Annotated in this window: 228 protein-coding genes, 2 tRNA genes, 3 rRNA genes, 4 pseudogenes and 1 riboswitch (1 of these 238 only partly in view); of the genes and pseudogenes, 157 read left to right on the top strand and 80 right to left on the bottom strand. The window is 71.3% G+C overall.

The features are described from left to right. Positions 1-869 carry the 5' portion of a phospholipase D-like domain-containing protein gene (locus ACNKF0_RS13140; protein ID WP_299923370.1) on the bottom strand. 376 nt of this gene lie to the left of the window's left edge, so the window shows 869 of its 1,245 coding nt (coding positions 1-869); its start codon is at positions 867-869; its stop codon lies off the left edge, out of view. Between the two features lie 62 nt (positions 870-931). Between ACNKF0_RS13140 and ACNKF0_RS13135 the strand changes: the two genes are divergently transcribed. Then, positions 932-1,516 carry a dihydrofolate reductase family protein gene (locus ACNKF0_RS13135; protein WP_299923367.1) on the top strand — a complete coding sequence of 195 codons (585 nt, stop codon included), beginning with the start codon at positions 932-934 and terminating at the stop codon, positions 1,514-1,516. 19 nt (positions 1,517-1,535) lie between these two features. Here the strand turns inward: ACNKF0_RS13135 and ACNKF0_RS13130 are convergent, their stop codons facing one another. Continuing rightward, complete coding sequence (locus ACNKF0_RS13130; protein WP_299923364.1) at positions 1,536-2,342, bottom strand: hypothetical protein; 807 nt, start codon at positions 2,340-2,342, stop codon at positions 1,536-1,538. Positions 2,343-2,404: 62 nt separating this feature from the next. Between ACNKF0_RS13130 and uvrB the strand changes: the two genes are divergently transcribed. After that, the gene (gene uvrB / locus ACNKF0_RS13125; protein ID WP_299923361.1) at positions 2,405-4,534 is read left to right on the top strand and encodes an excinuclease ABC subunit UvrB; all 2,130 of its coding nucleotides are present in this window, start codon (positions 2,405-2,407) and stop codon (positions 4,532-4,534) included. Between the two features lie 113 nt (positions 4,535-4,647). Here uvrB and ACNKF0_RS13120 read toward each other — a convergent pair whose 3' ends face one another. Further along, the gene (locus ACNKF0_RS13120) at positions 4,648-5,163 is read right to left on the bottom strand and encodes a DUF1707 SHOCT-like domain-containing protein (protein ID WP_299923358.1); all 516 of its coding nucleotides are present in this window, start codon (positions 5,161-5,163) and stop codon (positions 4,648-4,650) included. Positions 5,164-5,241: 78 nt separating this feature from the next. Between ACNKF0_RS13120 and ACNKF0_RS13115 the strand changes: the two genes are divergently transcribed. After that, positions 5,242-5,802, top strand: coding sequence for a hemerythrin domain-containing protein (locus ACNKF0_RS13115; protein ID WP_299923355.1), 561 nt, complete (start codon positions 5,242-5,244; stop codon positions 5,800-5,802). Positions 5,803-5,826: 24 nt separating this feature from the next. Here ACNKF0_RS13115 and ACNKF0_RS13110 read toward each other — a convergent pair whose 3' ends face one another. Next, entirely contained in the window at positions 5,827-6,486 is a 660-nt protein-coding gene (locus ACNKF0_RS13110) for an ion channel (RefSeq protein ID WP_299923352.1), read from the bottom strand. Positions 6,487-6,552: 66 nt separating this feature from the next. On the opposite strand from ACNKF0_RS13110, the gene ACNKF0_RS13105 reads away from it, so the two are divergent. From ACNKF0_RS13105 to ACNKF0_RS13075, 7 genes are all read left to right on the top strand, one after another. Next, positions 6,553-7,047, top strand: a complete 495-nt coding sequence (locus ACNKF0_RS13105) for a hypothetical protein (protein WP_299923349.1) — start codon at positions 6,553-6,555, stop codon at positions 7,045-7,047. Between the two features lie 4 nt (positions 7,048-7,051). Beyond that, the gene (locus ACNKF0_RS13100; RefSeq protein WP_299923346.1) at positions 7,052-7,582 is read left to right on the top strand and encodes a hypothetical protein; all 531 of its coding nucleotides are present in this window, start codon (positions 7,052-7,054) and stop codon (positions 7,580-7,582) included. Positions 7,583-7,646: 64 nt separating this feature from the next. Next, the gene (locus tag ACNKF0_RS13095; protein WP_299923343.1) at positions 7,647-8,618 is read left to right on the top strand and encodes an NAD(P)/FAD-dependent oxidoreductase; all 972 of its coding nucleotides are present in this window, start codon (positions 7,647-7,649) and stop codon (positions 8,616-8,618) included. A gap of 6 nt (positions 8,619-8,624) precedes the next feature. After that, positions 8,625-9,035, top strand: coding sequence for a hypothetical protein (locus tag ACNKF0_RS13090; RefSeq protein WP_416952751.1), 411 nt, complete (start codon positions 8,625-8,627; stop codon positions 9,033-9,035). A gap of 76 nt (positions 9,036-9,111) precedes the next feature. Next, positions 9,112-10,365 (top strand): glycosyltransferase family 4 protein, encoded by a 1,254-nt coding sequence (locus tag ACNKF0_RS13085; RefSeq protein WP_416952749.1) that lies wholly within the window; start codon positions 9,112-9,114, stop codon positions 10,363-10,365. After that, positions 10,352-11,098, top strand: coding sequence for a class I SAM-dependent methyltransferase (locus ACNKF0_RS13080; protein WP_299923334.1), 747 nt, complete (start codon positions 10,352-10,354; stop codon positions 11,096-11,098). Before ACNKF0_RS13085 ends, ACNKF0_RS13080 begins: the two co-directional genes overlap by 14 nt. Positions 11,099-11,160: 62 nt before the next feature. Next, positions 11,161-12,258: a prenyltransferase gene (locus tag ACNKF0_RS13075; protein WP_416952747.1), complete on the top strand. Its 1,098-nt coding sequence runs from the start codon at positions 11,161-11,163 to the stop codon at positions 12,256-12,258. On the opposite strand, the gene ACNKF0_RS13070 is transcribed toward ACNKF0_RS13075, so the two are convergent. Further along, complete coding sequence (locus tag ACNKF0_RS13070) at positions 12,217-12,864, bottom strand: class I SAM-dependent methyltransferase (protein ID WP_416952745.1); 648 nt, start codon at positions 12,862-12,864, stop codon at positions 12,217-12,219. The two genes, ACNKF0_RS13075 and ACNKF0_RS13070, sit on opposite strands and share 42 nt — an antisense overlap. Before the next feature lie 86 nt (positions 12,865-12,950). Between ACNKF0_RS13070 and ACNKF0_RS13065 the strand changes: the two genes are divergently transcribed. After that, positions 12,951-13,289: a VOC family protein gene (locus ACNKF0_RS13065; protein WP_416952743.1), complete on the top strand. Its 339-nt coding sequence runs from the start codon at positions 12,951-12,953 to the stop codon at positions 13,287-13,289. Here ACNKF0_RS13065 and ACNKF0_RS13060 read toward each other — a convergent pair. Next, complete coding sequence (locus ACNKF0_RS13060) at positions 13,276-14,583, bottom strand: alpha/beta hydrolase fold domain-containing protein (RefSeq protein WP_416952741.1); 1,308 nt, start codon at positions 14,581-14,583, stop codon at positions 13,276-13,278. The two genes, ACNKF0_RS13065 and ACNKF0_RS13060, sit on opposite strands and share 14 nt — an antisense overlap. 219 nt (positions 14,584-14,802) lie before the next feature. Here ACNKF0_RS13060 and ACNKF0_RS13055 point away from each other — a divergent pair, with 219 nt between their 5' ends. From ACNKF0_RS13055 to ACNKF0_RS13045, 3 genes are all read left to right on the top strand, one after another. Further along, positions 14,803-15,429, top strand: a complete 627-nt coding sequence (locus ACNKF0_RS13055; RefSeq protein WP_416952739.1) for a hypothetical protein — start codon at positions 14,803-14,805, stop codon at positions 15,427-15,429. A 25-nt stretch (positions 15,430-15,454) separates the two neighbouring features. Next, positions 15,455-16,348: an aminoglycoside phosphotransferase family protein gene (locus tag ACNKF0_RS13050; protein WP_416952737.1), complete on the top strand. Its 894-nt coding sequence runs from the start codon at positions 15,455-15,457 to the stop codon at positions 16,346-16,348. A gap of 83 nt (positions 16,349-16,431) precedes the next feature. Then, positions 16,432-17,442 carry a MerR family transcriptional regulator gene (locus tag ACNKF0_RS13045; protein WP_416952735.1) on the top strand — a complete coding sequence of 337 codons (1,011 nt, stop codon included), beginning with the start codon at positions 16,432-16,434 and terminating at the stop codon, positions 17,440-17,442. Between the two features lie 82 nt (positions 17,443-17,524). Here the strand turns inward: ACNKF0_RS13045 and ACNKF0_RS13040 are convergent, their stop codons facing one another. Next, positions 17,525-18,265, bottom strand: a complete 741-nt coding sequence (locus ACNKF0_RS13040) for a dienelactone hydrolase family protein (RefSeq protein ID WP_416952733.1) — start codon at positions 18,263-18,265, stop codon at positions 17,525-17,527. A gap of 56 nt (positions 18,266-18,321) precedes the next feature. Beyond that, positions 18,322-18,966 carry a sulfotransferase family 2 domain-containing protein gene (locus ACNKF0_RS13035; RefSeq protein WP_299923307.1) on the bottom strand — a complete coding sequence of 215 codons (645 nt, stop codon included), beginning with the start codon at positions 18,964-18,966 and terminating at the stop codon, positions 18,322-18,324. Positions 18,967-19,011: 45 nt separating this feature from the next. Here ACNKF0_RS13035 and ACNKF0_RS13030 point away from each other — a divergent pair, with 45 nt between their 5' ends. Further along, positions 19,012-19,677 carry a hypothetical protein gene (locus tag ACNKF0_RS13030; protein WP_416952731.1) on the top strand — a complete coding sequence of 222 codons (666 nt, stop codon included), beginning with the start codon at positions 19,012-19,014 and terminating at the stop codon, positions 19,675-19,677. A gap of 3 nt (positions 19,678-19,680) precedes the next feature. Here ACNKF0_RS13030 and ACNKF0_RS13025 read toward each other — a convergent pair whose 3' ends face one another. Next, the gene (locus ACNKF0_RS13025; RefSeq protein WP_416952729.1) at positions 19,681-20,325 is read right to left on the bottom strand and encodes a sulfotransferase family 2 domain-containing protein; all 645 of its coding nucleotides are present in this window, start codon (positions 20,323-20,325) and stop codon (positions 19,681-19,683) included. A 42-nt stretch (positions 20,326-20,367) separates the two neighbouring features. On the opposite strand from ACNKF0_RS13025, the gene ACNKF0_RS13020 reads away from it, so the two are divergent. Both ACNKF0_RS13020 and ACNKF0_RS13015 read left to right on the top strand, forming a co-directional pair. Further along, a complete protein-coding gene (locus ACNKF0_RS13020) occupies positions 20,368-22,005 on the top strand; it encodes an ABC-F family ATP-binding cassette domain-containing protein (protein ID WP_416952727.1) in 1,638 nt (545 codons plus the stop codon). Between the two features lie 10 nt (positions 22,006-22,015). Continuing rightward, positions 22,016-22,579, top strand: a complete 564-nt coding sequence (locus tag ACNKF0_RS13015) for a cytochrome b/b6 domain-containing protein (protein ID WP_416952725.1) — start codon at positions 22,016-22,018, stop codon at positions 22,577-22,579. Positions 22,580-22,597: 18 nt separating this feature from the next. Here ACNKF0_RS13015 and ACNKF0_RS13010 read toward each other — a convergent pair whose 3' ends face one another. Genes ACNKF0_RS13010 through ACNKF0_RS13000 form a run of 3 tightly spaced genes read right to left on the bottom strand, consistent with a single transcriptional unit; the run spans position 22,598 to position 24,735 of the window. After that, positions 22,598-23,278: a thioredoxin domain-containing protein gene (locus ACNKF0_RS13010; protein ID WP_416952723.1), complete on the bottom strand. Its 681-nt coding sequence runs from the start codon at positions 23,276-23,278 to the stop codon at positions 22,598-22,600. A gap of 48 nt (positions 23,279-23,326) precedes the next feature. Beyond that, a complete protein-coding gene (locus ACNKF0_RS13005; protein ID WP_416952721.1) occupies positions 23,327-24,028 on the bottom strand; it encodes an MBL fold metallo-hydrolase in 702 nt (233 codons plus the stop codon). Further along, positions 24,022-24,735 (bottom strand): maleylpyruvate isomerase family mycothiol-dependent enzyme, encoded by a 714-nt coding sequence (locus ACNKF0_RS13000; RefSeq protein WP_416952719.1) that lies wholly within the window; start codon positions 24,733-24,735, stop codon positions 24,022-24,024. The genes ACNKF0_RS13005 and ACNKF0_RS13000 overlap by 7 nt, the downstream gene beginning before the upstream one ends. Before the next feature lie 196 nt (positions 24,736-24,931). On the opposite strand from ACNKF0_RS13000, the gene uvrA reads away from it, so the two are divergent. From uvrA to whiA, 6 genes are all read left to right on the top strand, one after another. Next, entirely contained in the window at positions 24,932-27,958 is a 3,027-nt protein-coding gene (gene uvrA / locus ACNKF0_RS12995; RefSeq protein ID WP_416952717.1) for an excinuclease ABC subunit UvrA, read from the top strand. A 44-nt stretch (positions 27,959-28,002) separates the two neighbouring features. Continuing rightward, positions 28,003-28,485 carry a Rieske (2Fe-2S) protein gene (locus tag ACNKF0_RS12990; RefSeq protein ID WP_416952714.1) on the top strand — a complete coding sequence of 161 codons (483 nt, stop codon included), beginning with the start codon at positions 28,003-28,005 and terminating at the stop codon, positions 28,483-28,485. 43 nt (positions 28,486-28,528) lie between these two features. Continuing rightward, positions 28,529-30,505: an excinuclease ABC subunit UvrC gene (gene uvrC, locus ACNKF0_RS12985; RefSeq protein WP_416952712.1), complete on the top strand. Its 1,977-nt coding sequence runs from the start codon at positions 28,529-28,531 to the stop codon at positions 30,503-30,505. Positions 30,506-30,508: 3 nt separating this feature from the next. Beyond that, complete coding sequence (rapZ, locus tag ACNKF0_RS12980) at positions 30,509-31,384, top strand: RNase adapter RapZ (protein ID WP_299923282.1); 876 nt, start codon at positions 30,509-30,511, stop codon at positions 31,382-31,384. Between the two features lies 1 nt (position 31,385). Continuing rightward, positions 31,386-32,354, top strand: a complete 969-nt coding sequence (locus ACNKF0_RS12975; RefSeq protein WP_416952710.1) for a gluconeogenesis factor YvcK family protein — start codon at positions 31,386-31,388, stop codon at positions 32,352-32,354. A gap of 69 nt (positions 32,355-32,423) precedes the next feature. Continuing rightward, positions 32,424-33,410 (top strand): DNA-binding protein WhiA, encoded by a 987-nt coding sequence (gene whiA / locus ACNKF0_RS12970; protein WP_254180632.1) that lies wholly within the window; start codon positions 32,424-32,426, stop codon positions 33,408-33,410. A 15-nt stretch (positions 33,411-33,425) separates the two neighbouring features. On the opposite strand, the gene ACNKF0_RS12965 is transcribed toward whiA, so the two are convergent. Next, positions 33,426-35,180: an FtsX-like permease family protein gene (locus ACNKF0_RS12965; RefSeq protein WP_416952707.1), complete on the bottom strand. Its 1,755-nt coding sequence runs from the start codon at positions 35,178-35,180 to the stop codon at positions 33,426-33,428. Between the two features lie 465 nt (positions 35,181-35,645). On the opposite strand from ACNKF0_RS12965, the gene ACNKF0_RS12960 reads away from it, so the two are divergent. Then, positions 35,646-35,834, top strand: a complete 189-nt coding sequence (locus ACNKF0_RS12960) for a hypothetical protein (protein WP_416952705.1) — start codon at positions 35,646-35,648, stop codon at positions 35,832-35,834. 306 nt (positions 35,835-36,140) lie between these two features. On the opposite strand, the gene ACNKF0_RS12955 is transcribed toward ACNKF0_RS12960, so the two are convergent. The 4 genes from ACNKF0_RS12955 to ACNKF0_RS12940 are packed head-to-tail and all read right to left on the bottom strand — an operon-like array spanning position 36,141 to position 40,223. Beyond that, on the bottom strand, positions 36,141-36,473 hold the full coding sequence (locus tag ACNKF0_RS12955) for a hypothetical protein (protein WP_416952703.1): 333 nt from the start codon (positions 36,471-36,473) through the stop codon (positions 36,141-36,143). After that, positions 36,470-38,701: a hypothetical protein gene (locus tag ACNKF0_RS12950; RefSeq protein ID WP_416952701.1), complete on the bottom strand. Its 2,232-nt coding sequence runs from the start codon at positions 38,699-38,701 to the stop codon at positions 36,470-36,472. Before ACNKF0_RS12950 ends, ACNKF0_RS12955 begins: the two co-directional genes overlap by 4 nt. Next, a complete protein-coding gene (locus tag ACNKF0_RS12945; RefSeq protein WP_416952699.1) occupies positions 38,698-39,354 on the bottom strand; it encodes an ABC transporter ATP-binding protein in 657 nt (218 codons plus the stop codon). Before ACNKF0_RS12945 ends, ACNKF0_RS12950 begins: the two co-directional genes overlap by 4 nt. Further along, positions 39,351-40,223 carry an ABC transporter ATP-binding protein gene (locus ACNKF0_RS12940; protein WP_416952697.1) on the bottom strand — a complete coding sequence of 291 codons (873 nt, stop codon included), beginning with the start codon at positions 40,221-40,223 and terminating at the stop codon, positions 39,351-39,353. Before ACNKF0_RS12940 ends, ACNKF0_RS12945 begins: the two co-directional genes overlap by 4 nt. A gap of 246 nt (positions 40,224-40,469) precedes the next feature. On the opposite strand from ACNKF0_RS12940, the gene gap reads away from it, so the two are divergent. The 6 genes from gap to ACNKF0_RS12910 all read left to right on the top strand — a co-directional run bounded on the left by gap (position 40,470) and on the right by ACNKF0_RS12910 (position 45,286). Continuing rightward, entirely contained in the window at positions 40,470-41,465 is a 996-nt protein-coding gene (gene gap, locus ACNKF0_RS12935; RefSeq protein WP_299923269.1) for a type I glyceraldehyde-3-phosphate dehydrogenase, read from the top strand. Between the two features lie 5 nt (positions 41,466-41,470). Further along, on the top strand, positions 41,471-42,685 hold the full coding sequence (locus ACNKF0_RS12930) for a phosphoglycerate kinase (protein WP_416952694.1): 1,215 nt from the start codon (positions 41,471-41,473) through the stop codon (positions 42,683-42,685). Positions 42,686-42,714: 29 nt separating this feature from the next. Then, positions 42,715-43,485, top strand: a complete 771-nt coding sequence (gene tpiA, locus ACNKF0_RS12925; protein ID WP_299925054.1) for a triose-phosphate isomerase — start codon at positions 42,715-42,717, stop codon at positions 43,483-43,485. A gap of 70 nt (positions 43,486-43,555) precedes the next feature. Then, the gene (gene secG / locus ACNKF0_RS12920) at positions 43,556-43,768 is read left to right on the top strand and encodes a preprotein translocase subunit SecG (protein WP_416958509.1); all 213 of its coding nucleotides are present in this window, start codon (positions 43,556-43,558) and stop codon (positions 43,766-43,768) included. A 31-nt stretch (positions 43,769-43,799) separates the two neighbouring features. Further along, positions 43,800-44,159 carry an RNA polymerase-binding protein RbpA gene (locus tag ACNKF0_RS12915; RefSeq protein ID WP_254180640.1) on the top strand — a complete coding sequence of 120 codons (360 nt, stop codon included), beginning with the start codon at positions 43,800-43,802 and terminating at the stop codon, positions 44,157-44,159. Positions 44,160-44,311: 152 nt separating this feature from the next. After that, the gene (locus tag ACNKF0_RS12910; protein ID WP_416952691.1) at positions 44,312-45,286 is read left to right on the top strand and encodes a hypothetical protein; all 975 of its coding nucleotides are present in this window, start codon (positions 44,312-44,314) and stop codon (positions 45,284-45,286) included. Between the two features lie 121 nt (positions 45,287-45,407). On the opposite strand, the gene pgl is transcribed toward ACNKF0_RS12910, so the two are convergent. Genes pgl through tkt form a run of 6 tightly spaced genes read right to left on the bottom strand, consistent with a single transcriptional unit; the run spans position 45,408 to position 53,478 of the window. After that, positions 45,408-46,133, bottom strand: a complete 726-nt coding sequence (gene pgl / locus ACNKF0_RS12905) for a 6-phosphogluconolactonase (protein WP_299923258.1) — start codon at positions 46,131-46,133, stop codon at positions 45,408-45,410. Further along, positions 46,130-47,041: a glucose-6-phosphate dehydrogenase assembly protein OpcA gene (locus ACNKF0_RS12900; protein ID WP_416952689.1), complete on the bottom strand. Its 912-nt coding sequence runs from the start codon at positions 47,039-47,041 to the stop codon at positions 46,130-46,132. The genes pgl and ACNKF0_RS12900 overlap by 4 nt, the downstream gene beginning before the upstream one ends. Beyond that, positions 47,042-48,565, bottom strand: coding sequence for a glucose-6-phosphate dehydrogenase (gene zwf / locus ACNKF0_RS12895; protein ID WP_416952687.1), 1,524 nt, complete (start codon positions 48,563-48,565; stop codon positions 47,042-47,044). Next, positions 48,562-50,223, bottom strand: a complete 1,662-nt coding sequence (gene pgi, locus ACNKF0_RS12890; RefSeq protein ID WP_416952685.1) for a glucose-6-phosphate isomerase — start codon at positions 50,221-50,223, stop codon at positions 48,562-48,564. Before pgi ends, zwf begins: the two co-directional genes overlap by 4 nt. Continuing rightward, complete coding sequence (gene tal, locus ACNKF0_RS12885; RefSeq protein WP_416952683.1) at positions 50,223-51,335, bottom strand: transaldolase; 1,113 nt, start codon at positions 51,333-51,335, stop codon at positions 50,223-50,225. The genes pgi and tal overlap by 1 nt, the downstream gene beginning before the upstream one ends. 28 nt (positions 51,336-51,363) lie before the next feature. Next, the gene (gene tkt, locus ACNKF0_RS12880; protein ID WP_416958507.1) at positions 51,364-53,478 is read right to left on the bottom strand and encodes a transketolase; all 2,115 of its coding nucleotides are present in this window, start codon (positions 53,476-53,478) and stop codon (positions 51,364-51,366) included. Positions 53,479-53,702: 224 nt separating this feature from the next. Here tkt and ACNKF0_RS12875 point away from each other — a divergent pair, with 224 nt between their 5' ends. The 3 genes from ACNKF0_RS12875 to ACNKF0_RS12865 all read left to right on the top strand — a co-directional run bounded on the left by ACNKF0_RS12875 (position 53,703) and on the right by ACNKF0_RS12865 (position 56,338). Next, a complete protein-coding gene (locus ACNKF0_RS12875; protein WP_299923248.1) occupies positions 53,703-54,671 on the top strand; it encodes a heme o synthase in 969 nt (322 codons plus the stop codon). 261 nt (positions 54,672-54,932) lie between these two features. Continuing rightward, complete coding sequence (locus tag ACNKF0_RS12870; protein ID WP_416952681.1) at positions 54,933-55,850, top strand: hypothetical protein; 918 nt, start codon at positions 54,933-54,935, stop codon at positions 55,848-55,850. Continuing rightward, positions 55,847-56,338 carry a class F sortase gene (locus ACNKF0_RS12865; protein WP_416952679.1) on the top strand — a complete coding sequence of 164 codons (492 nt, stop codon included), beginning with the start codon at positions 55,847-55,849 and terminating at the stop codon, positions 56,336-56,338. Before ACNKF0_RS12870 ends, ACNKF0_RS12865 begins: the two co-directional genes overlap by 4 nt. 10 nt (positions 56,339-56,348) lie before the next feature. Here ACNKF0_RS12865 and ACNKF0_RS12860 read toward each other — a convergent pair whose 3' ends face one another. From ACNKF0_RS12860 to ACNKF0_RS12850, 3 genes are read right to left on the bottom strand one after another with little or no spacing between them, the layout of a single operon-like run. Continuing rightward, positions 56,349-57,284: a COX15/CtaA family protein gene (locus ACNKF0_RS12860; protein WP_416952677.1), complete on the bottom strand. Its 936-nt coding sequence runs from the start codon at positions 57,282-57,284 to the stop codon at positions 56,349-56,351. After that, complete coding sequence (locus ACNKF0_RS12855; protein ID WP_416952675.1) at positions 57,284-58,078, bottom strand: ABC transporter permease; 795 nt, start codon at positions 58,076-58,078, stop codon at positions 57,284-57,286. The genes ACNKF0_RS12860 and ACNKF0_RS12855 overlap by 1 nt, the downstream gene beginning before the upstream one ends. Further along, entirely contained in the window at positions 58,075-59,013 is a 939-nt protein-coding gene (locus ACNKF0_RS12850; protein ID WP_416952673.1) for an ABC transporter ATP-binding protein, read from the bottom strand. The genes ACNKF0_RS12855 and ACNKF0_RS12850 overlap by 4 nt, the downstream gene beginning before the upstream one ends. Positions 59,014-59,077: 64 nt before the next feature. Here ACNKF0_RS12850 and ACNKF0_RS12845 point away from each other — a divergent pair, with 64 nt between their 5' ends. The 10 genes from ACNKF0_RS12845 to ACNKF0_RS12800 all read left to right on the top strand — a co-directional run bounded on the left by ACNKF0_RS12845 (position 59,078) and on the right by ACNKF0_RS12800 (position 67,656). Beyond that, positions 59,078-60,055, top strand: coding sequence for an ATP-binding cassette domain-containing protein (locus tag ACNKF0_RS12845; protein WP_299923239.1), 978 nt, complete (start codon positions 59,078-59,080; stop codon positions 60,053-60,055). Continuing rightward, positions 60,052-60,906, top strand: a complete 855-nt coding sequence (locus ACNKF0_RS12840) for an ABC transporter permease (protein ID WP_416952670.1) — start codon at positions 60,052-60,054, stop codon at positions 60,904-60,906. Before ACNKF0_RS12845 ends, ACNKF0_RS12840 begins: the two co-directional genes overlap by 4 nt. 64 nt (positions 60,907-60,970) lie before the next feature. Then, complete coding sequence (locus ACNKF0_RS12835; RefSeq protein WP_416952668.1) at positions 60,971-61,678, top strand: helix-turn-helix transcriptional regulator; 708 nt, start codon at positions 60,971-60,973, stop codon at positions 61,676-61,678. After that, complete coding sequence (gene sufB / locus ACNKF0_RS12830; protein ID WP_299923233.1) at positions 61,675-63,093, top strand: Fe-S cluster assembly protein SufB; 1,419 nt, start codon at positions 61,675-61,677, stop codon at positions 63,091-63,093. The genes ACNKF0_RS12835 and sufB overlap by 4 nt, the downstream gene beginning before the upstream one ends. A 47-nt stretch (positions 63,094-63,140) precedes the next feature. Further along, positions 63,141-64,364 (top strand): Fe-S cluster assembly protein SufD, encoded by a 1,224-nt coding sequence (gene sufD, locus ACNKF0_RS12825; RefSeq protein WP_416952665.1) that lies wholly within the window; start codon positions 63,141-63,143, stop codon positions 64,362-64,364. Further along, positions 64,364-64,714: a non-heme iron oxygenase ferredoxin subunit gene (locus tag ACNKF0_RS12820; RefSeq protein ID WP_416952664.1), complete on the top strand. Its 351-nt coding sequence runs from the start codon at positions 64,364-64,366 to the stop codon at positions 64,712-64,714. The genes sufD and ACNKF0_RS12820 overlap by 1 nt, the downstream gene beginning before the upstream one ends. Continuing rightward, a complete protein-coding gene (gene sufC / locus ACNKF0_RS12815; RefSeq protein ID WP_299923230.1) occupies positions 64,711-65,469 on the top strand; it encodes a Fe-S cluster assembly ATPase SufC in 759 nt (252 codons plus the stop codon). The genes ACNKF0_RS12820 and sufC overlap by 4 nt, the downstream gene beginning before the upstream one ends. Before the next feature lie 121 nt (positions 65,470-65,590). Then, positions 65,591-66,817: a cysteine desulfurase gene (locus tag ACNKF0_RS12810; RefSeq protein WP_416958504.1), complete on the top strand. Its 1,227-nt coding sequence runs from the start codon at positions 65,591-65,593 to the stop codon at positions 66,815-66,817. Between the two features lie 3 nt (positions 66,818-66,820). Beyond that, positions 66,821-67,276 carry a Fe-S cluster assembly sulfur transfer protein SufU gene (gene sufU / locus ACNKF0_RS12805; protein ID WP_416952662.1) on the top strand — a complete coding sequence of 152 codons (456 nt, stop codon included), beginning with the start codon at positions 66,821-66,823 and terminating at the stop codon, positions 67,274-67,276. A 101-nt stretch (positions 67,277-67,377) separates the two neighbouring features. Continuing rightward, entirely contained in the window at positions 67,378-67,656 is a 279-nt protein-coding gene (locus ACNKF0_RS12800; protein ID WP_235563871.1) for a metal-sulfur cluster assembly factor, read from the top strand. Positions 67,657-67,773: 117 nt separating this feature from the next. Here ACNKF0_RS12800 and ACNKF0_RS12795 read toward each other — a convergent pair whose 3' ends face one another. Beyond that, positions 67,774-68,736, bottom strand: coding sequence for an SMP-30/gluconolactonase/LRE family protein (locus ACNKF0_RS12795; protein ID WP_416952660.1), 963 nt, complete (start codon positions 68,734-68,736; stop codon positions 67,774-67,776). Between the two features lie 123 nt (positions 68,737-68,859). On the opposite strand from ACNKF0_RS12795, the gene ACNKF0_RS12790 reads away from it, so the two are divergent. From ACNKF0_RS12790 to ACNKF0_RS12770, 5 genes are all read left to right on the top strand, one after another. Next, entirely contained in the window at positions 68,860-69,642 is a 783-nt protein-coding gene (locus ACNKF0_RS12790) for an aminoglycoside adenylyltransferase domain-containing protein (RefSeq protein WP_416952658.1), read from the top strand. Between the two features lie 17 nt (positions 69,643-69,659). After that, positions 69,660-70,058 (top strand): hypothetical protein, encoded by a 399-nt coding sequence (locus tag ACNKF0_RS12785; RefSeq protein ID WP_299923219.1) that lies wholly within the window; start codon positions 69,660-69,662, stop codon positions 70,056-70,058. Positions 70,059-70,089: 31 nt separating this feature from the next. Beyond that, positions 70,090-70,635: an NYN domain-containing protein gene (locus tag ACNKF0_RS12780; RefSeq protein WP_299923217.1), complete on the top strand. Its 546-nt coding sequence runs from the start codon at positions 70,090-70,092 to the stop codon at positions 70,633-70,635. Between the two features lie 8 nt (positions 70,636-70,643). Then, positions 70,644-71,249 carry an acVLRF1 family peptidyl-tRNA hydrolase gene (locus ACNKF0_RS12775; RefSeq protein WP_416952655.1) on the top strand — a complete coding sequence of 202 codons (606 nt, stop codon included), beginning with the start codon at positions 70,644-70,646 and terminating at the stop codon, positions 71,247-71,249. Positions 71,250-71,363: 114 nt separating this feature from the next. Beyond that, on the top strand, positions 71,364-72,293 hold the full coding sequence (locus tag ACNKF0_RS12770) for a phosphotransferase (RefSeq protein ID WP_416952653.1): 930 nt from the start codon (positions 71,364-71,366) through the stop codon (positions 72,291-72,293). Between the two features lie 16 nt (positions 72,294-72,309). Here ACNKF0_RS12770 and ACNKF0_RS12765 read toward each other — a convergent pair whose 3' ends face one another. After that, the gene (locus tag ACNKF0_RS12765) at positions 72,310-73,248 is read right to left on the bottom strand and encodes a neutral zinc metallopeptidase (RefSeq protein WP_416952651.1); all 939 of its coding nucleotides are present in this window, start codon (positions 73,246-73,248) and stop codon (positions 72,310-72,312) included. A 109-nt stretch (positions 73,249-73,357) separates the two neighbouring features. Between ACNKF0_RS12765 and ACNKF0_RS12760 the strand changes: the two genes are divergently transcribed. The 5 genes from ACNKF0_RS12760 to ACNKF0_RS12740 all read left to right on the top strand — a co-directional run bounded on the left by ACNKF0_RS12760 (position 73,358) and on the right by ACNKF0_RS12740 (position 79,231). Next, positions 73,358-74,956: an ABC-F family ATP-binding cassette domain-containing protein gene (locus tag ACNKF0_RS12760; RefSeq protein WP_416952649.1), complete on the top strand. Its 1,599-nt coding sequence runs from the start codon at positions 73,358-73,360 to the stop codon at positions 74,954-74,956. Between the two features lie 45 nt (positions 74,957-75,001). Then, positions 75,002-75,787 (top strand): enoyl-CoA hydratase/isomerase family protein, encoded by a 786-nt coding sequence (locus tag ACNKF0_RS12755; protein ID WP_416952647.1) that lies wholly within the window; start codon positions 75,002-75,004, stop codon positions 75,785-75,787. Between the two features lie 16 nt (positions 75,788-75,803). Then, complete coding sequence (locus tag ACNKF0_RS12750) at positions 75,804-76,349, top strand: hypothetical protein (protein ID WP_416952645.1); 546 nt, start codon at positions 75,804-75,806, stop codon at positions 76,347-76,349. 73 nt (positions 76,350-76,422) lie between these two features. Further along, complete coding sequence (locus ACNKF0_RS12745) at positions 76,423-78,309, top strand: ABC transporter ATP-binding protein (protein WP_416952643.1); 1,887 nt, start codon at positions 76,423-76,425, stop codon at positions 78,307-78,309. Positions 78,310-78,460: 151 nt separating this feature from the next. Then, positions 78,461-79,231, top strand: coding sequence for an SDR family oxidoreductase (locus ACNKF0_RS12740; RefSeq protein ID WP_416952641.1), 771 nt, complete (start codon positions 78,461-78,463; stop codon positions 79,229-79,231). Here the strand turns inward: ACNKF0_RS12740 and ACNKF0_RS12735 are convergent. Then, positions 79,175-80,083 carry an SURF1 family protein gene (locus ACNKF0_RS12735; RefSeq protein ID WP_416952639.1) on the bottom strand — a complete coding sequence of 303 codons (909 nt, stop codon included), beginning with the start codon at positions 80,081-80,083 and terminating at the stop codon, positions 79,175-79,177. The two genes, ACNKF0_RS12740 and ACNKF0_RS12735, sit on opposite strands and share 57 nt — an antisense overlap. A gap of 70 nt (positions 80,084-80,153) precedes the next feature. Here ACNKF0_RS12735 and moaA point away from each other — a divergent pair, with 70 nt between their 5' ends. Further along, on the top strand, positions 80,154-81,143 hold the full coding sequence (gene moaA, locus ACNKF0_RS12730; RefSeq protein ID WP_416952637.1) for a GTP 3',8-cyclase MoaA: 990 nt from the start codon (positions 80,154-80,156) through the stop codon (positions 81,141-81,143). Between the two features lie 3 nt (positions 81,144-81,146). Here moaA and ACNKF0_RS12725 read toward each other — a convergent pair whose 3' ends face one another. Together ACNKF0_RS12725 and ACNKF0_RS12720 are read right to left on the bottom strand one after the other, a co-directional pair. Next, the gene (locus ACNKF0_RS12725) at positions 81,147-81,350 is read right to left on the bottom strand and encodes an acetone carboxylase (protein ID WP_416952635.1); all 204 of its coding nucleotides are present in this window, start codon (positions 81,348-81,350) and stop codon (positions 81,147-81,149) included. 196 nt (positions 81,351-81,546) lie between these two features. After that, positions 81,547-81,837, bottom strand: coding sequence for a DUF3099 domain-containing protein (locus tag ACNKF0_RS12720; protein WP_416952633.1), 291 nt, complete (start codon positions 81,835-81,837; stop codon positions 81,547-81,549). Positions 81,838-81,914: 77 nt separating this feature from the next. On the opposite strand from ACNKF0_RS12720, the gene ACNKF0_RS12715 reads away from it, so the two are divergent. From ACNKF0_RS12715 to ACNKF0_RS12700, 4 genes are read left to right on the top strand one after another with little or no spacing between them, the layout of a single operon-like run. Continuing rightward, positions 81,915-82,127, top strand: a complete 213-nt coding sequence (locus ACNKF0_RS12715) for a dodecin (RefSeq protein ID WP_129473603.1) — start codon at positions 81,915-81,917, stop codon at positions 82,125-82,127. Positions 82,128-82,179: 52 nt separating this feature from the next. Beyond that, on the top strand, positions 82,180-82,908 hold the full coding sequence (gene fabG / locus ACNKF0_RS12710; protein ID WP_416958502.1) for a 3-oxoacyl-[acyl-carrier-protein] reductase: 729 nt from the start codon (positions 82,180-82,182) through the stop codon (positions 82,906-82,908). A 44-nt stretch (positions 82,909-82,952) separates the two neighbouring features. Beyond that, positions 82,953-83,723 (top strand): enoyl-ACP reductase FabI, encoded by a 771-nt coding sequence (gene fabI / locus ACNKF0_RS12705; RefSeq protein ID WP_416952631.1) that lies wholly within the window; start codon positions 82,953-82,955, stop codon positions 83,721-83,723. A 31-nt stretch (positions 83,724-83,754) separates the two neighbouring features. After that, complete coding sequence (locus ACNKF0_RS12700; RefSeq protein WP_416952629.1) at positions 83,755-85,470, top strand: Mur ligase family protein; 1,716 nt, start codon at positions 83,755-83,757, stop codon at positions 85,468-85,470. A 191-nt stretch (positions 85,471-85,661) separates the two neighbouring features. Here ACNKF0_RS12700 and ACNKF0_RS12695 read toward each other — a convergent pair whose 3' ends face one another. Genes ACNKF0_RS12695 through ACNKF0_RS12685 form a run of 3 tightly spaced genes read right to left on the bottom strand, consistent with a single transcriptional unit; the run spans position 85,662 to position 89,775 of the window. Further along, positions 85,662-86,027 carry a cupin domain-containing protein gene (locus tag ACNKF0_RS12695; RefSeq protein ID WP_416952627.1) on the bottom strand — a complete coding sequence of 122 codons (366 nt, stop codon included), beginning with the start codon at positions 86,025-86,027 and terminating at the stop codon, positions 85,662-85,664. Next, positions 86,024-88,798 carry a cyanophycin synthetase gene (gene cphA / locus ACNKF0_RS12690; protein ID WP_416952625.1) on the bottom strand — a complete coding sequence of 925 codons (2,775 nt, stop codon included), beginning with the start codon at positions 88,796-88,798 and terminating at the stop codon, positions 86,024-86,026. The genes ACNKF0_RS12695 and cphA overlap by 4 nt, the downstream gene beginning before the upstream one ends. Further along, on the bottom strand, positions 88,798-89,775 hold the full coding sequence (locus tag ACNKF0_RS12685) for a cyanophycinase (protein ID WP_416952624.1): 978 nt from the start codon (positions 89,773-89,775) through the stop codon (positions 88,798-88,800). Before ACNKF0_RS12685 ends, cphA begins: the two co-directional genes overlap by 1 nt. 87 nt (positions 89,776-89,862) lie before the next feature. Between ACNKF0_RS12685 and ACNKF0_RS12680 the strand changes: the two genes are divergently transcribed. Together ACNKF0_RS12680 and ACNKF0_RS12675 are read left to right on the top strand one after the other, a co-directional pair. Next, the gene (locus ACNKF0_RS12680) at positions 89,863-90,354 is read left to right on the top strand and encodes a SixA phosphatase family protein (RefSeq protein WP_416952622.1); all 492 of its coding nucleotides are present in this window, start codon (positions 89,863-89,865) and stop codon (positions 90,352-90,354) included. After that, entirely contained in the window at positions 90,351-91,121 is a 771-nt protein-coding gene (locus ACNKF0_RS12675; protein ID WP_416952620.1) for a putative protein N(5)-glutamine methyltransferase, read from the top strand. Before ACNKF0_RS12680 ends, ACNKF0_RS12675 begins: the two co-directional genes overlap by 4 nt. On the opposite strand, the gene serB is transcribed toward ACNKF0_RS12675, so the two are convergent. Further along, positions 91,111-92,328: a phosphoserine phosphatase SerB gene (serB, locus tag ACNKF0_RS12670; RefSeq protein ID WP_416952618.1), complete on the bottom strand. Its 1,218-nt coding sequence runs from the start codon at positions 92,326-92,328 to the stop codon at positions 91,111-91,113. The genes ACNKF0_RS12675 and serB overlap by 11 nt on opposite strands. A 154-nt stretch (positions 92,329-92,482) precedes the next feature. Between serB and ACNKF0_RS12665 the strand changes: the two genes are divergently transcribed. After that, complete coding sequence (locus ACNKF0_RS12665) at positions 92,483-92,914, top strand: DUF805 domain-containing protein (protein ID WP_416952616.1); 432 nt, start codon at positions 92,483-92,485, stop codon at positions 92,912-92,914. 3 nt (positions 92,915-92,917) lie between these two features. Here ACNKF0_RS12665 and ACNKF0_RS12660 read toward each other — a convergent pair whose 3' ends face one another. Beyond that, positions 92,918-93,628, bottom strand: a complete 711-nt coding sequence (locus ACNKF0_RS12660) for a hypothetical protein (RefSeq protein ID WP_416952614.1) — start codon at positions 93,626-93,628, stop codon at positions 92,918-92,920. Positions 93,629-93,704: 76 nt separating this feature from the next. Between ACNKF0_RS12660 and ACNKF0_RS12655 the strand changes: the two genes are divergently transcribed. The 4 genes from ACNKF0_RS12655 (at position 93,705) to ACNKF0_RS12640 (ending at position 96,943) form a co-directional block, all read left to right on the top strand. After that, positions 93,705-94,511, top strand: coding sequence for an ABC transporter ATP-binding protein (locus ACNKF0_RS12655; RefSeq protein WP_416952612.1), 807 nt, complete (start codon positions 93,705-93,707; stop codon positions 94,509-94,511). Between the two features lie 29 nt (positions 94,512-94,540). Continuing rightward, on the top strand, positions 94,541-95,002 hold the full coding sequence (locus tag ACNKF0_RS12650; protein ID WP_299931638.1) for an NfeD family protein: 462 nt from the start codon (positions 94,541-94,543) through the stop codon (positions 95,000-95,002). 70 nt (positions 95,003-95,072) lie between these two features. Beyond that, positions 95,073-96,185 (top strand): SPFH domain-containing protein, encoded by a 1,113-nt coding sequence (locus ACNKF0_RS12645; protein WP_299931636.1) that lies wholly within the window; start codon positions 95,073-95,075, stop codon positions 96,183-96,185. Between the two features lie 14 nt (positions 96,186-96,199). Continuing rightward, complete coding sequence (locus ACNKF0_RS12640; RefSeq protein ID WP_416952609.1) at positions 96,200-96,943, top strand: sulfite exporter TauE/SafE family protein; 744 nt, start codon at positions 96,200-96,202, stop codon at positions 96,941-96,943. 15 nt (positions 96,944-96,958) lie between these two features. On the opposite strand, the gene ACNKF0_RS12635 is transcribed toward ACNKF0_RS12640, so the two are convergent. Next, positions 96,959-97,600, bottom strand: a complete 642-nt coding sequence (locus ACNKF0_RS12635; protein WP_416952607.1) for a methyltransferase domain-containing protein — start codon at positions 97,598-97,600, stop codon at positions 96,959-96,961. Between the two features lie 265 nt (positions 97,601-97,865). Here ACNKF0_RS12635 and ACNKF0_RS12630 point away from each other — a divergent pair, with 265 nt between their 5' ends. The 3 genes from ACNKF0_RS12630 to ACNKF0_RS12620 all read left to right on the top strand — a co-directional run bounded on the left by ACNKF0_RS12630 (position 97,866) and on the right by ACNKF0_RS12620 (position 100,317). Then, positions 97,866-99,197 carry an MFS transporter gene (locus ACNKF0_RS12630; protein ID WP_416952605.1) on the top strand — a complete coding sequence of 444 codons (1,332 nt, stop codon included), beginning with the start codon at positions 97,866-97,868 and terminating at the stop codon, positions 99,195-99,197. Beyond that, positions 99,190-99,852 carry an ArsR/SmtB family transcription factor gene (locus ACNKF0_RS12625; RefSeq protein ID WP_416952603.1) on the top strand — a complete coding sequence of 221 codons (663 nt, stop codon included), beginning with the start codon at positions 99,190-99,192 and terminating at the stop codon, positions 99,850-99,852. Before ACNKF0_RS12630 ends, ACNKF0_RS12625 begins: the two co-directional genes overlap by 8 nt. 111 nt (positions 99,853-99,963) lie before the next feature. Further along, a complete protein-coding gene (locus ACNKF0_RS12620; protein WP_416952601.1) occupies positions 99,964-100,317 on the top strand; it encodes a DsrE/DsrF/TusD sulfur relay family protein in 354 nt (117 codons plus the stop codon). Positions 100,318-100,326: 9 nt separating this feature from the next. Here the strand turns inward: ACNKF0_RS12620 and ACNKF0_RS12615 are convergent, their stop codons facing one another. Continuing rightward, positions 100,327-101,328, bottom strand: coding sequence for an alpha/beta hydrolase (locus ACNKF0_RS12615; protein ID WP_416952599.1), 1,002 nt, complete (start codon positions 101,326-101,328; stop codon positions 100,327-100,329). Between the two features lie 79 nt (positions 101,329-101,407). On the opposite strand from ACNKF0_RS12615, the gene ACNKF0_RS12610 reads away from it, so the two are divergent. After that, entirely contained in the window at positions 101,408-102,559 is a 1,152-nt protein-coding gene (locus ACNKF0_RS12610; RefSeq protein WP_416952597.1) for a PP2C family protein-serine/threonine phosphatase, read from the top strand. Here ACNKF0_RS12610 and ACNKF0_RS12605 read toward each other — a convergent pair. The 5 genes from ACNKF0_RS12605 to ACNKF0_RS12585 all read right to left on the bottom strand — a co-directional run bounded on the left by ACNKF0_RS12605 (position 102,556) and on the right by ACNKF0_RS12585 (position 106,610). Further along, a complete protein-coding gene (locus tag ACNKF0_RS12605; protein ID WP_416952595.1) occupies positions 102,556-103,542 on the bottom strand; it encodes an ABC transporter ATP-binding protein in 987 nt (328 codons plus the stop codon). The genes ACNKF0_RS12610 and ACNKF0_RS12605 overlap by 4 nt on opposite strands. Positions 103,543-103,544: 2 nt before the next feature. Then, positions 103,545-104,357: an ABC transporter permease gene (locus ACNKF0_RS12600; RefSeq protein WP_416952593.1), complete on the bottom strand. Its 813-nt coding sequence runs from the start codon at positions 104,355-104,357 to the stop codon at positions 103,545-103,547. Next, positions 104,350-105,162, bottom strand: coding sequence for an ABC transporter permease (locus ACNKF0_RS12595; RefSeq protein ID WP_416952591.1), 813 nt, complete (start codon positions 105,160-105,162; stop codon positions 104,350-104,352). The genes ACNKF0_RS12600 and ACNKF0_RS12595 overlap by 8 nt, the downstream gene beginning before the upstream one ends. A gap of 70 nt (positions 105,163-105,232) precedes the next feature. After that, the gene (locus tag ACNKF0_RS12590; RefSeq protein ID WP_416952589.1) at positions 105,233-105,748 is read right to left on the bottom strand and encodes a CAP domain-containing protein; all 516 of its coding nucleotides are present in this window, start codon (positions 105,746-105,748) and stop codon (positions 105,233-105,235) included. Between the two features lie 340 nt (positions 105,749-106,088). Further along, complete coding sequence (locus tag ACNKF0_RS12585; RefSeq protein ID WP_416952587.1) at positions 106,089-106,610, bottom strand: YbhB/YbcL family Raf kinase inhibitor-like protein; 522 nt, start codon at positions 106,608-106,610, stop codon at positions 106,089-106,091. Positions 106,611-106,659: 49 nt separating this feature from the next. Here ACNKF0_RS12585 and cobA point away from each other — a divergent pair, with 49 nt between their 5' ends. Both cobA and ACNKF0_RS12575 read left to right on the top strand, forming a co-directional pair. Further along, entirely contained in the window at positions 106,660-107,895 is a 1,236-nt protein-coding gene (cobA, locus tag ACNKF0_RS12580; RefSeq protein WP_416952585.1) for a uroporphyrinogen-III C-methyltransferase, read from the top strand. Then, on the top strand, positions 107,888-108,691 hold the full coding sequence (locus ACNKF0_RS12575) for a TrmH family RNA methyltransferase (protein WP_299931607.1): 804 nt from the start codon (positions 107,888-107,890) through the stop codon (positions 108,689-108,691). The genes cobA and ACNKF0_RS12575 overlap by 8 nt, the downstream gene beginning before the upstream one ends. 8 nt (positions 108,692-108,699) lie before the next feature. Here the strand turns inward: ACNKF0_RS12575 and ACNKF0_RS12570 are convergent, their stop codons facing one another. From ACNKF0_RS12570 to def, 3 genes are read right to left on the bottom strand one after another with little or no spacing between them, the layout of a single operon-like run. Further along, positions 108,700-109,305 carry a DedA family protein gene (locus ACNKF0_RS12570; RefSeq protein WP_416952582.1) on the bottom strand — a complete coding sequence of 202 codons (606 nt, stop codon included), beginning with the start codon at positions 109,303-109,305 and terminating at the stop codon, positions 108,700-108,702. 16 nt (positions 109,306-109,321) lie between these two features. Then, positions 109,322-110,116: a TrmH family RNA methyltransferase gene (locus ACNKF0_RS12565; protein ID WP_416952580.1), complete on the bottom strand. Its 795-nt coding sequence runs from the start codon at positions 110,114-110,116 to the stop codon at positions 109,322-109,324. Continuing rightward, positions 110,113-110,733: a peptide deformylase gene (def, locus tag ACNKF0_RS12560; protein WP_416952578.1), complete on the bottom strand. Its 621-nt coding sequence runs from the start codon at positions 110,731-110,733 to the stop codon at positions 110,113-110,115. The genes ACNKF0_RS12565 and def overlap by 4 nt, the downstream gene beginning before the upstream one ends. Before the next feature lie 86 nt (positions 110,734-110,819). On the opposite strand from def, the gene ACNKF0_RS12555 reads away from it, so the two are divergent. Both ACNKF0_RS12555 and ACNKF0_RS12550 read left to right on the top strand, forming a co-directional pair. Then, a complete protein-coding gene (locus ACNKF0_RS12555) occupies positions 110,820-112,193 on the top strand; it encodes an acyl-CoA dehydrogenase family protein (RefSeq protein ID WP_416952576.1) in 1,374 nt (457 codons plus the stop codon). After that, complete coding sequence (locus tag ACNKF0_RS12550) at positions 112,193-113,413, top strand: acyl-CoA dehydrogenase family protein (RefSeq protein WP_416952574.1); 1,221 nt, start codon at positions 112,193-112,195, stop codon at positions 113,411-113,413. Before ACNKF0_RS12555 ends, ACNKF0_RS12550 begins: the two co-directional genes overlap by 1 nt. A 105-nt stretch (positions 113,414-113,518) precedes the next feature. Here ACNKF0_RS12550 and ACNKF0_RS12545 read toward each other — a convergent pair whose 3' ends face one another. Then, a complete protein-coding gene (locus tag ACNKF0_RS12545; protein WP_416952572.1) occupies positions 113,519-113,806 on the bottom strand; it encodes a YiaA/YiaB family inner membrane protein in 288 nt (95 codons plus the stop codon). Between the two features lie 97 nt (positions 113,807-113,903). Between ACNKF0_RS12545 and ACNKF0_RS12540 the strand changes: the two genes are divergently transcribed. The 6 genes from ACNKF0_RS12540 (at position 113,904) to ACNKF0_RS12515 (ending at position 119,357) form a co-directional block, all read left to right on the top strand. Further along, positions 113,904-115,343, top strand: a complete 1,440-nt coding sequence (locus ACNKF0_RS12540; RefSeq protein ID WP_416952570.1) for a pyridoxal phosphate-dependent decarboxylase family protein — start codon at positions 113,904-113,906, stop codon at positions 115,341-115,343. Positions 115,344-115,376: 33 nt separating this feature from the next. Further along, positions 115,377-115,994: a hypothetical protein gene (locus tag ACNKF0_RS12535; RefSeq protein ID WP_416952568.1), complete on the top strand. Its 618-nt coding sequence runs from the start codon at positions 115,377-115,379 to the stop codon at positions 115,992-115,994. Between the two features lie 11 nt (positions 115,995-116,005). Further along, a complete protein-coding gene (locus ACNKF0_RS12530) occupies positions 116,006-117,442 on the top strand; it encodes a GuaB1 family IMP dehydrogenase-related protein (protein WP_416952566.1) in 1,437 nt (478 codons plus the stop codon). Between the two features lies 1 nt (position 117,443). Then, positions 117,444-118,109, top strand: a complete 666-nt coding sequence (locus ACNKF0_RS12525; protein ID WP_416952564.1) for a sulfotransferase — start codon at positions 117,444-117,446, stop codon at positions 118,107-118,109. Positions 118,110-118,352: 243 nt separating this feature from the next. Next, positions 118,353-118,505, top strand: a complete 153-nt coding sequence (locus tag ACNKF0_RS12520; RefSeq protein ID WP_416952562.1) for a hypothetical protein — start codon at positions 118,353-118,355, stop codon at positions 118,503-118,505. Positions 118,506-118,538: 33 nt separating this feature from the next. Next, the gene (locus ACNKF0_RS12515) at positions 118,539-119,357 is read left to right on the top strand and encodes a hypothetical protein (protein WP_416952560.1); all 819 of its coding nucleotides are present in this window, start codon (positions 118,539-118,541) and stop codon (positions 119,355-119,357) included. Here the strand turns inward: ACNKF0_RS12515 and ACNKF0_RS12510 are convergent. From ACNKF0_RS12510 to ACNKF0_RS12470, 9 genes and pseudogenes are all read right to left on the bottom strand, one after another. Next, positions 119,335-120,398: pseudogene (locus ACNKF0_RS12510) on the bottom strand (NAD-dependent epimerase/dehydratase family protein). The gene ACNKF0_RS12515 and the pseudogene ACNKF0_RS12510 overlap by 23 nt on opposite strands. A gap of 56 nt (positions 120,399-120,454) precedes the next feature. Continuing rightward, entirely contained in the window at positions 120,455-120,820 is a 366-nt protein-coding gene (locus tag ACNKF0_RS12505) for a LysR substrate-binding domain-containing protein (RefSeq protein WP_416952558.1), read from the bottom strand. Between the two features lie 234 nt (positions 120,821-121,054). Further along, the gene (locus ACNKF0_RS12500; protein WP_416952556.1) at positions 121,055-121,474 is read right to left on the bottom strand and encodes a BCCT family transporter; all 420 of its coding nucleotides are present in this window, start codon (positions 121,472-121,474) and stop codon (positions 121,055-121,057) included. After that, a complete protein-coding gene (locus ACNKF0_RS12495; protein ID WP_416952553.1) occupies positions 121,438-121,854 on the bottom strand; it encodes a BCCT family transporter in 417 nt (138 codons plus the stop codon). Before ACNKF0_RS12495 ends, ACNKF0_RS12500 begins: the two co-directional genes overlap by 37 nt. After that, the gene (locus ACNKF0_RS12490) at positions 121,773-122,741 is read right to left on the bottom strand and encodes a BCCT family transporter (protein WP_416958500.1); all 969 of its coding nucleotides are present in this window, start codon (positions 122,739-122,741) and stop codon (positions 121,773-121,775) included. Before ACNKF0_RS12490 ends, ACNKF0_RS12495 begins: the two co-directional genes overlap by 82 nt. Before the next feature lie 121 nt (positions 122,742-122,862). Beyond that, positions 122,863-123,372 carry a flavodoxin family protein gene (locus tag ACNKF0_RS12485; protein WP_416952551.1) on the bottom strand — a complete coding sequence of 170 codons (510 nt, stop codon included), beginning with the start codon at positions 123,370-123,372 and terminating at the stop codon, positions 122,863-122,865. Beyond that, a complete protein-coding gene (locus ACNKF0_RS12480) occupies positions 123,369-124,718 on the bottom strand; it encodes a hypothetical protein (protein WP_416952549.1) in 1,350 nt (449 codons plus the stop codon). Before ACNKF0_RS12480 ends, ACNKF0_RS12485 begins: the two co-directional genes overlap by 4 nt. Before the next feature lie 62 nt (positions 124,719-124,780). After that, a complete protein-coding gene (locus ACNKF0_RS12475) occupies positions 124,781-126,415 on the bottom strand; it encodes a bifunctional 3'-5' exonuclease/DNA polymerase (RefSeq protein ID WP_416952547.1) in 1,635 nt (544 codons plus the stop codon). A 24-nt stretch (positions 126,416-126,439) separates the two neighbouring features. Then, positions 126,440-127,417 (bottom strand): Acg family FMN-binding oxidoreductase, encoded by a 978-nt coding sequence (locus tag ACNKF0_RS12470; protein WP_416952545.1) that lies wholly within the window; start codon positions 127,415-127,417, stop codon positions 126,440-126,442. A 133-nt stretch (positions 127,418-127,550) separates the two neighbouring features. On the opposite strand from ACNKF0_RS12470, the gene ACNKF0_RS12465 reads away from it, so the two are divergent. The 3 genes from ACNKF0_RS12465 to ACNKF0_RS12455 all read left to right on the top strand — a co-directional run bounded on the left by ACNKF0_RS12465 (position 127,551) and on the right by ACNKF0_RS12455 (position 130,654). Further along, entirely contained in the window at positions 127,551-128,960 is a 1,410-nt protein-coding gene (locus ACNKF0_RS12465) for an MBL fold metallo-hydrolase RNA specificity domain-containing protein (RefSeq protein WP_416952543.1), read from the top strand. Between the two features lie 290 nt (positions 128,961-129,250). After that, positions 129,251-129,637 (top strand): hypothetical protein, encoded by a 387-nt coding sequence (locus ACNKF0_RS12460; RefSeq protein WP_416952541.1) that lies wholly within the window; start codon positions 129,251-129,253, stop codon positions 129,635-129,637. 84 nt (positions 129,638-129,721) lie between these two features. Continuing rightward, the gene (locus ACNKF0_RS12455) at positions 129,722-130,654 is read left to right on the top strand and encodes a universal stress protein (protein WP_416952538.1); all 933 of its coding nucleotides are present in this window, start codon (positions 129,722-129,724) and stop codon (positions 130,652-130,654) included. 15 nt (positions 130,655-130,669) lie between these two features. Here the strand turns inward: ACNKF0_RS12455 and ACNKF0_RS12450 are convergent, their stop codons facing one another. After that, the gene (locus tag ACNKF0_RS12450; protein ID WP_416952536.1) at positions 130,670-130,837 is read right to left on the bottom strand and encodes a hypothetical protein; all 168 of its coding nucleotides are present in this window, start codon (positions 130,835-130,837) and stop codon (positions 130,670-130,672) included. Positions 130,838-130,862: 25 nt separating this feature from the next. On the opposite strand from ACNKF0_RS12450, the gene ACNKF0_RS12445 reads away from it, so the two are divergent. Continuing rightward, positions 130,863-131,615, top strand: coding sequence for an SDR family oxidoreductase (locus tag ACNKF0_RS12445; RefSeq protein WP_416952534.1), 753 nt, complete (start codon positions 130,863-130,865; stop codon positions 131,613-131,615). 32 nt (positions 131,616-131,647) lie between these two features. After that, complete coding sequence (locus tag ACNKF0_RS12440) at positions 131,648-132,103, top strand: VanZ family protein (RefSeq protein WP_416952532.1); 456 nt, start codon at positions 131,648-131,650, stop codon at positions 132,101-132,103. Here ACNKF0_RS12440 and ACNKF0_RS12435 read toward each other — a convergent pair. After that, the gene (locus ACNKF0_RS12435; protein ID WP_416952530.1) at positions 132,051-132,755 is read right to left on the bottom strand and encodes a hypothetical protein; all 705 of its coding nucleotides are present in this window, start codon (positions 132,753-132,755) and stop codon (positions 132,051-132,053) included. The two genes, ACNKF0_RS12440 and ACNKF0_RS12435, sit on opposite strands and share 53 nt — an antisense overlap. A gap of 121 nt (positions 132,756-132,876) precedes the next feature. Between ACNKF0_RS12435 and ACNKF0_RS12430 the strand changes: the two genes are divergently transcribed. Next, positions 132,877-134,784: a sensor histidine kinase gene (locus ACNKF0_RS12430; protein WP_416952528.1), complete on the top strand. Its 1,908-nt coding sequence runs from the start codon at positions 132,877-132,879 to the stop codon at positions 134,782-134,784. After that, positions 134,772-135,440 (top strand): response regulator transcription factor, encoded by a 669-nt coding sequence (locus tag ACNKF0_RS12425; protein ID WP_416952526.1) that lies wholly within the window; start codon positions 134,772-134,774, stop codon positions 135,438-135,440. Before ACNKF0_RS12430 ends, ACNKF0_RS12425 begins: the two co-directional genes overlap by 13 nt. Positions 135,441-135,465: 25 nt before the next feature. Here ACNKF0_RS12425 and ACNKF0_RS12420 read toward each other — a convergent pair. Continuing rightward, a tRNA-Leu gene (locus tag ACNKF0_RS12420) sits at positions 135,466-135,551 on the bottom strand. Between the two features lie 80 nt (positions 135,552-135,631). Between ACNKF0_RS12420 and ACNKF0_RS12415 the strand changes: the two genes are divergently transcribed. The 6 genes and pseudogenes from ACNKF0_RS12415 (at position 135,632) to ribH (ending at position 141,447) form a co-directional block, all read left to right on the top strand. Next, entirely contained in the window at positions 135,632-136,975 is a 1,344-nt protein-coding gene (locus ACNKF0_RS12415) for a M20/M25/M40 family metallo-hydrolase (protein ID WP_416952524.1), read from the top strand. Positions 136,976-137,041: 66 nt separating this feature from the next. Then, positions 137,042-137,171: riboswitch (FMN riboswitch) on the top strand. An 84-nt stretch (positions 137,172-137,255) separates the two neighbouring features. Further along, positions 137,256-138,321: pseudogene (gene ribD, locus ACNKF0_RS12410) on the top strand (bifunctional diaminohydroxyphosphoribosylaminopyrimidine deaminase/5-amino-6-(5-phosphoribosylamino)uracil reductase RibD). Further along, the gene (locus tag ACNKF0_RS12405; RefSeq protein WP_416952522.1) at positions 138,322-138,966 is read left to right on the top strand and encodes a riboflavin synthase; all 645 of its coding nucleotides are present in this window, start codon (positions 138,322-138,324) and stop codon (positions 138,964-138,966) included. It begins immediately after the preceding pseudogene. Beyond that, on the top strand, positions 138,963-139,664 hold the full coding sequence (gene pnuC, locus ACNKF0_RS12400; protein WP_416952520.1) for a nicotinamide riboside transporter PnuC: 702 nt from the start codon (positions 138,963-138,965) through the stop codon (positions 139,662-139,664). Before ACNKF0_RS12405 ends, pnuC begins: the two co-directional genes overlap by 4 nt. After that, positions 139,661-140,971 (top strand): bifunctional 3,4-dihydroxy-2-butanone-4-phosphate synthase/GTP cyclohydrolase II, encoded by a 1,311-nt coding sequence (locus tag ACNKF0_RS12395; protein WP_416952518.1) that lies wholly within the window; start codon positions 139,661-139,663, stop codon positions 140,969-140,971. The genes pnuC and ACNKF0_RS12395 overlap by 4 nt, the downstream gene beginning before the upstream one ends. Next, complete coding sequence (gene ribH, locus ACNKF0_RS12390; protein WP_299931562.1) at positions 140,968-141,447, top strand: 6,7-dimethyl-8-ribityllumazine synthase; 480 nt, start codon at positions 140,968-140,970, stop codon at positions 141,445-141,447. The genes ACNKF0_RS12395 and ribH overlap by 4 nt, the downstream gene beginning before the upstream one ends. Here ribH and ACNKF0_RS12385 read toward each other — a convergent pair. Beyond that, positions 141,444-141,743, bottom strand: a complete 300-nt coding sequence (locus tag ACNKF0_RS12385; RefSeq protein ID WP_416952516.1) for a DUF3072 domain-containing protein — start codon at positions 141,741-141,743, stop codon at positions 141,444-141,446. The two genes, ribH and ACNKF0_RS12385, sit on opposite strands and share 4 nt — an antisense overlap. Positions 141,744-141,850: 107 nt before the next feature. On the opposite strand from ACNKF0_RS12385, the gene ACNKF0_RS12380 reads away from it, so the two are divergent. Genes ACNKF0_RS12380 through ACNKF0_RS12370 form a run of 3 tightly spaced genes read left to right on the top strand, consistent with a single transcriptional unit; the run spans position 141,851 to position 143,450 of the window. Further along, a complete protein-coding gene (locus tag ACNKF0_RS12380) occupies positions 141,851-142,114 on the top strand; it encodes a phosphoribosyl-ATP diphosphatase (RefSeq protein WP_299931560.1) in 264 nt (87 codons plus the stop codon). A gap of 30 nt (positions 142,115-142,144) precedes the next feature. Beyond that, positions 142,145-142,990 carry an ATP phosphoribosyltransferase gene (gene hisG, locus ACNKF0_RS12375; protein ID WP_416952513.1) on the top strand — a complete coding sequence of 282 codons (846 nt, stop codon included), beginning with the start codon at positions 142,145-142,147 and terminating at the stop codon, positions 142,988-142,990. Next, complete coding sequence (locus ACNKF0_RS12370; RefSeq protein ID WP_416952511.1) at positions 142,974-143,450, top strand: PH domain-containing protein; 477 nt, start codon at positions 142,974-142,976, stop codon at positions 143,448-143,450. The genes hisG and ACNKF0_RS12370 overlap by 17 nt, the downstream gene beginning before the upstream one ends. A gap of 117 nt (positions 143,451-143,567) precedes the next feature. Here ACNKF0_RS12370 and ACNKF0_RS12365 read toward each other — a convergent pair whose 3' ends face one another. Genes ACNKF0_RS12365 through ACNKF0_RS12350 form a run of 4 tightly spaced genes read right to left on the bottom strand, consistent with a single transcriptional unit; the run spans position 143,568 to position 146,740 of the window. After that, on the bottom strand, positions 143,568-144,473 hold the full coding sequence (locus ACNKF0_RS12365; protein ID WP_416952509.1) for an aldose 1-epimerase family protein: 906 nt from the start codon (positions 144,471-144,473) through the stop codon (positions 143,568-143,570). Between the two features lie 29 nt (positions 144,474-144,502). Beyond that, on the bottom strand, positions 144,503-145,081 hold the full coding sequence (locus ACNKF0_RS12360) for a 4-amino-4-deoxy-L-arabinose transferase (protein WP_416952507.1): 579 nt from the start codon (positions 145,079-145,081) through the stop codon (positions 144,503-144,505). Then, on the bottom strand, positions 145,071-146,288 hold the full coding sequence (locus tag ACNKF0_RS12355; RefSeq protein ID WP_416952505.1) for an amino acid deaminase/aldolase: 1,218 nt from the start codon (positions 146,286-146,288) through the stop codon (positions 145,071-145,073). Before ACNKF0_RS12355 ends, ACNKF0_RS12360 begins: the two co-directional genes overlap by 11 nt. Continuing rightward, the gene (locus ACNKF0_RS12350; protein ID WP_416952503.1) at positions 146,285-146,740 is read right to left on the bottom strand and encodes a hypothetical protein; all 456 of its coding nucleotides are present in this window, start codon (positions 146,738-146,740) and stop codon (positions 146,285-146,287) included. The genes ACNKF0_RS12355 and ACNKF0_RS12350 overlap by 4 nt, the downstream gene beginning before the upstream one ends. A gap of 46 nt (positions 146,741-146,786) precedes the next feature. On the opposite strand from ACNKF0_RS12350, the gene ACNKF0_RS12345 reads away from it, so the two are divergent. The 11 genes from ACNKF0_RS12345 to pheT all read left to right on the top strand — a co-directional run bounded on the left by ACNKF0_RS12345 (position 146,787) and on the right by pheT (position 158,413). Further along, positions 146,787-147,317 (top strand): SseB family protein, encoded by a 531-nt coding sequence (locus tag ACNKF0_RS12345; RefSeq protein ID WP_416952501.1) that lies wholly within the window; start codon positions 146,787-146,789, stop codon positions 147,315-147,317. 249 nt (positions 147,318-147,566) lie between these two features. Continuing rightward, positions 147,567-148,304 carry a translation initiation factor IF-3 gene (infC, locus tag ACNKF0_RS12340; RefSeq protein ID WP_366916551.1) on the top strand — a complete coding sequence of 246 codons (738 nt, stop codon included), beginning with the start codon at positions 147,567-147,569 and terminating at the stop codon, positions 148,302-148,304. A gap of 127 nt (positions 148,305-148,431) precedes the next feature. Next, the gene (locus tag ACNKF0_RS12335) at positions 148,432-148,644 is read left to right on the top strand and encodes a large ribosomal subunit protein bL35 (protein WP_090971167.1); all 213 of its coding nucleotides are present in this window, start codon (positions 148,432-148,434) and stop codon (positions 148,642-148,644) included. A 74-nt stretch (positions 148,645-148,718) separates the two neighbouring features. Further along, positions 148,719-149,105: a 50S ribosomal protein L20 gene (gene rplT, locus ACNKF0_RS12330; RefSeq protein ID WP_090971165.1), complete on the top strand. Its 387-nt coding sequence runs from the start codon at positions 148,719-148,721 to the stop codon at positions 149,103-149,105. Positions 149,106-149,158: 53 nt separating this feature from the next. Beyond that, a complete protein-coding gene (locus ACNKF0_RS12325) occupies positions 149,159-149,893 on the top strand; it encodes a TrmH family RNA methyltransferase (RefSeq protein ID WP_416952499.1) in 735 nt (244 codons plus the stop codon). Beyond that, a complete protein-coding gene (locus tag ACNKF0_RS12320; protein ID WP_416952497.1) occupies positions 149,890-150,168 on the top strand; it encodes a DUF4031 domain-containing protein in 279 nt (92 codons plus the stop codon). The genes ACNKF0_RS12325 and ACNKF0_RS12320 overlap by 4 nt, the downstream gene beginning before the upstream one ends. A 23-nt stretch (positions 150,169-150,191) precedes the next feature. After that, on the top strand, positions 150,192-151,280 hold the full coding sequence (locus ACNKF0_RS12315; RefSeq protein ID WP_416952495.1) for an ATP-binding protein: 1,089 nt from the start codon (positions 150,192-150,194) through the stop codon (positions 151,278-151,280). Between the two features lie 74 nt (positions 151,281-151,354). After that, positions 151,355-152,077 carry a response regulator transcription factor gene (locus tag ACNKF0_RS12310; RefSeq protein WP_416952493.1) on the top strand — a complete coding sequence of 241 codons (723 nt, stop codon included), beginning with the start codon at positions 151,355-151,357 and terminating at the stop codon, positions 152,075-152,077. Further along, positions 152,074-154,659 carry a DUF4153 domain-containing protein gene (locus tag ACNKF0_RS12305; RefSeq protein WP_416952491.1) on the top strand — a complete coding sequence of 862 codons (2,586 nt, stop codon included), beginning with the start codon at positions 152,074-152,076 and terminating at the stop codon, positions 154,657-154,659. The genes ACNKF0_RS12310 and ACNKF0_RS12305 overlap by 4 nt, the downstream gene beginning before the upstream one ends. Before the next feature lie 153 nt (positions 154,660-154,812). Then, positions 154,813-155,910 carry a phenylalanine--tRNA ligase subunit alpha gene (gene pheS / locus ACNKF0_RS12300; protein ID WP_416952489.1) on the top strand — a complete coding sequence of 366 codons (1,098 nt, stop codon included), beginning with the start codon at positions 154,813-154,815 and terminating at the stop codon, positions 155,908-155,910. Positions 155,911-155,926: 16 nt separating this feature from the next. After that, entirely contained in the window at positions 155,927-158,413 is a 2,487-nt protein-coding gene (pheT, locus tag ACNKF0_RS12295; protein ID WP_416952487.1) for a phenylalanine--tRNA ligase subunit beta, read from the top strand. Positions 158,414-158,501: 88 nt separating this feature from the next. Here pheT and ACNKF0_RS12290 read toward each other — a convergent pair whose 3' ends face one another. Then, positions 158,502-159,317: a maleylpyruvate isomerase family mycothiol-dependent enzyme gene (locus ACNKF0_RS12290; RefSeq protein ID WP_416952485.1), complete on the bottom strand. Its 816-nt coding sequence runs from the start codon at positions 159,315-159,317 to the stop codon at positions 158,502-158,504. Positions 159,318-159,408: 91 nt separating this feature from the next. Here ACNKF0_RS12290 and argC point away from each other — a divergent pair, with 91 nt between their 5' ends. The 13 genes from argC (at position 159,409) to ACNKF0_RS12225 (ending at position 175,184) form a co-directional block, all read left to right on the top strand. Next, the gene (gene argC, locus ACNKF0_RS12285) at positions 159,409-160,437 is read left to right on the top strand and encodes an N-acetyl-gamma-glutamyl-phosphate reductase (RefSeq protein ID WP_416952483.1); all 1,029 of its coding nucleotides are present in this window, start codon (positions 159,409-159,411) and stop codon (positions 160,435-160,437) included. Then, positions 160,434-161,585, top strand: coding sequence for a bifunctional glutamate N-acetyltransferase/amino-acid acetyltransferase ArgJ (gene argJ, locus ACNKF0_RS12280; protein ID WP_416952481.1), 1,152 nt, complete (start codon positions 160,434-160,436; stop codon positions 161,583-161,585). Before argC ends, argJ begins: the two co-directional genes overlap by 4 nt. Continuing rightward, the gene (gene argB, locus ACNKF0_RS12275; RefSeq protein ID WP_416952479.1) at positions 161,582-162,526 is read left to right on the top strand and encodes an acetylglutamate kinase; all 945 of its coding nucleotides are present in this window, start codon (positions 161,582-161,584) and stop codon (positions 162,524-162,526) included. Before argJ ends, argB begins: the two co-directional genes overlap by 4 nt. Beyond that, on the top strand, positions 162,523-163,713 hold the full coding sequence (locus tag ACNKF0_RS12270) for an acetylornithine transaminase (protein WP_416952477.1): 1,191 nt from the start codon (positions 162,523-162,525) through the stop codon (positions 163,711-163,713). The genes argB and ACNKF0_RS12270 overlap by 4 nt, the downstream gene beginning before the upstream one ends. Continuing rightward, complete coding sequence (gene argF, locus ACNKF0_RS12265; protein WP_299931538.1) at positions 163,710-164,636, top strand: ornithine carbamoyltransferase; 927 nt, start codon at positions 163,710-163,712, stop codon at positions 164,634-164,636. Before ACNKF0_RS12270 ends, argF begins: the two co-directional genes overlap by 4 nt. Further along, positions 164,633-165,190 (top strand): arginine repressor, encoded by a 558-nt coding sequence (locus tag ACNKF0_RS12260; RefSeq protein WP_416952474.1) that lies wholly within the window; start codon positions 164,633-164,635, stop codon positions 165,188-165,190. The genes argF and ACNKF0_RS12260 overlap by 4 nt, the downstream gene beginning before the upstream one ends. Then, positions 165,187-166,617, top strand: a complete 1,431-nt coding sequence (gene argG / locus ACNKF0_RS12255) for an argininosuccinate synthase (protein WP_416952472.1) — start codon at positions 165,187-165,189, stop codon at positions 166,615-166,617. Before ACNKF0_RS12260 ends, argG begins: the two co-directional genes overlap by 4 nt. Next, on the top strand, positions 166,617-168,074 hold the full coding sequence (gene argH / locus ACNKF0_RS12250; protein WP_416952471.1) for an argininosuccinate lyase: 1,458 nt from the start codon (positions 166,617-166,619) through the stop codon (positions 168,072-168,074). Before argG ends, argH begins: the two co-directional genes overlap by 1 nt. Further along, complete coding sequence (locus ACNKF0_RS12245; RefSeq protein WP_416952469.1) at positions 168,058-168,624, top strand: DNA-3-methyladenine glycosylase; 567 nt, start codon at positions 168,058-168,060, stop codon at positions 168,622-168,624. Before argH ends, ACNKF0_RS12245 begins: the two co-directional genes overlap by 17 nt. 492 nt (positions 168,625-169,116) lie before the next feature. Further along, a 16S ribosomal RNA gene (locus ACNKF0_RS12240) occupies positions 169,117-170,632 on the top strand. A gap of 483 nt (positions 170,633-171,115) precedes the next feature. Then, positions 171,116-174,254, top strand: a 23S ribosomal RNA gene (locus tag ACNKF0_RS12235). Between the two features lie 155 nt (positions 174,255-174,409). Continuing rightward, positions 174,410-174,527 (top strand): 5S ribosomal RNA (gene rrf / locus ACNKF0_RS12230). The 16S, 23S and 5S rRNA genes sit together here, the layout of an rRNA operon. A 348-nt stretch (positions 174,528-174,875) precedes the next feature. Continuing rightward, positions 174,876-175,184 carry a single-stranded DNA-binding protein gene (locus ACNKF0_RS12225; protein WP_416952467.1) on the top strand — a complete coding sequence of 103 codons (309 nt, stop codon included), beginning with the start codon at positions 174,876-174,878 and terminating at the stop codon, positions 175,182-175,184. On the opposite strand, the gene ACNKF0_RS12220 is transcribed toward ACNKF0_RS12225, so the two are convergent. Further along, on the bottom strand, positions 175,159-176,277 hold the full coding sequence (locus ACNKF0_RS12220; RefSeq protein ID WP_416952465.1) for a DUF1015 family protein: 1,119 nt from the start codon (positions 176,275-176,277) through the stop codon (positions 175,159-175,161). The genes ACNKF0_RS12225 and ACNKF0_RS12220 overlap by 26 nt on opposite strands. Positions 176,278-176,325: 48 nt before the next feature. On the opposite strand from ACNKF0_RS12220, the gene ACNKF0_RS12215 reads away from it, so the two are divergent. The 8 genes from ACNKF0_RS12215 to ACNKF0_RS12180 are packed head-to-tail and all read left to right on the top strand — an operon-like array spanning position 176,326 to position 184,915. Next, complete coding sequence (locus tag ACNKF0_RS12215) at positions 176,326-177,345, top strand: HAD-IIA family hydrolase (protein WP_416952463.1); 1,020 nt, start codon at positions 176,326-176,328, stop codon at positions 177,343-177,345. 10 nt (positions 177,346-177,355) lie between these two features. Next, positions 177,356-177,541: a hypothetical protein gene (locus ACNKF0_RS12210; protein WP_416952461.1), complete on the top strand. Its 186-nt coding sequence runs from the start codon at positions 177,356-177,358 to the stop codon at positions 177,539-177,541. A gap of 8 nt (positions 177,542-177,549) precedes the next feature. Then, a complete protein-coding gene (locus tag ACNKF0_RS12205; protein ID WP_416952459.1) occupies positions 177,550-178,389 on the top strand; it encodes a TlyA family RNA methyltransferase in 840 nt (279 codons plus the stop codon). Beyond that, positions 178,386-179,336: an NAD kinase gene (locus ACNKF0_RS12200; RefSeq protein WP_416952457.1), complete on the top strand. Its 951-nt coding sequence runs from the start codon at positions 178,386-178,388 to the stop codon at positions 179,334-179,336. The genes ACNKF0_RS12205 and ACNKF0_RS12200 overlap by 4 nt, the downstream gene beginning before the upstream one ends. Further along, a complete protein-coding gene (gene recN / locus ACNKF0_RS12195) occupies positions 179,329-181,101 on the top strand; it encodes a DNA repair protein RecN (RefSeq protein WP_416952455.1) in 1,773 nt (590 codons plus the stop codon). Before ACNKF0_RS12200 ends, recN begins: the two co-directional genes overlap by 8 nt. Before the next feature lie 15 nt (positions 181,102-181,116). Then, positions 181,117-182,316: a putative cytokinetic ring protein SteA gene (gene steA / locus ACNKF0_RS12190; protein ID WP_416952453.1), complete on the top strand. Its 1,200-nt coding sequence runs from the start codon at positions 181,117-181,119 to the stop codon at positions 182,314-182,316. Beyond that, positions 182,313-183,209: a copper transporter gene (locus tag ACNKF0_RS12185; RefSeq protein ID WP_416952451.1), complete on the top strand. Its 897-nt coding sequence runs from the start codon at positions 182,313-182,315 to the stop codon at positions 183,207-183,209. Before steA ends, ACNKF0_RS12185 begins: the two co-directional genes overlap by 4 nt. Before the next feature lie 11 nt (positions 183,210-183,220). Next, the gene (locus ACNKF0_RS12180) at positions 183,221-184,915 is read left to right on the top strand and encodes a CTP synthase (protein WP_416952449.1); all 1,695 of its coding nucleotides are present in this window, start codon (positions 183,221-183,223) and stop codon (positions 184,913-184,915) included. Positions 184,916-185,007: 92 nt separating this feature from the next. On the opposite strand, the gene pepN is transcribed toward ACNKF0_RS12180, so the two are convergent. After that, positions 185,008-187,455, bottom strand: coding sequence for an aminopeptidase N (gene pepN, locus ACNKF0_RS12175; protein WP_416952447.1), 2,448 nt, complete (start codon positions 187,453-187,455; stop codon positions 185,008-185,010). A 41-nt stretch (positions 187,456-187,496) separates the two neighbouring features. Here pepN and ACNKF0_RS12170 point away from each other — a divergent pair, with 41 nt between their 5' ends. From ACNKF0_RS12170 to der, 15 genes and pseudogenes are all read left to right on the top strand, one after another. Then, positions 187,497-188,150 (top strand): NUDIX domain-containing protein, encoded by a 654-nt coding sequence (locus tag ACNKF0_RS12170; protein WP_416952445.1) that lies wholly within the window; start codon positions 187,497-187,499, stop codon positions 188,148-188,150. Positions 188,151-188,213: 63 nt separating this feature from the next. Further along, entirely contained in the window at positions 188,214-189,329 is a 1,116-nt protein-coding gene (gene ald / locus ACNKF0_RS12165) for an alanine dehydrogenase (RefSeq protein ID WP_416952443.1), read from the top strand. After that, positions 189,326-190,258: a site-specific tyrosine recombinase XerD gene (xerD, locus tag ACNKF0_RS12160; RefSeq protein ID WP_416952441.1), complete on the top strand. Its 933-nt coding sequence runs from the start codon at positions 189,326-189,328 to the stop codon at positions 190,256-190,258. Before ald ends, xerD begins: the two co-directional genes overlap by 4 nt. A 64-nt stretch (positions 190,259-190,322) precedes the next feature. Beyond that, a complete protein-coding gene (locus ACNKF0_RS12155; RefSeq protein ID WP_416952439.1) occupies positions 190,323-192,920 on the top strand; it encodes a DEAD/DEAH box helicase in 2,598 nt (865 codons plus the stop codon). A gap of 382 nt (positions 192,921-193,302) precedes the next feature. After that, positions 193,303-194,118: a ParA family protein gene (locus ACNKF0_RS12150; protein WP_416958498.1), complete on the top strand. Its 816-nt coding sequence runs from the start codon at positions 193,303-193,305 to the stop codon at positions 194,116-194,118. Continuing rightward, entirely contained in the window at positions 194,103-194,474 is a 372-nt protein-coding gene (locus ACNKF0_RS12145) for a hypothetical protein (RefSeq protein ID WP_416952437.1), read from the top strand. Before ACNKF0_RS12150 ends, ACNKF0_RS12145 begins: the two co-directional genes overlap by 16 nt. Then, positions 194,471-195,376 (top strand): segregation and condensation protein A, encoded by a 906-nt coding sequence (locus tag ACNKF0_RS12140; protein ID WP_416952435.1) that lies wholly within the window; start codon positions 194,471-194,473, stop codon positions 195,374-195,376. Before ACNKF0_RS12145 ends, ACNKF0_RS12140 begins: the two co-directional genes overlap by 4 nt. Further along, positions 195,373-196,122 carry an SMC-Scp complex subunit ScpB gene (scpB, locus tag ACNKF0_RS12135; RefSeq protein WP_416952433.1) on the top strand — a complete coding sequence of 250 codons (750 nt, stop codon included), beginning with the start codon at positions 195,373-195,375 and terminating at the stop codon, positions 196,120-196,122. Before ACNKF0_RS12140 ends, scpB begins: the two co-directional genes overlap by 4 nt. Positions 196,123-196,189: 67 nt before the next feature. Further along, on the top strand, positions 196,190-196,993 hold the full coding sequence (locus ACNKF0_RS12130) for a pseudouridine synthase (protein ID WP_299928154.1): 804 nt from the start codon (positions 196,190-196,192) through the stop codon (positions 196,991-196,993). Between the two features lie 25 nt (positions 196,994-197,018). Beyond that, the gene (gene aroH / locus ACNKF0_RS12125) at positions 197,019-197,396 is read left to right on the top strand and encodes a chorismate mutase (protein ID WP_416952431.1); all 378 of its coding nucleotides are present in this window, start codon (positions 197,019-197,021) and stop codon (positions 197,394-197,396) included. Beyond that, positions 197,389-197,661 (top strand): annotated as a pseudogene (locus tag ACNKF0_RS12120) (3-hydroxyacyl-CoA dehydrogenase NAD-binding domain-containing protein); the annotation flags it as partial. The gene aroH and the pseudogene ACNKF0_RS12120, both read left to right, overlap by 8 nt. 103 nt (positions 197,662-197,764) lie before the next feature. Then, positions 197,765-198,484: a prephenate dehydrogenase/arogenate dehydrogenase family protein gene (locus ACNKF0_RS12115; RefSeq protein ID WP_416952429.1), complete on the top strand. Its 720-nt coding sequence runs from the start codon at positions 197,765-197,767 to the stop codon at positions 198,482-198,484. Positions 198,485-198,495: 11 nt separating this feature from the next. Beyond that, positions 198,496-199,185 carry a (d)CMP kinase gene (cmk, locus tag ACNKF0_RS12110; RefSeq protein WP_416958496.1) on the top strand — a complete coding sequence of 230 codons (690 nt, stop codon included), beginning with the start codon at positions 198,496-198,498 and terminating at the stop codon, positions 199,183-199,185. After that, positions 199,182-199,931 (top strand): lysophospholipid acyltransferase family protein, encoded by a 750-nt coding sequence (locus ACNKF0_RS12105; RefSeq protein WP_416952427.1) that lies wholly within the window; start codon positions 199,182-199,184, stop codon positions 199,929-199,931. Before cmk ends, ACNKF0_RS12105 begins: the two co-directional genes overlap by 4 nt. 6 nt (positions 199,932-199,937) lie before the next feature. Continuing rightward, positions 199,938-201,305 carry a ribosome biogenesis GTPase Der gene (gene der, locus ACNKF0_RS12100; RefSeq protein ID WP_299928169.1) on the top strand — a complete coding sequence of 456 codons (1,368 nt, stop codon included), beginning with the start codon at positions 199,938-199,940 and terminating at the stop codon, positions 201,303-201,305. Positions 201,306-201,317: 12 nt separating this feature from the next. Here der and ACNKF0_RS12095 read toward each other — a convergent pair whose 3' ends face one another. Then, positions 201,318-201,995 (bottom strand): M23 family metallopeptidase, encoded by a 678-nt coding sequence (locus ACNKF0_RS12095; protein ID WP_416952425.1) that lies wholly within the window; start codon positions 201,993-201,995, stop codon positions 201,318-201,320. Between the two features lie 180 nt (positions 201,996-202,175). Between ACNKF0_RS12095 and ACNKF0_RS12090 the strand changes: the two genes are divergently transcribed. Then, a tRNA-Pro gene (locus ACNKF0_RS12090) sits at positions 202,176-202,249 on the top strand. 110 nt (positions 202,250-202,359) lie between these two features. Here ACNKF0_RS12090 and ACNKF0_RS12085 read toward each other — a convergent pair. The 5 genes from ACNKF0_RS12085 to ACNKF0_RS12065 all read right to left on the bottom strand — a co-directional run bounded on the left by ACNKF0_RS12085 (position 202,360) and on the right by ACNKF0_RS12065 (position 206,853). Further along, positions 202,360-203,535, bottom strand: a complete 1,176-nt coding sequence (locus ACNKF0_RS12085; RefSeq protein ID WP_416952423.1) for a tyrosine-type recombinase/integrase — start codon at positions 203,533-203,535, stop codon at positions 202,360-202,362. A gap of 4 nt (positions 203,536-203,539) precedes the next feature. Next, positions 203,540-203,758: a helix-turn-helix transcriptional regulator gene (locus ACNKF0_RS12080; RefSeq protein WP_416952421.1), complete on the bottom strand. Its 219-nt coding sequence runs from the start codon at positions 203,756-203,758 to the stop codon at positions 203,540-203,542. 1,134 nt (positions 203,759-204,892) lie between these two features. Continuing rightward, complete coding sequence (locus tag ACNKF0_RS12075) at positions 204,893-205,462, bottom strand: SUKH-4 family immunity protein (RefSeq protein WP_299932327.1); 570 nt, start codon at positions 205,460-205,462, stop codon at positions 204,893-204,895. Beyond that, positions 205,459-205,734 (bottom strand): nucleic acid/nucleotide deaminase domain-containing protein, encoded by a 276-nt coding sequence (locus ACNKF0_RS12070; protein WP_416952419.1) that lies wholly within the window; start codon positions 205,732-205,734, stop codon positions 205,459-205,461. The genes ACNKF0_RS12075 and ACNKF0_RS12070 overlap by 4 nt, the downstream gene beginning before the upstream one ends. A 177-nt stretch (positions 205,735-205,911) precedes the next feature. Next, positions 205,912-206,853: a GlxA family transcriptional regulator gene (locus ACNKF0_RS12065; RefSeq protein WP_416952417.1), complete on the bottom strand. Its 942-nt coding sequence runs from the start codon at positions 206,851-206,853 to the stop codon at positions 205,912-205,914. Between the two features lie 108 nt (positions 206,854-206,961). Here ACNKF0_RS12065 and ACNKF0_RS12060 point away from each other — a divergent pair, with 108 nt between their 5' ends. The 3 genes and pseudogenes from ACNKF0_RS12060 to ACNKF0_RS12050 all read left to right on the top strand — a co-directional run bounded on the left by ACNKF0_RS12060 (position 206,962) and on the right by ACNKF0_RS12050 (position 208,711). Beyond that, a complete protein-coding gene (locus ACNKF0_RS12060) occupies positions 206,962-207,273 on the top strand; it encodes a putative quinol monooxygenase (RefSeq protein WP_114332294.1) in 312 nt (103 codons plus the stop codon). Between the two features lie 268 nt (positions 207,274-207,541). Continuing rightward, positions 207,542-207,760 (top strand): annotated as a pseudogene (locus ACNKF0_RS12055) (transposase); the annotation flags it as partial. A gap of 444 nt (positions 207,761-208,204) precedes the next feature. Continuing rightward, a complete protein-coding gene (locus tag ACNKF0_RS12050) occupies positions 208,205-208,711 on the top strand; it encodes a hypothetical protein (protein WP_416952414.1) in 507 nt (168 codons plus the stop codon). Between the two features lie 55 nt (positions 208,712-208,766). Here ACNKF0_RS12050 and ACNKF0_RS12045 read toward each other — a convergent pair whose 3' ends face one another. From ACNKF0_RS12045 to ACNKF0_RS12035, 3 genes are read right to left on the bottom strand one after another with little or no spacing between them, the layout of a single operon-like run. Then, positions 208,767-209,159, bottom strand: a complete 393-nt coding sequence (locus ACNKF0_RS12045; protein WP_246196744.1) for a nuclear transport factor 2 family protein — start codon at positions 209,157-209,159, stop codon at positions 208,767-208,769. A gap of 14 nt (positions 209,160-209,173) precedes the next feature. Continuing rightward, positions 209,174-209,824 (bottom strand): response regulator, encoded by a 651-nt coding sequence (locus tag ACNKF0_RS12040; RefSeq protein ID WP_159899379.1) that lies wholly within the window; start codon positions 209,822-209,824, stop codon positions 209,174-209,176. 4 nt (positions 209,825-209,828) lie between these two features. Further along, entirely contained in the window at positions 209,829-210,989 is a 1,161-nt protein-coding gene (locus tag ACNKF0_RS12035) for a sensor histidine kinase (protein ID WP_299932357.1), read from the bottom strand. A gap of 132 nt (positions 210,990-211,121) precedes the next feature. Here ACNKF0_RS12035 and ACNKF0_RS12030 point away from each other — a divergent pair, with 132 nt between their 5' ends. The 6 genes from ACNKF0_RS12030 to ACNKF0_RS12005 all read left to right on the top strand — a co-directional run bounded on the left by ACNKF0_RS12030 (position 211,122) and on the right by ACNKF0_RS12005 (position 215,785). Further along, positions 211,122-211,985: a CPBP family intramembrane glutamic endopeptidase gene (locus ACNKF0_RS12030; RefSeq protein ID WP_416952411.1), complete on the top strand. Its 864-nt coding sequence runs from the start codon at positions 211,122-211,124 to the stop codon at positions 211,983-211,985. A gap of 138 nt (positions 211,986-212,123) precedes the next feature. Continuing rightward, complete coding sequence (locus tag ACNKF0_RS12025; RefSeq protein ID WP_299932363.1) at positions 212,124-212,561, top strand: DUF6326 family protein; 438 nt, start codon at positions 212,124-212,126, stop codon at positions 212,559-212,561. Positions 212,562-212,707: 146 nt separating this feature from the next. Next, positions 212,708-213,208 carry a hypothetical protein gene (locus ACNKF0_RS12020; protein ID WP_159899386.1) on the top strand — a complete coding sequence of 167 codons (501 nt, stop codon included), beginning with the start codon at positions 212,708-212,710 and terminating at the stop codon, positions 213,206-213,208. Between the two features lie 56 nt (positions 213,209-213,264). Beyond that, a complete protein-coding gene (locus tag ACNKF0_RS12015) occupies positions 213,265-213,546 on the top strand; it encodes a hypothetical protein (RefSeq protein WP_299932369.1) in 282 nt (93 codons plus the stop codon). Positions 213,547-213,793: 247 nt separating this feature from the next. Further along, on the top strand, positions 213,794-214,240 hold the full coding sequence (locus tag ACNKF0_RS12010; protein WP_416952408.1) for a Fur family transcriptional regulator: 447 nt from the start codon (positions 213,794-213,796) through the stop codon (positions 214,238-214,240). Positions 214,241-214,276: 36 nt separating this feature from the next. Further along, entirely contained in the window at positions 214,277-215,785 is a 1,509-nt protein-coding gene (locus ACNKF0_RS12005) for a catalase (protein ID WP_416952406.1), read from the top strand. A 6-nt stretch (positions 215,786-215,791) separates the two neighbouring features. On the opposite strand, the gene ACNKF0_RS12000 is transcribed toward ACNKF0_RS12005, so the two are convergent. After that, positions 215,792-216,166: an ankyrin repeat domain-containing protein gene (locus tag ACNKF0_RS12000; protein ID WP_416952404.1), complete on the bottom strand. Its 375-nt coding sequence runs from the start codon at positions 216,164-216,166 to the stop codon at positions 215,792-215,794. Positions 216,167-216,461: 295 nt separating this feature from the next. Here ACNKF0_RS12000 and ACNKF0_RS11995 point away from each other — a divergent pair, with 295 nt between their 5' ends. Continuing rightward, complete coding sequence (locus ACNKF0_RS11995) at positions 216,462-216,896, top strand: protein-tyrosine phosphatase family protein (protein WP_366916580.1); 435 nt, start codon at positions 216,462-216,464, stop codon at positions 216,894-216,896. Between the two features lie 76 nt (positions 216,897-216,972). Here the strand turns inward: ACNKF0_RS11995 and ACNKF0_RS11990 are convergent, their stop codons facing one another. Beyond that, entirely contained in the window at positions 216,973-217,299 is a 327-nt protein-coding gene (locus ACNKF0_RS11990) for a type II toxin-antitoxin system PemK/MazF family toxin (protein ID WP_416952401.1), read from the bottom strand. Beyond that, a complete protein-coding gene (locus tag ACNKF0_RS11985; protein ID WP_416952399.1) occupies positions 217,296-217,493 on the bottom strand; it encodes an antitoxin MazE family protein in 198 nt (65 codons plus the stop codon). Before ACNKF0_RS11985 ends, ACNKF0_RS11990 begins: the two co-directional genes overlap by 4 nt. A 255-nt stretch (positions 217,494-217,748) precedes the next feature. Between ACNKF0_RS11985 and ACNKF0_RS11980 the strand changes: the two genes are divergently transcribed. Then, positions 217,749-218,363: a recombinase family protein gene (locus ACNKF0_RS11980; RefSeq protein ID WP_416952397.1), complete on the top strand. Its 615-nt coding sequence runs from the start codon at positions 217,749-217,751 to the stop codon at positions 218,361-218,363. A gap of 158 nt (positions 218,364-218,521) precedes the next feature. Here the strand turns inward: ACNKF0_RS11980 and ACNKF0_RS11975 are convergent, their stop codons facing one another. Beyond that, complete coding sequence (locus ACNKF0_RS11975) at positions 218,522-219,625, bottom strand: LysR family transcriptional regulator (protein WP_416952395.1); 1,104 nt, start codon at positions 219,623-219,625, stop codon at positions 218,522-218,524. Between the two features lie 28 nt (positions 219,626-219,653). Here ACNKF0_RS11975 and ACNKF0_RS11970 point away from each other — a divergent pair, with 28 nt between their 5' ends. The 3 genes from ACNKF0_RS11970 (at position 219,654) to ACNKF0_RS11960 (ending at position 222,472) form a co-directional block, all read left to right on the top strand. Next, complete coding sequence (locus ACNKF0_RS11970) at positions 219,654-220,061, top strand: hypothetical protein (protein WP_252974201.1); 408 nt, start codon at positions 219,654-219,656, stop codon at positions 220,059-220,061. A gap of 15 nt (positions 220,062-220,076) precedes the next feature. Further along, a complete protein-coding gene (locus ACNKF0_RS11965) occupies positions 220,077-220,946 on the top strand; it encodes an alpha/beta hydrolase (protein ID WP_347209129.1) in 870 nt (289 codons plus the stop codon). An 80-nt stretch (positions 220,947-221,026) separates the two neighbouring features. Next, on the top strand, positions 221,027-222,472 hold the full coding sequence (locus ACNKF0_RS11960) for an aldehyde dehydrogenase family protein (RefSeq protein WP_416952392.1): 1,446 nt from the start codon (positions 221,027-221,029) through the stop codon (positions 222,470-222,472). Positions 222,473-223,138 lie beyond the last annotated feature (666 nt).

Raw genomic sequence — 223,138 nt, 5'->3', positions numbered from 1 at the left:
ACACCGCGGCGCGCCGCCTCGCACAGCGCGTCGACGAAGTCCTGGTCGGGCAGGAAGTACGCCGTCGTCAGCCAGATGTTGCGGGTGGCGCGGGCGATGGCCTCGAGGTACATGCTGCGGATCGGGAAGTTCCACTGCCGCGGGATGTTCTTGTGCACCCGGATCTGCGGATCCCAGTCGGACGCGGTCTCGACCAGGAGGGGGCGGTCGTCGCGCCGCAGCCGGTGGCGGCGGTTGAGGTTCCAGAAGTCGGCGAAGGCACGCTTGAGGTCCCACACGCCGGGTCCGGTGATCCGGACGTGGGTGTCGCGCCACTCGGTCGCGTAGGCCGAGCCGATGTTGTAGCCACCGAGGAAGGCGACCTCCTCGTCGACGACGAGCATCTTGCGGTGGTTGCGGCCGTAGCGGCGCAGGTCCCAGACGCGGAAGCCCGCCGTGTAGACCGGGTAGCGCAGCACCTTGAGGGACGGCGGGAAGCGCTTGAAGGCCGGGGAGACGACCATGTTGGCGAAGCCGTCGTAGATGCAGTGGACGTCGACCCCGCGGTCGGCGGCGGCGGCGAGGGCGGTCTTGAACTTCCACCCGATGTCGTCGCCCTTCCAGATGTAGGTCTCGAAGAGGATCTGCTTCTTGGCGCCGTCGATCGCGGCGAGCATGTCGTCGTAGAGGTCACGGCCGAAGGTGTACGTCGTGATCTCGCCGTCGCCGACGGGCACCGTGCCGGGGCCGGTGACGGGGAACGGCTTGGGTCGTTTGCCGCGCCGGCGGTAGGAGTCGACCAGCGAGAGCGCCACCGCGACGGTGAGCTGGAGACCGACGAGCGCGAGCAGGGTGCGCCGGACGGCTGTCAGCGTGCGGGCGACGGTCACGGGGTCAATGTAGCGATGGACCCCAGTCGGGGTGACCGCGGCGCGGCTGGCAGCATGCGGGGATGCGCCGCCTCGTCTACCTGGTCGCCGTCACCCTCGACGGGTTCATCGCCGGTCCCGACGGTGGGGACCCCACCGGTTCCGACTTCTTCCCGGTGACCCCCGACCTCGTGGAGCACCTGGTCGGGTCCTGGCCCGAGACGCTGCCCGGGCCGGCGCGCGAGGCGATGGGGATCACCGCTCCGGGCGCCCACTTCGACACCGTGGTGGAGGGGAGGGCGTCGTACGACGTCGGGCTGGCAGCGGGCCTCGTCGACGCCTACCCGCACCTGCGGCACCTCGTCGTCTCGCGGTCGCTCGCCGGCAGGTCCGACCTGCCGGTCGAGGTCGTCTCCGGCGACCCGGTCGCCCGGGTCCGGGAGCTGAAGGCCGAGGACGGGCTCGACATCTGGCTCGTGGGCGGGGGCACGCTCGCGCACACGCTGCTGCCCGAGATCGACCGGCTCGTGCTCAAGGTCAACCCGTCCGTGATCGGCGACGGCCGCCGCTTGTTCGCCGGCCCGTTCGCCCACGCCCGCTTCGAGCCGGTCGACCAGGTCGACCTGACCGGCGGCGTGCGCGTCGTCACGCTCGACCGGGTGCGCTGACCCCGGCTCAGGCTCAGACTCAGGCCAGGTCGAGAGCGGCGTAGCGGGCGACGTCGCACGGCTGGTCGGCCAGCACCCGGAAGAGCGCGGCCCGCAGCATCGCCTGGCGCCGGGCACCCGCGCGCCACTCGTCGAGAGCCTCGGCCCGGCCCCCGTGCCACAGCACGGCGTCGAGCACGCAGACCGCCTCGGCCCAGAGCGGCGAGCGCCAGGCGGGGGAGAGGTCGATGACGAACGGCGCCCCGGTGGCGTCGAGCAGCACGTTGCCCGCGAGGTCGGCGTGGACCAGCTGCTCGCGACCGAGGTCGGTGTGGTCGAGGCCCGCCACGAGGGCGCCGACGAGCCCGGCGAGGCCCGGCTCGGGACGATCCCCGGCGGCCGCGTCGGCGGCGTCGGCGTCGTACGCCTGCCGCTCGGCCACCGCCCACTGGTCGGTGCGTGCATCGAGTACGGCGGGCCGCTCGGGGACCGCGCTCGCGAGGTGGGCGTGCAGCAGGTGGGCGGTGGCCCGCAGCGTCGCGAGGTCGCGGCAGGGCGTCGTACCCGGCTCGAAGCGGGTGGCCGACCACCCCTCGACAACGAGGCTCCCGTCACGCGCCGGCACCGGCAGCGCGAGCCGGAGCGAGCGGGGCGACTGCTCGTCGAGGCGGACGGCGAGCCGCGCCTGGATCGGAGCCAGCCAGGCCTCGGAGGCGTCGTGACCCGGTGAGAGCGCCAGGTCGCCGGCGCGCCACGTCGTGCCACGGCCGCCCGGGAGGGGCTCGAGCACACCCTCGGCGACGAACAGGTCGAGCACGCGGTCGGGTGGGGCGGCGTCCGAGACCATGCCCGTGAGCGTAGGGCGCCAGCGAGGGAGTCGCTGTCGGTGGCCCCGCGTACGCTCGACGCATGCGTCCAGTCACCGATCTCCAGCGCCGGGTGGCCCCCTTCAAGGTGGTGTCCGACTACGAGCCCTCCGGCGACCAGCCGGCGGCGATCAAGGAGATCGTCGGCCGCCTCCAGGGCGGCGAGCAGGACGTCGTGCTCCTCGGCGCGACCGGCACCGGCAAGACCGCGACGGTCGCGTGGGTGGCCGAGCAGGTCCAGCGGCCGGTGCTCGTGCTCCAGCCCAACAAGACGCTGGCTGCGCAGTTCGCCAACGAGCTGCGCCAGCTCTTCCCCGACAACGCGGTGGAGTACTTCGTCTCCTACTACGACTACTACCAGCCCGAGGCCTACGTCCCCCAGACCGACACCTACATCGAGAAGGACTCCTCGATCAACGAGGAGGTCGAGCGGCTGCGCCACAGCGCGACCAACAGCCTGCTCACCCGCCGCGACACGATCGTGGTCTCGACGGTGTCGTGCATCTACGGCCTCGGCACTCCGCAGGAGTACGTCGACCGGATGCTGCGGCTCAAGGTCGGCGAGGAGCACGACCGCGACTCGGTGCTGCGCCGGCTCGTGGAGATCCAGTACACCCGCAACGACATGTCGTTCACCCGCGGCACGTTCCGGGTGCGGGGTGACACCCTCGAGATCTTCCCGGTCTACGAGGAGCTCGCGATCCGCATCGAGTTCTTCGGCGACGAGATCGAGCGGCTGATGACGCTGCACCCGATCACGGGCGAGGTCATCTCCGAGGACACCGAGCTCCACGTCTTCCCGGCCACCCACTACGTCGCCGGCCCGGAGCGGATGGAGAAGGCGATCACGGGCATCGAGCTCGAGCTCGCCGACCAGCTCGCCGCGTTCGAGAAGCAGGGCAAGCTGCTCGAGGCGCAGCGGCTGCGGATGCGCACGACCTACGACGTCGAGATGATGCGCCAGGTCGGCTCGTGCTCGGGCATCGAGAACTACTCGATGCACATGGACGGCCGCAAGCCCGGCAGTGCGCCCAACACGCTCCTCGACTACTTCCCGGAGGACTTCGTCCTCGTCGTCGACGAGTCCCACGTCGCCGTCCCGCAGATCGGCGGCATGTACGAGGGCGACATGTCGCGCAAGCGCAACCTCGTCGACCACGGCTTCCGGCTGCCGAGCGCCATGGACAACCGTCCGCTCCGCTGGGACGAGTTCGTCGACCGGATCGGCCAGACCGTCTACCTGTCGGCCACCCCCGGCAACTACGAGCTCGACCGCGTCGGCGGCGTCGACAACACGGTCCAGCAGATCATCCGCCCGACCGGCCTGGTCGACCCCGAGGTCGTGGTCAAGCCGACCAAGGGACAGATCGACGACCTGATCCACGAGATCCGCACCCGCGCGGACAAGAACGAGCGCGTCCTGGTCACCACGCTGACCAAGAAGATGTCCGAGGACCTCACCGACTACCTCCTCGACGCCGGCATCCGCACCCGCTACCTCCACTCCGAGGTCGACACGCTCCGGCGCATCGAGCTGCTGCGAGAGCTGCGCATGGGCGAGTACGACGTCCTGGTCGGCATCAACCTCCTCCGCGAGGGCCTCGACCTGCCCGAGGTGTCGCTGGTGGCGATCCTCGACGCCGACAAGGAGGGCTTCCTGCGCTCCGACAAGTCGCTGATCCAGACGATCGGCCGCGCGGCGCGCAACGTGTCGGGCCAGGTCCACATGTACGCCGACAAGATCACGCCCTCGATGGAGGCCGCGATCGGCGAGACCAACCGTCGTCGTGCCATCCAGGTCGCCTACAACAAGGAGCGGGGGATCGACCCCCAGCCGCTGCGCAAGAAGATCGCCGACATCACCGAGATGCTCGCCCGCGAGGACGAGACGACCCAGGAGCTGCTCAAGACCTGGGCCGACGTCGGCCAGAAGGGCCGCGCCGGCGGCGTGAAGGCCGGCAAGTCGCCGACGCCCGCGCTGTCGAAGATCCACCACGAGGCGCCCGACACCGCCGGCATCCCGAGCAGCGACCTCGCCGAGCTCATCCAGGAGCTCACCGAGCAGATGAAGCACGCCGCCGCCGAGCTCCAGTTCGAGGTGGCGGCGCGGCTGCGCGACGAGGTCAACGACCTCAAGAAGGAGCTCCGCCAGATGATGGAAGCGACGAAGTGAGGAGAGGGCCTCGAGCGAGGAACGAGCTCGGAAGGTCCTCGACGAGCGAGGAGCTGCGGGCGAGCGAAGCGAGCACGCCGGCGACGGAGTGACGAGCGGCGGGCTGATCGGCCTCAGCCCTCCTCTTCCCGCTTCCTGAGCTCCTTGCGCTGCTTCCTCTCCAGCCGGCGGGCATGCTCGTCGACGATGTCGCGCTTGTTCACGACGATGCGCGCGAGGTGCATCAGCGCGAATCCCATCGGGAACAGCGGCCAGGGGAACTCGCCCCACATCGTGACCGCCCAGATCGTCCACAGCAGCGCGGAGAGCCCGATGAGGCCGAGCAGTGCCTCACGCCGATCGGCCTCCCACTTCCGGACCGCCTGCGCGTGGAAGTCGGCCGTGCCGGGCCGCGGTGGCAGGGCGACGGGCAGGTCCTCGACTAGCGGCACCAGGTCGCCGAGCGTCCGGCTCGAGAGCGCCGCGTCGGTGCGCTCGTCGTACTCGTCACGCGTGAGGCGTCCTTCGGCGAAGGCGTCGGTGAGCACGGCCTCGATGACCGCGCGGTCGCGGTCCGACGCCCGCATCGACCGGTTGGCGGGGACGCGGGGGTCGTGGTCGAACTGGTTCCACACCTCGATCCCTGACACCTCACCATGGTAGGCACGCCCCACCCCTCTGGAGGTGGGCCGAAGGGCCCTGGTCGGACCAGGCGCTAGGTTCGCGGCATGAGCACTCCCATCGACCTCGGTCGCCCCGTGTCCGGCGACGTCATCGACCTGATCCTCGAGGACCACCGCCGCTTCGAGTCCCTCATGCGGCAGCTGCGGGACAGCACGTCGGACCGCGATGCCGTCCGCAAGGCGCTGGCCGCACTGCACGTCGCCCACGCGGAGGCGGAGGAGAAGCACGTCTACCCCCGGCTGCGCCGCAAGAACGCGATCACCGAGCACGAGGCCGAGCACGGCGAGGAGGAGCACGCCGAGGGCCACGAGGCCATGCTCACGGTGCTGGAGCTCAAGGGCACCGACACCCAGGCCTTCGACGACGCCGTCGAGGAGCTCGCCACCGCGCTCAACCACCACCTCACCGAGGAGGAGCTGACGATCCTCAACCCGGCCCGCGAGGAGGTCAGCGAGAAGGTGCGCGCCGAGCTGGGCGAAGCCTTCGCGACCGAGCGCAACAAGCAGCTCGACGCCGACTGCGGCAGCATCGACAACGTCCGCCGGATCGTGCAGGAGGCGGAGAAGGAAGGCCTCCTCGACGACGAGGACGAGGACGAGGACTGACCGCGCCGGCCCCCGGAGGTCGACTCAGCGGCGAAGCAGGATGGTGAGGCCGACCATGCGGGCCACGACCATCGCGATGTAGAACACGCCGGTCATCATCTCCACCATCACCACCGACCTCGCTTGTGCGCCGACGGCCACGATGTCGGAGAGCCCGACGCTCGTGAGGATCGAGAACGACAGGTAGAGCAGCTCGAACCAGGTGTGGTCGCCGAGGCCGTCGCCACTGCTGAACGACCCGGGCCAGACCACCTGCACCGCCGAGTACAGGTAGGCGAAGCCCCAGGCGACCACCGTGAAGGCGGCCCCGGTCGCGAAGTACTCGTCGGTGGTGACCTTGTCGTCGTGCAGCAGGTAGCGCAGCAACGCGTACGAGACGTAGAAGTAGAACGGTGCGTGCAGCACGCCCGAGAGCAGGACGACAGCGTCCTGGTCCGGGAAGACGGGCTCGATCAGCGTCAGCACCATCGCGGGTGCCCCGAGGAGCAGGATGATCCTGCTGGCCATGGGCGTGCGTCGCACGGCCAGGACGGCCGCTCCGACGGCCAGCATCCCGATGGCGCCGAGGCCCGCCCGGCCCACCACCGAGTCGTCGAGGAACGGCCACAGCAGCACCTGGAGGAGCTGTGCCCCGAGCAGCATCGCAGAGGGGTGCTCGGTGAGGTAGCGCAGCGGTCGGGTCACGACGACGCAGTCTAGGGACGCGCGGATCACCGCCACGGCGACGCTCCGCTGGGCTAGGTTCGGCCCGTGGGCGAGCGAGCGGGGAGGTGGGTGGCCGGCGGCCTCGTGCTCGTGCTCCTCGCGCTGCTGGTCGCGACCGCGCTGGTGGTCACCGGTGGGGACGAGGCGGACGGGGAGCTCACCGCCGCCCAGCACGACGTCGCGGGCGCGGCGCGCACCGAGGCGCTCGCCTTCCTCACCGTCGACCACCGCGACATGGACCCGCTGATCGATGCGGTCCTCGACGGCGCGACCGGTGACTTCGCCGAGCAGTACGCCTCCCAGCGCGAGACCCTCACCAGGGAGGCGGTCCGCACCGAGGCCACCTCGTCCCCGGAGGTGGTCGCCCTCGGGGTGGGCGACCAGGACGACGACTCGGCCACGGTCCTGGTGGCGGCCAACAGCACCGTGACCAACACCGGCACCACCGGCGAGGGCCAGGTCCGCTACTACCGGCTGCGCCTGGAACTGGTCCGCGAGGACGGGCGTTGGCTCACCGACGACCTGCGGTTCGTGAGGTGAGGACGTGACGAGCGGTACGGCGCTGAACCGGTGGCTGGTGGTGCTCGTCGCGCTGGTCGTGCTCGCGGCCGGTGCGCTCGTGTGGGCGCTCCGCGACTCCCGCGACGTCGCCGCCACCGACGTCAGCAGCGCGGACGCGGCGGAGGCCGTCGTCGCGTCTCCCGTGGTGAAGGAGTCGGCGCGGCTGGGTGCGGCTGCAGCCGCACGCAAGGCCTACAGCTACTCGTGGAGGTCGCTGTCCTACGACAAGGACGCCGCCCGCAGGTTGATGACGCCGACCATGCAGCAGCGCTACGACCGCACGATGGCGGGTGTCACCACCTCGAGCCGCCGTGACCGCACGGTGGTCGAGGCCGAGGTCGTCGACACGGCACTCGTGACCGCCTCGGCGACGTACGCCCGGGTGCTGGTCTTCGTCAACCAGCGCACCTCGGGCCGGGGGCTGGAACGGCCCACGCTCGACCTCCACCGCGTGCTGGTGACGCTGCGGCGCGTGGGTGGGGAGTGGAAGGTCGACGAGCTCGACGCGCTCTGACGACGCACGGACAGCCGCGGACCGGCCCTTGTGGCCGGGCCGCCCCGACGGAAGGATCCGCGACGTGGACGACGTGACGACCGACCTGCTGATCATCGGCGCGGGCCCGACGGGGCTGTTCTCCGCCTACTACGCCGGCTTCCGCGGCCTGAGCGTCGCGGTGGTCGACTCGCTGCCCGAGCTCGGCGGCCAGATCACCGCGATGTACCCCGAGAAGGCGATCCTCGACGTCGCCGGCTTCCCCAGCGTGAAGGGGCGCGACCTCGTCGAGGGGCTGGTGGCGCAGGCTGCCACGGCCGACCCGACGTACCTCCTCGACCGGACGGCGACCACCCTCGAGCACGGCGAGGACCGGGTGGTCGTCACCCTCGACGACGGCACGACCGTGACGGCCGGCGCCGTGCTCATCACCTCGGGCATCGGCAAGTTCAGCCCGCGGCCGCTGCCGGCCGGTGACGGCTGGGTGGGGCGCGGCATGGAGTTCTTCGTGCCCAGCTTCGCGCCGTACGCCGGCAAGGACGTGGTGATCGTCGGGGGAGGTGACAGCGCGTTCGACTGGGCCCAGCACCTCGAGCCGATCGCCTCCTCGGTGACGCTCGTGCACCGCCGCGACGCGTTCCGCGCGCACGAGCGCACCGTGGCCGCGGTCAAGGACTCGAGCGTCCGGATCATCACCAACGCCCAGGTGACCGAGCTGCGCGGGGAGAACCACCTCGAGGAGGTCGTGGTCAGCGTCGACGGGGAGGAGCCGCACGTCCTGGAGGCGCAGGCTCTCGTCGCCGCGCTGGGCTTCATCGCCGACCTCGGGGCGATCCAGCAGTGGGGACTGGAGACGCAGAAGCGCCACGTGGTCGTCGACTCCTCGATGCGCACCAACCTGCCGCGCGTGTTCGCCGCCGGTGACATCACCGACTACCCGGGCAAGGTCCGGCTCATCGCCGTCGGCTTCGGCGAGGCGGCCACCGCCGTGAACAACGCCGCCGTCGTGCTCGACCCCTCCGCCCACGTCTTCCCCGGCCACTCCAGCGAGGCGTGAGCCGCGATGGGCCTGTTCTCTCCCCGTGCCGGGGGTGTCGACGTGCGCGACCGGGACTACGTCCTGACCGGCTGCCCGGTGGTCGCGCAGGACGACCTCGTCGTGCTGATCGACGTCACGGTCCGCCTCGCGGTGCGGCCTCCGCGCGACGGCGCTCCGGCGCTGGGCTACGACCCCGCCGACCAGCGGGCCGTCCACGCCGTGTGTGTGCTGGTGCTCCGCCAGCTCGGCACCGAGGTCGCGTCCGAGGAGCTCCTGGTGGGGCGCGCCCGCGTCGTCGGTGCCGTCGAGCAAGGCCTCGCGCTGGCGCCGGTCGGGTCAGGGGTCTACGCCAGTGTCACCCACGCCGAGGTGCGGCCGCACGACCCGGACGGGGTCCGCCTCCACCACGAGTTCCGGTTGGCCGGCGGGTCCTGAGCCCCGGCCACGTCGGGGCCTACCGACGAGTAGGCATAATGGGCCACTCACGGAGCGCCACGAAAGGCAGACCACAGTGCGCATCGCCATGCTGTCCTACCGCAGCAAGCCGCACTGCGGCGGACAGGGCGTCTACATCCGCCACCTCAGCCGCGAGCTCGTCCGGCTCGGTCACGAGGTGGAGGTGTTCTCGGGCCAGCCCTACCCGGACCTCGACGAGGGTGTCGTGCTCACCAAGGTGCCGAGCCTCGACCTCTACCGCGAGCCCGACCCGTTCCGGGTGCCGCACCTGCGGGAGTTCCGCGACCTCATCGACGTCGAGGAGTTCCTCACCATGTGCACGGCCGGGTTCCCCGAGCCGAAGACCTTCAGCTCGCGCATCGCGCGGCTGATGAAGGACCGTGCCGGCGACTTCGACGTCGCCCACGACAACCAGGTGCTCGGCACCGGCATCCTGGAGCTGGAGTCCTACGGCCTGCCGGTCGTCGCGACGATCCACCACCCGATCACGATGGACCGCCGGATCGACCTGCAGACCGCGCCGACGTGGCGCAAGCGGCTCACCCTGCGCCGGTGGTACGGCTTCCTGCGGATGCAGACCCGGGTCGCCAAGCGCTACCGCAAGGTGCTCACCCCGTCGGAGTCCTCGACCCGCGACGTGGCCCGTGACTTCGGCGTCGACCCGGCCCGGATGCAGACGATCCTGCTCGGTGTGGACGACGTCTTCGCGCCGCCCACCGCCCCGCGCGTCCCCGGCCGGATCCTGGCCATGGCCAGCGCCGACGCCCCGATGAAGGGCATCGCGACCCTCCTCGAGGCCTTCGCCAAGCTCGCCGTCGAGCGCGACGTGTCGCTCGTGCTCGTGACCCGGCCGGAGCCGGGCGGGCGCACCGAGAAGCTCATCGACCAGCTCGGCATCGTCGACAAGGTGTCCTTCGTCAGCGGCGTCAGCGACGCCGAGCTCGTCGAGGTGATGGGGTCGGCCGAGGTGGCCTGCGTGCCGTCGCTCTACGAGGGCTTCTCGCTGCCCACCGCCGAGCTGATGGCCTGCGCGACGCCGCTGGTGGTCTCGCGCGCCGGCGCGATCCCGGAGGTCGTCGGTCCCGACGGCCAGTGCGCCGACCTGGTCACCCCCGGCGACGTGGGCGAGCTGGAGCAGGCGATCGCCGCGCTGCTCGACGACCCCGAGCGACGTACGACGATGGGCGCGGCCGGACGTGCCCGGGTCGAGGAGCTGTTCAGCTGGCGGGCCGTGGCGGAGGCCACCGCCGCCGCCTACGAGGACACCATCGCCGACTTCAACAGGGAGAACACCCGTGCTGACCGTTGACTTCGACCGGCTCGGCCTGCGCCCGGGCGACCGGGTGCTCGACATGGGCTGCGGCGCGGGGCGCCACGCGTTCGAGATGTACAAGCGCGGTGCCGACGTCATCGCCTTCGACCAGGACGCCGACGAGCTCGCGACCGTGCGTGAGTGGTTCACCGCCATGCGCGAAGCAGGCGAGGTGCCCGAGGGCGCCGAGGCCGACGTCAAGGAGGGCGACGCCCTCGCCCTGCCCTTCGCCGACGGGGAGTTCGACCGCATCGTCGCCGCCGAGGTGCTGGAGCACATCCACGCGGACGTCGACGCGATCAAGGAGCTCGTACGGGTCCTGCGCCCGGGCGGCACGCTGGCGGTCTCCGTGCCCCGGTGGCTGCCCGAGATCGTCAACTGGAAGCTCTCCGACGACTACCACAACGCCGAGGGCGGCCACATCCGCATCTACACGGCCCAGGAGCTCGTCGACAAGGTCACCAAGGCCGGTCGCTCCAACGATGGCACCCCCGGCGACGCGATGGTCTTCATCGGCCGGGACCACGCGCACGGGCTCCACACGCCCTACTGGTGGATCAAGTGCGCGGTCGGCGTCACCAACGACGACCACCCGCTCGCCAAGGCCTACCACAAGCTCCTGGTGTGGGAGATCATGAAGAACCCCAAGGCGCTGCAGTACGCCGGCAAGGTGCTCGACCCGCTCATCGGGAAGAGCATGGTGCTCTACTTCCAGAAGCCGGCCGCGTGAACACCCCACGACGTTCTCCTCCTCCGCTGCGCTCCCCCGAACAACGCCGCGGGGACCCCGACGTGAGCCTCACCCGCGCGCAGGTCGAGCAGACCGCGGCGTCGATCGCGGCCATGCAGGAGCCGTCCGGCGCCGTCCCGTGGACCCCGGGCGAGCACACCGACGTGTGGAACCACCTCGAGTCGGCGATGGCGCTCATGGTCGGCGGGCAGCGCGACGCCGCGGAGCGCGCCTTCGCCTGGGCGCGCGAGACGCAGCGGGCCGACGGCTCGTGGCCGATGAAGATCGTCGTCGGCGAGGTCGAGGACCACTCCGGCGAGACCAACATGTCGGCGTACGTCGCCGTCGCGACGTGGCACCACTGGCTGGTCGCGCGCGACGAAGCGTTCGTCCGCCGGATGTGGCCGACGGTGCGCCGCGCGCTCGACTTCGTGGTCGGCATGCAGCTGCCGTTCGGCGGTGTCGCCTGGTCGCAGGAGTGGGCGCACGGCGAGCCCGGCCCGGTCAACGCCGAGGCGCTGCTGGCGGGCTCGTCAAGCATCTACCACTCGCTTCGCGCGGGCGTCGCGCTCGCGGAGCTGGCGGGGGAGCCGCAGGTCGACTGGGAGCTCACGGGCGGCCGGCTCGGCCACGCCCTGCGCGAGCACCGCGACCTGTTCCTGGACAAGTCGACCTTCTCGATGGACTGGTACTACCCGGTCCTGGGCGGTGCGGTCCGCGGGCCCGAGGCCCATGCGCTCCTCGCCGAGCGCTGGGACACCTTCGTGGAGCCGGGCCTCGGCATCCGCTGCGTCTCGGAGAACCCCTGGGTGACGGGGGCGGAGACCTGCGAGCTGGTGATGGCGCTCGACGCCCTCGGTGACCGCGCGCGGGCGCTGCAGCTGTTGGCCGACATGCAGCACCTGCGCACCGACGAGGGCGCCTACTGGACCGGCTACGTGTTTCCCGACGGGGTGAACTGGCCGGTCGAGCAGACCACCTACACGGCCGCCGCGGTGGTCCTGGCCGTCGACCAGGTGACCGACGGCACCCCGGGCGCCGACATCATGCGCGGGACGACCCTCGCCCCCGACTTCGCGGAGCTCGGCCTGGAGTGCGGCTGCCCGTCCGGTGACGGGTCAGCCGATCGGGTCGCCGGCGTCTCCGGTCGTACGTCGTAGCACGCGCATCGACCCGACCACGTCGACCTCGGTGAAGGCGCCGCTGGCGACGGCGGGGAGGTAGATGTCCTCGTAGGGCGGCCGGCCCCCGTCGGCCGGGTCGGGGAAGACGTCGTGGATGACGAGGACCCCGCCGGCCATCACCCAGTGGGGCCAGGTGCGGAAGTCGGTGCGCGCGGGCTCGACCCCGTGCCCGCCATCGATGAAGAGCAGGGCGAGCGGGGTGCGCCACCACGCACCCACCGTCGCGGAGCGGCCGACGACCGCCACCACCTGCTCCTCCAGGCCGGCTGCGGCCATGGTGCGACGGAAGGTCGGCAGCGTGTCCATCAGGCCGATCTCCGGGTCGACGAGGCTGTCGTCGTGGTGCTCCCAGCCGGCCTGGTTCTCCTCGGAGCCCCGGTGGTGGTCGACGGTGAACACGGTGCCGCCGACCTCGCGGGCCGCCGCACCGAGCCAGACGGCGGACTTGCCGCAGTAGGTGCCGACCTCCAGGGCCGGTCCGTACGGAAGCCGCTCACGCGCCCAGCGGTGCAGCAGCGCACCCTCGTCCTCGGGCATGAAGCCCTTGGCCGCGCGGGCGTGGGAGAGCAGGTCTGCAGGCATCACAGGAGACGACCCTAGTGCGGTCACACCTGCGTCCTTCCGCGCGTCGGGTGGGTGAAGGGACCCACATCGACGAAGGAGCAGTCATGACCAACCACACGATCGTCATCCCCGCCGCTGACCTCGAGGTCGCAACCGCCTTCTACCGCACGGCGTGGGGCGCCGAGCCGCACACCGAGACGCCCTACTACGTCGGCTTCAACCTCGACGGGCAGGAGATCGGGCTCAACCCCCAGGGCGAGCGCGACCAGATGGCCGGCCCGGTCGTCTACTGGAAGACCGACGACCTCGCCGCCACGGTGGCCGCGGTCGAAGCGGCCGGCGGCACCGTCGTACGCCCCGTGACGGAGGTCGGGGGCGGCACCTCGCTGGCCCTGCTCACCGACCCGGCCGGCAACCAGGTCGGGTTCATCACCCAGGGCTGAGCCCGGCCTGGCCGGCGTCGTCGCCGAGCTCCTCCGGCCCGACCCCGCTGTCGGCGCGCAGGCCGTGGCGCCAGGTGTTCCAGTGCCACGTGAGGTAGCGGTCGACCGCGCGCACCGCGTGCGTGCTCCGGATCGAGTGGAAGACGTCGAAGGCGTGCTGTGCGCCCGGCAGCTCGGCGTACACCACCGACCTCTTCGACGTGCGCCGCAGCTCTGCCACGAACATCCGGGCCTGGTCGACGGCGACGAGGCTGTCGAGGTCGCCGTGGATGACGAAGAAGTCGGGCGCGTCGGGCGTGATCCGGAGGATGGGGGAGGCGGCCTCGTAGACGTGGGGCGCGTCCTGCCACGACGTCTGCACGACCCGCGGGCCGAGGAAGGCGTCGCGCATCCCGATGGCGTTCGCGAGCCCGGTCGAGCCGGCGAAGTCGTAGACCCCGTAGAACGGCACCGCCGCCCGCACGGACGTGTCGGCGTCCTCGAAGCCCGGCTGCCACTCGGGGTCGCCGGGGGTCAGCGCTGCCAGCGCGGCGAGGTGGCCTCCGGCCGAGCCGCCGGTGATCACGAGGTAGTCGGGGTCGCCCCCGTGGTCGGCGATGTTGTCCCGGACCCAGGCGATGGCGCGCTTGACGTCGACGATGTGGGCGGGCCACGGGTCGCGGGGGGAGAGGCGGTAGTTGATCGCCACGCAGATCCAGCCCTTGGCGGCCATCCGGTTCATCAGCGGGCGCGCCTGGTGCTCCTTCTGACCCACTGACCAGGCGCCGCCGTGGACCTGGAGGAGCACCGGCGCGTCCGTGATCGCGTCGTCGCCCGCAGGCAGGTAGATGTCGAGGTGGCCGCGGCGCCCCGCCTCGGAGTAGGGCAGGTTGCGGATCACCCGGACGGCGTCGTCGCGGAAGTCGAAGGGCCGCGCGAGCCGTCGCCACGGGGTCGCCAGGTCCGCCGGGTCGGGAGCCTCGTCGAGCTGCTCGACGTAGTCGACGCCGAGACCCTCGACGAGCGCGTCGTCCAGGACGTCGGCGGACCGGTGGCTCTGCCGGACCATGTGGGCCAGGCCGAGCGCGCTGGCCCCGGCGAGGGCGAGCCCCGCCTTGGCACGGATCCCCGTGCGCCGGCTCCTCGTGAGGTGGGCAGCAGCGTCGAGGACAGTCAGCGCCAGCACCTGCGGGGCGGTCTCGCCGAAGAGCCAGCCGGCGGCGAACGACGGTACGCCGCTGCGCTGGCCGCGAGGCGGCCTCAGGGCGTTGGCGGTCAGGGCGGCGATCACGGTCTGGCGCGACAGGAAGCTCACGGCCGCCATGTTACTCGCCGGTACGTGGCGGTGTCAGAGCAGGAAGACGACGACCAGGATCGCGGTGACGGCCAGCGAGACCAGCACCGATCCCATACAGCCGAGACGGTTGCTGAAGAAGAGGAACATCGGGGGCCTCCATCGAGACGGTCGTGCGGACGCCGACGCCGTACCCAGCTTGCCGCCGGTGATCCCCACCCGTCCGTCATGATCCCTCGTGTGACGACTCCCGCCGCAGACCCGTGGACCTACGTGGTGACCGACGTCGAGCTCGACGGTCCGTGGCCGGGGGTCCACTCCATGCGCTCCTTCGCGTCCGTCGCGGTGACGGCCGACGGGCTGGAGCACGGCCGTTTCGAGGCCGTGCTGGAGCCGTTGCCCGGCACCTCCCCGGACGCCGCGACGATGGAGTGGTTTGCCACGCAGCCGGGCGCGTGGGAGGCCGCCACGCGCGATGCCGAGCCGGTCGCGCGGGTGATGGAGCGCTACGTCGCATGGCTGCAGGACCTGCCGTGGCCGCGGATGTTCGCTGCCTTCCCGCTGGCGCTGGACGGCATCTGGATGGACCACTACCTGCGCCGCTTCACCGCCTACGGCATCCGGCAGGGCCACCACGAGACCGACCGGCTGTTCATCGGCCCCGGGCTGTGCCTGCGGAGCTACGCGGCGGCGGTGACCGGGACGTCGGTCGGCCTCGTCGACGTCGACACGCTCCCGGATGCCTGGTTCGGCGACGTCGAGCACACGCACCGGGCGATCGACGACACCCTCGGCTACGCCCACCTGCTGGTCGAGCTGTTCCGACGGGCGCGAGAGGGCGGGGCGGAAACCCGCGTGCCTGGGTGACCGGCGGCCGCTACGGTCCTGCCTGATGACGACCGGGATGCATGCCGACGAGCTCGTGGTGGACGACGGGACCGTACGACGACTGGTTGCCGAGCAGTTCCCCCAGTGGTCCGCGCTGCCCGTACGGCGGCTCCCGCCCCTGGGCACCGACAACCAGCTGTTCCGCCTCGGGGACGACCTGCTGGTCCGGATGCCGCGCATCCCCGGACCGGCCGAGACGGTGGCGTTCGAGCACACCTGGCTGCCGCGTCTCGCGCCCCACCTCCCGGTGGCGATCCCCGCCCCCGTGGCGCTCGGCGAGCCGGGTGACGGCTTCCCGTGGCCCTGGACGGTCGTGCCGTGGATCGACGGCACGACCCCCACCGAGTCGTCGTACGACCCGGAGACGTGGGCGGCCGAGCTCGGCGCGTTCGTGCGCGCGTGCCGTGACGTGCCCGCGATGGGTGGCCCGGTGGCGACCGAGGGGCGGGGCGGGCCGCTGCCCGCCCTCGACTCCTGGGTGCGGGAGTGGACCGCGAAGGCGGACCCCGCCGAGGTCTCCCGCGACGCGGTCCTCGCGGTGTGGGAGGACGCGCTTGCCGCACCGGCGTACGACGGCGAGCCCTGCTGGTTCCACGGCGACCTGCACGACGGCAACATCCTGGTGCGCGACGGCCGGCTGGCGGCCGTGATCGACTGGGGCGCGGCCGGCCGGGGCGACCCGGCGATCGAGCTCAATGCGATGTGGGGCTACGTCCCGCTGGCCGCCGCGGAGCCCTACCGCCAGGCCGTCGGCCTCGACGAGGCCGCCTACCGCCGCGCCCGCGGCTTCGCGCTCGCCCCTGCCATCAGCGGCTGGACCTACTACCGCCACACCGCGCCCGAGACCTCCCGCGGGGCGCTCGAGACCGTACGGCGGTTGATCGCGTCGCTGGACTGAGTGCGACCGAGTTGTTGACCTTGCCCCGAGGGGAAGCCGCAGGGTCGTCCCACCGGTGACCGACACCGGAGAGGATGAGGACGATGACCACGGAGCTCTGGACGATCGGCGACTTCGCCCGCGAGTCCGGCCTGACGCCGACGGCGTTGCGGCTGTACGACGACCTGGGGTTGCTGCGGCCGGTCGAGGTCGATGCGAGCTCGGGCTACCGCCGATATGCGCCGGAGCAGCTCGCGCAGGCTCGGCTGGTGGCCACGCTCCGGCTGGTCGGCATGCCGCTGGCCCGGATCGAGGAGGTCCTCGGGGCCTCGCCGGCAGCGGCGGCGCGGCTGGTCAGGGCGTACTGGCTCCAGGTCGAGCGCGACACGGCCAGCCGCCGGGACATCGTCTCCGCCCTCGTCGACCAGCTCGAGAGCGAGGAACCACCCATGACCACCTCCACCGACACCCTGCGTGCAGAGATCGGCACGAGTCATCGCACGGGCAGCCGTGCGGCGCAGCAGGACGCCCTGATCGCCCGGCCCGGCCTGGTGGCTGTAGCGGACGGGTTCGGCGAGCGCGCGGACCTCGCTTCCGCCGTGCTCGCTGCATTTGCCTCAGGCGGTCTCGACGATGCCGTCGCGGTGGTGGCGTCCGACATCGCGGCCTCGTTGCCCGATGCGCCGCGGTCAGGCACGACGCTGACCGCCGTGACGGTCACGGGCACCACCGCCTCGGTGACGCATGTGGGGGACGGACGCGTGTGGCTGGTGCGCGGCCGCGAGGTCCGGCAGGTCACCCACGACCACACGGTGGTGGCGGGGCTGCTCGAGAGCGGTCAGCTGACCGTGGACGAGGCCCGCTCCCACCCGCACCGCAACCTGCTCAACCGGGCCCTCGTGCCTGGCGATGCGCCCGACGAGCTCGAGGTCGGGCTCGAACCTGGGGATCGCCTGGTCCTCACCACCGACGGCATCCACACGGTCGTCGAGGACCTCCCGGCGCTCCTGGTGTCTCCTGCGCCGGCCCAGCGCATCGCCGACGAGGTCGCGAAGGCGGTCGCTGCCGCAGGCGAGCCGGACAACCACACCATCGTGGTGGTGGACCTGTCGTGAGAGCGACGTGGGATGGAGCCGGCGACGACTACGCGGTGGCTGTGGTCCATCTGGTGGACCACAGCCACCGCACTGTGGGGGCCTAGCGCAGGCGCTCGGCGAAGAAGTCGAGCACCGCGTCCACGGCCACCTGCGACCGCTGCTCGGTGACGGTGGAGTGGCCCGAGCCCTCGAGCTCGACGCGGATGAAGGCGTCACCGATCAGCGAGGTGAGGGAGTCGAAGCGGGTGCCGACGAGCGGGTCGGAGGCGTAGCGGATGCCGAGGACGGAGCAGCCAGCGGCCGCGCGACGGCGTACGACGTCAGCGTCGGCGGGGGAGAGGTTGAGGTCGGCGGCCCGGCCGGGGAGGCCGATGAACGGTGCGCTCGGCTGGCACAGCACGGGGGCGACGGTGCTGTCGTCGACCATCATGGCGAGCGCGAAGCCGCCGGTGAAGCACATGCCGAGCGCTCCGACGCCCGGCCCGCCGAGCTCGGCGTGCAGCTCGCGCGCCAGCGATCGCAGCCAGCCGGCCACGGGGGTCGTCACGCCCCGGGCGAGCTTGGTGAACTCGCGGCTGATGCACACCCGGGGGAGGACGCGTAGCACGTCGACGTTGCTGAACTCGCGTCCCGCCGGACCGAAGAGGTGCGGCAGCAGCACCGTGTGGCCGGCGGCCACCAGCTCCTCGCCGAACCTGATCACCCCGGCCGTGAGCCCCGGCAGCTCGTGGACGACCACCACCCCGGGACCGGTGCCCTTGCGCCACACGGGATGGGTGGTCGGCTCGCCGGCCACGTCGGCGGTGTGCTCGCTGCGGGTCCAGCCGTCGAGTGCGTCCACGGGAGGAAATGTCGCAGCCCGGAGGCCGTGGCGGAAGGGGTCCGCTGGCCAGCGCCTCAGAACGTGTAGCCGAAGGCGTCGAGGTCTGCTGCGTAGACCTCGGCGACCTTCGCTCGCGTCGCGTCGGAGTAGTAGTCGCGGTAGCTGCCGTGCGGCGACTTGTTGCGGTGGGGCACGTGGACCGGCTCGCCGCCCAGGCGCCGCTCGACCTCGGCGAGGTCGTCGGCGAAGCTCTCGGTGCGCCCGACGAAGTCGACCTCGCGGTCCGGCGCGCGCAGGTAGTCCACCTGGGGCCGGCCGACCCGCGGCAGCTCCTCGGTGCCACGCAGCACGAACTCCTCGAAGCCTGAGTACGCCGCTGCGGCGCGCCACATGTCGTTGCCGCGCATCCGCGTCGCCTCGGCACCCTGCGGGCGTCCGCTCGACGGACCCCACTCACGGTCCCAGTCCTGGATCATCGACCACCACGACACCATCCGTGCCCACGGGTTGCGCACGAACGCGAAGGACCAGTAGTCGGCCGTCTGCGGCTCCGCGCGCAGGATCCGGGCGTACGGCGCGTGCCGGCCGAGCGGGGGCTTCACCCCGGGTGCCTTGCTCCGCGCGTCGGGGCAGCAGCGCTCGAACGCGACCCCGACCGAGACCCCGCCGGTCTTGGGCACGTGCACGAAGAGTGCGCGCTTGGCGTCGGAGATCAGCACGGGCGCGAGGCTAGCCCAGCCGGGGGCATGCGGGATGATCGGGCGGTGATGACCTTCCTCGAGCTCGGGCCCGGGCGGGACTTCGTGCTCCTCGCCCTGCCGAAGACGGCGAGCACCGCGCTCGAGCGGACGCTGGCGCCGTACGCCACCGAGTCGGTCAGCGCACCACCCGGGCGCAAGCACCTGCCGGCGCGCGGCTTCGTGCACACCAAGGCGCACGAGCTCGCCGAGCAGGGGCACCCGCGCGAGTCCTACGAGCTGGTCACGATGTTCCGCGAGCCCATCGCCTGGCTCGAGTCGTGGTGGCGCTACCGCGCACGCGAGGACAGCCGGCAGTCGACCGCCGAGATGACCTTCGAGGAGTTCGCCCTGCACTACCTCGCCGGCCACGACGACGCACCGGTCCCCAAGGGCCGTCCGGCGAAGTTCATCCAGGCCCAGGGCGGTGTCGCCGTGGACCGGGTCCTCGCCGTCGAGCGCCCCGAGGTGTGGTCGGCGTGGTTCTCCGAGCGGCTCGGCCGTCCGCTCGACTTCGAGCGCCGCAACGCCTCCACCGCCGAGCACGGCGAGCTGGCCTTCGCCACGCGGGAGGCGCTGGTGGCCCACTTCGCCCCGGAGTACGCCGTGTGGGACCGGCTCGAGGCCACCGGCGAGTGGGCGGGCGCGCGGGGGACCCGGCTGCCGGACCTGGTGGGCCCGGCTCGGTCGTAGCCGTCAGTCGTAGGTGTAGCCGAAGAGCTCGATGTCCTCGGCGTAGACCTCAGCGACGCGCTGGCGGGTCTCGTCGGTGTAGTAGTCGTGGTAGGTGCCGTGCTTGGACTTGTTCTTGTGCACCGGCGTGGACGGTTCGAGGCCGAGCTGCGCCTGCACCCGCTGGAGGTCCTCCACGAAGTTCTCCGTGCGGCCGATGAAGTCGACCTCACGCTGGTGCTTGGGAGCGCGCAGGTACTTGATCTGCGGCGTGCCGACGCGCGGCAGCTCCTCGGTACCGCGCATCACGAACTCGTCGAAGCCGGAGTAGGCCGCCGCGGCGCGCCACATCTCGTTGCCGTCGCGCATCGAGTTGTGCTTGACGTCCTGCGGCTTGCCGCTGCTCGGGCCGTGGCGGCGGTCCCAGGCCGAGATCATCGAGTACCACGAGACCATCCGGGCCCACGGGTTCCGCACGAAGCCGAAGGTCCAGTAGTCGATGACCTGCGGCTCGTGCTTGATGATCTTGCCGAGCGTCGCGTGGCGGCCGATGGGGACGCGCGCCTTGCGAGCGTCGGGGCACGCCTCCTTGACGGTCTCCTCGACCGACACGCCGCCCGTCTTGGGCACGTGGACGAAGAGCACCTTGCGCGAGTCGCTGATCAGCACGCGGCGAGGTTATCCCACGCTCCACCTGACTACTGTGGGCCCGTGACCGGCACCCTCGTCGCGAAGGACCTGGCCGGTGGCCACGGCCCGCGCACCCTCTTCGAGTCCCTGGACCTCACCGTCTCGCCGGGCGACGTCGTCGGGGTCGTCGGAGCCAACGGGGCCGGGAAGTCCACGCTGCTGCGACTGCTGGCGGGGGAGTCCGCGCCGATCTCGGGGCGGGTGTCCACCGCACCGTCCGACGCGTTCGTGGGCTGGCTCCCGCAGGAGCACGAGCGCATCCCCGGCGAGACGATCGCGGGCTACCTCGGCCGCCGCACGGGCGCGACCCCCGCGACCCTGGCGATGGAGGACGCCGCCGCGGCGCTGGAGTCGGAGGCCCCCGACGCCGCCGACACGTACGCCGTCGCGCTGGACCACTGGCTGGCGACCGGCGCGCCCGACCTCGAGGACCGTGCTCCCGCGGTCCTGGCCGAGCTCGGACTCGACCTGGGCCTCGACGCGCTGATGACCAGCCTGTCGGGAGGACAGGCCGCACGGGTGGCTCTCGCCGCACTGCTGCTGAGCCGCTTCGACGTCGTCCTGCTCGACGAGCCGACGAACGACCTCGACCTCGCCGGGCTGGAGCGGCTGGAGTCCTTCGTGCGCGGCCTGCGTGCGGGCATCGTGCTCGTGTCGCACGACCGCGAGTTCCTGGCGCGGTGCGTCACCCGGGTCGTCGAGCTCGACCTGGCCCAACGGCAGGTCTCGGTGTACGACGGCGGCTACGACGCCTACCTCGAGGAGCGGGCGGTCGCCCGGCGGCACGCCCGCGAGGCCTACGAGGAGTTCGCGGACAAGAAGGCCGACCTCGTCTCCCGGGCCCGCACCCAGCGGGAGTGGAGCTCCCAGGGCGTCCGCAACGCGATGCGGAAGGCGCCCGACAACGACAAGATCCGCCGGCGCGCGCAGAGCGAGTCGTCGGAGAAGCAGGCCCAGAAGGTGCGGCAGATGGAGTCGCGCATCGCGCGCCTCGAGGAGGTCGAGGAGCCCCGCAAGGAGTGGGTGCTGCAGTTCGACATCGCCTCCGCACCCCGCTCGTCCAGCGTCGTCGCCGTCCTCGACGAGGCGGTCGTCCGGCTCGGCGGCTTCCAGCTCGGGCCGGTCTCGCTCCAGGTCTCGGCCGGGGACCGCATCGCCATCACCGGCCCCAACGGCGCCGGCAAGACGACGCTGCTGCGGCTGCTGCTCGGTCACGTGGCACCGGACGAGGGCCGTGCCTCCCTCGGCGCGAGCGTCGCGGTCGGCGAGATCGACCAGGCGCGTACGTCGCTGGCGGAGACGCTGCCGCTCGGCGACGCCTTCGAGGCGGCCGTGCCGGCCATGACCTCCGCGGAGGTGCGCACCCTGCTGGCCAAGTTCGGGCTCAAGGCCGACCAGGTCGCCAGCCTCGTCCACCGGCTCTCGCCCGGCGAGCGCACCCGGGCCGCCATGGCGCTCCTGCAGGCCCGCGGCGTCAACCTGCTCGTCCTCGACGAGCCCACCAACCACCTCGACCTGCCGGCCATCGAGCAGCTCGAGCAGGCCCTGGCGACGTACGACGGCACGCTGCTGCTCGTCTCCCACGACCGACGGATGCTGGCGAACGTCGCGCTCGACCAGCGCTGGGACGTCGACGCCGGCCGGGTCACCGCTCGCTAGCATCCCCGGCGTGACGACGACGGGGGCGACGCGGGGTTACCGCGCCTCCCAGAAGCTCCTGCACTGGATGACCGTGCTGGCGGTGTCCGCCCAGCTCGCCGTCGGCTACAACCTCGACCTCGACGACGGCTGCGACCCGACGGGGGAGGACCGCAGTGGCGGCGACACCACGGATGCCGAGGAGGACCGGCTCGACCGTCTCGAGGACCTGTGCGAGGCCAGCGCCGCTGACTACGACCTGCTCGGCGGGAGCTTCGACCTCGCTGAGCTGCACCTCGCGCTGGGGCTCACGGTGCTCGCCCTGGGCGTCGTACGACCGCTGTGGCGGAAGGTCGCCGGCCTGCCCCCGTGGTCGGAGCACCTCTCCGAGGGCCAGCGACGGCTGGTCCACTGGACCGAGCGTGCCCTGATGGTGCTGCTCGTGGTGGTGCCGCTCAGCGGCCTCGTGCTCGTCGTCACCGGCGACGACGCCTGGCTGCCCCTCCACATCGGCGCGCACGTGGCGTTCTTCGTCGCTCTTGCGGCGCACCTGTCGACCAACCTGCGGCCGGTCATCCTGCGCCGGATGCTCTGACGGCAGGACAGCGGAGGCTCAGGCCTCGAGGGGCCAGCCCCGCTGGGCCCAGCCGCCGGTGCCGCCCGCGACGTTGATGGCCGCGATGCCCTGGTGGCGCAGGTGGTCCACGACCTGGCGGCTGCGGCCGCCCGCCTGGCAGATCACGAAGACCGGCTGGTCCTGCGGCAGCTCGGCGACCCGGCCAGGGACGTCGTTCATCGGGATGTGCACGGCGCCGGGGACGCGACCGCCGGCCACCTCGTCGGCCTCGCGCACGTCGACGACGTAGGCGCCCTGGCTGTGGGCGGCCGCGAACTCGTCGAGGCCGACCTCGTCCTGCGGGCCGTTGGCGGCGGCCTCCTGTGCGGCGGCCACCTCCTGGCGCACGGCGTCCATGTCGAGGCCGCGGGCCTGCTCGATCACACCGGACAGGGCCTGCGGCGGCAGCGCGCCGGCCTGGTTGAAGAGCAGGATCCCGTCGCGGAAGAGCATCAGCGTCGGGATCGAGGTGATCGCCGCCATCTGGGCCAGCTGCTGCTCGGCCTCGGTGTCCACCTTGCCGAAGACGATGTCGGGGTTGTCCTCCGACGCCTTCTCGTAGACGGGGGCGAACTGGCGGCAGGGGCCGCACCAGGCAGCCCAGAAGTCGACGAGGACGATGCCCTCGCCACTGACGGTCTGCTCGAAGTCGGCCAGGGTCAGCTCACGCGTGCTCATGCCTCCAGACTGCCACGGCGACCCCGCCGACCCATATCAGCGGGGGACTCACCAGCCGCGGTCGCGCCACTCCGCGAGGTGCGGGCGCTCGTCGCCGAGCCGGCCGTCGCCGCCGTGCCCGGGGTAGAACCAGGTCTCGTCGGGGAGCCGGTCGAAGATCTTGGTCTCCACCTCGGTGACGAGCTGGGCGAACGCGTCGGCGTCGCCGAAGGTCGCCCCCACGCCGCCGGGGAAGAGCGAGTCGCCGGTGAAGAGGTGCGGGGTCGGGGCCACGGCGGGGTCGTCCAGCAGGAGGCAGATCGAGCCGGGCGTGTGTCCCGCGACGGGGACGACGACCAGGTCGCAGGGGCCGACGGCCACCTTGTCGCCGGCACCGACCCGGCGCTCGACCCGCACCCCGGTCTGCTCCTCGATCGCGTCCGCGTCGGGGGCGCCGGCGACGACGAGCGCGGACGGGTGGGCGGCCTTGACCGCGGCCAGCGCCCGGTGGTGGTCCCAGTGCTGGTGGGTCGTGACGATCGACGTCAGCGAGCGGTCGCCGATCAGCTCGAGCAGCCGCTCCGGCTCCGCGGCGGCGTCGATGAGCACGACCTCGTCGGTGACCGAGCAGAGCAGCAGGTAGCAGTTGTTGGACATCTCCGGGTCCACGGCGACCTTGGTCACGGTGAAGTCGCCCAACGTGCGGACGTCGGGGTCGCCGCCGGGCGTCACGTCACCGGTGTAGTCGTCCACCCTGTCGTCGTTCACCATGTCTCCACCTCCGGGAGGTCGTTCGAGTCGGAGCTGAGGCCCTCGCCGGAGCCGCGGCCGGTGAGCCACCAACCCAGCGCCGCCGACGTACCGGTGACGACGGGGCCGCTGCCGTCCTCGCGACCGGGGCCGTAGTGCCAGGTGTGGTCGAGGTCGGTGGGTCGTACGTCGAAGGGCGCCGGGTAGGGGCGCTTGGTCATCGACTCCAGCAGGATCGCGCGGAAGTCGGCCGGCCAGTCGTCAGCGGTGTAGCCGGTGCCGAGGTCGGCGTGGTGGATCTCCACCTCGCGCAGCCGCATCAGCACGACGTTGCGCAGGGCGAAGTCCGGTCCGCCGGGGGTGCGCTCGAAGCGGCCCTCCCAGTCGGCCTCGTGCATCGCGGCGAGCGCCTCGCCGAAGTGGGCGGTGCCGGCCAGGAAGCGCTCGCGCAGGTCGGCAGGCGCGGCGGCGGCGAGCTCCTCGATGTCGGCGTCGCGCGCCTCGGGCGAGGCGTACATCGGCGCCGGCCGGCCGACGTGCGCCCCGTGCAGGACGCCGGCGAGGCCATCGCCGTTGAGCGCGAGGTGGGCCACCACGTGCGCCCGCGTCCAGCCGGGGAGTTGGGACGGCTCGGCATACTGGGACTCGGAGAGCGCGTCGACCGTGCGGACGAGCGCTCGATCGGCTCGGGCGATGGTGTCCGGGTCGGGTCTCGGGACGTCGATCACCCGCCCATCGTGCCACCTCGGGCGACACCTCATCCTCCACCCTGCCGGGTGGACGATGGGCCCGCTGTCGGTGCTGCGTGAGAGGGTGGATCGGTGCGTCGGCTTGCGCGCGACGCCGCTCCGGGACGAACATGTGTTCGACTCCGTCCCCATCAGATCGTCACCGCCAAGACGAGGACCCAGAACGAGGACCACTGTGGCCGACCAGCTCATCATCCGGGGCGCCCGGGAGCACAACCTCAAGGACGTCTCCCTCGACCTCCCGCGTGACTCGCTCATCGTCTTCACGGGCCTGTCGGGGTCCGGCAAGTCGAGCTTGGCCTTCGACACGATCTTCGCCGAGGGCCAGCGCCGCTACGTCGAGTCGCTCTCGGCCTATGCCCGCCAGTTCCTCGGCCAGATGGACAAGCCCGACGTCGACTTCATCGAGGGCCTGAGCCCGGCGGTCAGCATCGACCAGAAGTCCACGTCGAAGAACCCGCGCTCGACGGTCGGCACGATCACCGAGGTCTACGACTACCTGCGCCTGCTCTACGCGCGCGCGGGCCGCGCCCACTGCCCGACCTGCGGTGCGCCGATCGAGCGCCAGACGCCGCAGCAGATCGTCGACCGCATCCTCGCGCTGGAGGAGGGACGCCGCTTCCAGGTGCTGGCGCCGGTGATCCGGGGCCGCAAGGGCGAGTACGTCGAGCTCTTCCGCCAGCTCCAGCAGCAGGGCTTCAGCCGCGCGCGCGTGGACGGCCAGACCCACACCCTCGACGACCCGCCGACGCTCGACAAGAAGCTCAAGCACACGATCGAGGTCGTCATCGACCGGCTCGCGGTCAAGGAGTCGTCAAAGCGCCGCCTGACCGACTCGGTCGAGACCGCGCTCGGCCTCGCCGGCGGGCTCGTGGTCTTCGACTTCGTCGACCTGGACGCCAAGGACCCCGGGCGCGAGATGAAGTTCTCGGAGAAGATGGCGTGCCCCAACGACCACACCATCGACACCGACGACCTCGAGCCGCGCTCGTTCTCCTTCAACTCGCCCTTCGGCGCGTGCACGGTCTGCTCGGGCCTCGGCACGAAGATGGAGGTCGACCCCGAGCTCGTGGTCCCCGACACCGGTGCCACGCTCGGCGAGGGCGCCATCGCCCCGTGGAGCGGCGCCCACGTCGCCGACTACTTCCTCCGCCTCGTCAACGCGCTCGGCGAGGAGCTCGGCTTCGACCTCAACACCCCGTGGGACCAGCTGACCCCCAAGCAGCGCACGTCGCTGCTGGAGGGTCACTCGACCAAGGTCCACGTCGTCACCAAGAACCGCTACGGCCGCCAGCGGGCCTACTACGCCGCCTTCGAAGGGGTACGCCCCTACGTCGAGCGCCGGCACCGCGAGGCCGAGTCCGACACCAGCCGTGAGCGCTTCGAGGGCTTCATGCGCGAGGTGCCGTGCCCGGCCTGCCAGGGCTCGCGCCTCAAGCCGGTCTCGGTCTCGGTCACCTTGGGTGCCCGCGACCACGGCGGCAAGAACATCGCCGAGGTGTGTGCGCTGCCGATCAACGAGGCCGCCCACTACCTCCGCACCGTCGACCTCTCCGTGCGCGAGCGGCAGATCGGCGAGCGGGTGCTCAAGGAGATCCAGGAGCGGCTGCAGTTCCTCCTCGACGTCGGCCTCGACTACCTCTCCCTCGACCGGCCCAGCGGCTCGCTGTCGGGCGGTGAGGCCCAGCGCATCCGCCTCGCCACCCAGATCGGTGCCGGCCTCGTCGGCGTGCTCTACGTCCTCGACGAGCCCTCGATCGGCCTCCACCAGCGCGACAACAAGCGACTCATCGAGACGCTGCTGCGGCTCAAGGAGCTCGGCAACACCCTGATCGTGGTCGAGCACGACGAGGACACCGTCCGCGTCGCCGACTGGGTCGTCGACATCGGTCCGGGTGCTGGCGAGCACGGCGGCCAGGTCGTCCACTCCGGCACGGTCGAGGACCTGCTCACCCACCCCGACTCGATGACCGGCCAGTACCTCAGCGGTCGCCGCGAGATCCCCGTCCCGCCCGTGCGCCGTCCGCGCACCAAGGGCCGTGAGCTCACCGTCCACGGCGCCCGCGAGCACAACCTGCAGGACGTCGACGTCAGCTTCCCGCTCGGTGTCTTCACCGCCGTCACCGGCGTCTCGGGGTCCGGCAAGTCGACGCTGGTCAACGACATCCTCTACACCTCGCTGGCCAAGCAGATCTACAACGCCCGCACCGTCCCCGGGCGCCACACCAAGATCACCGGGCTCGAGCACGTCGACAAGGTCATCCACGTCGACCAGTCGCCGATCGGCCGCACCCCGCGGTCCAACCCGGCGACCTACACCGGGGTCTTCGACCACGTCCGCAAGCTTTTCGCGTCCACCCCGGAGGCGAAGATGCGCGGCTACCTCCAGGGCCGCTTCTCCTTCAACGTCAAGGGTGGGCGCTGCGAGGCCTGCTCCGGCGACGGCACGATCAAGATCGAGATGAACTTCCTCCCGGACGTCTACGTCCCGTGCGAGGTCTGCCACGGCGCCCGCTACAACCGCGAGACGCTCGAGGTCCACTACAAGGGCAAGACCATCGCCGAGGTCCTCGACATGCCCATCGAGGAGGCCGCCGAGTTCTTCGCCGCGGTGCCCGCGATCGCGCGCCACATGAAGACGCTGGAGGAGGTCGGCCTCGGCTACGTCCGCCTCGGGCAGCCGGCGACGACGCTCTCCGGCGGCGAGGCACAGCGCGTCAAGCTCGCCAGCGAGTTGCAGAAGCGCTCCACCGGTCGCACCGTCTACGTCCTCGACGAGCCGACGACCGGCCTCCACTTCGAGGACATCCGCAAGCTGCTGGGTGTCCTGTCGAGCCTGGTCGACAAGGGCAACTCGGTGCTGGTGATCGAGCACAACCTCGACGTCATCAAGACCGCCGACTGGATCATCGACATGGGTCCCGAGGGCGGGTCGCGGGGCGGCATGGTCGTCGCCGAGGGCACGCCCGAGGAGGTCGCGGCGGTGGCCGAGAGCCACACCGGCTCGTTCCTGGCACCCATCCTCGAGGGTCGTGGCGCCCAGCAGCCGGGTGCGCCCCGGCGGCAGGCAGCGGTGGCCGCGAAGTCGGCCCCGGCGAGGAGGACCGCGACCAAGAAGGCGCCCGCCAAGAAGACCGCCGCGAAGAAGACGGCCGCGAAGAAGGCCCCCGCCAGGAAGGCTGCCGCGAAGAAGTCCTCCTGACCAGCCATCAGGTTCTTCACAGGTCGGCTGGCTAGGGTCACCACATGACCGCCATCAACAGACGCCGCGCCCTCACCGGATCGGCGGCGATCGCCGTCGGCGTGCCCGTCCTCGCCGCGTGCAGCTCCGACGACGCGTCGACGGCCGCGGACCCCACCGACTCGAGCTCCCCGTCGCCGAGCGACGCCTCGCCGTCGCAGCCCAGCGCCGACGGGACGCAGACGCCCAGCGAGGGCAGCGCCGCCGCCCTCGCGAGCACGGGCGACGTACCGGTCGGCGGGTGCTTCGTCGCGACCGGCGCGAAGGTCGTCGTGACGCAGCCGACCGAGGGGGACTTCAAGGCGTTCTCCGCCGTGTGCACCCACCAGGGCTGCCTCGTCGAGTCCAGCAGCGAGGGCGAGATCCCGTGCCCGTGCCACCTCAGCCGCTTCTCGCTCGAGGACGGCTCGCCGGTCTCCGGCCCGGCGACCGCCGCCCTGGCGCCGGTCGAGATCAGCGTCGACGGCGACTCGATCACCCAGGCCTGAGGTCTCCCGCGGCCCTGTCGGGGGCCGCCCGTAGGGTTGCCGGGTGGCCAGCCCGAGCTCCTATCGACCTGCTGCGGGGTCGATCCCGACCAAGCCGGGTGTCTACCGTTTCCGCGACGCCAAGGGCCGCGTCATCTACGTCGGCAAGGCCAAGAGCCTGCGCCCGCGGCTCTCGTCCTACTTCCAGGACATCGGCAACCTGCACCCGCGCACGGCCACCATGGTCACCACCGGCGCGAGCGTGGAGTGGACGGTCGTCGACACCGAGGTCGAGGCCCTCCAGCTGGAGTACAGCTGGATCAAGGAGTTCGACCCGCGCTTCAACGTGAAGTACCGCGACGACAAGTCCTACCCCTGGCTCGCCGTCACGGTCGGCGACGAGTTCCCGCGCGTGATGGTCGGTCGCGGCGCCAAGCGCAAGGGCACCCGCTACTTCGGTCCCTACAGCCATGCCTGGGCGATCCGCGAGACCGTCGACCAGCTGTTGCGGGTCTTCCCGATGCGCTCGTGCAGCAACGGCGTCTTCAAGCGCTCGGCCCAGATCGGGCGTCCCTGCCTGCTGGGCTACATCGACAAGTGCGCGGCCCCGTGCGTCGGCAACGTCTCGCCCGAGGAGCACCGCGAGATCGTCGACGACTTCTGCGACTTCATGGCCGGCAACACCAGTGCCTTCACCCGGCGCATCGAGCGGGAGATGTACGCCGCCTCCGAGGCGCTCGACTTCGAGAAGGCCGCCCGGCTGCGGGACGACCTCGGCGCGCTGACGAAGGCGCTGGAGAAGCAGGCCGTGGTGCTCGGCGACGGCACCGACGCCGACGTCATCGCTCTCGCCGAGGACCCGCTCGAGGTCGCCGTCCAGATCTTCTACGTCCGCGGCGGGCGCATCCGCGGCCAGCGGGGCTGGGTGGCCGACCGCTCGGACGACAGCGACACCGCCGGGCTGGTCCAGGAGTTCCTGCTCCAGCTCTACGGCGGCGAGGACGACTCGATCCCGCGCGAGGTGCTGGTTCCGGCCCTGCCGCCGGACAGCGACGTGATGGAGCAGCTGCTCACCGAGCGCCGCGGGAGCAAGGTCGCGATCCGGGTGCCGCAGCGCGGCGACAAGCGCGACCTGCAGCAGACCGTCGCCACCAACGCCGCCCAGGCGCTGGCACTCCACAAGACCAAGCGGGCCAGCGACCTCACCACCCGCAACCGCGCCCTCGAGGAGATCCAGAAGTCGCTCGGGCTCGACGAGGTGCCGCTGCGCATCGAGTGCTACGACGTCTCCAACCTCCAGGGCACCGAGGTCGTCGCCTCGATGGTCGTCTTCGAGGACGGCCTGGCCCGCAAGTCGGAGTACCGCCGCTTCGTCATCCGCGGTGTCGACGGCCAGAACGACGTCGCGTCGATGCACGAGGTGATCACCCGACGCTTCAAGCGCCTGCTCGACGAGCAGGCCAGGAGCGAGACGGTGAGCACCGACTCCGGTCCGATGCTCGTCGACCCGGAGACCGGCCGCCCCCGCAAGTTCGCCTACGCCCCGTCGCTGGTCGTCGTCGACGGCGGGCCGCCCCAGGTGGCAGCGGCCCAGCAGGCGCTCGCCGAGCTCGGCGTCAACGACGTACCGGTGTGCGGACTGGCCAAGCGGCTCGAGGAGGTGTGGCTGCCGGGGGAGGAGGACCCGGTGATCATGGCCCGCACCAGCGAGGGCCTCTACCTCCTCCAGCGCATCCGCGACGAGGCGCACCGCTTCGCCATCACCCACCACCGCGGTCGGCGGTCCAAGTCGATGGTCGAGAGCGCCCTCGACGACGTCCCCGGCCTCGGCGAGGTGCGCCGCAAGACGCTGCTCAAGCACTTCGGGTCGCTCAAGAAGCTCCGCGAGGCCGATGTCGACCAGATCGCGCTCGTCCCCGGCATCGGGCCGCGCACCGCCTCGGCCATCAAGGACGCCGTCGCGCAGGCCGACGCGACCCGCAAGACTGCTCCCAAGGAGCCGACGATCAACACCGCCACCGGCGAGATCCTGGAGGACTAGGACATGTCCAGCAACGAGCCGACCCGCGGAGAGCTCGTCATCGTCACCGGCATGACGGGTGCGGGGCGCAGCACGGCGGCCAAGGAGCTCGAGGACCTCGGCTACTTCGTCGTCGACAACCTCCCCCCGACGCTGGTGCGCGACGTCGTACGCCTCGTCGACGACAGCCGCGGCATCCACCAGCCGATCGCCGTGGTCGTGGACGTCCGGTCCGGCTCGTTCTTCGACTCCCTGCAGGCCAACCGGCACCAGCCGGTGACCGGGCGTCCGACGACGCTGCTGTTCCTCGAGGCCACCGACGACGTGCTGGTGCGCCGCCAGGAGGCCGCGCGGCGGCCGCACCCGCTCCAGGGCAGCGGCCGGCTCCTCCACGGGCTGCAGCGCGAGCGCGGCGTGATGGCCGACATCCGCGGCGACGCCGACGTGCTGCTCGACACCTCCAACTTCAACGTCCACCAGCTGCAGGACCGCATCGCCGAGCTCTTCGGCACAGCCGCCTCCACCCGGCTCAAGGTCACGGTCATCAGCTTCGGCTTCAAGTACGGCATCCCGGTCGACGCCGACTGGGTCGCCGACATGCGCTTCCTGCCCAACCCGCACTGGGTCCCCGAGCTGCGCCCGCAGAACGGCCGCGACCCCGACGTGTCGGCCTACGTCCTCTCCCAGCCGGGGGCCGGGCGGTTCCTCGAGCAGTACCTCCCGGTGCTGAGGACGGTCGCCGAGGGCTACCTCACCGAGGGCAAGCGGTTCATGCAGGTCGCCGTCGGCTGCACCGGCGGCAAGCACCGCAGCGTCGCGATGACCGAGGCGATCGCCGGGCTGCTCCGCGAGTCGGGCTACGACGTCAGCACCGCCCACCGCGACCTCGGCAGGGAGTGACGTGGCCCGCGACACCGCACAGGCTGCGGTGGCCCTCGGCGGCGGCCACGGCCTGTTCGCGACCCTGTCGGCGCTGCGCCGGCTCCACGACGACCTCACCATCGACGACCTGACGGCTGTCGTGACCGTCGCCGACAACGGCGGCTCCTCCGGACGCCTGCGCGGGGAGTTCGGCGTCCTGCCGCCCGGCGACCTGCGGATGGCGCTCGCCGCCCTGTGCGGCGACGACGAGTGGGGCCGCACCTGGGCCGAGGTCCTGCAGCACCGGTTCGCCGGCCAGGGGGAGATGAACGGCCACGTCGTCGGCAACCTGCTGATCGTCGGGCTCTGGGAGCTCATGGGTGAGCCGGTGCGGGCGCTCGACTGGGTCGGGCGCCTGCTGGGCGCCCACGGACGCGTGCTGCCGATGGCGACCACGCCGATGGACATCACGGCGCGGGTGCGGGGCGCCGAGGAGACCGAGCCGGAGGCCGTGACCGTCGTACGCGGTCAGGTCGAGGTCGCCACGACCGCCGGACGCATCGAGTCCGTCGCCCTCGTGCCGGAGGACCCGCAGGCCTGCGCCGAGGCGGTCGACGCCGTCCTGGCCGCCGAGTGGGTCGTGCTCGGGCCGGGGTCGTGGTTCAGCTCGGTGATCCCGCACCTCATGGTGCCCGGCCTCCGCCGAGCGCTCGCCGACACCGCCGGCCGGCTGGTCGTCGTGCTCAACCTGGAGGCGCAGGCGGGGGAGACGACCGGCTTCGGTCCCGCCGACCACCTCGCCGCGCTGTTCGAGCACGCACCCGACCTCACCGTCCACGCGGTGCTCGTGGACACCTCGGCCCTGGCCGACGACTACGAGCGCCTGGCGAAGGACGTGGCGGGTCGGGGCGCTCGCCTGGTGGTGGCTGACATCGCCGTCCCGGGGGAGCCGCGCCACGACCCCGACCGGCTGGCGGAGGCCTTCCGGCAGATCGTGGACGAGGCCTGAGTCACGCCCACGGGTGAGGCCTGCCCGTTCGCGTCGAGGGTCGTTGACCCACGTGGCAGGATGCGCCCCATGGCTATGACAGCACAGGTGAAGGCAGAGCTCGCCTCCACCCAGATCACCAAGACCTGCTGTCGCAAGGCCGAGGTGGCCTCGATGCTCCGCTTCGCCGGCGGCCTGCACATCGTCAGCGGCCGCATCGTCGTGGAGGCCGAGCTCGACACCGGCGCCGCAGCGCGCCGGCTGCGCACGGACATCGCCGAGGTCTACGGGCACCCGTCCGACGTCGTGATGGTCCAGGGCAACGGCATCCGCAAGGGGAGCCGCTACATCGTCCGCGTGACCAAGGACGGCGAGGCCCTGGCCCGCCAGACCGGCCTGCTCGACCAGCGTGGTCGCCCGGTGCGCGGCCTGCCGCCCGCCGTGGTCAGCGGCGGTGGGTGCGACGCCGTGGCGGCGTGGCGCGGCGCCTTCCTCGCCCACGGCTCGCTCACCGAGCCCGGCCGCTCGTCCTCGCTGGAGATCACCTGCCCCGGCCCCGAGGCCGCCCTGGCGATCGTCGGCGTCGCCCGCCGCCTCGGCATCTCGGCCAAGGCGCGCGAGGTGCGCGGCGTGGACCGTGTGGTGATCCGCGACGGCGACGCCATCGGCGCCCTGCTCACCCGGCTCGGCGCCCACGAGTCGCTGATGGCCTGGGAGGAGCGTCGGATGCGCCGCGAGGTGCGCGCCACCGCCAACCGGCTCGCCAACTTCGACGACGCCAACCTGCGCCGCTCGGCCCGCGCAGCCGTGGCTGCCGGTGCGCGCGTGGAGCGTGCCCTGGAGATCCTCGGCGAGGAGATCCCCGACCACCTGCGCCAGGCCGGCCACCTGCGCCTGGAGCACAAGCAGGCTTCGCTCGAGGAGCTCGGCCAGCTGCACGAGCCGGTGCTCACCAAGGACGCCATCGCCGGCCGGATCCGCCGGCTGCTGGCGATGGCCGACAAGCGCGCCGAGGAGCTGGGCATCCCCGACACCGAGTCGTCCCTGACCCCGGAGATGCTGGCCGAGGACGCCTGACGCGCCCGCCTCGTCCTAGCGGGCCTTCTCCCGCAGCGACGCGCCGCGGGCACGTCGTACGGTCACCCAGGCGCTGAGCAGCGCCACCGTGCCGAGCAGGACGGCCACGACGAGCGCGGTCACGCTCAGCAGTGCGGGATCGACCCGGGCCACGACCCGTGGCCACGAGGCCTCCTCGACCTGGCCCAAGGTGATCCGACCCAGCACGATCAGCTGGGCGGCCGCACCGGCGAGCAGGCCCGCGACGGCGGCGGCGCCGAGCACCACGACCTGCTCCACGCCCACCGCCAGCAGCACCGAGCGACGTCGTACGCCGACGACGCTCAGCGCCGCGGCGTCCATCCGGCGCCCCGGCAGCTGGATCGCCGTGGTGACCACGAGCCCGGCCACCGCCATCAGCAGCACGAGGACCGCGGCGACGAGGTAGAGGCGCAGGGCGAGGGCGTACGCCGTCGAGTCGAGGCGCTCGCGCTCCTGGGCGAAGAGTCGCTCGACCGTCAGCCCCTGGCGCGCGAGCTCCGTCGAGACCCGCTCGGGGGTGTCGGCCGCGGCCAGCACCCGGACCTCGAATTCCTCCTCGTAGACCGTGCGGTTGGTCGTCAGGACGGCGTAGTCGATCAGCACCCCCTCGGGACCGAGGAAGGGGACGCTCTCGGCGACCAGCACCGCCTCGGACGGCGGCGGACCGCCGACCGTCGAGGTCGCGGCACCGGCGGCGACCCGACCGAGCCGGTCGACGGCCTCGCGCCCGGCCACCACGGGACGCAGCCCTCCGGCGCCGGACGTGAGGCCGGCCTTGCCGGTCCCCGCGGCGGTCACGACGAGTCCCGGCCCCTCGACCCGGACGTCCTGCGCAGCCTGGGTGATGCCCTCGCCGACGAGGTGCCAGTCGCCGCCGGTGAGCACCTCAGAGGCGTCCCGGCCGTCGACCTCGAGGGGGCCGATGACGTAGTCCCCGGTGAGCTCGGTCGGCAGGCCGGCAGGCCCGGCGAGGGCCAGGCCCTCGATCGTGCAGCCGTCCTCGCACGGGACGCGCTCGGTCGAGGTGGTCTCGCCGGGCGGGAAGGGGCCGACGTAGGCGTTGAAGGTGTCCCCGCCGGCGGTGCGCAGCCGCATCTCGACGGTGACCTCCTCCGCGGCCCGCGGCACGGTGAGGCCCAGCCGGAGGCGGGTGCCCGTCAGCGCGGGCGGGGACGGGCGGGTGATGAGGCCGACGACGTCGTCGACGCCGTGGCCGGGCGTCCAGGACGGGTCCCAGACCGAGGCGGCGGACAGCCGGGGCGCGTCGGCGACGACGTAGACGCCGTCCTGGGCGTTCCACGTGCCGGTGGCCATCAGCCACCGACCGTCGGGGTCGAGGCGGTGGGTGAGCGCCACGGCCTCGCTCATCGGCAGCTCGCTCGACCAGACCGTGCTGGCGGGCGCCTGGGTCGCGGCCACGCTGGCCCGCCATGCCCCGGCCGCGTCGAAGGTGCCGGCTCCGAAGGTGACGACGGCGATGGCGATGGTCAGCGGGAGCACGACGAGGGTGCCGACGGACCGCCGCGCGACGGCCCGGACCGCCAGGAAGCCGGCGACCCCGCGCGCGGGCCGCCGCGCGAGCGCCCGTGCCGCGGCTCGGGCGCCACCGGCCGCCCCGAGGCCCAGCACGGCCGCGATCAGCAGCGGCAGCGCGAGGTCGGCCGCGTCGGTGGCGCCGCCGGCGGGACGGGTGAGGGCGGCCCCGACGAGGACCGCGGTCAGCGCCACGAGCGCCAGGGCACCGAGCACGGCGAGACGCCCCGCCGGCCGGGGTCGCGACTGCCCGCTCAGCCTGGTCGGCGAGGCTGCGGGCCAGGACGGCGCGCGTCGAGACGACGCACACCGCGACGGCACAGGCGACGACCGCGACGCACGCCAGCACGACGTACGACGGCAGCGGGACCGGCACGCCCGCCGGCAGCCAGGCGCGCACGAGCGCCCAGGTGAGCGCGGCGCCGCCCGCCACGCCGAAGGGCACGGCCACGGCGACGAGGAGCAGCGGCTCGCTCAGCGCGAGCAGCCACGTCCGGCGTCGGTCGGCGCCACGCAGCGACGCCAGGGCGAGGTCGGGGACTCGCAGGCTCCCCGGCTGCCGAGGTGAGGCGGCTGAGCAGGGCAAGGGCGACCAGCACGAGCGACACCACGGCCGGGGCCACGGCGAGCAGTGCGGCGCGACGCTCGCGGTCGACGTCGGCGACGATGCCGTCGAGGTCGTTGTTGGAGATCTCGGCGGCGGTGCCGACCTCGAGCCTGCTGCGGGGCCGGGTCCGCGGCGGCGCGCTCGGCCAGTGCCGGCAGGTCGGCGGCGTCGAGGTCGGCCGGCACCTCGATGCGGCTGTCGACCCGGACGAGGATCAGGCGCGGGGGCAGCCCGGCCAGGCCTGGTCCGGCGCGACGAGGTAGGGGGCGGGCTGGCGAGGGACCTCCGTGCCCGTGCGCACCGTGACCGGAACCGACGCCAGCCGGCCCGGCTCGAACCAGAAGTCCTCGAGCGCCTCGCGCCGCTCGGCCGGGACGGTCGGGCCGGACGGGTAGGCATAGGTGCCGACGAGGGTGAGGGTGCCGAACGGCCTGCCCAGGTCGATGCGGTCCCCGAGCCGTGGCCGTCCTCCTCGGCGTCACCGGCGAGCACCGCCACCTCGCCCGGCGCGGCCGGCAGCAGCCCCTCGAGGTCGAGGTGGGTGCACGCGTCCGGCTTGGCCATCAGCATCACCTCGCCGAGCGCACCCGGGGCGAGCACGCGCGCGGTCTCGAGCCTGGGCCGTCGGGGCGTGCTGGTCGTCCGGCAGGACGAGCCTGGGCGAGGGTGTCGTCGAGCAGGGCACCGGGGTCCTCGGTGGTGGCGCTGGGCCGGACCTCCCACGTGCGCCCCGTCAGCACGTTGCGCTCGTCGGAGAGGCGGGTGACGGCGTACGCGTTGCCGACGGCGGCGGCGAAGGCCGGGCCCAGGACGGCGGAGCCCAACGCGACGACGAGCAGGAGCAGCGTGCCGACCGAGAGCAGGGCGCGTGACCTCAGGCCGTCCAGCGCGACGCGGATCATGGCGTGACCTCCTCGCGCAGCCGGGCCGGGAGGCTGGCCCGGTCGGTGACGCGGTCGGTCCACCACGTGGTGGCAGCGGCCAGCACCGTCGCCACTGCGCCCGCAAGGACGAACGCAGGCACACGGGCGCCGGTGTCGAGGGGGAGCCTGCCCCGGACCGGCTGCCAGCACGGGCAGCGCGTCGGAGAGGGCCGTGACGACCAGCAACGTCGCGACGACGGTCGCCAGTCCCGCCGCGAGGGCCACCACGACGATCCCCAGGCGGCCCGCGGCGCGCTGGTCGGACCGCCGTACGCCGACGAGGCGGAGGACCGCGCGCTCGTGGGTGCGCTCGCGGCGCAGCCGCGCGGCCGGCAGGGCGAGGGCGAGGAGGCCGAGCAGTGCGCCCCCTGCCGCCAGCAGGGCGTACCGGGTGGCCACGCCGTCGTCGGCGGCCTCGACGAGGTCGTCCGAGAGCTCGGTCCCCGGGCGGGCGGTGCCGACCCGGGCCAGCACGTCCGTCGGGGTGTCGCCGCGAGCCAGGACCAGGGGCTCGGCCCGGGCGACGGCGCCGGTGCCGGGCACCGTGGAGCCTGGTCAGTCGAGGACGGTGCCGGCGGCGCCCACGAGGGGCAGCGCGTCCGCGGTCCCGAGGACCCGGGGGGGCGGGCCATGCCGCCGGTGGTGGGCGCCTCCGGCCCGTCGCTCCAGGCGACCGTGTCGGTGGCGAGGACCGGTGCCGCCCAGGGGGACCGGTCGGTGGCGAGGTAGGTGGCGGTGCCGGCGCTGCTCGGGCGGACGCGGAGGCGTCCCGGGGTGGCGGTGACCTCCCCGGGAGGTCGGTCGTCGGGCTCGGCCAGCGTCCACGGTCGGGCGAGCAGGTCGAGCCCGCCGAGGTCGAGGGTGGTGAGGTCGAGGGAGGGCCGCTGGCACCGGGGCTGGGCCCAGGTGTCGTCGTTGCACGCCACGCCGACGGCGACCTCGAGGCCGGTCACCCGGCAGCCGGTCTCGCAGCGGACCAGGTCGGTCGACACCGTGGTCGGCTCGCCCGGCTCCGGACGGGCGAAGACGGTCTGGCGGCCCACCCCGGTCGGGCTCACCGTCAGGAGGTCGAGGCGCAGGGGCCGGGCGCGGGGGCCGTCGAGCGCGAGGCGGACGGTCAGGCGGCCACCGGTGGTGGTGGGCTCGGCCTCGGTCTCCGCGGCCGCGGCGCCGAGGTCGGTCACCAGGGCCGAGCCGCCAGCCGCGACGGTCCCGTCGAGGCTGTCGCCGACCACGCGCTCGTAGCGCGTCGTGTCGAGGTAGACGCGACGCGAGACCGGGCGCGCGTCCTCGAAGACCCGGATCGCCGCCATCAGCCACTGGCCGTCCGGATCGGCCTCGCGGGTCGCCTCGACGAGCGCCTCGGCCGATCCGTCGTACGGCACCACGAGCGGCGTCGGGGCCGTGACGATGGCGGTGTCGTCCGACCACTCGGCGACCGCCAGCGCGATGTTGGCAGCGCAGCCGAGCAGCACCGCCGAGCCGACCAGGACCGGCAGCCCCGCCGAGGCTCGCGGCAGTGCGAGGCGGTGGCCGGCGAGCGAGGGTCCGAGCGCAGGACGCCGGGCGAGCGGGCGCGCGAGCGAGAGCCGCACCGCCGCGGTCGCCAGCAGACCCGCGGCGAGCCCGACGACCGCGGGGGCGGTGAAGGCCCACACGTCGGGCGCGGACGAGGAGCGGCGCAGGAGGGCGACGACGGCCGCGACCCCGATGACTACGGGAACTAGGGCCGCCGCGGTGCCGGCGCTGCGCGCCCGGTCCCCGGCGGCCGGGCGGAGCAGGTCGGTGAGCGGTCCGCGCACGGCGACGACCATCGCCGTGACCATCGTGGCGGTGGCGACGAGCCACACCACGGCCGTCAGGCCTGCGGACGCGGTCCCGGCGCCGAGGGCCAGCGGCACCGCGACTCCCACCAGGCCGCCGAGGACCGCGGTCAGCAGCGGCTCGGCGACGAGCGACGACACCCACCCGACGCCTCGGCGGCCGTGCAGCCGCAGCAGGGCCGCCTCCTGGCGCCGGGCGTCGCCGAGGGCCAGGCCCGCGCCCGGGAGGACCCCGGCTGCCAGCAGGACCAGCGGGGCGAGGAGGGCGGGCCTGCCGCTGCCGTCGGCCAGCACGGTCGCGGCGGTGACCAGGGCGATCGCAGCAGCGATGGGCAGGTGCGTGCCCCGCCGGGCCCACCACCCGGCCATGAGCCGCAGGGTCATACGAGTCGGCCCTCGTCGATCGCCACGTGGTGGTCGGCCAGGTCCACGATGGCCGGGTCGTGGGTGGCGATGACGACCACGCACCCGCGCTCGGCCTCGGCGCGCAGCGCGTCGAAGACGACCGAGACGTTGCCCTGGTCGAGCTCGCTGGTCGGCTCGTCGGCGAGCAGCACCGGCGCGCCCACGACCAGGCCGCGGGCGCAGGCCACGCGCTGCAGCTGTCCGCCGGACAGCTCCTCCACCTGGCGGTCGCCGAGGTCGGCGATGTCGAAGCGGGCCAGCGCCGCCTCGGCGCGGTCGGACGCGTCGCTCCACGACGTCCCGCGGGCGCGGAGCGCGATGGCGACGTTCTCGCGCGCGGACAGGATGGGGACGAGGCCGTAGACCTGGAGCACGAAGGCGATCTCGGGCGGCGGGTCGCCGTCTCCCTGCCACGTCGGCCGGCCGTCGTACGTCGCCGAGCCGGTGCTCGGGGCGACGAGCCCGCCGGCGATCGAGAGGAGCGTCGTCTTGCCCGACCCGCTCGGCCCGGACAGGGCCGTGACGCGCCCGGCGGCGAACGTCACCGACACGTCGTCGAGCAGCAGGGGGCCGGGCTGGTAGCCGACGTGGTCGAGGACCAGGTCACCGGTCCCGTACGTCTCGGTGCTCATCGCAGACCGTCCCGCGGGATGCCGGTCTCGTCGGCCGGGTGGGTGATGACGATCCGGCGCGGCTCCGCCTCGACGCGCACGAGCGTCCCCGCCGGCCACTGCGTGGTGACGTGGGAGGGCAGGTGGAGGACGCCCTCGTTGCCGATGACGGCGTACTCGGCGCCGTGGTGGCCCTCGGACCCGACCCGGCCGCCCTTCATCGTCACGGTGCGGGGGAACGTCGCCGCGACCTCGGGCTGGTGGGTGACGACCACGACGGTGGTGCCGAAGTCGCGGTTGAGGTCGTGGAGCAGCCCGACGACGGCGTCACGGTCGGCGTGGGAGAGCTGGCTGGTGGGCTCGTCGGCGAGCAGCAGGCCCGGCGTGGTCGCGACCGCGCACCCGAGGGCGAGGCGCTGGCGCTGGCCGCCCGACATCGTGCTCACCACCTGGTCGGCCTGGTCGGTCAGCCCCATCCGGTCGAGCAGGTCGGCCACGCCCGGTGCCCGGTCGGCCTCCTCGGCGGTCATGCCGACGCGGGCGAACTCGATGTTGCGCCGCGCCGTCGTGTAGGGGAGGAGGTTGCGGGTGGCTCCCTGCAGCATCGTCGCCACCCGGCGGGCTCGCAGCCGGGCGAGGTGTCGCTCGCCCATGCGGGAGATGTCGTCGTCGCCGAGGAGGATCCGCCCGGCGCTCGGCCGCTGGATGCCCCCCAGGAGCGCGAGGAGGGTGGACTTGCCCGACCCGCTCGGGCCCAGGAACGCGACGCGCTCGCCCGGGGCGATCTCGAGGTCGACGCCCTGCAACGCGACGACGTCGTGGCCCTCGAAGGTGCGGTAGAGGTGCACCACGCCCGAGCACCGGACGCCGATGCCGCCCCCGTCCTGCACCTGTTGTCCTCCTGGAGCCGTGTCGTCCGATCATCACCCGGTCGACCCGGAGTGCGGGGACATCATGCACATGCCGTGTCGGTCCCGACGGGGCGACGCTCTTGGATCGATCCAAAGTTACTGGTCCGTACCGCGGGCGACCTCGGTTCGCACCGTGTCCGGCACCCGATAGGGTCGGAGACGGTCACCAAAGGCCGCAGCTGTCGACGGGGTCACCGAAGGCCCCCACCAAGGAGGCAATGGATCATGACTGTCCGCGTAGGTATCAACGGCTTCGGCCGCATCGGCCGCAACTTCTTCCGCGCCGTGCGCGCCTCGGGCGCCGACATCGAGATCGTCGGCGTCAACGACCTGACCGACAACGCCTCGCTGGCGAACCTGCTCAAGTTCGACTCGATCCTGGGCCGGCTCGACGCCGACGTGTCCAGCGACGACACGTCGATCAAGGTGGGCGACCAGACCATCGCGGCGTTCGCCGAGCGCGACCCGGCCGCCCTCAAGTGGGGCGAGCTGGGCGTCGACGTGGTCGTCGAGTCGACCGGCTTCTTCACCGACGCGACCAAGGCCAAGGCCCACGTCGACGCCGGGGCCAAGAAGGTCATCATCTCCGCGCCCGCGTCCAACGAGGACATCACCATCGTGATGGGCGTCAACCACGAGCTCTACGACCCGAGCGCCCACACCGTCATCTCCAACGCGTCGTGCACGACCAACTGCCTCGCGCCGATGGCGAAGGCCCTCCACGACGGCCTCGGCATCAACAAGGGCCTGATGACGACCATCCACGCCTACACCGCCGACCAGAACCTCCAGGACAACATCCACAAGGACCCGCGTCGCGCCCGCGCCGCCGCCCTCAACATGGTGCCCACCTCGACCGGTGCCGCGAAGGCGATCGGCCTGGTCCTGCCCGAGCTCAAGGGCAAGCTCGACGGCTACGCCATGCGCGTCCCGGTGCCGACCGGCTCCGCCACCGACCTCACCTTCGAGGCCAGCCGCGAGACGTCCGTCGACGAGGTCAACGAGATCGTCAAGGCCGCCGCGGACGGGCGCTACCTGCGCTACTCCACCGACCCGCTCGTCTCCACCGACATCGTCACCGACCCGGCGTCGTGCATCTTCGACGCGCCGCTCACCAAGGTCCTCGGCAACCAGGTCAAGGTGCTCGGCTGGTACGACAACGAGTGGGGCTACTCCAACCGCCTCGCCGACCTGATCACCCACGTCGGCACCTCGCTCTGACCCCGATGGCCGACCCCACCGCTGGCATCGAGTCCCTCGGTGACCTGACGGGCAAGCGCGTCCTGGTCCGCTCGGACCTCAACGTGCCCCTCGACGGCACCACCATCGCTGACGACGGCCGGATCCGCGCGAGCGTGCCGACCATCAGGCAGCTGTCCGAGGCGGGTGCCCGGGTGGTCGTCACCGCCCACCTCGGGCGGCCGAAGGGTGAGCCCGACCCGGCGTACTCCCTCGAGCCGGTCGCCGCTCGGCTGTCCGAGCTGCTCGGCCGGCCGGTCGCCTTCGCGACCGACACCGTCGGCGCGAGCGCGTCGGAGACGGTCGCGGGCCTGCAGGACGGCGACGTCGCCCTCCTGGAGAACGTCCGCTTCAACGACGGCGAGACCAGCAAGGACGACGAGGTCCGCGGAGCGTTCGCCGACCAGCTCGCCCAGCTGGCCGACGCCTTCGTCTCCGACGGGTTCGGCGTCGTGCACCGCAAGCAGGCCAGCGTGTACGACGTCGCGCTGCGGCTGCCGTCCGCGATGGGCGGGCTGGTGGCGGCGGAGGTCGACGTGCTGCGCAGGCTCACCGAGGAGCCCGAGCGGCCCTACGTGGTCGTGCTGGGCGGGTCGAAGGTCTCCGACAAGCTCGGGGTGATCGACAACCTCATCGACAAGGCCGACAAGCTGCTCATCGGCGGCGGCATGGTCTTCACCTTCCTCAAGGCCCAGGGCCACGAGGTCGGCAAGAGCCTGCTCGAGGCCGACCAGCTCGACACCTGCACCCGCTACCTCCGCGAGGCCGCGGACCGCGGCGTCGAGATCGTGCTGCCGACCGACGTCGTGGTGGACACGGCGTTCCCGTCGGGCGACCGCGAGCCGCAGCCCTCCGTCGTACCCGCCTCGGAGATCCCGGCCGACGCCCTCGGGCTCGACATCGGTCCCGAGTCGGCGGCCGCCTTCGCGGCTGCGCTGTCCGACGCGCGGACGGTCTTCTGGAACGGCCCGATGGGCGTGTTCGAGACCGATGCCTTCGCCGGCGGCACCCGCGCCGTCGCCGAGGCGCTGACCAAGGTCGACGGGCTGTCGGTCGTCGGCGGTGGCGACTCCGCCGCTGCCGTGCGCCAGCTCGGCTTCGACGAGGCCGCCTTCGGCCACATCTCCACCGGCGGTGGCGCGTCGCTGGAGTTCCTGGAGGGCAAGGAGCTCCCGGGCATCGCCGTACTCGAGAGGGGCTGACCGTGGCCAAGAACGACCGGACCCCGCTGATGGCGGGCAACTGGAAGATGAACCTCAACCACCAGGAAGCGGTGGTGCTGGTCCAGAAGCTCGCCTGGACGCTCGCGGACAAGCGCCACGACTTCGGCAAGGTCGAGGTCGTCGTCGTGCCCCCGTTCACCGACCTCCGCTCGGTGCAGACGCTGGTCGACGGCGACCGCCTGTCGATCCGCTACGGCGCACAGGACGTCTCCGTCCACGACAGCGGCGCCTACACCGGCGAGATCTCGGCGTCGATGCTGTCCAAGCTGGGCTGCTCCTACGTCGTGGTCGGCCACAGCGAGCGCCGGATGCTCCACAACGAGTCCGACGAGCTCGTCAACGGCAAGGCCCACCAGGCGCTGCACGCCCACATGACGCCCATCGTGTGCGTCGGGGAGGGCCTCGACGTGCGCCAGGCCGGTGAGCACGTGCCCTTCACGCTCACCCAGCTCGACGGCTCGCTCGACGGGTTCACCGCCGAGCAGGTCGCCGGTCTCGTCGTCGCCTACGAGCCCGTCTGGGCCATCGGGACGGGCGAGGTCGCGACCCCCGACGACGCGCAGGAGGTCTGCGCGGCGATCCGTGAGCGGATCCGCGAGGTGCACGGTGACGGGGCCGCCGACGGCGTCCGCGTGCTCTACGGCGGGTCGGTCAAGGCCGCCAACGTCGGCGGGATCATGGAGAAGGCCGACGTCGACGGGTGCCTGGTCGGGGGCGCCAGCCTGCAGGTCGACGAGTTCGGCGGCATCTGCCGTTTCTACGACATGCCCGTGCTGTGAGGCGCTCACCGGTTCGCGACGATCGTGACGTAGGCTTCCGCTCGTGATTCCTGCCTTCACCGTCCTGCTCATGATTACGAGCGCGATCATGATTCTGCTGGTGCTGCTCCACAAGGGACGCGGCGGCGGCCTGTCCGACATGTTCGGCGGCGGCGTCAGCAGCAGTCTGGGGGGATCGTCGGTGGCTGAGCGCAACCTCGACCGCTTCACGGTCGGCGTCGGCGTCATCTGGTTTGCCTGTGTCGTTGCCCTGGGCCTCCTGATGGCCTACACGGGCAACTGAGTCCCCCGAGCGTTTCTGAGAAGGAGTCGTCATGGCTGGTGCTGGGAACGCGATCCGCGGTAGTCGGGTCGGTGCCGGTCCGATGGGTGAGGCCGAGCGCGGCGAGGCCGCGCCCCGGCAGGCGGTCACCTACTTCTGCAGCCACGACCACCGGTCGGTGGTGACCTTCGCGATCGAGGCCGCCGTGCCCGACTCGTGGGACTGCCCCAAGTGCGGGCTGCCGGCGAGCCTCGACTCCGAGAACCCGCCCCCGGCCCCCAAGATCGAGCCCTACAAGACGCACCTCGCCTACGTGAAGGAGCGTCGCAGCGAGACCGAGGCGGCCGACATCCTCGACGAGGCCGTGGCTCTCCTGCGCAGCCGCCGCAAGGCCGGCGAGATCATCTTCTGACGCGCTGACCGGGCGCTTCCTGCCCGTCTCGGACGCTGACCGGGCACTTCCTGCCCGTCCTGGACGCTGACCGGGCACTTCCTGCCCGTCGTGCTGGTCACGCCTGTGGATGACGTACGACGTTGCCCGCCGGCCCGGGGCAGGGTGGTCGCATGCAGGTCATGCCGCCGTGGTGCCGCGACGTCGTCGCGCTGGGCTCGGACGCGCCGATCCCGTGTGATCGTCCGTTCTCGGCCGCCGAGGCGTCCCGTCTCGGTGTCGACGAGAGCCTGCGGCGTCGACTGGTCGAGCGTGGCTTGCTGCGACCCGTGCTCCGTGGTGTGTTCGTCGTCGCCGGCGTCCCCGACTCGCTGCGTCTTCGGGTGGCAGCGCTGGAGCTCATCGTCCCGGAGCATGTCGTCGTCGTGGACCGGACGGCGGCATGGCTCCACGGCGTCGACGCCCTCCCTCGCTCCGCCATCCACCGGATGCCGTCCTTGGACGTCTTCAGCACGCGGGGCAGCAGGATGCGCCGCCCGGGTCTCGCGAGTGGCATCCGCGACCTGACGATGCATGACACGCAGAACCTGGGCGGGCTGACGGTGACGACGCCGCTTCGGACAGCCTGCGACCTGGGTCGGCTGCTCTGGCGCTTCGACGCCCTGAGCGCGATCGACGGCTTCCTGCGGCTCGGGCTCGACCACGGTCTGTTGCTCAGCGAGGTGGGCCGGTTCGCGGGCCATCGCGGCGTACGACAGCTCCGCACGCTGGCGCCGATCGGCGACCCCGGAGCAGAGTCCCCGCCCGAGAGCGCCTTGAGACTGCACTGGTACGACGCCGACCTGCCACCGCCGGAGACACAGATCTGGGTGGATGACGACGACGGGCTGCCGAAGTTCCGCATCGACGTCGGCGATCGGTCGGCGCGCTACGGCGCCGAGTACTTCGGCGAGGAGTTCCACGACGAGGAGAAGCAGGACGACGACGAGGCGCGCCTGACGTGGCTGGAGGAGCGCCGCAACTGGCACATGGACGTCTTCACGAAGGACGACGTCTACGGCCGCGAGCTCGAGGCCAGCGGACGCCTCCGACGCGGACACCTCGCGGCGGTCGCCAGCCGCCCGGTGGTCATCGACCTCTCCCGCTGATCACGACGGGCAGGAAGTGCCCGGTCGGCATCCGCGACGGGCAGGAAGTGCCCGGTCGGCGGTCGGGACGGGCAGGAAGTGCCCGGTCGGCGGTCGGGACGGGCAGGAAGTGCCCGGTCGGTCAGAGAGCGGAGGCGGCGGCCTCGTCGAGCCACCAGACGGTCTCGTCACCACGTACGCCGCGGGCGGGGGTCTCGGTGACGGACCCGTCGTCGGCCAGGGCGCGCGCGACGGCTTCGGCCTTGCCCTCGCCGCTGGCGATGAACCAGACCGCGCGGCACCGCTCCATCGCCTCGAAGGTGAGGCTGACCCGGTCGGGCGGCGGCTTGGGGGAGTCGTGGACGGCGACGGCGATCGCGTCGCGGGCCTCGAGCGCCGGGTGGCCGGGGAACAGCGACGCGCAGTGCCCGTCGGGCCCGATCCCGAGCATCAGCACCTCGAAGAAGCCCGCGCCGTGCTCGCGCATCGACTCGCTGTACGCCGCGGCCGCGTCCTCGGCGGTCGCCACCTCGTCGCTGGCCGGCACCTCGTGCACGTTGGCGGGGTCGACCGGGACGTGGTCGAGGAGCGACTCGCGCGCCTGGCGGGCGTTGCGGTCGGGGGAGTCGGCGGGGACGAAGCGCTCGTCACCCCACCAGAAGACCACCCGGGACCAGTCGACCGCGGAGTCCGTGGCCCGGCGGGCGAGCTCGCGGTGCAGCTCCTCGGCGATGCTGCCGCCGGTCAGCCCGACCTGGGGGACCTCGCCCCGCCCCTGAGCGGCCTCGAGCCGGTCGAGGAGGGCGGAGGCGACGTCGCCGACGAGGACGTCGGCGTCGTCGTGGCGGCGGACGTGGACGTCGTTCACTTCTTGCTCCTCAGCTTGACCAGGTGGGTGGCGACCTCGGCGTAGACGTCGTCCTCGTCGAGGCGGCGCAGCTCCTCGGCCAGCAGCGCCGGCACCTCGCGGCGCTTGAGCGCGACCGGCCGGTCGGGCCGGTTGGGCGAGGAGAACGTCGCCAGGCGGCCGTCGGCGCGCGAGATGCGGATCGGCCCCTCCTTGGTCTCCATGCTGACCTCGGTGATGCCGGGGCCGTCGGAGTTGCGACGCGAGACCTCGACCTTGAGGCGGTCGCTGAGCCACGCCACCAGCAGGTCGGCGCTCGGGCTGATCCGCTCGGCGGTGACGGTGGCCCGGGTGACCTTGAGGGGGTGCTGGTCCAGGGCGGCGGCGAGCAGCGCCCGCCACGGCGTCAGGCGCGTCCAGCTGAGGTCGGTGTTGCCGGGCGCGTAGGTGCGGCACTGGGTGAGCATCGCGGTGGACTTGCCACGCGGGACGGCGGCGGAGTCGGTGATGCGGCGCTGCGCCAGGGCTCCCAGCGGGTCGGCGGCGGGGTCGGCCGGTGCGGACGTGGGCCACCAGATCGCGACGGGGGAGTCCGGCAGGAGGAGGGGCAGCACGACGGACTCGGCGTGCTTGACCACCTCGCCCTTGAGCCGGATCAGGGCGGTCTCGCCGCCCCACCCGTCGCCGCTGCCGACCTGCGCGTTGACCTGGCCGGCTCCGCGGGCGTCGCCGAGGATCACGCCGAGCACCCGGGAGGGGTGCTCGCGCGAGGCCCGCTTGGCTGCGGCCATCGCCTCCGCGGCGTCCTCCTCCGGAGCGACGATGACCAGGGTCATCACCATGCCCATCGCGGGGCTGCCGGCCCGGGTGCGTGCCCGGACGAACTCAGCGGCGATCTTGGACGAGCTGGTGTCGGTGAGCTCGATCATTTATGGCCTCCTCCACGTGCGACCGTCGCGCGCGAGCATCTTGTCGGCGGACTCGGGACCCCAGGTGCCGGAGTCGTAGGGCTCGGGCTTGCCCTTGCGTGCCCAGTGCTCGATGACCGGGTCCAGGATCTTCCACGAGAGCTCGACCTCCTCGTGCCGCGGGAACAGCGGCGGGTCCCCGAGGAGGACGTCGAGGATGAGGCGTTCGTACGCCTCTGCGCTGGCCTCGGTGAAGGAGCCGCCGTAGGCGAAGTCCATGTTGACGTCCCGGATCTCCATCGCCGTTCCGGGCACCTTCGACCCGAAGCGCATCGTCATGCCCTCGTCGGGCTGCACGCGGATGACGAGCGCGTTCTGCGACAGGTCCTCGGTGGCGGTCTGCGCGAACGGCAGGTGCGGGGCACGCTTGAAGACGATGGCGACCTCGGTGACGCGTCTCCCGAGCCGCTTGCCGGCGCGGAGGTAGAACGGCACTCCGGCCCAGCGGCGCGTCTCCACGTTGACGGTGATCGCCGCGTAGGTCTCGGTGGTGGAGGTCTTCTTGATGCCCTCCTCGTCGAGGAAGCCCTGGACCTTCTCGCCGCCGGCCCACCCGGCGGTGTACTGCCCGCGGGCGGTGGTGAGGTCGAGGCGCGGCGGCAACGTGGCCGACTTCAGCACCTTCTGCTTCTCGATGCGCAGGCTCCTCGCGTCGAACGCGATCGGCTCCTCCATCGCGACCAGCGCCATCAGCTGCAGGAGGTGGTTCTGGATGACGTCGCGCGCGGCGCCGATGCCGTCGTAGTAGCCGGCGCGACCGCCGATGCCGATGTCCTCGGCCATGGTGATCTGCACGTGGTCGACGTAGTTGGCGTTCCAGATCGGCTCGAACATGTTGTTCGCGAACCGCATCGCCAGGATGTTCTGGACCGTCTCCTTGCCGAGGTAGTGGTCGATCCGGAAGACCGAGCCCGACGGGAAGACGCCGTCGAGGATGTGGTTGAGCTCGCGCGCCGACTCGAGGTCGTGGCCGAACGGCTTCTCGACGACCACACGGCGCCACTGGTCGGGCCCGGGATCGGCGAGACCGTGCTCCTTGAGCTGGCCCACGACGGTGCCGAAGAAGGCCGGCGGGATCGCGAGGTAGAAGGCCATGTTGCCGCCGGTGCCACGCAGCTGGTCGAGCTCCTCGACGGTGCGGCGCAGCTGCTCGAAGGCGGCGTCGTCGTCGAAGTCGCCCGAGACGAAGCGGAAGCCCTCGGAGAGCTGGTTCCAGACCTCCTCGCGGAACGGCGTACGCGCGTGCTCCTTGACCGCGTCGTGGACGATCTGCGCGAAGTCCTGGTCGGCCCAGTCGCGCCGCGCGAAGCCCACCAGGCTGAAGCCGGGCGGCAGCAGGCCGCGGTTGGCCAGGTCGTAGATGGCGGGCATGACCTTCTTGCGCGACAGGTCACCGGTCACGCCGAAGAGGACCATGCCGCACGGGCCGGCGATCCGCGGGAGCCGGCGGTCCTGCGGGTCGCGCAGTGGGTTGGGGTGGCTCATCGGCCTCGGTTCTCCTGGTAGTAGCGGATCAGCGACTGCGTCGAGGGATCCTGCTCGGCGGCCACCGACGCGTCGCCGGAGATCGCCGGCCGCAGCTCCTGGGCCAGCTGCTTGCCGAGCTCGACGCCCCACTGGTCGAAGCTGTCGATGCCCCACACCGCGCCCTGCACGAACGTGATGTGCTCGTAGAGGGCGATCAGCTGGCCGAGCACCGACGGCGTGAGCGCCGGAGCCATGATCGAGGTGGTCGGTCGGTTGCCCGGGAACGTCCGCGCCGAGACCAGCTCCTCCGCCACGCCCTCGGCGCGCACCTCGTCGGCCGTCCGGCCGAGGGCGAGCGCCTTGGTCTGGGCGAGGAAGTTGGCCAGCAGCAGCTCGTGGACGTCGGTCTCGCCGTCGTCGGTGCGGTCGGTGAGGTCGTACGCCGGTCGCGCGAAGCCGATGAAGTCGGCCGGCACGAGACGGGTGCCCTGGTGGATGAGCTGGTAGAAGGCGTGCTGGCCGTTGGTGCCGGGCTCGCCCCAGAAGACCTCGCCCGTGTCGTAGTCGACCGTCGTGCCGTCCCACCGCACGCCCTTGCCGTTGGACTCCATCGTCAGCTGCTGCAGGTAGGCCGGGAAGCGGTGCAGCAGCTGGGCATAGGGCAGCACCGCGTGCGTGTGGGCGCCGAGGAAACTGGTGTACCAGACGTTGAGCAGCCCCATCCGGAGCGGGACGTTGGACTCCGGCGGCGCGGTGCGGAAGTGCTCGTCCATCGCGTGGAACCCGGCGAGCATCTCGGCGAAGCGCTCGGGACCGACGGCCACGACCAGCGAGAGCCCGATCGCGGAGTCCATCGAGTAGCGGCCGCCGACCCAGTCCCAGAAGCCGAAGGCGTTGTCGGGGTCGATGCCGAAGTCGGCGACCTTGTCGAGCGCCGTGGACACGGCGACGAAGTGCTGGGCGACCGCGTCCGTGGCGTCGGTGCCCGACGGCAGGTGCTCGAGCAGCCAGGCCCGGCAGAGCCGGGCGTTGGTGAGCGTCTCGAGGGTGCCGAAGGTCTTGCTGGAGACGATGAAGAGGGTGGTCTCCGGGTCGAGACCGGCCAGCGTCTGCCCGGCGTCGGTCGGGTCGATGTTGCTGATGAAGCGGCACGACAGCCCGTCCTGCCGGTAGGGCTCGAGCGCCTCGTAGGCCATCACCGGCCCGAGGTCGGAGCCCCCGATGCCGATGTTGACGACGGTCTCGATCCGTCGGCCCGTCACGCCGGTCCACTCGCCCGACCGGACGCGCTCGGCGAAGGCGTACACCCGCTCCAGCACCTCGTGGACGTCGGACACGACGTCCTGCCCGTCGACGACGAGCGACGCGTCGGCAGGGAGCCGCAGCGCGGTGTGGAGCACCGCGCGGTCCTCCGTGACGTTGATGTGCTCGCCCGCCAGCATGGCGTCGCGACGCCCCGTCACGTCGACCTGGTCGGCGAGCGCGAGCAGCGCCGCCTCCACGTCACCGTCGAGGAGGTTCTTCGACAGGTCGACGTGGAGGTCGGCGGCGACGAGCGTCTGCCGGTCGACCCACTCCGGCGTCAGCGTGGCGCGCAGGTCGGGCTCGTACGACGCTGCGAGCCCGGCGAGCCGCGCCCACGCCTCGGTCGTCATGGGGTCGACCGGCGAGCCCATCAGCGAGCGGCCTCGAGCGACTTCGCGAGGGTCGTCTGCAGCTCGTCCCAGGCGACGACGAACTTGTCGACGCCCTCCTTGATGAGCACCTCGATGACGTCGTCGTAGTCGATGCCCGCGGCGGCGAGGGCCTTCATGTGGGCGGCGGCGTCGTCGTAGAACGGCCGGATGCGGTCGCCGCGGACCTCACCGTGGTCGGCCACGGCCTCGAGGGTCTTCTCGGGCATCGTGTTGACGGTGTCCTCGACGACCAGGTCGACGACGTACATCGTGTCGTCGTAGTCCGGGTTCTTCACGCCCGTCGAGGCCCACAGGGGGCGCTGCTTGCGCGCGCCCTTGGCCTCGAGCGCCTCCCAGCGCTCACCGCTGAAGAAGTCCTCGTACATCTGGAAGGCGAGCCGCGCGTTGGCCACGCCGGCCTTGCCGCGCAGGTCGGGGTCGGTGCCCGGCCCCTCGGTCATGGCCTCGAGCCGCTTGTCGATCTCGGAGTCGACGCGCGAGACGAAGAAGGACGCGACGGAGTGGATGTCGGCGAGCTCGTGGCCGTTGTCGGCCGCCTTCTCCAGCCCGGCGACGTAGGCCTCCATGACGTTGCGGTACTGCTCGAGGCCGAAGATCAGCGTCACGTTGACCGAGATGCCGGCGGCGATGGTCTCGGTGATCGCCGGCCACCCCTCCTTCGTGCCGGGGATCTTGATGAGCAGGTTGGGCTGGTCGACGATCCGCCAGAGCTCGGCGGCCTCCTTGACGGTCTCCTCGGTGTCGTGGGCGAAGCCGGGGGACACCTCGATCGACACGCGGCCGTCGACACCGTCGGTGGCGTCGAAGGTCGGTCGCATGACCGTGCAGGCGTCGCGCACGTCGTCGGTGGTGATCACCTGCGTGGCCTTGTCGACGTCGGCACCCGCCGCGGCGAGCTCGCGCACCTGGGGGTCGTAGCGCTCACCGTCGGCGAGCGCGGTCTGGAAGATGGCCGGGTTGGACGTGACGCCGACGACGTTGCTGTTCTTCACCAGGTCGGCCAGGTTGCCGGTCTCCAGCCGCTCGCGGGAGAGGTCGTCGAGCCAGATGGACACCCCGGCGTCGGCCAGGGCCTTCAGACGATCGTTCATTGGTGCCTCCTGTTGGGGGACGGGTACGTCAGTCGGTCAGGGTGCGCAGGCTGTCGCGGGCGGCGTTGGCCACCGCCTCGCCCGTGATGTCGAACTCCTCGTAGATGCGCGCGAAGTCGGCCGAGGCGCCGTAGTGCTCGATGGAGACGATGCGGCCGTGGTCGCCGACGTAGTCGCGCCAGCCCTGCTTGACGCCGGCCTCGACCGAGACGCGCGCCTTGACGGTGGGCGGCAGCACGGTCTCGCGGTAGGCCTCCTCCTGCTCCTCGAACCACTCGAGGCAGGGGAGCGACACCACCCGGGCACGGACGCCGTCGGCGGCGAGGAGCTCGCGGGCGGCGACCGCCACCTGCACCTCCGAGCCGGTGCCCATGAGGATCACGTCGGGGTCGCCGTCACGTCCGTCGATGGCAGGCGCGTCGATCAGGACGTAGCCGCCTCGGTGCACGTCGGACGTGTCGCTGAAGCCCTCCTCCCCGCGGGGGAAGACGGGGACGTTCTGCCGCGTCAGCGCGATGCCGGCCGGGTGGTCGGTGCGCTGCAGGACGGCGTGCCACGCGGCGGCCGTCTCGTTGGCGTCGGCAGGTCGTACGACGTCGAGGCCGGGGATGGCGCGCAGGGCGGCGAGGTGCTCGATCGGCTGGTGCGTCGGGCCGTCCTCGCCCAGGCCGATGGAGTCGTGGGTCCACACGTAGGTGACGGGCAGGCCCATCAGCGCGGCCAGGCGGACCGAGCCGCGCATGTAGTCGCTGAAGGTGAGGAAGGTGCCGCCGAAGACGCGCGTGCCGCCGTGGAGCGCGATGCCGTTGAGGATGCCGCCCATGCCGTGCTCGCGGATGCCGAAGTGCAGCACCCGGCCGGCGAGCGGGTCGCCGGTCCACTGGTCGGTCGAGCGGCTCTCGGGGATGAATGAGGGCGCGTCCTCGATGGTGGTGTTGTTGGACTCGGCGAGGTCGGCCGAGCCGCCCCACAGCTCGGGCATCACGCCGGCGACGGCGTTGATCACCGCGCCGGAGGCCTTGCGGGTCGCCACGCCCTTCGGGTCGGCGTCGAAGCTGGGCAGCGCGTCGGCGAGGCCGGTGGGCAGCGCGCGGGTCTGCATGCGCTCGAAGGTCTGGACGACGTCCTTGGACGCTGAGCCCCTCCACGCGTCGAAGCGCTCCTGCCAGGCGGCCTGCTGCTCCTTGCCGCGCGCGACGAGGGAGCGGGTGCGCTCGATCACGTCGGTCGGCACCTCGAAGTGCTGCTCGGGGTCGAAGCCGAGGATCTCCTTGGTGGCGGCCACCTCCTCCTCCCCGAGGGCCGAGCCGTGCGACTTCCCGGTGCCCTGGGCGTTGGGAGCGGGCCAGGCGATGACGGTGTGCAGGACGATCAGGCTGGGCCGGTCGGTGACCTCGTCGGCGGCGCGGACGGCGGCGTAGAGCTCCGGCACGTCCTCGACGTAGTCCGTGCCGTCGTTCGTCCAGTCGACGTGCTGGACGTGCCAGCCGTAGGCCTCGTAGCGCGCACCCACGTCCTCGGTGAACGCGACGTCGGTGTCGCCCTCGATCGAGATCTGGTTGGCGTCGTAGATGAGGGTGAGGTTGCCGAGCTGCTGGGTACCGGCGATCGAGGAGGCCTCGGCGCTGACGCCCTCCTGCAGGTCGCCGTCGGAGCAGAGCGCGTAGACGTGGTGGTCGAATGGCGACTCGTCCTCGGCCGTGCCGGGGTCGAGCAGACCGCGCTCGCGGCGTGCCGCCATCGCCATGCCGACCGCGTTGGCGACGCCCTGGCCCAGCGGGCCGGTCGTCGTCTCCACGCCCGCCGTGTGGCCGAACTCCGGGTGGCCCGGCGTCTTGCTGCCCCACGTGCGCAGGGTCCGCAGGTCCTCGATCTCGAGCCCCCACCCGCCGAGGAACAGCTGGGTGTAGAGGGTGATCGAGCTGTGGCCGCAGGAGAGGACGAAACGGTCGCGACCGGTCCAGTGCGGGTCGGCGGGGTTGTGCCGCATCACCTTCTGGAACAGCAGGTACGCCGCCGGCGCCAGGCTCATCGCCGTACCGGGGTGGCCGTTGCCGACCTTCTGGACCGCGTCCATCGCCAGGACCCGGGCGGTGTCGACGGCTCGACGGTCGGTGTCGTCCCACTCGAGGGTGGCGGGCAGGGCGGACTTCTTGGTCAACGCAGTTCCTCTCGGTGGAGTGCAACCGGGTGCAGTCAGGATCACAGCCCAGCAGGGGTGGCCTCGACTGCGACCCTATCGTCGTGGCCGAGTAGACTCGACCGTGCCCGAGGGTCGTCCCGGACGCCGGAACATCCGGCCGTTCATCCCCTCGGTTCCCCGCTGTACGCGTCCCATCCGTCCCCGACGTCCCGAGGTTCTCCACCGTGTCCCACGCCGGCCCGAACGCTGCCGCGTCCGCCCGGCCGTCGACCGGTGACCAGGGTGCCGCGCCCGAGGGGTCGAAGACGTGGCGCGACGTGGTCGCCGCGTATGTCGGACTGACCAAGCCGCGCGTGATCGAGCTGCTCCTCCTGACGACGGTCCCGGTGATGTTCTTCGCCGCGCGCGGCATCCCGCCGCTCGGCCTGGTCGCCGCCACCGTGGTCGGCGGGGCGCTGTCGGCGGGCTCCGCCTCGGCCTACAACTGCGTCTACGACCGCGACATCGACGAGCAGATGCGACGTACGCGGCGCCGGGCGCTGCCACGCCACATCGTCTCGCCGGTCTCCGCCCTCGTCTTCGCCACCGTGCTGGCCGTGCTGTCGACGGTGGTGCTGGCGCTGTGGGTCAACTGGCTCTCGGCCGCGCTCTCGGTGCTGGCCAACGCGTTCTACGTCATCGTCTACACGATCCTGCTCAAGCGCCGGACCACCCAGAACATCGTCTGGGGCGGGCTGGCCGGTTGCTTCCCGGCCCTCATCGGCTGGACCGCGGTGACCGGGGAGCTGGCCTGGACGCCCGTCGTGCTGTTCCTGGTGGTCTTCTTCTGGACCCCGCCGCACACGTGGGCGCTCGCGCTGCGTTACCGCGAGGACTACCGCAACGTCGACGTGCCGATGCTCCCGGTGGTGAAGCCGGCAGCCGAGGTGGGACGCCAGGTCGTGGTCTACAGCTGGGTCATGGTCGCGACCTCCCTCCTGCTGTGGCCGGTCGCCGGGACGAGCCTGGTCTACCCGGTCGCCGCCGGAGTCCTGGGCGCCGTCTTCCTCGTCGAGGCCCACCGGATGTGGACGCGCGCCAAGAGCTCGGAGGCGCTAACCGACATCAACCCGATGCGGCTCTTCCACGCCTCCAACCTCTACCTCTCCCTCCTCTTCGTCGCCGTAGCACTGGACCCCCTGCTCGGGCGGTAGCGCAGCTCGCAGGTCCTGTCAGGAGAGTTCGGTGACTCTGCGAAGGTTCTTGAGACAACGTTCCGTGTCCGCTGACGCGATCCCACGTTGACTTCTCCGCAGGGGGAGGCATCGGGTCACCCCCGCGGGAGCAGGGGGTAGTTCTGCATGTCTTCATCACGTGAGCGACGACACCGGACCGCTGGGGGCGCGTCCGGACTGGGGGTTCGTCGCCGCCCGATCCACCGGGGCGTCTCGAGGGTCGTCACCCTCGTCCTGGCCGTGGGCTTCGCCGTCGTCGGCGTCGCCGGCGCGGCCAGCGCGCACCACAACACGATCACCGGTTCCGTCGTCTGCAGGACCGGTGGCGGCTGGGCCGTCACCTGGACCGTGACGAACAGCGAGAGCCGCAAGGAGTGGATCACCTGGTCCAACCGAGCCGTGGTCCCGGTCGGCGCCGAGTTCACCTCGCGCCAGACCCGGTACTTCAACGAGACCATCACCGCACGGCCGACGTCCGACGTCGTCCTCACGCTGAAGGCGAAGTGGGACAACAACACGACCCAGACCAACTCCGGCAAGATCCGCGTCAGTGAGTTCTCCGAGGACTGCCACGTCACGACCGTCCAGCCGCCGACGATCCCCGTGATCGACGACTGCGGTCCGGGCAACGCGTCCTACGGCCAGGTCCCGTCCGGGCCCTGGACCTCGACCACCCACCCCGACGGCAGCGTCACGGTGACGGCGGACCCGGGCAACCAGTTCCCCGGCGGGCAGGCCAGCGTCACCTACCCGGCGCCGAGCGACAGCAACGTGCCCTGCCCGACGCCGCCGGTCGAGCCGCCGGTCGAGCCGCCGGTGGTCACCCCGCCGGTGGTCCAGCCGCCCGTCGTCACCCCGCCGGAGGTGCTGCCCGCCGAGGCGCGCGCCGTGTCGGCCCGGGCCCGCAAGATCGACAAGTGCGGCACCCGCGGCGACGTCTACAAGGTCGTCAAGCGCTCGGGCGTCGTCTACACGTCGAAGGGCAAGACCCTCCGCCAGGGCGTGTGGCTGAAGGCTCGCGGCAAGCGGGTCACCGTCCGGGCCCACGCGGTGGACGCGTCTTACCGCCTGCAGGGCAAGCACGTGTGGAAGATGTCGTTCCGCACCCGTCCGTGCGCCAGCGCTCCGGAGGTCGCACCCAGCACCGGGTCGCGATGACCCGCTCCCGCGCTGCGGGGATCGTCGCGGCGGTGGTGCTCGGCACCACCGCCGTGGCCGGTCAGGGTGCGGCTCACGCCGCTCCTGACCGGCTCACGATCGCGCGCACCTCCACCGACGCGGCCATCATCGAGGTCCCGGCCCGCAACGACACGTTGGCCGTCGGCAACCGGCTCCGTGGTGCCGTCTACACGTGGTCGAAGGGCGACCCGCCCTGCGACCCCACCGGCAGCACCGTCTACGCCGGTCACGCGTGGCGCGCCGGCAACGGCGTGGCCGACCGGTGGGGGTCCCTGCGCCGCGGCGACGTCATCAAGGTGACGGGCTGCCGCTTCGAGGTCACCCGGCGCGAGTTCTGGCCTGCCTCACGGCGGATGGGTTCGCTCTACTCCGTCGCCGGGCCGGCCCGGATCGTGCTCGTCGGGTGCAAGGCCGACGACTACTCCAAGCGCACGGTCGTCTTCGCCCGCAAGATCGGGAGGTCCTAGCCGCCCGGCTTCACGACGGGGCGATGCGCGTCGCGGCGTGCGTCTGGCGTACGCCGTCCGCGCGGGCCTCGTCGGCGCCGCGGTGCGGCAGCACCGCAAGCGCGATGCGGGCCAGGCCGGCGGCCAGGAGCCCGGCGCCGAGCATGTGCAGGGCGACGAGGCCGACCGGCAGGTCGAGCCAGTACTGCACCCAGCCGAGCACGCCCTGGAGCACCTCGATGAGCAGCACCAGTGCGGTGACCCGGGCGAGCCACTGGTGCCCACCGCGCCGCGCGACGACCAGCAGGGCCACGGTCAACACAACCAGCACGTAGACCGAGATGGCGTGGGCCTGCGACACCGTCGCCGGGTCCAGGCCGTTGCGCGGCGAGTCGGTGTCACCGGCGTGCGGGCCGGCGCCGGTCACCACCGTGCCGAGGTAGAGGACGACCCAGCCGGCTGCGAAGGTCGCCCAGGCGAGTGCGCGCGGCAGCGACGGAGCGAGCCCGCGCGTGGGACTGCGGAGCTCGTCGAGCAGGGCGACGCAGACCATGATGATCGCCATCGACAGCAGGAAGTGGCCGGCGACGACCCAGGGGTTGAGGTCGGTCAGCACCGTGATGCCGCCGAGCACCGCCTGCAGGGGGATGCCCAGGCCGATCACGAGGGCGAGCCGGGTCGCGCGGCGGTGCCTCGCCCCGAGGGCGGCGAGGAAGCAGAGCACGGCGACGGCCGCGAGAACGAAGGTCAGCAGCCGGTTGCCGAACTCGATCGCACCGTGCATCCCGAGCTCGCCGTGGGCGACGTACGACGCGTCGGTGCAGCGTGGCCACGTCGGGCACCCGAGGCCCGACCCGGTCAACCGGACAGCAGCCCCGGTGACGACGATGCCGATGTTGGCGAGGAGGTTGGCCACCGCGAGCGGCCACAGGAACCGCGCGAGGGAGTCGAGCAGGGTGCGTCCCATCATTCCCACCTGAAGGTCCGGGCCGTGAGCACCGCGCCGAGCAGCGCCCAGGCCGCCAGCACGAGCAGCGATCGGCTGTCGATGTCGGAGTGCACGAGCGCAGCGCGCATCGCCTCGCCCAGGGCGCCTGACGGCAGCCACTGGATCAGCCCGCCGGCGGCGCCGTAGGCGCTGGTCGGGAGCACCACGCCGCCGCCTGCCATCAGGAGCAGGTAGACGAGGTTGGCGAGCGCGAGCGTCGCCTCGGCACGCAGCGCGCCGGCGACGAGGAGGCCCAGGGAGGCGAACGCGGCGGTTCCCAGGGCGACCGTGAGCACCAGGCCGACCACGGCGGTCGGCGGATGCGCGAGCGAGGGCTCCCACCCGAGGGCCAGGGCGACGGCGACCAGCACGACGAGCTGCAGGGCGACGACGTTGAGCAGGGCCAGCACCTTGCCGAGCAGGAGGCCGTGGCGGGGCAGGGGAGAGGACCCCAGCAGCTTGATCACGCCGTAGCGGCGCTCGAAGCCGGTGGCGATGGCCACGGAGGTGAATGCCGTCGACATGATGGCGAGGGCGAGCACGCCCGGGGTGAGGAGGTCGACGGGCGCGTGGCCCTCGAACGTGCTCCCGAGGCGGCCGGCCGCGGCGACACCGCCCACGAGCACGATCACCGGGATCACGATCGCGAGCAGGAGCTGCTCTCCGTTGCGCAGCATCAGCCGCGCCTCCATGCGCGCCTGCGCGCGCACCATCCGCCCGAGCCCGGCGCTGCCCGGCGCCGGGGTGAAGGTGCCGGTCGGGTGGACGGTCACGTCGCCAGCTCCCGTCCGGTGAGCTCGAGGAAGACGTCCTCGAGCGTGCGCTGGCCCAGGGTCAGCGTCTGGGGCAGCACGCCGTGCTCCTCGCACCACCTCGAGACCCGGCCGAGGGTGGAGGCGTCGGCCGGGCCGTGGATGAGCATGCTGACCTCGTCGAGCTGCCGCACCTCGGTGAGCGGACCCAGCTCGGCGCGCAGCGACTCGGGCGCACCGTCGGGGAACGGTCGGTTCACGACCAGCCGGATGGTCGCCGAGCGGCCCCCGCGGGTCAGCTCGGCAGGCGTCCCGGAGGCGATGAGCGTGCCGCGGTCGATGATGTGGATCAGGTCGGCCAGGTGCTCGGCCTCGTCCATGTGGTGGGTCGTCAGCACGACGGTCACGCCGTCGCGGCGGACCTCCTCGAGCATCTCCCAGGTCGTGCGACGCGCCTGCGGGTCCATGCCGGCGGTCGGCTCGTCGACGAAGACCAGCTCGGGGCGCCCCACGAGGGCGATCGCGAGCCCGAGGCGCTGCTTCTGGCCGCCGGACAGCCGGCGGTAGGGGGTGCGGCCGCACTCGGCCAGGCCCAGCCGGTCGACGAGCATCTCAGTGTCGAGCGGGTGGGCGTGGAGCGACGCCATGTGCTCCAGCATCTCCACGGCGCGTACGCCGCTCCAGGCGCCGCCGCTCTGCAGCATGACGCCGATCCGGGGGAGCAGCTCGGCCCGGTCGCGCTGGGGGTCGAGGTCCAGCACCCGCACGGTGCCCCGCTGCGGCACCCGGTAGCCCTCGCAGGTCTCGAGCGTCGTGGTCTTGCCGGCGCCGTTGGGGCCGAGCACGGCGGTGATCGATCCCCGCGCGACCTCCAGCGACAACCCGTCGACGGCCACCTTGTCGCCGTACGCCATCGCCAGGCCGTCGACGACGACGGCGGGGGAGGCAGGTGGCACGTCCTGATTCTAGGTGCGGCTTAATGAGGAGCGGCTGTCGGTCCCCGCAGCTAGCGTGGTCGCCATGACGCGCTCCTTCGCGATCGAGGCCGAGGGCCTCGTCAAGCACTTCGGTGACACCGTGGCCGTCGACGGGGTCTCCTTCGTCGTGCCCGAGGGCTCGGTGCTCGGACTCCTCGGCCCCAACGGCGCCGGCAAGACGACCACCGTGCGGATGATGACCACGCTGACCCGTCCCACGGCGGGCACCGGGCGGGTGGCCGGCCACGACATCCTGGGCGACCCGGCGGCCGTGCGGCGCAGCATGGGCCTCACCGGGCAGGCCGCGACCGTCGACGAGCTCCTGACCGGCCGGGAGAACCTGCGCCTCATCGGCAGCCTCTACGGCCTCGACCCCGCCTACATCCGGCGTGCGAGCGACGAGCTGCTCGAGCGCTTCTCGCTCGCCGACGCGGGCGACCGCACGGCCAAGACCTACTCCGGCGGCATGCGGCGCCGCCTCGACCTGGCGGTCAGCCTCATCGCCACCCCGCCGGTCCTCTTCCTCGACGAGCCGACCACGGGCCTCGACCCGCGCTCGCGCGTGGAGCTGTGGGAGGTGCTGCGCGAGCTCGTCGCCGACGGGACCACCCTGCTGCTGACGACGCAGTACCTCGAGGAGGCAGACCAGCTCGCCGACAACATCGTGGTGATCGACCGGGGCACGGTCATCGCCGAGGGCACCCCCTTGCAGCTCAAGGACCAGTCCGGCGCGGCCGCGCTCGTCGTGACCGTCTCCCGTCCCGAAGACCTCGAGATCGCCGAGCAGATGCTCAGGGACCACGTCGCCGAGGTGCACGCCGACCGTGGCGCCCGCCAGCTCACCGCCCCGGCCGAGGGGCTCGGCCACATGACCCGGATCGCCGGCCTCTTCGCCGAGAGCCGGATCGAGCTCGACGACATCGGGCTCAAGCGCCCGAGCCTCGACGACGTGTTCCTGCACCTGACCGGTCATCGCGCCGAGGACGACCTCGCCGACGACCAGACCGAGGAGGCATCGTGAACGACCAGACAGGCACCACCACCCGGTCCGGGCAGATCAGCAGGCCCGACATCCGGCAGACCGGGCTGCTGAGGCAGTCCTTCGCCATCGCCCGGCGCAACTTCATCCACATCAAGCGGATGCCCGAGATGCTGATGGACGTCACCATCCAGCCGGTGATGTTCGTGCTGCTGTTCGCCTTCGTCTTCGGCAGCTCGATCGCCATCCCGATCGAGGGCGGCTACAAGGCGTTCCTGCTCGCGGGGATCATGGCGCAGACCGTCGCCTTCTCGTCCTTCATCGTGGCCGTCGGGCTGACCGCCGACCTCGAGAAGGGGATCGTCGACCGGATGCGCTCGCTGCCGATCAATCCTGCAGCAGTCCTCGTGGGGCGCTCGTTCTCAAGCGTGGCGCACTCGTCGATCGGGCTGGTGGTGATGTCGCTGACGGGTCTCACCATCGGCTGGGCCATCCACACCGACGTCTTCCGGGCGGCCCTCGGCTACCTGCTCCTCGTGGGCTGGGCCTTCGCGATGATCTGGGTCGGCATCTGGGTCGGCTCGGCCATGCGCTCGGTCGAGGCCGTGAACGGCGTCATGTTCGCCACGATCTTCCCGATCACCTTCCTGGCCAACACCTTCGCGCCGACCGACACGATGCCCGACTGGCTGCGCACGATCGCGGAGTGGAACCCCATCTCGGCGCTCACCCAGGCCGTGCGCGAGCTCTGGGGCAACGACATGCCCCTCCACGCCGACGCCGAGCTCCCACTGCAGTACCCGATCGTCTTCACGATCGGCTGGATCGTCGTGATCACGGCCGTCGTCGCTCCGCTCGCGATCCGCACCTTCCGGGCGCGCACCGCCGACTGACCAGAAACGGTAGTTAGGTGAGCCTTGCTTGAAGGGCGGGAAGCAATAACGACACACTGGCGTTGTGGAATTCGTGAGGACGTCGACGGCACAGCGTGAGGGCGATGCGCCCACGCGCGACCGCGTGGCCCGCACGATCCTCGAGAACGGCCCCTCGACGGCCGCCGACCTGGCCCTGAGGCTCGACCTCACCCCCGCCGCCGTACGCCGCCACCTCGACCACCTGGTCGACGAGGGCATCGTGGAGTCGCGCGACCAGAAGGTCTACGGCACCCGCGGTCGCGGTCGGCCCGCAAAGGTCTTCGCGCTCACCGAGGCCGGGCGTGACAGCTTCGACCAGCAGTACGACGACCTCGCCGTGCAGGCCATGCGTTTCCTGGCCGAGACGCAGGGCGAGGACGCCGTGGTCAAGTTCGCGCGGCGCCGCGTGGCGTTCGTCGAGCGCGACTACGCGGCCGTCATGGCCACCGACCCCAACCTGACGCCCGCCGAGGCGCTGGCCCGGGTGTTCACGCAGAACGGCTACGCCGCGTCCGTGCGTGACCTCCCTGCAGCCAACGGGCAGAGCGTGGGGGAGCAGCTGTGCCAGCAGCACTGCCCGGTCTCCCACGTCGCCCACGAGTTCCCGCAGCTCTGCGAGGCCGAGACCGAGGCGATCGCCTCGGTGCTCGGCACCCACGTCCAGCGGTTGGCGACCATCGCCCACGGCGACGGCGTGTGCACCACGTGCATCCCCCAGACCCCGAAGATCAGCGAGAAGGAGAAGGCATGACCTCCATCGAAGAACTCAACCCGGAGCTCAAGGGCATCGGCAAGTACGAGTTCGGCTGGTCCGACTCCGACACCGCGGGTGCTACTGCCACGCGTGGGCTCAACGAGGACGTCGTGCGCGACATCTCCTCGAAGAAGTCCGAGCCGCAGTGGATGCTCGACCTGCGCCTGAAGGGCCTCAAGCTCTTCCACCGCAAGCCGATGCCGACGTGGGGCTCCGACCTCTCGACGATCGACTTCGACAACATCAAGTACTTCGTGCGCTCCTCGGAGAAGCAGGCCACCTCGTGGGAGGACCTGCCCGAGGACATCAAGAACACCTACGACAAGCTCGGCATCCCCGAGGCGGAGAAGCAGCGCCTCGTGGCCGGCGTCGCCGCGCAGTACGAGTCCGAGGTCGTCTACCACTCGATCCGCGAGGACCTCGAGGAGAAGGGCGTCATCTTCGTCGACACCGACACGGCGCTGAAGGAGCACGAGGACCTCTTCAAGGAGTACTTCGGCACCGTCATCCCCGTCGGTGACAACAAGTTCTCCGCGCTCAACACCTCGGTGTGGTCGGGTGGCTCGTTCATCTACGTCCCGAAGGGCGTCCACGTCGACATCCCGCTCCAGGCCTACTTCCGGATCAACACCGAAAACATGGGCCAGTTCGAGCGGACGCTGATCATCGCCGACGAGGACTCCTACGTGCACTACGTCGAGGGCTGCACCGCTCCGATCTACTCCTCGGACTCCCTGCACTCGGCCGTCGTCGAGATCGTCGTCAAGAAGGGCGCCCGCGTCCGCTACACGACCATCCAGAACTGGTCCAACAACGTCTACAACCTCGTCACCAAGCGCGCGACCTGCGAGGCCGGCGCGACGATGGAGTGGGTCGACGGCAACATCGGCTCCAAGGTCACCATGAAGTACCCCGCCGTCTACCTGATGGGCGAGCACGCCAAGGGCGAGACCCTCTCCATCGCGTTCGCCGGCGAGGGCCAGCACCAGGACGCCGGCGCCAAGATGGTGCACGCGGCGCCGCACACCTCGAGCTCGATCCTGAGCAAGTCGGTGGCGCGCGGCGGCGGTCGTACGTCGTACCGCGGCCTGATCCAGGTCAACGAGGGCGCGCACGGCTCGAAGTCCAACGTGCTGTGCGACGCGCTGCTGGTCGACCAGATCAGCCGCAGCGACACCTACCCCTACGTCGACATCCGCGAGGACGACGTGTCCATGGGCCACGAGGCGAGCGTCTCGAAGGTCTCCGACGACCAGCTCTTCTACCTCATGTCGCGAGGCATGGAGGAGGACGAGGCGATGGCGATGATCGTGCGCGGCTTCGTCGAGCCGATCGCCAAGGAGCTGCCGATGGAGTACGCCCTCGAGCTCAACCGACTCATCGAGCTGCAGATGGAGGGCGCGGTCGGCTGACCGCCCCACCCGACGCCGTACGCCCGAGGAACGAAGAAAGTAGAGCTTTGACCGTCACCACTGATTCCGTCCGCTCCGCGCTGGAGCAGGGACCCGAGCACGGCAAGGTGGAGAGCCACCTCCACCCGGCCGGCTCGTTCGACGTCGCCGACCACGAGGTCCCGACCGGCCGCGAGGAGATCTGGCGCTTCACGCCGCTCAAGCGGCTCAAGGGCCTGCACGCCGACGCCGAGTTCATGCCCTCGGCGACCTCCTGCACCTGGAACACCCCCGAGGGCGTCCGCATCGAGGGTGTGTCGGGCGACGAGGCGCGCGCGCTGCGCGGCATCTCCGGCCTCGTGCCCAACACGCGCTGGGCCGCACGGGTGCTGGCCGAGGTGCCCTCGAGCCTGCTGATCGACGTGCCGGCCGACACCGAGGTCGCCGAGCCGATCGTCGTCGACCTCGACGGCGAGGACGTGACGGTGACCGAGGCGGGGCACGTCGCCCTGCGCTTCGGTGCGCACAGCAAGGCCATCGTCGTCCTCAACCACACCGGCTCCTCCACGATCGCCGCGGTCGTCGAGGTCGCCGTGGGCGCCGGCGCCGACGTCACGGTCGTCTCGATCCAGGACTGGGCCGACGACGCCGTCCACCTGTCCCACCACCAGGCCCTCGTGGGTCGCGACGCGAGCTACAAGCACGCCGCGATCTCCTTCGGCGGCGACGTGGTCCGGATGGACGCCAACGTCACCTACGACGGTCCCGGCGGCTCCGCCGAGCTGCTCGGCCTCTACTTCGCCGACGCCGGCCAGCACATCGAGCACCGGATCTTCGCCGACCACACCGCTCCCCGCACCAAGTCCCACGCGGTCTACAAGGGTGCGCTGCAGGGCGAGAAGGCGCACACCGTGTGGGTCGGCAACGTGCTGATCCGAAAGGTCGCCGAGGGCATCGAGACCTACGAGGAGAACCGCAACCTCGTCCTCACCGACGGCTGCCAGGCCGACTCGATCCCCAACCTCGAGATCGAGACCGGCGAGATCGAGGGTGCCGGTCACGCCTCGACCACCGCGCGGTTCGACGACGAGCAGCTGTTCTACCTCCAGTCGCGCGGCGTCTCCGAGCAGGAGGCCCAGCGCCTGGTCGTGCACGGCTTCTTCAACGACCTCATCCGCAAGGTCGGCGTGCCCTCCATCGAGGGCCGGTTGCTGACCACCGTGGAGGCCGAGCTCGCCAAGAACGTCCTGAAGGACGTCGGCTCGCTCGCCGCCTTCGGGTCGGAGAGCTGATGGCGTTCGAGCGCGCCTGCGCACTCGACGAGGTCCGGGCAGACCAGGGCCTCGCCGTGACGCTGGGTCGCCACGAGATCGTCATCGCCCGCGACGGCGACGAGGTCTTCGCGCTGGAGAACGAGTGCAGCCACGCCGCGGTCGCCCTCAGCGAGGGCGAGGTCGCCGACTGCCAGATCGAGTGCTGGCTCCACGGGTCGATGTTCGACCTGCGCACCGGCAAGCCCACCAACCTCCCGGCGACCGAGCCGGTCGCCACCTTCCCGATCGACGTACGCGCCAACCCCGACGGCACCAGCGACGTGTACGTCGACACCGAGACCACCCTGAACGGAGTCACCCCCGCATGAGCAAGCTCGTCATCACCGACCTGCACGTCACCGTCGACACCGAGGACGGCCCCAAGGAGATCCTCAAGGGCGTCACCCTCACCATCAAGGAGGGCGAGACCCACGCGATCATGGGGCCCAACGGCTCCGGCAAGTCGACGCTGGCCTACTCCATCGCCGGCCACCCGAAGTACACGATCACCGGCGGCTCGGTGACCCTCGACGGCCAGGACGTGCTGTCCCTCTCGGTCGACGAGCGCGCCCGCGCCGGGATGTTCCTCGCGATGCAGTACCCCGTCGAGGTCCCCGGCGTCTCGGTGTCCAACTTCCTCCGCACCGCCAAGACCGCGGTCGACGGCGAGGCCCCCAAGCTGCGCACGTGGGTGAAGGACGTCAACGGCGCGCTGGAGCGGCTCAACCTCGACCCGTCCTTCGGCACCCGGAGCGTCAACGAGGGCTTCTCCGGTGGCGAGAAGAAGCGCCACGAGATCGCGCAGCTCGAGCTGCTCGACCCCAAGGTCGCGGTGCTCGACGAGACCGACTCCGGTCTCGACATCGACGCGCTGAAGATCGTGGCCGAGGGCGTCAACCGCTTCCGCGAGCGCGAGGGCAAGGGTGTCCTGCTCATCACCCACTACACCCGCATCCTGCGCTACATCGAGCCCGACTACGTCCACGTCTTCGTCGACGGCAAGGTCGCCGAGTCCGGCGGCAAGGAGCTCGCCGACGCGCTTGAGGCCGAGGGCTACGACAAGTACCTGTCGGCGGCGCGATAAGCGGCACTGGCCTGCGTTGTCGTCGCTCGACGACCCGCTCCGCTCAAAGGTCGCCTTCGCTCCTCCGCCTTGACCAGCACCACTTCTCACACCGCCGAAACGAGGTAACGCAATGGAAGGACTGCTTCCGGATCTCGACGTGATCCGCAAGGACTTCCCGATCCTCGAGCGCACGCTCGCGGGCGGAGTGCCGCTGGTCTACCTCGACAGCGCCAACACCTCGCAGAAGCCGCAGGTCGTCATCGACACGATGGTCGACCACCTCGAGCGGCACAACGCCAACATCGCCCGCGCCATGCACCAGCTCGGCGCGGAGTCGACGGAGGCCTACGAGGGGGCGCGGGACCAGGTCGCGACCTTCCTCAACGCCCCGTCGCGCAACGAGGTGATCTTCACCAAGAACGCGACAGAGGCGCTCAACCTGCTGGCTCGCACGATCGAGCTCGGTCCCGGCGACAACGTCGTCATCACCGAGATGGAGCACCACTCCAACATCGTGTCGTGGCAGCTCGCCTGCGAGCGCTCGGGCGCCGAGCTGCGGTGGTTCGGGCTGACCGACGACGGCCGGCTCGACCTGAACAACGCCGACCAGCTGGTCGACGAGCACACCAAGGTCGTCGCCTTCACCTGGGTGTCCAACATGCTCGGCACGATCAACCCGGTCACGGACCTCGTGGCCCGCGCGAAGTCGGTCGGCGCCGTCTCGGTCGTGGACGCCTCGCAGGCCGCGCCGCAGCTGCCGGTCGACGTACAGGCGACGGGGTGCGACTTCCTCGTCTTCACCGGCCACAAGGTGACCGGGCCGACGGGGATCGGCGTGCTGTGGGGTCGTGAGGAGCTGCTCAACGAGCTGCCGCCCTTCCACGGTGGCGGCGAGATGATCGAGACCGTCACCATGGCGCGCTCGACCTACGCCCGGGCGCCGCACCGCTTCGAGGCCGGCACCCCGCCGATCGTCGAGGCCGTCGGGCTCGGCGCCGCGGTCGACTACCTCCGCCACATCGGGCTCGACGCGATCCACCGCCACGAGCAGGCGATCACGGCGTACGCCCTCGAGGGCCTGCAGTCGGTGCCTGGCCTCACCGTCCTGGGCCCCCTCGACGCGGCCGACCGCGGAGGGGCGATCTCCTTCGAGCTCGCCGGCGTCCACCCGCACGACATCGCGCAGGTCCTCGACTCGCGCGGCGTCGCCGTGCGGGCCGGCCACCACTGCGCGAAGCCGGCGCACGCGCGCTTCGGCGTGCAGAGCTCGACCCGGATGTCGTCCTACCTCTACACGACGCCGGCCGAGATCGACGCGCTGGTCGAGGCGCTCCACCACACCCGCAGCTACTTCAAGGTGGGATGACACATGAGTGCCGAGCTCGACAGCCTCTACCAGGAGATCATCCTGGACCACTACAAGAACCCGCACCACAAGGGCCTGCGCGACCCCTTCGAGTCCGAGGTCCACCACGTCAACCCGACCTGCGGCGACGAGGTCACCCTGCGGGTGCACCTCGCCGACGGTGTCGTGCGGGACGTGTCGTACGACAGCGTCGGCTGCTCGATCTCGCAGGCGTCGGCGTCGGTGCTGACCGACCTCGTCATCGGCAAGCCGGTCGACGAGGCGATGTCGATCCACGGGACCTTCCTCGAGCTCATGCAGGGCAAGGGGCAGGTCGAGCCCGACGAGGACGTCCTCGAGGACGGCATCGCGTTCGCCGGTGTCGCCAAGTTCCCCGCGCGCGTGAAGTGCGCGCTGCTCTCCTGGATGGCGTGGAAGGACGCGACCACCCAGGCCCAATCAGAAGGAGTCACCTCATGACCGACCCCCAGGGCATCGACCACGGCGACCTCCCCGACGTGCCCGAGGCCGGACAGGGCGGCGGCACCTCGACGGTGACCGCCGACGACGTGACCGAGGCGATGAAGGACGTCGTCGACCCCGAGCTCGGGATCAACGTCGTCGACCTCGGCCTCGTCTACGGCGTGCACCTCGACGAGCACAGCAACGCCGTCCTCGACATGACCCTCACCTCGGCGGCCTGCCCGCTCACCGACGTGATCACCGACCAGACCGAGTCGGCCCTCGAGGGCCTCGTCGGCGACGTCGCGATCAACTGGGTCTGGATGCCGCCGTGGGGTCCGGACAAGATCACCGACGACGGTCGCGAGCAGCTGCGGGCACTCGGCTTCAACGTCTGAGGTCGTCCTGCTCGTCCGGTAACTGGTCCGAACCAGCACTCCCGCCCCCATCAGTGGGGGCGGGAGTGCTGTCGTCGACCCGTTGCCCGAGGCGGCGCGCCTCGGGCGCCCGGCGGCTCAGTCGCCGGCCCTCGCCCGCACCTTGGTCACCCAATAGTCGGCGGTGGTCGGTGACGCGACCCCGAAACGGGCGTTGGGCAGGTAGAGGTGCGCGCCGAACCGCGCCACCGTCGTGGGCACGTCGAACGACGCACCGGGGGGCACGTCCTCCTTGACGATGGTCCGCACGAGCCGGCCGCTCAGCCCGGTGCGGGAGAGGCGCAGGACGGCGATCTCGTCGAGGGAGTTGCGTACGACGTAGAGCGTGCGCCCGTGGCGCAGCATCCCGTCGCCCCGGGTGAGGGAAGCGCCGCCGAGGTCGACCTCGGTCGCCTCGCCGGTGGCCGGGTCGACGCGGTAGAGCAGCCCGCTGGTCGTGTTGACGACCAGCAGGGCGTCACCGGTCGGAGTGGTGCTGATGCCGTTGGCGCTGAGCCCGGCGGACTGCACCCACTCACCCGTCAGCGGCACGGTCGTCGCGGTCGCGCCCGGTTCCCCGTCGGGACCGCGGTCCACGCGGTAGAGCTGGGGCCGGTTCGAGTCGGTGAACCACGCGGCGCCCCTGGTCAGCACGACGTCGTTGACGAAGCTCGGCGCGGCGGCGAGCTGATAGGTCCGCTCCACCGTGCCGGTCTCCGTGTCGACGACGCGAGCCGTCCCTGAGGTGCCGCCGGCGACATAGAGACGCCCGTCGCGGTCGGACTTCATCCCCAGCGACGGCGTGCCGGGCCCCTGGCTGATGATCGAGCCCTCGCCCGTGCGCAGCGACACCTCGTAGATGTCGCCGTCGGCGCGGGAGCCGAACCAGGCCGTGGGACCCGGACCCAGCGCGATGCCCTCGGGCTGGAAGCCGTCGGGGAGCTCGATGCGGGCCGGGAACGGGCGGTCCGGGGGACCGACAGCAGCGGTGGTGGGTGACGCGCCAGGCAGCAGCGTCACGGCGAGGACGGCGGCGGCGAGCGAGACGGTGGTGCGGCGCATGGGACCTCCGAGTGGGTGGACCTTCGACCGTAGCCCGGGGTCTGCCCGCGGACCAGTGGGTCGACTCGGGCCACGCGCCGATAATCCGTGGCGGCGGTGCGCCGACAGGCGCACACTCCATCCGTGCTCAACCCCCACCCGACGCGTTACGCCGAGCTCAACGGCGTGCTCCACGACCTCGTCACCGGCGCCCAGGAGGCGCTCGGGCCGTCGTTCGTCGGCGCCTACCTGCAGGGGTCGTTCGCGTTGGGGGCGGGCGACCTGCACAGCGACTGCGACTTCCTCGTGGTGGTGCGTGAGCGGCCGGACGCCGGGCAGGAGGCCGCTCTCCGTCGTCTCCACGCCGACCTGCCCCATCGCGACGGCTTCTGGTTCGGCCACCTCGAGGGCTCGTACGCGGTCTCCGAGGACCTCAGGTCGGTGGCGGGGCTGGGCAGGGAGTGGCTCCACGTCGACCACGGCTCGGACGTCATGTCGTGGTCGGAGCACTGCAACCAGCCCTGGACGCGCTGGATCCTGCGCGAGCACGGCATCACCCTGGGCGGCCCGTGCCCGGTGCGGCTGATGGACCCGGTCCCCGCCGACGTGCTGCGCGACAGCGCAAGGGCGGGCCTGGCGACGCTGACCGACGACGTGCTGGGCTGGTGCCCGCCGACCGTCGCGTGGTGCCAGCGCTACCTCGTCGTGCAGGCCAGCCGCAGCCTCTACACCATCCGCACGGGGGAGGTCGCCAGCAAGCGCGACGCGCTGCGCTGGGCGATGGTGCACGGCGACCCCGCGTGGCGCCCGTTGCTCCAGCAGGTGCTCGCCGACCGCGACCTCGGTCTCGACCCGCAGGCGCCGCCGCGTCCCGGTGCGATGGAGGCGGCGCGCGAGTTCGCGGCGTACGTCGCCGCCGTGGCCTGACTGGCTACCCTTCGGACATGGATCCCGAGGTCGAGCCCAGCAACGTCGAGCTGTCCGAGATCGACTTCGACCACGAGGAGCTGCGGGTCTTCTGGGACCTCGCCCGCTTCCACGCCAAGCTCAACGCCGCGCCGACCTACTTCGGGCCGACGACGCTGGAGTCCGTGCCGCCGCCGGCCTGGGCGTACGGCGACTCGGCGGAGGAGTCCGACGCCTACGTCGAGACCGTGCTGGCCGAGGAGCGGGGGAGCACGACCGCAGCGGTGGCCGACTACGCCGGTGACCTGCCCCAGGCCGGCGTGCTGTCCATCCTGTGCGACGGCGCGGGCCGACCGCGTGCGCTGATCGAGGTCAGCGACGTGACCGTCACCGGTGACGACGTGACCGAGTCGTTCGAGGTCGTCTACCAGCCCTGAGACGCGCGGCTGCGTGTGGGAGAGTCCTCGCATGGCTGAGCGGATGACCTACCTCCTCGTCGACGGGGAGAACATCGACGCCACCCTGGGCACCTCGATCCTGGGTCGGCGTCCGCGTCCGGAGGAACGGCCGCGCTGGGACCGGCTCCTGGAGTGGGCAGAGCGGTCCTTCGACCAGGACGTCACCGGCCTCTTCTTCCTCGCCGCCACCACCGAGCTGCCGATCAGCTTCGTGCAGGCGCTCCTGGCGATCGGCTTCAAGCCGATCCCGCTGAGCGGTGAGGGCAAGGTCGTCGACATCGCCATCCAGCGCACCGCCGAGGCGCTCGTCCACCGTGAGGCCGACGTCGTGCTGGTCAGCCACGACGGCGACTTCGTCGACCAGGTCTCCGCGCTCTGCGACGGCAGCCGACAGGTCGGTGTCATCGGCTTCACGGAGTTCGTCAACTCGCAGTTCCGCAACCTGCCCGGCCTGCGGATCTTCGACCTCGAGTACGACCTCGGCGCCTTCAACACTCCGTTGCCTCGCACCCGGGTCATCCCGATCGACGAGTTCGACCCGCTCGACTTCCTCTGAGGACGGTCGTGCCGTCCGTCCTGGTCCCGGCCGCGCGCTGGGAGCGGTGGGTCGCGAACTTCGCCACCGGCCACGGTGGCGCGTCGCTGTCCGTCTCCGGTGGTGCGCTGTGCGGTGAGGCCGCCGACGGGTCCCACTTCACCGCGCGCCTGCCGTTCGCGACGACGTACGACGGCCCGGCCGAGGCCGGCGACTTCGCCGCAGCCGCCCGGGCGCCGGGGGAGTGGGGCGTGCTGCTCGTGCGCAAGGGCGGCTTCGCCGTCGCCCGGTTGAGCGGCGCCACTCTGGTCGAGCACAAGATCGGCCAGCGCCACGTGCAGGGCCGCACCAAGGCCGGCGGCCAGAGCCAGCAGCGCTTCGCCCGCCGGCGCGACAACCAGGCACGGCAGGCCTACGAGGCGGCCGCCGACCACGCCGCCCGGATCCTCGGCGGCGCCCGCCTCATCGTGGCCGGCGGGGACCACCCCGCGGTCGACGCCGTCCTCGACGACCCCCGCCTGTCGTCGGTCACGGTGGTCGACCCGTGGCTGCCGGTGCCGGATCCGAAGCGGGCGGTCCTCGACCGGGCCATCGCGGACGCGCAGGCGCTCGCCGTGGACGTCGTCAACGCCTGACGTCGCGATGGTCCCGACGTGCTGGCCGTCGGCCCTGGGACGTCATGGGAATTCCGGGCGCGAACCCGCCATTCTCATGACGTCGGATGACGCGGGTGCGCTAGGTTCGCGCGCATGGACGGGTCCACCGTGGCGGGCTGGCAGCCGGAGCCGGGCTGGCAGCGGCTGCCGGGGTCCGGCCCCGCAACCGTGGGCCTCTGGTCCGCCACCCACCAGGGACGCGACGTGGTCGTCAAGCGGCTGCAGGCGCCCGATCCGCACGACGCGCCCGGAGTGCGGACGCCGCGCGACGTGAACTACTGGCGTCGGGCCGCCGACGTCGCGCTGAGCGGGGTGGTGGCGGACTCGCCGGGCCTGCGGGAGGCGCCCGTCGTCCGCGTGGACGAGGACGACGAAGGCATCACCCTGGTCCACGAGCGGGTCGAGGTCCACGACCCGCCCGGCCTGTGGCTGGCGGCCTGCCTCGGCCGCTTCGCCGCCGCCGACCTGGGCGAGCACCCGTGGTTGGCGCGCGACCAGCTGCGGAGCAGGCTGCGCCTGGTCGAGCGCCGAGGCGGCTGGCGCACCCTGGCCCGCACGCCGGTCGCCGACATCGCCGACCACCTCTGGTCGCGCCGCGAGCCGTGGCTCGACCGCTGCGACGCGCTCCCGCAGGTCGCACAGCACGGCGACCCGTCGGCGGCCAACATCCCCGGCCGGCACGGTGACGGGGGCGTGGCGATCGATTGGGCGCACCTCGGTCGGGGGCCGGTCGGCGCCGACCTCGGCTACCTGTCGCTGGCGACCCGCGAGGACGTCGAACCCCTCGTGGAGGCGTACGTCGCCGCGCTGCCCGCCGGCCTCGCGGATCCCGCCGACGTGGTGACCGGCGCCCGCGTCATGGCCGTCTACACCGCCCTGACCCGCCTGGACTGGGCACTGGCCCGGGTCGCCGACGGCGAGGGAGCGCTCGCCGGGAAGTTCCGCCACCCCAGCGTCGCGCCGTACATCCGTGCCATGCAGCGCCAGGTCGGGCAGATCGAGGCGCTGCTCGGCGACGGCTGACCCTGTTTGGGACGGGTCAGAGCGACGAGGCGGAGAAGGTGTCGCAGGCCTCGAGGGTGCCCTCCTGGAAGCCGCGGGTGAACCACGCCATCCGCTGCTCCGACGAGCCGTGGGTCCAGCCCTCGGGGTCGACGCCCTGCCCGGACTTCTGCTGGATCCGGTCGTCGCCCACGGCCTTGGCCGAGTCGAGCGCCTCGGTGATGTCGCCCTGGTCGAGGTCGGCCAGGATGCCGTCGCCGTCGCTGGCGTCGCGGGTCCACATGCCGGCGTAGCAGTCGGCCTGCAGCTCGAGGCGTACGGCGTCGGAGTCCGCACCCTTCTGCGTGCGGACCTGGCCCATGGTGCCCATCAGGTTCTGGATGTGGTGGCCGTACTCGTGGCCGAGGACGTAGGGCTCGACGAAGTCGCCGCCCTGGCCGCCGAGCTGTCCCTGGAGGACGTCGGCGAAGAAGGTGGTGTCGAGGTAGATCTGCTGGTCGGGCGGGCAGTAGAAGGGCCCCACCTGGGACGACGCCTGGCCGCACCCGGTCGACACGGCGCCGGCGAAGGTGTTGATGGTCGCCGGGGCGAACTCCGTGCCGGCCTGCTCCGGCAGCGTCGCCGCCCAGTACTGCTCGAGCGAGAGCGCCACGGCCACGCGGGCGCAGTCGGCGTCCTCGTTGGCGTCGGCGCCGGTCTTGCAGTTGGCGTAGCGCTCGTCGCCGGTGTCGACGCCCTCGGGCTGGCTCTGGCCCTGCGAGCTCGTGCCGCCCCCACCGCTGCCGCCCGGAAGGCCGCCGCCCATGCACTGGGTGAGGACCACGAACAGGATGATGATGATGAGGCCGCCGATGCCGCCGCCCGCCCGCGTGCCGCCCGGCAGCGGGATCCGCATGCCGCCGCCGCCACCGCCGCCTCCGCGGCCTGCGTCGTTGACCCGGCCCCCGCTGATGTCGGCCTTCGGGTTGAAGCGCATGGGTGTTGCCTTTCCGCAGGTCGTGACGGTCGGATCGACCTCGTGGGCAGGTTAGCGCGTGCGTCGCCGATGGGGCTCTCGCCTCCACCCCTTCGTAGGATGTCGTCCGATGATCACCGCCCAGAAGCTCGAGGTCAGAGCCGGCGCGCGGCTCCTCATGGAGGACGTCACCTTCCGCATCGCCGCGGGCGACAAGGTGGGCCTCGTGGGGCGCAACGGAGCCGGCAAGACCACCCTCACCCGCATCCTCGCCGGCGAGGGCCAGCCCGCCTCCGGACAGGTCCTGCGCAGCGGCGATGTGGGCTACCTCCCGCAGGACCCCCGGGTCGGTGACCCCGAGGTCATCGCCCGCGACCGGATCCTGTCCGCCCGCGGCCTCGACGACGTCGTACGACGCCTGCGCGAGGCCGAGGTCGACATGGCGAGCGAGGACCCGAAGGTCCACGAGCGCGGCATGAAGCGGTGGACCCGCGCCGACGCCGAGCTGCACGCCGGTGGCGGGTACGCCGCCGAGTCCGAGGCTGCCCAGATGGCGGCCGCCCTCGGGATCGAGGAGCGGCTCCTCGCCCAGCCGATCGGCACCCTGTCCGGTGGCCAGCGGCGCCGCGTCGAGCTGGCACGCATCCTGTTCTCGGGTGCCGAGATCATGCTGCTCGACGAGCCGACCAACCACCTCGACGCCGACTCGATCGTCTGGCTGCGCGACTTCCTCAAGGCCCACCGCGGCGGCTTCGTGGTCATCAGCCACGACAACGCGCTGCTCGAGGCGACGGTCAACAAGGTGTTCCACCTCGACGCCAACCGCGCGGTCATCGACGTCTACAACATGGGCTGGCACAACTACCTGACCCAGCGCGAGGACGACGAGAAGCGCCGCAAGCGCGAGCGCCAGAACGCCGAGAACAAGGCCAAGGTGCTCACCGACCAGGCCAACAAGATGCGCGCCAAGGCCACCAAGGCGCAGGCCGCGCAGTCGATGCTCAAGCGCGCCGAGAAGATGATGGCCGGCATCGAGACCGAGCGGCAGGCCGACAAGGTGGCGCGGATCGCGTTCCCCGAGCCCGCCCCGTGCGGCAAGACGCCGCTCATGGGCACCGAGCTGTCCAAGTCCTACGGCTCGCTCGAGGTCTTCACCGCCGTCGACCTCGCGATCGACCGGGGGAGTCGCGTGGTCATCCTCGGGCTCAACGGTGCCGGCAAGACCACGATGCTGCGGATCCTCGCCGGCGTCGACCAGCCCGACACCGGGCAGGTCGTGCCGGGCTACGGGCTCAAGATGGGCTACTACGCCCAGGAGCACGAGACGCTCGACGTCAACCGCACCGTGCTGGAGAACATGCACTCCGCGGCGCCCGAGCTCACCGACACCCAGGCCCGCTCCGTGCTCGGCTCGTTCCTCTTCTCCGGCGACGACGCCCACAAGCCCGCCGGCGTGCTGTCCGGCGGGGAGAAGACCCGGCTCGCACTCGCCATCCTCGTCGTCTCCAGCGCCAACGTGCTGCTGCTCGACGAGCCCACCAACAACCTCGACCCGGCCTCCCGCGAGGAGGTGCTCCACGCGATCCGGAGCTACACCGGGGCGATCATCCTCGTCACGCACGACGAGGGTGCGGTGCGCGCCCTCGACCCCGACCGTGTGCTGCTGCTGCCCGACGGCGACGAGGACCTGTGGACCGACGACTACGCCGACCTGGTCTCGCTAGCCTGAGGGCGTTCCCTCCGGTGGTTACCCGCGAGTAGTAACCTGCTCGCCATGACTCCCGAAGAGCTCGCCGCGGTCGGCCTCCGCCTCGACGTCGAGGGGGCGGTCGCCACGATCACCCTCGACCGTCCCGAGGTGCGCAATGCCCAGACGCCGGCCATGTGGCTGGCGCTCGCCGAGCTGGGCGCCGCCCTGCCCGACGACGTACGCGTGGTGGTGGTGACGGGGGAGGGCGACACCTTCTCCGCGGGGCTCGACCGCGCGATGCTCGACCCGGCCAACGCCGGGGAGGGCACGGTGCTGGGCCTGCTGGCGCTGAGTGACGAGGAGGCCTCGGCCCGGATCGAGGAGTTCCAGCGCGGCTTCACCTGGCTGCGCGACCCGCGCTTCGTCTCGATCGCCAAGGTGCGGGGGCACGCGATCGGCGCCGGCTTCCAGCTCGCCCTCGCCTGTGACCTGCGGGTGGTCGCCGACGACGCCAAGCTGTCCATGAAGGAGTCCGCGCTCGGGCTCGTGCCCGACCTCACCGGCACCAAGCCACTGGTCGAGCACGTCGGCTACGCCCGGGCGCTGGAGATCTGCGCGACGGCGCGCGTCGTGCCCGGCGAGGAGGCCGTCCGCATCGGCCTCGCCACCGCCTGCGTGCCTGCGGCCGAGCTCGACGCAGCGGTCGCCGACCTCGCGGCGGCCCTGTGCGCGCCGATGGCGGGCGTCGTACCGGAGACCAAGACCCTGCTCCAGGGTGCTGCCGACCGTGATCTCGACGAGCAGCGGCGCCTCGAGCGGGAGGCGCAGGTACGTCGCTTCCGCGCGTTGGCGGCCGCCTTCGCCGGCTGACCCCCCACTGGACCGCGTGATGGCGCTGGTGCGGGTCCTCGGTGTGGCGGCGCTCTGGTCGGTCGGGGTCGCGAGTGCGCTCGTCCCGGTGCCGTTCGGTGGCACCTACGTCGCGCTGGCACTCTCCGTCGCGCTCTGGCTCGCGCTGGCCGCCGGCTCCCGCGCCCTGCTGCGACCGCTCGGCGACCGCGCGGGGACCGTCGCCGGCGTGCTCACCCTCGCGCTGGCGCTGCCGCTGCTCAACTGGGTGTCCGTGGCTCCCCAGCTGTGGTTCCAGGCGCACCGTCCGGCGTACGACGCAGCGCTGGAGGTGTCACCTGGCGCCGGGGACGGCTACTACGGCACCGACCTCCCGCCCGAGTGGCGCTGGCTCTCCGTGGACGATCGCATCGTCGAGAAGGACGGGATGCTGTTCTTCCCGCAGTGGTACGGCATCCCCGACGACGGTGGTGGCTACTTCTACTCGCGGACCGGCTCGCCCGCCGGCACCGACATGGCGGGGATGCTCTGCCGGGCGCCGGTCAACCTCGGCGACGGTTGGTGGATGTGCGGGATGGGCTGAACGCCGGCACCCGGGAGGAGGAACAATCACCCGCCGGTGACGGTTGTGGCCGGTGAGCAACGAAGGAGTGGGCATGTCGATGGGACCGGGCGCAGGTGGCCCGCCGTGGCGGCACCTGCGCAGTGACCGGAGCGTCGTCGACAACAAGATCGAGCGACGCACGCTGCGCCGGGTGCTCGGCTTCGCGCGCCCGCACCGACGGCTGATCACCGCCTTCCTGGGGGTCACGGTGGTCGACGCGGCGCTCGTCGTGGTGCCGCCGCTCCTGCTCAAGGCGATCATCGACGACGGCGTGCAGAACGGGGACACCTCGCTCGTCATCTGGCTCGCCGTCCTGGTGGCGCTGGTGGCCGTGCTCAGTGCCGGCTTCGGCCTGATCACCGGCTGGCTCTCGAGCCGGATCGGTGAGGGGCTCATCTACGACCTCCGGACCCGCGTCTTCGCCCACGTGCAGCGGCAGTCGCTCGCCTTCTTCACCCGCACCCAGACCGGCGCGCTCGTCAGCCGCCTCAACAACGACGTGATCGGCGCGCAGCGGGCGTTCACCTCGACGCTGCAGGGCACGGTCTCCAACATCATCGCGGCCGTCGTCGTGGGCGTGACGATGCTGTTCCTGAGCTGGCCGGTGACCGTGCTGTGCCTGGCTCTCTTCCCGATCCTGCTGATCGCCTCGCGGCTGGTGGGCAACCGCCTCGCCCACCTCTCGCGGCAGCAGATGGACGGCAACGCCGACCTCGGCAACGCCATGACCGAGCGCTTCAACGTCGGCGGCGCGATGCTGCTCAAGCTCTTCGGTCGCCGGGAGGCCGAGGACGTCGCCTACGCCGAGAAGGCAGCGGTCGTGCGCGACCTCGGCGTGCGGATCTCGTTGCTCACCCGCATCTTCTTCGCCGCGATGACGCTCGTGCCGTCGTTGGCGACCGCGCTCGTCTACGGCATCGGCGGCTGGCTGGCCATCCGCGGTGACCTCTCGGTCGGCACCATCGTCGCGCTCGGCGTGCTGCTGACCCGCCTGCTCGGTCCGCTGCAGGGCCTGTCCAACGTGCGCATCGACGTGATGACCGCGCTGGTCAGCTTCGACCGGGTCTTCGAGGTCCTCGACCTTCCGTCGCTGATCCAGGAGAAGCCCGACGCCATCGCCCTCGCACCCTCGGCGTCGCGCCTGGAGTTCGACCACGTCGCGTTCACCTACCCGCGCGCCGACGAGATCTCGCTCGCCTCGCTCGAGACCGTCGCCCGCACCGAGTCGCGCGACACCGGGCAGGTGCTCCACGAGGTCACGTTCACCGCCGAGCCCGGGCAGATGGTGGCCCTCGTCGGTCCCTCCGGCGCCGGCAAGACGACGGTCACGCACCTCGTCGCCCGGCTCTACGACGTCGAGTCCGGTGCCGTGCGAGTCGGCGGCCACGACGTGCGCGACGTCACGCTCCAGTCGCTGGAGGACGTGGTCGGCTACGTCACCCAGGACGCCCACATGTTCCACGACACGATCCGCGCCAACCTGCTCTACGCCCGCCCCGCCGCGTCCGAGGCCGACGTCTGGGCCGCCCTCGAGGCCGCGCAGATCGCGTCGCTCGTCCGGTCCCTGCCCGACGGCCTCGACACGGTCGTCGGCGACCGTGGCTACCGGCTCAGCGGGGGAGAGCGCCAACGCCTCGCGATCGCGCGCCTGCTCCTCAAGGCACCGGCCATCGTCGTCCTCGACGAGGCCACCGCGCACCTCGACAGCGAGTCCGAGGCGGCCGTCCAGCAGGCCCTCGACGCCGCGCTCGAGGGACGTACGTCGCTGGTCATCGCGCACCGGCTGTCCACCGTCCGCAACGCCGACCTGATCCTCGTCCTCGACGACGGTCGCGTCGTGCAGCAGGGCACCCACGCCGAGCTCCTCGCCTCCGGCGGCCTCTACGCCACCCTCCACGCCACGCAGTTCCGGTCGGAGAAGGTGGACGTCCCCGGCTGACCGGTCGTCCGGGAACGCTGCCGCTCCTGCGTCAGACGAACCTCGACCTGTGGCTGCGCGTTCGCATGACGCTGGCGAGGCAGGTCGGGTCGGGGAAGAGACGGAGGGGCCGGCAAGGAACGGCCGTGTTCCGCGCGACTACGCTCCGGGCATGGACCTGCAGCTGGCCGATCGCGTCTTCATCGTCAGCGGCGGGGCCCGCGGGCTGGGCCGGGCGAGCGCCGACGTGCTGGTCGCCGAGGGCGCGCGCGTCGTGCTGTCCGGCCGCTCGCAGGACTCGCTCGACGAGGCGAGCGCCGCGCTCGACGAGCTGGCCGGGCGCCGTGCCGCGGTGGGCGTCGTGGCCGACAACGCCGACCGCGAGACCCCACGGCGGCTCCTCGCGGCTGCCGACGAGACCTTCGGCCGGGTCGACGGGGCCCTGATCAGCGTCGGAGGACCGCCGAAGGGACCGGTCACCGGCATCTCCGACGACCAGTGGACCGCTGCGTTCGAGTCGGTCTTCCTCGGCGCCGTACGCCTGGCGCGCGAGGTCGGCGCCGCCCTGCCCGCCGGCGGGTCGCTGGGACTGGTGCTGTCCTCGAGCGTCCGGGCGCCGCTGCCCGAGATGGCGATCTCCAACGGCCTGCGCCCCGGCCTGGCGATGGTGGCCAAGACGTTGGCCGACGAGCTGGGGCCGCGCGGCGTACGGGTCAACGGCCTCCTGCCCGGCCGCATCGCCACCGAGCGCGTCGCGGAGCTGGACGCCTCGACCGGCGACCCCGAGGCGGCCCGCCGCGCGGCCGAGGCGTCGATCCCGCTCGGTCGCTACGGCGCCCCGGAGGAGTTCGGTGCGGTCGCGGCGTTCGTGCTCTCGCCGGCGGCGTCATTCCTGACGGGCGTGATGCTCCCGGTCGACGGTGGCCTGCTCCGCGCCCTCTGAGGGGTCCGGGGGATCCTCGTCCGAGTCGAGCCGCTCGCGCCACGTACGCCGTCGAGCGCGCGCGGGCTCGGACCGGTCGGTGCGCGTGGCATCGGGCGCCGGGGCGTCCTGGTTGCCCCACGGACCGCGGCCGCCGCGCCACTCGTCGTAGATCAGGTAGAAGAAGCCGAAGATCGCCAGGGCGCCGAAGAACCACCACTGCAGCCCGTAGAAGAAGTGCGGTCCGTTGTCGAGCTCGGGGAGCTCGACCGGCTCCAGCGCCGTCGCCGGCTCGGGCGACTCCGACCGGAGGTCGACCCAGCCGCCGAGCACCTCGCGGCCCAGCGCCTCGCCGATGCGCTCGCTGTCGATGGCGCGGGTGGACCGGTCGGTGACCGCGGTGCTGTCGCCCTCCGCGTCGCGGCGTACCCAGCCGGTGACGTCGACCTCGCCCTCCGGGGGCGCGGGCACGTCGGCGGTGGACGCGCCGCGGTTGTCGGTGGCGAACCAGCCGCGGTCGACCAGCAGGCTCGTGCCGTCGGCGAGCTCGAGGGGGACGACCACGTCGACGCCGGCCGCGCCCTCGCGGGTGCGGTAGCGCACGATCACCGTGTCCTCCACGGCGTAGGTCCCGGTGGCCTCCACGATGCGCCATTCGTCGGCCGTGCCGACCGGGCGGCCCGGAGCCAGGACGTCCGTGACCGGGTCGGCACCGGCCTTCTCGTTGCGCTGGATGATCTCGTTGCGCTCCTGGCGGTCTGCGAGGCGGTGGAACTGCCACTCGCCGAGGCGCCACGCGACCCACGCCAGGAAGACCACCACGAGCGCGAAGGCGATCCAGCGGCGCGAGACCAGGAACCGCAGCTTGTGCACGCGGCGAGGTTATCCGCCTCGCCCTGAGCGTCCGGCGGGTGGTGCGGCCCCCGCCGTTAGACTTGTGACCGTGACGACACCCTTGGCAGATCGCTTCGGCCGCGTGGCCACGGACCTGCGGGTCTCGTTGACCGACCGGTGCAACCTGCGGTGCAACTACTGCATGCCGGCCGAGGGTCTGGACTGGCTGCCCACCGAGCAGACCCTGAGCGACGACGAGGTCGTCCGGCTGATCACGATCGGCGTGGAACGCCTCGGCATCCGCGAGGTGCGCTTCACGGGAGGCGAGCCGCTGCTGCGCCGCGGGCTGGTCGACATCGTGGGGCGCACGCACGCGCTCGGCGTCGAGACCTCCCTGACCACCAACGCCCTCGGGCTCACGCGCACCGCGCAGGCCCTCGCCGACGCCGGCCTCGACCGGATCAACGCGAGCATCGACACGGTGCGGCCGGAGACCTTCGCGACCATCACGCGCCGTGACCGCCTCACGGACGTCTTCGCCGGCCTCGAGGCAGCCAAGGCCGCGGGGCTCGGGCCGATCAAGCTCAACGCCGTGCTGCTGCGCGGCACCAACGACGACCAGGCCGCCGAGCTGCTCCGCTGGAGCATCGCCCACGGCTACGAGCTCCGGTTCATCGAGCAGATGCCGCTCGACGCCCAGCACGACTGGAGCCGCGCCGCCATGGTCACCGCCGACGAGATCCACGAGGCGCTCGCCGCCGAGTTCACCCTGACGCCCCACGGGGCGCCGCGCGGCAGCGCGCCGGCCGAGCTGTTCGACGTCGACGGTGGGCCGGCGACCGTCGGGATCATCGCGTCGGTCACCCGCCCGTTCTGCGGCGACTGCGACCGCGTACGCCTCACCGCCGACGGACAGGTGCGCAACTGCCTGTTCGCGCGCGAGGAGTCCGACCTCCGCACGTCGCTGCGCTCCGGCGCCGACGACGAGGAGATCGCCGAGCGCTGGGTCATCGCGATGCGCGGCAAGCGCGCCGGCCACGGCATCGACGACGAGACGTTCCTCCAGCCCGACCGTCCGATGTCCGCGATCGGCGGATAGACCTCAGCCAGCGGGCGTGTGCGGGACGACGTCCTTCAGGAACCCACGGGCACCGAGGAAGTCCGAGAGCGAGGCCCGGTGCTCGTCGCAGGCGAGCCAGGACTTGCGCCGCTCGGGCGTGTGGATCTTCGGGTTGTTCCACTGCAGGTCCCACACGGCGTCGGCCTGGCAGCCCTTGGCCGAGCAGATGTCACGGTCGAGGTCCATCGTCGTCCTTCCTGGCGGGCCGAGAGGCCGCGCGAGCGAGGCCCGGACATGAGAAGTGCCGGACAGCCACGGGGGGAAGCTGTCCGGCACCTCGGTTGCTGACGCAGACGGGGGATGCTGCGCTCGCACCGAGAATCATTCCATGGGACTGGGTGAAAACCAAACTTTCGACACACCCGAGTCGCGCCGTGTTTCCTCAGTCTTCACCGTCGTGTGCCGTCAGTTCGTAGGCGCTGGGGTTGCTGGGAAGGCTGAATCCGTCGTCGCGCTGGTCGCCGGCGTTGGCCATCACGACTGCGAAGAGCGGCACGAACACTGCGGCGGCCGCAAACACCCAGCTCAACCAGCTCGGCCAGGCGACGACCGCGGCGATGAAGCACACGAGCCTGATCGACATCGAGATGGCGTAGCGACGCTTGCGCGATCGCATGTCGTCGGCGGCGCTGCTGCGAGCCGTGGTGATGCGTACGGCATCGGACTTGGCCATGCCCGCGAGTCTACGTCGCTAGGCTCGCAGATCCACGGGCCCCTGTCGGCCCGCACCGCAGTCGAGCAGGAGGAACCATGACCAACCGCACCTACCGCGTCACCGAGATCGTCGGCACCTCGCCCGACGGCATCGACCAGGCGATCCGCAACGGCATCGAGCGTGCCGGCCAGACGCTCCGCCACATCGACTGGTTCGAGGTCACCCAGGTCCGGGGCCAGGCCAAGGACGGTGCCGTCGAGCACTTCCAGGTCGGCATGAAGGTGGGCTTCCGCCTCGAGGACGAGTGATCGGATTGACCGATACCCCCCGGTAATCACTAGCGTCGGGACCGTGAGCGAGATTCCCGGATCCAGCACCCCGCCCGCACCCCGCTCGGTCCTGGTGACCGGCGGCAACCGCGGCATCGGCCGCGCCATCGCTGAGGCGTTCATCGCCCAGGGCGACAAGGTCGCGGTCACCACCCGCAACGGCGGTGCGCCCGAGGGCGCCCTCGACGTGCGGTGCGACATCACCGACACCGCCCAGGTCGAGGCCGCCTTCACGCAGGTCGAGGAGGCGCACGGCCCGGTCGAGGTCCTGGTCGCCAACGCCGGGATCACCAGGGACACGCTGCTGCTCCGGATGAGCGAGGACGACTGGTCCTCGGTCATCGACACCAACCTCACCGGCACCTTCCGGCTGGCCAAACGGGCCGCGAAGGGGATGCTCCGCCTGCGCCGCGGCCGCATCATCCTCATCTCGTCGGTGGTCGGGCTGCTCGGCTCGGCCGGCCAGGTCAACTACGCGGCGTCGAAGTCCGGGCTGGTCGGCATGGCGCGCTCGCTGGCGCGCGAGCTCGGCAGCCGGTCGATCACGACCAACGTCGTGGCGCCGGGCTTCGTCGAGACCGACATGACCGACGTCCTGACCGACGAGCAGAAGAGCCTCATCAAGACGCAGGTCCCGCTGGGCCGCTACGCCTCGACGGCGGAGGTGGCCTCGGCGGTCACCTGGCTGGCCTCCGACGGCGCGTCCTACGTCACCGGCGCCGTGATCCCAGTCGACGGCGGCCTCGGCATGGGCCACTGATCCTCCCTCGAGCCACGACCACCGACCACGAAAGGTCCAACGACATGGGAATCCTCGACGGCAAGCGCATCCTCGTCGCCGGCGTCACGATGGACAGCTCCATCGGCTTCGCGACCGCCAAGATCGCCCAGGAGCAGGGCGCCACGGTGCTGATCTCCAACTTCGGCCGCGCGCTCGGCATCACGCGACGCATCGCCAAGCGGCTCCCGCAGGAGCCGCCGGTGCTCGAGCTCGACGTGACCGACGAGGGCCACCTCGCAGGTCTCGCCGACCAGGTCCGCGAGCACGTCGACGGCCTCGACGGCGTCGTGCACTCCATCGCCTACGGCAACCCGGAGACGCTGCTCGGCGGGAAGTTCCTCGACGGCCCGTGGGACGACGTCGCGCAGGCCGTGCAGGTGTCGGCGTACTCCCTCAAGTCGCTCGCGGTCGCCACCCGGCCCCTCCTCTCGCGCGGCTCCTCGATCGTCGGGCTGACCTTCGACGCGACCACCGCCTGGCCGGCGTACGACTGGATGGGTGTCGCGAAGGCTGCCCTGGAGAACACGAGCAGGTACGTCGCCCGCGACCTCGGCCCCGACGGCATCCGCTGCAACCTCGTCGCCGCCGGTCCGCTCAAGACCCTCGCGGCCAAGGCGATCCCCGGGTTCGAGGACCTCGAGTCGGCGTGGAAGGACCGCGCGCCGCTCGGGTGGGACGAGTCCGACCACGCGCCGACCGCGCAGGCCGTCGTCGCGCTGCTGAGCGACTTCTTCCCGGCCACCACCGGTGAGATCGTGCACGTCGACGGCGGCTTCCACGCGATGGGCCTGTAGCGGCTCGACCACGGTCCGCTAGTTTCCCCGAGTGACCTCACTCGTCGAGCTGCGCGTCCTCGAAGGCCCCAACCTCTACTTCCCGCGTGCCGCGGTGAAGCTGACCCTCGATGTCTCGACGATCACCGAGGCCGGTGACGAGGCGGTGCTGCGGTTCGCCCGCCGGATCGGTCTCCGGACGACGCGCCCGGGCGCGGCCGGGTCGGGCTTCCGGCAGCGCTTCGCACTCCGGGCCGTGGAGCGTCTGGTCCGCGCGATCGCGGGGGAGGCCGGCACGCGGCGCCTCGCGGTGCGTGTGCGCCCCACGTCCGACCCGGACGTGGTCATCGTCGCCTTCCCGTGGCGCAACCGGGGCCGGGCACGTGCCCTCGGCGAGGCGGTCGCGCACGCCCTCGACGCGCTGCCGACGCCCGACGTCGAGGCGGCCGTCAGTGCCGCCGCCGCAGAGGTGGCCCGTGCGCCGCGTGGTGACCGGCCCGCCACGATCACGCCGACCATCCCCGTCGTCGCGGTGACGGGCACCAACGGCAAGACCACCACCAGCCGGATGGTCGCCCACATCGCGCGCACGAGCGGCCTGATGGTCGGCTGGTCGAACACCGACGGCATCTACCGCGACGGCGTGCTCGTCGAGGCAGGGGACTACTCCGGGCCGTCCGGCGCGGGGCGCGCGCTCGGGCTGGACGGCGTCCAGCTCGCGGTGACCGAGACCGCGCGCGGCGGCATCCTGCTCAAGGGAATCGGGATCACCCGCAACGACGTGTCGGTGGTGACCAACGTGACGGCCGACCACCTCGGCCTACAGGGCATCGACACGGTCGACCAGCTCGCCGAGGTGAAGTCCGTCGTCCCACGGATCACCCGCAAGGACGGCTGGTCGGTGCTCAACGGCGACGATCCGCGGGTGCTGGCCATGCGCGCCGTGATCTCGGCTCAGCCGTGGATCTTCAGCCGTGACCCCGACTCGCCGGCCGTGCGCGAGGCGCTCACCGACGGCGGCCGGGCCACGACCGTGATCGACGGCTGGATCACCGTGCTGGCGCCGGGCGCCGACCCCGACCCGCTGGTCGAGCTCGTGGACGTCCCGATGACGCTCGCCGGGCTGTCCCGCTTCAACATCGAGAACGCCCTCGCGGCCGCGTCCGCCGCCCTCGCCGTGGGCCTGCCCCGCGACGCCGTGGTCGCCGGCCTCACGTCGTTCCGTCCCGACGCCGAGCACAACCCGGGCCGGATGAACTTCTTCTCCGTGCCTGTTGCGGACGGCCCCGCCGACGACGGCGACAGCATCTCGGTCGTGATGGACCTCGCCCACAACGAGGCCGGCCTCGAGGCGCTGCTGGAGATCATGGCGGGCGTACGACGCCCCGGCGCGCGCCTGCTGCTCGGCCTCGGCGCCGTCGGCGACCGCACCGACGAGCTCATCGACGCGCTCGGAGAGATCGGCGCCAAGGGCAGCGACGTCGTCGCCATCGGCCACAAGGAGTGGTATCTCCGCGGCCGCACGATGAAGGAGATCGACGACCTCCTCCGCGCCGGCGCCGCCCGGGTCGGTGTCACCGACATCGACACCTTCGACACCGAGGTCGAGTGCCTCGCCGCGCTGGTCGAGCGGGCGCGGCCCGGTGACGTCGTCGGCCTCATGTGCCACGCCGAGCGCCAGGAGGCCTACGACTGGATCGCCGAGCACGGCGGCACGCCCGACTCGCCCGAGACGCTGTCGCAGAAGGTGCGCGCCGCGAGCGCGTGAGCGGCGGCCGGGCGCAGGCGTACGACGCCCTCCCGCCGACGTACGGCGACGTTGCGGAGCGGTGAGCAGGACAACTTCTGGAGCCTCGGAACGTGTCTCACCCACCGCTGGGTCATCGAGCGACCGGCCAGCGGTGAGCAGGACAACTTCCGGAGCCTCGGAACGTGTCTCACCCACCGCACGACGGACGGTCAGGTGTCGCCCGGGTCCACCTGCTCGCCGGGTGCGCCGATGTCGAGGTCGCCCTCGACGATCATCGCGGACATGCCCGTGGGCGAGCGGGTCTCGTGCAGCTCGCCGGGTTCCCACACAGCGGCCTGGCCCGGCACGATCCGGTGCACCTCGCCCTCGGCGCCGGCGACCTCGCCCTCACCGTGGAGTACGACGAGCAGCTGGCGTCCGACCGCCGGGTGACGACCGATCACCCCGCCGGGAGCGAGCGTGACGGCCACCAGGTGGGTGTCAGCGCCGAGGCCGAAGGCGCCGATCGAGAAGCCACGGCTCCCGTGGGCCTCGATCGGCCGGTGGGGCAGCGCCGCGAGGTCGAGGATCCTCACGCGTCGGTGGCCGGCGGCACGTAGTCGGGGTCCGCCGACGGCGCGTCGGGGTTGGCGACGGACCCGGCCTGGGCGACGTCGGACCAGTTCTCCAGCTCGGCCATCACCTCGGCGTGCTTGTCGACGCACACGACCACGAGGTCGCCACGGTTGGCGCGGCTCATCGCGTGGCGCACGGCCTCGATCTCCTCCAGCACCAGCTCGGCCTGCTTGCAGCGGGCGCCGTCGGCCATCGCGGCGCGTACGCCGTCGAGCACGAGCTGGGCGGTCGCGCCTCGGTCGCGGCCGCGGAGGGCCACGTCCTCCCGCACGATGCACACGTCGAAGTGCTGGGCCGCGATCTGCCCGAGCTCACGCATGTCCTGGTCGCGGCGGTCGCCGGCGGTGGCGATGATGCCGATCCGCGACGGGCGGGCCAGGTCGTGGGAGGACTCGAGCGACTCGCCGATGCGGTCCACGAAGTCGCCGAGCATCTTCATGCCGGGTGCGTTGTGGCAGTAGTCGACGATCACGTTGACGCCGTTGACCTCGACCTCGTTGAGGCGGCCGGGGGAGAGGTAGTAGTTGGTCGAGAAGGTCCGCAGGCCCTGACGGATGTCGTGGAGCGGGGCGCCGGCCGCGAATGCTGCGGCAGCTGCGGCGAGGGCGTTCTGGACGTTCATCCGTGCCCGGCCGCTGAAGGTCGCGGGCAGCAGGTGCGTCCACGCCAGCTGCATCTCGCGGCGGCCGTGCAGCACCACCATCATCTCGCCGCGGTCGCTCGGGTTGAGCACGATGGCCTTGCCGCCGCGACGGCAGTGCGCGTCGATCATGTCGCGCACCTCGCTGCCGGGCTCCTCCATCGAGAACCACACGACCTGGCCGGAGCACTTGCGGCGCATCTCGCGCACCAGGGGGTCGTCGGCGTTGAGCACGGCGTGGCCGTCGCGCGGCACGGCCTCGACGATCACCGCCTTGACGTCGGCGAGCTGCTCGACGGTGTCGATGCCGCGCAGGCCGAGGTGGTCGGGCTGCACGTTGAGGACGACGGCGACGTCGTTGCGCTCGTAGCCGAGGCCCTCGCGCAGGATGCCGCCGCGGGCGACCTCGAAGACCGCGAAGTCGACGCGGGGGTTCTGCAGCACCATCCGCGCGGACCGCGGGCCGGAGGCGTCGGCGCGGATCAGCAGCCGCTCGTCGATGACGACGCCGTCGGTCGAGGTCATGCCGACCTTGCGGCCCATCCCCTTGAAGATGTGGCTGATCATCCGGCTGGTGGTCGTCTTGCCGTTGGTGCCGGTCACCGCGACGATCGGGATCCGCGACGTCGCGCCGGGCGGGAAGAGCATGTCGACCACGGGCTTGGCGATGAACTGCGGCTCACCGATCGTCGGGTGCGTGTGCATCCGGAAGCCCGGCGCGGCGTTGACCTCGCAGATCGCGCCGCCGGCCTCGCGGACCGGCTCGGTGATGTCGGGGCAGATGAAGTCGATGCCGGCGATGTCGAGGCCGACCATCCGGGCGGCCTCCTCGGCGATCTCGACGTTCTCCGGGTGGGCCTCGAAGGTGCGGTCGATCGAGATGCCGCCGGTGGACATGTTGCCGGTGAGCGCGAGCTTGACCATCTCGCCCTCGGCCGGCACCGAGTCGAGCGTGTGCCCCTGGTCGGCGAGCACCTCGATGGCTGCCTCGTCGACCTTGATCCGGGTCAGGACCTTCTCGTGGCCGACCCCGCGGCGCGGGTCGGCGTTGGTGAGGTCGACGAGCGCCTGCACCGTCGACGTACCGTCACCGGTCACGGACGCCGGCACGCGCTCGGCGATCGCCACCATCCGCCCGTCGATGATGAGGCAGCGGTAGTCCTTGCCGGTCACGAAGGACTCGACGATGACGTTGCCCCGCCGCGACTGGTCGTGCGCCACCGGGAACGCGGCGCGTACGTCGTCCTCGTCCTGCAGGTCGAGGCACACCCCGCGTCCGTGGTTGCCGTCGAGCGGCTTGAGCACGACGGGGTAGCCGATGCGGCGCGCGGCTGCGACGGCGCCCTCCTCGGTGCGGACCGACTCCTGCTTAGGCACCGGCAGCCCGGCGGCACCGAGCAGCTTGGTGGTGAGGTCCTTGTCGGAGGCGATGTCGACGGCGATGGACGACGTCTCGGACGTCATCGTGGCCCGGATGCGCTTGGCGTGGACGCCCTGCCCGAGCTGGACGAGGGAGTACTGGTTGAGCCGGATCCACGGGATGTCGCGCGACACCGCCTCGTCCACGATCGCCTGCGTCGACGGCCCGAACGCCGTGCGCTCGGCGCGCCGGATGAAGTCGTCGCGCTCGGTCTCCCAGTCGAAGTCGGGGTCGCCCTCGACGAGGTGGTTGACGAGCCGGACGGCGAGGCGGCCGGCGGTGAGGCCGACGTTCTCCTCGATGTAGCCGTAGATGATGTTGTAGCGACCGGGCTGGCCCTTGACCTGCCGGGTCTTGCCGCGACGGATGTCGTGGCCGACGAGCTGCTGCAGGGCCAGCGCGACGTGCTCGGCGACGTGGCCCAGCCAGGTGCCCTCGTTGAGGCGCTCGAGGAATCCGCCACGACGGCCGCGCGAGCAGGAGTGCTCCCGCAGGCCGGGCAGCATCGCGACCAGGTCGTCGGTGAACCCGGGGATCGTGTTGCTGGGGAACTGCTCGAGCGAGCCCAGGTCGACCACGAGGTGGATCGACTTGTCGTAGGACCAGACGTTGGCACCGCGGTAGACCCGCGTCTCGACGATCTCCAGGTCCGGGGTGGGGCGCTCGCTCATCAATCGTCTCCCTGGGTCGGGTCGGGGGTCTGGGGGGTCGAGCCGCGCCGCAGCTTGAGGCGGCGGCGGATCGCGGCGGGGGTCGCGTCGGCGGCGGCGATGTCGCGGACCATCTGGCGCAGGTCACGGGTCGCCTCGGCGACCTCGTCGGCGTCCTCCGGATCGACGACCGGCTCCTGCGGCACCAGCGCCCGGGTGGAGAGGTTGAAGACCGTGCCCTCGGGAAGCGTGTGGAACAGCACGCCGCTGGCCAGGAGGGGGGAGGAGCGGGTGGCCTCGTAGGCGTTGGAGACCATGCGGGACCCGTCGAAGATCGTCACGGCCCCCTTGCCGAGCACCCGCATGACCAGGTCGCCGTCGACGTCCTCGACGAGCCCGCAGGTGTCCTCGTCCACGCCGATGCCGAGCAGCTGCGGGCTCTGGGCGACGATCATCAGCAGGCGCCCGTAGCGGTTGCGCTGCTCGAAGTGCTGGTCGATCACGGCCGTGCCCACGAGGCCGAGGCCCGCGGCCACCTGGGTCATCCGCTGCTTGGGGGTCGACCCGCCGACGCCGAAGGCGACCATGTGGGACGACTGGATGCTCGCGCCCGCCGACGTGCCGGCGACGACCGCACCGCGCTCGTGGGCGCGCATGATCGCCTCGCCCACCGGGGTGCCGCACACGATGGACGACAGCTTGAGCTGGTTGCCGCCGGTCATGAAGATGCCGGTGGCCTCGTCGAGGACCTTCACCAGCACCGGGTCGTGCGCCTGCTCGCGCGACTCCGGACGTACGGCGTCGACGCTGGCCGCACCGAACTTCGTGAAGAGCGCGTCGTAGACGTCCACCACCTCGCGTCCGAGCGAGGAGGCGGTCGGGATCACGGCGATGCGCGCGTCCTCGCCGCCGCTCAGGGCGACGAAGTGCTTGAGGATGGTGGGCTTGCGCACCTTGTCCTCGGCACCCCCGATGATCATGAGTGGTCCCCTGGGCATGACAGGCAGGCTAGCGGCTGGAAGGCTGGGCCAATGCAGGAGTCAGTGAGGGAGGCGTCCGGCGCGGGTCGGCGCAGGCTCGTCGTCATGCGCCACGCCAAGGCCGAGCACAGTGCGAGCACCGACCACGCGCGTGCGCTGGCCGACCGCGGGCTGGGCGACGCGGAGGCCGCCGGACGCTGGATGAGCGATCACGGCATCGACCCCGACGTCGCCCTCGTCTCCGACGCCCTCCGCACGCAGCAGACGTGGGAGCGGGTCGCCGCCGGCGCCGGGTGGGACGAGGACGTCGTCGTCCTCTCCGACGCCCTCTACGCCGCCGGCACCGACTCGGCGTTCGACCTCGTCCGCGACACCGCGCCCGACGTCCGGACCCTGGTGGTCATCGGCCACAACCCGACCGTGGGCTCGCTCGCCGAGCTCGTCGACGACGGCGAGGGCGACCCGGAGGCGACGACCACCATGCTGACGCGTGGCTTCCCCACCTCGGCCGTCGCGGTGTTCGCCGTCGACGGCGACTGGGCCGACCTCGGGCCCGGCGCGGCCCGCCTCGAGGCGTTCCACGTCGGGGCTGCGTGAGCGATCCGCAGGTCGCGGCGCGGCTCCGCGCCGCCGGCTGTGTGTGGGCCGAGGACGAGGCTGCGCTCCTCGAGGACGCGGCCCACTCCGTCGCAGAGCTCGAGCGCCTCCTCGCGCGCCGGGTCGCGGGCGAGCCGCTGGAGACCGTGCTCGGCTGGGTCGAGTTCCTCGGCAGGCGGCTGGTGGTCACCCCGGGCGTCTTCGTGCCCCGACGCAGGACGGAGCTGCTGGCGCGGCTGGCCGGGGACCGGGCCGACGCCGCCCCAGCAGGTGGGCGCCCCGTCGTGGTCGAGATGTGCTGCGGGGTCGCGCCGGTCGCCGCCAGCGTGGAGGGCACGGACGCCGAGGTGCACGCGTGCGACGTGAGCGCGACGGCGCTCGCCTGCGCGCGGTCCAACGCCCCGTCCGCCGCGCTCCACCGCGGCGACCTGTACGACGCGCTGCCGGGCCACCTCGTCGGCCGGGTCGCGGTGCTGGCGGCCAATGCCCCCTACGTGCCCACGGCCCGGGTCGCCGACATGCCGCCGGAGGCGCGTGACCACGAGCCCCGGGTCGCGCTCGACGGTGGCGCCGACGGCGTGGCCCTGCACCGGCGCCTCGCGGCGGACGCCGTCCGCTGGCTGGCGCCCGGCGGTGCGCTGCTCGTCGAGACCAGTCCCGCGCAGGCGGGACTGACGACGGGCGCGATGGCGGCGGCCGGGCTGGCGACGTCGGTCGAGACCGACGACGAGGTCGGCGGGTGCGTCGCGATCGGCGTCAGCCGGTGAGCGGTGGCGCGGGCGTCGTGATGCCGACGGCCGCGTCGGCCTCCTCGATCTGCTCGCGCGAGATGCCGAGCAGGTAGAGGATCGCGTCGAGGTAGGGAACGTTGACTGCCGTGTCGGCTGCGTCGCGGACCATCGGCTTGGCGTTGTAGGCGATGCCCAGCCCGGCGGCGTTGAGCATGTCGAGGTCGTTCGCCCCGTCGCCGATGGCGATCACCGCGTCCAGTGGTACGCCGACCTCCGCGGCGAACTCGCGCAGCGCCGTCGCCTTGCCGGCCCGGTCGACGACGTCGCCGACGATGCGTCCGGTGAGCCGACCGTCGACGACCTCGAGCTCGTTGGCCCGGGCGAAGTGGATGCCGAGGTCGGCCGCGAGGCGGTCGGTGATCTGGGTGAAGCCCCCGGAGACGATCGCGAAGCGGTAGCCCAGGCGGCGCAGCGTGCGCACCATCGTGCGGGCGCCGGGCGCGAGCTCGATCGAGTCGTATACCTCGTCGAGCGCCGATTCCGGCACGCCCTCCAGCAGCGCGACCCGCTCGCGCAGGGACGCCTCGAAGTCGAGCTCCCCACGCATCGCCGCCTCGGTCACCCGGGCGACCTCGGCCTCCTGGCCCGCGTGCGCGGCCAGCATCTCGATGACCTCGCCCTGGATGAGGGTGGAGTCGACGTCCATCACGATCAGCCGGATGCCGCGACGGTGCAGCGAGTCGCGCTGGACCGCGAGGTCGATGCCCTGCTTGACGGCCTCGACCGCCAGGAGCGGACGCAGCGTGTCGGCCGGAGCGCCGGAGACGTGCAGCTCGATCGCGGTGACCGGGTAGCGCGCCATCCGCTCGATCTTGTCGATGTTGGCGCCCGAGTCGGCGATGCGGCCGGCGATCGCGGACATCGCCGAGGCCTTGAGCGGACTGCCGATGATCGTGATGTGCGAGCGCTCGCCGCGGCGGCTGCGGTTGTCGCCGGCACCGCGCTCCACCTCGACCACCATGTCGAGGTCCGCGGCGGTGCGCTCGATGACGTCGCGCAGCTTCTTCCAGTCGCGCGGCGCCGTGACGAGGATGCCGAGCACGAGCCGCCGACGCAGCACGATCTGCTCGATGTCGACGACCTCGACGCCGGCGGCCGCCAGTGCGGCGAAGATCGCTGAGGTGACGCCAGGCCGGTCCTTGCCCGTGAGGGTGACCAGGAGTGTCTTCGGCTCGTCTTCCATCGTGACGAAAGGCTAGCCGCGTGGAGCCTGCGCGCGCTGCCGGGTCCGCTCCTCGGGTGGTCCAGCACTGCTGGCGAGCGGCGGTCCCGGTGCCCTAGGTTGGTGGCGCCGGCGGTCCGGAGCCACGGGATCGCCCTCCTCCAGGGGGTTTCCGATGGACTTCATGACGGCAGTGCGCACGTGCTTGTCCAAGTACGTCGACTTCTCGGGGCGCGCACGGCGCTCCGAGTACTGGTACTTCGCGCTCTTCTCGTTCCTGGTGAACCTCGCGGCCACTCTCGTGGACAACGTCCTCGGCACCGACTACGACCGCGCCACCAGCGGTGGCCTGATCCAGACCGTCGCGAGCCTCGCGCTGTTCCTGCCCAGCCTCGCCGTCGGCATCCGCCGACTGCACGACACCGACCGCAGCGGCTGGTGGATCCTCATCGGCCTCATCCCGATCATCGGCTGGATCCTGCTCATCGTGTGGTTCTGCACCGACTCCAAGCCCGACAACGCCTACGGCCCCAACCCCAAGACGTCCGGTGTCGCCGGTGACTACCCGCCGCCGCCGACCTACGGCAGCGGCTCATACGGCGGCTGACCGCTAGCCTTCCGGCCACACCTCGGGGGAGCAGGCCGCGACGATCGCGCGCCGGGCCGCCCGGCCCAGGGGCTGAAGGAGGTCGCGGCGCCGCTCCACCTCGTACGACGACAACGCCCCGCCGTCGTCGACCAGGGCGAGGTCGACGATGGCCCACGCCTGCAGGCCACGCGCGGCCAGGTCGACGCACCGCGGCGGGGTGCCGAGCGGTGCGTCCACCGAAGGACGGTGGTGCAGGTTCATCAACGCGTCGGCGGCCTCGGGTCGCCACCGCGCGACGTCGAGGTCGGCCAGGTCGCCGGCCGCGCCGAGGAGCGCGGCGCGCAGGGTGCGGTCGGCCTCCCCGACGTCCGGGATCTGGCGGCGCGAGGCCTCGTGGGGCCGCCACTGCACCGTCTCGCCCTGCTCCTCCGGGACCAGCCCGAGGCCGCCCACCACGACGGCCTGCCCGGCCTCGAGGGCCGCGGCGTTGAAGTCGCGCGGGCCGCCCAGGCCCAGCGGGTCGCCGTCCACCGGCAGGGCCAGTCCGGCGTACGACGCCCCGGTGCCCCGCGCGCGCACCAGCAGGTCGAGCGCCGAGCCACCCTCCAGCAGGTGGGTGTCGTCGGCCAGCGCGTCGAGCACGTGGTCGGTCTGCTCGTGTCCGCGGAGCCACGCGGTGAGCCACCAGGCGAGGGTCGCGGAGTGGGGGAGGGCGAGGGGCGTGCGCGACATCGCGGCGAGGTTACCCGCCGACCCGACCCGCCGTGTCAGGGCCGGAGGGGCAGGAGGTGCTGGATAGGGTGACGCCATGGTCGCCGTCATCGAGCTCGCAGGGGTCACGGTGCGCCGGGGCCGGTCGCTGCTGCTCGATGACGTCAACTGGCTCGTCGAGGACGACGAGCGCTGGGTGGTCCTCGGCCCCAACGGCGCCGGCAAGACGACGCTGCTGCAGGTCGCGGCCGCGCAGCTGCACCCGACCTCGGGCGTCGCCGGCATCCTCGACGAGGTGCTCGGCACCACCGACGTCTTCGAGCTGCGCCCGCGCATCGGCCTCACCAGTGCGGCGCTCGCCGACCGCATCCCGCGGTCCGAGCTGGTCAAGGACGTCGTCGTCTCCGCCTCCTACGGCGTGCTGGGCCGCTGGCGCGAGGAGTACGCCGACCTCGACCACGACCGCGCCGCCGCGCTCCTGGCGGAGGTCGGTGCCGGCCACCTCGCTGAGCGCACCTTCGGCACCCTCAGCGAGGGTGAGCGCAAGCGGGTCCAGGTCGCGCGGGCGCTGATGACGGACCCGGAGCTGCTGCTGCTCGACGAGCCGGCCGCGGGTCTCGACCTGGGTGGCCGCGAGGACCTGGTCGCAACGCTGTCCCAGGTGGCCCTCGATCCCGACTCGCCCGCGACGGTGCTGGTGTCCCACCACGTCGAGGAGATCCCGCCCGGCTTCACCCACGCCCTGCTGCTGCGCGAGGGCCGGGTGGTCGACTCCGGGCCCGTCGAGGACGTCGTGACGGCCGAGTCGCTGTCCGAGACGTTCGGGATGCCGCTGGTGCTGACCCGCGCCGACGACCGCTTCGCGGCGCGCCGACGCCCGGCGGAGCGCGTCGTTCACGCCTGACGTCACGCCCGACTGGATAGGGTCGGACCATGGACTGGATCCGCGACCACCTCTGGGAGACCTGGCTCGGTCTCTCGATCGTGCTCGGCGTCGCGGAGATGTTCAGCCTCGACCTGATCCTCGCGATGCTCGCCGCGGGTGCCGTGGTCGGCATGGTCGCCGCCATCATCGGCCTGCCGGTCTTCGTGCAGATCCTGGCGGCACTGGCCGCGTCCACCGCCATGCTGGCCTTCGTCCGTCCGGCCTTCGTCAAGCGGCTCCACGGCGGTCCCGAGCTCGCGCTGGGCCACGGCAAGCTGGTCGGCACCCGCGCGCTCGTCACCGAGGAGATCACCGGTTTGGCGCCGGGTCGCATCAAGGTGGCCGGCGAGGTCTGGTCGGCGCTGCCCTACGACGAGCACCTCAGGATCGCACCGGGCGAGACCGTCGAGATCTTCCAGATCAAGGGCGCGACCGCCTACGTCCACCCGGTGGGCACGCTCGAGCCCTGACCCGTCGGCGTACGCCGCCTCACCACCGCTCCACGCCAGCCACAGCAACTCACAAGATCGGGGGGAACCCATGGGGACTGCTCTACTGGTCCTGCTCCTGCTCGTCGTCCTGTTCGTCGTCGTCATGCTCGCCAAGACGGTCCGTATCGTGCCCCAGGCACGCGCGGGCATCGTCGAGCGCTTCGGCAAGTACAAGGGGACGCTGCCGGCAGGACTCAACATCGTCATCCCGTTCATCGACCGCCTGCGCTACCTCATCGACCTGCGCGAGCAGGTCGTGTCCTTCCCGCCGCAGCCCGTGATCACCGAGGACAACCTCGTCGTCTCGATCGACACGGTCATCTACTTCCAGGTCACCGACCCGGTCGCCGCGACCTACGAGATCGCCAACTACATCCAGGCGATCGAGCAGCTCACCATGACCACGCTGCGCAACATCGTCGGTGGCATGGACCTCGAGGAGACGCTCACCAGCCGTGACTCGATCAACTCCGGCCTGCGTGGCGTCCTCGACGAGGCCACCGGCAAGTGGGGCATCCGGGTCAACCGCGTCGAGCTCAAGGGCATCGACCCGCCGCCGTCGATCAAGGACTCGATGGAGAAGCAGATGCGCGCCGACCGTGAGAAGCGTGCCGTGATCCTCACCGCCGAGGGCCAGCGCCAGGCCGCGATCCTCACCGCCGAGGGTTCCAAGCAGTCGCAAATCCTCAACGCCGAGGGTGATCGCGAGTCGCAGATCCTGCGCGCCCAGGCCGACCGGGAGGCGCAGATCCTGCGTGCCCAGGGTGAGGGACAGGCCATCCAGACGGTCTTCCAGGCCATCCACGACGGCCAGCCCGACCAGTCACTGCTCGCCTACCAGTACCTCCAGATGATGCCGAAGATCGCCGAGGGCAGCGCCAACAAGGTGTGGGTCATCCCCTCGGAGATCACCAAGGCGATGGAGGGCCTCGGCTCGTCGATCCACGAGATCGCCGGCATCCCGAAGGACGCCACGCCGCGCAACCGGGTCGACATGGGCTCCTCCGAGCCCCTGCTGCCGCGCTCGTCGGACGACCCGGAGACCCGGGCGACCAACGAGGCCGTGCAGCAGGCGATCGCCGAGGCCGAGAGTGCCGCCAACCCGGGCAAGAGCGCCCGGTCGATCGATCCCCCTGAGCCGGGAGCACCTGCCGGCCAGTGAGTCCCCTGGAAGCTGTGCTGATCGCCCTCGCAGGAGTGGCGGCCGGCACCATCAACACCGTGGTGGGGTCGGGAACGTTGATCACGTTCCCGACCCTCCTCGCGTTCGGCGTACCTCCGGTGACCGCCAACGTCAGCAACACCGTCGGCCTCGTGCCGGGCAGCATGTCGGGGGTCTTCGGCTACCGCCGCGAGCTCGCCGGGCAGGGTGCCCGCGTCCTTCGCCTGGGGTCGGCGTCGCTCCTCGGCGGTGTCGTCGGTGCGCTGCTCCTGCTGCGGCTGCCGTCGGCCGCCTTCGACGCGATCGTCCCCGTGCTCATCGCGCTCGGCGTGGTGCTGGTCCTCCTGGGTCCGCGCATCCAGCGCTCGGTCGCCACACGCGCCGCGTCGCGCGGCGGCATCCCCGACCACGGTGTGTGGTGGGTGTGGCCCGCGGTCGCCGCGACGGGTGTCTACGGCGGCTACTTCGGGGCCGCCCAGGGCGTGCTGCTCATGGCCGTCCTCGGCATCGGCGTCGCCGACTCCATGCAGCGACACACGGCCACCAAGAACGTCCTCGCCCTGATCGTCAACGCCGTCGCTGCGCTCGTCTTCATCGCCGTCGCCGACATCGACTGGGTCGTCGCCGGGCTGATCGCGATCGGCTCGGTCGTGGGCGGGCAGATCGGCGCCGGCGTCGGCCGCCGCCTGCCGCCCGTCCTGCTCCGCGCGGTCATCGCCACGGTCGGCGTCGTCGCGCTCCTGGTGCTCCTCCTCTGATCTGCGCTGACGACCTCAGCGCTCGAACCCGGCGACGTCCCAGGCGGTGCTGTGGTGGTGGAAGCGAGGGGTCAGGCCCTGCTCCTGCAGCACCGCGACCATGGCTCGTGGTGGATGGACGTACCCGCGGAACTCGTTCCGGCGTAGGCGCTGCGCCAGGGTCTCCAACCCGAGCGTGAGGCGGGTGATCAGGTTGCGGGGCGGGTAGGAGAAGACCAGCAGCTGTCGGGCATGGCTGCCCGCAGCGGCGAGAAGGCGTTCGTAGTCCGGATAGCAGCAGACGACGCGGTGCAGCACCACCACGTCGGCGTCCTCCACGTCGCCGGGAGCGGTGGGGATGTCGAGCATCCTTCGGGTCGCCCGGCCTTCGAGTCCGGCCTCGTCGAGGAGGCGACGGGCCTCGTCCTCGTAGTGGGTGGAGATCTCGAGGTTGGTGGCGGATGCTGCGCCGCGACGCATCAGCTCGACCTGGAGCTCACCGACGCCTCCGCCGATCTCCAGGATCGTGGCGCCGGAGATGCCCCGATCGGTGAGGAACCCGAGCATCCGCTGCTGCGTGCGGTCGAGCCCGCGCTTGCGGTACCGCCGGGCCATCCGCCGGGCGAAACGCTCCCCGAACGTGGCCTGGTAGGCGGCCGGGTCGCAGCAGCTGCTCACCACCCGATTGTCGCCCCGGCGCCCGACGAAGCCAAGGACGTCCTGCGCCTCGAGCCCGGTCACGGACCTGGCCCGGGTGGAGGGCAGCGTTGCACTTCATTCCATCGTTCTGTGGAATGACGTAATATCGACGTGCTCGTCTGACTTGCCCCCGGAGGTGCCCCATGGGCGACATCAGCGTCATCCCGCTCATCGAGGAGGGGGCGGATAGCTCCGCCTGCCTGCTCGACCTCGACGACGTCGCGCGCCGGCGGTGGATGCCGTGATGCGCGGGCACCGGCCAGCGACCGCCGCCACCCGCCCCGGCGACCAGGGGCGCCAGCTCGAGCTGGGGCTGCGCCAGAACGCCGCCCAGTTCACCTTGCTGGTCGTCGTCAACGCCCTGGTCGGGGGCATGCTGGGCCAGGAGCGGACCGTGCTCCCGCTCCTGGGTCGCGAGGAGTTCGGCCTCACCGCCTACACGGCCGGCCTGAGCTTCATCCTGGCCTTCGGCATCGCCAAGGCCGTCACCAACTACTTCGCCGGCACCTGGTCGGACCGCTTCGGACGCAAGCCGGTCCTGGTGGCTGGTTGGCTCGTCGCGGTGCCGGTGCCCCTCATGCTCATCTGGGCGCCGTCGTGGGCCTGGGTCATCGTCGCCAACGTGCTGCTGGGCATCAGCCAGGGCCTGACCTGGTCGACGACCGTGGTGATGAAGATCGACCTGGTGGGACCTGCGCGACGCGGACTGGCGATGGGCCTGAACGAGGCCGCGGGCTACGCCGCGGTCGCGGCCACCGCGCTGGCCACCGGCTACGTCGCGGAGTCCTACGGCCTGCGCCCGGAGCCGTTCTTCCTCGGCATCGCCTTCGCAGCCCTCGGACTCGGGCTCTCGACCCTGGCCGTGCGCGAGACCCGCGGCCATGCCCGCCTCGAGGCCGCCGGCCACGTCGCCCGTGCCGACGGCAGGCACGACCACCTGCACGGCGAGCTGACCGACCGCCAGGTGTTCGTGCAGACCAGCTTCAAGGAGCCCGCCCTGTCGTCGGCCAGCCAGGCGGGCCTGGTCAACAACCTCAACGACGGCCTCGCCTGGGGCCTCTTCCCGATCCTGTTCGCCGGCGCCGGGCTCTCGGTCGGCAGGATCGGCATCCTCGCCGCGCTCTACCCGGCCGTGTGGGGCGTCGGGCAGCTGCTCACCGGAGCCTTGTCGGATCGGTGGGGCCGAAAGTGGCTCATCGTCGCCGGCATGTGGCTCCAGGCCGCTGCGCTCGCCCTGATCGCCCTCGCCGACTCGTTCGCGGCGTGGGCTGTCGCCGCCGCACTCCTCGGCGCCGGCACCGCGATGGTCTACCCGACGCTCCTCGCCTCGATCGGCGACGTGGCGCACCCCGCCTGGCGCGCCCGCTCGGTCGGTGTCTACCGGCTCTGGCGCGACGGCGGCTTCGCCGTCGGAGCAGTGCTGGCCGGCGTCGTCGCCGACGCCCTCGGCGTCGGGGCGGCCGTGTGGACCGTCGCTGCGCTCACCGCGGCGTCCGGGCTCGTCGTCGCGCTGCGCATGTACGAGACCCACCACCGACCGGACAGGACGACCACGGAGGTGATCGGGAATGGGTGACCGAGCCAGGAAGGACGCGTTGTTCGCGGAGTTCGCAGCCGTCGGCAAGGTGCTCGGCAACGCCACGCGGCTCGAGCTGCTCGACCTCCTCGGCCAGGGCCCGCGCAGCGTCGAGAGCCTCGCCGACGCCGCCGACCTCGGCATGAGCACCTGCTCCGCGCACCTGCAGACGCTGCGACAGGCCGGACTGGTCGAGTCCCGCCGCGACGGCAAGCGGATCTACTACTCGTTGACCGGCACCGACGTCGTGGGGCTCTGGGACCACCTCCGACGGGTCGCGCAGGCCCATCGTCCCCACACCGAGCTCGCACGGCGCGCCTACCTCGGACCGGAGGACACCGCAGCGGTCGACACGGACGAGCTGCTGCGACGAATCGCCAGGGGTGACGTGGTCATCCTCGACGTCCGACCCGCGACCGAGTTCGCCGCGGGCCACCTCCCGGGGGCGGTCCACATCCCTCTCGAGGAGCTGGCGGAGCGGATCGGGGAGCTGCCTCGCGACCACGAGGTCGTCGCCTACTGCCGCGGCCAGTACTGCGTGCTGGCCCACGACGCCGTACGACTGCTCACCGCCGAGGGACTCGACGCCCGCCGAGCCACCGACGGGGTTCTCGAGTGGCGCCTCGCGGGCGTGCCCATCGAGGGCGCGGGTTGACCGTCCCGCCGAGGGAGGTGTCGGGCACGGAGCAACGGGTGACTCCCGGCTCAGGCGGGCGAGGGCTTTTGCCTCTTCGGTGCGAGCGGCCCGAGGACGAGCATCGGAGTCATGAAGAAGATCCTGCTCATCCTGAACGGCCCGGCCTACGGCGCCGACGAGACGTTCAACGCGGTGCGGCTCGCGGTCGCCCTCAGCCGCCGCGACGACGCGGAGGTGAAGGTGTTCCTCATGGGGGACGCGGTGACCTGCGCCGTCGCCGGTCAGAAGACCCCTGACGGCTACTACGCCCTCGACAGGATGCTCACGGGCTTCGCCCGTCACGGCGGCCAGGTCGCCTGCTGCGGCACGTGCCTGGACGCCCGTGGTCTCACCGAGGACAACCTCATCGACGTCGCGCCACGATCCACGATGGATACCCTCGCAGCGTGGACCGTCGAGGCCGACGACGTGCTGACGTTCTGAGGGGGCAGCTCATCCCGTCGGCTGTCCACGCTGGTCGTGTGGCTCACGCCGCTTGTCCACCCACGCCTCGAGCCACCTGCCGAGGACGTCGTACGCCTGCTTGCGGACGGGCGGGCGCGACAGGACGACGTCGTGGATGGCGCCCTCGATGGCGATCGAGGTGACGTGGCGCCCGACGGACGAGGCCCAGTGCCGGATCTGCTCCACGTCGAGCACGATGTCGTGCGTGGCGGCGGTCTCCTCGGTCTGCTCGCCGAAGAAGGACCGGGCCGAGGAGAGGACGAGCGTGGGGGAGTCGATGTCGAGGCCGGCGTGCAGCAGCGCGTGCCCGCGTCGTACGGCGCGCAGCCACCCGACGTAGACGGGCCGCGACTCGAGCGGCTTCCAGGTCAGGTCGTAGTCCCACTCGCCACCGTGCTCGCGGTGCAGCGACCGGCCGTAGACGTCACTGATCCTGCGGGGGATCTCCTGCATCGGTCGTCTGGTGCCGAGGCGTTCGATCGCCACGCGCGTCGCCGGGCTGCGCAGCCACGCGGCCCCCTGCATGTCGAACCAGGGGGAGTTGAGCACCATCGCACGCAGCTCGGCCGGCCGGCGCTCCTGCACCCACAGCGGGACCGTGAGGCCACCGGTCGAGTGACCCGAGGCGATCACCTCGCGGTGCCCGTCGCGCTGGGTGATCCGCCACCACGTGAGGTCGATCTCGGCGAAGTACTCGGCCAGGTCCGCGACGTAGTGCGGGGTCTGGTGGTCGCGGAGCGAACGGCCGTACTTGCGGAGGTCGAGGGCGTAGAACGCATAGCCGCGGTCCGCCCACCACCGGGCGTACTCGGTGTGGAAGAAGTAGTCGGCGAAGCCGTGCACGTGCAGCACGGCACGGCCGTTGGGTCGTTCGGGCTCCAGCGTCACGAGCGTCGCGACGACGGGGCCCTCGGGATCAGGTGGGAGCGAGATCGTCTCCACCCGGAAGTCAGGACCGAGGACGTCGGCCTGCAGCGGGACGAGAGGCATGCGGCGAGCCTATCGAGCGGCGGCGCCGACTTTCCCGGTTCCACCTCGGGGAAGCTCTGTCGAGCCCTACCCTTTGGCGGTGTCGAACGCGTTGGGGTCCGTGGCGCGCGGCATCATGTCGTACGTCCAGCAGCGCGTGGAGGGCTGGCGCACCGGATCGCGCGGGAGCCAGGCGTTCCTCCTGCTGGTGCTCGTCCTGCTCGTCGGTGTGGCCGTGGGCATCGGCGCCCTGGCCCAGGTCGTCGTCCCGGTCTCGCTGTGGTTCCTCTTCCTCATGCTCGGCCTGATGCTGCTGCGCTTCGTGCCCCTCCTGCTGCTCACGGTGGTGCTGGGGATCGCCGCCTTCTGGACCTCTGTCGAGACCGGCTTCAGCACCCCGAGCCGGGAAGCGGCCCTGGTCATCCTCGCGGTGGGCGTGCTGCTGGCGATCTACCAGGGCAGCCGTCAGCGCTCCGGCCTGCCGATGGCGCTGAGCGAGGCCGTGCTGACCCAGCTGCGTGACCGGCTGCAGCGCCAGGGCGTCGTCCCACCGCTGCCCAACGGCTGGCGATCCGAGTCCGCCACGATCACCGCCAACGGCCCCAGCTACGCCGGTGACTTCCTGGTCGCAGACCTGCGCGAGGGGCGGTGGCTGGAGATGGCCCTGGTCGACGTGTGCGGCAAGGGCACCTCGGTCGGCCCGCAGGCGCTGCAGTTCGCCGGCGCCCTCGGCGGCCTGATCGGGGCCCTGCCCCCGGCCGAGCTGATGGCCGCGGCCAACCACTTCCTGCTCCGGCAGGAGTCCGACGAGTCGTTGGCGACGGCCGTGCACATCAAGGTCGACCTGGTCACCGGCGACTACACGATCACCAGCGCCGGCCACCCGCCGGCCCTCCACTGGCACCTGGGTCAGCGGGGCTGGGCGGTCGACAACGCGCGCGGCATGGCGTTGGGCGTCATCGACGACGCCGAGTTCACCCCGAGCAAGGGACGCCTGAGCCCCGGCGAGGCGCTGATGTTCTACACCGACGGTGTCATCGAGTCCGCTGACCGTGACCTCGACGAGGGCATCGACTGGCTGCGGGACCAGGCGCTGCGCGCCGTCGACGCCCGCGGCTTCACCGGCATGCCGAAGCGGGTGCTCAAGAAGGTGCCGCGCGGCGACGACGACCGGGCGCTGCTCGTGCTGGAGCGGCAGCCGCTCACGTCACCCGAGCGCGACGTCGAGCGGTCGCGCAGCCTCGCCGGTTAGCGCCGGTCGAGGGGCTCGGGGCCGCGCGAGTAGAGCTCGCGGATGACGTCCTCGATGTCGGGCTCCTGGATCGACAGGTCCGCCACGTCGTAGGACGCTGCGACCGCGGCCACGATCGGCGCGGCGCTCGCGTCGGCCGGGAACGACAACCACTGCCGCGGCCCCTCGACCCGGCGCACCGTCGCCCCGGGCACGACGACGGGCGGCGCCTCGTCGACGAGGTCGACGACGAGGGTGCGCGACGAGCCGCCCTGCGCGTGCAGCCCCGCGAGCGGACCGTCGTACACCGAGGTCCCGTGGTCGATCACGATGACGCGGTCGCAGAGCGCCTCGATGTCCTGCAGGTCGTGGGTCGTCAGCACCAGGGTGGTGCCGCGCTCGTCGTTGAGCGCGCGGAGGAACTCGCGCAGGCGGCCCTTGCTGACGACGTCGAGGCCGATCGTCGGCTCGTCGAGGTAGAGCACCTCCGGGTCGTGCAGGAGCGCCGCGGTGATGTCGCCGCGCATCCGCTGGCCGAGGCTGAGCTGGCGCACCGGGGTGTCGAGCTGGTCGCCGAGGTCGAGCAGGTCGACGAAGCGGTCGAGGTTGTCGCGGTAGCGGGCGGGGGAGATCCGGTACATCTTCTGCAGCAGCTCGAACGAGTCGCGCAGCGGCAGGTCCCACCACAGGGTCGAGCGCTGGCCGAAGACCACGCCGATCCGCCGCGCGAGCTCGACCCGGTCGCGGCTGGGGTCGAGGCCGGCGACCCTCACCTGGCCGCCCGTGGGCACCAGGATCCCGGTGAGCATCTTGATGGTCGTCGACTTCCCGGCGCCGTTCGGCCCGATGTAGCCCACCATCTCGCCGGCCGCGACTGAGAACGTCAGGTCGTGGACCGCGAGCACCGAGTCGCGGACCCGGCGGCGTCGGCCGTCCACCCGACGACGTACGTCGAAGGTGCGCTCGAGGTCGTGCACGTCGATGAGCGGGCTGGTGGCAGACATCGTCAGCTCCCCGTGGAGGTGTAGTGGCGGACGCCGGAGCGCCACACGAGCAGGGCGGCGGCCATGGTCAGCACGCCGGCCACCGGTGAGGCGAACTGGAACGCCTCGGGCATCCCCGCAGGGTCGGTGCGGCCGAGCAGGTAGAGGCAGGGGTACCAGTTGACGAAGGCGACCGGGATCACGAACGTCAGCCCCACGATCACCTCGCGCGGGAAGATGGTGAGCGGGTACTGCGTGACCGTCGCGCCGCCGTAGGTGAAGGCGTTGGCGAACTCCGTCGCGTCGGTGGTCCAGAACTGGACGCAGGAGAAGCCGACGAAGAGCCCGAAGAACACCAGCCCCCCGCTGAGCAGCATCGACACGGCCACCAGCACGCGCGTCGGGGTCCAGTCGACGTAGGTGCACGCCCACCCGAACACGATCGCAGCCTGCGTCAGCCGCCCGAGGCGCCGCAGCGTGAACTGGTCGGCGCACACCTGCACGAGCAGCGGCACCGGCTTGGTCATCATCTGGTCGAGCCGACCGGTGCGGATGTAGGTGCCGATCCGCTCGACGCTGCCGATCGCGGTGTCGGCGATCGCGAGCGCGAGGGAGGCGCTGCCGTAGAGCAGTGCCACCTCGTGGAGGGTGAACCCGGCCAGGTCGTCGAGGTGGGCGAACATGATCCACAACCCCACGAAGTCGAGGCCGGTGATCAGCCCGTTGCCCACCGCGAGCAGCACGAACGACGTCGGGTACTGCCAGGCCGCGCGGATCCACAGCCACGCGATCTGGAGGTAGGTGCGCAGGTGGAGCACGGCTCCCGGCTCAGCCACCCTGGACCACCACCTTGCGGGTGGCCAGGCGCAGCACGCCCTGGCAGGTGGCCAGCAGCACCACGGCCCACATCACCTGGAAGCCGAGCGCGGCGAGGAGGTCGAGGCCCGTGTGCTTGCCGAGCCACACGTCGGCGGGGACCTGGACGTACGACGCCCACGGCAGCGCGCGGGCGAGCGTCCCGAGCCAGCCGGGGAAGAGCACCAGCGGCAGCATCATCCCGCTGAAGAAGATCGCGAACGCCCCGCTCATCACCTTCACGCCGGACTGGTCGAGCAGCCAGAAGGCGGTGCTCGCGACGAGGAAGCGGATCGCGAAGCTCACCACGACCGCGAGCACCAGCGACACCGCGAAGGCGAGCGCGTTCAGGGGCGAGGAGGGGAGCGAGATGTCGAAGACGAGGAAGCCGATGAGCGTGGGGCCGACCCCGCGGGTGAGGAGGTGGTACGCCGCCCGGCCGAGGTCGCTGGCGAGGTACCACCCGACGAGCCCGACGGGCCGGTAGAGGTCGATCGCCACGTCACCGGTGCGGATGCGCTCGGCGAGGTCGTCGGTGGTGCCGCCGCCCCACAGCGCGATCGTCATCAGCAGCGCCTGGCCGAGCCAGACGTAGGTCACCGCGTCCTGGGCGTCGTACCCGCCCGCGGAGGGGTTGGCGTCCCACAGCGCGAGGTAGGCGAAGGAGTAGATGATCCCGAACACCGAGTTGGTGAAGATCCCGGCGAGGGTCGCGGCCCGGTAGGTGGAGTAGCGGCGGAACGCGCGGGTCGCGATGGCGACGTGCAGCACCTGCTTCCCCCTCACGCGACGACGGTCCCCGGTCCACCCACGAGGGGGCCGGGGATCGTCTCACACCGGAGGGGTGCCGTGCACCTCAGCCGTGGCGGACGAGGTTGACCACACCGATGGTGCGGCCCTGGGCGTCGCGCGTGATCGCGACGCCGGCGCGCTTGGCGCGGGGGCTCAGCAGGATCTCCCGGTGGCCGGGGGAGTCGAGCCACAGCTCGACCATCGTCTCCGGGCTCAGGCCGGTGCCCCGGACGAGCGTCTCCCCGGCCCAGGAGTTGTCGCACTTGCGGATGACCTGACGCTGGTCGCGGTGCTCGAGCACCCCGGTGCGGGCGATCCGGGCGCCCCACCGCTCGGCCAGCTGGTCGGTGCACACGTCGAAGTTCCGGATCTTGCGCAGACCGTGCGCGGCGCGCGCCTGGTTGATCCGGACCATCAGGGCGTCCTCGAGCTGTTCGCTGCTCGCGCTCGCGTCGACCACGGAGGCGCTGCGGGGCACGGACCAGGTCGCGGCCTGGGCGGCGGCTGCCGGGACGCCGGTCAGGACAACGGCGGTGAGCGCCGTGGCGGCCAGGCGGGAGAGGCGACGGGGGTGCTGCACGGGGGTTCCTCCGGGAGAGATCCGCACGTGGGGGGGTGCGGCAGATCTTGATGGAATCTTTTGGAAACAGGGATTGACCCTAGGTTCGTGCCGTGCGTCTGTCGAGTCCGGACGACATCGCGGGTGTTCATGCGCGGTGTTTCCTCAATTGTTGGCATGGTGATCGCCGATTTCGTCCAGGTCTGATGAAAGCGCCTTGATGGTTTCTGCAGGGCGAGAACGCCAAAAAAGAGACCCGTGGTCTGGACCTGTCGGTCCGGATCACGGGTCTCGTGAGGTGGGTGGGGCAGAGGTGACGGGTGGGGCGGGGCGGCGACAGCGCCGCCCCGGCCCCGCTGGGTCAGTACTGGTAGGTGCCGTGCAGGATCGCGCGACCGAGCGTCTTGAAGGCGAGGTTGAAGGAGACGACGGCGGCCGAGGCGTCGGCGTCGACGCCCAGGCTGGCGTCCTTCACCGCGTGCACCACGAAGAAGTAGCGGTGCGGGTGGTCGCCCTCGGGCGGGGCCGCTCCCATGAACCCGGCCTCGCCGCCGTCGTTGCGGACGTGGAACGCGTGGCCGGGCAGGTCTCGCGATGTCGCGCCGGTGTCCAGGGAGGTGACGTCGGCGGGGACGTCGACCAGGCACCAGTGCCAGAACCCGCTCGGGGTCGGGGCGTCGGGGTCGAAGCAGGTGACCACGAAGGACTGCGTGCCCTCAGGTGCTCCCGTCCAGCTCAGCTGCGGCGAGGTGTTGCCGAGGGCCGCCACCTGGTCGTCCTTCAGGGGTGCGCCGTCGGTCACGTCCGTGCTGGTGACGGTGAAGGACTCGGTCGCGGGCAGGTAGTCGTAGGGATTGGGGGCCACGGGCCGCTCGATGCTCATCCTTCGAACGTAGCCACCTGCCCGTGAGCCCGGAAGGGACAATCGGGGCATGACCCAGCGCGGTGCCGACCCCCATCCCTACCTGGCGGGGCTGGTGCTCACCGGTCGCAAGGTCGTGGTCATCGGCGGCGGGCACGTCGCCCAGCGACGCGTGTCGGGGCTGCTCGGCGCCGGTGCCGACGTGACCGTCGTGAGCCTCGAGGTGACTCCGGCGCTCGAGGGGCTGGCAGGCGAGCTGACGCTGGTGCTGCGGGAGTTCACCGAGTCCGACCTCGACGGCGCCTGGTACGTCGTCGCAGCGACCGACGACCCGGCCGTCAACGCCCGCGTCGTCGCGGCCGCCGACGCCCGCCACACGTTCTGCGTCCGCGCCGACGACGCCCTCGGCGGCACCGCCTGGACCCCGGCGGTCGGCCACCACGGCAGCGTGAGCGTCGGCGTGCTCGGCAACCGCGAGCCGCGGAAGTCCGCGGCCTTGCGCGACGACATCGTCACCGCGCTGCGGGACGGGCACCTGACGGCCTCCGATGCCCACGACCGCAGCCCGGGCGTCGTCCTCGTGGGTGGGGGGCCGGGCGAGCCGGAGCTCGTGACCGTGGCCGCCCGCCACGCCCTCGCCACCGCCGACGTCGTCGTGGCCGACCGGCTCGCTCCCCGGGAGCTCCTCGACGAGCTCGGTCCCGACGTCGAGCTCATCGACGTCGCCAAGCTGCCCCGTGGGCGATCGGCGTCGCAGCAGACGATCAACGAGGTGATCGTCGACCGGGCACGGGCCGGCAAGCGCGTCGTCCGCTTCAAGGGCGGCGACAACTTCGTCTTCGGCCGCGGCTTCGAGGAGCTTCTCGCCTGCGCGGCCGCCGACGTGCCCGTCACCGTCGTACCCGGTCTCAGCTCGGCCATCGCCGTGCCTGCCCGGGTCGGCATCCCGGTCACCCACCGCGGGATCGCCCACGAGTTCACCGTCATCTCCGGCCACCTCCCGCCCGGGCACCCGGAGTCCCTGGTCGTGTGGGACGCGGTCGCCGGGCTCCGGGGCACGCTCGTCCTGCTGATGGCGGTCGACAACGCGCCGGCGATCGCAGACGCGCTGCTCGACGGCGGACGCGACGTGGCGACGCCGGTGGCGGTGATCGTCGACGGCACGATGCCGACCGAGCGCACCGTCCTCAGCACCCTCGGTGCCCTCGCCGACGACCTGGTCGCCCACCGGGTCGCCCCGCCCGCGATCATCGTGGTGGGCGAGGTCGTCGCCGTGGCCCGTCCGGCACACTACGACCGTGCCTGACCTCGTCGAGATCTCCGACCCCGACGACCCGCGCCTGGCCGACTACCGGGACCTGCGCGACGTCGAGCTGCGCAAGAGCCTCGAGGCCGAGCACGGTCTCTTCCTCGCGGAGGGGGAGAAGGTGGTGCGCCGGGCCGTGGAGGCCGGCCACGAGGCACGATCGTTCCTGATGGCGCCGCGCTGGCTCGACGGCCTCGACGACGTGCTCGCCCGCAGTGCCGCTCCCTGCTACGTCCTGTCCGAGGCGGCCATCGAGCAGGTCACCGGATTCCACGTGCACCGCGGGGCGCTGGCATCCCTGCGCCGGCGGCCGCTGCCGTCCGTGGACGACGTGCTCGACGGCGCACGCTCGGTCCTGGTGCTCGAGGACCTCGTCGACCACACCAACGTGGGGGCGGTCTTCCGCTCCGGTGCCGCGCTGGGCTTCGACGCCGTGCTCCTGTCGCCACGGTGTGCCGATCCGCTCTACCGTCGCTCGATCAAGGTCGGCATGGGAGCAGTGTTCTCGACGCCGTGGACCCGGCTGCCCGACTGGTACGACGCCCTCCCGGAGCTCGCCCGGCGTGGCTGGACGACGGTCGCGCTGACCCTCGGTCCCGACTCGGTCCCGATCGAGGAGGCCGTTGCCGGCGTCGACCGCCTCGCCCTGGTGCTGGGGTCGGAGGGGCACGGTCTGTCCTCGCGTTGGGAGACCGCGGCCGATCGTCGTGCCGTGATCCCGATGGCGGCCGGGATCGACTCCCTCAACGTCGCGGCTGCCAGCGCCGTGGCCTGCTACGCCGCGGCGCGTCGCTGACCCGGCACTCAGGTCAGGCGGTGCCGCAGTCGCCGGGCCGCCACGACGACCACGGCGACGCCGATCAGCACGTAGACCACGTTGCTCACCGGACCGACGTACCCCTCGACGACGTGCCACCGCGCGCCGAGCTCGTAGCCGGCGAGGATCAGTGCCGCGTTCCAGACCAGGCTCCCGGCGGTCGTGAAGAGGCAGAAGCGTGCGAGCGGCATCCGGTCGATGCCGGCGGGGATCGAGATCAGGCTGCGGACGCCCGGCACGAGTCGGCCGACGAAGACCGCGGTGCGGCCGTGCCGGCCGAACCAGGCAACGGCCCGACGGACGTCGTGGGCGTGCATCAGCGGGATCCGGTCGGCCAGCGCGCAGATGCGCTCCAGCCCCCAGGCCGCCCCGAGCCAGTAGAGGACCAGCGCCCCCGCCAGCGAGCCGGCCGTCGCCCAGGCGATGGCCGCGAAGACGCTGTAGTAGCCCTGGCTGGCGGTGTAGCCCGCCAGGGGCAGCACCAGCTCGCTCGGGACGGGCGGGAACACCGTCTCGAGGGCGGTGGCGAGACCGACGCCGGGGGAGCCGACCGTGCGCATGACGAGCACGACCCAGTCGAGCACTGCTTCCATGTCGTACGACGCCCCGTCAGCCGCGCTGGCGCAGCGACTCGTGCAGCACGATCGACCCGGCCACGGCGGCGTTGAGGGACGAGGCGGTGCCGACCATCGAGATGGCGACGACCTCGTCGCACGCGGCGCGCCATCCCGAGGACAGGCCGTGGGTCTCGTTGCCCACGACGACCACGAGTCGCCCGCCGAGGTCGACGTCCGCGAGGGCCCGGCCGTCCTCGTCGGTGCCGACGATGCGGTAGCCGTGGGCGTGGGCGTGCTCGACCACCGGGCCGGGGCCGGGCACCCGGAGCACCGTCAGGGCGAAGAGCGAGCCGGTGCTGGCCCGCACCGCCTGCGGGTCGTAGGGGTCGGCCGCGTGGCCGGTGACCACGAGGGCGGACGCACCGAAGGCGTCCGCCGAGCGGGCGAGCGTGCCGATGTTGCCCGGGCTCGTCGGGCGGTCGAAGACCACGACCGGGCCGTGCGGGCGCCGCGAGTCCTCGAGGCGGGCGACGCCGTCCTCGGGCATCTCGACGACCGCGACCAGCTCGGCGCCCTCCTCGCGACCGCTGAGCCGGGCGTGCAGATCGGGGGACAGCAGCACCCGCTCGGCGTCGGTCGTCGACCACAGGTCGTCGGACCAGGTGGAGGTGGCGCCGTCGGCGCGCAGCAGGGCGCGCACCGTCCAGCCCTCCTCGACGGCCCGGGTGATGGGCCGGACACCCTGCACCAGGAACTCCCGGTTGCGGTGCCGCTTGGAGCGGTTGGTCAGCAGCGCCTCCCACTGCTGGAAGCGCGCGTTCTCCCGCGTGATTCTGAGGTCGTTCATCCGGCCGGCCAGGTGAGCGGGTAGTCCTCGGCGGCCGCGTCGTGCTTCTTGGACAGCCGCTTGCGCGCCTTCGCGGAGAGGCGGTCGCCGAAGACGGTGCCGAGCGTGTGGTCGGTCTCGTGCTGCAGGCAGCGGGCGAGCAGGCCGTCGCCCTCGAACGAGACCGGCCGGCCGTCGAGACCCTGGCCCTCGACGCGCGCCCAGTCGGGGCGGGGGCAGGGCTCGAAGGACCCGGGGAAGGACAGGCAGCCCTCGTCGTCGTCCTCGAGTCGACGGTCCTTGCCCTCGGGGAGGGTGACGACGGGGTTGCACACGACGCCGACGGTGCGTACGCCCTCGTCGTCAGGGCAGTCGAAGACGAACATCGCCACGTCCTCGCCGACCTGGCAGGCGGCCAGGCCGACCCCCTCGGCGGCGTACATCGTGGCGACCATGTCGGCGGCCAGCGCCGCGAGTGCGTCGTCGTACGACGTCACCGCGGCCTGGGGGCGGTGCATGACCGGCGTGCCCCAGCGGGTGATCGGGCGGACCGAGCCGCCGTCGGGGAGGGGACCGTGGGGAGCCCGGACCCCGGGGTCGGTGCCGGTCTGGGCGTCGGTCGGCTGCTCGTCGGGCATGCGGGGATCCTAGCCAGCCGGGGGTACGGCACCCGCGGGGCGGCTGGGTGCTGGCCATCGATGTAACTCGGAGTTACATTTGAGCCATGTCTTTCATCAGCGGCCTGCGGCCCGGCGGCCGCCACGGGTTGTCGTCCCGGGAGTCACGCGACGCGATCGGGCTCGCCGTCGCCGCGGTGAACCGGCTGGCACAGAGCGAGCTCCTCGACCGCGTGGGCCTGCGCAAGCAGGCCGAGCAGGCGGTCTACACGACGACGCGCAACGGGTTCCGGGTGGCGACCGCCGCCGGTCGCACGTTCGCCCGGGCCGGCGGTCGCACGGCAGGGGCCCGTCCGGCGAGCGCCGCGTCACGCGGGGTCTTCGACCTCACGCCCACCGAGGACGAGGAGATGCTGCTGGAGGTCGTGCGCGAGCTCGCGGCCGAGGTGCTCCGACCCGCCGCCTCCGCGGCCGACGACGCGTGCGCGCCCCCGCCAGAGGTCCTGGCCGCCGCCGAGGAGGTGGGGGTGCCCGTCCTGGGCGTCCCCGAGCAGCTCGGCGGCATCCTGGAGGAGCGGTCGGCCATGGCCGGCGCCCTCGTCGCCGAGGCACTGGCACAGGGGGACATGGGGCTCGCCGTCGCGGCTCTCGCGCCCGGGTCGGTCGCCACCGCGATCGCGCTGTGGGGCACCGACGCCCAGCAGCAGACCTATCTGCCCGCGTTCACCGGTGGCACCACCGGATCGGGGGTCCCGGTCGCGGCGCTCGCCGTCGCGGAGCCGCGGGTGCTCTTCGACCCCTTCGACCTGGCGACCATGGCCCGGCGCGACGGGGACGGCTTCGTGCTCGACGGCGTGAAGTCCGGGGTCGTCCGCGGTGCCGACGCCGAGCTGTTCGTCGTGTCCGCGGTGCTCGACGGCACGCCGGCGCTGTTCCTCGTCGAGTCCGGCGCCGACGGGCTCGAGGCGGAGGCCGACCCGTCGATGGGGGTGCGCGCTGCCGGGCTGTCGCGCCTGCACCTCGGCGGCGTACGGGTGGGCGCCGACGCGCTGCTCGGTGACACGGACGGCGTCGCCCACGCCGAGTGCGTACGCCTCTCCCGCCTGGCGTGGTGCGCGCTCGCGGTCGGGACCGGCCAGGCGGTGCTCGACTACGTGAAGCCCTACGTCAACGAGCGCGAGGCCTTCGGGGAGCCGATCAGTCACCGCCAGTCGGTGGCCTTCATGGTCGCCGACATGGCCATCGAGGTGCAGGCGATGCGCCTCCTCACCTGGAAGGCGGCCTCGCGCGCCGCGCGCGGCCAGGACTTCGCCCGCGAGGTCGGCCTCGCCCGCCAGCTGTGCGCCGAGAAGGGCATGCGCATCGGGCTCGACGGCGTGCAGCTGCTCGGCGGCCACGGCTTCGTCAAGGAACACCCGGTCGAGCGGTGGTACCGCGACCTGCGGGCCGTCGGCGTGATGGAAGGCGCGGTGATGATCTGATGGCGATCAACCTCGAGACCCCCAGGAAGCTCGTCGGGCTGATCGACCAGGCCCACCAGCTGGCGATGAACATGCTGCGCCCGATCTCACGGACCTACGACCGGGCCGAGCACGCGTACCCCAAGGAGCTCGACATGCTCGCCGCGCTCATCGACGGCGTGTCCGAGACCGGGGCGACCGGCGGCGCCGGTGCGGGGGGCGTACGCCGTGACACCTCCGCCGACGGCGACAGCGGCACGGTCCGCAACGGCGCCAACCTCGCGTCCGTGCTCTCCGTCGCCGAGATGTGCTGGGGCGACACCGCGCTGCTGCTGTCGATGCCGCGCCAGGGGCTCGGCAACTCCGCCATCGCGTCGGTGGCCGACGAGGAGCAGCTCGAGCGCTACCGGGGCACGTGGGCGGCGATGGCGATCACCGAACCCGGCACCGGGTCGGACTCGGCCAACATCACCACCACGGCGGTGAAGGACGGCGACGAGTACGTCATCAACGGCGAGAAGATCTACGTCACGTCCGGCCAGCGCGCCGACTCGGTGGTGGTGTGGGCGACCCTCGACAAGGACCTCGGCCGCGCGGCGATCAAGTCCTTCCTCGTCCGCAAGGACAACCCCGGCCTCACGGTCGAGCGGCTCGAGCACAAGCTCGGGATCCGCGCGTCCGACACCGCGGTCATCACCTTCACCGACTGCCGGGTGCCGGCCGAGGACCTGCTCGGCTCGCCGGAGATCGACACGAAGTCGGGCTTCGCGGGCGCGATGGCGACCTTCGACAACACCCGCCCGCTGGTCGCCGCGATGGCGGTCGGGTGCGCCCGCGCCTCGCTCGACCTGACCCGCGACCTGCTCGAGCAGGCGGGCGTGGTGATCGACTACGACCGTCCCGCCCAGGTGCAGTCCGCGGCGGCGGCGACGTTCCTGCGCCTCGAGGCCGACTGGGAGGGCGCGCGGCTGCTGATGATGCAGGCCGCGTGGATGGCCGACAACCGCAAGCCCAACTCGCTCGAGGCCTCGATGGCGAAGGCGAAGGCCGGACGCGTCGGGTCCGACGTCACGCTGACGTGCGTCCAGCTGTGCGGCACCCTCGGCTACAGCGAGGCCGAGCTGCTGGAGAAGTGGGCCCGCGACTCCAAGATCCTCGACATCTTCGAGGGCACCCAGCAGATCCAGCAGCTCATCGTGGCCCGCCGGGTGCTGGGGCTGAGCAGTTCCGAGCTGCGCTGACCGGGCGCTTCCTTGCGCATGCACGCGCCGACCGGGCGCTTCCTGCCACAGGAAGCGCCCGGTCGGGCTCCGAGACGGGCAGGAAGTGCCCGGTCAGCGTGCGGATCAGGAGACGGACTTGAAGGGGTCGTGGTCGGAGAGGATCTTGTCGACGCGGGCCTGGTCGATGCGGGAGACCACGTAGCTGTCCTCCTGGGCGTCACGGACGCACTTGGCGAGGGTGAAGCTCGACGTGGTGAGGAACATGGTCCCGAGGCCGAGGAAGGCGCGGATCCACGGGTCGACCGGCAGGTAGAAGATCGCGAAGATCATGGTCAGCAGGGCGACGGCGAAGGAGATGCCGGCCTGCAGGAAGAAGGCGTTGGTGTTCTTGGTGGGAGTCGAGGAGGCCATGGGTCAACCGTCGTCGTCCACGAGCGTCGCCGGAGCCGCAGGCCTACCCGATCCGGGCTGAGTACCCACGCTCAACCGTTCCGAGTACCTTCTGCCCATGCCGGACCAGCCCGCCCACATGACGCCCGAGGAGTTCCGCCGCCACGGGCACGCCGCCATCGACTGGATCGCCGACTACTGGGCCTCGCTCGACGCCCTGCCGGTCCGCGCGCAGGTCGCGCCCGGCGACGTACGACGCCTCCTGCCGGCGTCGGCGCCGGAGGACGGCGAGCCGTTCGACGCCCTGCTCGCGGACCTCGACCGCGTCGTCGTGCCCGGCCTGACCCACTGGCAGCACCCGCGGTTCTTCGCCTACTTCCCGGCCAACTCCTCACCGGCCGCGATCCTCGGCGACCTCCTTTCCAGCGGCATCGGGGCGCAGGGGATGATCTGGGCGACCAGCCCGGCCGTGACCGAGGTGGAGCAGGTGGTGCTGGACTGGTTCGCCGAGGCGCTCGGGCTGCCGGAGGCGTTCCGGAGCGACGGTCCGGGCGGCGGCGTCATCCAGGACACCGCGTCCACCGCGACCTTCACCGCGCTGCTGTCCGCGCTGCACCGCGCCAGCGCGGGCGCCGTACGACGTCACGGCGTCGGCGACGCCGGCTGGCGCGTCTACGGCTCCACGCAGGCGCACTCGTCGCTGGTGAAGGCGGCGATGATGGCGGGCCTCGGCGAGGACGCCGTCCGCACGATCGCCGTCGACCCGGCGACCCAGGCGATGGACGTCGAGGAGCTGCGCGCCGCGGTCGTCGACGACGTGGAGGCGGGGCTGCGTCCGGTGATGGTGCACGTCGCCGCCGGCACGACCTCGACGGGTGCGATGGACGACATCGCCGCGGTCGCGGAGGTGGTGCGCGAGTGGGGCGTGTGGCTGCACGTGGACGCCGCCTGGGCGGGCGTCGCGGCCGTGTGCCCCGAGCACCGCGACGTCCTGGCCGGCGTCGAGGCCGCGGACTCGTTCGTCACCAACCCCCACAAGTGGCTGCTGACGACCTTCGACTGCAGCACCTTCTGGGTGCGTGACCGGGCCGCCCTGACCGGGGCCCTGTCGATCCTCCCGGAGTACCTGCGCAACGCCGCCACGGAGTCGGGCGAGGTCGTCGACTACCGCGACTGGCACCCGCAGCTCGGCCGCCGGTTCCGGGCGATCAAGCTGTGGGCGGTGCTGCGGACCTACGGGCTCGAGGGGCTGCGCGCGCACGTCCGCAGCGGCATCGCTCTCGCCCAGCACGTCGCCGACCTGGTCGCGGCCGACGACCGCTTCGAGATGGTCACCGAGCCCTCGCTCTCGCTCGTGGTCTTCCGGCTCACTGCCGGCGACGAGCAGACCCTGGCCGCGATGGAGGCCGTCAACGCCTCGGGGGAGGCCTACCTCTCGCACACCACGGTCGAGGGCCGCGCGGCCATCCGGCTCGCGGTGGGCAGCTGGCGCACCACGGCGGCGGACGTGGACCGCACGTGGCACGCGCTCCAGGAGGCGGCGAGCGCGCAGGGGTGACCCGGGCCTGATCCGGACTGGCAGGGTGGCGTCATGAAGCTCTTCGCCGACACGCCCCTCCGCCGCACGCTGCAGGTGCTCGCCGACCTCCTGTTCGTCGCGTGGCTGGTGCTCTGGGTCTGGATCGGGATGGCCGTCCACGACGGAACGGCGCAGCTGGCCGAGCCCGCCCGCCAGACCGACTCGGCGGCCACGTCGATGGCCGAGCAGCTGCGCGACGCCGGGGGGCAGCTGGGGGAGGCGCCGCTGGTGGGCGACGAGCTGGCGGTGCCGTTCGACCGGGCGGCCGACGCGTCCGACGGTCTTGCCGCCGCGGGCCGCGACACGGTCGAGGCGGTCGAGCAGCTGGCGCTGCTGCTCGGCCTGTCGGTGGCGCTGATCCCGATCCTCATCGTCTCGGCGATCCACCTGCCGCTCAGGTGGCGCTTCATCCGCGAGGCGACGGCCGGCGCGAGGTTCATCGACGCCGCGGAGGACCTCGACCTCTTCGCCCTGCGCGCGCTGGCCCACCAGCCGATGCACGTGCTCGCCAGGGTGAGCGACGACCCGGCCGGGGCGTGGCGCCAGCGGGACCCCGACGTCGTACGACGCCTGGCGGTCCTCGAGCTCGCGGACGCCGGGCTCCGGCCGAAGCGCCTGCCGGCCGCGTAGAGTCCAGACACGTGCAGTTCCTCGACGGCGCAGCGCCGCCCCACGACCTGACCTATGACGACGTCTTCATGGTTCCGCGCGCCTCCTCGGTCGCGAGCCGCTACGACGTCGACCTCGCCACCGACGACGGCACCGGCACGACCCTGCCGCTCGTCGTCGCGAACATGACCGCCATTGCCGGCAGGCGGATGGCCGAGACGGTCGCGCGGCGCGGCGGCATCACGGTGATCCCGCAGGACATCCCGATCCCCGTGGTCACCGACGTCGTCCGGTGGGTCAAGCAGCGACACCGGGTCTTCGACACCCCGATCGAGCTGCGACCCGACCAGACCGTCGCGGAGGCGCTCTCACTGATCCCGAAGCGGGCGCACAGGGCGGCCGTGGTGGTGCAGGACGGGCGACCGGTCGGGGTCGTCTCGGAGGCCGACTGCGCGGACGTCGACCGCTTCGCCCAGGTGTCGAGGGTGATGAACCAGGACGTCGTCACGGTCCAGGCCGACGCCGACCCGCGCGAGGTCTACGACGCGATCGAGCGGGCCAAGGCGCCGCTCGCGATCGCCGTGTCCGCCACGGGCGAGCTGGTCGGCGTGCTGACCCGGCTCGGTGCGCTCCGCGCCACCCTCTACACGCCGGCCGCCGACCCGTCCGGGGGCCTGCGGATCGCAGCCGCGGTCGGCGTCAACGGTGAGGTCGCCGACCGGGCCGCGATGCTGCTCGAGGCGGGCGTCGACTGCCTCGTCGTCGACACCGCCCACGGCCACCAGGACCGGATGGTGCAGGCGCTGCGGGCGGTCCGCGCCCTGTCTCCGACCGTGCCGGTCGCAGCCGGCAACGTCGTCTCGGCCGAGGGCACCCGCACCCTGATCGAGGCCGGCGCCGACATCGTCAAGGTCGGCGTCGGGCCCGGCGCCATGTGCACCACGAGGATGATGACCGGCGTGGGTCGGCCGCAGTTCTCCGCGGTCCTGGAGTGCGCCACCGCCGCACGCGAGCTCGGCAAGCACGTGTGGGCCGACGGGGGAGTGCGCCACCCGCGCGACGTCGCCCTCGCGCTGGCCGCGGGCGCCTCGTCGGTGATGATCGGCTCCTGGTTCGCCGGCACGCACGAGTCGCCGGGCGACCTGATGCTCGACGCCGACGGCCGGCCGTTCAAGGTGTCCTTCGGGATGGCCTCGGCCCGGGCCGTCGCCAACCGCACCTCCAGCGAGTCGTCGTACGACCGCGCGCGCAAGGGCCTCTACGAGGAGGGCATCTCGTCCTCGCGGATGTACCTCGACCCCGACCGCCCCGGCGTCGAGGACCTCATCGACCAGATCTGCTCCGGCGTCCGGTCCGCCTGCACCTATGCCGGTGCGAGCGACCTCACGCAGCTCCACGAGCGCGCGCTCGTGGGCGTCCAGTCCGCCGCCGGCTTCCACGAGGGCCGCCCGCTCGAGAAGTCGTGGTGACGTGCACGAGCTGAAGCACGTCTTCGTGATGACCTACGGCAGGTCGGGCTCGACACTGCTGATGGGCATCCTCAACTCGATCCCGGGCTGGCTGCTGCGCGGGGAGAACCGCCACGCCATGCGGCACCTCTACGACTTCCACCGCAGCGGCCTGACCGAGCGGGCACGCGTCGACCCGGCCCGTGCGAGCCAGCCGACGCACCCGTGGTTCGGGATCGAGGCGTTCCCCGAGGCGGCGTCGCTGCAGCACATCCGTGCGCTGGCCGAGGCGACCCTGCTGCGGCCCGAGCACGACACGCGGGTCACCGGCTACAAGGAGATCCGCTGGTACGACGACGACCTGCCCGACTACGTCGACTTCCTGCGCCAGGTGTTCCCCGGCGCACGCTTCGTCGTCAACACGCGCAACCTCGAGGACGTCGCGGCCAGCAACTACTGGACGCACAAGGACGACCCGCTGGCGCAGGTGCGGGCGATCGAGGACAAGATCCTCGGCACGGTGGCTGGTCTGGGCGACGCCGCCTACCGCGTCCACTACGACGACTACGTGGCCGATCCCGAGGTGCTGCGCGGGCTCTTCGACTGGTTGGGCGAGGTCTACGACCAGGACCGCGTCGAGTCCGTTCTCGCCACGCCCCACTCGCGCCGCGGCAAGCACCGGGACTGACCGAGTCCGCCCACGACTGGGCGTCGATGGTCGAGTCCACCGCCTTGGCGCACGGTGAGTGGTGGCGCGCCAACGTCTGACCGTGGGCCGCTGGCAAGGCAGAGACCACTCCGCAGCCACAGTGCGGTGGCTGTGGTCCACCACATGGACCACAGCCACCGCACACCGGCTTTCCTGGTCATCGACAACGGGCCCCGGTGCGGACGCGGCGTCGTAGGCAGCGGGTTGTGCGAGGGTGAGCCCATGCTCATCAACCCCGGCAGCGACCGACCGCAGGGTCCGTGGGACCCGGACGAGAAGAAGAAGTGGATCGACACGCAGTACTTCTGGGTGCTCATGCCGCTCCTGCTGCTGATGGTCGGGACCATGGTGCTGGTGTCCGTCTTCGGCCCGTGACCGAGAGCCTGGCGCCCGTGGGACGATCGGCGCGTGGCGTGGCACCTGACGACCGACGCGGCGGTGCTCTGGCACGCAGCAGGACCATGTCTCGCCGAGCACCCCGTCGAGAACGCACCACTGCTGGCTGAGGTCGGCCACCTCCTCGCCACGGACAGCACGCCGGACGGGCTGGCGTGCGGCTGGTGGAGCAGCGACGACGGCACCGTCAGCGGGGCGTACGTGGCGGCGCCGCGGCACAGCCCGCTGCTGACGCGGATGCCGCGCGCGGCACTCACCGGGCTCACGTCCGTCCTCGACCACCCGGCCGCCCTCGGCGTGCCGGGCGTGGTCGCTGACGACGTCGTCGAGGCGTGGGCCGCAGTGGGCACGTGCCTGACGCCGGCGCGGTCGTTCACCGTGCACCTGCTCGAGGGTCAGGCGCCGGCTCCGACGTGCGCCGGGCGTCCCCGCGTCGCGGGCCCGGACGACCGGGCGTTGCTGCACCGGTGGTTCGACGAGCTGATGGCGGGGCTGCCCGGTGACCCCAGCGACCGGGCGTACGTCGTCGACGACCCGCTCGCGACCGGTGCGCTGGTGCTGTGGGAGGTCGACGGTCGGCCGGTCGCGATGTGCAGCCGCAGCCGCGTGCTCGCCGACACGGTCCGGATGGGCGCGTGCTACGCACCCGGTGGCGAGGACGCCCACGCGGACGCGGCGTTCGGTGCGGCTGCGGCGGACGCCCGTCGCCACGCGCGGCACGTCACAGTCCTCGCCGCGACGGACGACGAGCACGAGGCACACCGGCTCGCAGCATCCGGATTCGTCCCGGCCGCGACGCGGGTCGCCCTTACGGCTCACGGCGGCGGCTGACCGGTCCGCGACGCAGGGCGCGGAGGAGACCACCCGCGACGCTGCGCGGCCGGAGGACCGGCGTACCCGACGAGGCGGTGTCCTGCATGCCGGCGAGGGTCTCGGCCAGGACCGACGTCGCGTCCGCCGACGGCGCCCACCCCAGCTCCGTCCGTGCCCGCGTGGTGTCGAGGAGGGGCACGGCGAAGCCCATGTCGATCCAGCCCGGGTCGAGCGGCTGCACCCGCGCGTGCCAGCTGGCCGACACGGCGGCGCGCACCGCACGGGACGGGACGTGGACGAGTCGAGCGCCGAGGACGTCGGCCACGTCCTGTGCGGTGACCGGCGGCTCGGCGGCCAGGTTGAACGCACCCCCCGCGCGGGACCCCAGCACCCGGACCAACGCATCCGCGACGTCGTCGGCGTGGACCATCGGGATGACGAGGCCCTCGTCGATCGGCAGCACCGGCACGTGGCGCAGCAGCCCCGCAGGGACCAGGGCGGGCAGCCCGTAGCGCAGCAGGGCACTGCCCGCGCTGCGCTGGCCGATGATCCCGGGCCGCACCCGGGTGACGACCACGTCCGGTGCGTCGACCTCCAGGGCGTCGAGCAGCCGTTCGGCGGCGGCCTTGTGCCGGCTGTACATCGACGTCGGGACCCCGCCGGTGGGCCACGTCTCGTCGACCGGGGCGTCGTCCCGCTTGGGCGAGTAGGCGCCGACCGACGACATGTGCACCAGGTGGGGGACCCCGGTGGCCACCACTGCGTCGATGACGCGCCCCGTGCCACCGACCCCGAGCTCGCGCAGGTGCTCCTCCCGGTGCGAGGGCTGGAACCCCCACGCGAGGTGCACGACTGCGTCGGCGCCCTGGCACGCGGCGCGCAGCGCGGGCGTGTCCGACTCGTCGGTCAGGTCGACGGCCACCCACTCCATCGCTGGCAGCACGTCGTGTCCGGCGGCCGCCGGACGACGCCGACGAGCTCGTGCCCGCCGTCCTGGGCCAGCCGCCGGACGAGGGCCGAGCCGACGTTGCCGCTGGCTCCGGTGATGACGATGCGCATGCGCGACCTGTACCCCGTCCCGCGCCGCGCAGACGCCCGGACCCGCGGGAGCAGCGTCAGCGCGACGTGTTGGCCGTACGCCCCTTCGTCACGCCGACGAACGTCTGGGTGACCTCGTCGTCCCGGTCGATGCGCCAGACCAGCGCGATCGCGCTGGGCTCGAGGTCGGTCACGACACGCGTGACGACGTCCTTGCGCTGGTGGAGCCGGGCCACCGACATCGGTACGACGACGATGCCGGTGCCGGCGGCGACCGTCTCGATCGCCTCGCGCTCGGTCATCGGCGGCCAGTCGAGCCTGCTCCGCCGCAGGCGTCCACCCGCTCGGGTGCGGGCGGACCAGGCCTGCTCGTCGACGAGGTCGGCCGTGGTGACCTCCTCGTCGGCTGCGGCCAGGACGTGGTCGCGGGAGGCCACGGCCACCTGCAGGCTCGTCGTAGAGCCGGACGCAGTGCAGTCCGTCGCGGTCGACCGGGAGCCGGACGAGAGCCATGTCGAGGCTGCCGTCCCGCACCCCCTCCAGGCCTGGTCGGCCTCCGTCACCGGCACGAGCCCAGCGGCTCGCGCCGGCGCTCGCGCCAGTGCCGGGCCCACTTGTCGGGAGTCGCGCCGGTGACGAAGCCGATGCGGAGCGGGTCGGTGGTCATGGGACGGAGCCTAGGCCTCGCTCTTCTCGACCGAGAGGACGAAGTCGTCGCCGTGCTCGGTGACACCGGTGATGACCGCGGCCTCGACGGCCTCGATGGCGTACTTGCGACGCACGACCAGCGGGTCCTGGGCGAGGTCCTTCACCAGGGCCACCGCGAGGCCGATCATGATGAGCACGAAGGGCAGCGCCGCGATCACCGTGATGGTCTGCAGGCCGCTGAGGGCGTCCGGGCCGCCGACCAGCAGCATCACGGCCGCGACGGCACCGGTGGCCACGCCCCAGAAGATGACGGTCGGACGGCTCGGGTGGATCGTGCCGCGCTCGGAGAGCGAGCCCATGACGATGGAGGCCGCGTCGGCGCCGGAGACGAAGAAGATGCCGACGAGCACCATCACGACGATGCTCGAGACCGTGGCGAGGGTAGGCATCGAGGGTGCTGAAGAAGAGCCTGGTTCTCCAGGCCGCCAGCACCGGCGATGTCGGTGCCCTTCTGCTGCAGGTCGATGGCCGCACCGCCGAAGATGCAGAACCACACGACGCTGATCATGCTGGGGACGAGGAGCACACCGGTCACGAACTGGCGGATGGTGCGACCACGAGAGATGCGGGCGATGAACATGCCGACGAACGGCGTCGTCCACGACAGCCACCACGCCCAGTAGAAGACGGTCCACGTCGAGAGCCAGGTGCTGACCTCGTCACCCTCGGCAGCGGTGCGCGCGGCCATCATCGGCAGGTCGGCGAAGTAGGCGCCGATCGAGGTGGGGACCAGGTTGAGGATGAAGACGGTGGGGCCGACGATGAACACGAACAGGGCGAGAGCGCCACGGCGAGGACCATGTTGATGTTGGACAGCCACTGGATGCCCTTGGCCACGCCGGAGACGGCGGAGAGCACGAAGGCTGCCGTGAGGACGGCGATGATGCCGACGAGGACGGCGTTGCCGGTGTCGCCGAGCCCGGCGACGATCTGCAGGCCGGACTCGATCTGGAGGGCGCCGAGACCGAGCGAGGTGGCGGAGCCGAAGAGGGTCGCGAAGATGGCGAACATGTCGATGGCCTTGCCGCCCAGTCCGTGGGCGTGGCGACCGAGGAGCGGCTCGAAGGCCGAGCCTGATCGGCTGAGGCGCCCCTTGTAGACGCCGTACGCGACGGCGAGGCCGACGACCGCGTAGATCGCCCACGGGTGCAGGGTCCAGTGGAACATCGTGGTCGCCATCGCGTGCTGCGCGGCCGCGGCGTCACCGGCGTCACCGGTGCCCGGCGGGGGCGTGACGAAGTGGCTGATCGGCTCGCTGACGCCGTAGAACATGAGGCCGATGCCCATGCCGGCGCTGAACATCATCGCCACCCACGAGATGGTCCGGAACTCCGGGTCCTCGTCGTCGCGGCCGAGCGGGATGTTGCCGAACTTGCCCAGCGCCAACCAGATCACGAAGACCACGAAGGCGCTCGAGGTGAGCACGAAGAGCCATCCCGCGTTCCTCATCGTCCAGCCGAGGCCGGTGCCCGAGGCGTCGGCGAGGCTGCCGGTGCTGAGGAAGCCCCAGACGAGGAAGGCGAGGCTGACGACCGCCGTGACGCCGAAGACGAGCCTTGTCCACGCCCGTCTCGCGAGGCACGGTGGGCTCGATGGCCGCGTCCAGGGCGGGGTGCGGGTCGTCGACGGGGTCGGGTGTGGGCAGGTCTCGGGGATGCTCGATTCCGGTGGCCATCCGAGGACCAGACCAAAGAACGACGCCGGTGCGCAAACCGGGAGTATGCGTCACCGCTCGCACTGAGACGAGGCCCACAGCGGAGCCGCGGCGCGAGCGCCGCTACGCGCGTGAGGCCAGGGCCCGCCCCCACGCTCGCGCCCGCTCCAGGCTCGCCGTCGACGAGCGGACCGGGGGCGTCGGTGACGTAGAAGGACTCGGTCGCCACCATCGTGCCGAGGCGGTGGCGCGACACGAACCGCCCGGCCGCGCGGGCCGCCGACCCGGGCAGCCGGCGCACCTGCTCGGCACGCGTGTCGAAGGTCGCGACGGCGCACGAGGTGTCACCGGCGGGCAGGGTGGCCAGCCACTCGCGGATGCCGGGGCCTCGTGCCCGGGCTCCGCGCCGCGGTCGTGCGCGTCGCGCCGGGTTGCTGGCCGGCTCATGGAGAAGGCGTGGGTCGGGCCGCCGAGCACGACGAGGTCGACGCCGTCGGGCAGCGGGGACGGCGCCGCCGCGACGTCGACGACCTGCACCGGTCCGCCGTGGCTGTCGGCGAGGCCGTCGGCGATCGCCTGCGCCACCTGACGGGTGTTGCCCCAGTGGGACTCGTGGACCACCAGTGCGGTCATGGTGTGCTCCTCTCGGGTGGCGATGCGGGTGCGGGGACGGGCCGTGGACCGGGTGGGAACGACCGCAGCCACCGTGCCGTGAGCCATGCGCTGGCCGCGAGCAGCAGCAGGCTGGGCACCGCATCGGGTCCCAGGTGCACGTCGGCGTCGGTGACGAGGGCCAGGACGGGCCCGGCCCACAGCGCGGTGAAGAGGGTGAGGATCTTGAGGAGGGCGACCGTCGCCAGCGCACCCGCCACCGCCCGACGCCGCAGGAGGAGGACTCCGACGGCGGCGATCGCGGGCAGGACCGCCGCGAGGTCGAGGACGAAGACGGGGTACGGCGTGCCGCCGACGCCCTCGGGCTCGGGCCGGGGCCCGCCCAGTGCGTACGGCAGGAGCACCGAGAGCCACAGCCCGGCGAACAGCACCGCGGTGACGACCAGCACCCACCCGGTGGCGCGGGTCAGCCGGGGCGAGGCGGTCGAGGTCGGCGGCCGCTCGACGAGGCGGTGCAGCCCGCCGAGCAGGCCGGCGCCGGACAGGGAGACGATCACGACGTAGACGAGGAAGACGCGGTTCATCGGGACGCCGGTGACGTAGATCAGGTAGCTGTAGAGGAGGTAGGCGAGCAGCCCCAGCCGGGCGAGGTGGGATGCGGTGGACGACACCGTGGGGCGCACGAGGAGGACCAGGAGCGCGGCGACCACGATGCTGCAGGCGTCCTGGGCCCGCGCCGACACGACGGTCGCCTCGGGCAGCGACCGGTACGGCGTCTCGGCGAGCAGGCCGTAGAGCGACGCGCCGACCACCGCGGCGGCGAGCACCCACGTCGACCAGCGCGTCACGGTGCTGGTCGGGCCGGGCGCAGTGGCTGCGGGCGGGGGAGGCGCCTCCCGGACGGTGGGGGCGGAGGTCGCGGTCGTCTCGCCGGCCAGCGCGGGCCAGTCCGCGCGCGCGACCGGCACGAGCAGCAGCAGCACGGGGACGCACCACAGCCAGAAGCCGAACCCGAACGACATTAGGAGGACGTGGAACGCGATCACGCCGGCCCAGCCGACCCGGGCCGCCGGCCCACCACGCAGCAGCAGGAGACCGAGCACGACCTCGCCCGCGGCCAGCGCCAGGATCCAGGCGACCGGGTGGGCCATCACCACGGACCGCCACATGTCGGTGACGAAGGGCCAGAAGGACTCGTCGGCGAAGGTCCGGTAGGCCTCCGGGTCCGCCGCGACGATACCGGCGTTGATGCCGCCCATCACGAGGTAGAAACCGCCCACGAAGCGGCGTACGACGGAGGCGCGCGTGCGACCGCTCGGCACGACGGCGGGGCTCGTGCGGGGCAGCAGGATCGTGGTCTCCGGCACACCTCAAGGCTCCGCCCCGGTGTGGGGGACGGTCAGGGGCGAAGGTCGGGGCGGGCGGGGACCTAGGTCCCCGGCTTGCCGGCGTCGGCGTAGGAGCGGACGACCGCGATGGTGAGCGGGAAGTCGACCGGGTGCTCGCGGAACAGCAGCCGGCCGGCGGTGGCCGCCGCCTCGGTCATCTCGGCGGCGACCGCGTCGGCGAGCTCGACCGGGGCGTGCACGACCACCTCGTCGTGGAGGAAGAGGACCAGGTGCGGCCGGGACTCGAGGATGCCGTCGCCGAGCCGCCAGAGCCGGTTGCGGAGCTCGGCGACCCAGCAGAGCGCCCACTCGGCCCCGGTGCCCTGCACCACGAAGTTGCGGGTGAACCGGCCGAAGGAGCGACGATGCCGGTCGAGGGTGGCGAGGTCCGCCGGAGGCGCCTCGGGCGACTCGTCCCACGACCCGCCGAGGGCCGGGCTGCTCCGCCCGAGCAGCGTCCGGACCGCCTGGCCGCGCTCGCCTGCGCGAGCCGCCTCCTCCAGCAGCCCGAAGGCCTGCGGGTAGCGCCGGGTCAGCTCGGCGACCATCCGTCCGCTCTCGCCGCTCGTCGCGCCGTACATCGCGCCGAGCAGGCCGAGCTTGGCGTGCTGGCGCGTCGCGACGGCCCCGGCCTCGACCATCCCCTGGTAGAGGTCGGCGCCCCGCGCGGCGCCCGCCAGCGCGCGGTCGCCGCTCATCCCTGCGAGCACCCGCGGCTCGAGCTGGGCGACGTCGGCGACGACGAGCGCCCAGCCCTCGTCGGCCACGGCCGCCGACCGCACCTGCACCGGGAAGGACAGCGCGCCCCCACCGTTGGACGACCACCGACCCGTCGCCGAACCGGCGGGCTGGTAGACCGGGCGGAAACGCCCGTCGCGCACCCACTCGTCGATCCAGGTCCAGCCGTTGGTCGAGAAGAGGTGTGCCAGCGACCGGTAGCGCAGGAGCGGCTCGACGACCGGGTGGTCGACCGTGCGCAGCGTCGAGGCGCGCGTGTCGACGACCTCGATGCCGGCCCGGCGCAGCGCGGCGAGCAGCTCGGGATGGGAGTCGGGGTTGAGGCCGGGAGCGCCCAGCAGGCGGCGTACGTCGTCGGCGCACTCCGCGAGCAGCCGCGGTCGTGCCCCGCGGGGCGGGCGCGGACCCAGCCGGTCGGTCAGCACCGCCTCGTGGACCTCGACGCTCCACGGCACCCCCGCGTGCGTCATCTCGGCGGCTGCGAGGGCGCCCGCCGACTCCGCGGCGACGAGGAGCCGGAGACGCGCGGCGTCGGGGGAGGCGTCGATCGCCGCCAGCTGGCGCGCGTCCTCGAGGTCGGCCCGCAGGTGGTCGACCGCGTCGTGCCCGCTGAAGAGGACGGGCTCGGAGACGGTCGCCGGTCCGAGCCGGTCCCAGAGGTCGGCGTCCTCGCCGGCCAGGAGCGCGGTGTCGACGGCGGGCGCGCGCGACAGCAGCCGACGGGACAGACGCAGGTCGTGGCACCGCGCCACCCGCACGCCGGCCGCCAGCAGCGAAGGCGCCCAGCGGGCGGTGTCGTCCCAGACCCATCGGGGACCGTCCGCCTCGCGCGCGGCCACGTGGGTCGGCAGGTCGGCGAGCGCGACCTCGTGGCTCGTGCGGCCCTCGGCCACCAGGGCGCGCTCGCCCGGCAGGCGGGACAGGTGCACGCGCGTCATGGGGGACAGCCTCCCCGACGCGGGTCAGTCCAGCTCGAGCACCTCCGACACGGGCCGGCGCGGGGTACGGGCCGGCAGGGGGCGCCCGGTCGAGCGCCACCCGACCCGGACGAGCAGGAGCGGGTGGGCCAGGCTGCCGAGCACCTCGGCCTGGAAGGCGGTCCGGGTCTCGGGCACCTCGATCACCTGGCTCAGCGGCACGAGCGCGAGGCCCGCCGTCGTGGCGGCGAGCCACATGGCGCCGAGGCCCTCACCCGCACGCAGCCAGGCAGGCGCGTCGTCGTAGGTGTCGAAGAAGACGAGGAGTCCGTCGGACGTCTCCAGGTCAGGGGCTGCGCGGTCCTCCCACGCCCCCTGGAAGCGGTGGGGGTGAGCACCCGCGAGGTCGTCCGCGCCGGGCAGGGCGCCCGCAGGCACGCCGTCGTCGGAGCCGCGGCGCTGCCAGCTCGCCTGCTCCGCCCGCGCTGCCGGGTTCACCCACTGCAGCTGGTGGGCCCTCCTCACCAGCCGTTCGGCGATGAAGCGCTCCGACTCGTCGGTCAGGGCGACGGCCCTCGCTCCCCAGTGGTTCGCGAGGCGGGCCAGGTGCGCCTGCCGCTCCTCGGGCACCGGCCAGGCGGTGAAGCGTCGCCGGTCGGTGCAGCGCCGGTCGAGGGCCGTGAGCGTCTCCTCCGCCGTCGCGGGTACGTGGCCGGGGGTGAGGTCGAGGAAGGCCAGGAGGTCGGGCTGCGCCGGGTCGGGGTGACGGGCGACCCGGGTCTCCCAGCCCAGCGCCCCGGCCGCGACCTGCGCGTGGTGCAGGGCCACCCCGCAGCTCAGCGTGAGGTTGCGGCCGTCGGGGTCGGTCTCGCGCAGCTGGCGCGAGGTGTCGGCGTACAGCTCGAGGGTGTGCGCGCCGCCGCGCCACCGCCAGGGCTGGGTGTTGTGCACGCTGGGCGCTCGCGACGCGACCTCCACGATCCGGTGCAGCGTCTCCACGGGGACGAGGCGGGTGCTGGTCATGGCCGGCTCCTTGCAGGTGTGGTTCCTGCTCCGAGGTTGCTCGCACCCGGCGTCGTACGTCAGTGCCGATGGTCCCGCACGGCTGGGCCGTCGGGCTCTGCCGGTGCGGACCACCGGCTCCTAGCGTCGTGTCATGAGGACCGAGCACGACCCCACCTCCACCTCCACCGCCGCCCTCACCTTCCTGGGCGCAGTGGACACCGTCACGGGCAGCAGGTTCCTGCTGGAGACCGGCGGCGTGCGGGTGCTCGTCGACGCCGGTCTCTACCAGGGGCTGGCCACCCACCGCCGACGCAACTGGGAGACCTTCCCGGTCGATCCTGCGGGCATCGACCACGTCGTGCTGACGCACGCCCACCTCGACCACACGGGCTACCTCCCGCGCCTGGTCAAGGACGGCTTCCGTGGCCGCGTGACGTGCACCCTGGAGACCGCCGAGCTGGCGGCCATCGTGCTGCGCGACAGCGCGCACCTGCAGCAGGAGGACGCGCGCTACGCCAACGACGCGGGCTTCTCCAAGCACCACCCCGCGCTCCCGCTCTACGACGACCACGACGTGGAGGAGGCGCTGCAGCTGATCGAGCCGGTCGACCTCGAGCACCCGCTCGCGCTGGGTCCCGGCGTCAGCGTCACCCTCCGCTCAGCCGGGCACATCCTCGGCTCCGCCACGGCCGCGGTGCGGGCGGGGAAGCACCGGGTGGCCTTCAGCGGCGACCTCGGCCGTCCGCACCACCCCCTCCTGCGTCCCCCGGCCGACCCCCCCGAGGCGGACACCCTCGTGGTCGAGTCGACGTACGGCGACCGGCAGCACCCGCAGCCGGACCCGATGCGGCTCGCCGAGGCCGTCCGGCGCACGGTCGCCCGCGGCGGGAGCGTGCTGGTGCCGGCCTTCGCCGTCGACCGCACCGAGCTGGTCCTCCTCGAGCTGCGCCGGTTGATGGCGCGGGGCGACATCCCCGACGTGCCCATCTTCGTCGACAGCCCGATGGCCCTCGCCACGCTGGACTGCTACCGGCGGGCCGCCTCGCGGGGTGGACCTCAGGTCCGACCCGAGGCACGCGAGCTGCTCGCCGACCTCGACGGTCCGGACGTGCGGTCCGTCCACGACGTCGCGGGGTCGATGCGGCTCAACAGGCCGCGCACCCCCAGCATCATCATCTCCGCATCGGGGATGGCGACCGGTGGTCGCGTCGTGCACCACCTGGCCCACCAGCTGCCCGACCGCCGCAACTGTGTCGTGCTCACGGGGTACCAGGCCGAGGGCACGCGCGGGCGCCAGCTCGCCGAGGGCGCTCGCCAGGTGAAGATCCACGGACACTACGTGCCGGTGCGGGCGGAGGTCGTCACGGTCACCGACTTCTCCGTCCACGCCGACGCGCACGAGACGATCGACTGGCTCACCCGGGCCCCGGTGCCGCCGCGCACCGTCTACGTCGTGCACGGTGAGCCCCGCTCGGCGGCCGCGCTCGCCCGGCGGGTGTCGGAGGAGCTGGGCTGGACCGCCGTGGTGCCGTCCTACCGCGAGCGGGTGCTGGTGGACTGAGATGAGCACCCTGCGCCCCACTCCCGCGGCGGCCGGCCCGAACAAGGCCGTCGGTCCCGCCGCGCGTGCGGCGCCGGTCTGGGTCGTCGCGGCCGACCTGCTCGCGAAGACCCTGCTGTTCCTCGCGGTCGCCCGCGTGGCGGTCGATCCCGGTTGGGGCAATCTCGAGGGCAAGGCGCCGGGCACACGTGCCCTGACCTACCCCATGCTGGCCCTGCTGGTGCCGGCCCTGCACCTCGCATCCAGACGCGGCCGTCCCTATCCCTGGGGCCGCGGACCTGCTGGTCACCGTGCCCGCCTTCTCCGACGTGCTGGGCAACCGCTTCGACCTCTACGACCGGGTGGTGTGGTTCGACGACGCCATGCACCTCGTCTCCACCGCTGCGCTCAGCGCAGCGGTGCTCGTGCTGACCGGCACGGACCGGGCGCCGTTGCGCCAGCGGCTGCAGCTCTCCGTGGCGGCCGGGGTGACCCTGTCGCTCGCCTGGGAGCTGTGGGAGTTCTACGCGTTCGTGACGCGCTCGGGCGAGGCACCGACGGCGTACGCCGACACGCTCGGCGACCTGGCGCTCGGCTGGGTGGGCGCCGTGCTGGCCGCCCTGCTCGTCGGAGCGCCCGGTGGGGGCAGCCGGGGTCGCCAGGAGGGGACTCGTGCGCCCGGTCGGAGGGACCTCTGACCCTGCCTCGCGACGCCGCCGAGGAGCACGGTGGAGGTGGAGGCACGGGGGAGCACGTCGGGGGAGGGACACAGGAGGCACACGATGGACACCAGGACCACAGGGGCCGTCGTCGTCGGCGTCACGGGACGTGGACGAGAGACGTCGGCACTGCGCTTCGCCGCCGAGCACGCGCGCCGGGAGGGCGCCCGCATCGTGCTGGTGCACGTGGGCCGGGTGTCGCTGCCGACCGTGCCCGGTCTCGTGATCACACCCGCCGAGGCCATCGCGGTGTCGGCCCGGATCGTCGCCGAGGTGGCCGAGGAGCTCGAGGAGCTCGTCGGCGGCCCCGTCGCCCACGACACCGTGGCGGTCACCGGAGTCCCGGCGCAGGTGCTGGTCGAGCTCAGCCGCGACGCCCGGCTGGTGGTCGTGCAGCACCGTTCGTCCAGCTCCTTGGAACGCCTCTTCGTCGGCTCCACCAGCAACGGGGCCGCTGCCCGGTGCCACTGCCCGCTGGTGTCGGTGCCCGCGGGCTGGGAGCCCGCTCCGGGCGGCCCGGCCGAGGTGGTGGTCGGGGTCCACGAGGCCGGCGTGCCGCGGCAGGTGCTCGAGGCGGCCTTCACCTGGGCCGACCGCACCGGCGCCCCGCTCCGCGTCGTCCACGCGTGGCGGCTCGACGCGGCCTACGACGAGATCATCACCCGCCGGGTGGACTCGGGGTGGCGGGAGAAGCAGAAGCGGCTGCTGGCCGCCGCCGTCGCCGAGCGCCGCGACGCCTGGCCCACCGTCCCGGTCGAGGTCGAGGTACGGCACCAGTGGCCGGCCGACGTGCTGGTCGACGACTCGCGCAACGCCTCCCTCGTCGTCATCGGACGACGCGGTGCCCGCGGCTGGATCCCCGAGCACCTCGGGTCCCTCGCGCGGGCGATCCTGCGGTCGTCGCTGTGCCCGGTCATGGTGGTGCCGGTCGACACGGACGCTGCGGACGTCGACGACTGGGAGCTCAGCGCCGACGAGGTGGCGCCGCAGACGTGAGGGACGCGTCCTGCGTCACGACCCCGGGGCGACGTCGACGGTGCTCCCGAACGCGGTGAGGAGCTGCAGCCGCTCGTGGCTCGGGCTCCCGGGCGTCGCCGTGTGCACCAGCAGCGCGTGTGACTGGAACGGGTCCTGGAGGACCTGGCAGCTCAGCTCGAGCGGCCCGACGGCGGGATGCACGTAGCGCTTCAGCTCCGCCGGTCGGATGCCGACCTCGTGCTCCGAGAGTGGTGCTGCACGACCTCGACCTCTCTTCGCTGGCCTCGGTCGCGGAGCTGGGCGGGCGGCTGGTCGCCGAGGGCGAGCCGATCCACCTCCTCATCAACAAGGCCGGCGTGATGACCCCGCCCGAGCGACGGGTGACACCGACGGCTTCGAGCTGCAGCTGGGCACCAACCACCTCGGCCACTTCGCCCTCACCGGTCACCTGCTCCCGCTGCGGCGTGCCGGTCGCGGGCGCGTCACGTCGCAGGTCAGCATCGCCGCCCGGCGCGGCGGGATGAACTGGGACGACCTCGGCTGGGAGAGGTCGTACGACGGCATGGCCGCCTACCGCCAGTCGAAGATCGCCTGCGGCCTGTTCGGGCTCGAGCTCTCCCGCCGCAGCGCGGCGGCGGGCTGGGGCGTGACGAGCAACCTCTCCCACCCGGGCGTCGCACCGACCAGCCTGCTCGCCACCCGGCCCGAGGTCGGACGCAACGAGGACACCACCAGCGCGAAGGTGATCCGCTGGCTGTCCGCGCGCGGACTGGTCGCCGGGACGGTCGAGAGCGCGCGGCTGCCCGCCCTGCTGGCGGCCACGGCCGGTGAGGACGGCGGCTTCTACGGGCCGCAGTGGCCGGGCAACGCCGGCGGCCCTCCGGGGCCGCAGCGGCTGTGGCCACCGATGCGACGCGACGCCGACGCGGCGCGCCTCTGGGAGGTGTCGGAGGAGCTCACCGGCGTCAGGTTCGCGTGAGACCCTCAGGGTGAGCACTGGATGATGGCGTCGTGCTGCACCGCCACCCGTTCCTCAGCCTGCTGACCCTGCTCTACCTCGGCTTCGTCGGGCTGGTGACGCTGACCCCGGGCAACGAGCAGCCCGACTACGCGGGCCTGGCCGGACGCGTCCTGGCCCGGCTGGAGCGCTACCCCGACCTGGATCCGCTGACCAGCCGGCTCAGCGTCGAGCGCATCGAGTTCCTCGCCAACATCGGGCTCTTCGTGCCGCTCGGGGTGTTCCTGCTGCTCCTCGTCGGCACCCGGCTGTGGTTCGTCGCGCTGGCGGCCGGGATCGTGCTGACCTCGATGATCGAGCGCGTCCAGAGCGAGATCCCCGGGCGGGTGCCCGACCCCCGCGACGTCGCAGCCAACTCGATCGGGATGTTCCTGGGCATCGCCGTGGCGATGGTGCTCACGCTCCCGGGGACCCTGCGTCGGCGGCGGGAGCAGGCGCAGCGCGCCTGAGCAGGACGACAGCGAACGCGGCAGCCATGAGCAGCGACGCCACGGCCGGGAGGACGTGCACCCCCAGGGCCAGACCACCCATCCGGACCAGCGGGCTGGCGACCAGCGCTGCTCCCGCCCACGCCGGGTAGACGTCACGTTGACGCAGCATCGCGACGCCCAGCACGAGGGGACCCAGCAGGCCACCGATCCCGAAGACGACGTAGACCATCAGCTGGACGATCGAGGTGTGGTTGTCGAGGGCGTCGACGTAGGTGCTCGGGTCGCCTCCCGAGTCGACGACGGCCATCGCGACCTGCCCCTCGACGACGAGCACCATGAACGCCACGTAGCCGGACGCGGCCAGCCACCCGCCGATGCCGGCGAGGACCGGGGTGCGCTGCCGCAGCTGCTGCGTGACGGCCCAGATGCCTGGTACGAGCAGGATCGCGGCCAGGAGCCCTAGGGCGTCGGCGACCAGCATCACGGTGCGGTTCGCGGCGATCATCTCGAGCATGTCGGCCGTGGTCTCGTAGGTCTGCTGGCTGAGCACCCAGTTGGTCAGCCCGTTGCACGCCGCCAGCGCCGCGGCGCCGACGACAGCGGCGTAGCCACCGAACGGCACCGCGTCCCGGGTGGCGGCGCGCTCCGGCGCCAGGGTCTCTGTGGTCATGGCGGCATCCTCCGGACGGTCGGCTCGAGCAGGTCGTACCGACGCTAGGAGCGCGGTCGCGCCGCCACATCGGCGTTCTCGCCTATTCCGCGGGACGCACCGAGGCGGGACGATGGGCGGCATGTCCGAGCCGTCCGCGCTGCGCTGGCGGGTGGCGTACGGCATCACCGGCCTGCTCGGGACCGCGGCCTTCGCCGCTGTCCAGCACCTGCCGTGGCTGGAGCAGGAGTTCCGGCTCGCAGTGGGCGTCCGCTGGACCATGGTCGTCGCGGGACTGCTCGTCCTCGGCGTGGCGGCCCGGGACCGACCGTCGGGTGGTGTGGCCGCGTCGCTGCTCGTGCTCGGCGCCGGCGTGGTGGCCCACCCGACGCTCCTCACCCTCGCCGCGGCCGAGGTCGGCGGTCCGGTCGTGGCGACCCTCGCCGCCGCGGGCCACGTCGTCCCGCTGACCATGGTCCAGCTCCTGCCGGTCCTGGTGAGCGGCCGGGTGACCAGCCGGTCGCGGCGGTCCTGGGTCGTGGTCGTCCTCGCGGTGGCGGCCATCGGCGCGGCGGCGACCGGTCTCGGCCTGGCCCTCGGGTCGGGTGCGCCTGCGCTGCTGGTGCTCGGCACGGTCCTGTGGTTCGTGTCGTTCGCGTTTGCGCCGATCGCCTGCTGGACGGCCGTCCGCGGGACGATCGGGCGGCCGCGGCGACGTGGCATCGTCGCCGGTCTCGCAGCGTTCGTGCCAGTGCTGGTCATCGTGTGGTGCGTGACGCTCGGCGGCCTCGGCTCGGCCCTCGCGCTGGGGGGCGAGCAGACCACGACCGCGCTCTTCCTTGGTTTCTCGGCAGCGACCGCCGGGTGCGCCCTGCTGTCGGTGGTCGCCATGGGCGACGAGTCCTCGACGCTGCTGCGACGATCGGTCGTCGTCGCCCTCCTGCGCGCGATGGTGGTCGCCGTGGTCGTGCTCGCGGCGTCCGGCGCCGCGCTCGCGACGACGACGCTGCTCCCAACTCGGGAGGCCGCGGTGCTGGTGGCGGTCGCCCTCACGGTCGCCCTCGGCTGGGTCGGCACCCGGACCTTCGGCTGGGCGGAGGAGGTCGTGGATCCCGCCGCAGAGCTGCGGCTCGAGCTGGAGCGGGCAGGGGCGCTCGTGGGTGGTCAGCACCGCCGCGTCGCCGAGGGCGTCGTCAGGCGGCTCGCCGAGGACGCCGGCGCCCGGCTCGCCTACGCAGTCGGGGACGGTGCCTGGGTCGACACCTCGGGTGCGAGCGTGGCGGCCGACGGCGCCGTGGTGCTCGGGCACGACGAGGACGGTGCCGCGGTGCTGTTGATGACCGCCGACGAGGCCGCTCGCCGGCACGCCCGCGCGTGGGGCGACTGCAGTGCCGTCCTCGGAAGCGCGCTGATGGAGGCACGCGAGGAGTGGCAGGCCGGGCGGGCGGTCGTCGCCGCCGACGCGGAGCGCTCCCGGCTGCAGCAGGACCTGCACGACGGCCTTCAGGGGCGGCTGCTCGGCCTGGCCCTGAACCTCCAGCTGAGCCAGTCCGACATCGGCGATCCGGTCACCCGACTCACCATCGAGGAGACGGTCAGCGGTCTCCGCGGCGCCGTCCAGGACGTGCGCGCCCTGGCCGGCGGACGCCTCCCTCAGGTCCTCGTCGACGAAGGGCTGGAGTCGGCCGTCCGCGTGCTGCTGCAGCCCGCCCGGGCCCGGATCGGCACGCTGGAGCTCGCCCCGGAGCTCGCAGCGCAACGGCCTTCCGCGGCCGTGGAGGCCTGCGCGTACTTCGTCGTCGGCGAGGCGGTCGGCAACGCGCTCAAGCACGCCCGGTGCGAGCGGATCGACGTCGCCGTAGGACTGCGGGACGGGGACACGATGGTGGTGCGGATCAGCGACGACGGTCGCGGAGGAGCGGACCTCCGGCTCGGGTCCGGGCTCCGCGGCCTCGCCGAGCGGGTCGAGGCCCACGGCGGTCTGCTGCTCGTCGCCGACGGACCTGCCGGCGGGACCCTCGTCGAGGCGGTGCTGCCGTGCGCACGGTGATCGCGGAGGACCAGGTGCTGCTGCGCGACGGGCTCGCGCGCCTGCTCCGCTCGGCCGGGCACGACGTGGTGGCCGAGGTCGGCGACGGCCGCAGCCTGGTGTCCGAGACGGTCCGCCTCAGGCCGGACCTCGTGGTCGCGGACATCCGGATGCCACCGTCGTACGCCGACGAGGGAAGCCGTGCCGTCGTCCTGCTGCGGGAGCGCTTCCCCGACCTCGCCGTCATGCTGCTGTCCCAGGCGGTCGACCCGCTCGTGGTCTCGCGCGCGACACGGGGGCGGTCGGCGGGCTTCGGCTACCTGCTCAAGGACCGGGTGCTCGACTCCGACACCTTCGTCCGCCAGCTCGCGGAGATCGCTGCCGGTGCCACGGTCATCGACCCGGGGGTGCTGCCCGACGCGATGCGCGGGTCCGACAGGCTGCGGTCGCTGACCAATCGGGAGGTCGAGGTCCTCGGCCTCGTCGCCACCGGTCGCAGCAATCCCGGCATCGCCGCGGACCTGGTCATCAGCCGCCGCACGGTTGACGCGCACCTGCGGTCCATCTTCACCAAGCTCGGCATCGAGGCCGACCCGGACGGCAACCAGCGAGTCCTGGCCACGCTCAACTGGCTCGGCGGAGCCGTGCAGAAGAACGAAGAAGCCCCAGGTCGATGACCTGGGGCTCGCTCGTGTCCTTCTGTGTCCGAGGGGGGACTTGAACCCCCACGCCCTAATACGGGCACTAGCACCTCAAGCTAGCGCGTCTGCCAATTCCGCCACCCGGACGAGTGCTGGAGAAATGTAGCAAAGCCCCACCGTGGCAACGAATCGGGGCCGGTGCTCGCTCGTGGGGCAGGATGGACGGCATGGACCAGGCGCCCCAGGACAGCTCGCAGGACCGTTCCGACGACCGCTCCTACGACCCCGCCGCGGAGGTCGTGCAGCTGTGCCAGGACCTCATCGGCATCGACACCTCCAACTACGGCACCGACGACGGGCCGGGGGAGCGCAAGGCGGCCGAGCACGTCGCCGCGCTGCTCGACGAGGTCGGGATCGGCGCCGAGATCATCGAGGGCCGGCCCGGACGGGCCAACGTGGTGGCGCGCTGGGGTGGCGGCGACGGCCGGCCTCCGCTGCTGCTCCACGGCCACCTCGACGTCGTACCCGCCGAGGCGTCGGACTGGCAGGTCGACCCCTTCGCCGGGGAGATCAAGGACGGCCAGGTCTGGGGCCGCGGCGCGGTCGACATGAAGGACTTCGACGCGATGCTGCTCAGCGTCGTGCGTGCCCGCGCGACGGCCGGCGCGGCCCCCGACCGTGAGGTGGTGCTCTGCTTCACCGCCGACGAGGAGGCGGGTGGCCACCACGGCGCCGGGATCCTCGTCGACCAGCACGCCGACTGGTTCGCCGACTGCACCGAGGCCGTCGGCGAGGTCGGCGGCTTCTCCGCGACCGTGCGTGGTCGCCGCGTCTACCTCATCGAGGCGGCCGAGAAGGGCATGGCCTGGATGCGCCTCACCGCGCGGGGCCGTGCCGGGCACGGCTCGATGATCAACGACGACAACGCCGTCACCCGGCTCGCCGGTGCGGTCGCCCGCATCGGCGCCCACCGGTGGCCCGTGCGGCTCACCCCGACGATGGAGGTCCTGCTCGCCACCGTGGGCGAGCTCGCCGGCACGGAGGCCACGCCCGACAACGCCGAGGCGCTGGTCGAGGAGTTCGGCGACGCCGCCCGCATGCTCGGCGCGGTCATCCGCAACACCGCCAACCCGACGATGCTCCGCGCCGGCTACAAGACCAACGTCATCCCCACCGACGCGCAGGCCACTGTCGACGGGCGCTTCCTGCCCGGCTACGAGGACGAGTTCTTCGCGACCCTGCGCGAGCTCGCGGGAGACGGCATCGAGATCGACTTCGAGTCCCACCAGCAGCCCTGGGAGACGCCGTACGACGGCGACCTGGTCGACGCGATGACGCGCAGCCTGATCGCCGAGGATCCCGACGCGCTCGTGGCGCCCTACACGATGAGCGGCGGCACCGACGCCAAGCACTTCCGCAAGCTCGGGATGCGCTCCTACGGCTTCGCGCCGCTGCGCCTGCCCGCCGACCTCGACTTCACCGCGCTGTTCCACGGCGTCGACGAGCGGGTGCCGGTCGACGCGCTCGAGTTCGGTGCACGGGTCTTCGACCGGTTCCTCGACCAGGTCTGACGGCGGCCCGGTGGACCCGGGCGAGGGAATGCCTCGCGCTGTGGCAGAGTTGCCACCACGAAGAGCTTGCGTGCTCTGGGGGCGGTGGAACTCCGCACCGGCGGTCACAGTCCGCGACCCGACCACAGCCAGTGGCCGGTTGACCAGGTGGAACTCCTGGACCGACGGTCACAGTCCGGATGAGAAGTGCACGCTGACGGTTCGCACGCCATCCCTCGCGTCCTGCGGGGGAGTGCCCCGTCCACCGCCCCCCTGAGTCCCACCCGGACCGGAGGCGGAGATGACGACCAGCGAGGCAGAGAGCCGCGCCATGCAGCGCGCGCTGCAGCTCGCCGCGACGCCGGGCGTCCCCCTCGGGCCCAACCCGCGCGTCGGCTGCGTGCTGCTGGCCCCCGACGGCACGACGGTCGCGGAGGGCTTCCACCGCGGTGCGGGGTCGCCGCACGCCGAGGTCGACGCGCTCACCGCCGCCGGTGACGCCGCCCGGGGCCACCACCGTCGTCGTCACCCTCGAGCCCTGCAACCACACCGGGCGGACCGGGCCGTGCAGCGAGGCCCTCATCGCCGCGGGCGTACGACGCGTCGTCCACGCGCAGGCCGACCCCAACCCGGTCGCCCGGGGCGGCGCCGACCGCCTGCGCGAGGCCGGCGTCGAGGTCGTGGGCGGGCTGCTCGCCGACGAGGCCGCCGCGGTCAACCGGGTCTGGAGCTTCGCCATGGAGCACCGCCGCCCCTTCGTCACCTGGAAGTTCGCGGCCACCCTCGACGGCCGCAGCGCCGCGGCCGACGGCACCAGCCGCTGGGTCTCGAGCCGGGCCGCCCGCCTCGACACCCACCGTCTCCGCGGCCTGTGCGACACGATGCTCGTCGGCACCCACACCGTCGAGGTCGACGACCCCGAGCTCACCGTGCGCGACGAGCTGGACCAGCCCCTCCCGGTCCAGCCGCTCCGCGCCGTGATGGGACTGCGCGAGCTGGGCAGTGACCGCCGCGTGCTCAACGAGCGTGCCGAGACCGTACGCCTGCGCACCCGCGAGCCGAGGGAGGCGCTGGAGCAGCTGTTCGCGATGGACCGCCAGCACGTGTTCCTGGAGGGCGGTCCCACGCTCGCCCGGGCCTTCCTCGACGCCGGACTCGTCGACGAGGTCGTGGCCTACGTCGCCCCGATGCTGCTCGGCGCCGGCACCAGCGCAGTCGCCGACCTGGGCATCACCACCATCGCCGACGCCCGGCACCTGCACGTCGACGACGTGCACGTGCTGCAGGGCCACGACGGCGAGGACACCAACGTGCGCCTCACCATGACCCCACGCACGACCACCCCTCTCCCCAGCAGGAGGAACTGAATGTTCACCGGGATCGTCGAGGAGCTCGGCACGATCGCCGAGGTCCTCGACCAGGGTGACGCCATCCGGCTCACCGTCCAGGCCGAGACCGTGCTCGAGGGCACCGGGCTCGGCGACTCCATCTCCGTCAACGGCTGCTGCCTCACGGTGTCCGAGCTCGGTGAGGACCGGTGGACCGCCGACCTCATGCAGGAGACGCTCGACAAGACGTCGCTGCGCGGGGTCGCGCCCGGCAACCGGGTGAACCTCGAGCGCGCCGTCACCGTCGACAAGCGGCTCGGCGGGCACATCGTCCAGGGCCACGTGGACGGCGTGGGCGAGGTCCTCTCCCGGACCCCCAGCGAGCACTGGGACGTCGTCGAGATCTCGCTGCCCGGCGACCTCGACCGCTACCTCGTCGACAAGGGCTCGATCACCGTCGACGGCGTCAGCCTCACGGTCGTCGAGGTCCGCGAGGACAGCTTCACCGTCAGCCTCATCCCCGAGACCCTCGCCCGTACGACGCTCGGGAGCCGCCGCGTCGGCGACCTGGTCAACCTCGAGGCCGACGTCATCGCCAAGCACGTCGAGAAGCTGCTCGGCGCCTACGCCCCGAACCGCACACCCACCAGCACCCACACCCCCGACAGCGACGAGGAAGAATGATGGACCTGCTCCAGTGGCTCATCCACGGCACGATCCCGGTACCGGGCGGAGAGCTCGGTGCCCGCGAGGTGGTCGGCAACCTGTTCGGCCTCGCCAGCGCGATCCTCGGGATGAAGCGGCTCGTGTGGGCCTGGCCGATCGGCCTGGTCGGCAACGTCCTGCTCTTCACCGTCTTCGCGACCGGTGAGCTCTCCGGCCAGATCGACGAGCCCCTCTGGGGGCAGGCGGGTCGGCAGGTCTTCTTCGCCGCGGTGTCCGTCTACGGCTGGTGGCGCTGGACGCACGTGCAACGCTCGGGCGGCGCGTCCGACGGCGGTGCCATCGCGCCGCGCTGGGCGACGGGTGCCGAGCGCGTCCAGCTGCTCGTCCTGGGCGTCGTCGGCTACGCAGCGGCGTACGTCCTGCTGACCCAGGTGCTCGGCTCGTGGGGCCCGACCACCGAGGCGTGGATCCTCACCGGATCGATGCTCGCGACCTACGGCATGGCCCGTGGCTGGGTGGAGTTCTGGCTCATCTGGATCCTCGTCGACATCGTCGGCGTGACCACGTTGGTGCAGGCCGGGTACTACCCCACGGCGGGGATGTACCTCTTCTACGCCGTCTTCGTGGTGATCGGCTTCGTGGTGTGGCTGCGCGCCAGCCGCACCGTCGTCGACACCACCGAAGCCGGACGGAGCACCGAGGCGGTGTCCGCGTGAGTGCCGAGCACCGGGTGCGGCTCGACTCCGTCGAGCGCGCCGTCGCCGACATCGCCGCCGGCCGGGCGGTCGTGGTCGTCGACGACGAGGACCGCGAGAACGAGGGCGACATCATCTTCGCCGCCGCGAAGGCGACCCCCGAACTGATGGCGTTCACCATCCGGCACTCCAGCGGCGTCATCTGCGTGCCGATGCCGGGCGACATGCTCGAGCGGCTCGAGATCCCGCTGATGACCCCGCACAACAAGGACAAGCTGCGCACCGCCTACACCATCTCCGTCGACGCCCGCGACGGCGTGAGCACCGGCATCAGCGCCGCCGACCGGGCCCGCACGGCGCGGACGCTGGCCGACTCCGCGACCGAGCCGTGGGAGCTCACCCGCCCCGGTCACGTGTTCCCGCTGCGCTACCGCGAGGGCGGCGTGCTCGTACGTCGCGGACACACCGAGGCGGCCGTCGACCTCGCCCGGCTGGCGGGGCTGACGCCCGCCGGAGTGCTGGTCGAGGTGGTCAACGACGACGGCACGATGAAGCGGGCGCCCGAGCTGCGCGCGTTCGCCGACGAGCACGGCCTCGCGATGATCTCGATCGAGGACCTCGTCCGCTACCGCCGGCGCCACGAACGCCACGTCGAGCGCGTCGCCGAGACGCGGCTGCCCACCCGGCACGGCGACTTCACCGCCTACGGCTACCGCATCACCATCGACGACAGCGAGCACGTCGCGCTGGCCTACGGCGACATCGGCGCAGCCGTCGAGTCGGGCGAGCCGGTGCTCACCCGCGTGCACAGCGAGTGCCTGACCGGCGACGTCTTCGGCAGCGAGCGCTGCGACTGCGGCCCCCAGCTCGACGAGGCGCTGCGCGCGATCGTCGCCGAGGGCAGGGGAGTGGTCGTCTACCTCCGCGGCCACGAGGGCCGCGGCATCGGCCTCGTCGCCAAGCTGCAGGCCTACCAGCTGCAGGACGGTGGCCGCGACACCGTGGACGCCAACCTCGACCTCGGCCTGCCCGCCGACGCCCGTCACTACGGCACGGCGACCCAGGTGCTGCGCGACCTCGGCATCTCCTCGGTGCGACTGATGACCAACAACCCGGACAAGACGGCCAGCCTCGAGGACTTCGGCATCCACGTGGTCGAGCGGGTCCCGCTCAGCATCCGTCCGACCGAGCACAACCAGGCCTACCTCCGCACCAAGGCGGAGCGGATGGGCCACCACCTGCCCTCGGTCGACCTGCCCGACGTGGCGATCGACCACCAGGCCGAGCATCCCGACCAGCATCCCGAGCACGAAGGAGAGACCGCATGAGCGGCGCCGGAGCACCCACCTCGCAGCCCTACGACGCCAGCGACCTGAGGATCGCCGTCGTCGCCGCGAGCTGGCACACCCAGGTGATGGACGGCCTGGTCGGCGGTGCCGAGCGCGCGCTGGCGGCGTACGGCATCACCGAGCCCGAGGTGATCCGGGTGCCCGGCACCTTCGAGCTCCCGGTGGTCGCGGCAGCGCTCGCCCGGGAGGGGTACGACGCCGTGGTGGCGCTCGGTGTCGTCATCCGGGGCGGTACGCCGCACTTCGACTACGTCTGCTCCGCCGCCACCGACGGCCTCACCCAGGTCAGCGTCGACCACGCCGTGCCGGTCGGCTTCGGCGTCCTCACCTGCGACACCGAGGAGCAGGCGCTGGACCGTGCCGGCCTCGACGGCTCGGCCGAGGACAAGGGGTGGGAGGCGACCGCAGCCGCGCTCGACACCGCCCGCGTGGTGCGGGCGGTGCGGGCGGGCTAGCTGGTGCGGTCGCTCGCCGACTGCAGCCGGTCGATGTGCTCGGAGGCCTCTGCCTTGGTCAGGTCGGCGGGCAGCTGCTCACCGGCCTCGCGGGCCAGGGTGTCGAGGTAGCTGCGCTGGGCGCCGGTCATCGGCTCGTCGCCGGTGACCCACTCCTCGGGATCCTTGCGCGTGCTGTCGCCCTGGGGTCCGCCGAGGACCTCCTGCTGAGGGTCGCCGGGTGCGGCGTCGGTGGTCGGGTCGATGGTCGGGTCCATGGTCGTGTCGGAGTTCGAAGAGACGTTCGATTCGCTCATGCTGCGACTGTAGCCCGCGGTGCCGACAGCGCAACCACTCCGACGGGTGGTCCGCGCCCGGGCCCCGTGGACGGCGCCACGGGTGCCAGCGCCTAGGCTTGCTCCTCGTGAAGACGTTCGAGGACCTGTGGGCCGAGCTCTCCGCCAAGGCTGAGGAGCGCCCCGAGGGCTCCGGCACCGTGCAGCAGCTCGACGCCGGCATCCATGCCATCGGCAAGAAGCTGCTCGAGGAGGCCGCCGAGTCCTGGATGGCCGCCGAGCACGAGGGCAAGGACGCGACGGCGCTGGAGATCAGCCAGCTGCTCTACCACGCGCAGGTGCTCATGCTCGCCTCCGGCCTGACCCTCGACGACGTCTACGCCCACCTGTGACCCCAGTGACTGTGACCCAGTGAGCCAGCCATGACCCTCCGCATCGCCGTCCCCAACAAGGGGTCGCTGTCCCAGGCCGCCACCGACATCCTCCGCGAGTCGGGCTACCGCCAGCGCAGCGACTCCAAGGAGCTCGCGCTCGTCGACTCCGAGAACGACGTCGAGTTCTTCTACCTCCGCCCGCGCGACATCGCGCTCTACGTCGGCGAGGGCACCCTCGACGTCGGCATCACCGGCCGCGACCTGCTCCTCGACTCCGGAGCCAAGGCCGAGGAGGTGATGAACCTCGGTTTCGGCCGCTCGCGGTTCCACTTCGCCGGCCCCGCCGGGCGCTACACCTCGCTGGAGGACCTCCACGGCCTGCGCGTCGCGACGTCGTACGTCGGCGTCGTCGAGGACTACCTCTTCCGCCACGGCGTCGACGCGACCGTCACCCGCCTGGACGGGGCCGTCGAGACGAGCATCCAGCTCGGCGTCGCCGACGTCATCGCCGACGTCGTGGAGACCGGGTCGACGCTGCGGGCCGCCGGCCTGGAGACCTTCGGCGAGGTGATCCTCGACTCCCAGGCGGTGCTCATCACCCGCGGCGGCGAGGTGTCCGAGGACTTCGAGGTCTTCCGGCGCCGGATCGAGGGCGTGCTCGTGGCGCGCAGCTTCGTGATGATGGACTACGACATCGAGGAGCGGCACCTCGACCGCGCGACCGAGCTGGCCCCGGGTCGTGAGGGTCCGACCATCTCCCCGCTCGGGAAGCCCGGGTGGGTGGCTGTGCGTGTGATGGTGCCGCGCGCCGGGTCGCAGCGCCTGATGGACGACCTCTGGTCGATCGGCGCCCGCGCCATCCTCCTCACCGACATCCATGCCTGCCGCCTCTGAGCGCGCCGCGCCCGCGCTGCCCCACACCTGGCGACCGATGGGCGTGCGGTTCGCGGTGATCGGGTTCGGGCTCACGCTGCTCGTCGTCTGCGCGGCTGCCTGGTTCGGCTTCGACGACGAGACGCGCGCCAAGTTCAACATCCTGCAGCGGCTCACGCTGCTCGCGATGGGAGCCGGGTTCGCGGTCATCGGCTGGGCCCTCGGCCGTGCGCGCGTTACCGCCGAGCAGGCCGCCCTCGTGGTCGTCAACGGGTTCCGCACCCGTCGCCTGGAGTGGGAGCAGGTGCTCGGCGTGCACCTGCCTGCCGGTGCCCCGTGGGCCACGCTCGACCTCGCCGACGGCACCACCATCTCCGCGATGGCGTTCCAGGGCTCCGACGGCAAGGTCGCCCGCGACGGCGTACGCCAGCTGCGCGCCCTCATCGACCGGGCCGACCGGGCCGGATCCGGCGACCAGTAGTCGGCCCGCATCGACGTCCACCGCCGCGCACGTGCGGCGGTTGTGGCCCCTCAGACGCCGATGAGAGGGCCACATCCGCAGCACGTGCGCGCGAGAGGTGACGGTCGCGTCTCGGTCTCAGAGCGCGTGGATGCCCCACTGCGCGGACAGCTCGTCACCGGCGGTGCCGGCCGGGGCGAGGGTCGTGAGGTCGGTGCCGGAGTTGAACGCATCGGCCGGCGCCGTCATCGGCTCGACCGCGAGGGCGGGACGTCGTCCGTCGGCAGGCGGCGTGAACACCTGGAGCCACCGGTGGTGCTCGTCGACCCAGAGTGCGACGCCACGTCCGCCCGACGGGTCGACGAGCGTCACCCGGGCTCGTCCCTCGACGTGCTGCAGGTCGCCGAAGCCGTGGTCCAGCGCCCGGTCGCCGATGCGGCGCCCGGAGGTGAAGTCGAGGTCGTCGGGGACGGGCTCGACGCCGGTCGGGAGCTGGCGCTCGTCGAGCACCAGCCGGGTCCGGGCCGGCAACGTGAGCTCGAGGTCCTCGATCGAGTCGCCGACGCACAGGTAGGGGTGCGCCCCGCTGGCATAGGGCACGGGATCCGCCGCGAGGTTGGTGGCGGTCTGGGTGACGACGAGGCCGTCCGCCGACAGGTCGTAGAGCACGTGGAGGTCCAGCGCCCACGGGTAGCCCGTCTGCGCCATCAGGCGGTGGACCAGCGACACCGAGGTCGCGGTGTGCTCCTCCACGGTCCACGGCGCCCAGCGCGCGAGTCCGTGCGAGGCGTTCCCGGTGCGTGGGTCGGTGAGGCCGAGCTGGAGGTCCTGCCCGCCGAAGGAGTAGCGACCGTCGCGGATCCGGTTGGGCCACGGCATCAGCAGCTGGCCCCTCCCACCGGTGGACATCCCGGTCTCCGCGAAGCCGTGCACCAGGTCGCGTCCGTGGTGCCGGAGGTCGCGCAGCGCCGCCCCGCCCTCGGTGACGACCGCGGTGTATCCCGCCGCCGAGATCTCGTACTGGTCGCCGCTGGGAAACACCATGGCGGCCACCCTAGACATCGCCCGCAGCGTCAGCCGGTGACGACCACCCGGTCGGCGCGGGAGCGGGTCCCGAGCCGGGCGAACAGCGCGTCCTCGTCGATCCGCCACTGCTCCCACTGCGGGCGCATCTGCTCGCCGTCGCGCGCCATGCCGCGTCGCAGTCGCAGCGACGACTCGGCCTCGACCCAGACCAGGACGCCGACGAGGGGCGCGATCGCCGGCGACCAGCAGCCCACGCCCTCCAGCACGAGCAGGCCGCCCGGTTCGACGGGGTGCGTCTCGGCCCAGTCGTCGGCGGCCCAGTCCCAGCGCCTCCACCGGCCCCGCTCGCCGCGGGCCAGCGGTTCGAGCAGCTCCCGGACCGTGCGGGCGAGGCCCGGCAGCCCGCGCCAGCCGTGCAGCAGCTCGTCGCAGTGGACGACATGGGCTCCAGGAGCGACGGCGGCGAGGGCAGCCGCGAACGTGGTCTTGCCCGAACCGGCGGGGCCGTCGACGCACACCAGCCGGCCGCTGCCGAGCGTCGGCGGAGCGGCCAGCACCCGCTCGGCGACCTCGCCGGCGACGGCGCAGGTGTCGGCGTGGGGATCGGGGAGGGCCTCAGAAGGCACGGTCGCAGCCGCGGTAGGACGGCACGACATCGGTGACGGTCTCCCCGCGCACGAGGTGCACGTCGCGGACGTGCTCGAAGAGCTCACCGGACTTGGCGTGGCGGAACCACACGAGGTCGCCGATCCTCAACAGTGCTGCCGGGTGCCCGGTCAGCGGGGTCTGCACCTCGCCGGCACCCTCGAGGCCCGTCAGGTGCAACCCGGGTGGGGCCCACGGGACGGGTGAGCGGTCCGCGCCGGTGGCGCCGCTCGCGATGAGGCCGCCACCGTGGACGGTGGCCATCTCCGGGGTCGGCTTGCGTGTCACCCGCAGCCCGAAGTACGCCGCCGGGCGGGGCTCGAACGAGGCGTAGTGGTCGAAGATGCCCGGCACCAGCAGGCCCGAGCCGGCGGCGATCTCGGTGACTGCGGCATCGGCGGCCGTGGCCTCGACCGATCCCGACCCGCCACCGTTCCAGAACTCGAGCGACGCGACCTCGGCGAGCGCCTCGGCGATCTCGCGGCGACGTACCGCGAGCTGGGACATCGACGCCTTCTTGAGACGTCGTACGACGCGGGAGCGGGCGCGCTGGTCGGGCACCGAGTCCTGGACGCCGGCGACCTGGCCCTCGTACGTCATCACGCCGACGAGCCGGAAGCCGTCACGGTCCACGACCCGTCGCGCGGTGGCGAGGACGTCGGCGGTGTCGAAGAGCGGCGAGCGCTTGGGTCCCACGTGCTGCCCGCCGAACCGGAGCCCGGCGTCGACGTCGAGCGCGACCCGGACCGGCACCACGGGCGAGGAGCGCGTCGAGTCCACGACGTCGAGATGGGCCGGGTCGTCCACCATGAGCGTGATCGCGGCCGCTACCGAGGGTGACGAGGTGAGCCGTCGCAGGGCCGCCACGTCGACCGTGGGGTAGGCCACGACGATGTCGTCGCTGATGCCGGTCTCGTGCAGCCACAGCGCCTCGGCGAGGGTGTAGGCCAGCACGCCGGCGAACCCGTCGTGCGCCAGCGCCCGCTCGAGCAGCGCCGGCACCCGCAGGGACTTGGAGGCGACGCGGATCGGCTTGCCCCCTGCGCGGCGCACGAGGTCGTCGGCGTTGGCGTCGAAGGCGTCGAGGTCGACGACCGCGATCGGTGTCGACGGCGGTTCGGGCAAGCCGGCCACGGCGGCGTCGAGCCGCGACCACAGGCGGTTGCGGTCGACGAGCCGGTCGCTCACTCGATGCCTCGTCTGCGCAGCAGCGCCTCGATGTCGGCCATCTCGTCGTCCACGGCTGCGCGCGAGGTCGGACCGGTCCGGGTGGAGGAGGCCTCCGGCAGCGCGTCACGGTCGCCCGACGTGCCGGCCTGGCCGGTGGCCTGGGCGCGGGCGAGCTGGCGGTCGCGGATGATGCCGCTGACGAACCACAGCACGACGGCCAGTCCGGCGAGCCCGACGCCCACCCACGTGCGTACGTCGAACACGAGGGTGGTCGCCCAGTCGGTGACGGAGCCCGCGATCTCGGTGACCATCTCCAACGTCCCGGTCAGCCACGCCGCTGCCGGGAGCAGCGTGAAGCCCATGGCGCGCAGCCCGTTGGCGGCTCCTCGTCGGCGGAACGCGATCCACGTCCAGATGGCGCCCGCCACGGTGAGCGCTGCGGTCAGTGCTGCCCAGGTAGTCCCTTCCACGTCCCCAGACTCCCACAGCGCACCACGTCCGGGAGAGGATGGAGCCGTGGCCCACGACGACGGATCCCTCGAGCGCACCATCCCCGACCCGGGGTTCGCCGACGACGCGGGCGACGCCGATCCGCGGCTCGCCCGCGCGCTGGCCGCCCACGCGGTGGGTGGCACCACCTCCGGTGCGGTGCTCACGCTCCTGCAGGACGCGCGCCTGCTGGTGCCGGTGGTCGCGGTGCTGGGCGAGGTGGAGGTCGACGAGCACGGCCTCGCCCACGACAAGACCTCCGACATGGCGGCCGTCCTGGTGCAGGCCGCCGACGGCAGCAAGGGCCTGTTGGCCTTCACCTCGACCGCCTCGATGGCCCGGTGGGACCCTGAGGCGCGTCCGGTCCCGGTTCCCGCGGCGACGGCGGCCACCGCGGCCATCCAGGACGGCGCCGAGGCGCTGCTGGTCGACCTCGCAGGCCCCGCGACGTACGTCGTCGACGGTGACGACCTCACGCGGCTCGCTGCCGGGTGGCGGCTGGTGGAGATCGGCGACGGCTCCGGCGGCCACGGATGGATTGGCCCCTCGGCGGAATGATCCGCTAACCTCTTGTGTTGACGGATCAGTGACACCACGCTTCACGGTGCCACTGATCTCGCCAAGCGGAGGCACGCACCACCCGTCTCCCACCCGCACCGATCGCCCAGCACCACAGATCGTCGGGTCCCGGTCCAGAGCCACCACCGTCGCAGGACGGAGGTGGACACCTCAGTTTCCCCGAGAGGGGAGACGTGTCGTGACTGGCTCCCGCTTGGCAACAGCGGGAGCCTTCGTCCATTTCCGGCCGTGCATGAGTCGGTGCGACAGGGACTCCCACCCACCCGAACCACTGGAGGACCCATCAGCACCGAGCTGCGCATCAACGACCGGATCCGCGTACCCGAGGTCCGGCTCGTAGGACCCAACGGCGAGACCGTTGGCATCGTGCCGACCGACCAGGCACTCAAGCTGGCCGTGGAGGCCGACCTCGACCTCGTCGAGATCGCTCCCCAGGGACGCCCCCCGGTCTGCAAGCTCATGGACTACGGCAAGTTCAAGTACGAGAACGCCCAGAAGGCCCGCGAGTCGCGCCGCAACCAGACGAACGTGATCATCAAGGAGATGAAGCTTCGTCCCAAGATCGACAAGCACGACTACGAGACCAAGAAGGGTCACGTCGTGCGGTTCCTGGGTGCCGGCGACAAGGTCAAGATCACGATCATGTTCCGCGGTCGCGAGCAGCACCGCCCCGAGCTGGGCTTCCGGCTGCTGCAGAAGCTGGCCGAGGACGTCCAGGAGCTCGGCTTCGTCGAGTCCTCGCCCAAGCAGGACGGGCGCAACATGACCATGGTCCTCGGCCCGCACAAGAAGAAGGCCGACGCCAAGATCGACGCCGACGCCGCCCGCGCCACCAAGGAGCAGGCACGTGCGGACCGCAAGGCCGAGGAGGACGCCGAGCGCGAGGCGGCCCACGCCGCCGGCCCGGTCGCCCAGAAGAAGGAGCGTCGCCGCTCCGAGAACCTCGATCCTGAGATCGAGGCCTGAGCGAAGCGAAGGGCTCGATCGAGCAGGTCGCGGCGAAGCCGTGACAACGGCCCGAGCACGCTCGTTCAACCAGAAGCACCAGCACCACCCCCCGAACCATCACGCACAAGGAAGTTGAGGCAGACACATGCCGAAGAACAAGACCCACTCGGGCGCGAAGAAGCGCTTCAAGGTGACCGGCTCGGGCAAGATCATGCGTCTGCAGGCCGGCCGCAAGTCCGGCGCTGCGTTCGCGTCCGCGCCGACCACCGGCAGCCGCAAGAAGCACCGCCGCAACGCCGGCATGGTCGAGCTCGAGAAGGGCGACGTCGCACGCGCCAAGAAGATGCTCGGCATCTGAGCCTCACCCACCGCACCACCCCGGTGGCTCAGCCGCCGTCCGTCTGACTTTCCCCTGCAACAAGGAGTAGCACCATGGCACGCGTCAAGCGCGCAGTGAACGCCCAGAAGAAGCGTCGTACCACCCTCGAGCGCGCCAGCGGTTACCGCGGCCAGCGCTCGCGCCTCTACCGCAAGGCCAAGGAGCAGGTCACCCACTCCCTGGTCTACAGCTACAACGACCGGCGCAAGAACAAGGGCAACTTCCGCAAGCTCTGGATCCAGCGCATCAACGCTGCGGCCCGCGCCAACGGGATGACCTACAACCGCTTCATCCAGGGCCTCGGCCTGGCCGGCATCGAGGTCGACCGCAAGATCCTCGCCGAGCTCGCCGTCAACGACGCGCCGGCCTTCGCCGCGCTCGTCGAGGCCGCCAAGGCCGCGCTGCCCGAGGACGTCAACGCGCCCAAGGTCTCCGCCTGAACGACGTGACGCCCCTCGCCGCGAGCAATGCTCGCGTCAAGGAGGCTCGCAAGTTGAGCCGCCGTTCGGTACGCACCGAGCGGCGGCTCTTCCTCGCTGACGGCCCGAAGGCCGTCGAGGGGGCGCTGTCCGTCGCCGGGTGCGTCGTGGAGGTGTTCGCGACACCCCTCGCGGTCGAGCAGCACGCCGACCTGCTCGCCACGGTCCCGGTCACCCTGGTCGACGACCGGGCGCTCGCGTCGCTGTCGGACTCGGTCTCGCCGGCCGGCGTGGTCGCCGTGTGCCGGCATCTCGACGCGCCGCTGGAGCACGTCCTGCGGGCCTCGGCCCGGTTGGTGGCGATCTGCGCCGACGTCCGGGACCCCGGCAACGCCGGCACCGTCATCCGTACGGCGGACGCGGCCGGCGCCGACGCGGTCGTGATGGCCGGCCAGTCGGTCGACGCCTACAACCCGAAGACCGTGCGTGCGACCGTCGGCAGCCTCTTCCACCTGCCCGTCGCGGTGGAGCCCGACCCGGTTGCGGCCGTGCGGGCCGCCCAGGCACGTGGCCTGACGGTCCTGGCCGCAGACGGGGCCGGCGAGGTGGACCTGTTCGATGCTGACCTCGGCGGGCCGACGGCCTGGCTCTTCGGCAACGAGGCCTGGGGTCTGCCCGAGGAGCTTGCCGCCCTGGCCGACCACCGCGTCGCCATCCCGATCCACGGCCGGGCCGAGAGCCTCAACCTGTCCACGGCCGCCGCGGTGTGCCTCTACGCCAGCGCGCGCGCCCAGCGGTCCCGGACATGATCCTCATCGACCCGCCCGCCGTGCCGCGCTGGGACCGGCTGTGGTCGCACCTGGCCAGCGACACGTCCTACGACGAGGTCCACGCGTTCGCCGCCGCCCACGGGATTCCTGCTCGCGGCTGGGACCGCGACCACTACGACGTCCCCGCGGACGCGTACGACGCCCTGGTGGCCGCCGGTGCCCTCCCGGTCTCGTCGCGCGCGCTCGTCGCGGCGCTGCGCGAGGCGGGCCTGCGCCGGCCCAAGGCGGCGGCGCGGGACCGGTCGGAGCGGTAGGCGCGACGACTAGGGTTCGGGGCGTGTCAGACGACGACTACGCCCCGCGCCACCGGGTGGACTCCGCCCGTCCGAGCCGGCTGCGTACCCTCGCCGACTTCTACCCCGACGGCATCCTGGGTGCCAGCCGCGAGGGCGTGGTGACGATCCTCAACGCCCAGGGCGCGGCGCTGCTGGGGGTCGACGCCGAGCAGGCGCTGGGCCTGCCCCTGCCCGACGTGCTGCGGCTGCTCGACCAGGACGGTCGCACCTGGCTCGACGTGAACCGCCCCTTCGACGCCATCTCGATCACGCGCGGTGCGCCGGAGCAGGCGTGGCTCAACGCCTCCGGCGACGAGGTCCTCACCACGGCGCGGCTGGTGCGCGAGGAGCCCTTCGGTCGGATCGTCGGCATCGCGATCGGCCTGCGGAGCGGTCGCGGCCGGGCGCGGCTCGACCGCGAGCGCTCCGACCTGGTCGCCACGGTCGCCCACGAGCTGCGCTCACCGCTGACGGGCGTCAAGGGCTTCGTGCAGGCGTTGCTCAACCGGTGGGACAAGCTGAGCGACGACCAGCGCAAGCTGATGCTGGAGACGGTGAACGCCGACGCCGACCGGCTCGCCCGTCTCATCGCCGAGCTGCTGGACGTGGCCCGCATCGACACCGGCCGGCTCCAGCTCTACCCCCGCGAGGTCTCGGCGGAGGTGCTCGTGCGCCGGGTCGTCGACTCCATCGAGGCCGGCACCGCGCGCGGCATCAGCCTCGAGGTCGAGCCCGACCTGCCCGAGGTCTTCGCCGATCCCGACAAGTTCACCCAGGTCGTCACGAACCTCGTCGAGAACGCCGTCCGCCACGGCCTGGGCCAGGTCCGGGTCCGGCTTGCCCGCTCCGAGGACCTCGACGGCGTCCGCATCACGGTGGACGACGAAGGAGACGGCATCCCGGTCGAGCTGCGCCGGCGGGTCTTCACGAAGTTCTGGACCACCGGCGACTCCGGCGGCAGCGGTCTCGGCATGTACATCGTCGGAGGCCTGTCGCGGGCGCACGGCGGCTGGGTGACCATCGACGACGCCCCCGGTGGTGGCGCGCGCGTCATGGTCGACTGGCCGCGCGAGGACCTGCGCCCGGAGTGAGCGGGCGCCGACCTCCACACAACCTTCACGAGTCGTCCCCGCCCCCGACCCACCTGCGCTCCTAGGGTCGTGGCATGACCTCCCGCACGATCCCCGCGTCCCGGCCGAGGACCGCCCTGGTGGTGGAGGACGAGCGCACCATCAACGACGCCCTCGCCCAGCGGCTGCGCGCCGAGGGCTACACCGTCGAGCAGGCCTTCGACGGGCCCTCCGCGGTCGAGGCGGCGGCAGCGGTGAGGCCGGACGTCGTGCTGCTGGACGTGATGCTGCCGGGGTTCGACGGCCTCGAGGTGTGTCGCCGGATCCAGGCCGCGCGGCCCGTGCCGGTGCTGATGCTCACCGCACGCGACGACGAGGCCGACGTGCTCGTGGGCCTGGGCGTCGGCGCCGACGACTACCTCACCAAGCCGTTCTCGATGCGCGAGGTGGTCGCCCGGGTCTCAGCCCTGCTGCGACGCGTCGAGCGGGCGGCCGCGCTGGCGGACGAGCGTCCCGCCACCATCGAGGTGGGCGGCGTGCGCATCGACCCCGGCTCCCGGCGTACGACGGTCGCCGGGGAGGCCGTGCACCTGACCCCGACCGAGTTCGACCTGCTGCTGTGCCTGGCCCGGACGCCCGGTCAGGTCCTCAGCCGCGAGCGGCTGCTGCGCGAGGTCTGGGACTGGGGCGACGCCTGGGCGAGCGCCAGCGCGACCCGCACCGTGGACAGCCACGTCAAGGCCCTGCGCAGCAAGGTGGGGGCCGCGCGCATCCGCACGGTCCACGGCGTCGGCTACGCCCTCGAGGATCTCGGATGAGCGCCTGGCTCGACTCCGTCTCCAGCCTCAAGGCCAAGCTCGGGCTGCTGGTGGTCGCCTCGGTCGTCACCGCGGTCCTGCTCACGCTCCTCGGCTCGGCCGCGGACGTCCCGGCCCTGCTGGTGCTGCCGGTGAGCGTCGCGCTGGCGCTCGGGGTCACCCAGCTGCTCGCCGCCGGCATGGTCGCCCCGCTGCGTCGGATGACGGAGGTGTCACGGGCCATGGCGCGCGGCGACTACACCGGACGGGTGCGCACGTCCGCGACCGACGAGGTCGGTCAGCTGGCCACCGCCTTCAACCGGATGGCCGACGACCTCGCGACAGTCGACCGCGAGCGCCGCGACCTCATTGCCACGGTCTCCCACGAGCTGCGTACGCCGCTCACGGCCATGACCGCGCTGCTCGAGAACCTCGCCGACGAGGTGGTGCCGGCCGACCCCCAGCACCTCGCCGCCGCGCTCGAGGAGGCGGAGCGCCTGGGCCGGCTGGTCGAGGACCTGCTCCAGCTCTCCCGGCTCGAGGCCGGCGTGGTCGACCTCGATCGGCAGGACGTGGCGCTGGGCGCGCTCGTCGAGGACTCCGTCGCCCAGGTGCGCGCCACCGGCAGGGCCACCGACGTCGCGCTCGAGATCGACGAGGACCTGGTGGTGGCCGGCGACCCGGCCAGGCTGCGCCAGCTGCTCGTCAACGTGGTGGACAACGCCGCGCGCCACGCACCCGCCGAGACGCCCGTGCGCATCGCCGCAGGGAGTGCCGCCGGGAGCGCTGGCGGCGCATGGTGGCTCGAGGTCGTCGACGCCGGCGGGGGAGTGCCACCCGAGGACCGCGAGCGCGTCTTCGAGCGCTTCGGCACCGACGGTGCCGGCGGCACGGGCCTCGGTCTCGCCGTCGCGCGGTGGGTGGCGCAGCTCCACGGGGGGACGCTCCGCTTCCTCGACCCCGAGGCCGGGAACGGCGCCCGCCTCCGCCTCGAGGTCCCCCCGACGCCGACACCCGCCACCTCCGAGGAGCTCCCGATGCCCACGACCACCGCGCCCGTCCCGCTTCCCGGAGCCGCCACGGCGTCCGTGGCACCCGGGGGCCAGCAGTCAGGGATGGACGGCCTCTTCGGCCGCTTCTGGCCGGACCGGGGCGGCCCGCACGGGCTCCGGACCGTGGCTGCCGCGGCGGCAGCCGGGATCGTCGCCGGGATCGCCCTGTCGTTCACCGCTGTCGGCATCACGTGGACGCTCGTCGCGCTGACCTGCGGAGCGGCCGCCCTGGCGACCGCCCGCCGGCGCCGCGAGCGCTGGACGCTGCTGTGTGCCGGGCTGGCGGTGCTGCTCGTGCTCCCGATGACCCTGCTCGACGCCTGGTGGGTGCAGATGCTCGGCCTCGTCGTCGCGGGAGCGGTGTTCCTCTGCGGCGTCACCGGGGCACGCACGATGCCCGGCATCCTGCTGTCCGGGGTGGCGTGGCCGCTCGCGTCACTGCGTGGCCTGCCGTGGTTCGGCCGGTCCCTGCGGATCGCCGGGACCGGCTCGCGCACCCCGGCCGTGGTGCGTACGACGGTGTGGTCGCTGCTCGGCCTTGCGGTCTTCGGCACGATCTTCGCCAGCGCCAACCCCGTCTTCGGTTCCTGGGTCGACCAGCTCGTGCCCAGCCTGACCTTCAACGACCTTGTCGGACGCGCGTTCGTGGCGTGCTTCGTCTTCGCCGCGACCCTCGGCGCCGCCTACCTCGCGCTCAACCCGGCCGACGTCGAGGTGCTGGGCGGGCGGCGCCCGACCGCACTCGCCAACCGCTTCGAGTGGCTGGTGCCGGTGCTCGTCGTCGACGCCGTGTTCGTCGCCTTCATCGCCGCCCAGGCGCGCGCGCTGGTCGGCGGCCGCGACTACATCGAGGCCACGACCGGCCTCACCTATGCCGACTACGTCCACCAGGGGTTCGGCCAGCTCACCCTCGCCACCGCGCTGACGGTGCTGGTCGTGTGGATCGCGGCGCGCCGGGCGGGGGACGATGCAGGAGACCGCCGCTGGCTCTTCGGCTCGCTCGGCCTGCTCTGCGCCCTCACGCTGCTGGTGGTCGCGTCCGCGCTGCGTGGGATGTCGGTCTACCAGGACGCGTACGGCTTCACCACGCTGCGACTCTTCGTCGACGTCTTCGAGGGCTGGCTCGGATTCGTGGTGCTCGCGATCATGGTGGCCGGCGTCGCCGGGAGAGGGGCGTGGCTCCCGCGCGTCGCGTTGGTCTCGGGGGCCGTCGCGCTCGTCGGCATGGCCGCGATCAACCCCGACGCCTGGGTTGCCGAGCGCAACATCGATCGCTGGGAGGCCACCGGCGAGCTCGACCTGCGCTACCTGCAGACGCTCTCCGCGGACGCGGCGCCCGTGGTCGCCGAACGACTGCCCGAGGACGTGGCGCGCTGCGTGCTGGCCGACCTGCCCGCCAACTCCCTGAAGCCCGAGGTGATGGACGACGCGCGCGCCTGGAACTGGTCCCGCTCGCGAGCCGAGGCCGCCGTGACGGACCTCGGCCTGGCCGAGCGGTCACCGGGAGCCACGGACGAGTGCGCGGACGTCTGGGCGGCGTACGGGGAGTAACATCCTCACCGTGGACACGAGCCTGCGATTTCTGCGCCCCGGACCTGGTCTGTCGGGCAGCTGACGTCACCGGGTCCGGGGAGTCCCCGTCCGACCCGACGCTCATCCACTTCTAGACTGCGGCGAACTGCTGTCGCCGCGCGAGAGAGAGCCATGTCCGGCCCCAACACCGACTACGACCCCGTCGAAGTGACCCCGCTCAAGGCCGACCAGGTCGAGGCGATGCGTGAGGCGGCCCTCGCCGCGATCGCCGCCGCCGCCGACCTCGACGCCCTCAAGCAGGTCAGGCTCGACCACGCCGGCGACCGCTCGCCGCTCGCCCTCGCCAACCGCGAGATCGGAGCGCTGCCTCCGCAGGCCCGCAAGGAGGCCGGCCAGCGCGTCGGCCAGGCCCGCGGCGCGGTCAACCAGGCTATCGCCGCCCGGCAGACCGTGCTCGAGGCCGAGCACGAGGAGCGGATGCTGGCCGAGGAGACCGTCGACGTCTCCCTGCCCACGACCCGCCGCCGCCGCGGTGGACGGCACCCCCTCACGCTGCAGTCCGAGCTGATCGCCGACCTGTTCGTCGCCATGGGCTACGAGATCGCCGAGGGCCCGGTCGTCGAGGCCGAGTGGCTCAACTTCGACGCCCTCAACCTGGGTCCCGACCACCCCGCCCGCACCATGCAGGACACCTTCTGGACCGAGCCGGCCGAGGACCACGTCGTGCTGCGCACCCAGACCTCGCCCGTCCAGGCCCGCACCATGCTCACCCGCACGCCACCGATCTACGTCGTGTGTCCGGGACGCGTGTTCCGCACCGACGAGTACGACGCGACGCACTCGCCGATGTTCCACCAGGTCGAGGGCCTCGTGGTCGACAAGGGCATCACCATGGCCCACCTCAAGGGCACCCTCGACCACTTCGCGTCGCAGCTCTTCGGTGACGACATCACGACGCGCTTCCGGCCGTCCTACTTCCCGTTCACCGAGCCGTCGGCCGAGGTCGACGTGAAGTGCTTCGTGTGCCGCAACATCGAGCCGCAGTCCTGCCGCACCTGCCGTGGCGAGGGCTGGATCGAGTGGGGCGGTTGCGGCGTGGTCAACCCCCGCGTCCTGGTGGCCTGCGGCGTCGACCCGGAGGTCTACAGCGGCTTCGCCTTCGGCATGGGCATCGACCGTTCGTTCATGTTCCGCCACGACCTGGAGGACCTGCGTCCGCTCTTCGAGGGCGACGTCCGGTTCAGCAGCGCGTTCGGCACCGAGATCTGAGAGGGGAGAACGAGCGATGAAGGCACCCCTGTCCTGGATCCTGGACCTCGTCGACGTACCCGCAGGCACCACCACCGAGGAGATCACCGACCGGCTCACGCTGACCGGCCTCAAGCTCGAGGCGATCGTCAGCCCCGGCCGCGAGATCACCGGTCCGCTGGTGATCGGCCGCGTCCTCACGATGGAGCCGGAGCCGCAGAAGAACGGCAAGACCATCAACTGGTGCACCGTCGACGTCGGTGACGCCAACGGCACCGGCGAGCCCCAGGGCATCGTCTGCGGGGCCCACAACTTCGCACCCGGCGACCTCGTCGTCACGGTGCTGCCCGGCGGCGTGCTCCCCGGCGGTTTCGAGATCGGCGCCCGCAAGACCTACGGCCACCTCTCCGCCGGCATGATCTGCTCGGCCCGCGAGCTCGGGCTCGGCGAGGACCACGACGGCATCATCGTGCTGCCGCCCGACGCGGGCGAGCCCGGTCAGGACGTCCGTCCCGTGCTCGGGCTCGACGAGGAGACCATCGAGTTCGAGGTCAACCCCGACCGGGCGTACGCGCTGTCCTTGCGCGGCATCGCTCGCGAGGTGCTCGTCTCGGTCGAGGGGGCGAGCGGCTTCCGTGACCCGGCCCTGCGCGACACCCCGGCGGCCAACGACGAGGGCCACCCGGTCGTCGTCGAGGACGCCGAGGGATGCCCGGTGTTCGTGGCCCGGCGGGTCGACGGGTTCGACCCCGCGGCCGCGACGCCGGACTTCATGGTCCAGCGCATCACCGCGGCCGGGATGCGGCCCATCTCGCTCGCTGTCGACGTCACCAACTACGTGATGCTCGAGACCGGCCGCCCGATCCACGGCTACGACGCCGACACGCTGCAGGGCGCGATCGTCGTACGTCGTGCGCGCGAGGGCGAGAAGCTCACCACCCTCGACGGCACCGCCCGCACGCTCGACCCGGGCGACCTCGTCGTGACGGACGACTCCGGGATCATCGGGCTCGGCGGCGTGATGGGCGGCGAGACGACCGAGATCTCCGCGAACACCACGTCGATCCTCGTCGAGGCGGCCCACTGGGACGCGGTGTCGATGTACCGCACCGGACGCCGGCACAAGATCACCTCCGAGGCCGGGAAGCGCAACGAGCGCGGGGTCGACCCGACGATCTGCGAGGCTGCGGCCGACCGGGTCGTCGAGCTCCTCGTCGAGCACGGCGGCGGCACCGCCCACCCCGGCGTCACGGTCGTCGGCACCCCGCCGGCCATGCCGGTCGTCGAGGTCGCGGGCGACCTGGCCGCTCGGGTGTCGGGCATGCCGATCACCGAGGAGCAGTCCGTGGAGTGCCTGCGCGCGGTCGGCTGCGACGTCAGCGGCTCGGGGACGCTGTCGGTGACCCCGCCCCCCTGGCGTCCCGACCTCACCGACGCCCAAGACTTCTCCGAGGAGGTCGTCCGCCTCGTCGGCTACGACAAGGTGCCGTCGGTCCTTCCCACGCCGCCGTCCGGGCGCGGCCTGACCCGCTCGCAGCAGCTGCGGCGCCGCATCGGGCGCACGCTCGCAGGCGAGGGCTACGTCGAGGTGGTGAGCTTCCCGTTCGTGGGCGAGGCCGACCTCGACGCGCTGGGGCTCGCAGCCGACGACCCGCGCCGCGACCTGCTCCGGCTGTCCAACCCGCTCAACACCGAGGCCGGGTTCATGACTTCGACGCTCCTGCCGGGCATCCTGCGTGCGGCCGGCAAGAACGTCGGCCACGGCACGACGGACGTCGCGATCTTCGAGACCGGCACCGTCACGCTGCCCCGCCACGCCGGGCCGGCGGCGATCCTGCCGGTCGACCGGCGTCCCACCGACGCCGAGCTCGAGGCGCTCGACGCCGCCCTGCCCGCCCAGCCGCTGCACCTCGCGCTGGTCGGCACGGGTGACGCGGTCTCCGGCGGCTGGTGGGGCGAGGCCCGCCCCTTCTCGTGGGCCGACGCCGTGGAGGCCGTACGAGCTGTGGCGGCCGCGCTCGGCCTCGAGGTCACCGCCTCCGCCGTCGAGTTCGCTCCCTGGCACCCGGGCCGCTGCGCCGAGCTGTCCGTCGACGGCGAGGTGGTCGGCCACGCCGGCGAGGTGCACCCGAAGGTGTGCCAGGCCTTCGGCCTGCCGAAGCGCACCGTTGCCGCGGAGGTCGACCTCGACCTGCTGATCGCGCGGGCGGTCCACCTGCGCACGGCGCCGACCTTCTCGTCCTACCCGGTCGCCAAGGAGGACGTCGCGCTCGTCGTGGACGCCACCGTGCCGGCCGCCGACGTGGAGGCCGCGCTGCGCGAGGGCGCCGGCGAGCTGCTGGAGTCGATCCGGCTCTTCGACGTCTACACCGGCGACCAGGTCGGCGAGGGCAAGAAGTCCCTCGCCTACGCCCTACGGTTCCGCGCAGCGGACCGCACGCTCAAGGAGGGCGAGGCGGCGGCGGCCCGCGACGCTGCGGTCGCCCGCGCCGCCGAGCGCACCGGCGCTGTCCAGCGCGCCTGAGCAGGCAGCTCCACGCGACGGTGGAGCGTACGGCCCGACCTACCGGCCGCACGCTCCACCGTCCACGGGTCGCTGCGCGTCGCGCCCCTCAGTCGATCGGCGACGCCACGATCGCGGCGAACCGTTCGAGGACGCCCCGGTCCCCGGCGACGGCGATGTCCTCGTCGCCCGCGCGGTTCCACAGCCACAGGTCGAGGGCCGCCGCCGGGCCGTCGACCACCACGTCCGGCTCGACCTCGGTGTCGTCGGGTGCCGGCACGACGTGGAAGTCCTCCTCGTCGGCGTACGACGTCCCGCTGTCGGGGCTGGTGCCGGAGAAGGTGCCGAGCTGCAGCCAGAACGAGACACCGGTGTCGGTGACGTCGACCCGCACCGTGCCCTCGCCGGGCTCCCAGCTGCCCCAGGGCGGCATCCCGCCGTACATCACGTCGAGGCACTCGTGCACCCCGTCGGAGGCCAGCCGCGCGTCGACCTCGCTCGCCACGCCGGCGGCCTGCTCGGCGTCGACGCGGTGGATGAGCGCCTCGTGGGCCTGCCGGCGCAGGATGAACCCGACGGTGTGGTCGTCGGACCAGTTCCACGCCTCCTCCTGCGGGTCCGCGCCGTCGAGGGCAGCGGCCAGGCCGGCCGACCACTCGTCGTAGGAGCGCAGCAGGTCGTCGTACGCCTCGGGCCGGGGCGGGTCGATCTCCTCGGGGCGGCCGGGCCGGGCAGCCAGCACCTCGGTCCACCACCGCTGCACGGTGGCGAGGTGCCAGAGCAGGTCAGCGGCGTTCCAGTCGGGGCAGGCAGGCACCCGGGCTGCCGGGTCGCAGGCGGCGAGCACGTCACGGAAGCGGGCGGACTCGGCGCGCAGGTGCTCGAGGTGGACATCGGGTGCCAGACGGGTGTGGAGTGAGGTCACCCGTGCACCGTAGGGGAGACGACCGACGGTCCGCCTCGCGTTATCGGGCCCGGGTCGCCGTATACATGCAGTCTTATGTATAGTCATGCACATGACCGCAACAGTCGCCGTCGCCGGAGCCAGTGGGTACGCCGGGGGTGAGGTCCTGCGCCTCCTCCTGGGCCACCCGGGCGTCGAGATCGGCACGCTCACCGCCGGCTCCAACGCCGGGGAGCGGCTCGGCTCCCTCCAGCCGCACCTGCTGCCGCTGGCCGACCGGGTGCTGGCGGACACGACCGTGGAGACGCTCGCCGGCCACGACGTCGTGGTCCTCGGCCTGCCGCACGGCCAGTCGGGCGCCATCGCCCGGGCCCTCGGCGACGACACCGTCGTCATCGACTGCGGCGCCGACTTCCGGCTGACCGACCCGGGGGAGTGGGAGGCGTTCTACGGCGGCGAGCACGCCGGCTCGTGGCCCTACGGCCTGCCCGAGCTGCCGGGACAGCGCGAGCTGCTGCGCGGCGCGCGGCGCATCGCCGTCCCCGGCTGCTACCCCACGGTCTCCACCCTGGCGATCGTCCCCGCCCTCGCGGCCGGCCTCGTCGAGCCCGACGTCACCGTCGTCGCCGCCTCCGGCACCAGCGGCGCGGGCAAGGCGGCCAAGCCGCACCTGCTCGGCAGCGAGGTGATGGGCAACGCCAGCGCCTACGGCGTCGGCGGCGCGCACCGGCACACCCCGGAGATCGTCCAGAACCTCGGCGGCGTCCACGGCGCACCGGTGCGCGTGGGCTTCACGCCACTCCTCGTGCCGATGTCGCGCGGCATCCTCGCCACCGTCCAGGCGCCCCTGCTCGACGGGGTCACTCCCGCCCAGGTCCGCGACGTCTATGCGACGGCGTACGACCCCGAGCCGTTCGTGCACCTGCTGCCCGAGGGGCAGTGGCCGCAGACGCAGTCCGTCCTCGGCTCCAACGCGGTGCAGGTGCAGGTCACGATCGACGAGCGCGTACGACGACTCGTGGCGGTGGCCGTGGTCGACAACCTCGCCAAGGGCACCGCCGGCGCCGCCGTCCAGTGCATGAACCTCGCCCTGGGCCTCGACGAGGCCGCCGGGCTCACCACGATCGGAATCGCACCATGAGCGTCACCCACCCCAGTGGCTTCACCGCCTCCGGTGTCGAGGCCGGGCTCAAGACGAGCGGCGGCAAGGACCTCGCCCTCGTCGTCAACCAGGGCCCCACCTTCGACTCCGCCACCGTCTTCACCGCCAACCGTTGCAAGGCCAACCCGATCCTGTGGAGCCAGGAGGTCGTCAAGGACGGCGTCGTGCGCGCGGTGGTCCTCAACTCCGGCGGCGCCAACTGCTACACCGGGCCGGAGGGCTTCCAGACGACCCACGCCGTGGCCGAGAAGGTCGCCGAAGGCCTGGGCATCGGCGCGATCGACGTCGTGGTGTGCTCCACCGGGCTCATCGGCCTCGCCAACGACCGCGACGACCTGCTCGCCGGCGTCGAGGCTGCGACCGCTGCGCTGTCCGCCGACGGTGGCCAGAGCGCCGCCGAGGCGATCATGACCACCGACTCGGTCAGCAAGAACACCGTCGTCGAGGGCGCGGGCTGGTCGATCGGCGGGATGGCCAAGGGCGCCGGAATGCTCGCGCCGCAGCTCGCCACCATGCTCGTCGTGCTGACCACCGACGCGGTCGTGCCCGCCGCCGAGCTCGACGCCGCGCTCCGGGCCGCGACCCGGGTCAGCTTCGACCGACTCGACTCCGACGGCTGCATGTCGACCAACGACACCGTCACCGTGATGGCGAGCGGGGCGAGCGGGATCACCCCGACGCCGGAGGACTTCACCGCCGCGCTCACCCAGGCCTGCACCGACCTCGCCATGCAGCTGCTCAAGGACGCCGAGGGCGCCGACCACGAGATCGCCATCACGACGCTGCACGCAGCGACGGAGGACGAGGCGGTCGAGGTCAGCCGCAGCGTGGCCCGAAGCAACCTGTTCAAGGCCGCGGTCTTCGGCAACGACCCCAACTGGGGACGGGTGCTCGCCTCCATCGGCACCACCCAGGCCCAGTTCGACCCCGCCGACCTCGACGTCGCGATGAACGGCGTCTGGGTGTGCCGGCAGTCCACGCCTGCCGAGGACCCGGCGTCCGTGGACCTCACGGGCCGCGAGGTCAGCGTCACCATCGACCTCAAGTCCGGCGACGCCCGCGCGACCGTCTGGACCAACGACCTCACCCACGCCTACGTCCACGAGAACAGCGCCTACAGCTCATGAGTGACGAGATGACGAACCAGAACCCCCGCCGCCCCGACCCCGCCAAGGCCCGCACCCTGGCCGCCGCGCTGCCGTGGCTCAAGCGCTACCACGGGCGCACGATCGTGGTGAAGTACGGCGGCAACGCGATGACCGACGAGTCCCTCAAGGTCGCCTTCGCCGAGGACATCGCCTTCCTCCGCTTCGCCGGGTTCAAGCCCGTCGTCGTGCACGGCGGCGGCCCGCAGATCTCCCGGATGCTCGACAAGCTCGGCATCGAGTCGGAGTTCCGCGGCGGGCTGCGCGTGACCACGCCCGAGGCGATGGACGTCGTCCGGATGGTGCTCGTCGGCCAGGTGCAGCGCGAGCTCGTCGGCCTCATCAACCAGCACGGCGCGCTCGCGGTCGGCCTGTCCGGTGAGGACGCCGGGCTCTTCACCGCCGAGGCGACCAACACCGTCGTCGACGGTGAGGAGGTGGACCTCGGCCTGGTGGGCGAGGTCGCCCGCGTGCGCCCCGAGGCCGTCCTCGACCTCATCGAGGCCGGTCGGGTGCCGGTGGTCAGCTCGGTGGCGCCCGACGTCGACGGCGTGGTCCACAACGTCAACGCCGACACCGCGGCCGCGGCGCTCGCGGTCGCGCTGGGTGCCGAGAAGCTGCTGGTCCTCACCGACGTCGAGGGCCTCTACCGCGACTACGGCAACTCCGACGACCTCATCCAGGAGATCAGCCCCGAGGCGCTGGGGGAGCTGCTGCCCAACCTCGACGCCGGCATGGTCCCGAAGATGCGGGCCTGCTACGAGGCGGTCACCGGGGGAGTCCCGCGCGCGACGGTCGTCGACGGGCGCGAACCGCACTCCGTGCTGCTCGAGATCTTCACCGACGAGGGCGTCGGCACGCAGGTGCTGCCGGGCGTCGCGACCCGGATGCGCAAGCCCTACGGCAGCGAGGACCAGGCATGAGCATCCAGGAGCGCTATGCCGGTGCGGTGATGAACACCTTCGGCCCGCCCGCCCTCGCCCTCGCCCGCGGCGAGGGAGCACACGTGTGGGACACCGACGGCAAGGAGTACGTCGACCTGCTCGGCGGGATCGCCGTCAACGCCCTCGGCCACGCGCACCCCGCCCTCGTCGAGGCCGTGACCCACCAGCTGAGGACGCTCGGCCACGTCTCCAACTTCTTCGCCACCGAGCCGCAGGTCGCCCTCGCCGAGCGGCTGGTCGGCCTCCTCGGCTGGTCCGGCGACGCCCGCGTCTTCTTCAGCAACTCCGGTGCCGAGGCCAACGAGGCGGCGCTCAAGCTCACCCGCCGCACCGGCCGCACCCGGCTCGTCGCGGCCGAGGGGTCCTTCCACGGCCGCACGATGGGGGCCCTCGCGCTGACCTCCAAGGCCGCCTACCGCGAGCCCTTCGAGCCCCTGCCCGGTGACGTCACCTTCGTGCCGTACGACGACGTGGCCGCGCTCGAGGCCGCGGTCGACGACACCGTCGCCGCGATCGTCCTGGAGCCGATGCAGGGCGAGGCCGGCGTCGTCGTGCCGTCGGCCGACTACCTCGCCGCCGCCCAGCGGATCGCCCACGACCACGGCGCGCTGCTGTGGCTCGACGAGGTGCAGACGGGCATCGCCCGCACCGGTGCGTGGTTCGCCCACCAGCTGGTCGACGGGGTGCGCCCCGACGTCGTCACCCTGGCCAAGGGACTCGGCGGCGGCATCCCCATCGGCGCCACGGTCGCGGGGGGAGCGGCGGCGGCGCTGCTGCAGCCGGGCAACCACGGCACCACCTTCGGCGGCAACCCGGTCGCGACGGCAGCCGCCCTGGCCGTCCTCGACACGATCGAGGCCGACGGCCTCATCGCGACAGCGGTCGACCGGGGCGCCCAGCTCGAGGCGCTGCTGCGCAAGCAGCCCGGCGTCCTCGAGGTGACGGGCGCCGGGCTCATGCGGGGCGCCGAGCTCGACGGTCCCTACGCCACCCAAGCCGTGGCAGCCGGACGCGAGGCCGGCTTCATCCTCAACGCCACCGGTCCCACCCGGCTGCGGTTCGTGCCACCGCTGGTGATCACCGCCGCAGACCTCGACGCCCTCGACGCCGCCCTGCCCGCCATCCTCGACACCGCCCGCGCCGCCGCACAGGAGGTCAACCCATGACCCGCCACTTCCTCCGCGACGACGACCTGTCGCCCGCCGAGCTGGTCGAGGTCCTCGACCTGGCCGACCGGATGAAGGCCGAGCCCTTCGACCACAAGCCGCTCGCGGGTCCCCGGACCGTCGCCCTGGTCTTCGACCGCCCGACGCTGCGCACGCAGGTGTCCTTCGCCGCGGGGATCGCCGAGCTCGGCGGCAACCCGATGACCGTCGACGGCGGGCTCGCCGCGATGGGGTCGCGCGAAGGCGTCGAGGACGTCGCACGCATCCTGGGCCGTCAGGCTGCCGCGGTCGTGTGGCGCACCGCCCACCAGGCCGACGTGGTCACCATGGCGGCGTACGCCGGTGTCCCGGTGCTCAACGCGCTCACCGACGAGTTCCACCCGTGCCAGCTCCTGGCGGACCTCCAGACGGTGCGCGAGCACAAGGGCACGCTGGCCGGCCTCCGGGTCGCGTTCGTCGGCGACGGGGCCTGCAACATGGGCAACTCGTGGGTGCTCGCCGGCGCGTCCGCGGGGCTGCACGTCGTCGTCGGCGCGCCCCAGGGGTTCACGCCCGACGCCCACGTGGTCGCCAGGGCGCGCGAGATCGCCCAGGACACCGGCGGCTCGATCGACCTGACGACCGACCCGCTCGAGGCGGCCGCCGGGGCCGACGTCGTGGTCACCGACTCCTGGGTGAGCATGGGCCGCGAGGAGGAGTCGGAGGAGCGGCTGCGAATCTTCCCGCCCTACGGCGTCACCGACGACCTGCTCTCCCACGCGGCGCCCGACGCGATCGTCCTGCACTGCCTGCCGGCCTACCGCGGCAAGGAGATCTCCGAGGAGGTCATCGAGGGACCGCACTCGGTCGTCTGGGACGAGGCCGAGAACCGCCGGCACGCGCAGAAGGCGGTGCTGACCTGGCTGCTGGAGCACTCCGCATGAGCGCCATGACCCCGCTGACCAAGAGCGCGCGCCACCAGCGGATCATCGACATCGTGACGGCCCACCCGGTGCGCTCCCAGACCGAGCTGGCCGACCTCCTCGGCGACCACGGCGTCCGCGTCACCCAGGCCACGCTGAGCCGCGACCTCGTCGAGCTCGACGCCATCAAGGTGCGCAGCGCCGACGGCGCCCTGGTCTACGCCGTGCCCGGGGAGGGCGGCGACCGCAGCGTCTCCGCGCCGCGCGAGAGCGCCGCCGGCCGCGACCGCCTGGCCCGCCTCTGCGCCGAGCTGCTCGTGAGCGCCGAGGCGAGCGCCAACCTCGTCGTCCTCCGGACCCCGCCCGGCGCCGCCCAGTTCCTCGCCAGCGCCTTCGACAAGGCCGACCTGGGCGACATCCTCGGCACGATCGCCGGGGACGACACGCTCCTCGTCATCGGCCGCGACCCCGCCGGCGGCGACGCCCTCGCCCAGCGGTTCCTCGACCTGGCCAACGACGTCAGGCACACCCCCACCCCTTCCCCGAACACCACCACTGCAAAGGACTCCCAGTGAGCAAGGTCCTCACCTCCCTCCCGGTCGGCGAGCGCGTCGGCATCGCGTTCTCCGGCGGCCTCGACACCTCGGTGGCGGTCGCCTGGATGCGCGACAAGGGCGCGGTCCCGTGCACCTACACCGCCGACATCGGGCAGTACGACGAGCCCGACATCTCCGGCGTGCCCTCACGTGCCCTGCAGTACGGCGCCGAGCTCGCCCGCGCGGTCGACTGCAAGACCCAGCTGGTCGAGGAGGGTCTCGCCGCCCTGGCGTGCGGCGCCTTCCACATCCGCTCCGGCGGCCGGGTCTACTTCAACACCACGCCGCTCGGACGCGCCGTCACCGGCACCATGCTGGTGCGCGCCATGCACGAGGACGGCGTCAACATCTGGGGCGACGGGTCGACCTTCAAGGGCAACGACATCGAGCGGTTCTACCGCTACGGCCTGCTCGCCAACCCCGACCTGCGCATCTACAAGCCCTGGCTCGACGCCGACTTCGTGCACGAGCTCGGCGGTCGCCACGAGATGAGCGCCTGGCTGACCGAGCACGGCCTGCCCTATCGCGACAGCCAGGAGAAGGCGTACTCGACCGACGCCAACATCTGGGGCGCCACCCACGAGGCCAAGACCCTCGAGCACCTCGACGTCTCCCTCGAGACCGTGGACCCGATCATGGGCGTGAAGTTCTGGGACCCCTCGGTCGCCATCGAGGCCGAGGACGTCACCGTCCGCTTCGACCAGGGCCGGCCGGTCGCCATCAACGGCACGCAGTACGACGACCCGGTCGCGCTGGTCCACGAGGCCAACGCGATCGGCGGTCGCCACGGGCTGGGCATGTCCGACCAGATCGAGAACCGGATCATCGAGGCCAAGTCCCGCGGCATCTACGAGGCGCCGGCGATGGCGCTGCTGTTCATCGCCTACGAGCGGCTCGTCAACGCCATCCACAACGAGGACACCGTCGCGCAGTACCACAACGAGGGCCGCAAGCTCGGCCGGCTGCTCTACGAGGGCCGCTGGCTCGACCCCCAGGCGCTGATGATCCGCGAGTCGATCCAGCGTTGGATCGCCTCGCTCGTCACCGGCGAGGTGACGCTGCGGCTCCGTCGCGGCGAGGACTACTCGGTGCTGCGCACCGACGGTCCGGCGTTCTCCTACCACCCCGACAAGCTCTCGATGGAGCGCACCGACAACGCCGCCTTCGGCCCCACGGACCGGATCGGCCAGCTCACCATGCGCAACCTCGACATCGCCGACTCGCGGGCCAAGCTCGAGCTCTACGCCGCTCAGCCGCTCGACCAGGGCCAGGTGCTCGTCGAGAACGGCACGCTCTACGGTGCCATCGAGGCCGGCGGCTACGACAAGATCACCGACAACCCGGCCGCCGCGACGGCCGACGAGTCCGCACTGGAGCACGCAGCGATGGAGTTCGGGACCGACTGATGACTGACCTGACCGGCACACCGACGGGCGGCGGCAGTACCAACGAGGGGTCGCTGTGGGGCGGACGCTTCGCGAGCGGGCCCTCGCCCGAGCTGCAGGAGCTGTCGCGGTCGACCCACTTCGACTGGCAGCTGACGCCCTATGACCTCGCCGGTTCCCGCGCCCACGCCAACGCGCTGCACCGCGCCGGCCTGCTGACCGACGCCGACCACGCCGAGCTCCTGCGCGGACTGACGGTGCTGGGGGAGAGGTACGACGCCGGCGACCTGCTCCCGGCGCCCACCGACGAGGACGTGCACGGCGCCCTCGAGCGCCTGCTGCTCGAGGAGGTCGGACCCGAGGTCGGTGGCCGGCTCCGCGCCGGACGCTCACGTAACGACCAGGTGGCCACGCTCTTCCGGGCCTACCTGCGCGACCACGCGCGCACCATCGCCGGCCAGGTGCTCGACCTGGTCGACGTGCTCGCCGGGCAGGCGGGGGAGCACCTCGTCCCAGGCGAGGAAACCGTGATGCCGGGTCGTACGCACCTCCAGCACGCCCAGCCCGTGCTCCTGGCGCACCACCTGCTGGCTCACGCGTGGCCGCTGCTGCGCGACGTCGACCGGCTGCGCGACTGGGACGCGCGCGTGGCCGGCGACTCGCCCTACGGCTCCGGTGCCCTGGCCGGCCAGACGCTCGGCCTCGACCCGGAGGCGGTCGCCGCGGAGCTCGGGTTCACCGGGTCGTCGGCCAACTCCATCGACGGCACGTCCTCGCGCGACTTCGCGGCCGAGTTCGCCTTCGTGACCGCCCAGGTCGGCGTCGACCTCTCGCGGCTGGCCGAGGAGGTCATCCTCTGGACGACCCGGGAGTTCGGCTTCGCGACGCTGCACGACTCCTGGTCGACCGGGTCGAGCATCATGCCGCAGAAGAAGAACCCCGACATCGCCGAGCTCGCGCGCGGCAAGTCGGGCCGACTGATCGGCAACCTCTCGGGACTGATGGCGACCCTCAAGGGTCTCCCGCTGGCCTACAACCGCGACCTGCAGGAGGACAAGGAGCCGGTCTTCGACTCGGTGCGCACCCTCGAGGTCCTGCTGCCGGCGATGACGGGCATGGTCGCGACGCTGACCTTCGACCGTGCGCGGATGGCCGAGGTCGCACCGCAGGGCTTCTCGCTCGCGACCGACGTGGCCGAGTGGCTGGTGCGCGAGGGCGTCCCCTTCCGTGACGCCCACGAGGTCGCCGGTGCCTGCGTACGCCGCTGCGAGCAGCTCGGCTGCGACCTCCCCGACCTCACCGACGAGCAGCTGGTCGCCATCTCGCCGGCCCTGACGCCCGACGTGCGTGCCGTCCTCACCGTGGAGGGGTCGGTCGCGTCCCGGTCCGGCCGAGGCGGCACCGCGCCCGAGCGCGTGCGCGTCCAGCTCGACGAGGTGCGCGACGCCACCACCGGGCACCGTGACCGACTGGGCTGAGGGAGACCCGCTCGAGGTCGCGCCCCGTCTGCTCGGCGCGGTCCTCACGCACGGCGGGGTCTCGGTCCGGCTCACCGAGGTCGAGGCGTACGCCGGCCCGCTCGACCCGGGCTCCCATGCGCATCGCGGGCAGACGGCCCGCAACGCGGTGATGTTCGGTCCCCCCGGACACCTGTACGTCTACTTCGTCTACGGGATGCACTTCTGCGCCAACCTGGTCACCGGTCCCGAGGGAGACCCGGGGGCGGTCCTGCTCCGAGCGGGTGAGGTGGTGGCCGGCCTCGACGTCGCCCGCGAACGCCGGCCCGCGAGCACGGACCGCGACCTGGCCCGCGGTCCCGCGCGGCTGTGCCGGGTGCTCGGCATCGACCTCTCGCACAACGGGATGCGCCCCGAGCTCGTTGCGGGGGAGCCGGTGACGGCCCTGAGCACCGGTCCGAGGGTCGGTCTGCGGCTCGCAGCCGACCGTCCGTGGCGCTTCTGGATCACCGACGACCCGATGGTCAGCACCTACCGGCCGGCCGCGCCGCGACGCCGCGCAGGCCGCTGACCTGCACGTATGCGTTGAGGGCACCCCCGGTTTTGCATGGTCCGGGGGGAAGGTCTAATGTTCTTCCTGTCGCCGCAAGCGGCGCCGCTCCTGGCCAGAAGGCCAGACGGAGCGGAGACCAGCTGCGACCACCGAAGCACGAAGTTCCGCCGAGTTTGACGCGGGACGGAGCGCCCGGTAAGTTTCTGCAGGTTGCCCCGCGACCGAACCGGCTCAGCCGGCGAGGATCGGGTGCGTCTGATTCTTGAGAACTCAACAGTGTGTTTGATTAGTCGACGAATTAGTTTGTTATGCCCCGTTGACATCATGTTTGCTCATCGGCTCTTTGGGGTTGGTGGGTGGTGGTGTCGCGGTTTCTTTGACAATGATTCTGGCTGATGCCCTGGCTCTTTTGGGTTGGGGTGTCTTTCGCTAGTTTTGTTCAGTCATGGATGTGGCTCTTATTGATAGTCGCTTCTGCTGCCTTTTTGGGGTGGTGGGGGTTGATGTTTTTCGATGGAGAGTTTGATCCTGGCTCAGGACGAACGCTGGCGGCGTGCTTAACACATGCAAGTCGAGCGGAAAGGCCACTTCGGTGGTACTCGAGCGGCGAACGGGTGAGTAACACGTGAGTAATCTGCCCCTGGCTTTGGGATAGCCACCGGAAACGGTGATTAATACCGGATACGACAACTTCTCGCATGGGATGGTTGTGGAAAGTTTTTCGGCCAGGGATGTGCTCGCGGCCTATCAGCTTGATGGTGAGGTAATGGCTCACCATGGCTTCGACGGGTAGCCGGCCTGAGAGGGTGACCGGTCACACTGGGACTGAGACACGGCCCAGACTCCTACGGGAGGCAGCAGTGGGGAATATTGGACAATGGGCGGAAGCCTGATCCAGCAACGCCGCGTGAGGGATGACGGCCTTCGGGTTGTAAACCTCTTTCGCCTGTGACGAAGCGCAAGTGACGGTAACAGGTAAAGAAGCACCGGCCAACTACGTGCCAGCAGCCGCGGTAATACGTAGGGTGCGAGCGTTGTCCGGAATTATTGGGCGTAAAGGGCTCGTAGGCGGTTTGTCGCGTCGGGAGTGAAAACCAGGTGCTTAACACCTGGCTTGCTTTCGATACGGGCAGACTAGAGGTATTCAGGGGAGAACGGAATTCCTGGTGTAGCGGTGAAATGCGCAGATATCAGGAGGAACACCGGTGGCGAAGGCGGTTCTCTGGGAATGACCTGACGCTGAGGAGCGAAAGTGTGGGGAGCGAACAGGATTAGATACCCTGGTAGTCCACACCGTAAACGTTGGGCGCTAGGTGTGGGGTCCATTCCACGGATTCCGTGCCGCAGCTAACGCATTAAGCGCCCCGCCTGGGGAGTACGGCCGCAAGGCTAAAACTCAAAGGAATTGACGGGGGCCCGCACAAGCGGCGGAGCATGCGGATTAATTCGATGCAACGCGAAGAACCTTACCTGGGTTTGACATACACCCTGCCGCTCCAGAGATGGGGCTTCTTTTGGGGGTGTACAGGTGGTGCATGGCTGTCGTCAGCTCGTGTCGTGAGATGTTGGGTTAAGTCCCGCAACGAGCGCAACCCTCGTTCTATGTTGCCAGCACGTAATGGTGGGGACTCATAGGAGACTGCCGGGGTCAACTCGGAGGAAGGTGGGGATGACGTCAAGTCATCATGCCCCTTATGTCCAGGGCTTCACGCATGCTACAATGGCCGGTACAAAGGGCTGCGATCCCGTAAGGGGGAGCGAATCCCAAAAAGCCGGTCTCAGTTCGGATTGGGGTCTGCAACTCGACCCCATGAAGTCGGAGTCGCTAGTAATCGCAGATCAGCAACGCTGCGGTGAATACGTTCCCGGGCCTTGTACACACCGCCCGTCACGTCACGAAAGTCGGCAACACCCGAAGCCGGTGGCCCAACCCTTGTGGAGGGAGCCGTCGAAGGTGGGGCTGGCGATTGGGACGAAGTCGTAACAAGGTAGCCGTACCGGAAGGTGCGGCTGGATCACCTCCTTTCTAAGGAGCACACACCCCGACCAGCGGCGAATGTTCGCTGGCGCATGGTGGTGTCTCACTAGTGGAACGTCGACTGTCAGGTGCGAGCTCTGCTCGTTGCCTGGTCATGGGCCTCACGTTGGTGGGGACGTGGTTGAACACACTGTTGGGTCCTGAAGGATCAGCCGTTCGGCAGCTTCTGGGCTTTGGTCCTGGGGTTGTTGGTGGGTTGGCTTTCTGTGTCCTCTCTTCGTCCGAGTCCTCCGGTTTGTGGGGGTGAGGGTGTTGGTGGGGTTGTTGTTTGAGATCTGCATAGTGGACGCGAGCATCTTCATGACTGGCACCTGGGAACAGGTGGTGGTTGTGAGTGTGTAATTAATTGCGCGGTCGTGGCCTGTTTCCTTACGGGTTGCGGTTCGTGTGAGTCTGCCGGCGCATCCTTTGATTGGGGGTGGGTCGGGTGTTCTTTGGTTTGTTTTGACGTGTGTTGTTTTGACGTTGTTGAGACAAGCTATGAAGGGCACATGGTGGATGCCTTGGCATCAAGAGCCGATGAAGGACGTTGGAGCCTGCGATAAGCCCTGGGGAGTTGGCAACCAAGCTGTGATCCGGGGGTGTCCGAATGGGGAAACCCAGCACGAGTCATGTCGTGTTACCTGCACCTGAACACATAGGGTGTGTGGAGGGAACGTCGGGAAGTGAAACATCTCAGTACCGACAGGAAGAGAAAACAACAGTGATTCCGAGAGTAGTGGCGAGCGAAATCGGATGAGGCTAAACCGTGTCTGTGTGATACCCGGCAGGGGTTGCAGACGCGGGGTCGTGGGACCGCTCATCACGTGCTGCCGTGCGTGGAGGAAGTAAGAAACCTGTGTGGAAGTCGAAGTCGGTTGGAAAGCCGTACCGTAGAGGGTGATAGGCCCGTAGACGTAAAGCGCAGGCTTCCGAGCGTGTTCCCAAGTAACACGGAACCCCTGAAATTCCGTGTGAATCTGGCGGGACCACCCGTTAAGCCTAAATACTCCTTGATGACCGATAGCGGACAAGTACCGTGAGGGAAAGGTGAAAAGTACCCCTGGCGGGGAGTGAAATAGTACCTGAAACCGTGTGCCTACAATCCGTCGGAGCCTGACGCATCCTTGTGGTGTGGGTGGGTGACGGCGTGCCTTTTGAAGAATGAGCCTGCGAGTTTGCGGTGTGTTGCGAGGTTAACCCGTGTGGGGAAGCCGTAGCGAAAGCGAGTCCGAATAGGGCGTTTCAGTAGCGCGCTCAAGACCCGAAGCGAAGTGATCTATCCATGGGCAGGTTGAAGCGTCGGTAAGACGACGTGGAGGACCGAACCCACTTAGGTTGAAAACTGAGGGGATGACCTGTGGATAGGGGTGAAAGGCCAATCAAACTTCGTGATAGCTGGTTCTCCCCGAAATGCATTTAGGTGCAGCGTTGCGTGTTTCTTGCCGGAGGTAGAGCACTGGATAGCCGATGGGCCCTACAAGGTTACTGACGTTAGCCAAACTCCGAATGCCGGTAAGTGAGAGCGCAGCAGTGAGACTGCGGGGGATAAGCTCCGTAGTCGAGAGGGAAACAGCCCAGACCATCAGCTAAGGCCCCTAAGCGGTGACTAAGTGGAAAAGGATGTGGAGTCGCATTGACAACCAGGAGGTTGGCTTGGAAGCAGCCACCCTTGAAAGAGTGCGTAATAGCTCACTGGTCAAGTGATTCCGCGCCGACAATGTAGCGGGGCTCAAGTCATCCGCCGAAGCTATGGCATTCAGCGAATACATCAGCATCCACTTGATGGGTGTTCAGTGCGCTGGATGGGTAGGGGAGCGTCGTGTGGGCAGTGAAGCGTCGGAGTGATCCAGGCGTGGAGGCCACACGAGTGAGAATGCAGGCATGAGTAGCGAATCACGGGTGAGAAACCCGTGCGCCGAATGATCAAGGGTTCCAGGGTCAAGCTAATCTGCCCTGGGTAAGTCGGGACCTAAGGCGAGGCCGACAGGCGTAGTCGATGGACAACGGGTTGATATTCCCGTACCGGCGAAGTTGCGCCCATGACGAACCTGGTGATGCTAACCACCCGAAACTCATCGGACCGGACCCTTCGGGGCGAGGCTGGTGAGCGGAGCGTGGGACCCGAGCTGGTAGTAGTCAAGCGATGGGGTGACGCAGGAAGGTAGCCCAGCCACAGCGATGGTTGTCTGTGGGCAAGCGCGTAGGACGTGGTGTAGGCAAATCCGCACCATCCACTTCAGTGTGGAGTCTGAGACGTGACGCGGAGCCATATATGGCGAAGTGGGTGATCCTATGCTGTCGAGAAAAACCTCTAGCGAGCAACGAGCCGCCCGTACCCCAAACCGACTCAGGTGATCAAGTAGAGAATACTAAGGCGATCGAGACAACCATGGTTAAGGAACTCGGCAAAATGCCCCCGTAACTTCGGGAGAAGGGGGGCCCGGATCGTGAACCCACTTGCTGGGGGAAGCGTGAAGGGCCGCAGAGACCAGGGGAAAGCGACTGTTTACTAAAAACACAGGTCCGTGCGAAGTTGTAAGACGATGTATACGGACTGACTCCTGCCCGGTGCTGGAAGGTTAAGAGGACCGGTTAGGCAGCAATGCCGAAGCTGAGAATTTAAGCCCCAGTAAACGGCGGTGGTAACTATAACCATCCTAAGGTAGCGAAATTCCTTGTCGGGTAAGTTCCGACCTGCACGAATGGAGTAACGACTTTCCCACTGTCTCAACCATGGACTCGGCGAAATTGCACTACGAGTAAAGATGCTCGTTACGCGCGGCAGGACGGAAAGACCCCGGGACCTTTACTATAGTTTGGTATTGGTGTTTGGTACGGCTTGTGTAGGATAGGTGGGAGACTGTGAAGTCCACACGCCAGTGTGGGTGGAGTCAACGTTGAAATACCACTCTGGTCGTACTAGATGTCTAACCTAGGTCCGTCATCCGGATCAGGGACAGTGCCTGATGGGTAGTTTAACTGGGGCGGTTGCCTCCTAAAATGTAACGGAGGCGCTCAAAGGTTCCCTCAGCCTGGTTGGCAATCAGGTGGCGAGTGTAAGTGCACAAGGGAGCTTGACTGTGAGACAGACATGTCGAGCAGGGACGAAAGTCGGAACTAGTGATCTGGCCACGGCATGTGGAAGCGTGGTCACTCAACGGATAAAAGGTACCCCGGGGATAACAGGCTGATCTTCCCCAAGAGTCCATATCGACGGGATGGTTTGGCACCTCGATGTCGGCTCGTCGCATCCTGGGGCTGGAGTAGGTCCCAAGGGTTGGGCTGTTCGCCCATTAAAGCGGCACGCGAGCTGGGTTTAGAACGTCGTGAGACAGTTCGGTCCCTATCCGCCGCGCGCGCAGGAAACTTGAGAAAGGCTGTCCCTAGTACGAGAGGACCGGGATGGACGAACCTCTGGTGTGCCAGTTGTTCTGCCAAGAGCACGGCTGGTTGGCTACGTTCGGAAGTGATAACCGCTGAATGCATCTAAGCGGGAAGCACGTTTCAAGATGAGGTTTCCCACCCAATAATGGGGTAAGGCCCCCCACAGAACATGGGGTTGATAGGCCGGAGGTGTACAGCAGTAATGCCTAGCCGACCGGTACTAATAGGCCGAGGGCTTGTCCCAACCACGTACAAAACAACACACGCTGAGCGTGCACGGTTTTGACACGTGAACCACGCGCAAACCAACGAACACACACACTTGTTCGCGTCCACTACGCAGTTCCCAACCAACAAACCCGTCCCGCGACAGCGGGGGTTTGAGAGGGTTGAAAGAGTTACGGCGGCCATAGCGAAACGGGAAACACCCGGTCCCATACCGAACCCGGAAGTTAAGCCTTTCAGCGCCGATGGTACTGCAACCGAGAGGTTGTGGGAGAGTAGGACGCCGCCGGACAAACATTGTGGAAGTGGGGCCGCCTTCGGGCGGCCCCACTTTTGCATTTCCTGGTGGCCACCGGAATCCGCTTCCTGACCACTACGTGTCCACAGGTGGTCTCACCAGGGCGTCGTCCACAGACCTCGAGCATGGCCTGCCCATGGCGTCCTACCGAACGGGCACAGTCGTCGCAGGAGGTGCACTGTGACCACGACGGACACGACACGAACGAAGAAGCGGCCAGCAGCAGGAGCGACGGGGCGACGGTCGAAACCGGCGCCGGAGGACCCGGCAGGACCGTCCCGGTCTGGACCACCCGCCGAGGACGGTGACTCAGGCATCAACGACGTCCGACTGCTCGGCCGGATGACCAGCGTCCCTGTCGTCGTCGACCTGCCGAGCGGTGACGCGCTGGTGAGCTTCCGCGTGTCCGTTCCGCGCAGCCCGGGGTCGGCACGGGCCAGCTCGACCTCCGGTCAGAGGGTCGACTCGATTCCCTGCTCAGCGTGGAGCCCGGCCCTGCGGCGACGCATCGCCGGCTGGCGTCCCGGGGACACGGTCGAGGTGTCCGGCGCGGTGTGTTGCCGCTTCTACCAGGCTGGCGGCGCGACCCGCTCGCGGGTCGAGGTGGTCGTCTCGTCGGCGAGGATCATCCGCCGTTCACCGGCCGCATGATCACGCCGATGCTGGGTTTGGGCTGGAAGGAGGTCGCCTTCTCCGGAAGGAGCCCCCCTGACTCGACGAGCGCTCGCACCTGGTCGAAGTCAGGACTGGGCAAGAGCACGGCCGGTGCCGCGGGTGAGGTCGCAGCAAGTGCCTCCTCCACCGTGTGGTGGTGCTCGAGGCGCCTGGGCCGCTCCGGCAGTCGGGGGAGGACGTGGTCGTGGAGCCACGACACGGCTGCCTCGCGATCGAGCCGGTCCGGGGCGACGGCGTACCAGGTGCTGCCGTCCGTGAGCACCAGGTGCGTGCTGTCGAGTGCCCCGAGAGCGTGCTGCCGGGACTGGGCGGTGACGTCGGCTCCCGCCGCTCGGGTCGCCTCCACGAGCACGTCGAGGCCGACGTCTGGGAGGGTCCGATGGATCGCCCCGAGGAAGAGGGGGGTGTCGTCCTGGTCGACCAGCATCGCGAGGCCGGCGTCCCAGGCGGTGCCCGGGTGCTCCTCCTGCAGCCGCAGGTAGGCGGCGTACCGGTGGTGCCCGTCGGCCAGGAGGCACCGGCTCTCCGCGACGAGCTCGGCGATCCGGGCCACCGCCATCTCGTCCCGCACGGCCCAGAGTCGCTGCCGTTGGCCGGTGCGGTCGAGATAGCGCCAGTCGGGGTCGGTGCGGGCGACCTCGTCGACGAGCTCGCGGAGCTCCTTCCGACCGTGGTGGACCAGCAGGATGGGCGCGGGATTGAGGTCCATCTGCAGCATCCGGTCGGCCAGCTCGCCTGCCTGCTCGGGGTGGATCGCCTCGTGCGGCCACACGGCGCGGTCGGCCAGGGCGTCGGCACGCTCGGACATCCGCAGGGCTCCGACGAGGCCGCGCACGGTGAGGCCTCCCGAGGTGTACTCGTGGAGGTAGAGGGCGGGTGCGGTGTCGGCGGTCGCGTCGCCGCGCTCGATCCACTGGATCAACCGCGCTGCGACGTCGCGGTAGGGTCGCGCCAGTGCTCGTGCGGAGGCGGGGTCACCCACGCGCGTCGGGGACAGCATCACCGCCCGGAACGGGAGCAGCTCGAGGGGTTTCGCCACGTACGGAGGCACGACGGTGGCGGAGTCCATCGGAGCATCGTAGGGGGACGCTCGTCACAATCCGGAAAGGGGTGGACCATGCTCGAGGAGTCTGCGGCTCCGCTCGTGGAGGCCCACGACCTGGTCATGTTCGACCTCGACGGGGTGGTCTACGTCGGGGGTGAGGCGATCGATGGCGTCGCCGAGGTGATCGACCGGGTTCGGGGGTCCGGACGGCATGTCGCCTTCGTCACCAACAACGCCTCGCGCACCCCCGACGAGGTGGCGGCCAAGCTGACCAAGGTCGGTGTTGCCGCCGAGCCGGGCGACGTGGTCACGTCGGCGCAGGCCGCGGCACGCCTGCTGGCCGAGGAACACGGAGAGGGCGCACGGGTGCTGCTCCTCGGGGGAGAGGGCCTGAGGGTCGCTCTCCTCGAGGCGGGTCTCGTTCCCGTCGAGGACCCCGACGGCGCGGTGGCGGTCGCGAGCGGCTACGGGCCGGACGTGCGCTGGCGAGACATCATGCGTGCCGCGACGCTCGTGCGCGACGGGCTGCCCTACGTGGCGAGCAACACGGACCTGACGATCCCGACGCCCTACGGTCTCGCTCCCGGGCACGGCGTGCTGGTGCGGACGATCACCGGCTTCGCCGGCGTCGACGCGATCGTTGCCGGCAAGCCGGAGAGACCGCTCATGGAGGAGACCGTCCTCCGGGTGGGCGGCGACCGGCCACTGATGATCGGCGACCGCCTCGACACCGACATCGAGGGCGCCCACGCGATCGACGCACCGTCACTGCTGGTGCTCACCGGGGTGACCTGGTTGCAGGAGCTGGCCGCGGCGCAGCCGGCGTTGCGGCCGACGTACGTCTCCCCGACGCTGGCGGGACTGTTCGAGCCGCACCCGGTGCCCAGCGTCACGGGCGCCGACGTCGAGCTGGGCGGCTGGACCGCGACCGTCGAGGACGGGCGACTGGACGTGGCCGGGGCCGGCAGCGACGCCGACTGGTGGCGCGTGGCGGCGACGGCGTGCTGGCGCCACCTGGACGACACGGGCAGCCCGGCAGACGTCTCCGACACGAAGCCGCCCGGACCGGTCCGACAGCTGGGCGCCGAGTAGGGTCTCGGCCATGAGCGAGCTGCCCGACCACGAGCCGACCGGCGTCGAGGCGGTCGACCGTGTGCTGGCCGAGGTGACGGCCCTGGCCGACGCCCCGGTGGCCGAGCACGTCGCGGTGTTCGAGCGCGCCCACGAGCAGCTGCGCCGAGCCCTCGACGCCCGCCCCGACGCGCCCGGCGACCTCCGGGGCGACTGAGGCGACCGGTGCCCCCCAGACGTCTACGACTGGACCAGGAGCTTGTGCGGCGTGGCCTGGCCCGTTCGCGCGAGCACGCGAGCGAGCTCGTGGCCGCCGGCCGGGTGACGGTCTCGGGTGCGCCGGCCACCAAGCCGGCCACGGGTGTGACCACTGACGTCGCGATCGTGGTCAAGGACGACCCCACCTCGGTGGACTACGTCTCCCGGGGCGGGCACAAGCTGGCCGGGGCGCTGGCGGCGTTCGCCGACCACGGGCTCAGCGTCGACGGGAAGCGGTGCCTGGACGCCGGCGCGTCCACCGGTGGGTTCACCGACGTCCTGCTGCGGGCCGGCGCGCGCGAGGTGGTGGCCGTGGACGTCGGCTACGGCCAGCTGGCCTGGTCGCTGCAGAGCGACGAGCGGGTGCAGGTGCACGACCGCACCAACATCCGTGAGCTCACCCTCGACGTCATCGGTGAGCCGGTCGACCTCGTCGTGGGTGACCTCTCCTTCATCTCCCTCGCCCTGGTCCTCGAGCCGCTGCTGTCGGTGACCCGTGAGGACGGCGAGCTGGCACTCATGGTGAAGCCCCAGTTCGAGGTGGGCAAGGAGCGCGTCGGCAAGGGCGGCGTCGTACGCGACCTCGCGCTGCGCGCCGAGGCGGTCACCGCCATCGCCGACCTCGCCGCCGAGCGCGGCTGGGGAGCGAGGGCCGTCACGGTGAGCCCGCTCCCCGGACCGTCGGGCAACGTCGAGTTCTTCCTGCTGCTGCGCCGCGGGCCGGCCTCGATCGGAGCGGACGAGATCCGCGCCGAGGTCGAGCGCGCCGGGTCGTTGGGGGTGGCGGGTGAGAGGGTGGACCCGTGAGCACCCCCAGCCCCCAGCGCCGCGTCCTGGTGCTCGCCCACACCGGCCGGGCAGAGGTGCGAGAGGTGGCCCGGGCCTGCGTCCAGAGCCTGACCGCCCACGGGATCGCCGTACGACTGCTGGCTGACGAGGCCGCTGACCTGGGGCTGGCGGACATCGACGGCCTGGTCGAGACCACCAACCCCGACGACGTGCCCGGGGAGGGCTGCGAGCTGGTGCTCGTCATCGGCGGCGACGGCTCGATCCTCCGCGCCGCCGAGCTGACCCACGCCACCAGCACCCCGCTGCTCGGGGTCAACCTCGGGCACGTCGGGTTCCTGGCGGAGGCCGAGCAGGAGGACGTCGAGTCCACCATCGCCGCCATCGTCGCGCGCGACTACACCGCCGAGGACCGTCTCACCCTCGACGTCTGCGTGCTCGTGGGCAAGGAAGTCCGGTTCTCCACCTTCGCGCTCAACGAGGCCAGCGTGGAGAAGGCGGCGCGCGAGCGCATGCTCGAGGTCGTCGTCGAGGTCGACGGGCGGCCGCTGTCGCGGTGGGGCTGCGACGGGGTCGTGTGCGCCACGCCGACGGGCTCGACCGCCTACAACTTCAGCGCCGGCGGACCCGTGGTGTGGCCCGAGGTCGAGGCCCTCCTCATGGTCCCGCTGAGCGCGCACGCGCTCTTCGCGCGCCCGATGGTGGTGGCGCCCACGTCGGTGCTCGCCGTCGAGGTGCTGTCCAACACCGAGGGCTCCGGCGTGCTGTGGTGCGACGGACGGCGCACGGTGGACCTGCCGCCGGGTGCCCGCATCGAGGTGCGCCGCGGCGCCCGGCCGGTGCGGCTCGTCCGCCTCCACCACGCCCCGTTCACCGACCGGCTGGTCGCGAAGTTCGACCTGCCCGTCGAGGGCTGGCGCGGCGCTGCCGAGCGCCGGCGCCGGGACAACGGCGAGACCGATGCTTGAGGAGCTGCGGATCAGCCAGCTCGGCGTCATCGAGTCCTCGACGCTGGAGCTCGGGCCCGGCCTGACCGTGATCACCGGTGAGACGGGCGCGGGCAAGACGATGGTCGTGACCGCGCTGGGGCTGCTGCTCGGCGGACGCGCCGACTCGGGCGCGGTGCGCTCGGGTGCCAAGCAGGCCCGCGTCGAGGGCGTCGTCACCGCGCGTGACCTCGACGGCTTCCGTGGTGCCGTCGAGGACGCCGGCGGTGAGGTTGAGGACGGCCAGGTCGTGCTTGCGCGCAACGTCGCGGCCCAGGGCCGCTCGCGCGCCTGGGTCGGTGGCGCCTCGGTGCCGGTGACCACGCTGGCCGACGTCGCCGAGCCCCTCGTGGCCGTGCACGGCCAGTCCGACCAGCACCGCCTGCTCCGCGCCGGGGCGCAGCGTGCCTCGCTCGACCGGTTCGGTGGTGAGCCGCTGGCCGCAACGACGTCGTCGTACGCCGCGCTCTGGGCGGAGCTGGTCGTGACCGAGCGGACGCTGGCCGAGGTCGTCGGCTCCGCCCGGGAGCGCGCTCGGGAGGCCGACCAGCTGAGGTTCGGGCTCGGAGAGGTCGAGTCCGTCGACCCGCAGCCGGGGGAGGACGCCGAGCTCGCCGCCGAGGAGACCCGCCTCGGGTTCGCCGACACGCTGCGCACGGCCGCGGAGACGGCGCGCGAGGCGCTCTCGAGCGAGGAGGGCGCACCCGACGCCCTGGCCACGACGAGCACGGCACGGCAGGCGCTCGACGGCGTCCGCGAGCACGACCCCGCCGCGGGGGAGCTGGCCGACCGGCTCACCGAGCTCGGCCACCTCCTGGTCGACGTCGCCGGCGACGTCGCGTCCTACGCCGCCTCCCTCGACACCGACCCTGCCCGGCTGGCCGCCGTGTCCGAGCGCCGGGCGTCCCTGACGGCCCTCACGCGCAAGTACGGCGAGACGATCGACGAGGTGCTCGCCTGGGCCGAGGACGGCGCGAAGCGGCTGCTCGACCTCGAGGACACCGACGGCCAGATCGCCGAGCTGGAGTCACGCCGTGACCGCATCCGCGCCGAGCTCGGCGAGCTTGCCGGCACCCTCAGCGCCCAGCGGCAGGAAGCGGCGCACCGGCTCGGCGTCGCGGTCAGCGACGAGCTCACGTCACTGGCGATGCCGCACGCCACCGTCACCATCGCGGTGAGCCAGCAGGACACTCCGACCCCCGAGACGCCGGCCGGACCGCAGCTGCTCGTGGACGGCCGCTGGGTGCGCGCCGGTGTGCACGGCATCGACGACGTGGAGTTCCTGCTCGCCGCCAACACCGGCGCCGACGCCCGTCCCCTCCACAAGGGCGCGTCGGGTGGCGAGCTGTCCCGCGTGATGCTGGCGCTCGAGGTGTCGCTGGCCGAGACCGGTTCCGTGCCGACGTTCGTCTTCGACGAGGTCGACGCCGGAGTCGGCGGCAAGGCCGCGATCGAGGTCGGACGCCGGCTGGCCGCCCTCGCCCGCACCTCCCAGGTCCTGGTCGTGACCCACCTGCCCCAGGTCGCCGCCTACGCCGATCGGCACGTGGTCGTGCACAAGTCGAACGACGGCACCGTGACGACCTCCGGGCTCGTGTCGCTCACCGACGACGACCGGGAGCGCGAGCTGTCGCGCATGCTCGCCGGCGTGGAGGACTCCGACAGCGCCCGCGCCCATGCGCGAGAGCTGCTCGACGCCGCCGCGCCCGAGCGGGCGTGCCTCCCGGAGAGGCCCACCCGCGGCTGACACCATGGCGCGGTCATGAAGTTCGCAGTCCGCTCCCGCCAAGCCCCCGCCCTGCCCGGTGTGCACGGTCCCGCCCGCGTGCACCGTCGTACGGCCAGCGTCCTCGGACGCCTGCACGCAGGTGACGTCGCCGTGCTCGACCACCTCGACATGGACCGCGCGACCGCCCAGGCGCTGGTCGACGCCGGCGTCGTGGCCGTGGTCAACGCCAGCCCGATGATCTCGGGCCGCTTCCCCAACATGGGCCCCGACCTGCTGGTCGACGCGGGCCTCGCGGTCGTCGACAGCGTCGGCGCCGAGGTCTTCGACCGCGTCCGCGACGGCGCCGTCCTGCGGGTCGACGGTGGAGCGGTGCACGTGGGGGCCGAGCAGGTCGCCGAGGGCCGCGAGCTGACCCCCGACCTCGTGGCTTCGGAGATGGACCGCGCCCGCTCGGGCCTGTCCGCCCAGCTCGAGAGCTTCACCCACAACAGCACCGAGTTCCTCCGCCGCGAGCAGGACCTGCTGCTGCACGGCCACGGCGTGCCGCGCACCGCGACCGAGATGGCCGGACGCCCGGTCGTGGTGGCCGTGCGCTCCCACGGGTGGGAGGAGGAGCTGCGCGGCATCAAGCCCTTCCTCCGGGAGCAGCGTCCGGTCCTCGTCGGTGTCGACCGCGGCGCCGATGCGCTCGCGAGTGCCGGGCACCGCCCCGACGTGGTCGTGGTGACCGGCGCTTCCGACGACCTGCCCGCGGCCGCGGTGCTGCGCCGCGCGCGCGACGTCGTCGTCCTCGTCGAGCGCGGTGCGCCCCGCAGCGCCACCGAGCCCTTCGAGCGCCTCGGCATCCGGCCGCTGCGCTTCGAGACCACCGCCACGACCGAGGACGCAGCCCTGCTGCTCGCCTCGGCCCACGAGGCGGCGCTGATCGTCGGCGTCGGCATGCACGCCACGCTCGACGAGTTCCTGGACCGGCGCCGCAGCGGCCTGGCCAGCACCTTCCTGACCCGCCTCAAGCTCGGGCCCGACCTCGTCGACGCGGCAGCGCTGCCCCGGCTCTACGACGGTGCCGTCCGACCGCGCCACCTGGTCGGTGCCCTCGCCGCCGGGGTGCTCGCGCTCGCCGCCGCCGTGAGCGTGACACCGGTCGGCCAGCAGTGGGTCGACGACCTGTCCCCGGGCGTCACCAGCACCACGTCCGACCTGATCGACAACGTCCGAGGAATCCTCCCGTGATCACCCTGCGCCACCACCTGCTCACCATCGTCGCCGTCTTCCTGGCGCTCGCTGCCGGGATCGTCCTCGGTGGCGGTCCACTGTCCGACGTCGGACCGACCGTCGCGACGTCCTCCTCGGAGGACGAGGGATCCGATCCCGTCGAGGGCGGGGCCCAGGCCGACTACACCGAGAGCTTCGTCTCCGCGCTGGGCCCGGCGACGGTCGGCGGCCGACTCGCCGAGCGGTCGGTCGCGGTGGTCACGGTGCCGGGCGCCGACGAGCAGGTCGTCGCGGCGCTCACCGACCAGGTGTCGGCTGCCGGCGGCACGGTCAGCGCCCGGTACGACCTGTCCGAGGACCTGGTCGACCCGAGCCAGAAGTCGCTGGTCGACACGCTCGGCAGCCAGCTGCTCACCCAGCAGGCCGAGGGCGACGTCGCCGCCGACGCGTCGACGTACGACCGGATCGGGCAGCTGCTCGGCATCGCCGTCGCCAGCAAGGAGGCCGAGGGGCAGGACGTCAACGGCAAGGCACGCGCCATCGTCGACGCCGTCAGCGGCGCGGGCCTGATGGCGGCACCCGGTGACGTCGACCAGCGCTCGCCGCTGGTGCTGGTCGTGCTCGGCACCGACGCCGGCGACGAGGGCTCCGACGCCATCCTCGCCGGGCTCGCCCGAGGGCTGGCCGTCCAGGCAGCCGGTGTCGTGGTGGCGGGCACCACCGCCGACGGTGCCGACGGCCAGCTCGGCCAACTGCGCGCCGACCCTGCCTCGGCGGGCGTCGCGACCCTCGACGGCGTGGACACGGCGGCGGGCCGGGTGGCGACGATCCTCACACTCCAGCGCTCACTGACGACACCGGGCGGAGCATTCGGTGCGTCGGGTGCCGACGGACCCGTCCCCCTCGGGTAGGATCGAAGCCCGTGAAGAGCCGCACGCCGACCAAGCACGTATTCGTGACCGGAGGCGTCGCCTCCTCCCTCGGCAAGGGGCTCACCGCCTCCAGCCTGGGCAACCTGCTGAAGGCGCGCGGACTGCGCGTCACGATGCAGAAGCTGGATCCCTACCTCAACGTGGATCCCGGCACGATGAACCCCTTCCAGCACGGCGAGGTCTTCGTGACCAACGACGGTGCGGAGACCGACCTCGACATCGGTCACTACGAGCGGTTCCTCGACACCGACCTCAACCAGATCGCCAACGTGACGACCGGTCAGGTCTACTCGACCGTGATCGCCAAGGAGCGCCGCGGCGACTACCTCGGCGACACCGTGCAGGTGATCCCGCACATCACCAACGAGATCAAGGACCGCATCCTCGCGATGGGCGGCCCTGACATCGACGTGGTCATCACCGAGGTCGGCGGGACCGTCGGCGACATCGAGTCGCTGCCGTTCCTCGAGGCCGCTCGGCAGACGCGGCACGAGATCGGACGCGACAACTGCTTCTTCATCCACGTCTCGCTGGTGCCCTACATCGGCCCGTCGGGCGAGCTGAAGACCAAGCCCACCCAGCACTCGGTCGCCGCCCTGCGCTCGATCGGCATCCAGCCCGACGCCATCGTGTGTCGCGCCGACCGTGAGCTCCCTGACGGCATCAAGCGCAAGATCGCCCTCATGTGCGACGTCGATGACGAGGCCGTGGTCACCGCCGCCGACGCGCCGTCCATCTACGACATCCCCAAGGTGCTGCACCGCGAGGGCCTCGACGCCTACGTCGTACGCCGTCTCGACCTGCCCTTCCGCGACGTCGACTGGACCGACTGGGACGACCTGCTCCGCCGCGTGCACCACCCGTCGGAGGAGGTCACGATCGCGCTGGTCGGCAAGTACATCGACCTGCCCGACGCCTACCTGTCCGTCAGCGAGGCGCTGCGCGCCGGCGGCTTCGCCCACGACGCCAAGGTCCACATCCGCTGGGTCGCCTCGGACGAGTGCCAGACCGAGGCCGGTGCGGCCAAGCACCTCTCCGACGTCGACGCGGTGCTCGTGCCCGGCGGCTTCGGCGTACGGGGGATCGAGGGCAAGCTGGGTGCGCTGCACTACACCCGCACGCACGGCATCCCGACCCTCGGGCTGTGCCTGGGCCTGCAGTGCATGGTGATCGAGTACGCCCGCAACGTGGCCGGCCTGACCAAGGCGGGGTCGACGGAGTTCGACCCCGACACCGTCGAGCCGGTCATCGCCACGATCGAGGAGCAGAAGAAGTACGTCGACGGCGCCGGCGACCTCGGCGGCACCATGCGGCTCGGCCTGCAGAAGGCCGACCTCCTCGAGGGCAGCGTCGTCCGGGCGACGTACGGCTCGGCGACGGTCGAGGAGCGTCACCGCCACCGCTACGAGTTCAACGACGCCTACCGCGACACCCTCGCCCGGGCGGGCATGGTCTTCTCGGGCGTGAACCCCGAGCTGGGTCTGGTCGAGTTCGTCGAGCTCCCCGCCGACGTGCACCCCTACTACGTCGCCACCCAGGCGCACCCCGAGCTGCGCTCGCGGCCCACGCGGCCACACCCGCTGTTCGCCGGGCTCGTCGGTGCGGCCATCGAGCGCCAGCGCTCCGAGCGGTTCCCGCTCGACGAGTCGGGACTCCGACGCAAGGACGACGTCACCGAGGCCTGACACCCCCTGACCGGGCAGGAAGGGGGGAGGTCAGGGTCCAGGACGGGCAGGAAGTGCCCGGTCAGGGTCCGGGACGGGCAGGAAGCGCCCGGTCAGAGGCGGCGGGCCTGCAGGATCCGGCCGAGGACGAACGAGTTCGACCGGAGCTGGTTGCGGGCGTAGGCCATCAGGCTGGGGTCGTCGGCGGCTGCCTCGGCGGCGGCGAGGAACGTCTCGTCGCCGGCGCCGAGGGGGTACATCGCGCGAATGGTGAGGCCCTGGTTGAGCAACCCGCCCTTCAGCGTGTGCAGCTCCTCGAGGTAGCGGTGCGCGAAGGGCGCGAGCAGCTCGGCCTGGCCGGGGCGCCAGAACGTCGAGCCCAGCACGAGCGTCTCGCGGCTCGCCGGCACGGCGTAGTCGACGAAGAACGCCCGCCAGACCTCCTCCTTGGCCTCGACGTCGGGCCGCGCAGCGAGCACAGCCAAGCGGCGCATGCCGGCGTCCGGGTCGGGGTCGGACTCGAGCAGGCGGCGTACCGCATCCTCGTCGTAGTCGCCGAGCTCGGCGCGGCGCACGGCCATCCGCCAGGCCAGGTCGAGGTCGCTGGCGTCGTCGGCGGCCGACTGGAGGACGGACCAGTGCTCGTCGGTGGAGGCGGCGGACGCGAGGGTGCGCAGGGCTGCCTGGCGGGCGTCGGGGACGTCGACGAGCCCGACCACCGCGTCGGCCAGGGCGGCCAGGAGTGCCGGGGACTCGCTCGCGGGCGCCCACCGGTCGGCGACCAGCAGCGCCTGGCTGAGGAGGGGCTCGACGAGCGCCGGGCTGGTCTCGGAGGCGAGCGCGCGGGTCAGCGCGGCCGAGACGTCGCGAGGCGCGACGTCACCGAGCAGCAGCAGCTGGCCGGCGGTCGCCGCGACGAGTGCCCGGTCGAGCGGGTCGTCGAGCTGGTGGACACGCTCGAGCATCAGCCGCAGCGAGGTCGGGTCGGGCTTGACGGCCGCGAACGTGTAGTCGCCGGCGTTGAGCAGGCGGAGGTCACCGGCAGGCAGGTCGACCGGCGTGCGCGGGCCGGTCACCTCGTGGGAGGAGCGGCCGACCGGCACCAGCGAGTCGCCGGAGGCGTCGAAGACGGCGACGTCGAGCCGGTGGGGACGGGGCTCCTGGCCGTCGGTCGTCTCCACGACCAGCGCGTCGTCGACGAGCTGGACGACGTCGGTGCCGGCCTCGTCGAGCCAGGCCTTGGTCCACGCCGACAGGTCGCGTCCGGAGGCCCGCGCGTAGCAGTCCATCAGGTCGTCGAGCCGGGTGTTGGAGAAGGCGTAGCGGCTGAAGTAGTCACGCAGTCCCTCGACGAACGCGTCCTCGCCGATGTAGGCCACGAGCTGGTGCAGGACGCTCTGGCCCTTGACGTAGGTGATCGCGTCGAAGTTGGACATCGCCGACGAGACGTCGGGCACCTCGCTGCGGATGGGGTGGCGCGCCGGGCTCATGTCCATCTCGTAGGCCGTGCGCTTGAAGGCGGCGAGGAAGGTGGCCCACTGGTCGGTGAACTCCGTCGCGGCGGCCATCCCCCAGTTGGCGGCCCAGGACGCGAAGGCCTCGTTGAGCCACAGGTCGTCCCACCACTGCATCGTCACGAGGTCGCCGAACCACATGTGCGCCATCTCGTGGAAGATGAACTCCGCCCGGACGGCGCGCTGCGCGTGGGTCGGGGGAGTGCGGAAGAGCTGGCCGTCGCCGTAGGTGACGCATCCCCAGTTCTCCATCGCGCCGCCGAGGTTGGGCACGAACACCTGGTCGTAGCGCTCCTGCGGGAACGGGTAGCCGAACCGCTCGCCGAAGAAGGCGAGGCCCTGCCGGGTGAGGGTGACCATCTCGTCGAGGTCCCGCTCGAGGATCGGCACGAGCGACTGGCGGCAGTAGAACCCGAGGTCGTGGCCGTCGTGCTGCTGCCGCACCTCGTGGAACGGCCCCGCGTTGACCACGACGACGTACGTCGACAGGCGCGGCGTGTCGGGGAAGGTCCAGACCCGCGCGTCGTCGGTCGCGGCGTCCACGATCGACTCCGGCGCCCCGTTGGAGGTGACGAGCCACGAGGACGGGGCGGTGACGACGAAGCGGTGGGGCGCCTTGAGGTCGGGCTGGTCGAAGCAGGCCCAGACGCGGCGGGCCTCGTCGGGCTCGAGGCTGGTCCAGACGTAGACGAGCTTGTCGGTCGGGTCGACGGTGCGGAGGATGCCCTCGCCCGTGGCCGTGTTGGTGGTGCTCGCCTCGACGACGAGCACGTTGTCGGCCGCGAGGGCGGGGAGCGGGAGGCGGCCGTCGGCCGCGGCGGACACGTCGACGTCGTCGCCGTTGAGGGTCGCTCGGGTCACGTCCATCGCGACGTCGACGAAGGTGGTCGCGCCGGGCTCGGAGCAGGTGAAGGTGATGGTGCTGGTGGAGCGCCACTCCTCGCCCTCGAGCAGGCCGGTCATGTCCACGTCGATGTCGTAGCGCCGGACCTCCAGCAGGTCCGACCGGGTCTTCGCTTCGTGCGTGGTGAGGGTCGACAACGTCATGGGGGCGAACCTAACTCACGCCGTCCACTAGCGTCGGCGGCATGAGCGATGCGACCGATGCGACCGATGCGACCGGGACCGATCGACCGCACGAGCTCGCCGACCGGCCGATGACGTGGCCGGTGGTGTCAAGCCACGACCTGCACCGCGACGACTGGGTGGTGGCGCTGCGCGAGGACCGGATCACCCGACCCGGGCACCCCGAGGAGTTCAGCCGGCTCAGCCTGGAGCACCCGGGGGCCGTGATCGTCCTGGCGGTGGACGACGACGAGCGCGTGATGTGCCTGCGGCAGTACCGCCACACCAGCGGGCACGAGTTCGTCGAGCTCCCCGCCGGCCTGCGCGACGCGGGTGACGAGCCGCCGGTGGAGACGGCGAAGCGGGAGCTGCGCGAGGAGGTCGAGCTCGACGCCGCGCACTGGCGGCTGCTGTTGAGCACCTACTCGAGCGCGGGGATCACCGACGAGGTGCACGAGATCTTCCTGGCCCGCGGGTTGACCCACGCACCGCGAGGGGACTTCGAGATGGAGCACGAGGAGGCCGAGATGGAGCGCTTCTGGGTGCCGATGGCCGACCTCCTCGACGCGGTCCTGGAGGGCCGGGTGCGGCAGGGTCCGCTGGCGCAGGCGGTGCTGGCGTACGACGTGCTGAAGCGCCGGGGGACCCTGGACGTCCCAGAGGGGTCCGGGGAGTAGTCTGCCCTCGCTGTGAGGCGAGCCACACCGTGGTGGCCCCTCGGAACACTTGAGGAGCAAGGCATGAAGGTCGGCGTACCCAAGGAAGTCAAGAACCGCGAGTACCGGGTGGCCCTGACCCCGATCGGCGTGCACGAGCTCGTCCAGCACGGCCACGACGTCGTGGTGCAGAAGAGCGCCGGCGAGGGATCGCAGATCCCCGACGAGGAGTACGTCGCCGCGGGTGCCACGATGCTCGACACGGCCGACGACGTGTGGGGCGAGGCCGAGATGGTCCTCAAGGTCAAGGAGCCCGTCGCCGAGGAGTACGCGCGGATGCGCGAGGGCCAGACCCTCTTCACCTACCTCCACCTCGCTGCCGACAAGCCCCTCACCGAGGAGCTGATGAAGCGCAAGGTCACCGGTATCGCCTACGAGACGGTCCAGCTGCCCTCGGGCGGCCTGCCGCTGCTCTACCCGATGTCGGAGGTCGCGGGCTGCCTGGCCCCGCAGGTCGGCGCCCACGCGCTGCTCAAGGCCAACGGCGGACGCGGCGTCCTCATGGGTGGTGTCGGCGGGGTGGCCAACGCCAAGGTCGTCATCATCGGCGCCGGCGTCTCGGGCCAGAACGCCGCCAACATCGCGCTCGGCATGGGCGCCGACGTGACGCTGCTCGACACCGACCTCGACAAGCTGCGGATGTCGTTCTGGCGCTACAACAACCGCGTCCACGGCCTGGCGTCGTCCAAGCTCGCCATCGAGCAGCAGGTGATGGAGGCCGACATGGTCATCGGCGCCGTGCTGATCCCCGGCGCCGCGGCGCCCAAGCTGGTGAGCAACGACCTGGTCTCGCGGATGAAGCCGGGCTCGGTGCTCGTCGACATCGCGATCGACCAGGGCGGCTGCTTCGAGGACTCGCACGCCACGACCCACGACGACCCGACCTACGCGGTGCACGACTCGACCTTCTACTGCGTGGCCAACATGCCCGGCGCGGTGCCCAACACCTCGACGTATGCCCTCACCAACGCGACGCTGCCCTACGCCGTGGCGCTCGCCGACAAGGGCTGGCAGCAGGCACTGCGCGACGACCGGAGCCTGGCCCTCGGCCTCAACACCCACGCGGGGCAGCTCACCAACGCGCCCGTCGGCGAGGCCGTCGGCATCGAGTCGGTGGACCTCGACACCGTCCTCGGGTGAGCTCCGGGGCGAGGCTGGACCGCGCGGTCCGCACCTACCTCGACCACCTGGCGGTCGAGCGTGGACTGGCGACCAACACGCTCAGCTCCTACCGGCGTGACCTGGCCCGCTACGACGAGTTCCTGACCGGGCAGGGCATCGACGACCTGGACGCGGTCACCGAGGCGACGGTGGCCGCGTTCCTGGTCAGCCTGCGTGAGGGGAGCGAGGCCCACCCGCCGCTGAGCGCGACGTCGGCGGCGCGGACCGTGGTGGCGGTGCGCGGCTTCCACAAGTTCGCGGTCGCCGACGGGCTGGCGGCGGCGGACCCGGCGGCGGCCGTCAAGCCGCCGACCCCCGCGAAGCGGCTGCCCAAGGCGTTGCCGCTGTCCGACGTCGAGGCGATCCTCGAGGCTGCGGGCGCTCCCGACACCGTCCTCGCCCTGCGCGACCGGGCCCTGCTCGAGCTGCTCTACGGCACCGGCGCGCGCATCTCCGAGGCCGTCGGGCTCGACGTCGACGACCTCGACCAGGTCGACGGCACGGTGCTGCTGCGCGGCAAGGGCGGCAAGGAGCGGCTGGTCCCGGTCGGCGGCTACGCCCGCGACGCCGTGGCGGCGTACCTCACCCGCGCGCGGCCCGAGCTCGTCGGGGCCGGCACGGGTGGTCCCGCGATGTTCCTCAACTCCCGTGGCGGCCGGCTGTCGCGGCAGAGCGCGTGGGCAGTGCTGGTGAAGGCCGCCGAGCGGGCCGGCGTGACGGCGTCGGTGTCGCCGCACACGCTGCGGCACTCGTTCGCCACCCACCTGCTCGACGGGGGCGCCGACGTGCGCGTGGTCCAGGAGCTGCTCGGCCACGCGTCCGTCACCACCACGCAGGTCTACACGCTCGTCACGGTCGACAACCTGCGCGAGGTCTTCGCCACCGCCCACCCGCGGGCCCGGGAGTGAGCCGGGAGTGAGCCGGGTGCGCGCCGCCTGCCGGTGCGCAGCCGCCTGATGGTTGGATCGACCCATGCCGGATCCTGTGCGCCTCGACACCCGGGTCCCGACGGGCGCCGACCCGGACGCGGTCTACGACGCCTTCACCGGCTGGGTGGCCGACCAGGGCCTGGACCTCTACCCGCACCAGGACGAGGCCGTCATCGAGCTGCTTGGCGGCAACCACGTCGTCCTCGCGACGCCGACCGGGTCGGGCAAGTCGCTGGTCGCGATCGGCGCCCACGTCGCGGCCCTCGCCCGCGACCAGGTCAGCTTCTACACCGCCCCGATCAAGGCGCTCGTCAGCGAGAAGTTCTTCGCCCTCATCGAGGTCTTCGGCGCCGACAACGTCGGGATGCTGACCGGCGACGCCGCGGTCAACCCGGACGCCCCGATCATCTGCTGCACGGCCGAGGTGCTGGCCAACATCGCGCTCCGCGAGGGGCGCTCGGCAGACGTCGGGCTGGTCGTGATGGACGAGTTCCACTTCTACTCCGAGCACGACCGCGGGTGGGCCTGGCAGGTGCCGCTGCTCGAGCTGGTCGACGCCCAGTTCCTCCTGATGTCGGCGACGCTGGGCGACGTGTCGTTCTTCGTGGAGGACCTGAAGCGACGCACCGGCCGTGACACCGCCGTCGTCGACGACGCCGAGCGCCCGGTGCCGCTGAGCTTCCGCTGGTCGATGGAGCCGCTCGACGACACCCTCGAGGAGCTCGTCACCACCGGCCAGGACCCGGTGTACGTCGTCCACTTCACCCAGGCCGCCGCGGTCGAGCACGCCACCAACCTGCTGCGCCGCCCACCCGCCAAGGTCGACAAGGACGCGATCGCCGAGAGGATCGGCGCCTTCCGCTTCGGTGCGGGCTTCGGCAAGACGCTGTCGCGCCTGGTGCGCAACGGCATCGGCGTCCACCACGCCGGCATGCTGCCGAAGTACCGCCGGCTCGTCGAGACGCTCGCGCAGGCCGGTCTGCTGCGCGTCATCTGCGGCACCGACACCCTGGGGGTCGGCATCAACGTGCCGATCCGGACGGTGCTGTTCACCGGGCTGGCCAAGTTCGACGGCACCCGGCAGCGGGTGCTCCGGACCCGGGAGTTCCAGCAGATCGCCGGCCGGGCCGGCCGCGCGGGCTACGACACGGCCGGCTACGTCGTCGTACAGGCCCCGGAGCACGTGATCGAGAACGAGCAGGCGAAGGCCAAGTCCGCTGCCCGGGTGGCGGCCGGCAAGAAGAAGTCGAAGGCACAGCTCAAGAAGGCCCCGGAGGGCACGGTCGTGTGGACCGAGCAGACCTTCGACAAGCTGGTGGCCGGCGTGCCGGAGCGGCTGACGAGCCGGATGAAGGTCGACAACGCGATGCTGATCAACGTGGTGTCCCGGGAGGAGGACGCCTTCGCGGTCATGCGTCGACTCCTCACCGACAACCACGAGGAGCGTCGAGGGCAGCTTCGCCTCGCGCGGCGTGCCCTGCGGCTGTCGCGCTCGCTGGTGCGCACCGGGATCGTGACCCGCCTGCCGGAGCTCGACGACTTCGGCCGACGCTACGCGCTCAGCGTGGACGTGCCCGACGACTTCGCCCTCAACCAGCCGCTCGCCCACTTCGCACTCGCCGCGTTCGACGTGCTCGACCCCGAGTCCGAGACCTACGGGCTGGACGTGATCTCCGTCGTGGAGGCCGTCCTCGAGGCACCGCGGCAGATCCTCATGGCCCAGCAGCACGCCGCGCGGGGCGAGGCGATCGGTGAGATGAAGGCCGACGGCCTCGAGTACGACGAGCGGATGGCGCTGCTGGAGGAGATCACCTGGCCGCAGCCGCTGCGCGAGCTCCTGGAGGCCCTCTACGAGACCTACCGGCAGACGCACCCCTGGCTCCCCGACGACGCGCTCGGCCCCAAGTCGGTGGTGCGCGAGATGTGGGAGCAGGGGATGGGGTTCACCGACTTCGTCGGCCGCTACCAGCTCACCCGGTCCGAGGGGCTGGTGCTGCGCTACCTCACCGACGCCTACCGCACGCTGCGCCAGACCGTGCCGGAGGCGCACCGCGCCCCCGAGGTCGAAGACGTCATCGAGTGGCTGGGGGAGACCGTGCGTCAGACCGACTCCTCGCTCCTCGACGAGTGGGAGGCGCTGTCGGACCCCGACCACGCGTCGTCCGCCGTGGCGCACCACGAGCCACCGCCCCCGCCGCGTCCGCTCTCGAAGCAGGAGCGTCCGTTCGGGGTGATGCTGCGCAACGCGATGTGGGCCCGCGTCGACGCCGTCTCCCGCGACGACCTCGACGGGCTGGTCCGCCTCGAGCGGGCGGCAGCGGACCGGACCGACCCACCTCGACAGGTCGTCGTCGGCCGGTCGGTGTGGGACGCGGCGATCGAGGACTACTACGCCGAGCACGACCGCGTCCTGACCGACGGCGACGCCCGCGGACCCGACCTGCTCGTCGTGGGGGAGGAGCGCACCGGCGAGCCGGTCGGCGCCGAGGAGGGCACCACGGCCCGCCTGCGCGACGTACGCCAGACGATCCACGACCCCGAGGACCACCACGACTGGGTCATCGAGGCGGTGGTGGACTGCGACGCCACCGACTCCGCCGGCGAGCTGGTGCTGGCGACGGTGGCGATGCGGCGGCTGTGAGACCGGCTGTGAGACCGGCTGTGAGGACCGGCAAGCGGGCACGTAGAGTCCGCGCGCGGCTTCCGCAACTGGTGCGCAGACTGTCGACGTGTCGACAAAGTTGGCGGCGCTCGGCATGGTCCAATCGGGTTCCAGGCCGATGCACGTCAGATGCGATGAGGAGCAAGACATGAGCGGATTCCCCGGTCACGACACGGGCAGCAGTGCCCCGCAGATGCCGCCCCTCGTGCGACCGCCGCACCCGCAGCAGACCTCCCAGCCCGGCCCGACCCCGCGAGACGAGCAGACCGTGACCCAGCCCATCCCCTTCGAGCGCCCGATCGAGACGCGTGCCACGACGACCCTGGAGGAGGAGCGGCCCCTGGGTCCGACGGGTCGCCCGATGCCCGTGTTCCCCGACCCGCGGCCGCTCACCGAGCACGGCGGCGCTCGTGTGATCTCTATGTGCAACCAGAAGGGCGGGGTCGGCAAGACCACCACGACCATCAACCTCGGCGCCTCGCTCGCCGAGTTCGGGCGCAAGGTGCTGCTGGTCGACTTCGACCCGCAGGGCTCGCTGTCGGTGGGCCTCGGTCTCAACCCGCACGAGATGGACCTGACCATCTACAACCTGCTGATGGACCGCGAGACCACCCTCGACGAGGTCGTGGTCCCCTCCGGCATCGAGGGCATGGACCTGCTGCCCTCCAACATCGACCTCTCCGCAGCCGAGGTGCAGCTCGTGCACGAGGTGGCCCGCGAGCAGACGCTCCAGCGCGTGCTCGCCCCGGCCCTCGAGCACTACGACATCATCCTCATCGACTGCCAGCCCTCGCTGGGCCTGCTGACCGTGAACGCCCTCACCGCCTCCGACGGCGTCATCGTGCCGCTGGAGTGCGAGTACTTCGCGCTGCGGGGCGTGGCCCTGCTCAAGACGACGATCGACAAGGTCCGCGAGCGGCTCAACCCGAAGCTCGAGATCGACGGCGTCCTGGGCACCATGTTCGACGGCCGCACGCTGCACAGCCGCGAGGTGATGGAGCGCCTGGTCTCGGCGTGGGGCGACAAGGTCTTCCACACGGTCATCCGCCGCACCGTGAAGTTCTCCGACGCCACCGTCGCTGGAGAGCCGATCACGTCGTACGCCTCCTCCTCGACCGGCGCCGACGCCTACCGCCAGCTCGCCAAGGAGGTGGTGACCCGGTGGCCCGCCGAGTGAGCATGCCGGCGGCGGACGACCTGTTCCGACCGACCTCCGACACCGCCGCCGCGGATCCCGCACCGGAGCAGCGCCCGCGACGGGTGCGAGCCGTGGCCGACACCAACCAGGACCAGGGCGAGCCGGCTGGCCCGCGCAAGCCCAGCGGCCGGGTGCGGCACGACGAGAAGATGACCGTCTACGTCACCTCCGACGAGCTGCTCGACATCGAGCACGCCCGCCTGACGATGCGGCGCGAGCACGGTCTCGCCGTGGACCGGGGTCGCCTGGTCCGGGAGGCGCTGGCGCTCGTGCTCGCCGACCTCGAGGCCCGGGGCGCCGACAGCGCGCTGGTGCAGCGGCTGCTCGACGAGTGAGCACCGGCCGCCCCGCTGCCCCGGACCCCTCGCTCGGCGGCACGCTCGAGCCGGGCAGCGAGGCCCCGGCGTTCGCCGTACGCCTGGACAACTTCGAGGGCCCGTTCGACCTGCTGCTCGGTCTCATCGCCAAGCACAAGCTCGACATCACCGAGGTCGCGCTCTCCCAGGTCACCGACGAGTTCATCGCCCACGTGAAGAACCTGGGTGACGCCTGGGACCTCGAGCAGACCACGTCCTTCCTGGTGGTGGCCGCGACGCTGCTGGACCTCAAGGCGGCCCGCCTGCTGCCCCAGGGCGACGTGGAGGACGAGGAGGACCTCGCCCTGCTCGAGGCACGCGACCTGCTCTTCGCGCGGCTCATGCAGTACCGCGCGTTCAAGCAGGTGGCCTCGGTCCTGGAGGAGCGGCTGGCCTCGGAGTCGCGCCGGCACCCGCGCGCGGTGGGCCTGGAGGAGCGGTTCGCGACGCTGCTGCCCGACGTGCTGATCGGGATCGGGCTCGACGAGTTCGCCCGCCTCGCGGCCAGGGCCATGGAGCCCAAGCCGGTCCTCGAGGTGTCGCTGCACCACATCCACGCCGCGAAGGTGAGCGTGCGCGAGCAGGCCCAGCTCGTCGTGGACCGGCTGCGACGCAGCGGCACGATGACCTTCCGTGCGCTGTGCGGCGACTCGCCGGACCGGCTCACCACGGTCGCTCGCTTCCTGTCCCTGCTCGAGCTGTTCCGTGAGGGTGCGGTGTCCTTCGACCAGGTGACACCACTGGGCGAGCTGACCGTGCGCTGGACCGGCGCGGAGGACGGCGAGGTGGACATCCACGACGAGTTCGACGGAGCCCCGCCGGGCGACGATGATGCACCCATGGCCTCGACAGCACCCGACGAGCCCGAGGAGGACCAGTGAGCGAGCAGCCCGACAGCACCCTGGACGTGGCGGTCGCCGAGCTGCGCCCCGCGCTCGAGGCGATCCTGATGGTCTCCGACGAGCCGCTCGGCACCGTACGCCTGGCCTCCGTGGTGGGGCACCCGGTCGAGGACGTCGAGGCTGCGCTGGAGGCGCTGGCGAGCGAGTACACCGAGCAGGGCCGCGGCTTCGACCTGCGGTCGGTGGCCGGAGGCTGGCGCTTCTACTCGCGCCCGGAGCTCGCCGGGGTGGTCGAGTCGTTCGTGCTCGAGGGACAACAGGCGCGGCTCACGCAGGCCGCGCTCGAGACCCTGTCGGTCGTCGCCTACAAGCAGCCCATCTCGCGCGCTCGCGTGTCGGCGATCCGCGGGGTCAACGTCGACGGCGTGATGCGCACCCTCCTCACCCGCGGGCTGGTCGAGGAGGCGGGCCAGGACGAGCAGAGCGGCGCCAACCTCTACCGCACCACCACCTACTTCCTCGAGCGCATCGGCGTCACCTCGCTCGACGAGCTGCCCGAGCTCGCGCCCTACCTGCCCGACATGGACGACCTCGAGGACGAGCTGGCCAGCGTCGCCGGGCTGGACGCCCCGCCCGAGCCTGCTGCCGAAGCCACCCCGGAACCCGCCCCCGACTCCAGCCCCGATTCCAGCCCCGCCACTCCCGTCCCGCCCGCGCCCGTGCACCACCCGTCGCCCCACTCCGGCGCGGGCACCGAGCCCGACGGCGGGACCGAGATCTCATGAACACCCCACGAAACCACTCGCTTCGCTCGCGCTTCCGCGGGGACCCCGAGAAGCTTATGAGGACTCGATGAAGCCGCACGACGCACCCGACAACGACCAGCCCGCCTCCCACCGCCCGGACACCGACGAGGACGGCCTGATCAGGCTGCAGAAGCTGCTCGCCCAGTCCGGTGTCGCCAGCCGCCGCAAGTGCGAGGAGCTGATGCTCGACGGGCTCGTCGAGGTGGACGGGGAGGTCGTCACCAGGCTCGGCACCAAGGTCGACCCCCGCACCGCGGTGATCCGGGTCGAGGGCAAGCGGCTGCCACCGATCAGCGACAAGGTCTACCTCGTGCTCAACAAGCCTCGCGGGGTCGTCTCGACGATGTCGGACCCCGAGGGGCGACGCACCCTCGGCGACCTCGTCGCCGACCGGCCCGAGCGGCTCTTCCACGTCGGCCGGCTCGACACCGACACTGAGGGCCTGATCATCCTCACCAACGACGGCGACTTCGCCCAGCGCCTCGCCCACCCCTCGCACGAGGTCGACAAGACCTACGTCGCCGAGGTGGACGGCGAGGTGCACGTGCGCACGATCCGCGAGCTGCTCGCCGGCGTCACCCTCGAGGACGGCCCGGTCACGGTCACGCAGGCCCGGGTGGTCGGCGGCGACCCACGGCGCGAGGGCAGCAACCGCTCGATCGTCGAGCTCACCATCCACGAGGGCCGCAACCGCATCGTGCGGCGCCTGCTCGCCCACGTCGGGCACCCCGTGCGCCGGCTCACCCGGACGCAGATCGGGCCCGTCGGCCTGGCCCGGCTGCGGTCCGGCGAGATGCGCGAGCTCACGGTCGCCGAGCTGGGTGAGCTGATGGACAGCGCGCAGCTCTGAGCCGCGGCGCGGCTAGGCTCCTCGCGTGGCAGTGAGAGCAGTGCGTGGGGCGACCCAGCTCGAGGAGGACACCCGCGAGCACATGCTGGACCGGGTGGCGGAGCTCGTGACCGACGTGATGGAGGCCAACCACCTCGAGGTCGACGACTTCATCTCGATCATCTTCACCGCGACCAGCGACCTCACCAGCGAGTTCCCGGCCTACGCCGCGCGGCAGCTCGGCTTCTCCGACGTCCCGCTGGTCTGCGCGCGTGAGCTGGAGATCGAGGGATCGATGCCGCGGGTGGTCCGGCTGATGGCGCACGTCGAGACCGACCTGCCCCGCGCTGAGATCACCCACGTCTACCTCCACGGGGCGGCCAACCTGCGCCGTGACCTGTCCCGCACCACCAGCCATGACTGACCCCCGGTCCGAGGTGGCCCTGCCGGCCCTGACCGGGCCCGTGGAGGTCGTCGGCGCCGGGCTGATCGGCACGTCGATCGCCCTGGTGTGCAGCCGCCTCGGCGTCGAGGTCGTCCTGCGCGACACCTCGCAGGAGAACGTCCGCACCGCGCACGGCCTCGGCGCCGGCCGCGCGGCCAGGCCCGGCGACCGGCCGCAGCTGGTCGTGGTGGCCGTGCCGCCCGCTGCGGTCGGCGACGCGATCGTCGACGCCCTGGCGCGCACGTCGGCGGTGGTGACCGACGTCGGCAGCGTGAAGTCCGCTCCCCTCGAGGAGGTCGCGGCCCGCGGGCGCCGACGACCTGGCCCGCTACGTCGGCTCGCACCCGATGGCCGGCAGCGAGCGCTCCGGCCCCCTCGCCGCCAGCGCCGCGCTCTTCGACGGCAGGCCCTGGGCCGTCACGCCGCACCCGGACGCGCGCCCCGACGCCGTACGCCTCGTGGAGGCCCTCGTGCTGGAGTGCGGGGCCGCGCCGATCGTCATGGAGCCGGCCGAGCACGACCAGGCGGTCGCCCGCATCTCCCACCTGCCCCACCTCGCCGCGGTGCTCGTCGCCGGGCGACTGGCCGCTGCACCCGCCGAGCACCTCGCACTGTCCGGCCAGGGCGTCCGCGACGTCACGCGCGTGGCCGCGAGCGACCCGGCGCTGTGGCAGCAGATCCTCGAGGCCAACTCCGAGGCGGTGCTCGACCTCCTGGCGGAGGTCCGCGCCGACCTCGACGCCCTCATGACCGCGGTCGCCTCCGACTCCGGCCCGGACCTCGTGGAGATCCTGACCCGCGGCAACGCGGGCACCGCGGCGATCCCGGGCAAGCACGGCGGTCCGGCACGTCCCACGCGCTCGGTCTTCGTGGCGGTGCCCGACCACCCCGGCGAGCTCGCCCGCCTCTTCGGCGACGCCGGGGAGATCGGCGTCAACATCGAGGACGTCCACATCGACCACGACCCGGGACGCCCGGTGGGCCTCACCGAGCTCGTGGTCGAGCGCGGCAGCGCGGAGCAGCTGCTCGCGGCTCTCGAATCCCGTGGGTGGACGACCCACCGGTAACCTTCTCGCCCGTGAGCACCGTCGACAGCACCTCCCGGTCCGGGTCCCTCGTCATCGCCGTCGACGGCACGTCGGGCTCGGGCAAGTCGAGCACGTCGCGCGGCGTGGCCGACCGGCTGGGCCTGCGCTACCTCGACACCGGGGCGATGTTCCGGGCGATGACGTGGTGGCTGCTGCGCGAGGGCATCGACGTACGCGACGAGGCCGCGGTCGCGGCGGCCGCTGGTCGTCCCGCCATCGAGTCCGGCACCGACCCGCTGGCCCCGACCATCACCGTCGACGGCACCGACGTCTCGGTGGCGATCCGCAGCGACGAGGTCAACGCCGCGGTCAGCCCGGTCAGCGCGGTGCCCGAGGTGCGGGCACGCCTGCTCGACCTGCAGCGGACGGTCATCGGCGCCGGCGGCATCGTCGTCGAGGGCCGCGACATCGGGTCCGTCGTGTGGCCGCAGGCCGAGGTGAAGGTCTACCTCAGCGCCGACCCCGACGCCCGCGCGCAGCGCCGTACGGCCGAGCAGGGCGGCACCGACGTCGCCAGCACCCAGCAGTCCCTCCTCGAGCGCGACCGCATCGACTCCGGACGGGCCACGGCCCCGCTGACCATGGCCGAGGGCGCCGTCCACGTCGACAGCACGCACCTCACCCTCGCCGAGGTGATCGACGAGATCGTCGCGTTGGCCACCGGGGCAGACCGAGCGTGACCCGGGCGGACCTGCCTGCCAGCGCCGACGAGCACCCCGCGACCCGGCTGCTGCGCCTGCTGCGTCCGCCGGCGTCGCGCCTGGTCCGGGCGCGCTGGCCGGTCACGGTGCACCACGCCGACCGCGTTCCGGCGACGGGTGGCGTCATCCTCGCGAGCAACCACATCGGCATCATCGACGGCCCCCTGCTCGCGGTGTTCTCGCCGCGCCCGGTGCACGCGCTGACCAAGCAGGAGATGTTCGCGGGACGGCTCGGTCGGTTCCTGCGCGCTTCGGGGCAGATCCCGCTGGACCGCTTCCACGCCGACCCGGGCGCGATCCGCTCGTGCCTGCGGGTCGTCCGCGACGGGGGAGTGGCCGGCATCTTCCCCGAGGGCACTCGCGGTTCGGGTGAGCTGCACCGCTTCCACCACGGCGCCGCCTACCTCGCGCTCGTCACGGGCGCCCCCGTCGTGCCCGTCACGATGCTCGGCACCCGGCCGGCCGGGGGAGGACGCAACGCGCTGCCCGCCCGCGGGGACAGCGTCGACATCGTGTTCGGGACGCCGTGGCGAACGACACAGCAGGCCTGGCCCCGCACCCGGGAACACGTGGCGGCCACGTCGGTGTTGCTCCGGGGGCACCTGCTGTCCGAGCTGGCCACCGCGCTCGCCGACACGCGCCGATCCTCGCCCGGGCCGCTTCCTGCGGGACAATCCGAGGACGATCCCGACACCGGGCTCGTCGAGCCATCCAGAGAGCTGTGATCACCCATGACTGAGTACGACGCCGGCGTCGACGCCGCGTCCACCGACGAGCCGACCGGGCCCACCCCGGTCCTGGCCGTGGTCGGGCGACCCAACGTGGGCAAGTCCACCCTCGTCAACCGGATCATCGGGCGCCGCGAGGCCGTCGTGGAGGACCGCCCGGGCGTGACCCGCGACCGCGTCTCCTACGACGCCAACTGGAACGGCCGCGCCTTTACCGTCGTCGACACCGGTGGCTGGGACCCCGACGCCCGTGGGCTCGCCGAGCGCATCGCCGGCCAGGCGGAGGTGGCGGTGTCGCTGGCCGACGCCGTGCTGTTCGTCGTCGACGCGACGGTCGGCATCACCGACTCCGACGAGGCCGTCGTGCGCATCCTGCGCAAGTCGGGCAAGCCCGTCGTGCTGGCCGCCAACAAGGTCGACGACCAGCGCACCGAGGCCGAGGCCTATGGCCTGTGGAACCTCGGCCTGGGCGAGCCCTTCGCGGTCTCGGCCCTCCACGGCCGCGGGTCCGGCGACATGCTCGACGCGATCCTCGCCGCCCTCCCTGAGACGCCGGAGGAGTCCTTCGAGGAGGTCGGTGGTCCGCGCCGCATCGCGATCGTCGGCAAGCCCAACGTCGGCAAGTCCTCGCTGCTCAACATGCTGGCCAAGGAGGACCGTGTCGTCGTCGACAACGCCGCCGGCACCACCGTCGACCCGGTCGACGAGCTGATCACGCTGGGCGACCGCACCTGGCGCTTCATCGACACCGCGGGCATCCGCAAGCGCGTCAACCAGGCGTCCGGCCACGAGTACTACGCCTCGCTGCGCACCACGACCGCGATCGACCGCGCCGAGGTGGCGGTGCTGGTGCTCGACGCCAGCGAGACCGTCTCCGAGCAGGACATGCGCATCATCCAGACGATCCGCGACGCGGGCCGCGCCATGGTCATCGCCTTCAACAAGTGGGACCTCGTCGACGAGGAGCGCCGCTACTACCTCGAGCGCGAGATCGAGCGCGACCTCGTCCAGCTCAAGTGGGCTCCGCGCATCAACTTCACCGCGCGCACCGGCTGGCACGTCGACCGCCTCGTCCCGGCGATCGATAAGGCGCTCGAGGGCTGGGAGACCCGCATCGGCACCGGCGCGCTGAACACGTTCCTGGGGCGCCTGGTCGCCGAGCACCCGCACCCCGTGCGCAGCGGCAAGCAGCCCAAGATCCTCTTCGCGACCCAGCCGTCCGTGGCCCCGCCGACGTTCGTGCTGTTCACCAGCGGCAAGCTGGACGCCGCCTACGAGCGGTTCATCGAGCGGCGCCTGCGCGAGGAGTTCGGCTTCGTCGGCACGCCCATCATCATCCAGCAGAAGCCGCGGGAGAAGCGCAAGCGCTGACCCGGGCTCGGCTCACGGATCGAGGCCCTGGGCCCGCATCCAGTCCATCGGGTCCACGGGGTCCCCGGCGGCCGGGCGCACCTCGAGGTGGAGGTGCGGACCGGTCGAGTTGCCCGTGGAGCCCACGCTCCCGATGACGTCCGCGATGGCGACCTCCTGGCCGACGACCACGGTCGCGTCGGTCTGGTGGCAGTACCAGACCTCGGTGCCGTCGGAGAGCGTGAGGATCGTGCGCAGGCCGTAGGGACCGGCGTCCGCCACCTCGGTGACGACACCGTCGGCGACCGCGACCAGCGGCTCACCGGCGTACGCGCTGAAGTCCTGGCCGCCGTGCTCGGCCTCCCACAGCGGTCCGGTCAGCCCGAACCCGGCGGAGAGGTCGTACGACGCCAGCGGCAGGACGGCACGGGCCGTGTCGGGATCACCGTCGTAGCCGTAGCGGGACAGGACCGCGCGGTAGCCGATGAGCGCACGGTCGCGGGCGTCCGCGCGACGGTTGAGCACGGCGAGGGTCTGCTGCCGCTCGGCGAGCTGCTCGGCCAACGCCATCGCCTCGGCGACCACCTCGGCGGTGCGAGCCTCCTCGCGCACGATCGTCTCCGGCGCTGCGTGCGCGGGCGTGGCGAGACCCAGCCCGACAGCCGCCGCGGTCGCGGCGACCAGCAGGCGTGCACGCGGCAGTGCTGGCATCAGGAACCCCCCACGGGTCGAGGGTCCAATGGTCGGGCGACAGCCGACGTCGCTCACGGGGTTTCGCGACAAATGGCCCACTCGGACTACGGCTGGGCGCCCGCGGCGGGCCGATTCCGTGACGGCGGAGGGGCTGCGGTAGTGTTCCCCTCGCTTCGCAGGCCTTGCGCCGGAGGCACTCGGGCTGTGGCGCAGCTTGGTAGCGCACTTGACTGGGGGTCAAGGGGTCGCAGGTTCAAATCCTGTCAGCCCGACCGAGAACTCGCCTCTGACCTGCGGAAACGCAGGTCAGAGGCGATTTGGGTTCTGACGTGGATCCTGAGAATGGTCGTTTACTAGTCGTAAACGATTCGCGGCCTACGAATCACGAGTCGGCGTCGTCGCTCTCAGCCAGCCGTTCGAGGATCTCGGATAGGTCGGCCGAAACCGGTGGCTTGGCGATGTAGTGGTCTCGGGTGACCTGGCTCGAGGAGTGGCCGAGCTGACGTGAGGCGAGCTCGGACGTCGCTGCCTCGGAGATCAGTGTCGCCACCGTCTTGCGGAACGTGTGCGGGGTGACCCATTCGTAACCGGAGTCCTTGCGGATCTGCCGCCACCGGCGCTCGACGTTGACGACCTGGTGCCACGTGCCGTTGCGGGTCGCGAAGACGGCGTCGTTCTCGTTGGGAGTCGCAAACTCCCGGCGCACCCGGAGCAGCTCGGTTGCGAACCGGGGGAGCACCACGGTTCGCCGGCTGGTGTCGGTCTTCGGGGTGGCCTTCCGATACGTGCCCTTCCCGGTCTCAGTCTTGATCGTGCCCGACACCGTGAGGGTGGGCAGATCAGCGTCGAGATCCAGATCGCTCCAGCGCAAGGCGAGGATCTCGCCAATGCGGCAGCCGGTCGCGAGCATCAGGTCGATGATGTCGGCCATGTCACCGGTGGCCCTGGGTCCGGGCCGTTCCGCGTTGACCCACCGACGTACGGCTGCACGGATCTCGATCAAGTCCTCGATCCGCAGGGCCTTGGTCTCCTGCTTGGGTCGGTGAACCCGGGTTGTCCCGCGGGCCGGGTTCGTCGGGATTGCGTCGTGTCTGACCGCGAGGTCGAGCATGGCGCCGAGGACTACCTTGGCCTTGCGTTGCCGATTCACGCTCTGATCGCGCAACCTCAGCAGGAGCCGGTCCAAGCGCCCCGTGGTGGCCTCGCGGAGCTTCAGCCCGCCAACACTGGGCAGCACCAGGTTGTCCAGCACCCGGCGGTACTCGTTGATGGTGGTCTGCTCGATCCGTCCTTCAGCCTCAAGACCAGTGATCCACAGGTTGGCCAGATCGATCAGCCGGGTCTCCGCGGTGATGAGCTCACCCGCCGGCGCGGTGCGCGTGCCCAGGACGTCGCGAAGCGCTCGCTCCGCGGCCGCCTTGCTCGGGCCAGTCGCAGTGACGCGACGAGTGTTGCCGTCGTGATCACGGAACCGCGTCAGTGCGCGGTAACTGCCGTCACGGACCTTCTCGGTTGTAATGGTCCCCCACGTGCCGAGGGGGAGTGGTGGCCTGGCCATGGCGCTACTCGCCTGCTGCGGGCTCGAGATGCTCGACGATCCACGCGTCGAGATCCGCGCGGCGGTAGCGCAGGCAACCGCCCATCTTCACGGCGCGCGGTCCGAAACCCACCCGGCGGGTTCGCCAGGTGTACAGCGTCGCCTTCGGAATCGCGAGGTAGGCGGCAGCCTCGTCGATGGTGAAGATCGTGCTCTCGTGGCCGGTGTCGACGGTGGTACTCATCGTGTGCTCCTTCGTGATCACGCGGACAGGTTTGCCCTCGTAGCTGAAGGTGTGCAGCCCTCACCGCGCAAACTGTGGAGAACTGACCCCGGATCGACGCTGTGGAGCGATCGCCGGACCACACGTCGCAAATGGGCCGATCTGAGTGACCTCGTGGAGCCCGTCGGCTGCAAAGTGACCTCGCTTGTCAGCTTGGTATCGCGCTTGCTGTGTTTTGCGCTGATAGCCAGAGGCTTCCGGTTCAATTCCCGGCGCGCGTCGCGAGCTCTACTGGTCGTCTTGAACGGCGGGGGAGTGGAAACTCGAAACGATCTCGTGTCCGCACGAGGTACCCACGCGGGTCGTTTCACCGGACGGGTCTTGCGGGACGCATTGCGGGACGCATCGGGGGCGACGCACTTCCTGACCTGTGCGAGCGCCGTAGCAGGTTCGGCATGCGGGACGCCGAATGATGCCAGGTGCGGAAAACCGACTTCACCTCCATCGCGCCGCGACCGAGCCGACCTCGGGCCGAGCGACGCCGCCCATCGGGGTGAGGTCTACCAGGTGCAGAGTTGTTGATGTCGCGCCTAACAGTGTCGGTGGATTGGCGCCAATGCACCGGCGCGGATGAATGTCAACCGAGCCGCGCACAGCGATGGCTACTGGTCTAGACCAATGAACTCAATTCGACCATGGCGCCTCGGACGAATGATGCGCCGATACGCTCCGCTCACGCCGCGTAATCGGATGCGGGGCCGCCAAAGCGGCCCTAGCGAATTGCTTACGGCTCGTGTCCCTTGGCTAGTACCTTGAGCCAACCAGGAGGCGGAATGCGATGGCTGGTGCGGCTTGGGAGAAGCGCGAGGTCGACCTGACGATCGACACCTACTTCGAGATGCTGCGCCTTGAACTTGACGGCACACCGTTCAGCAAAACGGCCTTCCGGCAGGACCGCTCCAGAAAATCGACCGTTCGAGTGGATCCGTGGAGTACAAACTGCAAAACATTTCTGCCGTGCACAACGAGCTCGGCGGCGTATTCCCTACTGCAGCAGCAGGAAGTCCGAGGTGTCCTTGCCGATTTGGACGTGCGTGGTCCAGTTGGGCAGGTTGGTCGGGCGGATCCACGTCGACACGGTGGCCTGGCAAAGGATCAACCCATACGCCCGGTCTCGAGGTAATCGAGGATCGGCACCGCCAGCGGAAAGATGAGGTCGTCCAGCATATAGTGCAGTTGCGACCAGAAGGCGGGCTCGGCCATCGCCGGCGGGTCGGCATCGGTCAACTGATCGCGCAGCGGGTCGGTGATCGCCGGCATGTGCTGTATCAGATCGCCCGGATAGCCCTTGGCCGTGAACACCGCCGCCATGAACAGGCAGTAACAGCGGACAAAGGCATCCGAGTTGCTGTTCACGAAGACGCTTTCCTCGTCGAAGAGTTCCTCCACTGGGTTCAGCAGCCGGATCGTGCCATCGGCGGCCTCGGCCAGAACGCCCTCACCCGAGGTGCCAAACGCCAGATAGCGGCCGCCCTGCCAGGTCACCTCGACACATTGATCGGGAAAGCGCGGAAAGTGGAAATTGGACTTGGGGTAATCTTCCAGTACCGCCAGCCAGTTCGCCTTGACGGTGGTTGTATCGTATTTGCGCTTGAGCAAGCGGGACAGGCTGGCACCGGCCAGCCCGTCCAGTTCCTTTTCGATACGGGCGAAGAATTCGGTCATTTGGACCCGTCGAGAATATTCTGCGGCTCGCGCCGGAAATTTGGCCTGTATTTCACCGCATAGGTGATCTGCGCGCCCGGCGCATAGCGATTCAGCAGCGGCTTGCAGATATCGTGGCATGGGCTGCGGCCCGAGAAAATCTCAAGGAGGCGCTCCGCGCCGGCGGTTTCGGCCACGATGATCTCCTCGGCGTGCATGGTCCCGTCATTCTTGCACCCCATGATCGAGGTGGTGCCGTCGAGGTCGGCGAGCAGTCGACCGGCGGGGGTCATCCGGACCCGGCGCCCGTCCGGTTCACGAGCGGCGTGCCCACGTCACGGCCTACTGCCGCGATGCCCTGCGGGCGTGTCGAGTGGGTCGTCCAGGGGCGACGCAGGAGCGTGGATGCGACGTGCTGAGAGGTGGTTCCAGTCGAGCACTAGGACGCCGGCTGCAGGCATGGCGATAGGTCAGGAACGGCGTCGCTCCCTACGCAGGAGGGAGCGCAGAGTCTCGGCGTTCGCGTAGCCGACCCGTAGCGCGATCTCGGCGGAGGTGAGGTCCGTGGTTGCTGAGAGGTGCCGAGCTCGTTCGATGCGAAGCCGTTGGACGAACCCGAGCGGAGTGAGGTTGAGCGCCGCACGGACTCGTCGTTCGAGGGTGCGCCGGCTGGTGCCGAGCGACTGCGCGACGAAGGCGACGTTGAACGGTTCGTCCAGGCGGGCGCGCACGAAGCGTTCGAACTCGACGACGATCGGGTCCTCGTGCCGGAGATGCTCGTAGGCGACGAAGGCCGCCTGCGACGGACGCTCGTCGATGATGAGGAGCTTGGCGACATGTTGGGCCAGGTCGGGGCTGATCGATCGCACGAGTGAGAGCGCGAGGTCGATGTGGGCGAAGGCGGCGCCGGCGGTGACGAGGTTCCCGTCGACCACGACCATGGTGTCGAGATCGAGGGCGACGGTCGGATAGCGCTTCAGGAACTCCGGCCCCAGGAACCAGCTGGTCGTCGCGCGCCGATGGTGCATCCGTCCGGTCTCGGCGACAGCGAACACGCCGGTGCACGCCGCGGCGATCCGGGTGGTCGCGTCGTCGAGGCGCCCGAGCGAGGCGATGACCGAACGAGCATCTCGGCTCTGGAGGGCGTCGTTGGTAGCGGCGGCCGTGAGGGTTCCGAGCGCAGGGACGACGACCACGTCGAACTCTGCGGACTCCGACAGCGGGTGGTCAACCGACAGGGTAATCGATGCCGTCGTGGTCACTCGCCGTTTCGGTCCGAGGATGGCGAGTTCGATCGGGTCGATCCGCGGGTCGACATCGCCGCGGGCCCCGTCGGCCACCCGCACGATGTCGATGACCGACGCGACAGCGGAACCGAAGCAGCCGTCGATCGCGATCAGCCCGATACGCATGGCGCGAACAATAGCAATACTGTCGTATACGCCACTCCCCATCGGCCCTCGCTCGTCATACGCTGAACTTGCCCCCACGAAGAACCCCGACTTCAAGGAGAACCCCTCATGTCCACACCCGCATCACTTCCGTATGCCTTCGTCGCCAAGATCGTCGCGGCCGATGGACAGCACGACGCGCTCGCCGATCTGCTCGCCGGCGCTGTCGCACTCGCCAACGAAGAAGTAGGAACGATTGTCTGGTTCGCGGTCAGGACCCACGCCGACACCTTCTGGATCTTCGATGCATTCCCCGACGAGGCCGCTCGCGACGCCCACGCCAACGGCGCCATCGTCGCAGCCCTGACGGCCAACCAGCACCTCCTCGGCGCAGCACCCGAGATCCTGGCGGCCGACGTCCTCGCGTCCAAGCTCCCGTAGTCCGCCAACGCACGAGATCATCGCGGCCCGCCGAGCCGTCGCCAGGTCGCGACGCAACGCCACGCTGCGTTGCCGAGCGGTGTGAGGCCTATCGGCACACGGACAGGATGCCGGCCGCGAGCGATCAGCCGGCGAGGGGTCCGTCGCAGAGGAGAGCGACGTCGGTGTCGGGCAGAGCCACGAGGTCAGCGCATCGCGCGACCACCAGAACCGAACCGCCCCTGCCCTGCGTTTCCGCAGGTCAGGGCGGTTCGCCGGAGCCACCTGTCGGACCCTGAAGAAGCGAGCCGCTGATGTGCTCGCCTACTTCGAAGGACCCGGCACCAGCGACGGGCCGACCGAGGCGCTCAACGGCGTCATCGAGAAGACCCGCCGCCTGGCCCACGGCTTCCGCAACTTCACCAACTACCGGATCCGGATCCTGCTCGCCGCCGACGGCTCACGTCCCTACCGACGCCGTCCCTCGATCAGACCCGAACCATCCTGAACTGGGAAGGGCCGGCAAACGTCTCGGGGGAGTCGCACGTGCAAGTTGGTCGTGTCGTTATGTCGATGTGGGCTGCAGCCCTTGTGGTGTTGACTCAGCTGGCGGTGGTGGGTACGTCGTCATCAGCTGGAGTGGCTGCGGCGGCGAACACCCCTTCAGCTGAGCTATTCATCGGGGGTGAACCCGTCACCGTCGGTGAAGACGGAGCGGCACAGCCGGTCATGGCGACCTTTGCTGCGAACGAGGGCGAACGTGTCGCACTCAGCGCGCGCGCCGCTGACGGCTACTCCTGGATAGGGGTTCGTTCGCTTAATCTCTCCGAGTGACGTAGTTCTGGGCGAGAGTCAGGACTGGGGCGAGGCCTTCGTCGAACCCATCCTTCTGCCCGAGGCCGGGGAGTACGCCGTCGAGCTCACGTCGGGCTCCGGCGCTTCCATCGTGCAAGTGTCGCCTGCCGCGGCCACGGTGCACGAAACGATCGTGGCGTCCGACAGTCCTAGCTCATGGAAGCATGCCCTCGCCCCGGGCGAGAACGCTCTCCTCGGCCTTGAGCTTTCAGCCGGGCAGAAGGTCTTCATCACGACATCGACACATTCTGGGACCGACTACTACCACGACCCCGAGGACCCTGACTTCGGCGGTGTCAACACGGCCGTTGAGCTACTCGACTCGAGCGGGGCAATTGTTGCTCAAGCGGAGGAGTGGTCGAGCGTCGTTGAATTGCCGTACGAGGCAGCTTCATCGGAGACCTACAAGATCAGGTTCGACCCTCGCGGAGACGCCAGTGGCCACGTAGAGCTGCGAGCGTTCGATGTGACCGAGCCGCTCGAGTCGCCGTTGGCGGGCGGGGTTGGTCGAGTCGTTGGCACCAGCCCCGGCCAGCGTTTGGTGGCGACTCGAATCGACACGGCGAACACCTGGGCGTCCGCACTCTCTCCGCGGGAGGCATGAGTAAGCACTGCGCCTGATGACATTCGGCAACGGGGGGCTGTCCGGACCGAGGTCCTTACACAACGACGATGTCCGGACCCGCACCCGGCCCCGCGGCGTGGGGGGCGAACGTCGCGGCGATGACGCGCCACCGGCCTTCCTCTTGGACCCACAGTCGCGTGTAGCGCAGCCGCGCTGCAGTCTCCGAGCCGTCGTGGATCGCTACCACGGTGGCGACGAGATCAGTCACACCGGTCTTGCCATCGTCACGGACGGTGACCGCCTCCTCCTCAAGCTGGAGGATCCGGAGCGACCCGGACAGGTAGGCGATGAGGTCGTCGGTCTTGGTGAAGAGCGCGCCGTCGGGGCCGGCGCCGACGACACGCGGGTGCAGGAGGGCATCAAGTGCGTCGAGGTCTCCCCGGCGCTGGGCTGCTTGGAGGTGGCGCTCAGCGTCCACGAGGTCCATGGGGTCCTTCCCTGTCATCGAGTATCGAAGAGGTGGTGGTGGTAGGCCAACACGATCGCTTGCGCGCGATCCCTGACCTGGAGCTTGCGCAGGAGCCGGGTCACGTGCGTCTTGACGGTGGTGTCGCTGATGAAGAGCTCGCGCCCGATCTCGGCATTGGACAAGCCGAGGGCGATGAGTCGAAAGACGTCTAGCTCCCGGGCGGTGAGGGTGTCGAGCGTGACGGGTCGTGGCTCTCGACGCTCCTTCGTGAAGTGAGCGATGAGGCTGCGGGTCACCGAGGGCGACAGCAACGCGGCTCCGGCCGCGATTGTGCGCACCGCAGCGATGAGTTGCTCGGGAGGATCGTCTTTGAGGACGAAACCACTGGCGCCGGCACGCAGTGCTTCGTACACAAGGTCATCGTGGTTGAACGTCGTCAGGATGAGGACCTTGGCGTCCTCGTCTGCGGCGAAGATCCGGCGAGTCGCCTCGAGGCCGTCCAGCTCGGGCATGCGTATGTCCATGAGGATGACGTCGGGTCGGTGGCGGGCGGCACGTGCGACTGCTTCGATGCCGTTGCCCGCCTCGGCTACGACCTCGATGTCCGGCTCCACGTCGAGCAACATGCGCAGACCCGCGCGGACCATCCCCTGATCGTCGACGATCAACGTCTTGATGCTCACGCCGTCAGCCCGGGCCCAGCGGGAGTCGTGCGCGCAGGGCGAAGCCGCCGGTCTCCGTGGGGCCCGCGGTCATGCTTCCCCCGTAGAGCGCGACCCGTTCACGGATTCCGACCAGACCGTGACCGAGGCTGTCTGTCGTGGTCGGTCCGCCGCCGTCGTCGCGGACCTCCAGTTCGAGGCCATCGGTGCAGTAGCGCAGGTGGACCTCGGCACGGTGGGTGTGGGCGTGTTTGATGACGTTGGTCAGGCCTTCCTGGGTAATGCGGTAGGCCGAGAGTGCTAGCCCGGGGGGAAGGTCGACGGCTTCGCCATGGACGTGAAGATCGGTGTCGATCCCCGCAGCGCGCACGGTGTCCAGGAGCGCAGCGATCCCGCCGAGGCCGGGCTGGGGGGCCAGGTCCAGGGGGTCGCCGTCGCGGCGCATCGCCTCCAGCAGCCTGCGCATCTCGGTCAGGGCGTCGCGGCCGGCCTCTTCCACGTTGCGCAGAGTCTCCCGACTCGTCACGTCCTCAACCGGCAGCCGGTGTCTCAGTGCCCCCACCTGCAGGACCATCACGCTCACTGCGTGGGCGACGATGTCGTGCAGCTCGCGAGCGATCCGGGCCCGTTCCTCTGCGACCGCCACCCTTCCCTCGTTGCGACGTTGCCACTCTGCTCTGGCCGCACGCTCCTCTGCGGCCTCGGCCTGCTCCGTGCGGGCGTGGAGGGTGAACCCCACCAGCCACCCGGCAGCGAAGAGTCCTGGGATGAAGAACAGATCGCCCGCCGTGTGGGTTGGGTCCTGGTAGGCCACGGTCGCTGCTGACGCCACCACCACGGCAAGCCCCGCACGGGCCTGCCGATGGTCCTTCAGATCACCCAGGAGCACCGCGGCGATCATCCCCACGATGGAGAGCGGGGCCTGCCCCGCGATCAACGAGCCGTCGACTATGGACAAGGTGGCGCTCGACAGCCACGTACCCGCCGGGATCGCGAAGGGCGCTCGACGGCGAAGCGTCAGGGCCAGACTCATGACGACCACGGCGACCGCGTGGAAGACGACGCCGACGTCGTCGGTGCCGGTCGAGCCGGTGTGCGTCACGATGGTCAGGGCCGCCGCGGCGGCCAGGCAGACGATGATTGCATCCAACCCGTGCTCAAGGAGGAAGACCCGCAGTCGGTGCACCCGGCCAACGTATCGCCGTCGCCGGCGTCCAGCGTCCTACGTTGGTAGGACGCCGGGTCCTCAGGTGGTCGTAGCGAGGAGACGGCCTTCGGAGGACGCACCGGACCCTGTTTCGCTCCTAGCGTCGCCGGCATGGACCTGCCTCAGGAGACGACGACCCGCGACGATGGGAGAGGGCTCGCAACCCCCGCATTCGGAACGACGAGACCGGTACCTCGTGCCACAGTCACGCCAGACCCTGCTCGCGCGGGTGCCCTGCCATCGGTCCCGCAGTACTCGCGCCGTCGTATTCTCGGCACGTGGGCAGCGGCAGCCCTGCCGATGGCGGCGCTCGCCTGGGTGGGGGGTCCCCTCCTGGCCGACGCACTCGAGGGGCCGAGCGCCTGGCCCCGCGCGATCCTGGTCTGTCTCACCGCCGGCCTGGTCTGGCAGTTCATCCTCGTCATGGGCGCCCTGCGCCATGAGCAGGGGACGCTGCGCTGGTCGGTCGCCAAAGAGGCCTTGTGGCTGCGGTCCCCGCGTAGCCCCCGCAGTGGCCGCAGCGGTGGTCGGCTCTGGTGGCTTCTCGTCCCACTGGTCCTGCTGGTGGCGGCCACCGAGGAGCTGCCGAGCCTGCCATCACCGGACCACCGCGACCTCGGCACGTTCCTCCAGTCCAGCGCCGGCCAGGACTTCATGGCGGGAAACTGGCCCTGGTTCGCGTTGATCCTCACCATGATGATCCTCAACACCGTCCTTGGGGAAGAGCTCCTGTTTCGCGGCCTGCTGCTGCCTCGCATGCGAGGAGCGTTCGGCCGTGGGGACTGGTGTGCCAACGGCGTCCTCTTCGCCGTCTACCACCTCCACGTCCCGTGGGCCATCCCAGCAAGCCTCCTCGACATGTTCCTCGTCTCTTATCCCGCCAGTCGCTACCGGAGCGCACTCATCGGCATCTGCGTACACAGCGTGCAGACCGTCGTGCTGGGGGCACTGACGCTGCTCCTGGTGCTGGGTTGAGCGGTCATCCGTGCACCTAGCCACGGCCGGGTCCGGCTGCTTCGTGCCAGCGGGCGAGGACGTCGACAACCAGGTCAACATTCACCCTCGGTGCACCGGCGCCGAACTCGGTCCTACTTGAGAGGAAACATCCCAGTCATGTTCCACGCCCCCGTCACGCCAACGCCCGCCACTGCCGCTCCGACTCATGAACCGCTCGACCGCCGACTGGTCCTCAGCGGGCTGTGGACCTCGATGTTGTTGGTGTTCGCCTACGTGGACATCTTCGGCTTCTTCCGCGCCGACGTGATCAACGGCGCCCTGGCCGGCGAGGTGTCGGGACCGGGGTTCGCAATCGACCAGACCTTCTTGACCCTCACGACGCTGTACATCCTGATCCCGAGCCTGATGGTGGCCGGCTGCCTCCTGCTCCCGCGCCGACCGAACCGACTCGCCAACCTCACGCTCGCCCCCATCTATGCGCTGACCATCGTCGGCGGGATGCTGGGCGAGACATGGGTGTACTACCTGATCGGTAGCTGCGTCGAACTCGTGCTGCTCGTGACGGTCGTTCGTGTCGCGCACCGCTGGCGCTGAACCTCGGTGATCGGAGAGAAGTTGAGCCACATCGCATGCCTCCACCACAGGAACGGACTCAGCTCGGATCGACCACCGCGATCTGGATCATCGTGCCCCTCGCTGTCGGCCCGACCCTGCTTCGCCGATCAGAGGTGAAGTAGCCGATGCCCATTCGCGTCTCGGCTCGCACCCTCGCCCTCCGAATAGTTGCACGTGTTCGACTCAGCCTCGCGCTGGCGGTGCTGGCCGGCTTGGCGGCATTCCTGACAGCCGGGTGTGCCAGCGCAGTCTCGGGCCGGGTCGGTGTCGCTTTGGACGACCGGGGGCAGCCGGTGCTCGTGGTGATCTCGTGTGATCGAGTCCTCGACGAAGTCATCGTGACGGACGCCACCGGCGAGATCGGCCGATGGGCCACAGACCTGACCACGTCAGGGCTGACGACTCTGGATCCCGCCGCTCCGACCCCGCTCTGGCGCGGCGCTGGGATCTCATGGCCGCAGCGGGGCGAGGTCAGCGTCGACGCCGCCTCGACCACCACTGAACTGGACGGCAGCGGAGTGGTCGTCGCACCGCGATGGCTCACGCAGCTCAGTGCCGGCCACGTACTGGTCGGCGACTCGGGCGAGACCGTGCCGCGCGATCAATTCGAGAGCACCTGCGACTAGCGGGTCGCGCCGGCTCGCCCAGTCCCGTCGTGAGCTCATCCCGCCTGTGTACAAGCATGGAATTCGCTCCTGTTGCCCTCCAGCGCAAACGGCAGAAGAGTTGCATCGACTCGATTCGCGTCGAAGTCATCGCCAGACTGTCTCTGTTTCGCGGCGTGCACCGCGGTCCCGGCAGCCGCGCCGAGGGCAGTGCCGATGCCGGGCGTCAACAGGTCAATCCCCTCGAAGATCTGGCCAAGGTTCAAACCAACAACGACGGCTCCTGCCAAGGCGAGGATGCCGATCCAGTGCTCGAGTCGAGTCGTGACTTCCCCTCACATTCGTTGGCCATCCGCTGAGGCCGTCGGGAGCCACATCCCCTTCCCAGCACAGCAAGCACCAAAACCGGTTGACGAACGCGGCGCGCCAGCGGGCCACGCCTAACTCGTCCGCATCGAGGGCACCGACCCTCTCCGTAGGCCGATCCGCGTGCGGCGAATCGATGCTGGCACTTGCGCGCCCGACGTTTCGAAGACGCAGGCACTTCCGACGTGCCGATGTGTCGAATTCTTGAGTTGTTCCAGACAATCTGCTTGAGTTGAAGGGATGTCAACGACGCGTGGTGCCGATCTCCGCGAGAGCCTCAAGGCTGTCGGCCTGCGTGTCACGCGACCCCGGGTGGCGGTGCTGGGCGCCGTGGAGGACCAGCCGCACGCCGACACCGAGTCGCTGATCGGCGCCGTGCGCCGTGAGCTGCCGGCCGTTTCACACCAGGCGGTGTACGACGTGCTCCGTGCGCTGACGACCGCGGGCCTGGTGCGCCGCATTCAGCCTTCGGGCTCGGTCGCGCGCTACGAGTCGCGGGTCGGTGACAACCACCACCACGTCGTCTGCAGCTCGTGCGGTGCGATTGCCGACGTGGACTGCGCCGTCGGTGAGGGACCTTGCCTTGACGCCTCCGAGACCCACGGCTTCGTCATCGACGAGGCCGAGGTGACCTACTGGGGCATCTGCCCGGCTTGCTCCGAGTCACCTGTTGCACCCACTTCCTGAAGCCCCAACGAACCACTCAACGAGGAGCGATGAACGATGGCGTTTGAAGAGAATACTGACCCGATCACCACCGCGGCCGGTGCACCGGTCGCTGAGAACCAGAACAGCCTGACTGCCGGGGCGCGCGGTCCGATGCTGCTGCAGGACTTGTGGTTCCTCGAGAAACTGGCGCACTTCGACCGTGAGGTCATCCCGGAGCGTCGGATGCACGCGAAGGGCTCGGGCGCCTTCGGGACGTTCAGGGTCACCCAGGACATCTCGAGGTACACGAAGGCCGCGATCTTCAACAAGGTCGGCAACGAGTGCGAGATGTTCGCCCGGTTCTCCACCGTCGCCGGTGAGCGCGGTGCCGCCGACGCCGAGCGCGACATTCGCGGCTTCGCGCTGCGCTTCTACACCGAGGAGGGCAACTGGGACGTCGTCGGCAACAACACCCCGGTGTTCTTCTTCCGCGACCCGCTGAAGTTCCCCGACCTCAACCGCGCCGTCAAGCGCGATCCACGCACCAACCTGCGCGACGCCGAGAACAACTGGGGTTTCTGGACCAACCTGCCCGAGGCGCTGCATCAGGTAACCATCGTGATGAGTGACCGGGGCATCCCGAAGTCCTATCGCCACATGCACGGCTTCGGCTCGCACACGTTCTCCTTCATCAACGCCGCGGGCGAGCGCTTCTGGGTGAAGTTCCACTTTCGCACGCAGCAGGGCATCGAGAACCTCACCGACGAGGACGCTGCCGCTGTCGTCGCCGGCGACCGCGAGTCCGGCCAGCGCGACCTTTACGAGTCGATCGAGAAGGGCGACTTCCCGAAGTGGAAGTTCTTCATCCAGGTGATGCCTGAGGCCGAGGCCGACAACTACCGCTTCCACCCCTTCGACCTCACCAAGGTCTGGTCGAAGAAGGACTATCCACTCATCGAGGTGGGCGAGTTCGAGCTCAACCGCAACCCCGACAACTACTTCGCCGACGTAGAACAGGCCGCATTCACCCCCGCCAACCTGGTGCCGGGCATCTCCTTCAGCCCGGACAAGATGCTCCAGGGCCGGCTCTTCTCCTACGGCGACGCGGCCCGGTACCGCGTCGGGGTCAACCACCACCAGATCCCGGTCAACCAGCCGCGGGCCGCGAAGGTGACGAACACCTACCACCGCGACGGCGCGATGCGGGTCGACGGCAACCAGGGGTCGGTGCCCGGAATTGAGCCGAACAACTTCGGCCGCTGGCCTGAGCAGCCCGCGTACGCCGACCCGGCCCAGGCCATCGGTGCCGTCGCCGATCGGTTCGACTTCCGCGAGGACGATGACAACTACTTCGAACAGCCCGGCGACCTCTTCCGCCTGATGAGCGCCGAGGAGCAGCAGCGACTGTTCGAGAACACCGCGCGGGCCATCGACGGAGCGTCCGCCACGTCGGTCGAGAAGCACATCTTCAACTGCACGCAGGCCGACCCCGCCTACGGCGAAGGTGTCCGCAAGGCGATCGAGGCGCTCGCCGCCGGCGCCATCGACGACACCGAGCCCAACCCGGACAACACCCCCGCCTGACCGATCTCAGGTCAACAGCCCGCCACGACCGAACATCTCGGCCGCCTGGCGGGCTGTTGGCGTGCCGGCGTCCAGGTCGGCACCGGCGCCTACGAGTCGGCGTACGACCTCATCGGCGCCCTTGAACATGGCACCAGCGACGATCGACTGGTCGCGAGCGTTGCGCAGGTCGGGGTCGGCGCCGCGGTCGAGCAGCATGTTCACGGTGTCGGGACGATCGTGGTAGGCCGCCAGCATCAGCAACGAGTCGCCCGACTCGGATACCGCATTGACGGGGACGCCGTGGTCGAGGAACTCCTCCAACTGCTCAGTCTCACCGGCGCGGGCCAGGTCGAGGGCCAGCGAGAGGACGCGTTCGGTCTGCTCGGGCGTGAGACTCATCTGAGAAGTCTACGAGCACGTGCAGAACTCACCGATCATGTGTCGCTAACGCTGTAAAGACGGGAGTTCTTGGCCTTCCCCGCGCTCCGGGCCATCCCGTAAGCCGATCCCGCACCGGGTCGCTCCGCGAGCCCATCCCGCACCGGGTCGCTCCGCGAGCCCATCCCGCACCGGGTCGCTCCGCGAGCCCATCCCGCACCGGGTCGCTCCGCGAGCCCATCCCGCACCGGGTCGCTCCGCGAGCCCATCGTCTGCGGGGACAGCTGACCTACTGATCGCCATAGTCTGAGGGGCCATGACACGTACGTGGGACACGACGATGACTGGGGTGCTGCGCCTGCCCTCGGGTCGCCTCGTTCGGGGCCGTGGTCTGCGCCGACCGCTGCCCGATGGGACGTGTCCCGACTTCGGACTGTACTTGCTCGGCAAGCCACCGGCCGGCATGCGTTGGGACACGCGATGGCTTCGCTGGCCGGACTTCCGGCTACCCGCCGACCAAGTGGACGCGCGAGACGCGCTGAGCGAGGCATGGCGCCGAGCCGAGGACGAACGAGTGGAAGTCGCCTGTGGCAGCGGGCGCGGCAGGACGGGCACCGCCCTCGCCTGTCTCGCCGTGCTGGATGGCGTACCCGCCGGTGAGGCCGTGGCCCTTGTCCGAGAGCACTACGACGCTCGAGCGGTGGAGACGCCCTGGCAGCGCCGCTACGTCGGGCGATTCAGCACCGCGTGACTTGGTCCTCAGCGCGATCCGCTATCGGGATGTGGGGATGCGGTGGAAGGTCTGACTGGATTGGGAGGCGACGGCTTTAGGCGCCGAAGCCGAGGAACACCAACAGTCGGCGTTCGAGCTCGACCATGGTCGAGGAGTCAAGCCTTCCCAGGACAATGTGTGCGTTGCTCCTGCGGACCGTGGTGATCTTCTCGACCATCAGGAAGCTGTCCTGGACAAGGCCGTTGTCCCCTGTGGCCTCCACCCGCACGCGAATCAACGGTGCATCGAGATCTAGGGTCGTGAACGGGCAGACGGTCAGGGAGTCGGTGGCGTCGAAGCGGTCGTCCTGAAGCACCAAGGCGGGGCGTGGCTTGCTCGCGTAGACACCTCCGGCGACCGTGACGATGTCCCCGCGCCTCATTCGTCCCAATCGAGAGAGATGGACTCGACGAACTCCATGTCGTCGCCGGCTGCGGATGCGACAAGGGCGGACTGGCGGTGCGCCTCGGCGGCGAACTCGGGAGAGCGAACGTCTGGAACCCAGATCTGGATGGGTCTGAGTCCTTGGGCGCGCATTCGCTCCCGGTGCGCCTTCACTCGGTCCTTCACACTCATGCCCCAAGTGTTACATGTAACGAGTTCCGGGCCAAGTCTCTTTGGCGCATGGGCATCGTCCCGAAGCCACGTCCTGGGTGTTGGGCTCTGGTGGATGGGACAGGCTCGGCTCGGCGGAGCCGTCCCATGTCTGGCTTGGACTGCAGCACGGTTGCGTTCCGTGACATCGGGGTGCGCGCTGGTGGTGTCGGGCGAAGCCCCGATGCCCGAGTCGCCCGCGCCCCGCGTTCGCCGGGCCAACCTTGGAGGTGCGCCATGAACGCACTACTTGTCGGGTACGCCCGATGCTCCACCGATCAGCAAGACCTGACTGCGCAACGCGACGCCCTGCTCGGCCTCGGCGTCGAGGCCGAGCGCATCTATGTCGACCACGGCCTGACCGGCACCAACCGGGAGCGCCCTGGCCTTCGTGAGGCATTGGCTGCGTGCCGCGCCGGCGACACCCTGGTGGTCACCAAACTCGATCGGCTGGCTCGATCCCTGCCGGATGCGCGGGCGATCGCAGACGAGCTCACCACGAGGGAGATCAGCCTCAGCCTCGGTGGGTCGGTTTACGATCCGACCGACGCCGTCGGGCGGCTGCTGTTCAACGTCCTCGCGATGGTGGCGGAGTTCGAGTCCGACCTAATCCGGCTGCGCACGGTCGAGGGCATGAAGGTCGCAAGGGCGAAGGGTCGGCTGAAGGGCAAGCAGCCCAAGCTCAGCCGCAAGCAGGAAGCGCACTTGGTGTCGCTGGTGCACAGTGGCGAGTACAGCACCCTCGAAGTCGCCGAACTGTTCGGCGTCGGCCGCTCCACCGTCTACCGCGCCATCCAACGCCAACGGTTGGCAGCCAAGGCAGGCGTCGTAGACGTGTCAGCACGTCGCTGAACGCAACCTCGTCGGCCTCCCGCAACCGACACCCGAGCGGGACGCCGGCACACAATGTGCGTCTCCACGTCTGCCAGGAACAGCGCCGTCCCAACAGCCGTTCCCGTTGTGGTCTCGTCCGGGCGAGTCGGTGGTCGGATGCGCGACGGTGCCGGATGTCAGTGCGCCACGGCGACGGGTGTCGCTGTTGCTGAGGGTTGGGGAGCTGTGGCCAGGGGTACGAGCTCGAGCGCGGCGAGCATGCGGGCTGTCTCGACGAAGTCGCTGACCGTCTGCGCGCCGAGGTCGTTGCGCCAGGCGATGGCGAGCGGGGAGTGGGGGAGCCCGGTGACCGGGATGAACGCGAGGCCGGGGCGGCGGTAGTACCGCTGGGTGGATGCTTGGCTGAAGGCGATTCCGCGGCCGGAGAGAATGGCCTCGAAGCACTCGTCGACGTCGCCGACTTCGGCGCCGAGCACCGGGTTGTTGCCGCCGCGGCTGGAGGTGGCGAGCCAGAAGTCGCGCCAGTACTCCGGCGCTTTCCGGGCGACGAAGGCCTCGTCGATGACCTCTTCGACCGACACCTGGTCCCTGGCTGCTAGCGGCGAGCTGCTGGATGTCACCAGCACCCGCGGTTCGACGAAGAGGGTCTCGATGCTCAGCCAGTCCTGCATCAGCAGCGGCGGGCGGACGAAGGCGATATCGACGCTGCCGTTCGCCAGGCCGACGTAGGGGTCGGCGAAGTCGTGCGACCGCATCTCGACCTGGACACGCGGGTACCGGGTCTGGAAGGCCTTGAGGATCTGGGGGGTGAGCTCGGCGGCCGCGTTACCCTGGAAGCCGACCACGAGCGTGCCCCGAACGCCCCGCAATGCGTCACGCGTGGCGTCGACAAGCCGGTCGGCCCCAACCAGGAGCTTGTGGGCCTCCTCGAGCAAAACCGTGCCCACCTCGGTGAGTTCGACGTGGCGGCTGGTGCGGTCGAAGAGCTTGGCGCCGAGGGAGTGCTCGAGCTTGCGGATCTGGACGCTCAGGGCGGGCTGGGAGATGTGCAGCCGATCCGCGGCCCTGCCGAAGTGCAGCTCCTCGGCGACCGCGACGAAGTACCGCAGCACCCGCAGCTCCGGCACGTCAGCCATGACCGGACGGTAGCCCCGTCTGGCCGGCAGCACCAATAACCGTCCCCTATGGATCGATGAGAAGACGGCATTGGACCCCGGCGACGTGACGGCGGTCTCATGGGAGAGGCGCCGCCGACCCCAGTCCGGGATCGGCAGCCACACCCTTCGTTCCCTCAGAAAGGAAACGCTCATGAGCGCGCAGACCAGCGCACCGACGGCCGAAGCCTGGGCCGAGGCGTTCGCAGAAGCCAGCAACAACGACACCGAGATCCAGGCCCACGGCAAGTACTTCACCTGCTCCTACCTCCTGGACGCCACGGACCGCACCTATGTGATCCAGGTCGAGTCCGGCCGGGTGACCCATGTGACTGCGAACCCCGGGCCCCTGGACGTGGCCTACCAGTTCGCCATCCGCGCCAGCGCCGGCACCTGGCGCGAGTTCGGACAGCCGGTGCCGGCACCGATGTTCCACGGCATCTGGGCCGCCAGCTTCCAGCGCGACATGAAGCTCGAGGGCGACATCCTCGTGCTCATGCAGAACCTGCGCTGCATCACCCGCCAGGTCGAGCTCCTGCGCGTCGTCGGCTCCCCCGTCTGAGGAAGGAACACACCCTTGAGCAACCCCAAGATCTCACCTGTCACCGGCCACTACGTGACTATCGACGTCGACGGCCTGGAGTACAAGGTCTTCTACCTCGAGAACGGCACCGGCCAGCCGCTGGTCTGCCAGCACACCGCCGGCTGTCACAACCACCAGTGGCGCGGCCTGCTCGAGGACGAGGAGATCACTGCGAACTACCGCGTCATCGCCTACGACCTGCCCCGCCACGGCAAGTCCGACCCGCCCGAGAACACCGAATGGTGGAAGGAGGAGTACCAGCTCTCCGCCGACCACTACGCGAACTTCATCATCGCGCTGTGCGACGCCCTCGAGCTCGAGGACCCGATCTTCATGGGCTCCTCCTTCGGCGGCAACATCGCCCTGCAGCTCGCACTGCGCAGGCCGGACCGATTCGCCGGCGTCCTGTCCGTCGAAGGTGCCGACTACTCGCCGGGCTTCTATCTCGACTGGTGGCAGCACCCGCACGCGAACGCCGCCCAGGTGTGCGCCAGCGGCACCTGGGACCTGATGGCTCCCCAGTCGCCCGAGGCCGACAGGTGGAAGACCTGGTTCTACTACTCCCAGGGCTCGGAGTCCTTCAAGGGCGACCTGCACTTCTACTCCGTCGATCACGACCTGCGCGGCAAGCTCGGCGACATCGACGGCGAGCAGTGCCCCGTGGTCATGATGACCGGCGAGTACGACTACCTCACCACCCCCGAGGACAGCGAGCGCACCGCCAACGCCATCACCAACGGCTCCTTCATCAACATGCCCGAGATCGGGCACTTCCCGATGAGCGAGAACCACCCGGTCTTCCGCACCTACCTCATCCAGGCCCTCGAGAGCCTGCAGAAGAAGAAGGCCAGCGTCACCGCCTGAATCACCAGCACAGGCGGGCGGGACAGCACCCACGCTGTCCCGCCCGCCTGCATGCCCGGTCCCACGAGAGGGAACAGACGTTGCAGCCCCCCACACAGCCCATCTGGGTCGCCGGCCAACAGGTCACCGGCACCGACACCACCACCATCACCCCACCCGACGGTGGCGACCCCATCGCCCGCGTGACCGTGGCCAGCGCCGAGCACGCTGAGGGCGCCGTCCACGCAGCCGACGCCATCTCCCACGAGCTGGCCAGCCTGCCCGCTCATCGCCGCGCCGACGCCCTCGACCACGTCTCACGCCGCTTGGTCGAAAGTTCCGAAGAGCTGGCTCAACTCGTGATGGCCGAGGGCGGCAAGCCCATCCGCTGGGCCCGCGTCGAGGTCAGCCGTGCCGCTGCGACGTTCCGCCTGGCCTCGGAGGAAGCCCGCCGATGGTCCGGGGAGCTCCAGCGACTCGACACCGACCCAGCCGGTGAAGGCCGGATCGCTCTCAACCGCCGCGTGCCCCGCGGACCCGTCCTGGGCATCACCCCGTTCAACTTTCCCCTGAACCTCGTCGCGCATAAGGTCGCCCCAGCACTGGCCGTCGGCGCGCCCATCGTCCTCAAACCCGCACCCGCCACGCCCCTGTCCGCGCTCTTTATCGGCGACCTGCTCGCCGAGACCGACCTTCCCGCAGGATCTTGGTCGGTCATCACTACCCCCAACGCGCAGATGGACTCGCTCGTCACCGATCCCCGTTTGCCGGTCGTGTCCTTCACCGGGTCCGGCCCGGTGGGCTGGAGCATCTGCGATCGCGTCCCACGCAAGCACGTCACCCTCGAGCTCGGCGGCAACGCCGCCGCCGTCGTCTGTGCCGACTGGAACAGCGACGCCGACCTGAAGAACGCCGCCCAGCGCATCGCCGCCTTCGGCATGGGCCAAGCCGGGCAGTCCTGCATCTCGGTCCAGCGAGTCATCGCCGACACCACCATTTACCAACGACTGCTCGACCTCGTGCTCATCGAGGTCGACAAGCAGGTCCTCGGCGATCCCGCCGACGAGGCCACCACCCTGGGACCGATGATCAACACCGCCGCCGCCGAACGCGCGCACACCTGGGTCGACGAAGCCGTCCAGTCAGGAGCCCACGTCCTCACCGGCGGCAACCGCCACAACGCCCGGCTCGAACCCACCGTCATCGTCGACGCACCGCTCGACGCCCGCGTGAACCGCGACGAGGTGTTCGCCCCCGTCATCTCAGTCCGCCGCGTCGACAACACAGACGAGGCGTTCGCCGCCGTGAACGACTCCCAGTTCGGGCTGCAAGTCGGCATCTTCACCCACGACATCGGCACCGCGTTCCGAGCCCACCGCGACCTCGACGTCGGCGGCATCATCATCGGTGACGTCCCCAGCTACCGCGCCGACCAGATGCCCTACGGCGGCACCAAGGGCTCAGGTATCGGCCGAGAGGGCGTCCGGTACGCCATGGACGATCTCACCTACGACCGCAGCCTGGTCTTCACAGGCGCGGAGCTGTAGACCAGGCGGCCGCCCACGGGAACTTCACCGCCGTGTCCCGCAAGTCGATCGGCTTACGGTACTGCTCGATCGCTCCCTGCTTCCGGAACGCGCGTCGCTCAACCGAGCCGGCGTCTGCCGCATTCGACGACCACCGCACCTCAACGCAAAACGATGGACGCTTACTAGTCGAAAACCTCGTCAGATCCCGGCCGATGCGAACTCGTTCGTACAAGGCATGCAGGGCCGCGAGGCGGCGTTCTTGCAGATGAGAGCAGAGGAGAGCAGGTAGGAGCAGACGCGCCTCACTGCATGCTCGACGTCAAGGGGTCGCAGGTTCAAATCCTGTCAGCCCGACCGAGAAATCGCCCCTGACCTGCGGAAACGCAGGTCAGGGGCTTCTCGCTTCTTGAACCGGGAGTCGCTCTGGCACGCCCATGGCACGGAAACGGTTCGCGGTGGTGGACCGTCTTGCCCCCGACCTGCTGCGACGAGCTGGGGTGTGGCGGGGCTCGAGTGGCAACGTCCTTGAGACCATTTCGGCGGGCGTCAGTCAGTCGATGGGCTCCTGCTCGCCCCGCCGGCGATCGTTGGAGGAGGTGCGTGACGTCGGGCGTTGACCGGTCCTTCTCGACGTGGAACTCCTTGGTGATGGCCGCGGAGGAGTGTCCGAGCACCTGGGCCGCG

Origin of the sequence: Nocardioides sp. T5 (assembly GCF_048161455.1) — a bacterium.
In the GTDB taxonomy this organism is placed as follows: Bacteria; Actinomycetota; Actinomycetes; order Propionibacteriales; family Nocardioidaceae; genus Nocardioides.
Note: the sequence above shows the minus strand (reverse complement) of the source record. Positions and strands in the feature narration are given on the sequence as shown.

Bases quoted from the DNA above. Each gene is read 5' to 3' on its own strand.
- ACNKF0_RS13045 (WP_416952735.1), top strand. From the start codon at position 16,432: ATGACCACGGAGCTCTGGACGATCGGCGACTTCGCCCGCGAGTCCGGC.
- rapZ (WP_299923282.1), top strand. From the start codon at position 30,509: ATGTCCAGCAACGAGCCGACCCGCGGAGAGCTCGTCATCGTCACCGGC.
- ACNKF0_RS12500 (WP_416952556.1), bottom strand. From the start codon at position 121,474: ATGCCTACCCTCGCCACGGTCTCGAGCATCGTCGTGATGGTGCTCGTC.
- ACNKF0_RS12685 (WP_416952624.1), bottom strand. From the start codon at position 89,775: ATGCCCAGGGGACCACTCATGATCATCGGGGGTGCCGAGGACAAGGTG.
- ACNKF0_RS13050 (WP_416952737.1), top strand. From the start codon at position 15,455: ATGACGACCGGGATGCATGCCGACGAGCTCGTGGTGGACGACGGGACC.
- ACNKF0_RS12680 (WP_416952622.1), top strand. From the start codon at position 89,863: ATGCGCCACGCCAAGGCCGAGCACAGTGCGAGCACCGACCACGCGCGT.
- secG (WP_416958509.1), top strand. From the start codon at position 43,556: ATGATTACGAGCGCGATCATGATTCTGCTGGTGCTGCTCCACAAGGGA.
- ACNKF0_RS12030 (WP_416952411.1), top strand. From the start codon at position 211,122: ATGGACCTGCCTCAGGAGACGACGACCCGCGACGATGGGAGAGGGCTC.
- ACNKF0_RS13070 (WP_416952745.1), bottom strand. From the start codon at position 12,864: ATGCCTGCAGACCTGCTCTCCCACGCCCGCGCGGCCAAGGGCTTCATG.
- ACNKF0_RS12720 (WP_416952633.1), bottom strand. From the start codon at position 81,837: ATGGCCAAGTCCGATGCCGTACGCATCACCACGGCTCGCAGCAGCGCC.
- ACNKF0_RS12745 (WP_416952643.1), top strand. From the start codon at position 76,423: ATGTCGATGGGACCGGGCGCAGGTGGCCCGCCGTGGCGGCACCTGCGC.
- argF (WP_299931538.1), top strand. From the start codon at position 163,710: ATGACCCGCCACTTCCTCCGCGACGACGACCTGTCGCCCGCCGAGCTG.
- argH (WP_416952471.1), top strand. From the start codon at position 166,617: ATGACTGACCTGACCGGCACACCGACGGGCGGCGGCAGTACCAACGAG.
- pheT (WP_416952487.1), top strand. From the start codon at position 155,927: ATGAAGGCACCCCTGTCCTGGATCCTGGACCTCGTCGACGTACCCGCA.
- ACNKF0_RS12260 (WP_416952474.1), top strand. From the start codon at position 164,633: ATGAGCGCCATGACCCCGCTGACCAAGAGCGCGCGCCACCAGCGGATC.
- ACNKF0_RS12660 (WP_416952614.1), bottom strand. From the start codon at position 93,628: ATGTCGCGCACGCCCCTCGCCCTCCCCCACTCCGCGACCCTCGCCTGG.
- rplT (WP_090971165.1), top strand. From the start codon at position 148,719: ATGGCACGCGTCAAGCGCGCAGTGAACGCCCAGAAGAAGCGTCGTACC.
- ACNKF0_RS12625 (WP_416952603.1), top strand. From the start codon at position 99,190: ATGGGTGACCGAGCCAGGAAGGACGCGTTGTTCGCGGAGTTCGCAGCC.
- fabI (WP_416952631.1), top strand. From the start codon at position 82,953: ATGGGAATCCTCGACGGCAAGCGCATCCTCGTCGCCGGCGTCACGATG.
- ACNKF0_RS12860 (WP_416952677.1), bottom strand. From the start codon at position 57,284: ATGGGACGCACCCTGCTCGACTCCCTCGCGCGGTTCCTGTGGCCGCTC.
- ACNKF0_RS12225 (WP_416952467.1), top strand. From the start codon at position 174,876: ATGACCAGCGTCCCTGTCGTCGTCGACCTGCCGAGCGGTGACGCGCTG.
- serB (WP_416952618.1), bottom strand. From the start codon at position 92,328: ATGGAAGACGAGCCGAAGACACTCCTGGTCACCCTCACGGGCAAGGAC.
- ACNKF0_RS13090 (WP_416952751.1), top strand. From the start codon at position 8,625: ATGGGCCTGTTCTCTCCCCGTGCCGGGGGTGTCGACGTGCGCGACCGG.
- ACNKF0_RS12930 (WP_416952694.1), top strand. From the start codon at position 41,471: ATGGCCGACCCCACCGCTGGCATCGAGTCCCTCGGTGACCTGACGGGC.
- der (WP_299928169.1), top strand. From the start codon at position 199,938: ATGACTGAGTACGACGCCGGCGTCGACGCCGCGTCCACCGACGAGCCG.
- ACNKF0_RS12725 (WP_416952635.1), bottom strand. From the start codon at position 81,350: ATGGACCTCGACCGTGACATCTGCTCGGCCAAGGGCTGCCAGGCCGAC.
- ACNKF0_RS12615 (WP_416952599.1), bottom strand. From the start codon at position 101,328: ATGCCTCTCGTCCCGCTGCAGGCCGACGTCCTCGGTCCTGACTTCCGG.
- ACNKF0_RS12085 (WP_416952423.1), bottom strand. From the start codon at position 203,535: ATGGCCAGGCCACCACTCCCCCTCGGCACGTGGGGGACCATTACAACC.
- ACNKF0_RS12215 (WP_416952463.1), top strand. From the start codon at position 176,326: ATGCTCGAGGAGTCTGCGGCTCCGCTCGTGGAGGCCCACGACCTGGTC.
- ACNKF0_RS12005 (WP_416952406.1), top strand. From the start codon at position 214,277: ATGGCGTTTGAAGAGAATACTGACCCGATCACCACCGCGGCCGGTGCA.
- ACNKF0_RS12795 (WP_416952660.1), bottom strand. From the start codon at position 68,736: ATGCGCCGCACCACCGTCTCGCTCGCCGCCGCCGTCCTCGCCGTGACG.
- def (WP_416952578.1), bottom strand. From the start codon at position 110,733: ATGCCCGACGAGCAGCCGACCGACGCCCAGACCGGCACCGACCCCGGG.
- ACNKF0_RS12045 (WP_246196744.1), bottom strand. From the start codon at position 209,159: ATGGACCTCGTGGACGCTGAGCGCCACCTCCAAGCAGCCCAGCGCCGG.
- ACNKF0_RS12270 (WP_416952477.1), top strand. From the start codon at position 162,523: ATGAGCATCCAGGAGCGCTATGCCGGTGCGGTGATGAACACCTTCGGC.
- ACNKF0_RS12605 (WP_416952595.1), bottom strand. From the start codon at position 103,542: ATGTCTGCCACCAGCCCGCTCATCGACGTGCACGACCTCGAGCGCACC.
- ACNKF0_RS12220 (WP_416952465.1), bottom strand. From the start codon at position 176,277: ATGGACTCCGCCACCGTCGTGCCTCCGTACGTGGCGAAACCCCTCGAG.
- ACNKF0_RS12415 (WP_416952524.1), top strand. From the start codon at position 135,632: ATGGACCAGGCGCCCCAGGACAGCTCGCAGGACCGTTCCGACGACCGC.
- ACNKF0_RS13135 (WP_299923367.1), top strand. From the start codon at position 932: ATGCGCCGCCTCGTCTACCTGGTCGCCGTCACCCTCGACGGGTTCATC.
- ACNKF0_RS12335 (WP_090971167.1), top strand. From the start codon at position 148,432: ATGCCGAAGAACAAGACCCACTCGGGCGCGAAGAAGCGCTTCAAGGTG.
- ACNKF0_RS12010 (WP_416952408.1), top strand. From the start codon at position 213,794: ATGTCAACGACGCGTGGTGCCGATCTCCGCGAGAGCCTCAAGGCTGTC.
- ACNKF0_RS12015 (WP_299932369.1), top strand. From the start codon at position 213,265: ATGGAATTCGCTCCTGTTGCCCTCCAGCGCAAACGGCAGAAGAGTTGC.
- argC (WP_416952483.1), top strand. From the start codon at position 159,409: ATGACCGCAACAGTCGCCGTCGCCGGAGCCAGTGGGTACGCCGGGGGT.
- ACNKF0_RS12910 (WP_416952691.1), top strand. From the start codon at position 44,312: ATGCAGGTCATGCCGCCGTGGTGCCGCGACGTCGTCGCGCTGGGCTCG.
- ACNKF0_RS12655 (WP_416952612.1), top strand. From the start codon at position 93,705: ATGGTCGCCGTCATCGAGCTCGCAGGGGTCACGGTGCGCCGGGGCCGG.
- ACNKF0_RS12320 (WP_416952497.1), top strand. From the start codon at position 149,890: ATGATCCTCATCGACCCGCCCGCCGTGCCGCGCTGGGACCGGCTGTGG.
- ACNKF0_RS12170 (WP_416952445.1), top strand. From the start codon at position 187,497: ATGAGCGATGCGACCGATGCGACCGATGCGACCGGGACCGATCGACCG.
- ACNKF0_RS12755 (WP_416952647.1), top strand. From the start codon at position 75,002: ATGACTCCCGAAGAGCTCGCCGCGGTCGGCCTCCGCCTCGACGTCGAG.
- sufB (WP_299923233.1), top strand. From the start codon at position 61,675: ATGACCTCCATCGAAGAACTCAACCCGGAGCTCAAGGGCATCGGCAAG.
- ACNKF0_RS12485 (WP_416952551.1), bottom strand. From the start codon at position 123,372: ATGACCGCACTGGTGGTCCACGAGTCCCACTGGGGCAACACCCGTCAG.
- argJ (WP_416952481.1), top strand. From the start codon at position 160,434: ATGAGCGTCACCCACCCCAGTGGCTTCACCGCCTCCGGTGTCGAGGCC.
- ACNKF0_RS12080 (WP_416952421.1), bottom strand. From the start codon at position 203,758: ATGAGTACCACCGTCGACACCGGCCACGAGAGCACGATCTTCACCATC.
- ACNKF0_RS12430 (WP_416952528.1), top strand. From the start codon at position 132,877: ATGTCCGAGCCGTCCGCGCTGCGCTGGCGGGTGGCGTACGGCATCACC.
- ACNKF0_RS12020 (WP_159899386.1), top strand. From the start codon at position 212,708: ATGCCCATTCGCGTCTCGGCTCGCACCCTCGCCCTCCGAATAGTTGCA.
- ACNKF0_RS12465 (WP_416952543.1), top strand. From the start codon at position 127,551: ATGAGGACCGAGCACGACCCCACCTCCACCTCCACCGCCGCCCTCACC.
- ACNKF0_RS12130 (WP_299928154.1), top strand. From the start codon at position 196,190: ATGAAGCCGCACGACGCACCCGACAACGACCAGCCCGCCTCCCACCGC.
- ACNKF0_RS12445 (WP_416952534.1), top strand. From the start codon at position 130,863: ATGCCGACCTCGTGCTCCGAGAGTGGTGCTGCACGACCTCGACCTCTC.
- ACNKF0_RS12060 (WP_114332294.1), top strand. From the start codon at position 206,962: ATGTCCACACCCGCATCACTTCCGTATGCCTTCGTCGCCAAGATCGTC.
- ACNKF0_RS12570 (WP_416952582.1), bottom strand. From the start codon at position 109,305: ATGGAAGCAGTGCTCGACTGGGTCGTGCTCGTCATGCGCACGGTCGGC.
- ACNKF0_RS12765 (WP_416952651.1), bottom strand. From the start codon at position 73,248: ATGCGCTTCAACCCGAAGGCCGACATCAGCGGGGGCCGGGTCAACGAC.
- ald (WP_416952443.1), top strand. From the start codon at position 188,214: ATGAAGGTCGGCGTACCCAAGGAAGTCAAGAACCGCGAGTACCGGGTG.
- uvrB (WP_299923361.1), top strand. From the start codon at position 2,405: ATGCGTCCAGTCACCGATCTCCAGCGCCGGGTGGCCCCCTTCAAGGTG.
- ACNKF0_RS12915 (WP_254180640.1), top strand. From the start codon at position 43,800: ATGGCTGGTGCTGGGAACGCGATCCGCGGTAGTCGGGTCGGTGCCGGT.
- ACNKF0_RS12780 (WP_299923217.1), top strand. From the start codon at position 70,090: ATGGCTGAGCGGATGACCTACCTCCTCGTCGACGGGGAGAACATCGAC.
- ACNKF0_RS12365 (WP_416952509.1), bottom strand. From the start codon at position 144,473: ATGGTGTTTCCCAGCGGCGACCAGTACGAGATCTCGGCGGCGGGATAC.
- ACNKF0_RS12435 (WP_416952530.1), bottom strand. From the start codon at position 132,755: ATGACCACAGAGACCCTGGCGCCGGAGCGCGCCGCCACCCGGGACGCG.
- ACNKF0_RS12025 (WP_299932363.1), top strand. From the start codon at position 212,124: ATGTTCCACGCCCCCGTCACGCCAACGCCCGCCACTGCCGCTCCGACT.
- sufC (WP_299923230.1), top strand. From the start codon at position 64,711: ATGAGCAAGCTCGTCATCACCGACCTGCACGTCACCGTCGACACCGAG.
- ACNKF0_RS12555 (WP_416952576.1), top strand. From the start codon at position 110,820: ATGTCTTTCATCAGCGGCCTGCGGCCCGGCGGCCGCCACGGGTTGTCG.
- steA (WP_416952453.1), top strand. From the start codon at position 181,117: ATGAAGTTCGCAGTCCGCTCCCGCCAAGCCCCCGCCCTGCCCGGTGTG.
- pgi (WP_416952685.1), bottom strand. From the start codon at position 50,223: ATGGGCTCGCCGGTCGACCCCATGACGACCGAGGCGTGGGCGCGGCTC.
- argB (WP_416952479.1), top strand. From the start codon at position 161,582: ATGAGTGACGAGATGACGAACCAGAACCCCCGCCGCCCCGACCCCGCC.
- ACNKF0_RS12535 (WP_416952568.1), top strand. From the start codon at position 115,377: ATGAAGCTCTTCGCCGACACGCCCCTCCGCCGCACGCTGCAGGTGCTC.
- ACNKF0_RS12475 (WP_416952547.1), bottom strand. From the start codon at position 126,415: ATGACGCGCGTGCACCTGTCCCGCCTGCCGGGCGAGCGCGCCCTGGTG.
- zwf (WP_416952687.1), bottom strand. From the start codon at position 48,565: ATGAGCCACCCCAACCCACTGCGCGACCCGCAGGACCGCCGGCTCCCG.
- ACNKF0_RS12550 (WP_416952574.1), top strand. From the start codon at position 112,193: ATGGCGATCAACCTCGAGACCCCCAGGAAGCTCGTCGGGCTGATCGAC.
- ACNKF0_RS11990 (WP_416952401.1), bottom strand. From the start codon at position 217,299: ATGAGGCGCGGGGACATCGTCACGGTCGCCGGAGGTGTCTACGCGAGC.
- ACNKF0_RS11980 (WP_416952397.1), top strand. From the start codon at position 217,749: ATGAACGCACTACTTGTCGGGTACGCCCGATGCTCCACCGATCAGCAA.
- ACNKF0_RS12065 (WP_416952417.1), bottom strand. From the start codon at position 206,853: ATGCGTATCGGGCTGATCGCGATCGACGGCTGCTTCGGTTCCGCTGTC.
- whiA (WP_254180632.1), top strand. From the start codon at position 32,424: ATGGCTATGACAGCACAGGTGAAGGCAGAGCTCGCCTCCACCCAGATC.
- ACNKF0_RS12785 (WP_299923219.1), top strand. From the start codon at position 69,660: ATGGATCCCGAGGTCGAGCCCAGCAACGTCGAGCTGTCCGAGATCGAC.
- ACNKF0_RS12650 (WP_299931638.1), top strand. From the start codon at position 94,541: ATGGACTGGATCCGCGACCACCTCTGGGAGACCTGGCTCGGTCTCTCG.
- ACNKF0_RS12955 (WP_416952703.1), bottom strand. From the start codon at position 36,473: ATGATCCGCGTCGCGCTGGACGGCCTGAGGTCACGCGCCCTGCTCTCG.
- ACNKF0_RS13115 (WP_299923355.1), top strand. From the start codon at position 5,242: ATGAGCACTCCCATCGACCTCGGTCGCCCCGTGTCCGGCGACGTCATC.
- ACNKF0_RS12405 (WP_416952522.1), top strand. From the start codon at position 138,322: ATGTTCACCGGGATCGTCGAGGAGCTCGGCACGATCGCCGAGGTCCTC.
- ACNKF0_RS12770 (WP_416952653.1), top strand. From the start codon at position 71,364: ATGGACGGGTCCACCGTGGCGGGCTGGCAGCCGGAGCCGGGCTGGCAG.
- ACNKF0_RS11970 (WP_252974201.1), top strand. From the start codon at position 219,654: ATGAGCGCGCAGACCAGCGCACCGACGGCCGAAGCCTGGGCCGAGGCG.
- ACNKF0_RS12075 (WP_299932327.1), bottom strand. From the start codon at position 205,462: ATGACCGAATTCTTCGCCCGTATCGAAAAGGAACTGGACGGGCTGGCC.
- ACNKF0_RS13010 (WP_416952723.1), bottom strand. From the start codon at position 23,278: ATGAGCACGCGTGAGCTGACCCTGGCCGACTTCGAGCAGACCGTCAGT.
- ACNKF0_RS12070 (WP_416952419.1), bottom strand. From the start codon at position 205,734: ATGACCCCCGCCGGTCGACTGCTCGCCGACCTCGACGGCACCACCTCG.
- cphA (WP_416952625.1), bottom strand. From the start codon at position 88,798: ATGAGCGAGCGCCCCACCCCGGACCTGGAGATCGTCGAGACGCGGGTC.
- ACNKF0_RS12545 (WP_416952572.1), bottom strand. From the start codon at position 113,806: ATGGCCTCCTCGACTCCCACCAAGAACACCAACGCCTTCTTCCTGCAG.
- ACNKF0_RS13005 (WP_416952721.1), bottom strand. From the start codon at position 24,028: ATGGTGAACGACGACAGGGTGGACGACTACACCGGTGACGTGACGCCC.
- ACNKF0_RS12310 (WP_416952493.1), top strand. From the start codon at position 151,355: ATGACCTCCCGCACGATCCCCGCGTCCCGGCCGAGGACCGCCCTGGTG.
- ACNKF0_RS12455 (WP_416952538.1), top strand. From the start codon at position 129,722: ATGGACACCAGGACCACAGGGGCCGTCGTCGTCGGCGTCACGGGACGT.
- ACNKF0_RS12000 (WP_416952404.1), bottom strand. From the start codon at position 216,166: ATGAGTCTCACGCCCGAGCAGACCGAACGCGTCCTCTCGCTGGCCCTC.
- hisG (WP_416952513.1), top strand. From the start codon at position 142,145: ATGACCCTCCGCATCGCCGTCCCCAACAAGGGGTCGCTGTCCCAGGCC.
- ACNKF0_RS12845 (WP_299923239.1), top strand. From the start codon at position 59,078: ATGACGCGCTCCTTCGCGATCGAGGCCGAGGGCCTCGTCAAGCACTTC.
- ACNKF0_RS12155 (WP_416952439.1), top strand. From the start codon at position 190,323: ATGCCGGATCCTGTGCGCCTCGACACCCGGGTCCCGACGGGCGCCGAC.
- ACNKF0_RS12385 (WP_416952516.1), bottom strand. From the start codon at position 141,743: ATGAGCGAATCGAACGTCTCTTCGAACTCCGACACGACCATGGACCCG.
- ACNKF0_RS13130 (WP_299923364.1), bottom strand. From the start codon at position 2,342: ATGGTCTCGGACGCCGCCCCACCCGACCGCGTGCTCGACCTGTTCGTC.
- gap (WP_299923269.1), top strand. From the start codon at position 40,470: ATGACTGTCCGCGTAGGTATCAACGGCTTCGGCCGCATCGGCCGCAAC.
- ACNKF0_RS12540 (WP_416952570.1), top strand. From the start codon at position 113,904: ATGCCGGACCAGCCCGCCCACATGACGCCCGAGGAGTTCCGCCGCCAC.
- ACNKF0_RS13065 (WP_416952743.1), top strand. From the start codon at position 12,951: ATGACCAACCACACGATCGTCATCCCCGCCGCTGACCTCGAGGTCGCA.
- ACNKF0_RS12760 (WP_416952649.1), top strand. From the start codon at position 73,358: ATGATCACCGCCCAGAAGCTCGAGGTCAGAGCCGGCGCGCGGCTCCTC.
- ACNKF0_RS12865 (WP_416952679.1), top strand. From the start codon at position 55,847: ATGACCCGCTCCCGCGCTGCGGGGATCGTCGCGGCGGTGGTGCTCGGC.
- ACNKF0_RS12150 (WP_416958498.1), top strand. From the start codon at position 193,303: ATGCCCGTGTTCCCCGACCCGCGGCCGCTCACCGAGCACGGCGGCGCT.
- pheS (WP_416952489.1), top strand. From the start codon at position 154,813: ATGTCCGGCCCCAACACCGACTACGACCCCGTCGAAGTGACCCCGCTC.
- ACNKF0_RS12800 (WP_235563871.1), top strand. From the start codon at position 67,378: ATGAAGGACGTCGTCGACCCCGAGCTCGGGATCAACGTCGTCGACCTC.
- cobA (WP_416952585.1), top strand. From the start codon at position 106,660: ATGACCCAGCGCGGTGCCGACCCCCATCCCTACCTGGCGGGGCTGGTG.
- ACNKF0_RS11995 (WP_366916580.1), top strand. From the start codon at position 216,462: ATGACACGTACGTGGGACACGACGATGACTGGGGTGCTGCGCCTGCCC.
- ACNKF0_RS12095 (WP_416952425.1), bottom strand. From the start codon at position 201,995: ATGCCAGCACTGCCGCGTGCACGCCTGCTGGTCGCCGCGACCGCGGCG.
- ACNKF0_RS12370 (WP_416952511.1), top strand. From the start codon at position 142,974: ATGCCTGCCGCCTCTGAGCGCGCCGCGCCCGCGCTGCCCCACACCTGG.
- pnuC (WP_416952520.1), top strand. From the start codon at position 138,963: ATGATGGACCTGCTCCAGTGGCTCATCCACGGCACGATCCCGGTACCG.
- ACNKF0_RS12945 (WP_416952699.1), bottom strand. From the start codon at position 39,354: ATGAGCACCGAGACGTACGGGACCGGTGACCTGGTCCTCGACCACGTC.
- ACNKF0_RS12645 (WP_299931636.1), top strand. From the start codon at position 95,073: ATGGGGACTGCTCTACTGGTCCTGCTCCTGCTCGTCGTCCTGTTCGTC.
- ACNKF0_RS12565 (WP_416952580.1), bottom strand. From the start codon at position 110,116: ATGAACGACCTCAGAATCACGCGGGAGAACGCGCGCTTCCAGCAGTGG.
- ACNKF0_RS12950 (WP_416952701.1), bottom strand. From the start codon at position 38,701: ATGACCCTGCGGCTCATGGCCGGGTGGTGGGCCCGGCGGGGCACGCAC.
- ACNKF0_RS12620 (WP_416952601.1), top strand. From the start codon at position 99,964: ATGAAGAAGATCCTGCTCATCCTGAACGGCCCGGCCTACGGCGCCGAC.
- ACNKF0_RS12115 (WP_416952429.1), top strand. From the start codon at position 197,765: ATGGCCGGCAGCGAGCGCTCCGGCCCCCTCGCCGCCAGCGCCGCGCTC.
- ribH (WP_299931562.1), top strand. From the start codon at position 140,968: ATGAGCGGCGCCGGAGCACCCACCTCGCAGCCCTACGACGCCAGCGAC.
- recN (WP_416952455.1), top strand. From the start codon at position 179,329: ATGCTTGAGGAGCTGCGGATCAGCCAGCTCGGCGTCATCGAGTCCTCG.
- ACNKF0_RS11985 (WP_416952399.1), bottom strand. From the start codon at position 217,493: ATGAGTGTGAAGGACCGAGTGAAGGCGCACCGGGAGCGAATGCGCGCC.
- ACNKF0_RS12900 (WP_416952689.1), bottom strand. From the start codon at position 47,041: ATGATCGAGCTCACCGACACCAGCTCGTCCAAGATCGCCGCTGAGTTC.
- pepN (WP_416952447.1), bottom strand. From the start codon at position 187,455: ATGACGTTGTCGACCCTCACCACGCACGAAGCGAAGACCCGGTCGGAC.
- ACNKF0_RS12470 (WP_416952545.1), bottom strand. From the start codon at position 127,417: ATGACCAGCACCCGCCTCGTCCCCGTGGAGACGCTGCACCGGATCGTG.
- ACNKF0_RS12210 (WP_416952461.1), top strand. From the start codon at position 177,356: ATGAGCGAGCTGCCCGACCACGAGCCGACCGGCGTCGAGGCGGTCGAC.
- sufU (WP_416952662.1), top strand. From the start codon at position 66,821: ATGAGTGCCGAGCTCGACAGCCTCTACCAGGAGATCATCCTGGACCAC.
- ACNKF0_RS12665 (WP_416952616.1), top strand. From the start codon at position 92,483: ATGGACTTCATGACGGCAGTGCGCACGTGCTTGTCCAAGTACGTCGAC.
- ACNKF0_RS12630 (WP_416952605.1), top strand. From the start codon at position 97,866: ATGCGCGGGCACCGGCCAGCGACCGCCGCCACCCGCCCCGGCGACCAG.
- tal (WP_416952683.1), bottom strand. From the start codon at position 51,335: ATGAACGATCGTCTGAAGGCCCTGGCCGACGCCGGGGTGTCCATCTGG.
- ACNKF0_RS12305 (WP_416952491.1), top strand. From the start codon at position 152,074: ATGAGCGCCTGGCTCGACTCCGTCTCCAGCCTCAAGGCCAAGCTCGGG.
- ACNKF0_RS12715 (WP_129473603.1), top strand. From the start codon at position 81,915: ATGACCAACCGCACCTACCGCGTCACCGAGATCGTCGGCACCTCGCCC.
- ACNKF0_RS12520 (WP_416952562.1), top strand. From the start codon at position 118,353: ATGCTCATCAACCCCGGCAGCGACCGACCGCAGGGTCCGTGGGACCCG.
- ACNKF0_RS12740 (WP_416952641.1), top strand. From the start codon at position 78,461: ATGGACCTGCAGCTGGCCGATCGCGTCTTCATCGTCAGCGGCGGGGCC.
- tpiA (WP_299925054.1), top strand. From the start codon at position 42,715: ATGGCGGGCAACTGGAAGATGAACCTCAACCACCAGGAAGCGGTGGTG.
- ACNKF0_RS12990 (WP_416952714.1), top strand. From the start codon at position 28,003: ATGACCGCCATCAACAGACGCCGCGCCCTCACCGGATCGGCGGCGATC.
- ACNKF0_RS12585 (WP_416952587.1), bottom strand. From the start codon at position 106,610: ATGAGCATCGAGCGGCCCGTGGCCCCCAATCCCTACGACTACCTGCCC.
- ACNKF0_RS12820 (WP_416952664.1), top strand. From the start codon at position 64,364: ATGGCGTTCGAGCGCGCCTGCGCACTCGACGAGGTCCGGGCAGACCAG.